Genomic DNA, 227,485 nt, shown 5'->3' on the forward strand with positions numbered 1-227,485 from the left:
AAGGGCAAGGGCGGCAACGGCTATCTGCGCGGCAGCCGGGTGTGGGACTCGCTGTGGGCCTACAACCTCAGCCGCAACCTGCGTCACTTCACCTTCCAGTGGTCGGCCGGCGGCAACGTCGCCTTCCGCAACGACCTCGACTCCGACCTGAACCTGCACGGCGGCTGGGAGCACCACAACCTGTTCGAGCAGAACACGGTGCGCATCCCTTACGAGCACCGCTCGGCCAACTGCGCGTCCAACTGCGGCGGGGAAGGCGGCGAGATAGACGAAGGAACCTGGTATCCGATCTGGTGGGCCGCCGGGCCCAAGGCGGTCAAGTGGTCCGGCTCCTCGGGACCGCAGAACGTCTTCTACGGCAACACGCTGATCAAGCAGACCACGCCGGGCGGGCCGTTCGAGCCGTACACGCCGTACGGCTCCCAGCCCGGCACCGTCTTCCAGTTCGGCTCCGACAACGACGACCCGGCCCTGTTCCGGCCGCTGAGCCAGAGCGGGCAGGCGATCCCCGACTGGACCGGCCAGGAGACCCTGGACTACAGGGGGCAGGGCGTGGCCACCCTCGACGTCGGCAGACGGCCCTCGCTGTTCCTGCGCGACACCGGTGGCGGCCTGGACCCCCGCGCCCAGAACGGCCGCAGGGTGATCACCTGGAACATGCAGGGCGCCGGCACCAACGGATCGGGCGACGGGTCAACCGCGTACGAGAGCAAGTACCGCTTGGGAGTGCTCCAGATGGCGCAGCAGACCGGGGCCGACATCCTGCTCCTGCAAGAGGCCGGCCCCCCGCCCGGAGGCGCCGTACACCTGCGAGACATCACCCGCTCGCAATTCCAGTGGTGGGACGACCTGGGCAGGATCATCCCGGTCCAGGAGTACCGAATCGCCGGGACGCAGAGTCGGGGACAGGGATATCTGTACTGGCTGCGGACGGACAACACCGTCCCCGACGGCCAGCCCGGCCGGGTCAACCTGGCCATCGCGACCCGTACCCAGGTTCAGCCGGACGACATCCACGTCGTGGCACCGGGGCTCTACGGTGCCCGGCCCGCGCTGGGCGTCAACATCGGCGGCGTCGTCTACTTCACGGTGCACGGGTTGTCCGGAAGCGGCAACGACGACGCCGGCCTGCTGCGCAACATCCGGGCCCGGATGGCCGTCGCGGGGCCCGGTGGGACGCCGCTGCCCTGGATCGCCCTTGGCGACTACAACCGCACCCCGCTCGGCACGCCCTCGTCTCTTCAGGTCAGGCTCGAATCGGATTCCGCCGGGCAGTTCCGCGTGATCGCCCCATCGGAGCCGACCCATCCGACTCGGCCGGACGACACGACCCCGATGACGCTGAGAATCCTCGACTACGCGGTCACGCACACCGACGCCAGCGCGCCCCAGGTCAGAGCCGTAGGCCGGATCGACGACATGCAGATGTCGGACCACTATCCCGTCATCTACGAGCTCGGCAACCTGCCGGACCCGCCGGCGCCCGCGCAGCAGGCGGTGCCGAGCCCGCCGGTTCAGGCTGTGCTGCGCAACGCCGGCACCACCAACGTGGCCGGCCCCTCCGGCAGCGGTGGCCAGGTGGTCGGCGACATGCCTGTCGACCAGGCCAACCTGCCGGCGCAGACGTTCAACCTGTCTCACGAGCCTGAGTTTCCCGGCCACTACCGCCTGATCCAGCGCACGAGCGGCCGCCATCTGGGCCTGGAGGACGGCGCGCGCGACGCGCGGGCGGTGCTGCGGGAGAACGAGGCGGCCGACCAGCTATGGCGGCCGGTCTACCAGGGCGACGGCACCTGGACACTGCAGAACATGGTCACCGGCCAGTTGCTCACGGCCGTCAGCAGCGGCGGGGCTCTGGCGGGTCGCGACGACGACGGCTCGGCGGCCCAGCGCTGGTTCCTGCAGAACCCCGCCGACGCGGCGAGCGTCGACGAGATCGCGCTGCGGGAGGCCACACCGGTGCCTCTGGTGGTCAACGTCGCGGGCGACGCCACCGCGGAGGGCATCCCGCTGAACCTGCGCCACGACGCCGATACGCCCGGCGAGCGGTTCACCAGGATCTACGCGGACCGAACCGGCGACGACGACTGTTACTACCTGGCCCACGGCGGGAGGTACGTCAATTCGACCGCGGCCAACCCCGGTCAACCGCAGGACGGCAACCAGGTCACGCTCAACGCGTTCCGCCCCAACGACGACGGCTACCTGTGGTGTTCGACACCCGACGGGTCGAGCGGGGAGTTCCTGAGCAACCACACTGCCCCCGACCAGCGCCTGTACCTCACGGCGCACGGGGAGGACGTCCCGTTGACCATCAGCTCGCGCGGGCCCGGTCTCCCCGCGAGCCTCTGGACGTACGTACAGGTCACCCGGTGACCGACGCACCACCCTGGGCCCCCACCCTCTGATCGGCGTCGCGGACGAACGACGGCGGAGCTGGAGGCCCGTGCAGGCCCGCCCCGGGGAGCCGGGGCGGGCCTCTGCTTCAAGCGCTCCGGCGGACACCGGTGAACGGCTCCCAGACTTCGCCGGCTGAGGCCGACGGGGCGGCATGACCACGGGACGGGGTCCCGCTCGATCTGCCGCTCCACAGCGGCATCCACATAGGCCGAGAACCCGCGCGCGCCCCGGATACCGCAGAACTTTCGGCCGCTGCCCGTCAGGCTGAATGCGATCCCGTCGTTGCGGGCTCCGGCTCAGACTGCGCGGAGACGACGACCGTCGTTGCCACGGAAGCCTCGCGTGCGACGGCGTACTCGGTGAACCGGCCGCAGGCATCGAACCCGAGACGGCGGTAGACGGGCTCACCGTCCGACGATGCCTGCAGGACCGCGGTGCGGTAGCCCTCGTCGTACGCGGTGTGCAGGGTAGCCAGGGTGATGGCGCCGCCGTAGCCGCGCCGGCGGTCTGTCGCGAGGGTCGCGATGTTGTAGATCCCGGCGACTCCCCCGTAGAGGAAGACCTCGGCCGAGCAGACCGGGCGGCCGCTCGCGTAGCCGACCAGGTACCGGGCGGCGCAGTCGGGAGCGAGGGCCCACTCAGCGGCGTCGGCGAAGAACCGGCGTACCGTGGCGGCCGGCGGGTCCCAATTCGCGGCCAGGACCATCGCATAGTCGGCGAGCTGCTCTGCGGTAGTCACGAGGCGGATGTCCAGGCCATCGGCATGCGGCTTCGGCAGGGCGGCATGCAGGTCCTTCCGCATGCCCGTCTCAGTCTCGGCTGCCTCCAGACCCGCGCCCTCCAGGAGCGAGGCGAGGTTCGGTGGCGTGGAGGCGGGACCGACCCACCAGGAGAAGGAGCGACCGGTCGCAGCGAGTGCACGGACAGTCTCCTCCACCCGCTCGGGGGCGGTGTCCGCGGTGAAACGCGCCGCCGCGACGATGTTGAAAGTGTCGTCGTCAAGCCCGCTGTCTGCGATCAGAAGATCATCTGTCTCCGTGACAGCTGCGCGCTCCATGCGGCGGTGCAAGTGGCAGGCGTGCTCGGCGAGGTTCTGCTCCATCCTGACCAGCAGATCGAGTTCGCCGGCACCCTGGTGTGTCGCCCCAATCATGTAGGCCATCACATCATGCCGTCCATGCTCGCCCCGACCTTCGCGCGGCGATCGGATGACGGGTGTCCGGACCTCCCCTGCACGCGACCATCGCAGCCCCACCGCACATACGCGCACAACCTGCGGTAGTCCGCGCTGCCTGGTATTCCGTACGCCACGGTGGCGTTCATCAGGCGATGCGACGAGTCCGAGCCTGGCCGACCTCGACGGGCAGGAGACGCCCGTGCCGCCGAGGCCGCAGTAGCCGTTCGGCGCCCTGCTGGTGGTGGCGGTTCACTTCCGGCACCAATCTCGGTTCGCGCCGGTGCCGCTTGAACCTCGATCATAGGAATCGCCGCACGATGTCTCACGGCCGAGAACCAAACCATTCCCGCCGGCATCCAACTCATCGTGATCAGCGTGACACTCTCCCTGCTGCTGGCGTTGTCCCCGGCGACCGCGATCGAGATACCGAAGAACTTCCTGATCAGTGAGCGCGACGCGCGCAGGCACCTGAGCCCCGCCGACGCAGAAGAACAGGGCCACGAGATCAGCGACAAACTCAGCAAGCCGTTGGAGCTGAACCCGTGCGGGCACCGGCGTGCCGTCGATCGCGATCGGGCGGCAGCCCGCACGATCACGCAGTGGACCAGCGCGCCTGGTGGCTCCTCCGAACAGCTCGTCATCTACAAGAGCCCCCGGGCCGCCCATTCCGCGTTCACCCGCCTGCGCGCCGAGGCCAAGCGGTGCGCGCGCAAGAGCGACCCGTCGGCACCCGAACTCGAGATCCGTTGGCGGACGAGTAAGGCCAAGGCGGGCGACGAGTCCATAGGCATGGGTTATCAGACCTGGCAGGACGGCAGCGTGAACGAGACGATCACGGGCATCGTCGCACGCAGAGGCAGCGCCTTGATGATCTACACGACCACCGAGGGAATGTACGACCCCGGGCGGCTGACCAAAAACGCCAGGAAGATGGCCACCAAGGTGTGTGAGTTGCCCGGCGTCTGCTGAAATCCGCTGGGCGAGGAGCCGGGTCGTTCCGCGAAACGATCCGGCCGGCGATTCCGGTGTGACACGGTCACGGCAACAGGCGATCGACGGTGGCGTGGCGCCTCCTCACACCTCGGCGACTCCTGCTTCGGTCATCGACGCGGTCTTGGGGTGCACTCGTAGTACGTATAGGCCCGGCCTTGCGCGGCGACGGAGCCCGCGAAGTGATGGGTGGGCTCGCTACGAGGAGGCGCTACTGATGGTCACCAGCCCGGTGGTAGATCGTTCGGTCTACGAGTCCACCACCATCGGGTCTCGGTCCTCTCAGAAAGAGGCCTCCAGTACTGCCCCAGCTCTGCACCGCCGTCTTCGTACGTCACCGCTCGGTAGCGTTCGTCGAGCCGATCCAGGGCACAGCGCAACTTGGCCCGTAGCTTCCCACTCGATACCTCGCAGTACTCTTCCAGCCCATCCCGCACGGTGAGGTCGTTGAGGTACTCGTAGACCATGTAGAAGTCCTGCTCAGGCCACTCCTGTTCCATGTCGTAGACGGCCCAGGCAGCGTATTCAGGAGCCATCCCCTCCTTCTCCTCCACCAGCCGTTGAAGATCGAGGACGGCGAGTTCCTGACGCTCTTCGGGAGTGAGACCTGCGGCCAGCGCCTCCATCTCACTCCCGCGCCGGGTTCGTCGAGCCACTGGTACCCATTTCCGGAAGTCAGACCGACAGAACAGGACACCCGGTTCCTCCCGACCCGCAGTAGCCGTTGCTCGCGAGGGTGTCCTGACAGCGTCCAGAAAGGCGCGTTGTTGCAGGCCACGCACTTCGTGAAGCATTCAACACCTACACGCGCACGAGACGAACGGCCTTGCCGCAGAGCTTGCTCATGTCGTCCTCGTCCGAGGTGAGGATGACGACGGGCCGGGTGGCGCGAAGAGCCGTGGCGGCGACGATCGCATCGATCGCGTACTTGTGGCCGTGAAGCCCGCTCCCCCGGAGCAGATCCAGCGCGTGGACGGAGACGTCCTCGGTCACCGGCTCGACACGCAGCCGGGACAGGTGCCAGCGCAACCGATCGTTCGTCACCCGGCCGTCGAAGGCCTCGACGGGCGTCACGGCACTGATGGCAACGCGAAAGTCGTTGTTCTGTGCCTCTCGGACAATCGCCGTGACGCGCTGGTCGGCCGCACACCACTTCGAAAGTCCGTCGGAGTCCAGGATGACCGTCCCCGCACTCAGCTTGCTTCGTGCGCGTGCCATCCACGCTCCTCCTGTAGCTCCGGAGCGGACTTCACGCTGCGGAACAACTGCTCGGCCTCGTCTCGCAGATGCCGTGGGACGGGACCGCACTCGTTCTCGTTCGCCTGAAGAGCCTCCTCCAACAGGTCCCGCTCGATCTGCCGCTCCACAGCGGCATCCACATAGGCCGAGAACCCGCGCGCGCCGACACGCTCCCTGATGGCGCGGATGTTGCCGGCCCGCAAGGAGACGCTCACCTTGGCCGCAGGCCCTTCCCCTGGAGGGAAGGCGTGTTCAGGCGTACTCATGACGCCAGTTTACTACTTCGAGTAGCAAATCCTCGGCACCGGAACACGAAACCCTCCGGGTAACGCGACGCCGCTCGGAGGTCTCACGATCCGCTACTCCCCGCTGGAGGTCGTGAGGCCGACGGGGCAGCTCACGCCGGTGCCGCCGATGCCGCAGTAGCCGTTCGGCACCTGGTATTGCTGGTGGTGGCGCTCCACTTCAAGCAGTAAATCATCGCGGATGTGAGCCAGCCAGATACGCGAGAGCTCACCCTGGCAGCCTCTACGTGAGGGTGCTATCGGCTGATCTTGTCGACGTGAACGACCTGTATCCGCTCGTGACCTGCGGTGAGGGCAGCCATGTGCGGCACGTCGGATGTGACGATCACGATTGGACCCTCTTGAGCCAATGCCGTAGCCGCGACCATGGAGTCGACAGCTTGATCAGTGGACATTCCCGCCGCCCCGATCAGCTTGCCGGCCTGTTCCCCAATCTCGCGAGTGACCGTTTCGACCACCACACCACCGAGAACGCGATATACCCCGGCGTCACGCGAAGTGCCTCTCAACGCTTCGGCCAAAATGGCGGCGGACGTGAGGACACGCCGTCCATCCAGGTGCGCGGCATGAAGCCGGACATACATCGCCCTGTCGGTCGCCGCCCGCGAAAGACCTTCGTTGTCAAGGACGAGAGCGCCGTGCTCGCGCGGGCGTATCCGCTTCCGCTGCTTCACGCGCTCGGCCACTCTGCCCGCGCCGCCGCCAGCTCCTCCTCGGTCACAGGACCATGGATCTCTCGAAGATCTGCCACCAGGTCACCCAATCGATCATGCTCTAGCTGACGGACCAGCGCATGGGTGACGTACGCAGAGACGTTGCCCTGTCCGGCCCGGGCCCGCAGTTCCGCGGCGACGTCCGCAGGCACGGTGATGCTCACCTTGTCAGTCCTCAACGGCTCACCCATACGCCAATCCTACCAATGGGAGGATCGCAGTGCCCAGGAGTCGCCAGGTCTCACTACCCGCGTAAACGAGGTCGGTCATCACGGACGACCCCTTGCGGCAGACCAAGCTGGCAAGGGCTGAGAACCGGTAGGAGAACGTCAGCAGGCGCAGTCGGCGGATCACAAGGTGGCCGACAGCGCACCTGACCTCAGATCGAAGACGCTGCCGGATGAGACCGCCCGGCGGCATGGTCTACGTTCCTCGCGCCCGCTGATGAGCATCCAGGGGAGTGACGTTCTCCGGTAGTTGATCGAAAGGGCTCTGGCCCTTGATGGGCACCGGGCTAACCGGGCAGCCAAGGGCCAGGATCAGTCAGTTACCGCAGGTCATGCCTCACCAGTGGTCAGGCCGATCGGACACGCGACGCCTGTGCCGCCGATGCCGCAGTAGCCGTTCGGCATCTTGAGGAGGTATTGCTGGTGGTAGCGGTTCGCTTCAGGCAAGCTCACGCCGCTGGAGCACGCGGAGTGACACGCACCTGAAGACCGGCGTTCAGCGCCCTGGCCAGGCGCCCATCGGCGACGTCTCAAGCCGATGAGCGGGCGTGGCGGACTCCGCTGCCACGACCGCCGACTATCGGATTTCGATGATGACCTTTCCGAACGGGCTGGTCGACTCGTAGTACCGGAACGCCGCGCCGGCTTCCTCGAACGGGAACACTCGGTCGATGACGGGCCGAAGCCGCCGTGCGGCGATGATCTCGTTCATCTGGGTGAACTGCGCGTGGCTTCCGACGGCCAACGCCCGGACCGTCGCGGCGACACCGAACAACAGGCGAGGGTCGAGTGGCCGCCAGTCACCCGAAACGGACCCGACGAACGCGACGTGTCCGTTGATGGCAAGCGACTTCAGTGACTGCTCCAGAGGTCCGGCGGTGTGGACGACCCGGTCCACCCCGCGCCCGCCGGTGATGTCGCGGACCGCGGTGTGCCAGTCGGGAACGGCGCGGTAGTTGACGACCTCGTCAGCGCCCAGGTCACGGAGGCGCTGGTCTCTTTCCGCCCGGCCGGTCGTAGCGATCACTCTCGCGCCGAGAAGTTTGGCCAGTTGTACCGCGAACAGTGATACGCCGCCCGAGCCGGTGGTCAGCACTGTGTGCCCAGGCTGGATCCCAGGACCGTCCCCGGTCAGCGCGTTCCACGCGGTCACCGCGGCGCACGGCAGCGTCGCGGCCTCGGCGTAGGAGAGGTGGCCGGGAATCGGGACGAGGGCTTGCTCCGGGAGGACGGCGAGTTCGGTGAGCATGCCGTCGAGTGAACCTCCCAGTTGTGGCAGGTACGACGGTTGCAGGGGGCCGTCCAGCCACTGCGGGAACAGCGTGGCGGTGACCCGGTCGCCCGGTCGTATCCGCTGGACACCCGGTCCCACGGCGATGACCTGCCCGGCACCGTCGGAGACCGGGATGACGTCCGGCTTGACGGGCAACACGTACTGCCCGCGCAGCACCAGCAGCTCGCGGAAGCTGAGCGAGACGGCGTGGACCATGACCGCGACTTCGCCGAGGCCTGGCATGCGCGGTTCGCGGGTCCGCAGCGACAGCCCCTCGATGCCGTCGCCGCTGTTGACGTGGTAGCTCCGTACGGACGATGGCAGCGCAGCCGTCATCGCGGTCATCCCTCGATGAACTGGTAATCGCTGACGATGCGACCGTCCGCGCCCAGCATGAGGATTTCCAGCCCGATACCGGCCGCATCGCCACCGCCGCGAGCCACCATCTCCCAGCGGAACTTGACCACGTCGTGGAGCCGTTCGGCATCGCCGCGGGACCGGAAAACGTAGGTGCCCGGAGCGACGAACTCCTCGTACGCGCGCGTCACCCGCAGTTCCAGTGCGTCATAGCCGCGAGCCTCCAGCACGAGACGATCGAACCCCAGCCCTTCAGCGGCCTGTCGCATCTCCTGAGGCGGCTGCAGGACATGGACCGCGTCGGGAGACCACAGCTCGCGAACGGCGGCGCGGCGACGCTCCGGGTCGGGTTCACTCCACACCGCGACATAGCGGTCGGTGAGATTCTTCAGGTCGATGTCGGCCATGACGATCCTCAGGTCGTGGTTTATCGTTTGCGACCACGAATATGCTGCGCCGGGCGCACCGCGACAATTCCTTGAAGGGAATCGCCGACCGGCGCCACACCCGGTAAACAGAAAGAATGATCATCGAATCGGCAAGTGGCGGACTCGCTGGTGCGCTGCGCGAGTGGCGCACCCGCCGACGCGTCAGCCAACTCGAACTGGCGGTGCGCGCCGGCACCACTCAACGGCACGTCAGCTTCATCGAGAGCGGACGCTCGGTCCCTGGCCGGTCGATGATCATACGGCTGGCCGAGTCACTCGAGGTGCCGATCCGCGAACGCAACGAGCTGCTCCTCGCCGCGGGGTTCGCGCCCGCGTACCCACAGACCGACCTGGACGATCCCCAGTTGGCAGCGGTCCGAACCGCCCTCGACCGCGTCCTGCACGGGCACCTGCCGTACCCGGCCGTGATCGTCGACCGGCACGGCGACCTCGTCTCGGCCAACGCCGGCTTCCAGGTGATCACCCGCGGAGTGGACCCGGACCTGCTCGCCCCACCGGTGAGCGTCCCCCGAGTCCTGCTGCACCCTCGCGGACTCGCGCCGCGCATCGTCAACCTCGACGAGTGGGCATGGCACATCATCGAACGCATCCGCGCCGAGAGCACGCGGAACCCGAGCGATCGGCTCCGGCTGCTCGCCGCGGAACTCGTCGGCCTGGCGCCGCCGCGTCCACGCCGACTGCCGCCGCATCATCTCGGCTTCGCGGTACCGCTCCACCTCCGCATGAGCGAGCCGGAGAACCGGGAACTGCGACTCATCACCACACTCACTCACTTCGGTACCGCCACCGACGTCACCATCGCAGAACTGCGATTGGAAGCGTTCCTACCGGCCGACGAAACGACCAGCACCGCGCTGACCGAGCTCGTCACGTGGTGAACGCCATCTCCTAAGGCCGCGTATCGGATGTTGTCGGCGCAATCTCGTCTGCTCGCACGGCTCTGGCCCGCAATCGACACCGGGCTTGCCGGGCGGCCAAGGGCCAGGATCGGTCAGTTACCGCAGGTCAGGCTTCACCGGCGGTCAGACCGACGGGGCAGCTGACTCCGGTGCCGCCGAGGCCGCAGTAGCCGTTTGGCACCTTAAAAAGGTATTGCTGGTGGTAGCGGTTCTCTTCGGGCAATACTTCGCCGCTAGCGTGGCTTGGACCGGAAGTCAGCCCAAAGGTCGACCGCCTGCTGCAAGTCGAGGGCGGCGACATCCTCACGAGACATGCCGGCGGTGTGAATCAAGCGATCCGCGAGCCAATCCGGCACCGGCTCCCGAGGAGGCGGTTGATCGACGCTGATGTGGTCGGCCAGCGCGCCCAGGCGTTCGATGATCTGGCCTAGCTGCACTACCTCGGGACGCCCCTTGCCGGCGGCACGAACCCTGGCTGTGGCCTCGGCGTAGACCTCACCATCGGCCCTCTCGCCCACAGCCCACACTTCGCAGATCTCGATCGACTTGTCGTCCGTGATCCGATAGACGACCCGCCAGATGTTGCGCCCGACCACGAGCTTGCGAAAGCCGGTCAGCTCCCCGCCCAGCGGATAGCCCGCCTCGGGATTGTCGAGCAGAAGAAGGATCTTCTTGAGCACCTTGGGCGCGGCGTCCGGACCGATTCGCCGCAGGTCATCGACCGCCGAAGCCGTGAAGACGACGTCAGACACGGGCTACTCGTCGTCCGGCAGCGCGGCCAGCGACTCCCGCGTGTGCCCGAAAGCGGAGAGCACGTCATCGAGCGAGACACGCTCCCCGGAGTCGGTTACCGAGCGTGCGAGCACGAGCGCCAAGTCCCGGAGATCGGCGGCGGCCTCCTCCAGCTCATTCAGGCGACGGATGCTGACAACCGCCGCCACCGGCTGATGCCGACGGGTCACCACCAAATCGGTCCCGCGTTCAGCATCGGCGACCAGACGGGCCACCCCACGCTGAGCCGCTTCTGTGACGCTCAACTCGGCAGCTTCATGCAGCACGGTCATGCGAACTACTGTACAGCAACCTGTACAGAACAGGCGGGAGATGCCCCATCGTATGGCGATGGCGATCACGGACGCCGGACCGCGTCATATGGGCGGCTAGCGCGCCTGCCGGATGTGCACTGCTACGGTAACTGCCCTTGCTGAACTATGGCGCAAGGCCATGCCATTATCGCTTCTCGTGCACGAGGACCGATTCTGGGAACTGATTGAGCGTTCCGGCAGAGAGACACGCAGCAGGAAGGAGCGCCTGGCCTGGCTGAACACCTGGCTCTGCCAACTCTCCGCCGACGAGATCATTGATTACCACATGTGGTGGGAACGCAATGCGAACCGCGGCTGCACATGTGACATGTACGCGCTGAGCTGTCACCTGTTACGACGCGAATCGACTGACGGCTTCGAATATTTCGTCTATTGGCTCATGAGCTTGGGCCGAGAGGCGTACGGCCAAGTCGCCGATTGCCCGGATCGCGTCATGGAACTGCCGCAGGTCGTACACCTCCTCGACCTGAAGCGACGCTGGTTCGCCGAACGACGTCGCGGCTTCCCGTGGTCCGACGAGGACTACCCGGCCTTCGAACTCCTTGCCTATGTAGCGCATGACGCCTATGAGCAGGTCACCGGCAAGGCTGTGGACGATCTCTATGCCGCCGCCGAAGCCAGAGGAGTCCAACGTGGCTTTCCGCTTCTGGCGGCCGAATTCGGCGAGGCAAACTGGGATATCGCCGATGATGCGGAGATCACCCGTAGGCTTCCCCGGCTGGCCCGCTACCTGACCGGCCCGAACCGACCTCATGCGTTCCGCAACTACTGATCACAGACGTGCTCGCTGAAGCACGGGCGCGGCAATGCGGGCGCGGTTAGCGCTGCCCCTCTCCGCACCCACTGATACCGCGGAACCTCCGGCCGATGCGCGTCAGCTTGAATTCGATCCCGTCATTGCCCCTCGTCATCTCCCCGAGGGGCAACGACTGAACAATCCTGCCCGGCGACTGCTCAGCTCTCTCCGGTGGTCAGGCCGACGGGGCAGCTGACTCCGGTGCCGCCGAGGCCGCAGTAGCCGTTGGGCACCTTGAAGAGGTATTGCTGGTGGTAGCGGTTCACTTCAGGCGATAAATGCCTGCTCACCTCACGCTGCGACATCTCACTGACTACCGGCAGGGTCGACGCATGCACTTGGGACCATGGACTTCGACGACGAAGGCTGGGCCGACATCGAGAGACCCCTCGATGCCCCCGCGCTTCCACGGCATCTCTCCGCGCTCGTCGGCGCGCTACAAGGGCCGGCAGACCTCAACGTCCACCATGACCGGTACCTCACCTATCCCCACCACGAGGAGTCCGACAGAGCGATCACACTACTGGCGGAAGAAGTCCTTGAGCCACCCGAGATGCCGCCACCCGTGCCCGCATCTCGTCATTTACGAACCCCGACCGGCGCCCGTGCTCGCCGCCACCACACGGCGCCGGGTGTGCCACAGGCCGACGGTGTAGGCGAAGCCGGGCCCCAGATCGCCCTCCGGAATCATCGTCACGCTCCAGCCGCGACTCCGGACATGCTCGACGGTGTGCCGATCCATGGCACCCCACTCATCGCGGTCCCCGTAGTCATGGCAGACGATGCAGCGACAACCCGAACCAACAGTAGACATGAGCCGTAGCGTACGGACTCCGCGATCAGCGAAGCAGCCGGCCTCGGCTACCGACGCTGCCCGCCCCCCCACAAGATCGAAAGCTACGCCACGCTGCCCACGTCGACGATGGCGTCGGCCTCTCTCATAAGCTCGGCGGCGAAGTGCTGGGCGCGTCTCATAGTGGCGCGGTTGTCGGTAAATCTATAGGTCAAGTAGGACCTCCTTGGGAGGCGGCCGCGGTACGACCGCAGGCTCCGGGGTGGGCCTCACGATCAACGCTAGAGGCAATGGCCCGCCGGTTTGTAATCATGCCGCGCCTGGAACCGCCGAATCTGGAAAGCCAGGTCACGGCCAAGATCACCGCAGACGAAGGGCGTGGCGTTGAGTCCTGAACTCTGATTCGACCTTCGCGTAGCTCGTCACTCTGGTAGCCCGGTCTCTCGCTGCCTGACATCCGATCTTGTCGGACCCATCTGCGAAGATCTTGCGATCCCAGCACCCGGAGTGACGGAGTTTCATGACATGAGCGATGGCCGGCCTGCGAGCCCTGAGGTTTATCGCTACTACCAGCAGCTACTCAAGGATCATTGGCTGGAGAACGGCATCTGCTGGACCGTTGTCGTACCCGACGACGGAAAGCCGCTCGCTCTCACCGAGATCGGCGAACGGGTGAGCGGCGGCGCGAGTCACACGATCCACGAGGCGGCGCGCTTCGAGGACGACTACTCCGACGAAGGCGCCTGGGCGGTGCTGGTGGGCCAGTCCGGTTCAGTGACCGAATTGTTCGAGTACAACGGGTTCCGCGGCGTCCATCCTCAGGTGCTTCCGCGTCTCAGCGCCGGTGCTCGCGCTTACAGCGTCTACTGGAACGTGAACGCCAACAACCGCGTCAGCTTCGCGGCTGATGGAGAGACGCTGCTCATGGTCGATGCCATGTATCCCGAGAGATGGGTGCACGAGCCGAATCTGGCACGTTGGCCAGAGCTGATGGACATGGCACCAAACTTCAGATGGAGGAGGGGCAAGAGCTGGCGAGCGGCAGCGCTGGCGACGATCGAGCTGACTACGGGGGCCAGGCTGAGCCTTGAGTGGCTTGATCAGGAGCGTCCGTATCTCACTTGTCAGGACCCTGTGGTGGACTGAGAAGCGGCGAGTGCGGGACATGCACGGGATAATCTCCCTGATGGCGCAGGCCCCCCAAGAGGTTCGCGCAGCTCACGCCGTATATGCCAGCCGTACGGCCACCACTCTCCTAAAGCGGGTGCTCGAAGGCGGGGTGCCGCGCGGCTTCCGGTCCTCGGCCTGGCGGTCCTTCGGTCCGGGTCCGCTTGGCACCGGATCACGAGGGTGCGCCCCTCGGAGAACACTTCTCGTCAGCAGAAGTCAGGCGTAAGCGGGCTGAGCCCATCAGAATTCGCATGCACTAATAGCGGGCTTCGTCACCTCTCCAGCCGCCGCTACTATGCCTCTTCTGGAGCTACTACCTACAGTTGCCGAGTGATCGACTACGACCCGACGCGACCCAAGTGGGTGCAGATCTACGAGGTCGTACGCGCACGCATCGAGTCGGGCGAGTACCCGCCCCGCTACCTCATCTCCGAGGTCCAGATGGAAGGCGAATTCGGCGTCGCCCGCGTGACCGTCCGCAAGGTGACCGCCAAGCTCCGCGAAGACGGCCTCATCGTCACCACCCCGGGCATGGCTCCTTCGTGGCCCAGGACAAGAACGAGACCTCCGAGCAGGCCTGAACCGCCACCCGGAGGTCTCAGCAATCCCGGCTACTCCTCCGAAGAGTTTGTCAGCCCAGTCGGGCACCAGGCGGAAGGGTCACCTGCGTTGACACCGGTGCCGCCGAGGCCGCAGTAGCCGTTGGGCACCTTGAACAGATATTGCCGGTGATAGCGCTCCGCTTCAGGCAACAAATCGCAAGCTCTGCCGGTGCCGCCTCGGCCGCGGAATCACACCGCTCAGGGCCACGGCAAGACAGCGCTCAGAGCCGCTCCGGCAGGAGCATGAATGCACCGGTGTGCTGGGGACGGACAACAGTGAAGTGGCGGCGGTCAAGTGTTGCCACTTCCGTGACGCCGAGTCGCTCAGCAATGGCAATCACAGAGGCGTCAACCGCCCCGAGTGGGAGACTTGCGTACGTCTCCACCAGGTCGCTCATACGCTGCAGATCACGTTCTGTGAGATCTACCAAGGTCAGGCCTGCTCCAAAGGAGCGCAGAAACGCTGCCTCCGCTTTGCTCCCCTGCCGCTTCTCGACGAGTTGGCATACCTCGGTGACCACGCTCGCAGGGACGAGCAAGGGCCCTGGGTGGGTCCGCAGAAGTCGGGCACAGGCCTGATGATGGCGGTCCCGGACGTTCACGGCCGCAACCAAGGACCCGAGTCGATGACGATCACAAAGAGTGATTGTCCTCCGCGCGGAGAATCTCCTCCGAGCGTTCCGCGAAATCCGGCTCCGCTTCGAGCATGCCGATGAACGGCAGGTCGCGTACCACAGGCGGCTCTTCGAGCTGATCGCGGACGAGCCTGAGCAGAGGAGCCACCTTCTCCTCTGGCAGCCGATCAACCAGGTGGTGGAGTTCCTCGCGCATCACGCTCATGTATCGAGTGTAATCAGCGGGACCGCCCCGGACAGCCGCGCGCCGCGGCGACTGATCGCAACCCGCTGAGAGCGGCTGTGCCGGCCCGGGGCAGCCCGGGCTCCGGGCCGACTGGTTCCTGCGAGATCAAGCGTCACCCGCAGTCAGGCCGACGGGGCAGCTGACTCCGGTGCCGCCGAGGCCGCAGTAGCCGTTCGGCACCTTGAAAAGGTATTGCTGGTGGTAGCGATTCACCTCAGGCAATAAGTTCTCCCTCACCGCGCTCTGTGACTTCTCACTGGCTGCGGGCAGGTCGGCGCCTACACTTGGCAGCATGGACTTGGACAACGAAGGCTGGGCCGACATCGAGGAGCCCCTCGACGCGCCCGCGCTTCCACGGCATCTCTCCGCGCTCATCGGCGCGCTACAAGGGCCGGCAGACCTCGGCGTCCACCATGACCGGTACCTCACCTATCCTCACCACGAGGAGTCCGACGGAGCGATCACCGCGTGATCCTCTGCGACACGGGACCCCTCGTCGCGGCCTTCAACAGGGCCGACAAGGACCACGCTCGCTGCGTCCGGTTTCTCGCGCAGAACTGGACCAAACTCGTCGTACCGTCCCTCGCGGTGACAGAGATCTGTCACCTGCTCTCCGATCCGGTGCGTCGCGGCAGCCCCACTCTTGCAGCCGAATTCTGCGCCGCCATCGCCGACGACGAGCTTCGCGTTATCGAGGTGACGCCTCACGACTACCGGCGGATGTCCGAACTGCTCTCGGCCTACGCCTCGCTCCGGCTTCAAGCCGTCGACGCCTGCGTGATAGCCCTGGCCGAACGCTTCGACCTTCGCGAAGTCGCCACGCTGGATCAGCGGGACTATCTCGTCGTTGCCCCTCGTCACCTCCCCAAGGGGCAACGACTCACCATCCTGCCCGGCGACTGATCAGCTTTCGCTCGTCGGCAGGCCGACGGGGCAGGAGACGCCGGTGCCGCCGATGCCGCAGTAGCCGTTTGGCACCTTAAAAAGGTATTGCTGGTGATAATCCTCGGCGAAGTAGAACTCGCCGGCGGGGGCGATCTCGGTGGTGATCTCGCCGTACCCGGCCTTGGTGAGCACCTCCTGGTACGCGTCCTGGGACGTCACGGCCGCCGCCAGTTGCTCCGGGCCGTGGGTGTAGACGGCCGACCGGTACTGCGTGCCGACGTCGTTGCCCTGGCGCATGCCCTGCGTGGGGTCGTGGGCCTCCCAGAACACCTTGAGGAGCTCCTCATACGACACCTGGGCGGGGTCGAAGACCACCCGGACGACCTCGGTGTGCCCGGTGAGCCCGGTGCAGACCTCCTCGTACGTAGGGTTCGGCGTGTAGCCGCCCGCATAGCCCACGGCGGTCGAGACGACCCCGGGGGTCTGCCAGAACTTGCGCTCGGCGCCCCAGAAGCAGCCCAGCCCGAAATCGGCGATCTCGGTGCCTTCCGGATACGGCGGAGCCAGCGGCCCGCCGAGGACCTGGTGCCGGGTGGCCACAGGCATGACCTCGGCCCGGCCCGGCAGCGCCTCCGCGGGATCCACCATCGTCGTCTTGTCTGTGCCGAACAGCCAGCCCATCACGCGCCCTTCCTTCCGCTCTGCCATCCCCAACCCAACGTCCGCCGGGCTTGTTCCTGACGTAAGCGTCTCTAAACCTGGGGCATAGAGACCCTTATTTGTGCTGAATCTAGGTAAGCAGCGAAGATGGGGTTCATGCCTGATACGCGGCGTGGTGTCCTATATGGCGTCACCGCATACACGATGTGGGGTTTGTTCCCCCTCTATTGGCCCCTGCTCAAGCCGTCCGGCGCTGTGGAGATCCTCGCCCACCGGATGGTCTGGTCGCTCGTCGTGGTGATCACGGTCCTCGCCGTGCGCCGTCACTGGTCGTGGATCCGCACGATCACGCGCCGCCAGTTGATCCTCCTCGCCCTCGCGGCCGTCACGGTCTCGGTCAACTGGGGCGTCTACATCTACGCCGTCAACGCCGGTCACGTGGTGGAAAGCGCGCTCGGCTACTTCATCAACCCCCTGGTCAGCGTGCTGTTCGGCGTGCTGGTCTTCCGCGAGCGACTGCGCCGGTGGCAGTGGATCGCCGTCGGGCTGGGCGCCCTCGCGGTCCTCATCCTCACGCTCGACTACGGGCGCCTCCCCTGGATCGCCCTCGTGCTCGCCTTCAGCTTCGGCACGTACGGCCTGATCAAGAAGGCGGCGGGGGTGGGCAGCGCGGAGAGCCTGACCATCGAGACGCTCGTGCTGCTGGTGCCGGCCCTGGGCTACCTGCTCGTCCTGCAGGCGAACGGCACGGGGACCTTCGGCGACCACGGCCTCGGACACGCCCTGCTGCTGGTGACGGCCGGCGTCATCACCGCGGTGCCGCTGATGCTCTTCACGGCCGCCGCGCTGCGGGTTCCGCTCACCGTCATCGGCCTGCTCCAGTACATCGCCCCGGTGCTGCAGTTCCTGTGCGGCGTGCTGATCGCCCACGAGACGATGCCGGCCAGCCGCTGGGCCGGATTCGTCGTCGTCTGGCTCGCGCTGTGCGTCTTCACCTGGGACAGCATCCGCTCCGCCCACACCATTCGCCAGGAACGCACGGCCGCGCTCGAGACCGTCTGATACGTCACGGGGAGTACGGCTGTCGCCTCCGGCGGGCGGACGACGGCGCCGGCCGAACCGGTGACGATCGTCACATGAGCAAGGAATTCCGCTTCGGGATCGTCGCCGGCCTGGCTCCCGACGCCGCCGCCTGGAGGGCGACGGCCCGCAGGGCCGAGGACCTCGGCTATTCGACCCTGCTCGTCCCCGACACGTTGCGGACGCTTCCGCCGCTGCTCGCGATGACCGCGGCGGCCACCGCCACGAGCGTGCTGCGCGTGGGCACGTTCGTGCTGGCCGCGCCCTACCGCAACCCCCGGCTGCTCGCCCACGAGCTCGCCGGGCTCTACTTCCTGTCCGGCGGACGGCTGGAGGTCGGCGTGGGTGGTGGCCGTGCCGACGCCCGTCAGGACGCGGCGGCGCTCGGGGTGCCGTACGGCACGGCGGGCGAACGCGTCGCACAGGTCCGATCGGTGATCGGCGAGGTGCGGGCGGCCTTCGCCGACAGCAGGACCGCAGTGCGGCGTCCGGGGCCGCCCGTCCTGGTCGCCGGGGCCGGTCCCCGCATGCTGGCTCTGGCCGCCGAGGAGGCGGACATCGTCGCGCTCGCCGTGCCGCCCGACACGCCTGAGGAGGGCCTGCGCGCGCCCGTCGGCATCCTCCGCGACGAAGCCGGCGCGCGGTTCGACGACATCGAGCTGAGCATGAACCTGCTCCAGGTGGGCGACGGGCCGCCTCCGTGGGTGCCCGAAGGGCTCAGGACCACGTCGGCGGACGCCGCGGCCGTGCTTCGCGGCTCGCCCCGCGAGATGGCCGACACGCTGCTGCGCCGCCGCGACGAGCTGGGCATCTCCTACGTCACCGTCAACGGTTTCTTCGCCGACGCCCTCGCTCCCGTCGTGGACCTCCTCGCCGGCCGCTGAGCCGTGTCTCGCCGGGTTTTTCCGCCGACGCTGCCGATCAGCCCTATCCCGACATGAGCCGCGGTCAGCGGGTGGCCGCGATACGTGAACGGGTGCGAGCAGGCGCCCACTCAGGCAGCTCGGTGAGGATGTCGGCGAGGGTGACTCCGGCGAGGCTGCTCCGCCACGCGCGGTGCGCCTCGGCCATCTTCTCGGCGATGACGCAGATGCGCCGGCAGTCCTCGGGAGGTAACGCCCCCCGCCCCTGCTGGCGGATCTCGCGGCACTCGTAGGGCGAGGACGAGCCGTCCACCGCCTCGACGATCTGCAGCAACGTGATGTCGGAAACGGCCCGCGCGAGACGGAACCCGCCGCGCGGGCCCGTCATCGCGGTCAGCACACCGGCTCTGACGAGCGCCTGGAGCTGCTTGGCCAGGTAGGGGGCCGGAACGTCGTAATACTCCGCGAGCTGGGCCGCCGACGCGGTCGCTCCCGGCTCGAGCTGCGCCAGCGTGGTGGCGCAGTGCAACACCCACTCGGTGCTCGCAGGCAGCTTCATGCCCTCCAGTGTATTGGAGAGATTGCAGATCTATTTTATCCGAGATAGCATCCGGGGCGTCTAGCGAAGGAGAAACCATGCGCATCGCAGTCGCCGGCGCCACCGGGAACATCGGGAAGCTCACCGTCGCCGCCCTCGAACGGGACGGGCACGACGTCGTACGCGTCAGCCGCTCCCTCGGCGTGGACCTGATGACGGGCGAGGGGCTCGACGACGCCCTGACCGGCGTCGAGGCCGTGGTCGACGCGATCAGCTCGGAGGCGACCGACCGGGACGAGGCCGTGTCGTATTTCGGCACGACCACCAGGAACCTGCTGGCCGCGGAGGAACGGGCGGGCGTCCGCCATCACGTGCTGCTCTCGATCATCGGCATCCACCGCGTCGAGGGCAACGCCCACTACGCCGGCAAGCGGGAGCAGGAGCGCCTGGTGTCCGCCGGTCCGGTGCCGTGGACGATCGTCCCGGTCGCGCAGTTCCACGACTTCGCCGAGACGGTGGCGGGCTGGACCGAGCAGGACGGCGTCGCCACGATCGCGCCGCTGCTGGTGCAGCCGATCGCGCCCGCCGACGTGGCCGACGTCCTCGCGGAGGTCGCGGTGGGCGAGCCTCAGGGGCGCTACGCCGACGTGGCCGGTCCCGAGCCGCAGGACCTCGTCGACATGGCCCGGCGCACCCTCGAGGCACGCGGCCGCTCGGTCAAGCTCGTGCCGACCTGGTCGGGCCTGTTCAGCCCGGAAATGGCGGGTGAGGTGCTGCTGCCCGGCGAGGGCGCCCGCATCGCGCCGACCACCTTCGACGAGTGGCTCGCCGACCAGAAGTAGACACCGGCGCAGCGAGCGCCGCACGACCTGACGCCCGTCCGCCGGCAGGTCGCGGCGGCCAGTGGCGCAGGTGTCATGCCGGCGCCGCCTCGGCCCTGGCATACGCCGCCTCGGCGATGCGCGGCAGCAGCACGGCGGGGTCGGTGCGCGGCTCGGGGAACTGGTTCGGAATCCGGATCTCCAGCACGTAGCGAGATGTCTGCACCACCTCGACCCATTGCCAGACGGGGACGTCTCCGCTGCCCGTGATGCGGAAGGCGAACGACCGGACGCCCAGCGGCGGCACGGGGAACGGCTCCACCGCTCCGGTGCCGACCCCGGCGCCCCTCAACTTCCGGCAGGACTCCACGCCGCTGGTGTCCGCCAGGTGGTCCAGCATCGCGGCAGGCCCTGTGACGATCGACTCGCCGAACACGAGCGGGTCGGCGCTCCGGGACGACTGCAACTCCGTCGCCGCGATCCACACGCCCCGCTGGTCGAAGTCGCGCAGCACGACCGTCCACATCCCCGAGGTCCATTTCCCACATGGAGAGGGCGCGTGAAAGGGGCTGCTCATCATCCGGAGCGCGACGAACCGCGACCCCTCGAGGACCGGGGCCGGGAGGCCGAGCACCGCCCCCGGAGTCACGTCCGACTCGTAGGCAGAGCCGAATTCCGTGAGCAGCGCCGACAACAGGCGCGGGTTCGCACCCCCCGTGCCCGGGTTGCGCACCGGGATCGGCTCGCCCTTCGGCAACACCCAGGAGAGAAACGTCTGCGACACCGAGGGGGTGGGGGCCGGTCGTTCCCCGTGCGGGCCAGGCGAGCCCGCCTTGAACGAACCCCGCTTGGGCGAAGTCGGCTCACGCGAGCCCGGTTCAGGCGAAGTCGGCTCGGGCGAGCCCGCCGCGGCGATGGCGTCGAACAGGGCTTGCGCCGAGCTCTCTCCCTCTCCCGCACCACGCGTGAGGACCTGGTCCTTGTCCACGGTGACCATGCCGGCGGGCGTCGAAGCCGGCGTCGGAGCGGCGGCGGATGTGCCTGCGCCCCGTGTGCCGCAGGCGGCCCCGGCCAGGGAAAGGGACACGACCGCCGACAGCGCGACCGCACACCGGGAGATCTTCACCCGGCCAATGATCCCCTATGGGATGGTCAGCCCGTGCGCTCGACGACGTAGTCGCACAGGGCGATGAGGGCCGTACGCGCCGGGATGTCGGGCAGGCCGGCCAGGGCGTCCTTGGCCCGGTCGATCCAGCGGGTGAGCTCCTCGCGGGCCTGCTCCATGGCCCGGTGGGCCCGCAGCAGGGTCAGTGCCTCCTCGACGTCCTCCTCCGCCACCGGCCCCGACAGCAGAGCACGCATCCGGGCGTCGGCGGGGTCGTCGGAGGTCAGGGCGTACAGCACGGGGAGCGTGCGGACGCCCTCGCGCAGGTCGGTCCCCGGGGTCTTGCCCGAGTCGGTCGTGGGCGCGGCCACGTCGATGAGGTCGTCGCCGAGCTGCCAGGCCACGCCGATCGCCTCACAGGCGTCGGTGAGGCGATCGACCACGTCGGCGGGAGCGCCGGAGAGCATGGCGCCGAAGCGGCCCGAGGTGGCGATGAGAGAGCCGGTCTTGTCGGCCAGCACGCTGATGTAGTGGGCGATCGCGTCGCGGCCCTCGGCGGGCCCGATCGTCTCGCGGATCTGGCCGCGGACCAGGCGGGAGAACGTACGCGCCTGGATCCGGATCAGCTCGCTGCCGAGGTCGGCGAGGATCTCCGACGCCTGGGCGAACAGGTAGTCGCCGGTGAGGATGGCCACGGTGTTGTCCCACCGGGCGTTGGCGGACGGGGAGCCCCGGCGCACCGGGGCCTCGTCCATCACGTCGTCGTGATAGAGCGTGGCCAGGTGGGTCAGCTCGATGACGACGGCCCCGGGCACCACGCCCGGGGCGTCCGGGTTGCCGAACTGGGCGGCCAGCAGCACGAGCATCGCCCGGAACCGCTTGCCGCCCGCCTCGATCAGGTGCCTGGACGTCTGGGTGACGAAGGCGTCCTCGCTCTCGACCGACGAGCGCAGCAGCTTCTCCACCGCCGCGAGCCCGCCTGCGAGGTCGTCGGCCAGCCGCTCGTCGACGAGAGGGATGTCCACAACGGGCGGCGCGGCCATACGGAAATCTCCTATCGGACGAACAGGGTCTTGGCAGCCGAGTGCGCGAGATCCAGCACCGGCGAGGGGTACACCCCGAGAACTACCGTAGCCAACGCCGCTATACCGACCACAGCCGCGGTGCCCCGCGACGGCAGCACGACGGACGGGCCGTCGGCGGCCGGGTCGCTGAAGAACATCAGCACGATCACCCGGACGTAGAAGAACGCGGCGATGGCCGAGGCCACCACACCGATGATGACCAGCGGCGTGGCGCCGTTCGCGACGGCCGCCTGGAAGACGGCGTACTTCCCGAAGAACCCGCTGGTCAGCGGGATGCCGGCGAAGGCGAGCAGGAAGAAGGCGAAGACCCCGGCCAGCAGCGGCGAGCGCTTGCCCAGCCCGGCCCAGCGGGACAGGTGCCACGCCTCGCCGCCCGCGTCGCGGACCATCGTGACGACCGCGAACGCACCGACCGTGGTGAAGCCGTACGCCACCAGGTAGAACAGCAGGCCGGACAGGGCCGAGGTGTTCTCGGCCTGCGTGTGGCCCGTGGCGATGACGCCGATGAGCAGGAAACCGCCGTGCGCGATCGAGGAGTAGGCGAGCATCCGCTTGATGTCGGTCTGCGTGATCGCGAGGACCGCGCCGACCACCATCGTGAGGATCGCCACGCCGTACAGCACCGGGCGCCAGTCCCAGTCGAGACCGCCGAGGCCGACCCAGAACACCCGCAGCAGCGCGCCGACGGCGGCCACCAGGGTGCCGGAGGCCATCAGCGCGGTGATGGGCGTGGGCGAGCCCTGGTAGACGTCCGGCTTCCACGCCTGGAACGGCGCGGCGCCGATCTTGAACAGCAGGCCGACGCCGAGCATGGCCGCGCCGATGTAGAGCAGCGTGTCCTCGCCGCCGACCGTCCCCAGCGCCTGGTTGATCTTCAGGAGGTCGACCGAGCCGGCGTAGCCGTAGATCAGGGCCGTGCCGTACAGGAAGAAGGCCGAGGAGAACGCGCCGAGCAGGAAGTACTTGACCGCGGCCTCCTGCGACAGCAGGCGGCGCCGCCGGGCCAGGCCGCACAGCAGGTACAGCGGCAGCGACATGACCTCGAGGGCGACGAACGCCACGAGCAGGTCGTTGGCCGCGGGGAACAGCAGCATGCCGCCGACCGCGAACAGCAGCAGCGGGTAGACCTCGGTGTGCGAGGCGCGCTCGACCAGCGACTGCTCCTCCTCGGCCGAGCCCGGCACGGCCGCGGCGGAGCCGACGAAGTGCTCCTCGTCCTTGATGAGCAGCACGCTCACGAAGGCGAGGATGAGGATCGTGCCCCAGATGAACAGGGCCGGGCCGTCCACGGCGACCGCGCCCATCGCGGCGGGCTTGGTGGGCACGCCCTTGACCGCCTGCCAGACGGCCAGCGCGAACGCGCCGGCCAGCGAGAGCAGCGTGAGCGGCAGGTGGATGGCCGAGCGCAGGTAGCGCGGGGCGAACGCTTCCACCAGCACGCCGACGATCGCCGCGCCGAAGACGACGAGTATCGGCGCCAGCAGGGCGTACTCGATGGTGGGCGCCTCAATGGTGCCGTTCACTACTGGCCCTCCTGAGCAACGGGTACGGCCGGCTGCGGGTCCGTGACCGACACGCTGGACAGCGTGTCCTTCACGGCGGGATTGATCACGTCGAGCAGTGGCTTGGGATAGAAGCCGAACACGAGCAGCAGCGCGACGAGCGGCGCCACCACCCACTTCTCCCGGGCGTTGAGGTCCGGCAGCGACTTGACCGACTCGGCCGTCGGGCCGTTCATCGTCCGCTGGTACATCCACAGGATGTAGATCGCGGCGAGGATGACACCGACGGTCGCGATCACGGCCGGGACGACGTACCGCTGGTAGGTGCCGGTCAGCACCATGAACTCGCTGACGAACGTGCTGAGACCGGGCAGCGAGAGGCTGGACAGACCGGCCACCAGGAACGTCCCGGCGAGGACCGGGGCGACCTTCTGCACGCCGCCGTAGTCGGCGATGTACTGCGAGCCCCTGCGGTGGATGAGGAAGCCCGCGATGAGGAACAGCGCGCCGGTCGAGAAGCCGTGGTTGACCATGTAGAGCGTGGCGCCCGAGCCCGCGCTGGTGGTCATGGCGAACACGCCCAGCGCGATGAAGCCGAAGTGCGACACCGAGGTGTACGCGATGAGCCGCTTCATGTCGGTCTGCCCGATGGCCACGATCGCGCCGTAGATGATGCCGATCACCGACAGCGCGATGACCAGCGGCGTGAAGAACTTGGCCGCGTCCGGGAAGAGCTGCAGGCAGAAGCGGAGCATGCCGTACGTGCCGACCTTGTCGAGCACGCCCACGAGCAGCACGGCCGCGCCGGCCGGGGCCTGCGCGGCGGCGTCCGGCAGCCAGGTGTGGAACGGCCACAGCGGCGCCTTGATCGCGAAGGCGATGAAGAAGCCGAGGAACAGCCACTTCTGCGTGTTCACGTCCTGGATGGTGCCGACCAGGTCGGCGTGCTGGAACGAGCCCTTGCCGGCGATCGAGTAGAGCGCGATCACCGCCACCAGCATCAGAAGCCCGCCGAACAGCGAGTAGAGCAGGAACTTCACGGCCGCGTACGACCGCTGCGCCCCGCCGTACGACCCGATCATGAAGTACATCGGGATCAGCATGGCTTCGAAGAAGACGTAGAAGAGGAAGACGTCGGTCGCCGCGAAGACGCCGATCATCATGGCCTCGAGCACGAGGATCAGCGAGAAGTACGTCCGGACCGACCGCTTGCCCGCCTCGGCGTCATGCCACGAGGCCAGCACGACGATCGGCACGAGGATCGCCGACAGCAGGATCAGCACCAGCGCGATCCCGTCGACGCCCAGTGCGTAGTGGATGCCGAACTGCTTGATCCAGACGTGGTCTTCGACGAACTGCGGCGTGTCGCCGTTCGGGCTGAACTGCACCGCCATGGCGACGGTCAGTGCCAGCACGATGAGCGAGATCACCAGCGTGAACTGCTTGGCGAGCTTGTCGTTCCGGACGAGGGTCACGCCCAGCGCGCCGAGTACGGACACGCCCATAAGGGTTGAAAGCCAGGGCATCACAGGTTCCCTACGACGAGCCAGGCACCGGCCAGGACGGCGGCACCCAGGAATATCGACAGCGCGTACGAGCGGACGAACCCGGTCTGAACCCTGCGCAGGCGCCCGGACGTGCCGCCGATGCCCGCGGCGAGGCCGTTGACGAGGCCGTCGACGCCGCGGTTGTCGAAGAACACGGCCAGGCGGGTCAGCCACTGCCCGGGACGCATGAACAGCGCCTCGTTCAGGGCGTCGCCGTACAGGTCACGACGGGCGAAGGTGGTGAGGAAGGAGCCGCGCGGGGCGACCGCGGGCACCTCGGCCCTGCCGTACTTCATCCAGGCGAAGGCCGCGCCGATCGCCACGAGCGCGAGCGTGGCCAGACCGGGGACGCTGAACGGGTGGAAGGACGGCATCTCCTCCGGCGCGCCGACGGCCGGGGCCAGGAAGGTCATGAAGCGGTTGCTCAGGACCAGGTAACCGCCCAGGACGATCGAACCGATCGACAGGATGATCAGCGGCACGGTCATGACGGCGGGCGACTCGTGCGGGTGGGCCGTGGGCTCCCAGCGCTTGGCGCCGAAGAACGTCATGAACACCAGGCGCGACATGTAGAAACCGGTGATGCCCGCACCGAGCACGGCCAGCCAGCCGAGGACCTCGTTGTGCTCCATGACGGCCTCGATGATGCCGTCCTTGGTGAAGTAGCCGGACAGCAGCGGGAAGCCGATGATCGCCAGATAGCCGACGAGGAACGTCACGAACGTGAGCGGCATGACCTTCCGCAGCGCGCCGTACTTCCTCATGTCGACCTCGTCGTTCATGGCGTGCATGACCGAGCCCGCGCCGAGGAACATGTCGGCCTTGAAGAAGCCGTGCGTGATCAGGTGCGCGATCGCGAAGGCGTAGCCCGCCGGGCCGACGCCCGCGGCGAGCACCATGTAGCCGATCTGCGACATCGTCGAACCGGCCAGCGCCTTCTTGATGTCGTCCTTGGCGGTACCGATGATCGCACCGGCGAGCAGGGTCGCGACGCCGACGATCGTCACCACGAGCTGCGCGGTCCCGGTGCCCTGGTAGATCGGGCCGGACCGGACGATGAGGTAGACGCCGGCGGTGACCATGGTCGCGGCGTGGATGAGGGCCGAGACCGGGGTCGGGCCCTCCATCGCGTCGAGGAGCCAGGACTGCAGCGGGAGCTGGGCCGACTTGCCGCACGCGCCGACCAGCAGCAGCAGGCCGATCGCGGTGAGCGTGCCCGAGGACGCCTTCGACGCGTTCGCGAGGACGTCGCTGAAGGCCAGCGTGTGGAACGTCGCGAAGATCGTGAAGATGCCGATCAGCAGGCCGAAGTCGCCGACGCGGTTGACGATGAACGCCTTCTTGGCCGCGGTCGCCGCCGAGGGCTTGTGCTGCCAGAACCCGATCAGCAGGTACGACGCGAGACCGACGCCCTCCCAGCCGACGAACAGCGCCACGTAGTTGTCGGCCAGCACCAGCAGCAGCATCGCCGCGACGAACAGGTTGAGGTAGGCGAAGAACCGCCGCCTGTTCGGGTCGTGCGCCATGTAGCCGATCGAGTAGATGTGGATCAGCGAGCCCACGAAGGTGATCAGCAGGCAGAACGAGATCGACAGCGGGTCGACCAGCAGCCCGACCTTCGCGAGGCCGGGGATGAAGTCGTACAGCTCGATCCCGCGACGGCGCTCGCCGGGGGCGAGGCCGAGCAGCTGCACGAACGACAGCGCCGCCACCACGAACGACGCGACGGCCATGAGCACGCCCAGCAGGTGGCCGAACTTGTCGGTCCTCCGGCCGCCAAGCAGGAGGACCGCCGCTCCCACCAGGGGCAGAGCGATCATGAGCCAGGCTGCTCCGATCGCTCCGCCGGAGTGCTGGATGATCTCAGCGGGTTCCACGGCCACCTCTTAGTACTTCAGCAGGCTGGCGTCGTCCACCGACGCGCTCCTGCGGGTTCGGAAGATCGTCACGATGATGGCCAGGCCGATGACCACCTCGGCGGCGGCCACGATCATCACGAAGAACGCGATGAGCTGGCCGTCGAGGTTGCCGTTCTGCCGGGCGAAGGTGACGAACGCCAGGTTGCAGGCGTTGAGCATGAGCTCGACGCACATGAACACCACGATGGCGTTGCGCCGTACGAGCACGCCGACGCCGCCGATGGCGAACAGCAGCGCGGAGAGCACCAGGTAGTGCGTGGTCACTTGCCGTCCTCCTCGCTCCGGGACTCCCTCACGGACTCACCGCGGGGGCCGACGACCCGGCCGGCGACGACGCCCTCCTCGGGCATCGGCTCGGTGTCGGGGCCGCCGTCCCTGGCCTCCTCGGCCACGGTGGGCGTGCTGTGCCCGCTCGGGTGCCCGTTCGAGCGCTGGGTGGCCTCCTCCTGCTCCAGCACGCGGGCGACCTCCGGGGGCAGAGTCCCCTGGGCCTCCTCGTACCGGGCGATGTACCGGTTGACCGACAGCGGCGAGACGGACCCGTCGGGCAGCAGCGCCGGCATGTCGATGGCGTTGTGCCGGGCGTAGGTGCCGGGGCCGGGCAGCGGCGCCGGGTTCTTGCCCGTCTTGCCGAAGGCGACGAAGCGCTGCCGGGACAGGTCCTTCTGGGTCGGCTTCGCCTCGGTGCGCTCCCGGTGAGCGAGCACCATCGCGCCGAGCGCGGCGGTGATCAGCAGCGCCGAGGTCACCTCGAAGGCGAACACGTGGCGCGTGAAGATCAGCTCGGCCAGGGAGGGCACGTTGCCCGCCTGAGTGGCGGCCGCCAGGCCCTTCGGCGAGCCGACGACGGCGTTGCCGATGCCAAAAGCGAGCAGGGCGGCGAAGCCGAGCCCGCCCACGATGGCCCAGAACCGCTGGCCCCTGATCGTCTCCACGAGGGAGTCGGACGAGTCCACGCCCACGAGCATGAGCACGAACAGGAACAGCATCATGACCGCGCCGGTGTAGACGATGATCTGCACCGCCGCCAGGAACGGAGCGTCCTGAACCGCGTACAGCACCGCCAGCGAGAGCATGACGACGCCGAGCATGAGGGCCGAGTAGACGGCCCTGCGGCTGAAGACGAGTCCGAGCGCGGCGATCACCGAGATGACCGCGAGCACCCAGAACGTGATGGACTCACCCATTGCTTCGACCCAACCGGTAGTAGTCCTCTTCGGTCTCGCCGAGGCGCATCGGGTGGGGCGGCTGCTCCATGCCCGGTCCGAGCGGCGCGAGGAGCATCTCCTTGGTGTAGATCAGCGACTCGCGGCTGGAGTCGGCGAGCTCGTACTCGTTGGTCATCGTGAGCGCCCGGGTGGGGCACGCCTCGATGCACAGCCCGCAGAGGATGCAGCGCAGGTAGTTGATCTGGTAGACGCGGCCGTACCGCTCACCCGGCGAGAAACGCTCCTCGTCGGTGTTGTCGCCGCCTTCGACGTAGATGGCGTCCGCCGGACAGGCCCAGGCGCACAGCTCGCAGCCGACGCACTTCTCCAGCCCGTCGGGCCACCGGTTCAGCTGGTGCCGCCCGTGGAAGCGCGGCGCGGTGGGCCGCTTCTCCTCGGGATAGTTGACGGTCACCGGCTTCTTGAACATGTGGTGGAAGGTGACGCCGAATCCCTTGATCGGGTTCAGCCAATCAGTTGCTCCCACTGGTCACCTCCTTGGCGGCGTCGGGGTTGAGGCGCGCGGCGGGCACGACTCCGTGGTAGTGCGGCGCGTCGAGCGGCGGCACGGGGAACCCGCCCGCGACCGGCTCCTCGCGCAGTTGCTCGAACTCCTCCTCGATCGCGGCCGCCTTGGCCTCCTTGCGGCGCTGGTTGACCGTGTCGAAGCGCAACCAGATCGCGAGGGCGCCGATGATGACGACAGCACCGATGGTCATGATGATCGCCCGGTTGCTGTCCGGCATCCGCAGCGCCTTGAACGTGGCGGCGATCAGGATCCAGGCCAGGTTGACCGGGATCAGCACCTTCCAACCGAAGGCCATGAGCTGGTCGTACCGGACACGTGGCAGTGAGGCGCGGACCCAGACGAAGAACCCGAACGCGATGACCAGCTTGGTGAAGAACCACAGCAACGGCCACCAGCCGGAGTTCGCGCCGTCCCACAGGGAGATCGGCCACGGGGCCCGCCAGCCGCCGAAGAACAGCGTGATCGCCATCGCCGAGACCGTGAAGACGTTCACGTACTCGGCGAGCATGAACATCGCGAACTTCAGCGAGGAGGAGTACTCGGTGTGGAAGCCGCCGACCAGCTCGCCCTCGCCCTCGGGCAGGTCGAAGGGCACGCGGTTCGTCTCGCCCAGCATCGTGATCGCGTAGATCAGGAAGGACGGCACCAGCGAGACCACGTACCACGACGGCATCGGGATCGACAGCCCGCCGATGTCCCAGGTGCCGGCGCTGGCCTGCTTCGCCACGATCTCCGAGGTGGACAGCGTGCCCGCCTGGAGGAACACCGCGACGAAGGACAGGCCCATCGCGATCTCGTACGACACGACCTGGGCGGCCGAGCGCAGGCCGCCCAGCACGGCGTACGGCGAGCGGGACCCCCACCCGGCGAGCACGACGCCGTAGACGCCGATCGAGGCGGTGGCCAGGACCAGCAGGACCGCGACCGGCAGGTCGGTGAGCTGCAGCGGGGTCTTGTGGCCGAACATCGAGACCATCGGCCCGAACGGCACGACGGAGAAGGCCAGGAAGGCCGGGACGGCGATGACGACCGGGGCCAGGAAGTAGATCACCTTGTCCACGGTGCGTGGCATGATGTCTTCCTTCAGGCCCATCTTCAGGCCGTCGGCCACCGTCTGCAGCAGGCCGAACTTGCCCGCCCGGTTGGGGCCGTAGCGGTGCTGCATGCGCGAGATGAGCTTGCGCTCGGTCCACACGCCCATCAGCACGCCCAGCATCAGGAACACGAAGATCGCGACGGCCTTGATGATGCTGATCCACAGGGGATCGTGGCCGAAGTCGCTCAGCGTGGGTCCGGGGTTGTTCACGAGACGCTCCCGATCTTTACGACGTCTCCGGCGACCGCGCGCAGGTCGCGCGTGACCGACAGGCCGGCGGAGTTGGACGGCACCCACACGACACGGTCGGGCAGGTCCGCGACGCGCACCGGAACGACCACGTCGTCACCGATGGTGATCTTTCCGCCGTCGACCGCGCCGATCTCGGCGGCCGTCGCCTCCGACAGCAGCGCCGCGGCCGCGCGGGCGGTCCCCGCCAGGTACGGCTCGCCGTCCTGCAACCGGCCGTCGTCGAGCAGCAGGTGCCAGGTGGCCAGCACGGCCTCGCCCGCCTGCGGCGCCCCGGCCGGACGACCGGTGACCGCGGGCGCGGCCGGGCGGGTGCCCTTCCAGGACCCGAGCGTGGCCATCTCGCGCCGGGCCGCGGCGGGGTCGGGCAGGCCGAGGTGGACGTCCATCTGGTCGGCGATCGCGGCGATGGCGCGCAGGTCGCTCATCAGGCCGGGGACGGCCGTGGCCACGCCGAACGAGCGGCCCCTGCCCTCCCAGTCGACGAACGTGCCGGACTTCTCCGCCACGGCGGCGACCGGCAGGACCACGTCGGCCCGGTCGGTGACCGCGCTGGCGCGGATCTCCAGGCTGACGATGAACGGCGTGTTCTCCAGCGCCGCCAGGGCCCGGGCCGGGTCGGGCAGGTCGTAGGGGTCGACGCCCGCCACGACCAGCGCGTCGACCTCGTCGTTCAGCGCGGCCTCGATGATGCCCGCCGTGTCGCGGCCGGGCGCCTCGGGCAGCGAGGCGACGCCCCACACCCTGGCGACCTCCGCGCGGGCGGCCTCGTCGGCGGCGGGGCGGCCGATCGGCAGCAGGCCCGGCAGGGCACCGGCCTCCAGCGCTCCGCGCTCACCGGCGCGGCGCGGCACCCAGGCGAGCCGTGCGCCGGTCGCCTGCGTGAGCCGTACGAGCGCCGACAGGGCGCCGGGGGCGGCGGCGAGCCGCTCACCGGCGAGGACGATCGCGCCCTCGGGCAGCACCTCGCCGGTGACGAGGTCGCCGAGCGCCTCGGCCTCGGCGCCGGGCAGGGTGCGGATGAGCGTGCCGTTCATCTTGGCCAGGCCCGGCGTGGCGAACGGCGCGAGCGCGTAGACCTTCAGGCCCCGCTTGCGCGCCGCCTTGCGCAGGCGCAGGAAGACGATCGGCGACTCCTCCTCGGGCTCGAACCCGGCCAGGAGCACGGCCGGGGCCGTCTCCAGGTCGGCGTAGGAGACCTCGATGCCCTTGCCCGCCACGGCGTGGGCGAGGAAGCGCGCCTCCTCCTCCGAGTGCGGGCGGGACCGGAAGTCGATGTCGTTGGTGCCGAGGGCGATCCGGGCGAACTTGCTGTAGGCGTAGGCGTCCTCGACCGTGAGCCGCCCGCCGACCAGCACACCGGCCTTGCCGCGGGCCCGCAGCAGGCCCTCGGCCGCGACGGCCAGCGCGTCCGGCCAGGAGGTGGGGACGAGCTTGCCGCTCTCGTCGCGCACCAGCGGCGACCGCAGCCGGTCGGGCGCGGTGGCGTAGGTGAAGGCCCAGCGGCCCTTGTCGCAGTTCCACTCCTCGTTGACCTGCGGGTCGTCCCCGGCCAGGCGACGGGTGACCTTGCCCCGCCGGTGGTCGGTGCGCAGCGAGCAGCCCGACGCGCAGTGCTCGCACGCGCTCGGCGTGGAGACCAGGTCGAACGGGCGGGAGCGGAACCGGTAGGCCGCGCCGGTCAGCGCGCCCACCGGGCAGATCTGGATGGTGTTGCCCGAGAAGTAGGACTGGAACGGCTCGCCGCCGGCGACGCCCACCTGCTCCTTGGCCCCGCGCTCGAAGAAGTCGATGAGCGGGTCACCGGCGATCTGGTCGGAGAACCGGATGCAGCGCGCGCACTGGACGCAGCGCTCGCGGTCGAGCAGCACCTCGCTCGACAGCGGGACGGGCTTGTCGAACGTCCGCTTCTGCTCGACGAACCGGCTCTCGCCCTGGCCGTTCGACATGGCCTGGTTCTGCAGGGGGCACTCGCCGCCCTTGTCGCAGACCGGGCAGTCGAGCGGGTGGTTCAGCAGCAGCATCTCCATCACGCCGCGCTGGGCCTTCTCGGCCACCGGCGAGGTGAGCTGCGTCTGGACCACCATGCCCTCGGCGACCTCGATCGCGCACGACGGCTGCGGCTTGGGGAAGCCGCGGCCGTTGCCCGCGTCGGTGATCTCGACCAGGCACTGGCGGCAGTTGGCCGCCGGCGAGAGCAGCGGGTGGTCGCAGAACCGGGGGATCTGGATCCCCAGCAGTTCCGCGGCCCGGATGATCAGCGTGCCCTTGGGAACGCTGACCTGGAAGCCGTCGATGGTCAGGGTGACCATGTCCACGACCGGCTGCTCCGGCTGCGTCGTCTGAACTGTCACTTGGACCCCCACACCGTGGAAGCGGCGGGATCGAACGGGCAGCCGCCGATCTCGAAGTGCTTGAGGTATTCGTCGCGGAAGTACTTCACCGACGAGTGGATCGGGCTCGTCGCGCCGTCACCGAGGGCGCAGAACGAGCGCCCCAGGATGTTGTCGGCGATGTCGGTGATGGTGGCCAGGTCCTCCTCGGAGCCCTGACCCTTCTCCAGCCGCTTGAGCACCTGCTTCAGCCAGTAGGTGCCCTCACGGCAGGGCGTGCACTTGCCGCAGGACTCGTGCGCGTAGAACTCGGTCCAGCGCATGACGGCCCGGACCACGCAGGTCGTCTCGTCGAAGATCTGCAGGGCGCGGGTGCCCAGCATCGAGCCCTTGGCCCCGACCGACTCGAAGTCGAGCGGCACGTCCAGGTGCTCGGCCGTGAAGATCGGCGTCGAGGAGCCCCCCGGCGTCCAGAACTTCAGCTCGTGGCCCTCGCGGATGCCGCCCGCCATGTCGAGCAGCTCGCGCAGCGTGATGCCCAGCGGGGCCTCGTACTGACCCGGCCGCGTCACGTGGCCGGACAGCGAGAAGATGCCGAAGCCCTTGGACTTCTCGGTGCCCATCCCGGCGAACCAGTCGGCGCCGTTGGCGATGATGCTCGGCACGCTCGCGATCGACTCGACGTTGTTGACCACTGTCGGGGAGGCGTACAGGCCGGCGACCGCCGGGAACGGCGGCTTGAGCCGGGGCTGGCCGCGGTGGCCCTCCAGCGAGTCGAGCAGCGCGGTCTCCTCGCCGCAGATGTACGCCCCGGCGCCGCTGTGCACGACGAGTTCGAGGTCGTACCCCGAGCCGAAGATGTCGGCGCCGAGGTAACCCTTCTCGTACGCCTCCCGGACCGCGGCCTGCACCCGGCGGATGACGTGGAGCACCTCGCCGCGGATGTAGATGAACGCGTGGTTGGCCCGGATGGCGTAGGACGCGATGATCACACCCTCGACCAGCGCGTGCGGGTTGGCCATCATGAGCGGGATGTCCTTGCAGGTCCCCGGCTCGGACTCGTCGGCGTTGACCACGAGGTAGTGGGCCTTGCCGTCGCCCTGCGGGATGAAGCCCCACTTCATGCCGGTGGGGAAGCCCGCGCCGCCGCGGCCGCGCAGACCGGAGTCCTTCACCGTCTGGATGACGGCGTCGGGGTCCATGCCCAGGGCCTTCTTGGCGGCCGCGTACTCGCCATACCCGTCGAGGGTGAACGAGTTGTCCTGGTCCCAGTTCCTCGTCAGAACGGGCGTGAGGGCTGTCACTTCTCGCTCCCCTCGGCCTTGGGGGCCTCCCAGCCGTTGGCCTTGGCGACCTTCAGGCCCTCGAGCGAAGGGCCGGCGGCCGACGGGCCGTCACCGGCCTGGCCGTCGGGGAACCCGGCGAGGACCCGGGACGCCTCCTTGAACGTGCACAGCCGGCCCGGGCCGCGCGTGGGCGCGACCTCCTTGCCGGCGCGCAGGTCGTCGACGAGCTGCCTGGCCGACTCCGGCGTCTGGTTGTCGAAGAACTCCCAGTTGACCATCATGACCGGCGCGAAGTCGCAGGCGGCGTTGCACTCCAGCCGCTCCAGCGTGATCTTGCCGTCCGCGGTGGTCTCGTCGTGGCCGACGCCCACGTGCTCGCTGAGTTCTTCCCAGATCTGGTCGCCGCCCATGACCGCGCACAGCGTGTTGATGCAGACGCCGACGTTGTACTCGCCGGCCGGCTTGCGCTTGTACATGGTGTAGAAGGTCGCGACGCCGACGACCTCGGCCTTGGACAGGCCCAGCATCTCGGCGCAGAACTCCTGGCCGGCGTCGGAGATGTAGCCGTCCTCCGACTGCACCAGGTGCAGCAGCGGCAGCAGCGCCGAACGCGGCCGGGGGTAGCGGCCGATGATCTCCTTGGCGTCCGTCTCCAGACGCTCGCGGACCTCGGGCGCGTAACCCGTGCTCATGGTCGCGCTCCCCTCCTCATTCGCTACGCGGGCGGCCTGGACCGTCGGCTTGCCGCTCATCGGTCCACACCTCCCATGACCGGGTCGATCGAGGCGACCGCGGAGATGACGTCGGCGACCATGCCGCCCTCGCACGTCGCGGGCACCGCCTGCAGGTTCGTGAACGACGGGTCGCGGAAGTGGACCCGGTAGGGCCGGGTGCCGCCGTCGCTGACCACGTGCGCGCCGAGCTCGCCGCGCGGCGACTCGACCGAGGCGTACGCCTGTCCGGCGGGCACCCGGAAGCCCTCGGTCACCAGCTTGAAGTGGTGGATCAGGGCCTCCATGGAGCTGCCCATGATGTGCGCGATGTGGTCGGGCGAGTTGCCGAGGCCGTCGGGGCCGAGCGCGAGCTGCGACGGCCAGCCGATCTTCTTGTCCTCGATCATCACCGGACCGCCCTTGAGCGGGCCGGACAGGCGGTCGAGCGCCTGCTCAATGATCTTGAGGGACTCCTCCATCTCGTCCATGCGGACGAGGTAGCGGCCGTACACGTCGCAGGTGTTCTGCGTCGCGACCTCGAACTCGTACGTCTCGTAGCCGCAGTAGGGCTGCGACTTGCGCAGGTCCCACGGCAGGCCGGCGGCGCGCAGCATGGGCCCGGTGATCCCGAGGGCCATGCAGCCGGTCAGGTCGAGGTAGGCCACGTCCTTGGTGCGCCGGGTGTAGACGGGGTTCGCGTCGAGGAGCTTGCGCATCTCCTTGATCCGCCCCGGCATGATCTTGAGGAACTCGCCGATCTTGTCGACCGCGCCGGCCGGCAGGTCGACGCTGACGCCGCCCGGCCGGACGTACGCCATGTTCATCCGCAGACCGGTGATGTACTCCATCAGGTCGAGCACCATCTCGCGCTCGCGGAAGCCGAACAGCATCGGCGTGGTCGCGCCCAGCTCCATGCCGAACGTCGCGATCGCGACGAGGTGCGAGGAGATCCGGGTGAGCTCCATTGTCAGGACCCGGATGGCCTGCGCCCGATCCGGGATCCTGTCGGTGATCCCGAGGAGCTTCTCGACGCCCATGCAGTAGGCGGTCTCGTTGAAGATCGGCGCGAGGTAGTCCATGCGGGTGACGAACGTGACCCCCTGGGTCCACGTCCGGAACTCCATGTTCTTCTCGATGCCGGTGTGCAGATAGCCGATCACCGTGCGGGCCTCGGTCACGGTCTCGCCGTCGAGGGTCAGCACGAGCCGCAGCACGCCGTGCGTCGACGGGTGCTGCGGGCCCATGTTGATGACCAGGCGCTCGTCGGCCGACTCGCTGACGGTCTTGACCAGCTCGTCCCAGTCCTGACCGGCGACGTCGTAGATCCGGCCCTGGGTTTCGGTGGTCTCGGTGGTGCTCACGACGCTCTCCTCGCTGCCCTCGTCCACTCGTGCAGGTCGCCGCGGATGCTCACGAGTACGACCTCCTCCGGTCCGGCGCGGGGACCTCGGCGCCGCGGTATTCCACCGGAATGCCGCCGAGCGGGTAGTCCTTGCGCTGCGGGTGCCCCTCCCAGTCGTCCGGCATCTCGATCCGGGTCAGCGCCGGGTGGCCGTCGAAGACGATTCCGAAGAAGTCGTACGTCTCGCGCTCATGCCAGTCGTGCGTGGGGTAGACCTGAACCGTGGAGGGGATGTGCGGGTCGGCGTCGGGGCAGGAGACCTCCACCCGGACGCGCCGGTTGTGCGTGATGGAGCACAGGTGGTAGACGGCGTGCAGCTCCGCGCCGGTCTCCTCGGGGTAGTGGACGCCCGAGACGCCGAGCGACAGCTCGAACCGCAGCGCGGCGTCGTCGCGCAGGTGCTTCATCACCTCGGGCAGCCGCTCGCGCCGCACGTGGAAGGTGATCTCGCCGCGGTCGACGACCACGCGCTCGACGGCGTCGGCGAAGGCCGGCTCCAGCGCGTCGGCCACCTCGTCGAAGTACGACCCGTACGGCCGGCTGCTGGACAGCTTGGGCGGGCGGCGGACGACCAGGCGGTTGTAGCCGGAGGTGTCGCCGCTGTCCTTGACGCCGAACATGCCCTTGCGGGCGACGGGCTCCTCGGGCAGCCCGGGCAGGTTCTCGGTGGTCACTTCCCGGCTCCCTGGTCGATCAGCGGCAACGTGCGCAGTGCCTGGAGCTCCAGCTCCTCGATCTGCCTCTCGCGGTGCGCGCCGAACTTCATGTTCTGGATCTTGTCGTGCAGCTTCACGATGGCGTCGATCAGCATCTCCGGGCGCGGCGGGCAGCCGGGCAGGTAGATGTCGACCGGCACCACGTGGTCCACGCCCTGAACGATGGCGTAGTTGTTGAACATGCCGCCACTTGACGCGCAGACGCCCATCGCGATGACCCACTTGGGCTCGGCCATCTGGTCGTAGATCTGGCGGAGGACGGGCGCCATCTTCTGCGACAGCCGGCCGGCCACGATCATCAGGTCGGCCTGGCGCGGAGACGCGGAGGCGCGCTCCATGCCGAACCGGGCCAGGTCGTGGTTCGGGCCGCCGGTGGCCATCAGCTCGATGGCGCAGCAGGCGAGACCGAAGGTCGCGGGCCAGACGGAGTTCTTCCGGGCCCAGCCGGCCACCTGCTCGACGGTGGTGAGGACGAACCCGCTCGGGAGTTTCTCTTCAAGACCCATGGCTAATCCCAATCGAGGCCGCGGCGACGCCACACGTAGGCGTACGCCACGAGAACGGTGACGATGAACAGCACCATCTCGACGAGCCCGAACACGCCGAGTCTGTCGAAGGCCACCGCCCACGGATAGAGGAAGATGATCTCGATGTCGAACACGATGAACAGCATCGCGGTGATCATGTACTTCAGCGGGAAGCGGCCGCCGCCGACCGGCTGCGGAGTCGGCTCGATGCCGCACTCGTAGGCGTCCAGCTTCGCGCGGTTCCAGCGCTTCGGCCCGGTGAAGGGCGCGATGCTCACGGAGAACACGGCGAATCCCGCCGCGAGGACCGCGAGCACCACGATCGGCACATACAGCTCCATGGCTACATGTCCTCGCTTACTCGGTGAATTTGGGCGATCACGAGAATGCCGGAGAACGCGGCCGGCCGGGCGGCCACCTGCGGGGCCGGCGGCGACACGCGCGTCGTCTCGGTCATGCGGGCTTCGGTCATGCGGGTTTCGATCATGATGGCGGAGCCACCTTGGACAAGGCGTTGATTATGCGGTCGGAGACGTCGCCCCGCCGGTCTGTGAGATTAGCGAGCAGCTTGAAGGCGAATCTCATCAGGGTGGGATGGGGCATCCCGTGCCGGGTGGCGAAGCTCATCACTCCCGGTCTTCCGATCGCCTCCACGAACAGGCGACCGAGGGTGAAGTATCCGCCATGGGCGTCTTTGAGCATACGAGGATACGCGAGTAATACACGCTCACGCTGGGCGGGCGTCGGCCGGGCCAGCGCCTGCGCGATCACCTCGGCCGCGACCCTGCCGGTTTCCATGGCGTACGCGATGCCCTCGCCGTTGAACGGATTGATCGACCCGCCGGCGTCGCCCACGAGAACCAGCCCGCGGGTGTAGTGCGGCTGCCTGTTGAAGCCCATCGGCAGCGCGGCGCCCCGGATCGGGCCCGTCATGTTCTCTTCGGTGAAGCCCCACTCCTGCGGCGTGTTCTTCATCCAGCGCCGCAGCAGGTCCCGGTAGTCGATGTTCTTGAAGGCCTCGCTGGTGTTCAGCAGGCCGAGGCCGACGTTCGCGGTGCCGTCGCCCATGGGGAAGATCCAGCCGTAGCCGGGCAGCAGCCGGTCGCCGTCCCAGAGTTCGAGCCACGTCTCCAGGTAGTCGTCGTCGTGGCGGGGGCTCGTGTAGTAGGTGCGCACCGCCACGCCCATCGGGCGGTCCTCGCGCTTGTGCAGGCCCAGCGCCAGCGACAGCCGGGTCGAGTTGCCGTCGGCCGCCACCACGAGCCGCGAGCGGTAGGACACCTCCTCGCCGTCCGCCTTGGCGGTCACGCCCACGACGTGGCCGCTGCGCTCGTCGAGCACCGGCCCTGTAACGTTCACGCCCTCGCGCAGCCGGACGCCCGCGCTCTCGGCGTGCCTGGCGAGGATCTGGTCGAAGTCGGCCCGGGTGCGCACCAGCCCGAAGCTCGGGTAGCTCGTCAGCTCCGGCCAGTCGAGCTCCAGGCTCATGCCGCCCCCGTAGGCGCGCAAGCCCTTGTTCCTGACCCAGCCGGGGGCGTCGATGTCGACGCCCATCGCGACGAGTTCCTTGACGGCGCGTGGGGTCAGCCCGTCGCCGCAGACCTTCTCCCGCGGGAAGCGCGCCTTCTCCAGCAGCAGCACGTCGAGGCCGGAACGGGCGAGATAGAACGCGGCCGTCGAACCCGCGGGACCCGCACCGACGACGATGACGTCGGCGTCGACATCTCTCCGCGTCACGCGGGCTTGCTCGCTCACGGGGGACCTGTCCGTTCCAGGGAAGGAAGGCCTCGAATCGGTTTAGACCTTCGTGCCTTTGTGAACAACTTCACAAACTGTCGCGCCGCAGTCTAACCCCTATCCGCCGCACAGTGTCAGAGGGGTATGGCCAAGCACGTCTCATCACGCTTTGACCCCGCGATGCAGGGCCACGATGCCGAGCGTGAGGTTGCGCCAGGCCACCTTCCGCCAGCCGGCCTCCTGGATGATCCTCGCCAGCGCCTCCTGGTCCGGCCACGCCCGGATCGACTCGGCGAGGTACTCGTAGGAGTCGGGGTTCGAGCTGACCATCCGGGCCACCGGCGGCAGCAGCTTCATCAGGTACTGCGTGTAGACGAGGTCGAACGACTTGGGCGTCGGCCGGGAGAACTCGCAGATCACCAGCCGCCCGCCCGGCCGGGTCACCCGCAGCATCTCGCGCAGCGCCTCCCCGGTGTCGGCCACGTTGCGCAGGCCGAAGGAGATCGTCACCGCGTCGAACGTCTCGTCGCGGAACGGCAGCCGCAGCGCGTCGCCCGCGACGAACGTGACCCCGCGCACGCCCCCGCCGTACAGGCCGGAGCCGCCGCGCCGCTCGACTCCGGTGCGGAGCATGCCGAGCGAGAAGTCACACGCGATCGCCCGCGCCCCGAGCGCGGTGAACGCGTCGGTCGAGGTGCCGGTGCCCGCGGCGAGGTCGAGGACCAGCTCGCCGGGCCCGGCGTCGATCGCCTCCGCGGTGGCCTTCCGCCACAGGCGGTCCTGACCGAGCGAGAGGACGTCGTTGACCAGGTCGTAGCGCCGGGCCGTGCGATCGAACATCGCGGCGACCTCGTGCGGCTGCTTGTCCAGCGATGCGCGCGTCATGCAGGCAAGCCTAGGCCGCGGCGGACGCGCCTCCTCATCACCGTCGCCGGATGAGCGGAACGTAGTTCTCCGATTACGCTGCGTCTGCTAGAAATTGGGGAATGCGCGTCACCACCGCCCTGCTCCCGGTCGCATCGCTCGTCACATGCGCCGCAGTCATCCCCGCCGCACCGGCGTCCGCCGGCCTCGGCCAGCCCCGCGTGGTGTCGGAGAATCCGGTGAACACCACACCGCATGTGCTGGACGGCATCGTCACCGCGTTCGCGCTGGTCGGCCGCACCGTCGTCGTGGGCGGCGACTTCAGCGCGGTGCGCGAGGCCCGGGGCGGGGAGGACCTGCCGCGGGCGAACGTCTTCGCCTTCGACCTCTACACCGGGCGCGTCCTGCGCGACTTCGCGCCGGACCTCGACGGGCCGGTGGCCGCGCTCGCGGCCGGCTCCGGCGGCACGGTCTACGTGGGCGGGGCGTTCGCCGCCCCCTCCCGGGGCCTGGTCCGGCTCCGGGTGTCCGACGGCGCTCCCGTCGACGGTTTCTCCGCCCCCGTCTACGGCGGGGAGGTCACCAGCCTGGTGCGGCTGGGCGGCGCGCTCTACGTCGGCGGCGACTTCAGCAGGATCGGGCGCAGCCCGCGGACCGCGCTGGCCCGGGTGGACGCCGAGACCGGCGCTGTGGACCCCGGGTTCACCGTCACGCCGGGCGACGGTCGCCACGGCGATCCCCGGATCTACGCGATGGCCGCCGTCCGCGACCGCTTAGTCGTGGACGGCTCGTTCACCACGCTCGACGGCCTGCGCCGCCCGCAGCTCGGGGTGATCGACCTGACGACCGGGAGAGTGGCCGACTGGGGTACCGAGGCGTACGCCCCGGCGTGCAAGCCGAACTTCCCGTCGTACGTGCGGGGGCTCGACCTGTCTCCGGACGGGCGCTACTTCGTGGTCGTCACGACGGGCGGGCCGGCGCGCGGCACCTCGAAGCTGTGCGACTCCGCCGCCAGGTTCGAGACGTACGCGAAGGGCGAGGCGGTCCGTCCGACCTGGGTGAACCTGACCGGAGGGGACTCCCTGTACGCGGTCGCGGTCACGGGATCCGCCGTCTACGTGGGCGGACACCAGCGCTGGCTCGACAACCCGGGCGGCGCCGACACAGCCGGCCCGGGAGCGGTCCATCGGCCCGGCATCGGGGCGATCGACCCGGTCACGGGCAGGGCGCTGCGCTGGAACCCGACGCGGGAAAGGGGAATCGGGGTAAAGGCCTTCCTGACCGTAAAGACAGGTCTTTTGGTGGGAAGCGACACGACGGAGCTCGGGCATGAGTACCATGCCCGCGTCGGCATGTTCCCGGCGACCTAGTTCTTCCCCGTCTCCCGCCGTTTCCCGGCGACCCGCTCGCTCACCGCGTCGCGCTGTTTGGACAACAGCACGTAGCTGGCCAGACCACTGACCAGGACCGCGAGCAGGAGCAGTGGGAACGATCGAAGGCCGACGAGATACAGGACGCCGAGGGCGACGGCGAACAGGCCGAGGCGTGAAAGGGTGTAAACGACAACCGGATGCACAGCGTCGAGGTTACGTCACCCTCCCGGCGCGCCGGTCTCTCTTCGCATCTGCTGCGGGCACTGCTAGTGTTCACAACAAGGCGCTTTTGTAAAGAAACACCCATGAGCGCCCCAAAGAGGCTCTATCATATAACAATCGGGCACTGAGCCGGTAACATCCCGTGATCTTCTCCGAAAACCACGGATAAATCAGGCTTCGCTCGGCACACTGGTTACCTGTCCGCCCGCTGCAGGACGCGGGACGCGAGGGGGAGAGATTGTGGAGAGTAGCAGCGAGCGACTGCTGACTCCTGGAGAGGTTGCCGCTCTCTTCAGGGTCGACCCGAAGACCGTGACCCGTTGGGCCGCGGCCGGGCGTATCAGCAGCATCCGTACCCCCGGGGGGCACCGGCGCTTCCGTGAATCGGAAGTCCACGCCCTCCTTCGCGGTGAGGACGTCCTCACGGCCGAACGGCCGAACGGCGACTCCCCGCGAGTCTGACGCAGTACCAGCACCGTGTGATCCTGCGCGCTACCCGGACGCCGCAGGGTCACCGGAGTCAGCCCCATGTCATGTCTGCGTCCCGGCCTGTCCTGCTCCCTTGCCGGGGTCGTCAGTCTTGCTCCGCCTTGAAGGCCAGGAACGCCTGTTCCAGCGCGTCGTCGCCCTCACGCCAGCGGCGCCGTCGTTCGGCGTCCTCCTCCTCGGTGATCGACTCGGCCAGCCACTGTTCGTAGCCGGGCTCGCCCGGAGCGACCTCCACGTACGCGTTGCCGATGAGGCGCCCGTCATCCGTGGTGAGTGACCGAGGCACGCGCAGCGTCCCGTCGCCGAGCCGGATCACGTACATCGAATCACCTAGATTCCGTAACGCCGGTTGAAGAAGAGCATGACGTTGAGGGCCGCCCGCGTGTCGCCGCCCAGCATGTCGACCAGGGCGGGACGCTGCCGGGACGCGATCGCCGCGAACGCGTCGGCGAAGAACTCCTTGCGCCCCAGGCCGCCGGTCTGCCGGTGGAACGACGACGCGAACAGCGGCAGGCACTCCTCGTAGAGCGCCGCGAACTCGGGAGAGTCCGACACCCACTCTCCCGGACTCGCGTCCACGTCGTCCAGCGCATGGCCGACTTCGTGCATCATCACGTCGGGCGTGGGCGACGGCCGGTCCCCCACCACGATCTTGCGGTCGCCGTACGCGCCGGCGCAGATGTCCCAGGTGGCCCGTCCCGACGGCAGCGGCGCGCCACGCAGGTAACCCATGTCGTCGAGGTCGGGCACTCCGCCGCGTCCGACGTAGATGCCTTCGAGCCCGATGGCGAGCTTGGTCTTGAGCTGCTCGGGCAGCCTCGCCAGGCTGTCCACGGCCCGTACGGCGTCGGCGGAGGGCGGCCCTTCCGCGGCGTCCCACTCGCGGTGCAGGACGCGCTCCAGCGGTCCGCAGTGCCGTCTGCCGTCCCGCAGATCGGGCGCGTCGGGCGGGTGCGGCGAGGCCCGCGTCGGAAGGTCGTCGAGCTCGAAGTCGTGCCAGGTGTACTGCGGCCGGTCGTCCACCACGGGTGCGGTGACCGCGTGGGCGCGGTCCACGGGCCGCTCCGGCGGCCATCCGGCCCAGTCGCCGCCCCACTGCCCGTCCCAGGGGGAATTCCTCGCGGGACGGGCGATGGACTCCCACCGCGAGGGGCGCCCCTGCGGCCGTTCGGGAGGCCGGTCCCGGTCCTGGTCCCGCTCCCCCGTCCGGTCGGGGGCCCAGTCGGGGGCACGGTCGGGGGCCCGGTCGGGGGCACGGTCGACAGGTCGTTCGGGACCATCCGTACGGCGGTGGGAGGACAGATAGGGTCCTCGCTGCCACCACCGTGACCCCCGCCGGTGGCGGCCCCTGTCGCCCGGCTCCGCCATCGCCCCCCCAGTCCGTCGCACCCCTCTGTCAGGCTCCGCGTTCCGGCGCCCTTCCCGTGGGTCTTCGCCCCGTCGCGCCGCCCGGAGCGGCACTCGCCGGTCGCCCCGCCGGGGAGGTTCCTCGCACGCTCGGAATCTCCGGGGGGCCGGAGTCGTCGCCGACGCTGTCGCCGGTCACTTCTCCGCCTCGCGATGCGCCACTTCGGGCACCGCTCCGTCCGGGCGGACCCCGGCGGTCGCGGCACTCGGCATGCCGTGTACCGGTCCACCGTACGATGCCGGGCTGCCCGCGTCACCCCGAAGCCCGACCCGATCAGTCGCCGGAATGGCTTACCGTGTGGGCATGCCTAGCGTGATTATCGGCCTGGCGCTGCTTGCCCTCTGGCTCTACTGCCTGTTCGACGTGATCACGACCCCCGAGCAGGACGTGCGCAATCTCCCCAAGTTCATGTGGGTCCTCATCGTGATCCTCCTGGTCGACGTGGGCGCGCTGACCTGGCTCCTCGTGGGTCGTCCCCGCCACCGGCACGCCGTGTACGCGGCGGGGAACGGCCAGTGGTACCAGAGCGGCGACGTGCCTCGCGGACCCGACGACGACCCCGAGTTCCTGCGCAGCCTGGACCGTCGCCTGCGCGACGAGGACTGAACCCCCCGTAACCGCGCGCACCCCCCGCGCGCCCGACCCGCACCGAACCCCGCGCGGACTCCCCACCGAACCCCCCGCGCAGAACCCCGCGCGAACCCTCCCGCCCGAACCCCCCGCGCAGAACCCCGCGCGAACCCTCCCGCCCGAACCCCTCGCGGGCTCCCGCCCGGAGCCCTCGCCGAGCCCTCACCGTGGACCGCCCGTCGGCCGGGCACGTCTTTACTTGGGCACGTCTTACTTGGGCACGTCGGCGTAGGAGTGCAGTCCCGAGAAGAAGATGTTGACGCCGACCAGGTTGAACAGCAGGCAGCCGAAGGCGACCAGCGAAATGATCATCGCGGCCTTGCCTCGCCACCCGGCCGTCGCCCGGGCGTGGAGATAGGCGGCATAGACGACCCACGTGACGAACGCCCACACCTCCTTCGGGTCCCAGCCCCAGTAGCGGCCCCACGCCCGGTCCGCCCACAGAGCGCCGGCGATGACGGCGAAGGTCCAGATCGGGAAGGAGATGACGATCGCCCGGTGCGCGACGCGCTCCAGGCCCTCCCTGCTCGGCAGCACCGACGGGCGCCCGTCCTTGCGGATCAGGTAGAGGATCGCGCAGACGCCGGCCAGGATGAACAGCCCGCTGGCCACGATCGCCGCCGTGACGTGGATCGCGATCCAGTACGAGTGCAGCGCGGGCATCACCGGGCCCGCCTGGACGTGCAGGAACAGCACGGCGAAGCCCAGCCCGAGCGCCGCGGTCACGGTCACGAACGCGCCGAGGAAGCGGATCGGCTGACGGATGAGCAGCGCGAGGAACGCGGTGACGGCGGCGAAGCAGATCGCCACCACGAACTCGTACATGTTGGCCCACGGCCACCGGTCGACGGCGATGCCCCGGGTGAGGATGCCGCCGAGGTTGCCGGCCCATCCGATCCAGGTGAGGACCACGCCGACGGTCCCCGCCCGGACCGCCCACGCGGCCGGCTGCGGGCCCGAGTCCGGCGTCGCGTCGGTCACGTCACCGGCGGGCGCGTCACCGGGCACCGCCGGGCCGCCCGCGCCGACGAGCTCCCGCCGGCGTGCGGCCACGACCGTGCGAGCCCTGCCGAACGCGAGATCCAGCGCGTAGCAGATCATCGCGGCGAGATACAGCAGGACGGTGATCAGGATGAGCTGGTCACTCAGTGTGGCGAGACTGTCGTTGACGGCTTGGCTTACCGGGGCGGGCATCACTCACTCCTCGTCCGGGCGGCCGCCCGGGGCAGCGTTTCCGGTGGGCGGGTCGCCGGTGGGTGGGCCACCGCGCAGGGCGGTGACGATCTGGGCGAACTCCTCGGCGAAGGCCGCGCCGCCGCCTTCTGTGCGGGTCAATCCTCCCACTGTGACCGTCCCGTCCTTCACCCGCACCCAGACGCGGCGGCGGCGGATCGTGAGAGACAGCACGAGCCCGATCACCGCTGCGGCCGCCGCCAGCAGGGCGGGTTCCCGGCCCGGGTCGTAGGTGATCTGGAGGCTGATCCACTCCTTCACACCGGTGAACTGGATCTTCCCGGCGCCGTCGGCGAGCTCCTTGGTCTCACCCAGGTTGAGCGGGGTCGGCTGGGCCGACATCGTGCCGAGCGGCTTCAGGTTCGTGGTGTCGAGCTGGTACACCGACTGCGGCTGCCCCGACTTCAGGCCGAGGTCACCGCCGAACGGGAAGACCTGCACGGTCGGGTTCGCGGCGCCGGGAAAGACCGACACCCAGGCGTTCCCGGCCGGCACGGTCGTGGGCAGGAAGCGCGCCAGGAACCCGAGCTGGGTCGGCTGGGCGTCCGGCACCTTGATCACACACTCGGACGTGTACGTGGCCTGGTCGTCGGCCAGGCACGGCACCGGGCCGTCGTAGGCCACCTGGCCCTTGCCGTCGGTCACCCGGAACGTGGGGGCGTAGCCGTGCCCGATCAGGTAGGTCAGCGTGCCGTTCACGTCCAGCGGGTCGTTGACCTTGAGGTCCACCTCGCGCGGGGTTGCCGTCGGCGAGTCCTGGACGGCCAGCTTGGCGAGATAGTCGAGCGGCTGGCCCTGCTTGTCCCCCGCTGCGACATAGCTGGCCTGGAAGTCCTTCAGCGTGAAGGAGAACGGCTCCAGCGACTCGGCGGTGACCCGGTTGCCCGGCATGAAGCGGTCGTAGGCCGCCACGGCGTTGGAGAAGCCGTCGCCCTCCACCACCAGCACGTTGCCGCGGTAGCCGTACAGGCCTCCGGCGCCGACGGCGAACAGCAGCACGAGCAGCGCGACGTGGAACAGCAGGTTGCCGGTCTCGCGGAGGTAGCCCTTCTCCGCCGCCACCCAGCCGTCGCCGACGGCGACGCGAAACCGCCTGCGCCTGAGCGCGGCGGCGGCCTGCTCCAGGGTGAGGCGGCCCTCGAACGTCTCGCCGTGCGGCAGGCGCAGGAGGTTGCGCGGCGCGGCGGGCGGGCGGCGCCGCATCTCCTTGATGTGGACCAGCGCGCGCGGGAACACGCACCCGGCCAGCGAGACGAACAGCAGCAGGTAGATCGCGGCGAACCAGGGCGAACTGAAGACGTCGAACAGCCAGAACCGGTCGAGCCACTTCGCCTGGGCCGGGTTGTCCTTGAAATACTGCGCGACCCTGGCGGGATCGACGCCTCGCTGCGGATAGACGGATCCGGGGACCGAGCCGAGCGCGAACAGGAACAGCAGGATCAGGGCCGTCCGCATCGAGGTGAGCGTGCGCCAGAACCAGCGCAGCCAGCCGACCGGGCCCAGCCCGACGGGCTTCGTCCGCTCCTTTTCCTGGAGCGCCGACTCCTCCTGTACGGCGGACGCGAGGTCGTCGGGGGCGCTCATCAGATCACCGGCCTGAAGCCGCCGACCCACACCTGCAGGTGGGCGATGATCTCCGACCACTGCCCGGTCACGAGCAGCACGCCGACCGCCACGAGCATCGCGCCGCCGACCTTGGTGATCAGCGGGGTGTGGCGGCGCACCGCCTTGAAGGTGTGCAGCGCCTTACGGTAGGCGAGACCCGCCAGCACGAACGGCAGCCCGAGGCCCAGCGCGTACGCGAAGGCGAGGGCGGCGCCGCGCAGCGCGCTGCCCTGGTCGACCGAGAGCGTCATCACCACCGCCAGCGTGGGGCCGATGCACGGCGTCCAGCCGAGGCCGAAGACGATCCCCAGCAGCGGCGCCGTCGCCATCCCGGCGGCCGGGAGCCGATGGATCCGCACATCACGCTGGAGGCCGGGGATCACGCCCACGAAGGCCAGCCCGAGGACGATCGTGACCACCCCGAGGACCCTGGTGATCACGTCGGCGTTGCCGTGCAGCGCCGCGCCGAGGCTGCCGAACAGCGCGCCCCCCAGCACGAACACGACGGCGAACCCGAGCACGAAAAGCGCGCTGCCGAGCACCATCCGGCCCCGCTTCGGGTCGCCGCTCATGCCCGTGACGTACGACAGGTAGCCGGGGACCAGCGGCAGCACGCACGGCGAGACGAACGACACGAGCCCGGCGACCGCGGCGATCGGCGCGGCCAGCAGCAGCGACCCGGTCGCGACGGTGCTGCCGAGGTCACTCATCGGTCACCTTCGTGACGGCCGAGAGCAGGTCGTTGTACTTGACCGCGCCGAGCGCGCGGGCGGCGATGCGGCCCTGGGCGTCGATGATCAGTGTGGAGGGGATCGCGGCGGGCGGCACCGTGCCCTGGAACTGCAGCAGCACCTTGCCGCTCTGGTCGTAGATGCTGGGATAGCCGGGCTCGACCGAGCGGTCGTACGCCTGCGCGGACGCCTTGAGGTCCTTGAAGTTGACCCCGAGGAACTCCACGCCCTTGGACTTGGTCGTCGCCGCGATGTCCTTGAGCACCGGAGCCTCGGCCCGGCAGGGCGCGCACCAGGAGGCCCAGAAGTTCAACACGTGGACCTTCCCCGCGGTCAGCGTGGCGGTGCCGCCGTCGAGGGTCTGCCCCTCGACCACGGGCGCCTTGTGGCGCTGGGCGGCGTCGAAGAACTCGACGCGGCCGTCCCCAGGGACGAAGCGCGTGTCGCCGGAGCGGGGCTGGGCCGCCTGGCCGCCCGCGCAGCCCGCGAGGACCGTCGCGGCCGCGGCCGCGACGGCGAGCGCGGTCAGACGCTTGACGGTCAGACGCTTGGCAGTCACGTGCTTGACGGTCACGCGCTCGGCGGACATGCGCTCGGACACGGGAGGAGGATCTCCTTGTACTACAACCGGTAGAGCTGTAAGCCTACCGAGCGATGCGGGTGCCCCGTTCGCCGGGTCACGCACCGGGGACGGAGCGCGGGCCGGGCGTCTCCTCGTCCTCCGAACTCGCCTGCAGTGCCTCGGGAAGCGCCTCGTCGGCCTTGTCGAACAGCGCGGCCTCCCCCTGCGGCGACGCGCCGACGACCCTGAGCAGCGCTCCGGCGGGCTCGCTGTAGCCGACGCTGATGAGCCGGTCACCCTCGAAGGTCAGGCTGGTGAGGCTGGCGAGCGCGCACTGACGGCGGCGCGGGTCGTGCCACAGCCGCCTGCCCTCGGCGGCCAGCCGGATGATCCAGATGGGCAGCTGATGGCTGACCAGCAGCGCCTCGTGGCCGCGCGCGGCCGTCCGGGCGTCGTCCACGACCGCCTTCATGCGCGCCACCACCTGCGTGTACGGCTCGCCCCATGACGGACGGAACGGATTCCTGAAGTGGCGGTAGGAGCGGGGGTCGCGGAAGACGTTGTCGCTGCCGGTCATCCGCAGACCCTCGAAGACGTTGCCCGCCTCGGTCAGCCGCTCGTCGGTCGCCACCTCCAGGCTCAGGGCGCGGGCGGACGGCGCCGCGGTCTCCTGGGCGCGCTCCATGGGAGAGCTCCACAGGACGACGATGTCCCTGCCCTCGACGGCCTTGGCGACCACCTCGGCCATCCGGCGGCCGGTCTCGGACAGGTGGTAGCCCGGCAGCCTGCCGTACAGGACCCCACGGGGATTGTGAACCTCTCCGTGCCGGAGCAGGTGAACGATGGTCATCTCTGTCATGACCTGGACAGCCTACCCGCCGGGCGGCTTGGAGCACGCAGGACGCAACACGTCATTGGCAAGGCCCTACACGTCGTCGGCGGAGCTCTACGCGTCGGAGGCAGGACGCAGCGCGTCACAAGCAGAGCGCAGCGCGTCGACGGCGGCGCGGATCGCGGGCCGGCGTGCGGCGTCGGTCCGCCAGACCGCGTAGATCCGCCGCACCGGCGGCGGCTGGACGGCCAGGACGGCGACGCCCTCGGGCAGCGGTCCCCGGCCCAGCCGGGGGATGAGCGCGCATCCGTGGCCCTCGGCGACCAGCGCGAGCTGGGTGGGGTACTCGTCGGCCATGCAGACGATCCGCGGTTCCCGCTCCTCCGAACGCAGCAGGAACACCAGGAAGTCGTGACACACCGTGCCGGGGGTCGAGCTGATCCAGCTGTCGCCCGCGAGGTCGCTCAGCCGCACCCGGTCGGCCTTCACCAGCGGATGGCCGGCCGGCACGAAGACGTCGGCCACGTCGTCGAGCAGCGTCGTGCGCGACAGGCCCTCGGGCAGCGCCATCGGCCGGTTGAGCCAGTCCTGCAGGACGGCGAGGTCGAGGTCGCCGCGCACCAGCTCGCGGGTCTGCCGCTCCGGCTCCCTTTCGTAGACCAGCAGGTCGAGATCGGGGTGCTGCCTCTTGAGCGTGGTGAGGGCGCGCGGGACGATGCCCCGGGCCGCGGTGGGGAAGGCGGCCATGCTCAGCCTGCCGACCACCTCTCCGCGCAGCGCCTCGAAGTCGGCCTCCGCCGTCTCCACGAGCGCGAGGATGCGCTCGGCGTGCTCGGCGAGCAGTCCGGCGGCGTCGGTTAGCTTCACGCCGCGCCCGTTGCGCTCGATCAGGACGGCGCCGGTCTCCCGTTCGAGCTTGGCGAGCTGCTGGGAGATCGCCGAAGGGGTGACCATCAGCGCCTCGGCCGCGGCGCCCACCGAGCCGTAGACCGCCACGGCGTGCAGAGCCTTCAACCGGTTCAGGTCCAACATGTAGCCAGCCTAAACCGTTCTAGTTAGAAAAACTCGTTTGCGCTCAACTGTTTAGCGATGCGACGATGTAGCCATGCGAATCTTCAACAAGCTCTTCACCAAGCCGACCCGTTCCGAGCAGACCTCCTATCTGGAGACCCTGGCCAGGCAGGCCAGGCAGAGCCGCGACCGGCGCCTCTCCTCCTCGCGCTGAGTTTCTCGCGTCCGTTCTCCTCCGGCTGACTGATCCATGCGTCCCCGCCATCTGCTCTCGCCGTCGCGCTCGCGTCGCCGGGACGGCGGTGGCCTTCGGCGGCCTCGGCCTGATCGCGGCCGACGTGGTGGCGAGGTCGGGGGCGATCCCCTTCGGCGCGTTCCCGCTGTGCGTCGGCGCGGCGTACGGACCCCGCGCGCGGGGCACCCCGTCCCCGCCTCACGCTGATCCACGCCCGGAAACTCTCAGGCGCCGGCCGGCGGGATGACGTGGCCACCCCCGAAGACGTTGCCGGGGTCGTAGACGGCCTTCACCTTCCGCAGACGCCCGAAGTCCTCTGGGGTGTACGCGGTGGCGGTGCGGGAGCAGTCGTGCAGGAAGTTCAGGAAGGAACCCCCCGTGGCATGCGGGCGCAGCGCGGCGGCCAGCGCGGGCGCCTCGTCGTCCACGATGACCGAAAGTGACGTGTTCCGGTGGCCGGCGGGGCCGGCGCCGGGCTCCGGCCGGCTCATCGCGCCACCCCAGTGCCGGACCTCCACGGCCACCGAGGGCGTGGCCGTGACCGCCTCCACCACCTCGTCGGGCAGGCCGGTGAACAGATGGACCTGCCCGGGGGCCGTGCCGCCCATCGAGGCCGCGGCGTACGGCATCGTGCGGAAGTCCTCGGCCAGGACCCGCCCGGCCGCCCGCCACAGGGGGCGCAGCAGGGACCGGGCGCGGTCCGCGGCCCCCGCGTACACGGCCTTGATCATCACGACCCGCCTCCCGCGAAGGGACGCGGGGACCCAGGCCTCTTCGGGCGCCGGGGTGAGCACGATCGCCGTGCTCAGCTCGTCGGGGATGTGCCCGATCCAGTCGCGGTAGCGGGCCAGCACCTCACCGGCCGTCTCGGCGGGGAAGCAGGCGCTGCCGGCGTAGACCTCGCGCACGGGGTGGAGGCGGAACTCCAGCTGGGTCACCACGCCGAAGTTCCCGCCGCCGCCCCGCAGGGCCCAGAACAGATCGGGCTCGTTGTCCGCGCTCGCCGTCACCAGCCGGCCGTCGGCGGTGACCACTCTCGCGCGCAGCAGACTGTCCGCGGCGAAGCCGTACCGGCGCGACAGCCAGCCCAGGCCGCCGCCGAGCGTGTAGCCGGTGACGCCCACGTCGCGCGACGATCCCGACAGCGGCGCGAGCCCGAACGGAGCGGCGGCGTCGAGCACCCGGCCCCAGCGGGCGCCGCACCCGGTCCTCGCGGTTCCGCGCCGTGCGTCGACGGCGACGCCCGTCAGGCTCGAGGTCCTGAGCAACAGAGCACCGTCGCAGGGGACGTGCGTGCCGTGTCCGGTGCCCTGCACGACCAGCGGCAGGCCGCTCTCGTGAGCCGCGATCACAGCCGCTTGCACGTCCTCGGCCCCGGCGGCCTCCACGACCAGTGCGGGGCGTGGGTCGAACGCGTAGAGCGGCCGGCGGGCCCGGTCGTATCCATCCTGTCCCGGCAGGTGCACGTCCCCGGCGAAACGGTCGCCCAGCAGGCGCGCGGCGAGGGACGCGGCCGGGAGCGCCCGAGCGAGCATGGTCATGGCGGCGGTCCTTCCGATCGGTCCTCAGGGAGATCGGTTCAACCATATAGTCAATAATCGTGACAGTAAAGATTCGTGACTATATTTGCCCGCGAATCGCCCGGCGATGTCCGCTCCCCATCCCGGACTGATTCGGAGACAATGAAAGAAGGTCACGAGGATGAGTGGAATGACTACCGTGTGTGATGGAGAAGACAGTAAGGTGCACGACGTGAGCAGCGCACTCGAGTACTGGCCCGCACCGCCGCCCTGGGGCTGGACCGCGGACGACCTCGATCATCTGCCCTACGAGGGCCCGAACGGCGAGCCCGACTTCTTCAAACACGTCGAACTGATCGATGGAGCACTCGTCTTCATGTCCCCCCAGCGACGGTTCCACCAGTGCGTCATCCGAGGCCTGACCGAGCGGCTCGTCGCCCAGGTACCGCCGCACCTCATGACGGTCGACCAGATGGACGTCAAGCTCGACCACCGGACGCGTCCGTGCCCGGATGTGGTCATCATCGACGCCGAAGCGGCTGCGGACATGAACCGCACCTATTACGAGGCGCGGGAGGTCCATCTCGTGATCGAGATCGTCTCCCCCGAGTCGGTGGAGCGCGACCGCAAGCTCAAGCCCGCGCGATACGCCGAGGCGGGCATCCCGCACTTCTGGCGCGTCGAGGAGAGCGACGGGCGTCCCGTCGTCTACGTGTACGAACGGGATCCCGCCACGGGCGCGTACACGCCGACCGGGATCCACCACGGGCACCTGGCGGTGCAGGTGCCCTTCCCCATCGAGGTGGATCTCGACCAGCTGGTGAAATGAATCAGACGCCGGCGGCCTGGGCGGCGGCCTTGGCGGCCAGGGGCAGGGCCTCGGCCACCTGGGTGAGCGCCGCGTCGTCGTGGGCGGCCGACAGGAACCACGCCTCGTACGCCGACGGCGGCAGATAGACGCCCTGGTCGAGCATGCTGTGGAAGAAGGCGCGGTACGCGTCGGTGTTCTGGGTCCGCGCCGACTCGAAGTCCGTGACCGGGGTGTCGGTGAAGAAGATCGAGAAAAGGTTCCCCGCCCGCTGGAGGCGGTGCGGGACCCCGGCGGCGGCCAGCGCGTCGGAGGCGGCCCTGCCGATGACCAGTGCGGACGCGTCGATCCTGTCGTACACGTCGTCGTCGCAGGCGCGCAGCGTGGCCAGCCCGGCCGCGCAGGCGAGCGGGTTGCCCGACAGCGTGCCCGCCTGGTAGACGGGCCCCTCGGGAGCGAGGGCGGCCATGACCTCCGCCCGGCCGCCGAACGCGGCGGCGGGCAGCCCGCCGCCCATGACCTTGCCGAACGTCATGAGGTCGGCCTCGACGGGGTCGACGCCGTACCAGCCGGCCGCGGACACGCGGAAGCCGGTCAGCACCTCGTCGATGATCAGCAGCGCGCCGTGCTCGGTGCACAGCTCGCGCAGGCGCCGGTTGAAACCGTCGGCGGGCGGCACGACGCCCATGTTCGCCGGGCACGCCTCGGTGATCACGCAGGCGATCTCGAACGTGCGGAACGCCTCCTCGACCGCCTCGACCGAGTTGTACGGCAGGACGATCGTGTCGGCGGCGGAGGCGCCGGTGACGCCGGGGGTGTCGGGCAGGCCGAAGGTGACGACCCCGGACCCTGCCGAGGCCAGCAGCGCGTCCACGTGCCCGTGGTAGCAGCCGGCGAACTTCACGACCTTGGCACGCCCGGTGAAGCCGCGGGCCAGCCGTACGGCGGACATGGTGGCCTCGGTGCCGGAGCTGACCAGGCGGACCTTCTCGAGGGGGGCCACCCGGGAGACGATCTCCTCGGCGAGCAGGACCTCGCCCTCGGTCGCGGTGCCGAACGAGAAGCCGCGCGCGACGGCCTCCTCCAGGGCCTCCACGACGGCCGGGTGGCGGTGGCCGAGGATCATCGGGCCCCAGGAGCAGACCAGGTCGACGTAGCGGTTGCCGTCCACGTCGGTGATGTAGGGGCCCTCGCCGGAGGCCATGAAGCGGGGCGTGCCGCCCACGGCGCCGAAGGCGCGCACCGGCGAGTTGACGCCGCCGGGAACGATCCGGCGGGCGCGGTCGAACAGGTCCTCGGAGGTCTGCGTGCGAGTCACGCCCTCCAGATTACGGGCCCACCGGTTCGGGGCCCGTACCGGGAACCGGGACACGGCCTACTCGCAGTAGTCGGCGAGCAGGTCGAGCACACGCAGCGGGTCGGGCAGCGGACGCCCGTCGGGGGGCCTGATCCAGCTCACGACCCCGCCCGAAGGCGTGGTGGACGGCGGCGCGAGCACATAGCTGTCCCGGCAGTGCCAGCGCAGGCCCGGCGTGCTGTCGATCGTCTCGGGTCCCGCGTCCAGGCTGCAGGACCACCACTCGTCCTCGTCCTCGGGCGCCCCACGCGTGGCCACGAAAAAAAGCACCCGGTCGCCGTTCTCGGCGACCGGGCCCGTGTCGAAGCCTGCGGCGTCCATGGCGGCCAGGGCGGGACGGCCCGCCGAGGCCGGTACGTCGAACACGTCGAACACCCTGCCGGTGGGCAGGATCACGTTGGCGTCCTGGTCCTGTTTCCACCAACGCGTGAGCAGCGCGGTGTCCGTCGTGGCCTGCATCTGCCACGCGGGCGACAGCGGGTGCATCCCGGGGTCGGGACAGCCGACCCGGTCGCAGGAGCACGCCCTGCCCCCCTCGCTCAACGGGTGGGCGCCCATGCAGCTCGCCCAGCCCAGCTGCGCGTACTCGAGCACCGACGTCATCTTCCGCGGCGCGTGATGCCCACGTCGTTTCGCACGTCTGGCCAGCGGTACCCCCACCATGGCGTTCCTCCCCACAAGCGTCCTCAGTCGTGTCCGGCTGAACACGCCCTACTGCGCGCGGCCCCGGGCGGCGCCTCGCCTCGCCGTCGCCCGGCCCACGCTCGTCACTCCGGGCACTCCTCGCCGCCGCCCTCCTGCGATACGCAAGATGCTCGCGGTACGTACCCGATAATGCCGTCTGCCCGATTTCGCCGCGGCAGGACCCCCCTGATGAGGTGTCAGGATAGTCCGCGGGCGACCTCGGTGGCCCAGTAAGTGAGGATCATGTCGGCTCCGGCGCGGCGGATCGCGATCAGCGACTCCATGATCACCCGCTCCCGGTCGATCCAGCCGTTGGCCGCCGCCGCCTCGACCATCGCGTACTCGCCGCTGACCTGGTAGGCCGCGACCGGCACGTCGACGGTGTCGCGCACCTGCCGCAGGATGTCCAGGTATGCCAGCGCGGGCTTGACCATGACGGCGTCCGCGCCCTCGGCCAGGTCGAGGCGCACCTCGCGCAGCGCCTCGCCGATCGGGCCGGCCGGGTCCTGCTGGTAGGCGCTGCGGTCGCCGAACTGCGGCGCGCACTCCGCGGCGTCGCGGAACGGCCCGTAGAACCCGGAGGCGTACTTGGCGGCGTAGGCCAGGATCGGGACCTCGGCGAAGCCGCCTGCGTCGAGGGCCGCCCGGATGGCGCCCACCTGGCCGTCCATCATGCCGCTCGGCGCGATCATCCTGGAGCCGGCCGCCGCCTGCGCGACCGCCGCCGACGCGTACCGCTCCAGCGTCGCGTCGTTGTCCACCTCGCCGTCGGCCGTCAGCAGGCCGCAGTGGCCGTGGTCGGTGTACTCGTCGAGGCAGGTGTCGGTCATCAGCACCAGCGCGTCGCCCAGGTCGGAGGCGAGGTCGCGCAGCGCCACCTGGACGATGCCGTCCGGGTCGTCGGCGCCCGAACCGCGGGCGTCCTTGTGCGCGGGGATCCCGAACAGGATGATCCCGCCCACGCCGGCCTCGGCCGCCTCGTGGGCCGCCTTGCGCAGCGACTCACGGGTGTGCTGGACGACCCCGGGCATGGAGCCCACCGGCTGCGGCTCGGCGATGCCCTCCTTGACGAACATCGGCAGGATGAGCTCGGCCGGGTGCAGCCGCGTCCCCGCGACCATGCGGCGCATCGCGGCGGTGCGGCGCAGCCTCCGGGGCCGCGCCACCGGGTATTGGGCGTTCACGATGGTCTCCTTTGATCGCGTCGGCCCGCCGGGTGTCCGTCCCCGGCGGGCCGTACGCGAGTCGGTTCATTTCACACGTCGCCGCGCGCCCCTGCGCATCTGGGACGGACGACGGGGCACCTCGCCCGCCGAGACCGCGGCGTGCCGCATCTTGGCACCATAGTCGGCCAGCGCGGCGGCGAGGGCCGATGCGGACGGCTTGTCGGCCATCACGTCGACCCGCAGGCCGAACTCCTCGGCCGTCTTGGCCGTCTGCGGCCCGATCACCGCGATCACCGTGACGTTGTGCGGCTTTCCTGCGATGCCGACGAGGTTCCGCACGGTCGAGGACGAGGTGAACAGCACCGCGTCGAAACCGCCGCCCTTGATCGCCTCGCGGATCGGGGCGGGCGGCGGCGCGGCGCGCACGGTGCGGTAGGCCGTGACGTCGTCGCACTCCCAGCCGAGCTGGGTCAGCCCCGCCACCAGGGTTTCCGTGGCGATGTCCGCACGCGGCAGCAGCACCCGGTTGATCGGGTCCAGCATCGAGTCGTACGGCGGCCACTCGGCCAGCAGGCCCTCGGACGACTGCTCGCCCGTCGGCATGAGGTCGGGCTTCACGCCGAACTCCACCAGCGCCCGCGAGGTGGCCTCGCCCACGGCGGCGACCTTGAGCCCGGCGAACGCGCGGGCGTCCAGGCCGTATTCCTCGAACTTCTCGCGCACCGCCTTGACCGCGTTGGCGCTGGTGAAGGCGACCCACTCGTAGCGGCCGGTCACCAGGCCCTTGATGGCGCGGTCCATCTGCTGCGGCGTCCGCGGCGGCTCGACGGAGATCGTCGGCACCTCCTCGGGCACCGCGCCGTACGAGCGCAACTGCTCCGACAGGCCCTTGGACTGCTCCTTCGTACGCGGCACGAGGACCCGCCAGCCGAACAGCGACTTGGTCTCGAACCAGGACAGGCGGTCGCGCATGCCGACCGCGTCGCCCACCACGATCAGCGCGGGCTCGGTCATCCCGGCGTGCTTGAGGTCGGGGCCGAGCCGTCCGAGCGTGGAGACCACCGTGTACTGCTCGGTGGTCGTGCCGTCGCTGGTCACCGCCACCGGCGTCGAGTCGGGCTTGCCGCCCGCGATCAGCGCCTTGCCGATCGGGACCGCGTCCGCGACGCCGTTGTAGATCACCAGCGTGCCCTCGCACGCGGCGTGCTTCGCCCAGTCGTCCGTCTGCGCCGCGTCCACGATCCGGAACTCCGGCGCCGACGCCGCCGGCGGGATGCCGGCGTAGGTCAGCACGGCCGTGGCCGGCGGCACGCCGGGCACGATCTCGAAGTCCACGTCCGCCTTGGCGCAGGCGGCCACCTCGTCGGTGACGGAGGAGAAGAAGGACGGGTCGCCCGAGCACAGGCGCACGACCGTACGGCCCGCCTTGGCCTCCTGGATGGTCTTCAGCGACACCGAGTTCTCCGCCGCGTCCGCGGAGATGTCGACGACCTCGACGTCCTCACGGCAGTGGCGCAGCAGCGCGCCGTACGCCTGCCGGTCGAGCACGACGACGTCCGCCCTGCCCAGCAGGTCGGCGCCGCGCAACGTGAGCAGGTTCTCGTCACCGGGGCCGGCGCCGATGAAGGCGACGAACCCGGACCGGGTCTGAGTGCTGTGATTCGCGGGGCTCAATGGGCCTGCTCCCCCATCAACGTGTCGGCCCCCTCGGCGATCATGGCTGCCGCGAGTTCGCGGCCCATGATCACTGCCGTCGTAGAGGGTCCGGAGGTGGACTTGCGCACCGACCGTGCGCCGTCGACGTCGACGACGGTGGCGGTCAGATTGAGAATGTGCCCGTCACCGGAGGCGAAAGCACCTACCGGGGCCGCGCAACCGGCCTCGAGGGCGGCGAGCACCGAGCGCTCGGCGTCCACCGCGGCCCGCGTGAGCGGATCGTCGACGGCGCGGAGCAGCTCGATGAGATCGTCACGGTCGGCCAGGCACTCGACGGCGAGGGCGCCCTGCCCGGGAGCGGGCAGCATCTCGTCGACCTCGAACACCTGGGCGATCTCCCCGTCCCGGCGGATCCTGGCCAGCCCTGCGGCGGCCAGCACGATGGCGTCGAGCTCGCCCGACGTCACCTTGCCGATGCGGGTGTCCGCGTTTCCCCTGATGGGGACGTAGTCGAGATCCGGCCGGAGCAGGCGCAGCTGGGCCACCCGGCGCGGCGAGCCGGTGCCGACGCGGGCCCCGGCGGGCAGGTCGTGCAGTTTGGTCGGACCGACGAGCGCGTCGCGCGGGTCGTCCCGCCGAGTGATCGCGGCCATCGCGATCCGCTCGTCCGGCTTGGTCGGCAGGTCCTTCAGCGAGTGGACCGCGAAGTCGACCTCGCCGGCGAGCAGCCGGCCCCGCAGGTCGTTCACGAACACGCCGGTGCCGCCGAGCTGGGTCAGGTGGGCACGGGACACGTCGCCGAACGTGGTGACGCCGACGAGCTCCACCTCCCGGCCGGTCAGGGCGGTCAGCCGGTCGGCGACGATCTGCGACTGCGTGGTCGCCATCAGGCTCTTACGAGTGCCGAGCCGCAGTGGGGCGGTCACTGTTCCACCTCCAGGCTCGAAACGGCTTCGGGCGCCTTCGGGTCGAGGCCGAACAGCTCGCGCAGCGCCTCCGCGTACTGGTCGCCGCCCGGCGAGGCGGCCAGCCGCTTGACCCGTACGGTCGGTTCGTGGAGCAGCTTGTCCACGACCCTCCGCACAGTCTGGGTGAACTCGTCGCGCACCCGCATGTCGATGTCGGGCAGGCGGGACAGCAACCGGCCCATCTCCGCCTCGACCACCCCGGCGGCCTTGCTGCGCAGGGCCACGACCGTGGGGGTGACGAGCGCGGCGCGCGCGGCGTCGAGATAGGCGGCGACCTCCTCGGTCACGATCCGCCTGACCTCGCAGATCGCCTCGGCCCTGCCGCCGTCGGAGACGTCGTCGCCGACGCCGTCCTGCTGCATCGACTTCAGGTCGACCAGCGTCACGCCGGGCAGGTCCCGTACGCCGGGGTCCACGTCGTGGGGCAGCGCGAGGTCGAGGAGGAACAGCGGCCGATCCCGGTCCCCGACCATCTCGGGGATGATCGTGCGGGTCCCGGCGCCGACGCAGGAGATGACCAGGTCGGCCTCCGCCAGCTCGGCGGGGACGTCGGCCAGGTTCGCCGCCCGCCCGCCGACCGTCTCGGCGAGCCGTTCCGCGCGCTCGCGGGTGCGGTTGGCGATGACGATGTCGGTCACGCCGGCGCGGGACAGCGTCGCGGCGGACAGCGAGCTCATCGAACCGGCGCCCACGACCAGGGCGCGCCTGCCGCTGATCGGGCCGAGCACCCGCTCGGCGAGCGTCAGCCCCACCCCGACCAGCGACGCGCCGGCCCGGTCGATGCCCGTGTCGGCGTGCGCGCGCTTGCCCACGCGCAACGCGTGCTGGGCCAGCTCGTTGAGCGTGGTCCCGGCCGTGCCCTCCTCCTGCGCCAGGCGCAGCGCGGCACGGATCTGGCCGAGGATCTGCCCCTCGCCGATCACCATGGAGTCGAGCCCGCAGGCGACGGTGAACATGTGTTGCACCGCCCGGTCCTCGTAGTGCACGTAGAGATGCCGCGCGAGCAGATCCTGTGGCAGGCCCGAGTGCGCGGCGAGCGTGTTCGTCACCGCGGTGACGCCGCCGTGGAACCGGTCGACGACGGCGTAGACCTCGACGCGGTTGCACGTCGAGACGACCAGCGCCTCGGACACGTTCTCGTCCGCCTGCACGTCGTGCAGGAGCTTGACGAGCGCGTCCCCGCTGACGGTGACGCGTTCGAGCAGCGCTACCGGCGTGGTCCGGTGGCTGAGGCCGACGACGAGGACACTCATGAGCTCGCTCCGATCGATGGCTCACTCACATGACCACCCCGTCCGGCCACTCCTCGGCCATGATGGGCCCTCCATTAGCCTTGCGCTGCTCGTGGAACGCAAGTATCTGCAGCTCGATTGATAAATCGACTTTACGGACATCCACGCCGTCAGGCACAGCCAAGACGACGGGGGCGAAGTTCAAAATACTGGTGACGCCGGCCGCGGTGACACGATCGCAGACCTGCTGCGCCGCGGTCGCGGGGGTGGCGATCACCACGATCGAGACTCCGCGCTTCCTGATCACCGACTCCAGTTCGTCGGTGTGCTCGACGACGAGACCCGCGATGCGGTCGCCCACGACGTGCGGATCCGCGTCGAGAAGACCGGCGATCCGGAACCCGCGGGAGGCGAATCCGCCGTAGTTCGCCAGCGCGCGGCCGAGGTTTCCCACGCCCACGATCGCCACGGCCCAGTCCTGAGTGAGACCAAGCTCACGCGATATTTGGTAGATGAGGTACTGCACGTCGTAGCCCACACCCCTGGTGCCGTACGACCCGAGGTGAGACAGGTCCTTGCGGAGCTTGGCCGAGTTCACCCCGGCGGCGAGCGCCAGGTCCTCCGAACTCACCGTCGCCGTGCCCCGCTCGGCCATCCCGTTGAGCGCACGCAGATAGAGCGGCAATCTGGCGACGGTGGCGTCGGGGATGCCACGGTCGCGGGCCTGCGGGATACGGCGGATCACTTGCCGGGGCTCCAGGGGAACGGACGGCCGGTTGCGCCCCCGGCCGCACAGCGGATGCGACGGTTGGATTCCAGGTTAGTGCTTTTGTGAAGCAATGCACAAAGTCGATCGTGCGGGGCTTCCCTCGCCTCCAAGGGTCCCAGGAGGGGGCGGCGGTCTCCATTCCGGGCTGCGGGCATCGCGATAATCGGGAGCATGGCTCCTCAAGACCACCGGATCACGCTGCTCGGCAAGCCCGGCTGCCACCTGTGCGACGACGCCCGCGCGGTGGTCGAGCGCGTGGCCGCCGAGCTGGGCGTTTCCTGGGAGGAACGCGACATCACCGCCTCACCTGAGGACCAGGCGGAGTACTGGGAGATGATCCCCGTCGTCCTGATCGACGGCGTGCAGCACGACTACTGGCGGGTCAACGAGAACCGCCTCCGCGAGGCCCTGGAGCGCTGAAGCCGCGACTGTGGCGCTCCAGCTCGTCGCCGAGGGCGGGATCGCCTTACATGGCCGGCTACGGCCTGGGGCTGATGAGCACGCCGCCGCCCTGCGGCGGTGTCCTCTGGGGTCACCGCCGCCCTGTGCGAGACCCCCTCATGATCTAGAGGACTTGGCGGGTGGGGAGGGGGGCCACCTTGGCGGCGTTGACGGTGAGCTCGATGACGTTGGCCGCCAGCACGTACCTCACCCGCTCGGTCGCGAACCGCTCCATGTGCGGCTGCCGCTGGTGCTCGCCGTAGCCGACCTCGTCGCGGTAGAGCTCGTAGACGATGCGCTGGAGCGGGGCCGACTTGACGCCGTGGCAGACGAACAGCAGCGTGTCGGGCTCGTTGCGCTGGACGGCCTCCACCGTCTCCTCGGCCAGCTTGTCGAACGCCTCACCCGTGCCGTCGAGCAGCGTGAAGACGGTCAGCAGGCCGTAGATGCCGGGGGCCGGCTTCACCGAGCTCCCCTGACCGGCCGGACGGTCCGCCTGCCCACCGCCCTGCCCGCCGCCCTGCCCGCCGCCCTGACGGCTCATGGCCGGCCGCGACCTGCCGCCGAAGCCCACGCCGAAACTCGCCGCCAGGTCGGCCGGGTCGGGGACCTCCGCCCCGGGATAGAGGGCCCCGGTGGCGGGCATCGCCCGGTCGGGCTCGGCCGGCGGCGCCGCGGGCATGCCGTACTCGGGCCGGCGGGGCTGGCCGTACTCGTCAGCGGCGAGAAGCTGACCGGTCGCGGGCCCGCCGAAGTCGTCGGCGGGCGGACGGCCGTCGGAGGGCCGCATGCGGGCGGCGTAGTCGACCTCGCCCTGCTCCCCCGCCCGGTATTCGGCCACCAGATCTCCGAGCCCGGAGCGTCGCGGCGCTCCCGGCGCCCCTGCCGCTCCCGGAACGCCGGGGGGCGCCGCACCCGGCCCGCCGGGGCGGCCGCCCGGGGCCCCGCGCGGCGGCACCGGCGGCACCGGCGGCCCCGAGGGCGCGGAGGGCACGCGGGTCTCGGCACGCATCGCGCTGTCGGCCCGGCCGCCGCGCCGCCCCTGCCACTCCTCCTCCGCGGGCTCCTCGTCCTCACCCTCGTCGTCGTACGGCGCGAGCGGGCGGGCCACGGCATACCAGACGCCTCCGGCGGAGGCGGCCAGCACCGCGACGACGACCAGCCCCGGAAGCCCGAATTCGAGCACACCAGAGATCGCCATTCCCGCCGGGGCGAGCACGACGGTCGCGTTCATGTTGTCGACGTCGTACTCGTCGCCGTCACGCCAGGCCATCACCGCCATGACGAGACAGAGCAGGAGAAGGAAGACCACCAGGCCGTGGACGCCCCGCAGCAGCCACTCCGGCCACAGGTCCCAATGCGCCGGCCCGTCAGGGAGGGATTTGCCGAACCCGGCGGTGACGACGGGGTCGAGCACCATGATGACCGTGCCCACAACCGTGAACGCGGCGCCGAGGAGCCATCCGGCGAAGCGGGCGCCGCCCCTCTCCGCGAGGAGCTGGACGACACCGACCGCCAGCCACAGCGGCGCCAGCAGCGAGCCGGTGATCTGGTAGGCCCGGAACGTCACGGGCCCGAACCCGGTGAGGTGACCGACGGCGATGGCGCCGAGCGACAACGTCAGCGCGCCCGTGGCGATGCTCCACGCGATCAGCCAACCGGCCGGCTCGTCCCGGAGACGCCCGACGAGAACGCCGGTGGTGATGCCGGCGAGCAGAGCGCCGGCGAACGCGAGGAGAGCGACGAGGACTTCCATGGTGGCACCCATGCTGCCGGACATCGGCTTCCCACCGGTAGCCGGTCACCCGGTCCGGCGATGTCGTCATCCGTGTCTTCCCTGCCGAACGCGATTCCTCCATCCGAACGGATTGTGTTATCTCCCGTTGATTTCTAGAGTGTTCGAGCACGCCGACTCCCCTTCCCCCATGGGATAACGGATGCCGAACACGTGGCCGTTGGCCGGGCTTTCTCCTCCGGCCACCGCAGGAGCAGCGCGACCCGCGCACTCCACCGGTCTCTCCGACCGGGAGCACGAGCACGACGAGATGCGAAGTCTCGTGCTGCGCGCCAAGACCGGCGACAGCGAGGCGTTCGGCATGCTCTACGACCACTACCTGGAACTGATCTACCGGTACGTCTACTTCCGGGTCGGCAGTCACGCGCTGGCCGAGGACCTCACGAGCGAGACGTTCCTGCGGGCGCTGCGGGGCATCGCCGAATTCACCTGGCAGGGCCGCGACTTCGGCGCCTGGCTGGTCACGATCGCCCGCAACCTCGTCACCGACCACTTCAAGTCGGGCCGCAACCGCCTCGAGGTGACCACGGCCGAGATACTCGACACCCCCCTGGACGGCCCGCACATCCCCGAGAACGCGGTCGTCACGAACATGGTCAACGAGCGGGTCATGCTGGCGATCAAGCAACTCGGCGCCGAGCAGCAGGAATGCGTGATCCTGCGCTTCCTGCACGGGATGTCGCTCGCCGAGACGGCGAAGATCATGGGCAAGAAGGCCGGGGCGATCAAGGCGCTCCAGTTCCGGGCGATCAGGGCCCTCGCCCGGGCGCTTCCTGAGGATCTCGGCTGAAACGCCCGTAACCATTTCCCATACCCCATCGTTGGGCATGTGGCAGGTCGGATCTTCAGGCGGTTGTCGCGGGCCGTCCGGAAGGTGATGAAACGCTTCCGAGCGGCCCCGCGAGGGGATTCCACTCGGCGTCAAGCGGGGATGGCGGGAGCGTGATGGGCTGGTGGCGACCCTCGCGCCGCGCGGGCGGCCGGTCGGCGGCCCGTACCCGCGGTGTCGCCGCGCGCGTGGGCGGCCTGCGCTCTCTGCTGGGCGGCGGCCCGAGACCGGAGTTCCGCGAGAGGCTGCGGGCCGACCTGATGCGCGCCCATGCCGCCGAGCGCGCCGCCGGCAGGCACGCGGCGGGAAAGCACGCGGCGCCCCCCGCGGCCGCACCCGCGCGGCCCCGGCCCCGCAGGTCCCTGCTCGTACGGCTGTGCCCCCTGCTGGTCTTCTGCGTACTGCTGGCGGGGATGTTCGGCGCCGGTGTGCGGATCTACCACTCGGTGCCCGGCGAGGCGCTGTACCCGCTGAAGAGGCTGGCGGAGTCGACGGTGCTCGACCTCGCGTACGACGATGAGGAGCTGGCGAAGCGGCAGATGGTCGCGGCGCGGCAGCGGGCGGCCGAGACCGCCTCGCTGGTGGGCGCGTCCGCCCCGGACCGCGGCCGGCTGATCGCGCAGACGCTCGACGACATGGAGACGACCACCAGGGCCGCGCTCAGCCGGGTGGCCCGGCCGGGACGCACCTCGGGCGAGGCGCGCGAATTCGCCCGTGAGCAGCGCAATCTGGTGGAACCGCTACTTCCGAAGCTCGACCGGGAAAATCGCGATAAGGCCAACCAATACCTGAGTTATATCGAGTCGTTCACGGGTTCCGGCCGTTGACACGTCATGTCCCGCTCACCCCCTGGTCCCGTTCCGGGCGCCGCACGGCGGTTAAGCTGATGAGCCATGAGGCGGCTATTGCGACGGCGGGAAGCGGCGGAAATCGCCGGCGAGGTGGCGGCCGCCGCGGCGGTGTCCGCCCCCGAGGTCGTCCCCGATGTCACCGCGGCGGCGTTCTTCGACGTCGACAACACCATGATGCGGGGCGCCTCGATCTACCACTTCGCCCGGGGTCTGGCGGCACGCGGCCTGTTCACCAGCCGTGACCTCATGAAGTTCGCGCTCGGGCAGGCGTGGTTTCGCGTGCGGGGCAACGAGAACCCCGAGCACATCGCCAAGGCCAAGGAGATGGCCCTCGCCTTCGTCGCCGGACTGAAGGTGGACGAGGTCGTCCGGCTGGGCGAGGAGATCTACGACGACGTGATGGCCGATCGCGTGTGGCAGGGCACCCGCGCGCTGGCCCAGGCGCACCTGGACGCCGGGCAGCGCGTGTGGCTGGTCACCGCCACACCGGTCGAGCTGGCCCGGGTCATCGCGCAGCGGCTCGGGCTCACCGGTGCGCTCGGCACGGTCGCCGAAACCGCCGACGGCGCCTACACCGGAAGGCTCGTCGGCGACCTGTTGCACGGCCCCGCCAAGGCCGAGGCCGTCCGGGCGCTGGCGCGCCGCGAGGGCCTCGACCTCGCCCGCTGCTCGGCCTACAGCGACTCGGCCAACGACCTGCCGATGCTCTCCCTGGTGGGGCACCCACACGCCATCAACCCCGACAGCGAACTGCGCGAGCACGCCAGGGAGAGCGGCTGGGAGATCCGCGACTTCCGCACGGGCAGGAAGGCGACGATGATCGGCCTGCCGATCGCCGCGACCGCGGGGGCCATCGCGGGCGGCGTCGCCGCCGGGATCGCCCTGCGCCGCCACTACCGCTCGGCCCTCTGATCAACCGATCGGTCGCCTGCCCGCGGGCGCCTCGCGTACGCCCATGAACGCGGCCGTGACGGCCGTGACGGCGACGAGCGCGGCGGCGATCTCCAACGTGAGCCGGATCGCCCCCAGGGCGGCGCTGCCCGCATCGGCGTGCGCCCGGACGTCCGCGGTGAACCTGTGGAGGAACGCGGTGCCGAGAACGGCGACGCCGAGGGTGCCACCGAACTGCTGGACGGCGTTGAGCAGGCCGGCGGCGGAACCGGTCTCGTGCGCCCGGCGAGATCGCCCAAGCGGCCGCCGGGCACCAGCAGCACGGCGAAGGGCAGGGTGTAGGCGGCGCTGAACCACTGGATGTCGGACTCGGCGCCGCCGAAATCGCGGTGGATCACGGGCGCGACCACCGTCGCGATCGTGGCGTCCAGCAGATTCATCGCCTCGGCGACCAGCAGCGCGACCAGGGCCGCCCACCTCCGTCGATACGCCGTCGCTACGGCGGTGTCCTCCAGTGCGGGCATGGCGTGTCCTTCCGGGTCGTTCGTGGGCACGCAGCAGCCTGGGGCGTACGGATGGCGAGCTTCCAGCAAGGACGCCGAATTCGCGGATTTCGCGGCTCACCACGACCCCCGCTGCGTCTCAGGCTCTGGCGTACGCGCTGGCCCGGCGCCCAGACACCTCCTGGGTCGAACTGGCCTCCGGAGGCACCGAGATCTTCGCGATCGTCCACGCGGAGGACGACGGCCGCCTGTCACGGTCGTTGCTGCTGCACGACATCCCGCGTACGTCCGGGATCACGGCCGTCTCGGCGCACCTGCTGCTCCACACCTGTCTGGGCGGTCCGACCGCCTGGCGTGGACGGCTGCGAACCCTCAGCGACGAGCAGCGACGGGCACTCGCAAGGCCGGCCGCCGCATCGGGCACCCGCGACCGGGTGAGCCTGACGGACGGCGACCGCGCCCTGATCGACGTCCTGCGTCACGACGGCCGGGCCGGCTACGCCGAACTCGCCGCGGCCACCGGCTGGTCTCCGGCCACCGTGGCGCGCCGTCTGTCCGAGCTGCGCGACGGCGGGACGATCTTCTTCGACGTCGAGGTCGACGTCGCCGGCTACGGCGTCACCGCCCAGGCCCTGCTGTGGATGGCCGTCGCGCCCGCGCATCTGGACCAGGTCGCGGCCACCCTGGCCACCCACGACGAGCTCGCCGTCGTCGCGGCCACCACCGGCGCCACCAACCTGCTCGCCCATGCGCTCTGCGCCGGACCCGCCGATTTGCACCGCTACCTCACCCGGCGGCTCGGCACGCTCGACCAGTTCCGCACCCTGGAGACCGCCCCCGTCCTGCACACGCTCAAGGCGGCCGGACACCTCACGCCCGTGGCCGCGCGGCCGGGATTCCGCGCGGCACGCGCCTGAACGGCGGTCAGGCCCCGGACCGGCCCCGGACCGGCCGGCTCGGCACGGCCCGCTCGATCAGGCCGGTCAGCTCCCGGTGCACCAGCCTGGGGCGTTCGAAGCCGATCATGTGCCCGGCATCGGGAATTCGCACGAACCGGGCATTCGGCAGCGCCTCGGCGATGCGGCGGCTGTGGACGAGGGGGGTGAGCCGATCCCGCTCACCCACCATGACCAGCGTCTCGATGCGCCGGAGCGCCTTCAGCGCGGCGAACTTGTCGTGCACCCGGAAGTCCCGGAAGAACCCGACCATGACCTCCGTCGGGGTCGCCGAGGCCATCGCGTTGACGAGCCGGATGTGCCGGCGGCTCGCTCCCCTGCCGAACGCGACGTAGCGCGTCACCGGCGAATTCGTCCAGCCCTTCAACCGCGGTCGCCCGTCGATGACCGCGGCGCGGGTCAGCATGTTCTCGAACATCGAGGTGGCGACGCGGGGAGCCAGCCGCCCGAGCGGCCCGGGAAGGCCGAAGGTGCTCGCGTCGAGCCCGCCGGATGAGGTGCTGAGCAGCGCCGCACCGGCCACCCGCGACTCGACCAGGGCGGGATGCCGCTCCGCGAGCGCCATGATCGTCACGCCGCCCATCGAGTGCCCGACGAGGACGACCGGCAGCCCCTCCGGCACGGAGGCCTCGATGACGGCGGCCAGGTCGTCGCCCAGCCGGTCGATCGTGCACGCGTCCAGTGCCCCGGCCGTGGAGTCGCCGTGCCCGCGCTGGTCGTAGAGGATCAGCGTGCCCAGGCCGGCCAGAGCCTCGCGCTGGAGCTGCCAGCAGTGCCGGTTCATCAGCCAGCCGTGCGCGAAGACGACGGCGCACCGGGGCTCGGGATGGTCGTCGATCTCGACGGCGAGGCGCACCCCGTCCTCGGTCATGACCGTCGTCCGGCGTACGGGCGCGCGGTCCAGAGCCTGCGCGGCCTTCCTGGCCTGCGTCCGCCTGCCCTGGACCCGTCGCGCGGTACCGATCGCCAGGCCGAGGGCGAGCCCGGCGAGGGCGGCCTTCCGCCCCTTGCTCATGGTGCTCCTCCGGGGTGAGAGTGAGCACACCATACCGACCAGTAGGTCGCTTTGCCGGACCGGGTCTCGACGATGCCCGGACGCCCTTGCGGAACGATGTCGCGGTGCGCCGAAGCGGCGGACGCCTCGTCGTCACATCATGATCGACGGAAACGCGGGCCCCCGGCGCAGCCGCAGGGCGTCGAGCTGCGCCTGCATGCTCTCCCGGATCCGGTCGGTCAGGTCGAAGACCAGCATGGGGTCGTCGGCCTCCTCCGGGTCGTACTCGTCGGTCCGGATCGGCTCGCCGAACTCGATCAGCCACTTGGACGGCAGCGGGAGCAGGCCGAGCGGCCCGAGCCAGGGGAAAAGCGGTGTGATCGGCAGGTAGGGCAGGCCGAGCAGCCGGGCGAGCGACGGGCTGTCGCCGATCTTTGGATAGATCTCCTCCGCCCCCACGATGGCGCACGGCACGATCGGCACGCCGGCTCTGATCGCCGACGCGACGAACCCGCCCCGGCCGAACCGCTGGAGCTTGTAGCGCTCGGAGAACGGCTTGCCGAGGCCTTTGAAGCCCTCGGGGAAGACACCGACGACCTCGCCCTTGCGCAGCAGCCGGTCGGCGTCCTCCCGGCAGGCGAGCGTGTGACCGGACTTGCGGGCCAGGTGCCCGAGCACGGGCAGCTGGTAGACCAGGTGCGCACCGAGCAGGCGCAGCGGTCTGCCCAGCTCGTCGTGCACCGCGACCTGCAGCATCAGCGCGTCCACGGGCAGCGTGCCGGAGTGGTTGGCCACGATCAGCGCGCCTCGGTCGGGCGGCACGTTGCCGAGCCCGAGGACCTCGACCCTGAACCAGTGCCGGTAGAGCGGACGCACCGCCTCCAGCAGCACCGTGTCGTTGAGCTCGGGGTCGAAGCCGAACTCGTCGATCTCGTAGTCGCCGGTCACCCTGCGGCGCAGGAAGGCGAACAGCTCGGCGAGCCGTTCGTCGGCCGTGCCCCCATATGGGCTCCCATCCGGGCGCCAGTCGCGGAAGTCGTCCATGCCGGTCACCGTTTCGTCACGACCTCGGTCAGCCAGTCGACCACGGCGCGCGGCAGCTCGCCGGGGCCGCCACGTGATCGGAGGAAGTCGTCGAACGCGGCCGCCGTGCTGTACTTCGGCCGCCAGCCGAGCTCGGCGGCGAGCCTGGTGGTGTCCACCGCGCGGCCGTGGCTCATGAGCGACAGCTGCTCGGGTGAGAAGTCCACCAGCCGCGCTCCCCGGGCGAGCCCGCTGACCAGGCGGAAGGCGGGAGACGGCATCGGGATCACCGGCCGGCCCGTCCGCCGCACGCACTGGGACAGCAGCAGCACGCCGTCGCCCGCGACGTTGAACACTCCCGGGTGGTCGGCCCGTGACGTACGGCACAGCACCTCGACCGCGTCGTCCTCGTGGACGAACTGCAGCCGGGGGTCGAAGCCCAGCACGGTGGGCAGCACCGGCTGGGAGAAGTACCGCGTCAGGGGCGAGTCGACGGTCGGTCCCATGAGGGTGGCGAACCGCAACGTCGTCGTCGTCACGTCGGGTCTGCGCCGGGCGAAGCCCCGCACGTAGGTCTCGACCTCTGTGGCGTCCCTGGCGTAGCCGTGATGGGACGCCTCGACCGGCATGGTGTCCTCGGTGAACACGGCCGGAGCGTGCGGCGAGGAGCCGTACACGGCCGTGGTGGACCGCACGACCACTCGGCGCACCGTGGCGGAGCGCTGACACGCCGCGAGCAGCTGCATCGTCCCGATGACGTTGTGCTCCTTCATGGCCGGCCGGCCGCCCGACTCGACGCCGGGGCCGCTGACCAGACTGAGGTGCACGACGGTGTCGACGTCGGCGTCCCTGATGACCTTGCCCAGGTCGGGACTGCGCAACGCGACCCGCACGAACTCGGTGCGGCCGAGCACCGCGCCGTCCTCCCCGGCCGGGGATGGCGGCGGTGCCGTGTCCACGCCGATAACCCGGTCGACCTCCGGATCGGCCGCGAGCGCGATCGCCACACGAGCGCCGATGTGACCGGAGACACCGGTGACAAGCACAGTACGAGTCATCGACGCCTCGCCGGGGATGTGCGTGTTCACGGTCGCCCGGTCCCTGGGGACCGGTGCGCGCTCCGTCTCGGCTACTTCTTGTTACGCCGCTGGATACGGGTCTTCTTCAGCAGCTTGCGGTGCTTCTTCTTGGCCATGCGCTTACGGCGCTTCTTGATCACAGAGCCCACGGGACCCCCAGGTGAAGGTGTGTCTGTCAAACCGGCGCGCGAGCGCACACCGGCTCAACAGACTACCGGCGATCCGTGGTAGATCGCTCCCCCGGGGGACCCCGCGTCGGCAGGGAGTCGGCCACGCCGCCGTCAAGCATGACCTCCGGGGCGGTTCATCCCGCTTCGATGAACGCGTCCCGCAAGTAGTCGTGCACCGCCTGCTCAGGCACTCTGAAGGACCGGCCGACACGGATGGCCGGTAACTCCCCCGAGTGCACGAGCCGGTACACGGTCATCTTGGACACCCGCATGACGGTCGCCACCTCGGCCACCGTCAAGAACTTCACCTCGCTGAGAGGTCTTTCGCCTGCACCCATCGGACGCCTCTTCCGCACGTGTTTCCGGGTTATCCCCACTGGTGCCATTGCTCACGCACGTGTACTGCCGTCAGCGTAAGTCCGGACTCCGACTAGGCAAACCCCTCATTCCACCAGTCATCAGAGCCAAGTGCCGTCAAAACCGGAAAAATTGCTGGCAGCAGCCGGGCCGTGCCCCTCGCCCCAATCCTGGAACGGACCAACTTCTCTCACATCAGAGTCGCCCAGGCACACGAAAAAGTTGGCAAACGGTCGGCACAGAGCCCCAAAAGTGGGCGCGAAATGCCCGGTTTGGGAGGTCCGGAAGGGGAGTCAGAGGCTACGGGAGACCTGCGCGAGCAGGTACGCCGTCAACGGAGCGTAGAAGCGCGGCAGCACATTGTCGTCCAGGGGAACGGTGACGGCGATCTTCCCCTCGGCCTCGCCCACGAACAGCGCCGGGTCGTTGCTGTCGGCGAAGCCCACGGTCTCGACCCCGGCCTCGCCCGCGGCTCCCGCCCAGCCGTGGTCGGCGATCACGAGGTCGGGCCGCTCCTCGGCCAGCATCGCCTCCATCGGCGCCGCGTCGTGGGTGTGCACGAACGTGCCCCGGTCCTCCAGCATCGCCACGCCGTCGAGGTAGCGGATCCGCCTGCGGCGGCCGAGACCGCCGACGTACGTCCACCCTTCGGCGGGAAGCAGCAGCGTCGCCCCGTTCTCCGCGAGGAACCGTGCCAGCGCGAGGTGCATGGTGAGCAGACCGGTCGGGTGGCCGGTGGCGACCACGATCCGGGGCGAACCCCGCCGCAGGACCTTGGCGATGCGCTCGCCCATCTCCTCGACGGCGTCGATGGTCCGCTCGGGGTCGATGGTGTCGGGGCCCTCGCGATGTCCGGGATCGGCCACCACGCCCGCCTTGGCGGCCATGAGCGCCAGCACCTCGTGGTAGGACCACTCGCCCTCGAAGGTGAGCCCGAACAGGTAGTGCGGGTCGCGCAGCGCGAGCGACCGGTAGTGATCGAGGTTGTTCTCACGACTTGTCGCCACGTCACCCGCGATGGCGGTCCGGACGAGGTGATCGCGCAGTTCGGCTCGAGAGGGTGGTGGTGCGGTCACGACAGGTACAGCGCTCCTCGGCTCGGCGTGATTCCGTCCTTCTCAGGGCATGGGGTCCAGCCCGTGGAAGGGGAACACCGCCTTCCTGGTCGCGATGACGGCACGGTCGACGGCGTCCGCTGGATCGTATCCTCCCGAGATGTCCCGCCACTGCGGATGACGGCCGTCTGTCATGGTCAAAGGCGGTATCTCCCCGGTGCGCTCCCGCACGTACGTCCGCCAGGTCGCCGGTGTGGCGGTCGACGGTTCGACGGGGCGCCCCAGCGCCTCGGCGATCAGATGGGTCCACGCCCGCGGCACGACCTGGACCAGTTCGTATCCACCGCCGCCCACCGCGATCCACCGGCCGCCGGCGGTCTCGTGGGCCAGCCGGTGCAGCTCCGCGTAGGCCATGCGCTGGCCGTCCACACTGAGCATGAGATGGGCCAGCGGGTCGAGGGCGTGGCTGTCACAGCCCTGCTGGGTGACCAGGATCTGTGGCGCGAACGCGCGCAGCAGCGGCGGGACCACCGCGTGGAAGGCGCGCAGCCAGCCGGTGTCGCCGCACCCGGCCGGCAGGGCCACGTTGACCGCGGTGCCCTCCGCGCCGGTCTCCTCGGGAAAACCGGTGCCGGGAAACAACGTGCGCGGGCTCTCGTGCAGGCTGATCGTGAGCACTCTCGGGTCGTTGTAGAACGCCGCCTGAACGCCGTCGCCGTGGTGCACGTCCACGTCCACGTACGCGATCCTGGTCGCGCCCTGCGACAGCAGCCACGCGATGGCGACGGCCGGGTCGTTGTAGACGCAGAAGCCGCTGGCGGCGCCGGGCATGGCGTGATGCAGCCCGCCCGCGACGTTGACCGCGTGCTCGGCCCCGCCCGACCACACCGCCCTCGCGGCGGCCAGCGTCGCGCCCGTGACCAGGGCGGACGCCTCATGGACACCCACGAAGGCGGGGTTGTCCTCGGTGCCGAGTCCGTAGCGCAGGTCCGGACGGCCGTCCTTGGAGACGGTCTTGACCGCCTCGATGTAGTCGCGGTCGTGCACCAGCGCGATCTCGTCCTCGGTGGCGGGGAGGCAGCCGATCGTCGCGGCGGCGTCGAGCACGCCCAGATCGCGCGCGAGCGCCATGGTGAGCTCGACGCGTACGGGCGCGAGCGGATGGCCGGGCCCGAAATCGTATGAAACCAGAGCGTCGTCCCAGACGACCCGCACCGCCTGACTCATGCCGTGACGCTATCGCACGATCGGTGACAGGCGTCCACCCGGGCGTCACAGCCCGTCAGTCCGTGGCCCGATCAGTCCGTACGCCGATCAGTCCGTACGCAGCGCGACGACGGGATCGAGCCTGGCCGCCCGCCGGGCGGGGGCCACGCCGAAGAACACGCCCACGGCCGCGGAGACCCCGAAGGCGAGCACGATCGACCACCAGGTGATCGACGCGGGCACCGGCGAGACCGCCTGGATCAGCAGCGCCCCGCCGACCCCGGTCAGGATGCCGATCGCGCCGCCGATCGTGGTCAGCAGCACGGCCTCGATCAGGAACTGGCCGAGGACGTCCCGGCCTCTGGCGCCGAGGGCCTTGCGCAGGCCGATCTCCTTGGTCCGCTCCCTGACGCTGACCAGCATGATGTTGGACACCCCGACGCCCCCCACCAGCAGGGAGATCCCCGCGATCGCGGCCAGCACGCCGGTCAGCATGCCGAGGACCGTGCCGATCGTGCCGAGCAGCTGGGTCTGCGTGACGGCCGAGAACTTCTCGCCCGGGTAGCGAGCGCCCAGCGCGGCCACGACCCGCTGCCGCAGCGGTTCGATCTCGTCCGGGCCGGAGGCGCCGACGGCGATGCCGTTGATCCTCGGCAGCCCGAGCAGCCGCTGGGCGGTGGTGACCGGCAGATGCACCTCCTGGTCCCGCGCCACCCCGAACGTGGCTCCGACGGTCTCGTAGACGCCGATCACCCGGAACCGCACCCCGGCGATCGTGACCTGGCGGCCGATCGGATCGACGTCCCCGAACAGCTTGGCCGCGACCTCCGCGCCGAGGATCACCACCCGCCGCCGCGTGTCCACGTCGGTCTCGCTGAGGTAGCGCCCTCGGCGCAGCGGCCGGTCGAAGACGTGCGGCATGTTCTCGTCGGTCCCGGTCAGCGTGGCGAACACCTCCACGCGGCCCACCCGGACCGGCTCGCCGGAGTTCACCGCCACCGTCACCTTCGACGGGTCGCCGACCATGCGCCGCACGTACGCGACGTCGGCCAGGTCGAGGCGGCTCTGCGTGGGGGCCGCGCCCAGCCCCACCTGGCCGGGAACCACGAGGATGATGTTGCTGCCGAGCCCCGCGATCTCCTGCTCGACGGCGTTCTTGGCCCCGGTGCCGATGGCGACGAGGATCACGACCGAGAGCACGCCGATGATCACGCCGAGCATGGTCAGCGTGCTGCGCAGCCGGTTGACCCGCAGCGCGTCCACCGCCATGCGCAACGCCTCGGCCGTCTTCATGACAGGGTCCTCATCTGTCGAGCTCCACCCGACCGTCCCGTACGTGGATCTGACGCCGGGCCCGGGCGGCGACCTCGGCGTCGTGGGTGACGAGGACGACGGCGACGCCGCCCTCGTTGAGCCGTTCGAGCAGGCTCATCACCTCCTCGCCGTTGCGGGTGTCGAGGTTGCCGGTGGGTTCGTCGGCCAGCACCACCCGGGGGTCGCCCACCAGCGCGCGGGCTACGGCCACCCGCTGCTGCTCGCCGCCGGACATCTGGGACGGCCGGTGGGTGAGCCGGTGGCCGAGCCCGACCGCCTCCAGCGCCGCCCTGGCCCGCTCCCGGCGCTCGGCCCGGGACACGCCCCGGTAGACCAGAGGCAGCGCCACGTTGTCGAGCGCGGACGTGCGGGCCAGCAGGTGGAAGGACTGGAACACGAAGCCGATCGTGCGGTTGCGCAGGTCGGCCAGCCCGGAGTCGTCGAGCGTCGCCACGTCCACGCCGTTCACCCGCAGCGTGCCGGAGGTCGGCCGGTCGAGGCAGCCGAGCAGGTGCATCAGCGTGGACTTGCCCGAGCCCGACGGGCCCACGATCGCCGCGAACTCCCCCTGCCCGATGCGCAGGTCCACCCCGCGCAGCGCGTCGACAAGCACCCCGCCGTCCAGCCGGTAGGAGCGGGTGAGGCCGATCGCCTCGAACGCCGGCGCCGCCGCCCCGATCGGCTCAGGTGCCGGCCGTGTGGCGGGCGCCCCGGCCGGTCCCGATGCCGGTCCCGGCATCGGCCGCGTGGCGGGCGTGCCGGGGCCGTCGTCGCGGCTCACGTCAGAGACTGGCCGGGGCGCACGGTGTCGGCGCCCCTGACCACCACGCGCTCGCCGGGGGACACCCCGCTCAGAATCTCCACGACCGCGTCGCCCTGCGCGCCCAGCCGGACGACCCGCCGTTCGGCCTTCCCGCCGTGCTCCGCCCACACGATCATCTCCCGGCCGCTCGTGACGACCGCCGAAGCGGGCACGGCGGTGGCGTTCTCCGACCGCCGTACGGCGAGCCGCACCACGGCGCTCATCCCGGGTTTGGGCGCGGGGGCCGCGCCGCCGTCGTCGTAGGAGCCCCGCCCCAGGCGCAGCCGTACGGGATAGCTGACCCCGCCGGTCGCGCCCTCCTTGGGGGCGACCCCGACGCCGGTCACGGTGGCGGTGTACGTCCCGCCGGTCACCGCGTCGAACTCGACCTCGGCGGGCGTGCCCTTGCGGACCAGCAGCACGTCGGTCTCGTCCACATCGGCGGACAGCGTGAGCACGGACACGTCGGTCACGGTGACGATCGGATCACCCGCGGCCACCGGAACGCCGGTGGCGATCGTCCCGCCGGAACGGCCCGCGGGGGCGGCCGCGGCGGCTCCCGCCTGGCCCGCCCCCGTCAGGCCGGACAACCCGGCCGGCAGCTGCGAGACCAGCGCGTCGAGACCGGCGGCGCCGCCGGCGGAGGAAGCGCCGCCGAGCGTGACGATCCCGCCGAAGGGCGCCTTGACGACCAAGGCGTCCACGGTCTGCTCCGCCGCGCGCACGGCCGCTCTGGTCTGGGACCTCGACGCCGCCCGCAGCGACGCCATGGACGCGCTCAGCCCGCTCATCCCCGCGCTCACCTGGCCGCTCACCTGCGACAGCGTCTGGTCAATCGAACGGGTGAGCCCGTCGAGCACCGCCCCGAGCGCCCGCCGCTCGGCCCTCTGGCGCTTCTCCGCGGCGTCGATCGCGGCCAGCAGCCGGGCCCTGACCGTGCGGTCGCCGACCGACCTGGCCGCCTTCCTGGCCCGGGCGAAGGACGTGGCGACCTTCGCGTCGAACGAGGCCGGCAGCCGCAGGCGCGGCAGCCGTACGCTCACCGGAGCGCCGCCGAAGGACACGGGACGGGCGGCCTGGCTGTCGGCCTTCCGCGCGGCCGACAGCTGCCGCTTGGCCTGGGGAGAGCTGATCTTGGCGATGATCTGGCCCTTTTTCACCGTGTCGCCGTCCTGGACGTACAGACGGGCGACCGTGCCGGATGCGGGGGCGGTCAACGTGGCCGTCGCACGCGCGCCGACCGTCGCCGGGGCCTCGACGACCTCGCTGACGGTGGTCTTGGTGACCGTCGCCACCTGGGCTTTCGGAGGTTCGGTCGACGAGCACCCGGCGGCGAGCAGGACGGCGAGAAGCGGGACGATCCCGCGACGAGGCGTCACCCGGCCAATGGTAAAGGAACGGTCAACGAGTGATCGGGCACATTTCGATCACCGCATGGCGGCCTGGGCGCGAGCCGCGAACGCCGCCCGGCCGCCGGGACGCCGTGCGTCAGCCGGCGGCGAGACGGCGGCTGCGCTCGCACGCCGCCTCGATGGCGTCGAGGAACGCGGCCCGCACCTTGTGACGCTCCAGCTCGGCGATGGCGGCGATCGTGGTGCCTCCCGGTGAGGTCACGGCCTCACGCAGGATCACCGGGTGCTCCCCCGAGTCACGCAGCATGATCGCCGCCCCGACGATCGACTGGGTGACCATGTCGAGGGCGGCGGCCCGCGGCATGCCCAGCAGGATCCCGGCGTCGACCATGGCCTCGACCAGGTAGAAGAAGTAGGCCGGGCCGCTGCCGGACAGGGCGGTGGCGGCGTCCTGCTGCTTCTCGGGGATGCGCAGCACCTTGCCCACCGGGCTGAGCAGCGCCTCGGTGCGCTTGAGGTGCTCCTCCGAGGCGTGCGCCCCGGCCGAGATCACGCTCATGGCCTCGTCCACGAGGACGGGCGTGTTCGACATGACCCTGACGACCGCCACACCGTCCCCGAGCCTCGCCTCCACGAAGGCGGTCGTGATGCCGGCGGCCGCCGAGATCACCAGCCGGTCGGCGGCCACGTGCGGGGAGACCTCGGTCAGCAGCGCGTCCATGTCCTGCGGCTTGACGGCGAGGATCAGCGTCTCGGCCAGCTTGGCGGCCTCGGCGTTGCTCACCACGCGCACGCCGTACCGCTCGCGCAGCGCCTCGGCGCGCTCGGGCCTGCGGGCCGTGGCCATGATCTCGTCCGGTCGCAGACCGGCGCGTACCAGCCCGGAGAGCAGGGCCTCGCCCATCTTTCCGGTCCCGAGAATCGCGATCATTCCTGCACCTCTTCTGGGCGTGGCCGGGATCTCCACGCAGCTTACCGGCCCGCCGCACGCGCGGTTCCGACACCCGGCGTCAAGATCCGGCGACGGGAAATGTTGCGGTTTCGCAACCAACCGCCGACGCCTGTCGCTTTGCACCGTCTTTATCCGGATGATCTACCCAAGATGCCATAAGTCGGTTTCAACGAAGGGGCCGTCGGCGTCGAAGGGGTTCACGTGAAGAAGATCCTCGTAGCGCTGGCCATCGCCGGCCTGGGTCTGAGTGGAGCGCTGGTCGCGCCACCCGCGGCCGGTGCGGCCCAGGCCTCCGACTACACGCCGCCCGCGCCGCGGTGGACGCAGTGCGAGGGCCTGCCCGGCGGCATCGAATGCGCGGCGGTCGAGGTCCCGCTCGACTACACCCACCCCCGGGGCCGGACGATCAGGATCGCCGTCTCCCGCAAGAAGGCGACGGACACCGCTCACTACCAGGGTGCGCTCCTGTTCAACCCCGGCGGACCCGGCGCCGGCGGCCTGGCGTACCCCGCGGTCATGGAGAGCCGGCTGGGCGCCGCCCTCGCCGCCCAGTACGACCTGATCGGCTTCGACCCGCGCGGCGTCGGCTCCAGCGAGCCCTCGCTGAGCTGCGATCCACACTTCTCCGATCCGGTACGGCCCGACTACGTGCCCTCCACCATCACCGAGGAGCTGGCCTGGGCCCAGCGCTCCCGCGCGTACGCCGAGGCGTGCGGCAGGACCTACGGGGACCTGCTGAAGAACATGACCACGACCGACGCGGCCACGGACATGGACCAGATCCGCAAGGCCCTCGGCCAGGAGCAGATCAGCTACGTCGGCTATTCCTACGGCACCTATCTCGGCGCGACGTACGCGACGCTGTTCCCCTCCCGGGTTCGCCGCCTGGTGCTCGACAGCAACGTCAACCCCTCACGGGTGTGGTACGAGGCCAACATCGACCAGAACCGCGCCTTCGAGGGCCGTGCCAAGGACTTCTTCGCCTGGATCGCCAGATTCGACGACACCTATCACCTCGGCACGACGGCCAGGGAGGTGGAGCAGGCGTTCTACACGGCCCGCGCCAGGCTGAAGGACACCCCGGCCGAGGGCAGGGTCGGGCCGGACGAGTTCGACGACACCTATCTGGCGGGCGGCTACCTCAAGACCCGCTGGCCCCTCCTGGCGAACGCGCTGTCCCGCTACTTCACCGCCGGCGAGACGGCCCCGCTGCTGGCCGCCTACGGCACGTACGGCGACTCCAGCGGCGACGACAACGGGTTCGCCGTCTACTCGGCCGTCGAGTGCTCCGACGCCAACTGGCCGCGCGACTGGGCGAGATGGCACCGCGACATGTGGCTGTCGTACCGCGAGGCGCCGTTCCTGAGCTGGGGCAACGCCTGGTATAACGCGCAGTGCGCCTTCTGGCCCGTGCGCGGCGGGCACGAGCCGCACATCGACGGCCGCCGGGTCAAGGACGCGCTGATCTTCCAGGACACCAAGGACGGCGCCACGCCGTACGAGGGCGGGGTCGAGATGCACAGGCGCTTCCCGAACTCACGCCTGGTGGTCATGGACGGCGGCGGCAACCACGGCCTGACCGGCCGCGGCGACGCGTGCGTCGACGGCATCTGGAAGGCGTACCTGACCGACGGCACGCTCCCGATGAGCCGGCCGGGGCCTGACGCGCACTGCGCGCCGTTCCCCGACCCCGTTCCGCCCGCCCCGGTGACCGCGCTGCAGTCGGCCGTCCCCGTGCAGGGTGACGACTGGGTGCCCGGCGAGCGCTGACACCCCCTCTCCCGCGGGCCCCGGCCGATTCCCGGCCGGGGCCCTGCCTTCTCCGGGTCTCGGGACGCGGGGTGCCGGGGCACGGGTTCTCACGGCGTACGCCGGCGCAGCGTGGCGGCGCCGAGCAGGAGGGCGAGCACGGCCGACCCCGCCACCACGACGACGTCGCGCCAGAACTCGGCGCCCTGCCCGGAGTCCGCGATCGCGTGCCCCATCGCCTCGATCGCGTACGACATGGGCAGCACGTCCGAGATCCATTCGAGCACGCTCGCCATCTGGCCGCGAGGCACGAGGATCCCTCCGAGCAGGATCTGGGGAAGCATGACGATCGGCATGAACTGCACGGCCTGGAACTCCGTACGGGCGAACGCGCTGCACAGCAGGCCGAGCGCGGTGCCGAGCAGGGCGTTGAGCAGAGCGACGAGCACCAGCGGCCACAGCGGGCCGGGCAGGTCCAGGCCCAGCCAGGTGAGGGAGACGGCCAGCGCGAGCGCCACCTGGGCGCACGCCGCCAGCCCGAACGCGAGACCGTACCCGAGGAGGAGGTCGAGCCGGCCGAGCGGCATCGCCATGAGCCGCTCCAGCGTCCCCGACGTACGCTCGCGCAGGGTCGCGATCGACGTGATGAGGAACATCACCAGGAAGGGGAAGACACACAGCAGGATCGGCGCCCAGCGGCCGAACGACCGCGCGTCGTCGATCACGTAGTAGAGCAGGATCATCACCAGCGTCGGCACCAGCACCATCAGCGCGACCGTGCGCCGGTCGTGGTGAAGCTGACTCATGATCCGCCGGGCGGTGGCGAGGGTGATCGCGATACTCATGTCACCTCCTCGCCTTCGGCCCGGAGCCGGGTCGCGCGGGAGGCGCGCAATCGAGCACCCCGCGCACCGCACTGCGCCTGTCGGTTCGCCCGCTTCGCCTGCTCATGCCGCCGCCCTCTTCTCGATCAGGCGCAGGAACGCCTCCTCCAGATCGGTGGTGCGCGTGTGAGCACGCAGGCCGCCGGGGGTGTCGTCGGCGAGGATCTCCCCCTGCCGCAGCACGATGAGCCGCTCGCACCGCGCGGCCTCGTCCATGACGTGGCTGGAGACCAGGAGCGTGGCGCCGCCCTCGGCCAGGCGCCGGAAGAGCGCCCACAGCTCCTGCCGCAGCACGGGGTCGAGTCCGACCGTCGGCTCGTCCAGCACGAGCAGTTCCGGACGGCCGAGCAGGGCCACGGCGAGCCCGGCGCGGCCCAGCTGTCCGCCCGAGAGCGTGGACCCGAGCTTGTGGGCGGCACCGGTGAGCCCCACTTCCGTCAGCACCCGCTCGGGGTCGTCCTTCGGCGCTCCGAGCACCGCCGCGAAGTAACGCAGGTTCTCCAGCACGGTCAGGTCGCGGTAGACGGCCGGGCTCTGGGTGGAGTAGCCGATCCTGCGCCGCAGGCCCGCGCTCCCGGCCGGTTCGCCGAGTACGCGCACCTCGCCGCCGGCCACCGTCTGGACGCCGACGATCGCGCGCATCAGCGTCGTCTTGCCGCAGCCGCTCGGCCCGAGCAGGCCGGTGACCTGCCCCCGCGGCACTTCGAAGGAGAGGCCGTGCAGGACCTCGGTCCCGCCTCTCGACACCCGCAGATCCCGTACGGCGATCGCGGGACCCGATAAATTCATCATGTGTTGAAATTAGCCCGGCGACTCCGGCGCGTCAACGCACGAGCGCGTGACCGGCGCCGGCGCGCACAGCCGGTCACATCGGGACCGCGGCCCCGGGGGCCGGTCACGGCCGCACCGGTTCCTCCTCGGAGCGCGTGTTCCCTCCCCGGAGCGGGTGTTCCCTTCTCCGAGCGCACCGGCGGGGCACCCCTGCGCGCCGGGCGCGCCGAGGGAGCGTTCCGAGGGTGCGCTGGACGGTCACGGCGGGTGAACCCGGGTCCCTTTACAACCGTGTAAGGGACATGAGAAAGCTCTGGCTCGTGGCCCTGCTGTTCCTGGCCGTCGCCTGCGGGGGAACCTCCTCCACCTCGGCCTCACCCGAGCAGCCGGAGGGCTCCCCCTCCGGCGCCGGGGCCGATCACCCCTCTCGCCCGCCGGTCCAGGCTCCGGACAAGGCCACCGGCGCGCCGGCGGCCCCGTCAGGCGCGCCGAGCGGCACTCCGTCTCCCGTGGCCCCGGCCGGGCCCACCCTGCATCCCCGGAAGGTGCCGTGGGAGAGCGCCACTCCCGCGGCCGACGGCCGGTCCCTCGACGTCGTGTGGTGGTCCGGAGTGGAGCCCTGCACCGTGCTCGACCGCGTCGAGGTGACCGAGAGCGCGCGCGAGGTCACCGTCACCCTGTACGAGGGACAGGACAGGCGATCACCCGACGCCGTCTGCATCGCGATCGCGATCCTCAAGACCACGAAGGTGCACCTCAAGGCCCCGCTCGACGCACGGAAGATCGTGGACGGCGCCAAATAGGCCGGGCGGACGGGCGGCGTGCGGGCCGCCCGCCGCGAGGCAGGCAGGACGGTTCGCACGGGTTCGCGGATGAAGGGAACAAACCCGCGCGTCTCAGGGTTGAGCCCCATAGACTCAAGCTGTTTGACAGAACCCCCACGGGGCTCCAGTATTTGAGTCTGACCGACTCAACTTTGACTACAAGGACGTACTCATGGCACGTGCGGTAGGTATCGACCTGGGGACGACCAACTCCGTCGTCTCGATCCTCGAGGGCGGCGAGCCCACGGTCATCGCGAACGCTCAGGGCTCGCGGACCACGCCGTCCGTGGTCGCGTTCGCGAAGAACGGAGAGGTTCTCGTCGGCGAGGTCGCCAAGCGGCAGGCGGTGACCAACGTCGACAGGACCATCCGCTCGGTCAAGCGCCACATGGGCACGGACTGGTCGATCGAGATCGACGGCAAGAAGTTCACGCCCCAGCAGATCAGCGCCTTCGTCCTGCAAAAGCTCAAGCAGGACGCGGAGGCGTACCTGGGCGAGAAGATCAACGATGCGGTGATCACCGTCCCGGCGTACTTCAACGACGCCCAGCGGCAGGCCACCAAGGAGGCCGGTCAGATCGCGGGCCTCAACGTGCTGCGCATCATCAACGAGCCCACCTCCGCGGCCCTGGCCTACGGCCTCGACAAGGAGAAGGACCAGACCATCCTGGTCTTCGACCTCGGCGGCGGCACCTTCGACGTGTCCCTGCTCGACGTCGGCCAGGAGGACGGGCACGGTTTCGTCGAGGTCAAGGCCACCAGCGGTGACAACCACCTCGGTGGCGACGACTGGGACCAGCGCGTCGTCGACGAGCTGGTGACCCGCTTCAAGAACGCGCACGGCGTGGACCTGTCCAAGGACAAGATGGCCCTCCAGCGCCTGCGCGAGGCGGCCGAGAAGGCCAAGATCGAGCTGTCGGCCCAGACCGAGACCACGATCAACCTGCCCTACATCACCGCCTCCTCCGAGGGCCCGCTGCACCTCGAGGAGAAGCTGACCCGGGCGGAGTTCCAGCGGATCACCGCCGACCTGCTCGAGCGCTGCAAGGGCCCCTTCAACCAGGTCATCAAGGACGCGGGGATCAAGGTCTCCGACATCGCCCACGTGGTCATGGTCGGCGGCTCCACCCGTATGCCGGCCGTGTCCGACCTGGTCAAGGAGCTGACCGGCGGCAAGGAGCCCAACAAGGGCGTGAACCCGGACGAGGTCGTGGCCATCGGCGCCGCGCTCCAGGCCGGTGTCCTCAAGGGCGAGGTCAAGGACGTCCTGCTGCTCGACGTCACCCCGCTCAGCCTGGGCATCGAGACCAAGGGCGGGATCTTCACCAAGATCATCGAGCGCAACACGACGATCCCGACCAAGCGCTCGGAGGTCTTCACCACGGCCGAGGACAACCAGCCGTCGGTGCAGATCCAGGTCTACCAGGGCGAGCGTGAGATCGCGGCGTACAACAAGAAGCTGGCCACCTTCGAGCTGACCGGCATCGCCCCGGCCCCGCGTGGCATCCCGCAGATCGAGGTCACCTTCGACATCGACGCCAACGGCATCGTGAACGTCTCGGCGAAGGACCTCGGCACGGGCAAGGAGCAGTCGATGACCATCACCGGCGGCTCGGCCCTGGGCAAGGACGACATCGAGCGGATGATGCGCGAGGCGGAGTCCTACGCCGAGGACGACAAGAAGCGCCGTGAGGAGGCCGAGGTCCGCAACAACGCGGACGCCCTGGCCTACCAGACGGAGAAGTTCCTCCGCGAGAACGACGAGAAGGTCCCGGCCGACGTGAAGACCGAGGTCAACGACTCGCTCGCCGAGCTGAAGAAGGCGCTGGAGGGCACCGACGTCCCCGTCATCCGCACCGCCGCCGAGAAGCTCGCCACGGTCAGCCAGAAGATGGGCTCGGCCATCTACGCCCAGTCCCAGGCCGGCGCCGAGGGCGCCGCGGCCGGCGCGGGCGCCGAGGGCGCCGATAGCGCGCAGGCGAAGGCCGACGAGGACGTCGTCGAGGCCGAGATCGTCGACGACGAGCGGGAGGGCGGCCGCAAGTGAGCCCGCGTGAGAACGGCCCCGAGGAGGAGCCGGTGATCCGCGACAACCGCAAGATCGACCCGGAGACCGGCAAGGCCCGTGAGTCCGACGGGGGCACGTCCGAGACCGCCCCCGGGGACCAGGGGACGGAGACGGCCGCGCCCGCCGAGGGGTCCGCGACGGGCCTGCTCGCCGAGCGCACCGCCGACCTTCAGCGGCTCCAGGCGGAGTTCAGCAACTACCGCAAGCGGGTCGAGCGCGACCGGATCGCCGTCAGGGAGCAGGCCGTCGCGAGCGTGCTCACCGAGCTGCTGCCGGTGCTCGACGACATCGGCCGCGCCCGCGACCACGGCGAGCTGACCGGCGGCTTCGCGAAGGTGAGCGAGTCGCTGGAGGCGGCCGTCGGCAAGCTGGGCCTGACCGTGTACGGCGCGAAGGGCGACCCCTTCGACCCGACCGTGCACGAGGCCCTGCTGCACAGCTACTCGGCCGAGGTGACCGAGCCCACGTGCGTCGAGATCCTGCAGCCGGGCTACCGGATCAACGACCGGATCCTGCGCGCCGCCCGGGTGGCCGTGGCCGAGCCGAGCGAGGAGGCGGCGCCGGAGCAGACGGCGGCCGGCTCCGGTGAGTCCGGCGCGGACGGTTCGTCCGACGGGCCGGACGAGAACTGAAACCGCGAGGTCTCTCCCGATCGGCGAAGATCGGGAGAGACACCGATTCACTCCCCCTTTCGTGCGAAGGAAGCGATAGATGAGCACCAAGGACTACTTGGAAAAGGACTACTACGCCGTCCTTGGTGTGCCCAAGACCGCGAGCGCCGAAGAGATCAAGAAGGCGTACCGCAAGCTCGCCCGGCAGTACCACCCCGACGCCAACCCGGGCAACAAGGAGACCGAGGAGAAGTTCAAGGAGGTCTCCGAGGCGTACGACGTGCTGTCCGACGTCAAGCGGCGCAAGGAGTACGACGAGGCGCGCACCCTGTTCGGGTCGGGCGTGGGCGGCTTCTCGGGGGCGGGCGGCCCACGCGGTGCCGGCGGCGGCTTCAACTTCGACTTGGGCGACCTGTTCGGCGGCTCTGGATCGGGCGAGCGGATCGGGGACCTGTTCGGGGGGCTGTTCAACCGGGGCGGCGCGGGCACGCGCACGACGACCGCCCGTCCCCGGCGCGGCCAGGACGTCGAGTCGGAGGTGACGCTCGCCTTCGGCGAGGCGGTCGACGGCACGACCGTGTCACTCCGGCTCACCAGTTCGGCCGCCTGCACCGCCTGCGGCGGCACGGGGGCGAAGGCGGGCACCACGCCGCGGGTCTGCCCGACCTGCGAGGGAACCGGGGCGGCCAGCCGCAACCTCGGCAACTTCGCCTTCTCCGAGCCGTGCCGTGACTGCCGCGGCCGGGGCCTGGTGGTCGACGACCCCTGCCCCGTCTGCGACGGCAGCGGGCGCGGCAAGAGCACCCGTACGATCCAGGCCCGCATCCCGGCCGGAGTCGGCGACGGCCAGCGCATCAGGATCAAGGGCAAGGGCGCGCCCGGTGAGAACGGCGGCCCGGCCGGCGACCTCTACGTGCTGGTCCACGTCAAGCCGCACCCCGTGTTCGGGCGCAGCGGGGAGAACCTGACCGTCACGGTCCCCGTCACCTTCCCCGAGGCCGCGCTCGGCGCCGAGATCAAGGTGCCGATTCTCCGGGGGATGCCGGTGACCCTGCGCATCCCGGAGGGGACGCCCAACGGGCGGACGTTCCGGGTGCGGGGCCGGGGGGCCTCCCGCAAGGACGGCACGAAGGGCGATCTGCTGGTCACCGTCCAGGTCACGGTGCCCCAGAACCTCGACGACAAGGCCCGCGCGGCCCTCGAGGAGTTCAGGAACGCCACCGAGGGCCCGGACCTTCGCGAAGAACTGATCAAGCAGGCCAGAAGCGAGTGAGCCGATGGATGCCAGGTTTTTCGACCTTTCCGACGACACCCCCGTCTATGTGATCTCCGTAGCCGCCCAGCTGTCCGGGCTGCACCCGCAGACGCTCCGCCAGTACGACCGGCTCGGCCTCGTCAGCCCCGGCCGTACGGCCGGGCGGGGGCGGCTCTACTCCACCAGGGACATCGTGCTGCTGCGCGAGGTCCAGCGGCTCTCCCAGGAGCACGGCATCAATCTCGCCGGCATCAAGCGCATCCTCGAGCTCGAAACCGAGAACATGCGCATGCGCGAGGAGGTCACACGGCTCAGGGGTGAGGTCACCATGTTGCGGGCACTGGTCCGCTACGAACTGCCACCTGCCTGACCGGCGAATCGAGGCATTCACATATGGACTACAAGTTCACCCAGAAAAGCCAGGAGGCCCTGTCCGCGGCCGTCCGGCGCGCCGCGGCGGACGGCAACCCCGAGGTCGCGCCCGCGCACCTGCTGACGACTCTGCTGGCGCAGAACGGCGGCATCGCCGGGTCGCTGTTGCAGGCCGTCGGGGCGGACCCCCGGCGCGTGCGCGCTCAGGCCGAGGAACTGCTGGACCGCCTGCCCAAGGCGCAGGGCTCCACCGTGAGCGCCCCGTCCAGCTCACGCCAGCTGCTGACCGTGCTCAACACCGCCGCGCAGCGGGCCAAGCAGCTCGAGGACGAGTACGTCTCGACCGAGCACCTGCTCGTCGGGCTCGCCACCGACGGCGGGCAGGTCGCCGACCTGCTGAAGGCCGCGGGCGCCACCCCCGACGCGCTCCTGGAGGCGTTCGAGAAGGTCCGCGGGCACGCCAGGGTGACCAGCGAGACGCCGGAGGACACCTACCAGGCGCTGGAGAAGTACGGCGTCGATCTCACCGAGCGGGCGCGGTCGGGCAAGCTCGACCCGGTCATCGGCCGCGACAGCGAGATCCGCCGGGTCGTCCAGGTGCTGTCGCGCCGCACCAAGAACAACCCCGTGCTGATCGGCGAGCCCGGCGTCGGCAAGACCGCCGTGGTCGAGGGCCTCGCCCAGCGGATCGTCGCCGGCGACGTGCCCGAGAGCCTGCGCAACAAGCGCCTCGTCGCGCTGGACCTCGGCGCGATGGTCGCTGGCGCCAAATACCGCGGCGAGTTCGAGGAACGCCTCAAGGCCGTGCTCACCGAGATCAAGGAAAGCAACGGCCAGATCGTGACGTTCATCGACGAGCTGCACACGATGGTCGGCGCGGGCGCCGCCGAGGGCGCGATGGACGCGGGCAACATGCTCAAGCCCATGCTGGCCCGCGGTGAGCTGCGCATGATCGGCGCGACCACTCTCGACGAGTACCGCGAGCGCATCGAGAAGGACCCCGCCCTGGAGCGGCGGTTCCAGCAGGTCTACGTCGGCGAGCCCACCGTCGAGGACACCATCGCGATCCTGCGTGGGCTCAAGGGCCGCTACGAGGCCCACCACCAGGTACAGATCTCCGACAGCGCCCTGGTCGCCGCCGCGACGCTCTCCGATCGGTACATCACGTCGCGTTTCCTCCCCGACAAGGCGATCGACCTGGTCGACGAGTCGATGTCGCGGCTGCGCATGGAGATCGACTCGCGGCCGGTGGAGATCGACCAGCTCCAGCGGAGCGTGGACCGCCTGAAGATGGAGGAGCTCGCGCTCGCCAAGGAGACCGACGAGGCCAGCCGCCAGCGCCTGGAGAAGCTCCGCGAGGAGCTGGCCAACCGCCAGGAGGACCTCAACGCGCTGGTCGGCCGGTGGGAGCGGGAGAAGGCCGGCCTCAACAAGGTCGGCGAGTTGAAAAAGCAGCTCGACGAGGCGCGCGGCGCCGCCGAGCGGGCCCAGCGCGACGGCGACTTCGAGGCCGCGTCCCGGCTCATGTACGGCGACGTCCCCCGCCTGGAGAAGGAGCTCGCCGAGGCCACCAAGGCCGCCGAGACGGCGGAGGCCGAGGAGCCGATGGTGAAGGAGGAGGTTGGCCCCGACGACATCGCCGAAGTCATCTCCTCGTGGACCGGCATCCCCGCCGGGCGGCTGCTGGAGGGTGAGACCGCCAAGCTGCTGCGGATGGAAGACGAGCTGGGTTCGCGCCTGATCGGCCAGCGCGAGGCCGTCCAGGCCGTCTCCGACGCCGTACGGCGTGCCCGGGCCGGCATCTCCGACCCGGATCGGCCGACCGGCTCGTTCCTGTTCCTCGGCCCGACCGGCGTGGGCAAGACCGAGCTGGCCAAGGCTCTCGCCGAGTTCCTGTTCGACGACGAGCGGGCCATGACCCGCATCGACATGAGCGAGTACGGCGAGAAGCACAGCGTGGCCCGTCTGGTCGGCGCACCGCCCGGATACGTCGGCTACGAGGAGGGTGGCCAGCTCACCGAGGCCGTGCGGCGCAGGCCGTACACCGTGGTGCTGCTCGACGAGATCGAGAAGGCCCATCCCGAGGTCTTCGACATCCTGCTGCAGGTGCTCGACGACGGCCGGCTCACCGACGGGCAGGGTCGCACCGTCGATTTCCGCAACGCGATCCTGATCCTCACCTCGAACATCGGCTCGCAGTTCCTCGTGGATCCCACGATGGAGGGCGAGGCCAAGCGCGAGGCCGTGCTGAACGCGGTGCGGGCCTCGTTCAAGCCCGAGTTCCTCAACCGCCTCGACGACATCATCGTGTTCGACGCGCTGGGCACCGAGGAGCTGTCGCAGATCGTGGACCTGCAGGTCGCCCGTCTCGCGCGGCGCCTGGCCGACCGGCGGCTGACGCTGACCGTCACGCCCGCCGCCCGCGACTGGCTCGCGCTGACCGGCTACGACCCGTTGTACGGCGCGCGCCCGCTGCGCCGGCTGATCCAGTCGGCCATCGGCGACAAGCTCGCCAGGGAGTTGCTGTCGGGGGCCATCCGGGACGGCGACGAGGTAATCGTCGACTTTGACGAGGCAGGAGACACGTTGAAGATCAAGCCCGCTCGGTAAGGTCTTCCCCACCATTGAGGCAAGCGCGCCCCGCCCTTTCCCCTCGCTGCTACGTTCGGCGTTCGTCGGACTACCGTACGCGATCAGGGGGACGTGGATGTCCAGGACATCACGAAGTATTCGAGGGCGGTGCGTCGCGCTTGCGGCGGTCACTGCCGGCGTGAGCTGGCTGACCGGGGGCCCGGCGATGGCGAGGGCCGGCGCGCTCGCCGACGCCTGCCGGGCCCAAAGCCGCGACGTCACGAGCCATGACGTCACGAGCCATGACGTGACAGGCCGCGACCTCCCGGGAGGGCTGTCCACCCTCGCTCCGGCGGCGGGTGTGCTGAGCATCGCCGACGCGGCCGGGGCGGCCGCCGGTCAGGGGCACAACTCGCTTCCCACCGGCTTCGCCACGGCCACGCGGACCACGCGGACCGTCCCGGGGCCCGCGGCGGTGCCGGCCGTGCCAGGCCCCCGTACGCTGCCGGGCCCGGTAGCCGGCGCGGTGGCCGGTGCGGCGCCCGGCGAGGCCAAGGCCGTTTCCGCCGTTCCCGCTGTGCCCGGCGGCGCGGCGGCGCTGCCCGCCGACGCCAAGACGCTCTCCGCACCCGCGCAGGCGGTCTCCGCCCCGGTGCACAATGCCGTGTCCGGCACCACGGCGATTCCCGCGCCACGCCGCGCGCCCGCCGCTCCCGCCACGGATGCCAAGACACTGTTCCCGAGCAGGAGCACCGTGCCGCTCCTGGCCGTCGCACCGGCCAGGCCCGGCACCACCGGCACCTGCCCGCAGGAGGCGCTGCGGACCGCTCCGGCCGCCAAGGAGCGGGAGCAGCCCGTCACGCAGGAGCGTCCGAAGAAGAGCCACCGGCGCACGAAGCCGGGAGGCGACCCGGTGGACGCCGCCTCCCGGGGCGACTCGCTCCAGGGCCGGGCGTCGTCACAGAACCCCGTCTCGCAGAACCCCGCGTCGCAGAACCGCGTGTCGCACCAGCCGGAGACGAACAAGCCGGAGACGCACAAGCGGGGAGCGCAGAAGCCGGAGGCACAGAACCAGGGACCACAGGGCGTCACCGCACCTCTGGGCACCTCCACCAACAGCAGTTCGCAGAGCGGCGCCTCGGGCCAGAAGCAGAGCACGCAGACCTTCCCGGCCCGGGACCACCGCCACCGCAAGGCGCAGCACCCCCACAAGCAGCCGGGAAACCCGGCCCCGGCGCAGGCGGCCAACCAGACCGCCAACCAGGCGGGCCAGGCCGGTCGGCCCTCGGCCGGCACGCGGAACGCCTCTCTGCCGCAGGGCGAGCGCAAGGAGGCCAAAGACAAGCGTCAGCGGCACGACGGCGAACGTGGGAGGGAAACCTCGGCGGCCGTGCGGCCCGACACGGCGGACGGCCGGCATGTGCCGCGTCTGCAGCCGCGGGAGCACCCCAAGGCGGCAGCGCGCCGGCAGAACGACGACATCACCGCCCCGGCCGCCCTCACCAAGGCGACGGGCACGCGCGCGGTGACCGACTTCGCCGCCGCCACCGGCAAGAAGCTCCTGCCGTAACCCGCTTCCGCCGTATGCCACGGACGGGCGCGGGAGGGTGGCCTCGCGGCCCGCGGGCCGCGGACGACGGCCAGGCCGCACGAGGAACACAGCGGCCGGGCCGCAGAGGAACGCAGCGGCCGGGCGGGAGACGGGAGCACCCGCAGGGAAGGCGCACACCGGCCGGCCGCACTCCCCGGCCGGGTGAGCGGCCTCCGCCCCGCCTCCACCCCGCCTCCCCCCACAGCGACCCGCCACAATCCCGCCGCGGCCCGGCCTCGGCCACCCGAGACACAGAAGACGGCAGAACCGAAGACAGCACAACCGGAAGACAGCGAGAGCACGACAGCAAGAACCGCGACAGCGGGATCAAGGGGCCGTGACCCACGGCCCCTTTTCGCATGACGGTCACCGACCGCGCGGCGCGCAGCGCGCCTGAGGCACGGTGGACAGGCACCCAGGCGGAGCCGGGACGCCGGGAGGACTCAGCGGGAGACGTCGAGGAGGGCGTCGAGGTCGTCCTCCGGCAGGCCGAGATCGACCCGGATGCGGTAGCGGGTGCGGAGCAGGGAGTCGCGGATGCCCGAAACCGTCGCGCCGCAGGCACGGATGCCCTCGGTGGCCCACTCGTGCGCCGCATCGAGGTCGCCGTACGCCACGAGTGTCTCGGCGACGGTCAGCGCGGTGGCCGGATTCCAGTCACCCGCCCCGATCACGGCGATCACGGCCCTGGCCTCCTCGGGCCGGTCGAGCTCGAACAGCGTGTCGGCGATGCCGGCACGCGGGTCCACCTGCACCTCCCCGCCGTCCTCCACGGCGCTCTGGTAGCGGTCGAGAGCGGTCGCGGGCTGACCAGCCTGGCGCCACTCCTCGGCGGCGAGCACGAGGATCGCCGCCCTCGACATCTCTCCCGACTCGTACCCCTGGGCCAGCACGTCGAGGCGGCGGGCGAGGGCACCGTGGTCATCGAGCAGCAGAGCCTGTTCGAGCAGTCGGTCCACCTGCTCATTTGTCACATGTGCCACAGAGCCGAGGCTACCGATCTCGGCGTGCTTTCGCAGGACAACATCAGGCATTGTCAAAGCAACAATTAGTACACGTTTGGCTACTATGCGCTTTTCTCGGCAGATAGTCGGGCATATCGCACCACGCCTGTGCCAACCAAAGCTCGGCGAGGAGCGTTACAGCATGTCCAAGCGGGTGATACTGACTCTCGCCTCCACAACGGTGCTCGCCGCCGTGGTCCCGGGTTTCGCCGGATTCGTCACCGCCCAGTACGAGGCGCTCGACCGAGCCCATGCCGAACTGGCCCGGCTGCAGGCCAAACTGCAGATGCTGGAGCTGAGCGTCGAACCCGCAACGGCGGTGGGGTGCCACGCCGAGAGGGCCGAGAAGGGACAGCCTAACCTGGCAGGCGAGGACGACACGCGGGAGCTGACGATACCGCCACGCACTCACACCAGGTCGTGGCAGAACACCGCATACGTCCGGGGCGCCGCCCCGGGGCTGTGGCCCTCGATCGGCGTCCCCCACACCGTAAGCGGCCCCCAGGCGCCCATCGAGCCGGGCGAGCCGGGCCGCCCTCACGAGTGAGCCACCGCATCACAGAGCCTCCACATCACAGAGCCTCCGCATCACAGAGCCACCGCATCACAGAGCCACCGCACCGCCAAACCACCGCACAGCCCCGGCACCGCACCGCAGCACCACGGAGGCACCGCACATCCCCGGCACCGCACCACAGCACCACGGAGGCACCGCACATCCCCGGCACCGCACCACAGCACCACGGAGGCACCGCACAACCCCGGCACCGCGCCACAGCGCCACGCCACCGAGGCACTGAGCCAATGGCCCCCGCGGCCGTCGACTCGCCGGCCGCGGGGTCGATCACCGTGCGGGAAGACGCCTCACGACAGACGCCCGTCACTCACACCGTCATTCGCCTCGTGAGACGGCGGAGGCGAGTTGGCGGGACAGATATCCGCGGACGAGCTGTTTGGCTTCGGCCACTATCCCGGGGTCGCCGCCCGGGTCGTGCCGGAAAGCGAGCTTCAGCACCGCGTCCCCGGCCTCGACGGCGACGAGAATGGCACGGTCCAAATCTTCGCTGTCCGCCAGTCCGAATTCAGCGAGGAGTAGCGCGCGGAGCCGTCCGGCGATCACGGTGTTGTTGTCGGACACGGAGTCGAGCAGGTCGAGGTCGAAGACCTCGCCGAAGTGCAGCGAGCGGAACCCGGGCACGCTGCGGTGCATCTCGACGTACTCGTCGATGATGACGTCGACGGCGTCCCACCAGCCGGCGTAGTCCTCGACCATGAAGCGACCACCGACCCGCGCGACGAACAACTCGACGTTGCGCCGCGTCAGCGCCTGGCTGAGCGCCCTCTTGTCCGGAAAGAACTGGTAGACCGAGCCGATCGCCACCCCGGCCCGCTCGGCCACCCTGGTGGTCGTCAGCGCGTCGTACCCACCCTCGTCGAGCAACTCGGCGCAGGCGTCGAGCATCCGTTCCACTCTGCGGGCGCTGCGACGTTGCGAAGGACGCCGCCGCAGCGGCTCACCGGGATGCGACGCGCGCGGCGACATCCCTTCACCATCCCCATGGTCCCGGCGCTCGTCGGCGATGGCGGGACCGCCTGCTTCCCTCACGTACCGGCTGGACACTCACCTATCTTGCCTGTTTCACGCGCCGTGGTCAGCGGTTGTCAGCCAGTCGTCCGATTTGCGGCGAGATATCGGTCGTACTCGCCGTCAGGAGTCGGCGGGTGCGGCCGACAGGCCGGTGCAGCCGCGCAGCGCGCGGTACGCGCCGAGCGCCTGCTGCTTGGCGCCGCCCGTCGCGGGAATCGGCACGCCGCCGTTGATCCTGGCGGGGGTCCACTGGTCCTTGAGCACCTTCCTGCCGTTGATGGTCAGGGTGAGCACGCCGGTCGCCCCGGTGTCCGGGCCCCAGTTGTAGAAGGCGAAGTTGCCCAGGCCGTACTGCACGTACGCCTGACCGGAGTAACCGCCGCCGAGCAGGATGTGCGCGTGGCTGCCCACGACCACGTCGGCCCCCGCGGCCACCAGCTTGCCTGCCAGGCTCCGCTGCACCGGCGTCGGGCACTTGACCAGTTCGGTGCCCCAGTGCAGGAACACGATGACGGTGTCGGAGTTCTTGCGGGCCTGCCGTACGGCGCGGATGAGGCGCGGCTCGTTCTTCGCCGAGGCGAGCCCCGCCTTGTCGCCGGAGGCGGTCCACGCCTGGATGAACTGCTCGTCGAGCACCTGGGTCGCGCCGATGATCGATACCCGGTTGCCGTTGACCGTCCTGCGGTAGGGCCGGTACGCCTCGGTCTCGTTCGCGCCGATACCGATGACGGGGAACTTCGACGACTTGATCGCGGCGAGGGTGTCCCGCAGGCCGCTCTCCATGTAGTCCATGCCGTGGTTGTTGGCCATCGTGACGACGTCGACCCCGGCGGCCTTGAGCGCGGCGAACGCCGTGGCCGGGGCGCGGAAGGTGAATTGCTTGCCCGGCGCGGGCGTGCCTCCGGTGGTGATGGCCGTCTCGAGGTTGAGCGCGGTGAGGTTGGATTTGCGCAGCACGGCGGCGATCGGGCCGAGGGCGGTACGCGGATTCGCGTCCAGCCGGCTCCGCAGCACGCCCTCGAAGTGCACGTCACCCGCGAAGGAGATCGTGAAGGGCCGCCGCTGCGGTTTGGCGGACGGCGTGGCGGTCTTGACCTCCGGTTGTCGCGAGGCGCCGGGGACGGGCTCGCTCTCCGCCGGGCTGCACCCCGCGACAAGGAGGGGAGCCACGAGAAGGCCGAACAGGGACAGGACGAGGGGGTGACGTCTCACGGCACCTGAGCATGCCATCTCCCGCCGTCATCCGGGGACCCCGCGGGAGATCGTGGGGCAAATAACTTGGAGAGTTCCTTTACTTGAATCATTCAAGTTTGCTGTTAACGTGGGGGTGTGGACGACGCAGGCCTCCTTCGTCATGCCGGACTGCGGGTGACCGCGGCCCGGCTCGCGATCATGCGGGCCGTGAGCGAGGGCGACCACCTCGACGTGGAAGCCATCCATCGCGGTGTGTGCGAACGCGTTGGTCAGGTGTCCTTGCAAGCCGTCTACGACTCGCTGAACGCGTTGCAGCGCGGCGGGCTCGTCCGCCGCATCGAGCCCGCGGGCAGCCCGACGCGGTACGAGACGCGGGTGGGCGACAACCACCACCACCTCGTCTGCCGCCGCTGCGGAAAAGTGACGGACGTCGACTGCGCGGTGGGACACGCCCCCTGCCTGGAGCCGGCGTCGGACGCCGGCTACCTGGTGGACGAGGCGGACGTCATCTACTGGGGCCTGTGCCCCCCATGCCGGGCCGAGGCCGGCGGCGTCCCGTCCGACTCCGCCCGTGTCTGAGCCTCATGTCCCTGCTTTCCGTCTTTCCACGCATGAAGTGACCTCGAGTGAAGTGACCCCGGAGGACAGCCCCATGACCGACAGGCCGATCACCACCACCGCCGCCGGGATCCCCGCTCCCAGCGACGAGTTCTCGCTGTCCGTCGGCCCCAACGGGCCGCTGCTGCTGCAGGACCACTACCTGATCCAGAAGATGGCCCACTTCAACCGGGAGCGGGTCCCCGAGCGCGTGGTGCACGCCAAGGGCGGCGGCGCGTACGGCGTGCTGCAGGTCACCGAGGACGTCAGCCAGTACACCAAGGCCGGGCTCTTCCAGAAGGGCAAGGAGACCGAGCTCTTCCTGCGGTTCTCCACCGTGGCCGGCGAGCTGGGCAGCGCCGACACCGCGCGCGACCCACGCGGCTTCGCGATCAAGTTCTACACGGAGGACGGCAACTACGACATCGTCGGCAACAACACGCCGATCTTCTTCATCCGCGACCCGCAGAAGTTCTCCGACTTCATCCACACGCAGAAGCGCCGCGCCGACAACCACCTGCACGACCACAACCTGCAGTGGGACTTCTGGACGCTGTCGCCCGAGTCGGCCCACCAGGTGTCGTTCCTCATGACCGACCGCGGGACGCCGCGCACCTGGCGGCACATGCACGGCTTCGGGTCGCACACCTTCCTCTGGTACAACGCGGCGGGCGAGAAGTTCTGGGTCAAGTACCACTTCAAGACCGAGCAGGGCATCGAGAACTTCACCGACGCCGAGGCCAGGGCGATGACCGCGGAGGACCCGGACTTCCACATCCGCGACCTGTCCGCCGCCATCAGGAACGGCGATCATCCGGCGTGGAAGGTCAACGTCCAGATCATGCCGTTCGAGGAGGCGGCGGACTACCGGTTCAACCCGTTCGACCTCACCAAGGTCTGGCCGCACTCCGACTACCCGGAGATCACGATCGGCCGGTTCGTGCTGAACCGCAACCCGGAGAACTACTTCGCCGAGGTCGAGCAGGCCGCTTTCGAGCCCGCCAACCTGGTGCCGGGCATCGGCGCGTCCCCGGACAAGATGCTCCAGGGCAGGCTGTTCTCCTACCCGGACACCCACCGCTACCGCATCGGCGCCAACTACCTGCAGCTTCCGGTGAACCGGCCCAAGTCGCCCGTCCACAGCTACAACAAGGACGGCGCCATGGCGTTCACCAACCCGGGCGACCCGTTGTACGCGCCGAACTCCTTCGGCGGCCCGGCCGCCGACCCCTCGCTCTACGAGGGCGAGAACTACCAGGTCGCCGGTGAGATCATCCGGAGCGCCTACGTGCGGCACCGCGAGGACGACGACTTCGCCCAGCCGCGCGCGCTGTGGGAGAACGTGCTCTCTGACGTCGACCGCGACCACATGGTGGGCAACATCGTCGGACACGCCTCGGCTCCCGAGGTCACCGGCGACATGAAGAGGCGCGTGGTCGAATACTGGACCAACGTCCACAAGGACCTCGGCCAGCGCGTCGCCCAGGGGCTCGGCGTCCTCTGACCCCCTTCCCCTCACGTACGGCTCGCGCCCGATTCCGGGCGCGGGCCGTACGCGCGTTCCGCGAGCTGTCTGCCGGCGCCCTTCGCGGGCGGTTCCCCCGACGGGGCTCGTTGATGGTCCGTATGGCTAAAGGTCGAACTCGCCGTCCTTCACGCCGCCGATGAACGCGTCCCATTCAGCGGGGGTGAAGATGAGCGCGGGGCCGTCCTGGTTCTTGCTGTCGCGAACGCCTACGTGACCGTCCGGCAGGACGGCCACTTCCACACACGCGCAGTTGTTGGCGCTCCGGCTGCTCTTCCACCAGGCGGCACCGGACAGATCGATCGAGTTCATGGACAATTAATCTCTCCCCCCGGAAATCAATCGCGTGTGGTTTCCGGGGCGGTCTAGAGCTGGCTATCGCAGCACCTTGACAGGGCGTGACAGCCTCGGAGCGCTCGCCGAGGAGCAAGCGCCCGTGAGGTCCGCGACTGTTTGACACCATGAGGGTTGTCAGTTATCGCACTATTGGCAGAGAACTCTGGCTAACCGCACTCTTCAGCAAGACAATCACAGGTGACACAATCGGGGGATGCCAGGGAAACATCCTTTGAAGGGCAAGAACAGGCCACGCCTTCCCCTCCTCGTCATGTCATCCGTCGTCATCTGCGGGCTGCTGACGACTGCGATTTCCCCCCTCATCCTCCAGCAGATCACTGACGGCACGTACCTCGATTGGCTCAGACTCAGTGCAAGCGACTCTTCTGGCAGCTAGTCGAGGAAGAATATGAGGAGGCCGGCCGCATCGGCCCACCACCGCCAGCAACTTCGCCACTGGCTTCAGCAAGGCTCATCAAGAGGTCCGCTCCTGTGCTTGGAACCTGCGCTGGAGCGGTCACTATAGGAGCACTGGGTAGCTTCCTACTAGGAAGACGAAGGGCGAGGGCCTGAGTCGGTGGACGACCCCGGCCCTCTGCCCGGCGAAGGTGCTTAGAGGTCGAACTCGCCGTCCTTAACGCCGCCGATGAACGCGTCCCATTCAGCGGGGGTAAAGATGAGCGCGGGCCCGTCCTGATTCTTGCTGTCACGCACACCGACATGGCCGCCGGGCAGTACGGCTACTTCCACACACTGGCAGTTATTAGAGCTCCGGCTGCTCTTCCACCAGGCGGCACCGGACAGATCGATCGAGTTCATGGACAATTTATCTCTCCCCCCGGAAATCGATCGCGTGTGGTTTCCGGGGCGGTCTAGAGCTGGCTATCGCCAGTGACGGACAGTTTTCTCCAAGAACCGGCGAGAGTCGTCCACGTCGAGGGCTTTGGTTTCCAGATAGTCGAACGCCACCTCGTACCGGTAGACGATCGTCTCGTCCTCGACCAGACGCCCGCCCAGGAGTGCCTCCAGGTACACGATGTCGTGGAACTCGGGCAGCTTGAGGTGGCAGAACGCCCCGGTGTTGATCGGGTGGTCCGCGTCGAGCGGAAGGATCCGCAACTCGACGTTCGGCAGCTCTGACACCTCGACCAGCCGCCTGAGCTGTTCCCGCATCACCTCGTGATCGCCGAACCTGCGCAGCAGGACCGACTCCTCCAGGACTGCCGAGATCGCCAGCGGGCTCTCCGCCCCGAGAACCGCCTCCTGGCGGGCCATCCGGACGTCGATCCGGCTGCGGACGCCGCCCGGCGCCACAAGGGTGCTCCGCTGTCCGCTCTCCATCATGACTCGGACGTACGCCTCCGTCTGGAACAGACCCGGCACCACCTGGGGTTCCCAGTCGCGTGCCACCGTGGCCTCGGCCTCCAGGCCAAGGAACGTCGTGTATTCCTTGGGCAGGGAGTCGCGGTAATCCTCCCACCAGCCCTTCCGGGTCGCGTCCCGGTGCAGGGCGAGCAGCTCTTGGCGCTGGCGGGAATCTACCATGTAGATCATGAGCAGCGCCTCGACGTCGGTGGTTCTCGGCGAGGTGCGCGCCGTCTCAATCCGGCTGATCTTCGCCGCCGACCAGCCCAGCCGGGCGGCGACCTGGTCGCCCGTCAGATCGGCGCGCTCACGTAACCGGCGCAGCTCCTGCCCCAGCCGCCGCCGGCGGACGGTGGGACTGCCGTGCTGGGGCATCCCGGCCGACCTCCTTCATCCGGTGAATCCGGTGATTCCGGGTGGACGCACGGATGGTGGGCGCGCCCTGGCGGATCGGGCGCGCGGGGATCGGCGCCCTGTCCGAAGATTACCGCGCCCGCTCGTGCAACTTGCACGGTAATTTGCAGCGCATCCGCACAAGATTGTTGCGGATTTCTTTTCGCCAAGTATTGCAGGGCATTCCCCCGTGAGTCACGATCGATACGGGAAGGGTCTTCCGGAGTGTGGGGGCGCCGGCGTCGCCGGCGAAATATTCCGAAACCCGCTTCCCCATCCGGGGCACGCGCCCGGCCAGGGAGTGTCTGAGAAATGCTGCCCGTCGCGAGCGTGAAACCAGGTAGTTGCATCGCGAGTCGGAGGAGGAGCCGATAACAGCGTTATCGGCGACGACAACGTAGCGAGGCGCCGCCTGGGCCACGCGTAGCAGGGCTTGAGGGTTGTCAGGCACGACCCGGGGGCGCCGGCCGCTTCGGATGCGCGTGACAACGGGAGGCATCCGGGCCAGCGGGATTTCGACACTTGGCCGGCGCCGCCGGCGCTCGCACTTCACGAGCAGCGACCACCTATCGGGCCGTTACCTGAATGGGACGCGCCCCCGTACGACGAATTCAGGACTGACGAGATCTCCACTTGGCACCCACCGGAAAGGAGTCTCCCCATGAACCCCCCCGGTGCCGCCTGGTTATTGCTGATCAGAAGCCGGATGACGATGGCCGATCTCGCGTTGTGCGCCGACCAGGACAGATGGGCGCGCGAACTGAGATGGACCGTCAGCCGCACCGGCTTCGGCGCCCGCCACTACCGCGACCCCCGCTTCGACCTCGTACGCGAACTCGAGGAGGTCGGCCGCCTCTTCACCGTCTGACGTACGCTCTCCTCCTCGCCGTCCGACGCTCCGCGAGAATCTCGCAGGTTCGCCATAGGTTCCGGGGTGGGCGCGCATCTGAGCGGCGCGGAGCTGCGCGCGATGGCGGAGGCTGCCGAGCCGGTGAACCCCCAGGCGCTGACCGCGCGTGCCGTACGCGGGTCGGGGCGGCGCCGCCTCACCTGGTCGCCGGCGGGCGCCGTGGTCGCCGCCGCCTGCGTCGCGGGCCCGCTGGTCGTGGTCACGGGAGGGCCGGGAACGACCGTGGCGACACCGGTCGAGGAACTGCCCGCCAACACTCCGGCGCAGTTGCGGCTGGTGCGGGAGTGCATGCCCGCCGGCGGCCCTGTGCACAGCATGGACAGCCACCTCCGCATGCCCGGGCAGGGCGACGTACGGGATTTCCGGGTGCTGGTGGAATACCACGACGCGGTCGGCTCGACGGCGCTCACCGGCAGCCTCAAGGGCTTCGTGCTGTGCGCCCCGCAGAAGTACCCGCAGTTCGCCGACCGGACGGTGTTCCACTGTTGGAGCATCGCCAAGCGCGGTTCCCTGACCGTGGACTACTACGAAACGCAGACCGACTCGCACACGCAGCGAGACGAAGGCGACTTCCAGACGACACGTTCCGGGTGGTCGCGGGCCGGGTCATGCCCGAGGTGGCCCGCGTGGAGATCGACTGGGCGGACGGACGGCGTGGGGACGCCGCGGTCGCCAACGGCTACTTCGTCGGCAGAGTGCTGGGGCGGAGCAAGGACAGCCGCGTGCTGAACACCCCTCCAGTCACCGTGACCGCGTACGACAGGGCGGGCCGCGTCGCCGGGCGGGAGAGGGGCGTGCGTTTCATGGACCTGATGGCACCCGGCCGAGGATCCCCTACGAGCTGATCGTGACCGGTTAGGCTTGCGCGGGTGACGACCGCGCTCATTCACGAACGGCTGCAGTCCCAGCTCGCCTTCCACACGGAAATCGACAAGCTCAAGCGTGTCATCCGCCGGAACACGCTGATCGACGGCTCACGCCGGGAGAACGACGCCGAGCACTCCTGGCATCTGGCCATGATGGCGATGACGCTGGCCGAGCACGCGCCTCCGGGAACCGACATGTCCAGGGTGGTCGCGATGCTGCTCGTCCACGACATCGTGGAGATCGACGCCGGCGACACCTTCATCTACGACTCGGTCGCGGTCGAGGGGCAGGCCGACCTCGAACGCGCCGCGGCCGACCGGATCTTCGGGCTGCTTCCCGAGGACCAGGGGACGCGACTGCGGGCCCTGTGGGACGAGTTCGAGGAGCGGCGCACGCCGGAGGCGAGGTTCGCCAGGGCACTCGACCGGCTCGCGCCGATCATCGCCAACCATCACAACGACGGCGGCACGTGGGCGCTGTTCAAGGTGACGGCCCGCCAGGTCATGGAGAAGGTGCGGCTCATCGAGGAGGGCTCTCCCACACTCGGGCAGTACGCCGCGGGGCTCGTCGCCGCCTCGGTCGCCCGGGGTCATCTGGCGCCCTGACGGAAACGGGGGCCCTCTCCGGCCCGAAACTCGCATATACCGTCTCATGCCTGTCCATGTTCACAGCCGTGACGCGGGGGTACGTGATCCCGTGTTAGGGGGCGAAACATGGAAGAGACGACCAGGTCGCGACGTGCGGGCCGGACGGCACGGAGGGTTCCTTCGGCAGAGCTCCTCGACGGGCTCGAGCGGGCCACCTCGCTCGACCGGCCGATCGCCGTCCTCTCGAAGAAGGTCCGCCGCCGCCTCGGCCCCGGCAAGCTCCGGGACGTCCTGCACGGCGTGCCCATCGGGCATCCGCTGCATCCGGCGCTCGCCGTGACGACCTTCGGCTGCTGGCTGTCGGCGAGCGTGGTGGACATGACCAGAACGGGCTCACGCGCGGCCCGGACGCTGATCGTGGCGGGCCTCGGCAGCGCCCTTCCCACAGTGGCGGCCGGGCTCACCGACTGGTCCACCCTCCATCGGGAGCAGCAACGCGTGGGCTTCGTGCACGCCATGACCAACACCGCCGCGGCGCTCTGCTACACGGGCTCTCTTTTCTTACGGCTGACGGGACGCGAACGCGCCGGGCGCACACTGGGGTACGTGGGACTCGCGGCGGCCTCCGCCGGTGCGCACCTCGGCAGCCACATGTCCTACCGCCAGGCGGCCGGGGCCAATCACGCGGAGTCGGTCGGCCACCTCATGCCGCTCGGCTGGCACGATCTGTGCGCGCTCAAGGACCTGCCGAACGGGCGGCCGGTCCGGCGGCGGCTCGGCTACATCGACCTGTTCGTCCTGCGCCTCGGCGACGACGTGAACGTGCTCGCCGACAGCTGCGCCCATCTCGCCGGTCCCCTTCACCAGGGCCGGGTCGCCATGGAGGACGGCGAGGCCTGCATCGTCTGCCCGTGGCACGGCAGCGCCTTCCGCATCTCCGACGGCCGGGTCATGCACGGTCCCGCCACGTCGCGCCAGCCGGCCTTCCAGACCCGGCTGCGGCAGGACGGCGTCGTCCAGGTCCGTCCCGCGGAGTGACCGCACGGTGACCACATCGAAGACCGCATCGGAGTGCGCATCGAAGGCCGTGTCGAAGACCGCGCGGTGACCCTCCGGAAGCGGCGGGCCCCTGCCCGGACCCGGATCAGCCGGTGTCCGGGCCGCGGTCGTCCGCGGGATGTTCGACCAGCGCCAGGACGCGATTGGACATGAACCTCGCGGTGCGGACGGGAGTGCCCGCCCGCGTGACCTCGGTGACCTCGACCACTCCCCGGCCCGTCGTGATCTCGATCCGGCGGCCCGCCCTGGTCGCGACCACCTCGTAGGTGCGCGGGGTTCCCCCCGCATCGATGACGATCTCCACCCGGTCGCCCTTCACAAGGGCAGACATACCCTTTCAGGACAACAACTTCACTATCGCCACGATACCGACGACAACAATGAATCCCCGTAGCAAGGGCGCGGGCAGCCGACGTCCCACCCGGGCGCCGAGGAAGCCGCCGACGGCCGAACCGAGCGCGACCATCAGCACGGCGGCCCAGTCCACCGGCGCGATGAACGAGAACAGCACCGCCGCCGTGGCGTTGACCAGCAGCGACAGCAGGTTCTTGGCCGCGTTCACCCGTTGCAGGTCCTCGTCGAGGAAGCTGCCGAGCAGGCCGATCAGGACGATGCCCTGGGCGGCCCCGAAGTAGCCGCCGTACATGCCGGCGCCGAGGACGCCGAGCCAGAGCCATGGTCCGCCGTGCGGGTGCGGCCTTCGCCGTACGGCCAGCCACTCGTTGATCCTCGGCTGGAACACCACGAGGAGACAGGCGACGGCGATGAGCACCGGGACGATGACCTTGAACGCCTCCGCGGGCAGCCACAGCAGGAGCAGGCCGCCGGCGAACGAGCCGATCACCGACGCGACCCCGAGCCGGATCAGCCGGTCACGCTGGCCCTTGAGCTCGGTGCGGTAGCCGAGCACCCCGGTCACGCCTCCGGGAACGAGCCCGATGTTGTTGGACACGTTCGCGACGATCGGCGGAAAACCGACGGCCAGCATCGTCGGGAACGTGATGAGCGAACCCGATCCCACGACGGCGTTGATGGCCCCGGCCCCGACACCGGCCGCGAAGACCGCGGCCGCCTCCCACGGCGTCACTGGCATCTCTCCCTCGTACGGCTATCCGCCAAGGGTAGGCGCCGGACTCCGCGTGGCGATCAGAGGGGACGGGCGTACCAGCGGCCCTCCTGACCACGGTCGAGGTGCAGCGGCACGCCGAAGGTCGTGGACAGGTTCTGCGGGGTCATCACCGCGTCGATCGGCCCCTGGTCGACGACCGAGCCGTGCCGCAGCAGCAGCACGTGGGTGAATCCGGCCGGGATCTCCTCGACGTGGTGGGTCACCAGGACCATCGTGGGCGACTTCGGGTCCCGGGCCAGCGCGCCGAGGCGGCGTACCAGATCCTCGCGGCCCGCCACGTCGAGGCCCGCCGCCGGCTCGTCGAGCAGCAGCAGCTCCGGGTCCGGCATGAGCGCCCGGGCGATCTGCACCCGCTTGCGCTCGCCCTCCGACAGCGTCCCGAAACGCCGCCGGATCAGATGGGCGCAGCCGAGCTGGTCGATGAGCTCGACGGCGCGGGTGACGTCATGGGAGTCGTACTCCTCCGTCCACCGGCCCAGGATCGCGTACGACGCGGTGAGCACGAGGTCGATGACCTTCTCGTCCGGCGGGATGCGCTCCGACAGGGCCGCGCTGGCCAGGCCGATCCGGGGTCGCAGGTCGAACACGTCCGCCTGGCCGAGCCGCTCGCCGAGGATCTCCACCGAGCCCTCGGACGGGAACAGCAGCGATGCGGCCACCTGGAGCAGCGTCGTCTTTCCCGCGCCGTTGGGCCCGATCACCACCCAGCGCTCGTCCTCGCGGACGCTCCAGTCGATGCCGCGCAACAGAGCGGCGCCGTCCCTGCGGACGGCCACGTCCTGAAGCTGAAGCACCTGACCGCCCATGTGGTCCCCCTCCCGTGGTCACTGAGATAAAACTATTGCAGTCCGACCACATATCGTGGATCGGGTGCACATCGATTCACCGATCTCCGCCACGCTGGTCGCCTGGGGCAATGCCTGGCTCGGGGGACACGTGAGTCTGGAAGGCGCCCTCGACCGCGTCGAGCGCGAGGCCGGGCCACAGGTGGTGGCGGCCGAGGGCGTCGAGACCCCGTTGCTGGCCTTCCTCGTGGACCGGCGGATCGAGGGGCTCCGTGCGTTCCGGCTGGCCCTGCCCGTCCCCGGCGACCCGCTCGGGCTCACCGGCCCGCCCGCCTTCAACGGCGCCGCCGTCGACGCGGGCCAGGCCGCCGTGGCGGTGCTCCCCGGCCGCTGCCTCGGCCTCGTCCCCTCCGCCGATCGGAGGGGCTCGTCGTACTCGGGGGTCCGCTGGGCCGTGGCCGAGGCGTCGGCCGTGCCGCCGGACGTGCCGTCCCTGGCCGAGGCCGAGCAGGCGCTGCGGACCACGATGATGGCCGCCACAGAGGCGCTCCTGGGCGTCGACGGCCCGGCGCAGGGTTTCCCCGCGCCGGACGCGCTCGACCGTGCCGGCGAGGCCCTCGCGCCCGGTTATCCCGGCAGGGCGCACCGGGTCGGCGCCCTCGCCTCCCGGCTGTCGGTCGCGCTCCGCCTCGCCGACGAGCGGGGGCTAACCTCGGGGCAGCTCGCCGCCCGGGGGCAGGCCCTGCGCGACCTCGACCGCGCCGTACGCCGGGCCAGGGTGGCCGCGCACAACGCGATCGTCGAATCCCAGGTCTGATCCCGGTCTGATCCCGGTCTGATCCCGGGTCCGACGCGCGTCCGCACCGGGCTCACCGCTTGGCGGTCGCCTCGCGTACGGCGGGCACGACCTCCTGGGCCCGGCGGGCCAGGAGGGTGGGGTCGGGGGCGCCGTGGTCGGCGGAGAAGAGCGTGAAACCCGTCGCGCCGTGCTCCAGCACGGCTCCGGTCAGCTCCTCGACCCACTGGCCGGCGGAGCCGCCGATCCAGCGGCCGTCGGAGTCGCGGGTGGCGGGCAGCGGCCGGTCGGTGATGCGCCCGGGGAGGTTGAACACCGTGCGGATCTCGCGCGGATCGCGGCCGGCTGCCGCCGCCGCCTCGTCGATGATCGGCCGCGACGTACGGTAACGCTCGCTGAGCCAGTCGGCCGCGTGACCGGGGATCCAGCCGTCGGCCACCCGGCCGGTGGCGGCCAGGGATTTGCGGCCGACCGATCCGGTCCACACGGGCGGCGCGGGCACGGGGGCCGGCTCGATCCGGTTCACCTGGTAGTGCTTGCCGCGATAGGTGACCGGAGGGCCGCCGCCCGACAGCGCCGACGACGACGTCACCATCCTGGCCAGCATGGGAGCGGGCCGGGTCGGCAGGTTGGTGACGTTGGCGAACCCCGCGATGCGCCGGGTGCCGCCGAGGATGAAGCCGAGCGCTGCGTCCCGGGGGTCGATGAGGACGACGTCGGCCTCGGGGTCCAATGCCTTGGCGACCGCGGAGCCACCGTAACCTCCGCCGACGACCACGACCGTACGGCTCATGATTCACGCTCCACAAAAAGGAATTGCAGTTCGTGCTACGAACAATATTAGTTCGTAGCACGAACTTCAACCCTTCCGGGGTTCAGCGCGCGGAGTCCGGCCCCAGGAAGACGGTGGGCACCTTGTTGTCCGTGACGACGCGGCCGAGCAGGGCGGCGAGCGTGTCGCGCTCCGCCGGGGCCAGCCCCGAGGCCAGCTCCTCGACGCGGCGGCAGGTCTCGGTGTAGAACTCGTCGGCCAGTTTGGCGCCCTGCCTGGTGAGCGACACCCGCACCGCACGGGAGTCCTGGGGATCGGGCGTGCGCTGGACCAGTCCGTTGCGCTCGCTGCGGTCCACCAGACCGGTCAGGCTCGACTTGGCCAGGCCGAGCGTCGCGCCCAGCTCGCTCATCCCGTAGGGCTGCGCCATCAGGACGCACAACAACTGGCCCTGCTGCTGGGTGAGGCCATACTCACGGGCGGAATCCGCATACACGGCGTTCACAAGGAACGTGGACCGCACCAGCGCGGCCACCGTCCCGATCTGGCCGTCGGCATTCTTGCTCACCAAAACAGAGTAACCAATTCGCGAAGCGAACTACCGCTTCCGCCGGAAGCAGGCCGAGGGGATCGCTATCGGGGCGGCTGGAGCGGAGCGGCGGCCTGGTCCACGTTGCCGGCCACGCGCCGGAGCAGCCGGATCAGCTGCTCCGTCTCCTCGTCAGTGAGACCGGACAGCGCGTCCCGCTCCCCCTGCAGCAGTGCCTCGCGCACCAGGTCGAGCCGGTCCCGCGCCAGGTCGGTGAGGGAGAAAAGGCTGCCCCGCCGGTCACGGGGATTGCGCTGCCGGCACACCAGGCCGTCACGCTCCATCCGCGACAGCATCTCGGCCATCGTCGGTTGTTCGACCCGCGCCAACCGGGTCAGGTCCTTCTGCGACAGCGGGCCGTCCTCGGCCAGCGTCAGAAGCACCGCGGCGTTCGCCATGCTCAGCCCGATAGGGCGCAGCCGCAGCTCATGGAGGCGGGTCACCTTCCTCGACGAGTGGTTGATCCAGAACGCCGCATAGCGCTCCGGGGCCCACCGTTCCCCCTCGCCCTCCATCGGCGCCTCTTTCCGCTCGACAGGCCGTCCGTCCGGCATGGGGCCCGCGCTTCCGCGCGCGGAGCCGCCCGGCAAAAGGCTACCGACACCGTGCACGTCCGTTGCATAGGCCCCTATGTATCTGTTTACATAGGGGCCTATGCATCAGCTCGACGGATCGGACAAGACATGAAGACCGCCATCGTCAACGCCCTGGTGTTCGACGGCGAGAGGCCGATCGGCCCCGCCGGGGTGCTCGTCGGCGACGGGCGGATCCTCGCCGTGGGAGGGGACATGCCCTCCGACGCCGAGGTCGTCGACGCCGCCGGGGCGACCCTCCTTCCCGGCCTGATCGACGCCCACGTCCACACCAGCGAGGACTCCCTCGCGCTCGCCCTGACGTTCGGCGTGACGACGGAACTCGAGATGCAGGGCGGGCACACGCGGCACAACCGCGCCCACATCGAGGACGACGACACGCTCGCCGACGTCCGCTCCGCCGGCTTCGGCCTCACGGCACCGGGCGGGCATCCCAGCGAGCTGATCCCCGACGACTTCGACATCCGTCCCTTCATCGGGCGCGGCGGCCGGGCGTCCGCCGGGGACGGCGCGCCGGATGACCGGTGGCAGGCAGGCCCTCCCCCGCAACCGCATGTCACCACCCCCGAGGAAGCGGTGGCGTGGATTCCTCGCCTTGTGGCTTCGGGCTCGGACTACATCAAGTTCATGGTCGACGACGGGACCGTCGAAGGGCATCCGGGCCTTCCCACGCTCGACCAGGCGACACTGGACGCCGGCGTCGCCGAGGCCCACCGGCACGGGATGCTCGCCGTCGCCCACGCGCTCACCGCCGACGCCACCCGCATGGCGATCGAGGCGGGCGTGGACGGCCTCGCCCACCTGTTCATGGACCGCCCGCACACCCCCGAGATCATCCGGATGATCGCCGACTCCGGCGCCTTCGTCGTCCCGTGCGTCTGCCTGAACGCCTCACTGATGGGGATGACCGGTGAGGCGCTGGCCGACGACCCGCGGGTGAGCAGGCGTCTCGACGACCGCTGGGACAAGACCCTGCGCGGCAGCTTCAACCGCTACCCGCAGGGCAGACTCGACGACGTGCTGGCGTCCGTGGCGGCCCTGCACGAGGCCGGCGTGGACGTCCTCGTCGGCACCGACACCTCCATTCCCGTGCCGTTCCTCGGCGGGCTGGCCCACGGCGCGAGCGTGCACCACGAACTGGGATACCTCGTCCGCGCCGGTCTCACCCCGTCGGCGGCGCTCCACGCGGCCACCGCCGCCACCGCACGGCGGTTCCGGCTCGACGACCGCGGGCGCATCGCCTCGGGGCTGCGCGCCGACCTCCTCCTGGTCGACGGCGACCCCACCGCGGCCATCGGCGACACCTTGAACATCCGGGCCGTCTGGCGGCGCGGCGCCCGGCTGGCCGGTGAACCCGCGCATGCTCAGGCGAGGCCGTTCCGTACGGCGTAGAGCGCGGCCTGGGTGCGATCCTGCACGCCGAGCTTCATCAGCACGTTGGAGACGTGCGTCTTCACCGTCTTCTCCGCCACCACGAGCTCGCGGGCGATCTCGCGGTTCGAGCGCCCGGCCGCGAGCAGCCGCAGCACCTCGCGTTCGCGGTCGGTGAGGGCGGCGGCCTCGGCCGGTTGGGCGGCGGCGCCGGCCAGCATCGCCTCGGCGGCCTCCGGCGCGAGCAGGACCTGCCCGCCGTGCACCGCCCGGATCGCCTGGACGAGCGCGCCGGGGTCCACGTCCTTGTAGAGGAAGCCCGCCGCGCCCGCCCGCATGGCCGGGGCCACGTCGCCGCGGTCGCTGACCGAGGTAAGGACGAGCACCCGAACGTCCCGGCCGGACAGCTCCGCGAGCGCGCCGAGGCCGTCCAGCACCGGCATCTTCAGGTCGAGCAGCAGCACGTCGGGAGCGAGCGCGGCGGTCATCTCGACGGCCTCGGCGCCGTCGGCCGCCTCCCCCACGACGCTGATGTCCTCCTGGATCTCCAGGAACGTACGCAGGCCCTGCCGTACGACGGGGTGGTCGTCGGCGATGAGCACGCGGATCACGCGGCCACCCCCAGCCGAACGATGAGCATGCGGATCACGCGGGCACCTCCAGTCGTACGGTCGTGCCGCGGCCGGGCGCGGAGGAGACCGTCAGCGTGCCACCGACGGCCTGGGCCCGGTCGCTCATGGACGGCAGCCCCAAGCCGCGCATCCCGGCCCCGGTGAATCCGGCGCTGTCGAACCCGACGCCGTCGTCGTTCACTTCCAGTACGAGCCCGGCCGCGTCGTGGGCGAGCCGTACGCCGATGCGGGCGGCACGGGCGTGCCGTACGGCGTTGTGCAGCGCCTCCTGCGCGACGCGGAGCACGGCGACCTCGATCTCGGGCGCCAGATCGGGGGGCGGCTCCCCCTCGGCGGAGAACGCGACCGTCACGGGGTGCAGGCGGTCGAGCAGGGCCGCCTGCTTGCGCAGGCTCTCCACCAGGCCGTGCCGGTCCAGCTCGGCCGGGCGCAGCTCCACGATCACCGCGCGCAGCTCGGTCAACGCCTCTCCCGCCATCCGTTCGACCCGTTCGATCGCCTCGGCCGCCCGCTCGGGATCCGTACGGGCGAGCGCGGCGGCGGCCCGCGCGGTCAGCCGCAGCGAGAACAGCTTCTGGCTGACGGCGTCGTGCAGCTCGCGGGCCATCCTCGTGCGTTCCTCGACGACCGTGAGCTCACGCCCCCGCTCGTACAGCCGGGCGTTGGTGAGGGCGATGGCGGCGTGCGCCGCGAACAACGTCAGCAAATCCTCGTCGGCCTGGTCGAACCCGCCGGGCCTGCGCTTGTTGGACAGGAAGATGATGCCGAGCACCGTGCCGCCGTCCATGATCGGCACACCCAGGAAGTCCTTGAGGATGGGGTGGGCCTTCGGCCACCACTCGAATCGGGAGTCCTTGCGGATGTCGGCCAGCCGCACCGGCGTCCCCTCGCGGAGCATCGCGCCGAGCATGCCGTGCTGGCGCGGGGTGGGGCCGATGGCGGCCCACTGCTCGTCCGAGATGCCCTCGGCCACGAACTCCGCGAACGCGCCGTCGTCGTCGGGCACGCCGAGCGCGGCGTACTTCGCGTCGAGCAGCCGCGCCGCCGACCGCACGATCACCTGGAGGACCTCGCGGACCGACAGATGCCGGGTGACGGCGAGCACGGCCGAGCTGACCGCGTGCAGCACGGCGTCGCGGTCCCGCGCGTCGTCCTCGGACACGTCGTCCGCGGACGCTTCACCGCCGCGCGCGGGGACGGCCTTTCCGGGCACCGGGACGGCCTTGCCGGCCGCTGTGGAGACGGCCGGCGTGAGCGCGGCACCAGCCGGCTCGGGCGAGGAACGGACCTTTTCTGGCACCGCGTCGGCAGGCTCGGGCACGGACACAGACTAGGACCCGCGCCCGGTGGGCCGCGTCGGCCGCCGGTCCTAGACCCAACTGCCGAGCGACGGCCGGGCCTCGGCCCGATGTGTGCCTGACGTGCCGGTTCCTAGCGTGAGGCACATGAAGCACGCACTCATCACCGGAGCGTCGCGAGGGCTGGGACTGGCTCTCGCCACGGCGCTCGCCGCCGACGGCTGGTCGCTCCTGCTCACCGCGCGTGGCGAGGAGGACCTGATGTCGGCGGCCTTCGACCTCGGCGCCCGGGCCGTTCCCGGAGACGTCGCCGACCCCGCGCACGTGGCCAGGCTCGCCGAGGCCGTGCCCGAGCTGGATCTTCTGGTGAACAACGCGAGCGGGCTCGGGCCCGCCCCGCTGCCCAGGCTCGCCGACTATCCGCTCGACGCGCTGCGCGCGCTGTTCGAGACCAACGTGATCGCGCCGCTCGCGCTGGTGCAGGCGACGTTGCCCGCACTGCGCAAGCGGCGGGGCGCCATCCTCAACATCTCCTCGGACGCGGCGGTGGAGGCCTACGAGGGCTGGGGCGGCTACGGTGCGACCAAGGCCGCCCTCGACCAGGTCTCGAACATCCTCGCCGCCGAGGAGCCCGACGTGGCGGTCTGGTGGGTGGACCCCGGCGAGATGCGCACCCGCATGCTGGCGGACGCCGTAGGCCCGGAGGAGGCGGGGGCGGCGCCTCCGCCGGAAAGCGTGGTCCCGGCGCTGCTGCGCCTCGTGGGCACGCGCCCCGCCCCCGGCCGCTTCACCCGGGGAGAGCTGACATGACCACCCCCGGCCCTCGCCCCGTCACCCGGACCCGGGCCGAAGCACCCGCGACCGTCAGCGTCAGGCCGTACGGGCCGGAAGGGGCGTTCGAGTTCACGCTGAGCACCCCGCTGGAGGCGCACGAACCGCCGGAGGCGCGCGGGCTGCGCCGCGACGAGGTCAGGTTGCTGGTCTCCCGCCGCGACACCGGCGAGATCTCCCACCACATCTTCGCCGACCTGCCGTCGCTGCTGTCCCCCGGCGACCTGCTGGTGGTCAACAACTCCGCCACCCTGCCCGCGGCGGTACGGCTCGACCGGCTGGCGGTCCACTTCTCCGGCCGGCTCGCGTCAGGCGAGTGGCTGGTCGAGCTGCGCCGCCGTACGGCGACGGCGACGGAGCCCTACTCCGGCGCGGCGCCCGGGGAATGGCTGCCGTTGCCGGGAGGGGCCACGCTGCGCCTGCTGGCGCAGGAGACGCCGCGCCTGTGGCGTGCCCGCCTGGATCGCGACGTGCTCGCCTACCTCGCCGCGCACGGCGTGCCCATCCGGTACGGCTACGTGGGACGCGACTGGCCGCTCGCCGACTACCAGACGGTCTTCGGGGTCGAGCCGGGCAGCGCGGAGATGCCCAGCGCCGGCCGGCCGTTCACCCCGGACCTCGTCACCGCCCTGGTCGGCCGGGGGATCGGCGTCGCACCGATCACGCTGCACACCGGGGTCGCGTCCCCGGAGAAGGACGAGCCGCCCTATCCCGAGTGGTTCTCGGTCTCCCCGTGGACGGCACGGCTGGTGAACATCACCCGAGAGCACGGGGGCCGGGTGATCGCCGTCGGCACGACCGTCGTCAGGGCTCTGGAGACGGCGGCGCTGGAGACGGCGGCTCTGGAAACGCCGCTCGACCCGCCGTACTCGGCCACGCAGCCGGAGGCGGCCAGGAACGCGGAGCCGGGAGCGGGCGGGGGCACGGAGCCGGAGGCCGCCAGGGGGACGGTGCGTGCGGTGTCGGGCTGGACCTCGCACGTCGTCACGCCGGCGGAGGGCGTACGGGTGGTGGACGGCCTGATCACGGGCCTGCACGAGCCCCGCTCCAGCCACCTGATGATGCTGTCGGCGATAACCGGGACCGGCGTGCTGGCCCGCTCGTACGAAGCGGCGCTCGATGAGGGCTACCTCTGGCACGAGTTCGGCGACAGCCATCTCATCGTGTGATACGTGATCAAACCGTGATCTCGATCGTCAAGGCTGACCGCATGCGTACCCCCATCGGCAAGCCGACCGCGCTGCTGGCCGTGCCACTGGCCGCGGGCGCGCTGGTCGCCTCCGGCGCGCCCGCCTCCGCCGCGACCACCGCCTCAGCCGCGACCACCGTGTCAGCCGCGACAACGGCGTCCACGTCGTCCACGGCGGCGTCGGCACCCGTCCGCATCCAGGTCAGCTATCCCTACAGCGTCCGTGCCGGGCGTGTGGTCTCGTTCAAGGTCAGGCTCGTCAACAACCTCAGGACCAGGACCGACGAGATCTTCCTCGCGGTCAAGTTCCCCAAGAACGTCACCAAGACCCGTATCTACGTCCCGCACGGCACCAACTACCACGAGCACTGCACGCGGGAGCGGACCCGCGCGCTGTGCGTACTGCCCGGTCTCAAGAAGGGCAAGAGCTACACGTTCTGGGCGAAGGCCCAGGTGAGCGGGTCGGCCCGCGGCAAGCTCTACGGCTACTTCGGCGGCGCGGTCGTCGACACGTCGACGAACACCGACCCCAGGGAGCTGCTCAGCGAGTTCGGCGACAGCATCGGCTGGGTGAAGTCGAAGAGCTCGATCACCCGCTGAGATCCGTCCGTCGTTCACGGCGCCCGCCCGGCCTCTCCGGGCAGGCGCCGACGATCGTGTGACCGCCCCCGTCAGGCCGCCGCGACCTGCTCCGCGGGCTCGAAGAGCCCCGTTCTCACCTGGGCCTCGGCGATCCGCGCCAGCACCGCCCGCGCCTCCGCCCGATGCGCCCGCCCACCGAGCGCGATCGATCCGTTCAGCCGTACGGCGGGGAAGATCGTCACCTCCGCGACGAGGTCCCGGGTCGCGACGATTCGCAGGACGGACGCGAGCAGCGTGTCGTCCCCGACGTACGACGGCCGGGTGGAAAGGGCGGCCCGCTCCGCTGTGTTTTCCTGAACCGCTGTGTTTTCCTGAACCGCTGTGTTTCCCTGAACCCCTGTTTTTCCGTGAACCGCGGTGCCTCCGTGAACCGCGGTGCCTTCGAGGAAACGCAGCGCCACCGGCCGTACGGGCACCCCCGCGTCGAGCGCCGCCTGGAACATCGCGGGCCGGAAGCGGCCCATCCCCCGTCCGCACCACGTGGTGCCTTCGGGAAACGCGGCCACGCTCTCGCCGCCCCGCAGCGCGGCGGTCATGGCCGCGACGACCCCGGGAAGGGCCGACAGCCTGTCCCTGTCGATGAACAGCGCTCCGCCCCCGGCGGCGAGCGTACCGACGATCGGCCACCTGCCCACCTCCGCCTTGGCCAGCGGGCGGCAGGCGAAGGTCGCCGTGATGATGAGCGGGTCGAGCCAGGAGACGTGGTTGCCGACGACCAGGGCGGGCCCGTCCTCCTCGGGCACGGCTCGCGCCCGCGCCGAGCCCCCAAGACAGGAGAACCCGCGGCGCGTCACGATCGTGACGCCGAGGGCCCGCAACAGCAGACGCGACCAGCGCGCCGTGATCGCCCCGCGCCGTGCCGTACGCCCCAGTGTGAGCGCGATCGGCAGACCGGCGAGCAGCACGGCGGCCGCGCCCGTCAGGCGGGCGGCCCGGCGCAGGGGACCGGCCGTACGCGCCTGCGTGCGGAGGCAGACATCCGGCGCGCAGGGAGAGACGGGCAGCCAGGCGGAGGAGGCCGCCGGCGGGTGCGCGACGCCGCTCACCGTGTCCGTCCGAGGAAATGCCGCAGGTAGCGAGGGTCGGCGTCGGCCACCGAGAGCAGCACGAAGAAGTCGGCGGTGCCGAAGTCCGGGTCGTGCGCGGGAGCGCCGCAGATCCACGCGCCGAGACGCAGGTAGCCGCGCAGCAACGGCGGCAGCACGAACCGGTCGGGGCGGGAGATCCCGGCGTCGCGCCAGGGCCGGTGCGGCGTGACTCGATACTCCTGCGGCCCCAACTCGACCCGGTCGACGACCCCGGCGGCCACCGCGCCGCCGTCGTCCAGGGGCACCGAGCAGCAGCCCGCGAGCCAGGAATGCCCGCGGCTGGTCATGTAGTGCGCGATCCCGGCCCACATCAGGGCGACGACCGCCCCGCCGCGATGGTCGGGGTGCACGCACGTACGCCCGGCCTCGACCAGGTCGCCGCGCAGGCCCCGCAGCGCGCCGAGGTCGAACTCGGAGTCGGAGTAGAGCCGGTCGGAACGGCCCGGCGGCAGCAGGCGGTAGGTGCCGACCACCGTGTTCCCCTCGCGGACGAGGAGATGGTCGCAGTACGCGTCGAGCGGTTCGGCGTCGAGTCCGTTCAGGGGGGAGTCGAGCCGGGCGCCCATTTCCCCGGCGAACACCTCATACCGCAGGCGCTGGGCGGCGCGCAGGTCGGCGGCGCTCTCGGCGAGCCCGACGGTGTAGCGGCCGGAGTCGCCGGAACGGCCGGGGCCACCGGAGCCCCCCGGGTCATGGGAGTGCCCGGAGCCAGGAGATTCCAGGGAAACCGTCATGCGCGTCACGTCCTTCCTCGGGATGCGTCGGCAGCGCCGGAGGCACCGGTGGCACCGGTGGCACCGGTGGCACCGGTGGGGCCGGCCCGGCACGGAGCCGGGGGCACCGCACCCGAGAGGAGATCGCGTGCCCGCGCCTCCTCGGGTCCCGGCCTGCTCCGCGGCCCACCACCATGACGACATGCGGAAATGACAGCGGACCCTCAGGGCGGGGGCATGAAGGCGTCCGCATCGTGAACCTCGTGCGCGCTCATGACAAGCCGCACAGTAACCTCAAACAACGTGAACCAGCGCACGCTCCTGATCACGCTGACCGGTCCGGATCGCCCGGGCGTCACCTCGAGGCTGTTCTCCGTGCTGGCCGGGTTTCCGGTCGTCGTGGCCGACGTGGAGCAGGTAGTCATCCGTGGACGCCTCACTTTGGGCGTGCTCGTCGCTTACGCCGGGGGGCCACCGACCGGCACCGGAGGCACGATCGGCGGCCTGTGGACGGCCGTCGAGCAGGTCGCCGCCGACCTCGACATGGACCTGGAGATCGCGACCGGCACGACCTCCAAGGAAAAGCGGCGGCGCGGGCGACTGCACGTCACCGTCCTGGGCGCGCCGCTGTTGCCCGCCGCCATGGCCGGGATCTCCGGCCGGATCGCGGCGAGCGGCGCGAACATCGACAGGATCGAACGGCTGTCGAGCTATCCCGTCACGTGCATAGAGCTGGCCGTGTCCGGCGCCGACCCTCAGGCGTTGCGGGCGGAGCTGGCCGCCGAGGCGGCCGCCCAGCAGGTGGACGTGGCCGTGCAGCGCAGCGGCCTGCACCGCCGCGCAAAGCGCCTCATCGTGATGGACGTCGACTCGACGCTGATCCAGAACGAGGTAATCGAGCTGCTGGCCAAGCACGCCGGTTGCCTGGACGAGGTCGCCCGGGTCACCGACGAGGCCATGCGCGGCGAACTCGACTTCGCCGAGTCGCTGGTCAGGCGGGTCGCACTGCTCGAAGGGCTGTCGGAGGAGGTCTTCGAGAAGGTCGTGAAGGAGGTTGTCCTCACCCCCGGGGCGCGCACGCTGGTGCGGACCCTCAAGCGGCTGGACTACCGTTTCGCGATCGTCAGCGGCGGCTTCACCCAGATCACCGATTCCCTCGTGGCCGACCTCGGCATCGACTACTCGGCCGCCAACACCCTTGAGGTCCTGGACGGCCGGCTCACCGGCCGCGTCGTCGGTGAGATCGTGGACCGGCCGGGCAAGGCCCGCGCCCTGGAGCGCTTCGCGGCCGAGGCGGGGATCCCGCTGAGCCAGACCGTCGCGATCGGCGACGGCGCCAACGACCTCGACATGTTCGCCGCCGCGGGTCTCGGCATCGCCTTCAACGCCAAGCCGATCGTCCGGCAGGCGGCCGACACCGCGGTCAACGTGCCGTACCTCGACTCGATCCTCTACCTGCTCGGCATCTCCCGCGATGAGGTCGAGGCGGCCGACGCCGAGGACGGCATGCCGCCCGCCCTGACCTGAGGGGTCACGACGGCGGGGTGGCGAACGCCCCGGCCGCCGCCGTGCACAGCCGTACGGCGTCGGCGTCCAGCGAGCGCAACGCCTGGTCGACGGCGGCGGTGCGCAGCAGCGCCCGTCCCGAGCCCGGCTCTGTGGCGGCCGTCCCCGGGCTCGGCTCGGTCGCGGCCGTCTCCAGTTCGGTGAGCCGGCGCTCGGCCTGGGCGCCGACCCGCACGGCGTCGTCCGCGAGCCCCCGGCTCACGTCCGCCGCCGGCTCGTACGGCTCCCGCCCCCGCACGGCCTGTGCGGCGGCCCGCAGGTGGCCGGCCACGGCGTCCAGGACGTCGGGGACCGGCCCGGCGCCGGTCGGCTCGTCGCGGAGCACCGAGATCAGCGTCAGAAGGTCGTCGCGGACCCGCTGGGCGGCCTCCAGGGCCTCGTCGACGGCGTCGGGGGCCGTGCCGCCGGGCTCCTTGGCGATGTAGCCGAGCGCCCCGGCGACCATCTCGGCGTCCACCGCGGCCTTCCTGATCCGCTCCTCGGCCCGCTCGGCACCGGTCTTCCCCCGGGCCAGCTGCGCGAGTGTCCGGGCGACGGCCGCGTGGGAGTCGAGCATCCGGCCGAGCCGCTCGGCCAGCCGTTCCGTCTCTCCCCGTGGCCACAGCAGCCGCGCGCACGCGATGGCGATGACGCCGCCGACGACGGTCAGCACGACCCGCGACTCGGCGATCTTCGCGGTCTGCGGCACCTGGAAGTCGAGCAGCAGCAGCACGCACATCGTCATGAACGTCGCCCAGTAGGCCTGGTGGGTCGGGGCCAGTCCGAACGCCAGCGCGGCCGACACCCCGATCAGCGCGACGAGCGACCAGTGACCGGGCGCGACGTTCAGGATGGCGGCCGAGACCAGCCCGCCCGCCGTACTGCCGCCCACCCGCCACCACACCTTCGCGCGCGTCTCGCCGTACGTCGGCTGGATGGTGACCAGCACCGCGATCACCAGCCAGTGCGGGAACGCGGGCTTGAACAGCACGATGACGATCGAGGCGAAGGCGGTGCCGAGCACGACCCGCAGGGCGTGCCGCACGCGCGGGTCGTCGAAGGCGAGCGACGGGGGAGCCGCCAGGGTGGCCATGTCGAGAGCGGGGCCGAGAGCGGGGCCGAGGCCGGGCGCGCACAGGCGGCCGGCCGCCTCGGCGGAGCCGTCGAGCGCCTCCTGGACCCGCCCGGCGCTGTGGGCGATCTGGCGGAGGAGGACGAGCACGACCATCTCACGCTCGCCGCCCGCGACCCGCTCGCGCAGCCGGTCCACCCGGTCGCCGAAGTCCACGACGGACACCTGCTCGGGCGGGCAGTCGGCCAGATACGCCCGCAGTGCCGCGGACATCGAGTCCACGAGGCCGCCGAGCCCCACCTCGTCCGCCGCGCCGGGCGCCCGTCGTGCCAGCGTGTCGCACAGCCCGCGCAACGCGATGATCTCGTGGAACACCCGGCGCAGCGCGATCGCGACGTCCTCGGCCGCCCGTGACCGCTCCCACCGCAGGCGGCGGGCCCGTGCCGTACGGATCTCGGCGATCGCGTCGGAGGCCTTCCTGCGGCGCTCGTCCCACTCGTCCTGCCCCACCGCGGGATCGGCCACCGCCTCGACCAGCCCGGCCAGGGTGTCGGCCGTCTCGCCCAATATCGTGACGATCGGGCGGGTGCGCCGCCACGGCCAGGACAGCGTGAGCAGGACGGCCGCCAGCAGGCCGCCGAGCAGTTGCAGGCCCGTGTGCGGCAGGGGGTCGAGCGGCAGCGGATTGGCCGCGGTCAGCAGCAGCGTGAGCGCCGGGGTGACGCCGATCGGGCGTACCAGGCCGCCGAGCCCGGCCAGGGCCGAGGCGACCAGAACCATGAGCCAGCTGCTCCCCGACAGCAGGATCCCCAGCGACGTCCCCACGCCGACCGACAGCACGACCCCGAACAGGTACGGCGTGCGCACGCCCGCGGGGTTCGCGATGGCCCGCCCCGCGACCAGCCACGCGCCGAGACCGACGGTCGCGCCGCCCGCGGGATGACCGGTGAGCAGGCCCGTGAGCAGCGGGATCACCAGGCAGGCGGCCCCGGTCAGGCCGAAGCCGAGCGCGAGGCGCGGATCCTCCAGCCTCGGCGCCCTGGCGAGCACGACGTTCCTGAGCGGCAGGCGACTCTTACTACCCGCGTTCCCGGGCCGCTATCGGATTCCCCGGGCCTTTCCCGGGCCGTCGTCAGGGCCTTCGTCAGGGCCGGCTCGCGTGGATCAGCCGCCCCGTGCCGGGGGCGGCGTCCTCCCACGGCACGTCCAGCCCGATCACCGCGTACGCGGCGGGCGGGAAGCCGTCGAGCCGGGCGTCCGTCAGAGCGGCGACGAGCTCGTGCACGCCCGGGTTGTGGCCGACGAGCACCACCGACGCGATTTCGCCGTCCGTGCGGCGCAGCACGCCGAGCAGGTCGTCCGGGTACGCCTCGTAGATGTCGCGTTCGATCTCCACGGGGGCGTCGAGGCCGAGCAGCTCCGCGGTCCTGCGGGTGCGGACCGACGGCGAGCACAGGACGAGATCGGGAGCGAACCGCCGTATCTCCTCCCCGGCCGCCCGCGCCTCCCGCTCCCCGCGCGGGGTGAGAGGACGTTCGGTGTCCAAGAGGCCGGGCGCGTCTCCGGCCGTGGCGTGCCTGACCACGACGAGCGTCCGGATGCTCACGGCATGGCCCAGACGGCGAGGCCCACGATCACGGCGAGCATCGCCACCATGGTCAGCAGGATCAGCGCCAGCGTCCTGCCCCCGTTCGGCTTGTCCATAAGTGCACAGTTTATGGAGAAGGTCCCCCGCTCCCGGAGCAGGGGACCTTCAGGGTCGGCTGGAGGCCGCGTCAGTGGGCGACGGGCTCCGTGGCACGGGAGGCCGCGTCGGCCTCGGCGGACGGGGCGATGCTCGTCGACCGGCGCTTGGAGACGACCACCGCGCCCACGACGACCGCCACGGCGACGACCGTCGCGGTGGCACGGACCGCGACGTTGTCGGCGTACGCGACGACGGCCGGGGCGATCAGCAGCGCGACCAGGTTCATGACCTTGATCAGCGGGTTGATGGCCGGGCCGGCGGTGTCCTTGAACGGGTCGCCGACGGTGTCGCCGATCACGGTGGCCGCGTGGGCCTCCGAGCCCTTGCCGCCGTGGTGGCCGTCCTCGACCAGCTTCTTGGCGTTGTCCCAGGCGCCGCCGGAGTTGGCGAGGAACACCGCCATGAGCGTGCCGGACGCGATGGCGCCGGCGAGGTAGGCGCCGAGCGGCGCGTACCCGAGCGCGAAGCCGACCGCGATCGGGGTCAGCACGGCGAGCAGACCCGGGGTCGCGAGCTCGCGCAGCGAGTCGCGGGTGCAGATGTCCACCACGCGGCCGTAGTCCGGCAGCTCGGTGCCGTCCATGATCCCCGGCTTGGTGCGGAACTGCTCGCGCACCTCGTAGACGACCCGGCCGGCCGCGCGGCCGACGGCGCTGATCGCGAGGCCGGAGAACAGGAACACCACGGCCGCACCGACGACGAGGCCGACCAGCACGTTCGGCGCGTCCACCGAAAGGCTGAAGTTCGCGAACGAGCCCAGGGCGTTCTTCACGCCCTGCGTCGCCTTGGCGAGCTCGCCCTCGACCGCCGTACGGAACGAGCCGAACAGCGCGGTCGCCGCGAGCACGGCGGTCGCGATCGCGATGCCCTTGGTGATCGCCTTGGTGGTGTTGCCGACCGCGTCCAGGGAGGTGAGCACCCGGGCGCCCTCGCCCTCGACGTCGCCCGACATCTCGGCGATGCCCTGGGCGTTGTCGGAGACCGGGCCGAAGGTGTCCATCGACACGATCACGCCGACCGTGGTCAGCAGGCCGGTGCCGGCGAGGGCCACGGCGAACAGCGCCACGGTCACGTTGCCGAAGCCGAGCAGGAAGGCGCCGTAGACCGCACCGCCGATCAGCAGCGCCGAGTAGACCGCGGACTCCAGGCCGACCGAGATGCCGGACAGGATGACGGTGGCGGGACCGGTGAGCGAGCTCTCGCCGATCTCCCGGACCGGGCGGCGGTTGGTCTCGGTGAAGTAGCCGGTGAGGATCTGGATGGCGCTGGCCAGGATCAGGCCGACGAGCACCGCGCCGATGGCGATCAGGCGCGGGTCGGCGGTGACGGAGGCGACGTCCGCGGCGGCGCCGGACAGGTCGGCGAAGCTCGACGGGAGATACGCGAACGCCGCGACGGCCACCAGCACGGCCGAGATGGCGGCGGAGATGAAGAAGCCGCGGTTGATGGCGGACATGCCGGAGCGGTCGCTGGCGCGGGGGGCGGTGGTGAAGATGCCGATGACCGCGGTGATCACACCGATCATCGGGACGATCAGCGGGAAGACCAGGCCCTCGGTGCCGAACGCGGCCTTGCCGAGGATCAGGCTCGCGACCAGGGTGACGGCGTACGACTCGAACAGGTCGGCGGCCATGCCGGCGCAGTCGCCGACGTTGTCACCGACGTTGTCGGCGATGGTGGCGGCGTTGCGGGGGTCGTCCTCCGGGATGCCCTGCTCGACCTTGCCGACCAGGTCGGCGCCGACGTCGGCGGCCTTGGTGAAGATGCCGCCGCCGACACGCATGAACATCGCGAGCAGCGCGGCGCCGAAGCCGAACCCCTCGAGGACGTTCGGCGCGTCGCCCTTGTAGACCAGCACGACGATCGCGGCGCCCAGCAGGCCCAGGCCGACCGTGAACATGCCGGCCACGCCGCCCGTGCGGAACGCGATGCGCATCGCGGTTTTCTCACCCGACTCCCGGGCGGCGGACGCGACGCGGACGTTTCCGCGCACCGCGAGCCACATGCCGATGAAGCCGGTCAGCGCGGAGAACACCGCGCCGACGACGAAGAAGACGGACCGGCCGATGCGCTCTCCGGTCGAGCCCGCCGGGAGCAGCAGAAGCAGAAACGGAATGATGACGACGAATATCGCGAGCGTTCGGAACTGCCGCGTGAGATACGCTGCGGCGCCCTGCTGCACGGCACGGGCGATGTTCTGCATTCGCTCGGTGCCCTGCCCGGCGGCGAGCACCTCCCGGACCAGGCCGCCCGCGACGGCCAATGCCAGCAAAGCCACGACGGCGACAACGATGACAAGAGTGAGATGGGAACCGTTCAGAGCTACCGCTGCGCCTTCGCCAGCGGCGTGCAAGGCAGACATCCGTCCTCCTCGGCCAGACGGGGTTTCGGTCCTCCTGCCCGGGCGGCGCTGGACGAACCCACTGGTCGTGCGGCGCTTCCGGGCGGGTTGGCAAGTGCCGCTTCCGGTTGCATCCGCAATACCTTGGCCGGTGCCGGGAGTCTACGCAGCGATGCCACGGATATGAAGGCCCTCGTGGCGCGTAATCGAGACGGCGTCCAGTAATAGGCGAACATTTGCGCCGCTATGAAGGTGCTTTGACCAGCGGAGTCAGGGGCACCACGGTGAAGGTCGGCCTGGTTACGACACTCCCCGATCCCTGATTTCGGACATCCCAAATCAGGGCGGGCATAACAAAGATCGAGTGTCACGCCGGGGGCGACACTCGATCTGTTCGAAGGTCTTGTACGTCCTCCGAGGCCGGTCAGAGGGCGGCGACGCCGTTGGGAGACGCGGGCCAGCTCATGCGGATGCGCATGCCCTTGGGCCCGGGTAGCACCTCGACGTCGTCGGCCAGCCCCGCGATGACCGCGATGCCCAGATTGTCGATCTCGGGCATGAGGCTGCCGTTCGCCTCCAGCATCTGAGGCGTCACGTCCTCGCTCGGGGCGGCGTCGGTGACCGTCACCTCGAAACGCCCTGCGTCATCGCGTAACTCGATGCGTACCGGCTCGCCGGGGCAGTGGAGGCGGTGCGCCTCCACAGCCCGCGAGCACGCCTCTCCGACGGCGAGCCGCACCTCGTCCAAGATCGCCTCCGCCACACCCGTACGCCGGGCGATGGCCGTGGCGACCAGCCGGGCCGTACGCACGTGGGCGGGCAGAGCGCTGAACGTCAGCTCGACGGTGGCCATGTTGCCGAATCCCCAGCCGTCACTTGTCCCGGCCGTGGGCTTCCTTGGCCTCCTCGACCGAAGCGTAGATCCCGAAGACCTTCGTCAAGCCGGTGATGCGGAAGATCTTCAGAATGCGCTCCTGCGTGCAGACGAGCTCCAGGGAGCCGTCGTGCGCCCGCACCCGCTTGAGGCCGCCGACCAGCACGCCAAGGCCCGTCGAGTCGAGGAAGTCCACCTTCTCCATGTTCACGAGCAGGTGGAAGTTGCCCTTGTTGACCAGGTCGATCAGCAGCTCACGCAGTCTGGGCGCGGTGTAGACGTCGATCTCACCCTCGACATCGACGATGGTGAGATTGTCCTCGGAATGGTGGTCCAACTTCAGATCCACAGATCCTCCAGCGCCTTACTTGCGTAGGTCTCGATACAGGTCATGCATCCTGGTAGTCCAGAGGCACGACCCGATGCGCGGCATTCAACCACGCTACGACTCCGTGTCTATACGAAATCACGACTCCGGGCGACTCTCCCCGCAGATGCCAAACTGGAAACCAGTGACTCCGACTTCTTCGTCCTCTGCCCGAACAGGCGACCTTCTCACCCGTCTGCTCGCGGTTCCCGCGCGCCGGGGGCGCGTGACTCATGTGGAGCATGTTCCAGCACGTCAGGCGAGTGACGCAAGGTGGCCGGAGTGGGCTCCGGAACCGCTGGTCTCGCGGCTGCGCCCGCACGGGGTCACCGGCCTGTGGGAGCACCAGCTTCAGGCCGCCGAGCTGGTACGTTGTGGCCGAAACGTGATCATTGCCACGGGGACGGCGTCCGGAAAGTCCCTGGCCTACCTGGTGCCGGCGGTCACGGAGATCTTCTCCGGCGGCACCGTGCTGTATCTCACCCCGACCAAGGCGCTCGCCGCCGACCAGCTCAGGGCCCTGCGCAGGCTGCGGCTCACGCAGGTGCGCGCCGCGACGTACGACGGCGACACGCCGCATGAGGAACGCCGTTGGGTCCGTCAGAACGCCAACTACGTGCTGACCAACCCGGACATGCTGCACAGGTCCATTCTGCCTCGCCACTCGTCCTGGTCGTCCTTCTGGCGGCGGCTGCGGCTGGTGGTCGTGGACGAGTGCCACGGCTACCGCGGCGTCTTCGGCTCCCACGTCGCCCAGATCCTGCGCCGGCTGCGCCGGGTCACCGCCAAGTACGGCTCCTCTCCCGTGTTCCTGCTGGCGTCGGCCACCGCGAGCGACCCGGCCGCCTCGGGAATGCGCCTCACCGGCCTTGAGATGGCCGAGGTGACCACGGACGCCTCTCCCAAGGGTTCGACCACCTTCGCCCTGTGGGAGCCGCCTCTGACCGATTTACGCGGGGAGAGCGGGGCCCCGGTCCGCCGTACGGCCACAGCCGAAGCGGCCGACCTTCTGGCGGACCTCGTCATCGAGGACGTACGCACTCTCGCGTTCGTCCGCTCCCGCCGGGCCGCGGAGGCCGTGGCCCTCACCGCCCGCCGCACGCTGGAGGAGGTCGAGGCCCTCCTCGACGCCGGGCCCGCGCCATACGGAGAGGACGCCGGGCCCGCGCCATACGGGCAGGACGCCGGGCCCGCGCCATACGGGCAGGACGCCGAGGACGCGCGGGAGGAGCTGAGCGGCCCGGGCGACGCCGGACGGTCCTTCGCGGCGGTCCCGGGCACCGCGGACACGGCGGGAACCGGAGCGGGGACCGATCGCGAGAGGAACCGGCTCGCCGACCGGGTGGCGGCCTATCGGGCGGGCTACCTGGCCGACGACCGCCGGGTGCTCGAGAAGGCCCTGCGGTCGGGCGAGATCACCGGCCTGGCCACCACCAACGCTCTCGAACTCGGCGTCGACGTCTCGGGACTCGACGCGGTCCTCATCGCCGGGTGGCCCGGCACCCGTGCCTCCTTGTGGCAGCAGGCGGGCCGGGCAGGACGCGCCGGGCAGGACGCGCTGGCGGTGCTGATCGCCCGGGACGACCCGCTGGACACCTACATCGTCCATCACCCGGAGGCCGTGTTCGGACGGCCGGTGGAGGCCGTCGTCCTCGATCCGGACAATCCGTACGTGCTGGCACCCCACCTGTGCGCGGCCGCCGCGGAGATCCCGTTGACCGAGGACGACCTGGAGATCTTCGGCCCGGCGGCGCGGGGCGTGCTCGACGACCTCGTGAGTCAGGGACTGCTGCGCCGGCGGCCCACCGGGTGGTTCTGGACGAGCCGGGACCACGCGGCCGATCTGGCGGACATCCGCGGCTCGGGCGGCGCTCCCGTGCAGGTCGTGGAGGCCTCCACCGGCCGGCTGCTGGGCACGGTCGACGAGCCGTCGGCGCACACCATGGTCCATCCCGGGGCCGTCTACCTGCACCAGAGCGAGACGTTCGTGGTCGACGTGCTCGACCTGGACGCGGGGGTCGCCCTGGTCACCGCAGCCGAACCGGACTACGCGACCTTCGCGCGGGACGTCACCGACATCCGTGTGATGGAGTCGCTGCGTTCGCGGCCCTTCGGACCCGGCGATCTGCATTTCGGCTCGGTGGAGGTCACCCGCCAGGTCGTCTCGTACCTCAAGCGGCGCGCCCAGACCGGGGAGGTCCTCGGTGAGGAGCCGCTCGACCTGCCGCCGCGCACACTGTGCACCCGCGCGGTCTGGTGGACCCTGCCCACGCCCGCCCTCGCCGATCTGACCCGGCCCGGAGACGCGGTGGATCTCGGGGGGGCCGCGCACGCCGCCGAGCACGCCTCGATCGGCCTGCTGCCGCTGTTCGCGACCTGCGACCGGTGGGACATCGGGGGCGTGTCCACCGAACTCCACCCCGACACGGGCCTGCTCACGGTCTTCGTCTACGACGGCCACGACGGAGGCGCGGGCTTCGCCGAGCGCGGCTACGCCCGGGCGTCCGACTGGCTGACGGCGACGCGGGAGGCGATCGCCTCGTGCGAATGCGAACGAGGCTGCCCGTCCTGTATCCAGTCTCCCAAGTGCGGCAACGGCAACGAGCCTCTCGACAAGGCCGGGGCGATCCGCCTCCTCGACATCCTTTTGCGCGCCTGATCGGGTGCGTCAGGTGCCAGGTGCGGACACGGCCCCTTCGAGCGAACGAGAGGCCGGCCTCGGCGTCCTGCTCCTGCTCCGGCGGGTGACCGTGTGGCCGTCCGGGGCGCGGATACGGGCGCGCGCTCCCGGTGGGTCACCGGAAGCTCTCGACCGTCAGAGGTCGCGGCGACGGCCGGAGTACAGGGAGTCGTCGTCCTCCGTCCAGACGTCCGGTTCGGGCTGCCGGAGAGGCCGTTCCGGCGACTGCCCGTTGATCGCCGCACCAGCGGGCACCGCTGGTGCCGGGACCGCCGGCACCCGAGGGGACGGCCCTGCGGGAGACAGCGTCACGTGAGAGAGGGACGCCTGGCCGCCGTCACCGATGAGAGTGGCGGAGGTCGCCTCCTCCGCCGGTGACGCACCGGAGTCGGTCTCAGCGACGAGCCGCGGCGACTCCTGCTGGTCCGAGGGGGTGAGCGGGGCGGTCGGCTCCTGATCGGACGGCGTGGTCCGCGTGTTCGCGGCCGTCGAGATGGGCGCGTCCGGGCCGGCCTCGGTGCCGGTCTCCGTTTCCGCTTCCGTCTCCGTCTCGGGGAGACTCTCGCGGGCCTTGGGCCTGGCGAGGATGACAGAAGGACGCCGGACGGGGGTGGCCCCTCGGGCCTTCGCCGTGGCGGCGCCGGTGAGCGCGGCCGCGCCACTGGCCACCGTGGCGGTCAGCGATGAGGCGTCCGCTTTTCCGTCGGCCGGCTGCGGTCCGGAGCCACGAGGCTGTCCGTCGCCCGCGATGTCACCGGTCAGGCCCTTGCGCCGCAGCCAGGCCCCCAGGTTCGCGCCCGTGAGCAGCAGGACGACGGCGAGCGCGATGTACGCGCCGGTGCTGAGCCCCCCGACCGGCAGGAAGGAGGACTGAGCCGTCATCTTCGGATCGTCGGTCTTCTCGGGAACGACCACCGGCTCGGTCTGATCGCTGCCGCCGTTCGCCTCCGGCAGCATGAGCTCGGTGTCCTTCGGCAGCTCGGTGTCCTGGGGATGTGTGGCGTTTTCGGGGAGTTTTGTGTCCTTCGGCAGCGTGGGCACCGGGTTCTGCACGGCCGTGGACTGGTGTGTCTTCGGCGTCTTGGCGGCCTGCGATCCGGCCGCCGACTTGTCCGGCGTCTTCGACGGTGTCGGAGAGGGGCTCGGTGACGCCTTCGGCGCGGGAACGGCCACATACGCGGCCGAAGAGCGCTGAGATCCCACAGTGCCGCCGGTGCCGTCCGATCGGAACGCCCGGACGGAAACGTCCACCTTCTCCCCACCCAGCCCGGCCGGTATCGCGAGGCTCGTCTTACAGGACGAGCCGGAACAGGCGGAGTCGACGGAGACAGAGCCGGACTTGCCGGCCTTGACCGAGCTGATCTCGTAGGACTGGAGATCCGATTCTGCGCCCTTCGCCCAGCTGACCAGGATCGTCGTAGGGTTCTTGAGCTGCGCCTCGACCCCGGTGGGAACCTCCGGCGGACGGCTGAGCACGAAGGTCGAGGTGGCGTAGGTCTTGCGCGTGACCTCACCCGACAGGCTGACCGTGAACGTGCCGTTGGGGGCGTCGCCGGGATCGAAGGATCCGCTGATCGTCTGGTTCGCGCCGCCAGTGGCGATCTTCTGCCGGGACACGGACGGGCCCTCGACGTACAGGGACATGCTGATCTGGTACCAGTCCGTCTTCGCGGACACGGCCACCGGACCGGACGACTTCACGACCTCCCCGTCCGCCGGGGACAGGATCTCCGCGTCGGCCGCGTTCGCCGGTGCGGCGCCGACAGTCAGCGCGGACGCCAGAGCCATCGAAACGATCATCGCCGTTGTGCCCAGCCTGCGAACCCTGGTCACGAGGCATCCCTTCGTGGAGAACCGTCCGCCCCGGCCGCCTTGGCCGAATGTGTCCGACGACTGAGAGTACGCGGCACTTTACGACAGCCGTCCACTCTTGGACCCTATGTCTAAGAAGTCGTGATTCTATTGCGACATGGGTTGCACGACATTACTCAAGATCCCGAAGTGAACCATATGCTGGGCTTTGTCCGGAGCAGCCGATGAGGTGTCATCGCAGCTCTACGGGTGTCTTTCGCCCGCGCAGAACCTACGACGGCGGGGAGGAGCCGGTGTTGTCTTCCGCGCGGTGATCCGCCCACCGGCCCCCGCTTACCGGCGCCCGCCCTCGCACACCCCCTCATGTCGCCGCACCGACCGGACCGGCCCTGGCGGAAGCGGCGGCCGTCGTGGGACCGAGAAGAGGGATCAGGAACCGCACCCTCACCGTCACCTCCGCGACGCCGTCCGACAGCGAGCACGACCGCAACGACGCGCCGTTGGCAGTGGTGATCGCCTCCGCTCGTTCACACGCCTCATCCGGGGCCGCCAGCGCCACGCGGGCGGCCCCGAGCGCGCCGAAATCGGCGGCGTTCTGCGCCCGGTGACGCGCGACGCGGGCGACGCCCACCTGAACGACGACCATCGCCACCGCCCATACGACGGTCATGAGGGCCATGGTCCAGATGGTCGCCGAGCCGCGTTCCCGCACGTGGCGCACGCCGTCCTCCCAGTCGAGGTCTCCCCTGCTTTCCGGAGTCCGGGGATCCGCCGCCTTCAAGGCGGAGGCGCCGACGTATCCACCGTCGTCGGCAGTACGCCGGGTTCGGTGGCCGCGACGGCGGCTGCCCGGAGGCGAGCCGGCGGCAACGGTGACCTGAACGGTGGCCGAACGGTCGCGATGACCTCGACCCGCGTGGTGTCGGCCCCCGCGCTGATGGACACCGTGGCACCCTCGGGAGCCAGTCTCAGCACCGTCGCGCTCACCTCCTCGGTGGCCTCGCCCCGCGCAGCCGCCCGTGCGCCGGCCTGGGCGGCGTCCACGCATCGCAGTTGGGCGCCCGCGATCGTCACCACCCACAGTGAGGCGGTCAGCACCAGCACGAGGGCGGGGAGAGCGACAGCGGTCTCCGCGGTCACCGAGCCTCGCCCCCGCCCGAGCCGCATGTCCAGGACACGAGGCCGCGACATCTCGGGAGATCGACGCAGCACAAGGGCACATCGGCGCACCACCCGAACATGTCGACGCAGCACAAGGGCACATCGGCGCGCCACCCGAACATGTCGACGCAGCATCGACAGCCTCATGCGGCCAGCTTCAGCGCCTTCTGGATGAGCGCGGCGAGCATGGACCTCACCTCGGCACTGGTGACCACCTTCCAGAGAAGTGCGGCGAACCCGCAGGCGGCGATCGTGCCGACGGCGTATTCCGCGGTCGACATCCCCGCGTCGGCCCTCGTCGCGGCCTGCACCGCCCACCGCATGCTCAGCTCCCGGGCGCGCCGCGGGATTCCGGCGCCGGAATGCCGCAGCACCACGGACGACCGCCTGACGGCGGCGCGCATCGTCTGCGCGACCCTCCACAACCGGGCGCTTTCGTGCCTCGCGCCCTGACGCCCGGCACCCATCCGCCGCGGCAGTGCCGCCCCTGGGAGAGCGGCCAGCGCGCTGAAAACGAGGACACGCCCCGCCACGGCCACGCCAAAGCCGTGGCCGTCCGCCGCCCGTCGGCCGACGACCGCCCGCCGTCCCACACAGCCGGCTCCGGGGCCGAAACCCGGGCGGCCGAATCCGGGACCGGAGCCAGGCCGTCGCCCGGAGCGAGGCCCGGAGCGACGTCCGGAGCACATCGACGGCCCCGAGACGTTGGAGCCGCCGGATCCTGCCCCGTGGCCGAGACGGGCGAAGACAGACGCTCCCCCGGCGCGGCTGAGCAGCGCCCTCCGCACGGAGCGCACGAGGGCCGCCCATCGTGCCGGTCGCGCCCGGTGACGGCCCACCGCGTCACCGTCTCGCCGCCGGAGAATCGGACCCGTCTGGTTCCTTCCAGTCGCCGCGTGCTTGCTCATCGGTCCTCCTGACCCGCTCGGGGCGGCCCCTCCGCCCGTGCTGGGGCCAGGTTGTGGCATCGCGGGCAGCGGAATTCGGGCCGAGCACGGTTCTGTGGACAAGAGTCGCGCCATCGGAGTTGTCCACAGCATCGGCGCGGCACCTGTGGATGAACGACCAGGAGTCGGGGGCTTTCCGCACCATCTGCCCCGGCCTACCGTCCACAGCTGTGGATGACGGTTATCCACAGGGTGTTCACGGCAGGAGGATCTGGCCGGCCAGGCCCGCGACCATGGGAATGATCCCGAGAAAGACGAAGGCCGGCAGGAAGCACAGCCCAAGCGGTGCGACGGCGTGAACTCCCACCCGTCGTGCCGCTGCCGAAGCGGCCGCCTGAGCCGTACGTCTGGCGTCGTCGGCGAGCCGGGTGAGGACCTCGGCTACCGGCGCGCCGCTCTGGGCAGCCCGGATCATCGTTCTGGCCAGGGCGGCGAGCGCGGGCTCGTCGGACAGAACGGCCCACGCCTCCTCGGGAGGTGCGCCCAGGCGCATCCGGGCACCGGCCCACGAGAGGCGCTCGCCCACCGGGCCCGCTATCGCGCCGGCGGTCGTCTCGACGGCACCGCTCATCGGCTGCCCGGCGCGGAGGCAGGCGACGATCAGATCGACGGCGAACGGAAGGTCGGCCCCCATCCGCTCCCGCCGGCGCCTGACTTCGGCGGGCTCCCGCCTGCGAACAGCGACGAACAGGCCGATGGCCGTCATCGTCCCAGCGAGCACTCCCGCCGGGCCGCCGAGAAGCAGGAAGATCGCGAATCCCACAGGTGCCGCGACGGCCACTCCTCGGCGGGACGCGCTCACGTCCACCGGCGTGGGGACCGACGTTCCCGGAATCGGCGCCTCGGGTGACGGCGCCGACGACGCGATGGCCTTCAGCCGCGCGTCCGGCGAACGGGCCACCGGCCATGCCAGCATCGCCAGCGTGGTCAAAATCCCGGCCAGCACGGCCAGCATGTCTCGCCCCCCTTCACACGAAACCCTCGTGGGCGGCGACGTAACCGGACACGGCGGTCCTCGCCCATCCTGAGGGCTCACACCTGATTCACCCGCGCCCGCCCGCCCAGCGCGGCCACCTTCGATCACCTGGCCGCCGCCGGCGCGGCACACGCCGGTTCAGGCGATCACCGTGGATCGGATCCCGGTAGCTCCTCCGCCCGGGTGACCAGCCTGTGCGTCCACCAGACGCCGGCGGCGTCGAGGGCGAGCCCGACGACCAGACATGCGAGCCCAGCCGGGCCGCCGAGCAGGAACGCCAGCGGATTCATACCGAGTCCGGCGCCCATCAGCAGGCCGAGCACGGGCAGGCCCGCCAGCATCCGGGCGGTCGCCCGAGGCCCGGAGAGCTGGGCGGTCACCTCTTCCCGATGGGCCTGTTCCTCCCGCAAGGACGCGCACACCCGTTCCACCAGTGCGGTCAGACCGCCGCCCACGGTCACGCTCACCCGCCAGCACGCGGCCAGCCGGACCAGGCCCTCCCCACCGCGGGCGGGTGCGGCGCTCAGCAGGGCCGCGGCGACGTCGCCGCCATCTCTGGCGGCGACGACCACCGGGGCGAGCGCGACCGGATCGGGTGGGCTGATGGAGGAGACGGCCCGCGCGAGAGCGTCACCGGGAGGCCTGCCCGCCGACAGCTCGGCCGCCAGGCTCTGGCACAACTCGATGGACGCCGCACGCCAGGCCGCCGCCGTCGCCCCCGGCCGTGGACGGAGCGCGAGAGCCGCCCAGAACCTGCGCAGGTTCCTTGGCCGGCGCGTTCCGGTGAGCGACGCCAGGCGTGTCGCCCCGGAAACCGGCCCGGCCCACACCCAGGCGGCGAGGGCGGCGGCGAGCACCGCGGCCACCCCCAAGGCCAGCCCGCCCGGCGGCGTCATGACGGACATGACGCCGGGCAGCGTGCTCGCAACGCGTCGAAGGACGGGCCCCGGCGGGCCGCGCGGTCCGTGCCGAAGGTCAGGGCCGGAACCGCCGTCACAAGGCCGGACGGACCGCGTTCGAGCACACAGATCTCCGACACGCGGCGACGGCCGCCCCCGGCATCCCGCACCAGGTGGATGACGAGGTCGAGCGCGGCGGAGATCTGGCTGTGCACCGCCTCCCGCGACAACCCCGCGGCGCAGGCCAGAGCCTCCAGCCGGGCGGGCACATCGGCGGCGTTGTTGGCGTGCAGCGTTCCGCAGCCGCCTTCGTGGCCCGTGTTCAAGGCCGCCAGGAGATCGACGACCTCCGCTCCCCGCACCTCGCCCACCACGAGACGATCGGGCCGCATCCGGAGGGCCTGCCGTACGAGATCGCGCAGTTCGACCCCGCCCGCGCCTTCCAGGTTCGGCGGCCGGGCCTCCAGCCGCACGACGTGCGGATGCACGGGCTGCAGCTCGGCGGAGTCCTCGACCAGCAGCAGTCGCTCCGCCGGACCCGCGAGGGAGAGCATGGCGCTCAACATTGTCGTCTTGCCGGTGCCGGTGCCCCCGGTGACCAGGAACGCCAGCCGCGCCGCCACGATCGCGCGGAGCACGGCGGCTCCGTCCTCCGAGGCGAGCTCCTCCACGGTGAACGCCCGCCGCGAGGGCAGCCGCAGGGACAGGCAGGTCCCCTCTGCCGCGATCGGCGGGAGTACCGCGTGCAGGCGCACACCGCCGGCGAGCCGGGCGTCCACGTAGGGACATGCGTCGTCGAGACGCCGCCCTGCCGCGGCGGCCAGACGCTGAGCGAGCCTGCGGACCTCGTCGTCTCCCGGAAAGGTCACACTTGTCCTGCGCAAGCCGTCCCCGTCGTCCACCCACACCTCCCGCGGCCCGTTCACCAGGACGTCCGTGACGCCCGGCTCGGCCAGCAGGGTTTCGAGCGGGCCCGCGCCGATGAGATGGGCGCGCAGCGTGCGTGCGACGGCCAGGATCTCGGCGTCGCCGAGCACGGCCCGCTCCGCGCGCAGGGCCGCCGCCACCTGGGCCGCGGTGGGAACGGCACCGGTCTGCGACAGCCGTACTCGGACCGCCTCGACCAGATCCGCACCCACCCCGGGAACGGTCACCGGGCCAGCGCGGGTCACGGGCCACCTGCCCCGGCGGCCGGTCGACCGATCCGGCCGGTCCGCTCAGCCCGGTCGGTTCGCTCAGCCCGCTCAGCCCGACCGGTCCGCGCAACCCGGTCGGTTCGCTCAGCCCGCTCAACCCGACCGGTCCGCTCAATCCGGTCAGTCCTGGAGGAACCGCTCAGGAGAGACTCGAGCAGCTCCGCGCAGAAGCGGCCCAACGGGGAGCGGCGCAACGGCGGCGGGTCGCCCCGATCCAGGGTCTCCACAAGTCCGCGAACCTCCGGCATCACGCCGGCGCTCGGGGCCGACAAAGAGGCCGCGACGACGTCCGGCTCGAGCGTTCCCGCGCGCATAACCAGGCGCAGGTCGCCGGTCCCCGGCCGGAGCAGGGTCACCGTCTGGGCCGCCGCCAGCGCTCCTCGCAGGTCCGCGGGAACGACGACGATCGTCGCGGCGGCCCTGGCGAGCGCCTCCGCCTCGCCTTCGCCGAGATGCCGCGGCAGGTCGACCACGACCAGGTCACAGCCGCGCCTCGCGGCGTCGAGCACGACGCGCATCGCCTCCCGGGGGATGTGCAGCGGCTCGCCGCGATGCGCGGACAACACGGTGAGCTCGCCGAAGGTGGGCAGCGCCTCCTGAAGGGCGGCGAAGCTCACTCTGCCTTCCCTCCCGGCCACGTCGGGCCAGCGGGCGCCCAGAGCCTCCTCCTGGCCGAGCAGTACGTCGATCCCTCCACCGAGCGGATCGGCGTCGACCAGGAGCGTGCGCAGCCCACCGCGGGACGCCGTCAGCGCCAGGGACGCCGCGAGGACGGTGGCACCGGCGCCGCCTTTCCCCGCGGCGACGCAGAGGACCGTGCCGGCCCGGGTCGCGGGCTCGGCGGCGTCGCCGAACTCCTCCATGAGGAGCCGTTCGGCCTCGGGCAACTCCAGTACGGTGTGCGCCCCGACGGCGACGCACCTGCGCCACATGTCGGGGTCGTCGGCCGTCCGCGTCACGACGACCACGTTCTGCCGGGGTGGCGGGCCCGTGGCGGCGAGATCGTCGGCCAGGTCGCTGCCGACCACGACCAGCGGCGCCCGGATCCAGTACGGCCGGACGTGCGCGGCCGCGTGGGCGACGTCGAGTTCGACGCCCGCGGCGGCGGCGATGCGCAGCAGATCGTCGAGGAGTTCCTGATCGGTGGTTATGGCCAGTGGGCGTGGCATCGGTGTCTCCCTGTGGTCCGGGACGACTCGGCGTCCGGCACGACCACAATGCGAGGGCCGCGACCGGCCCGGGAGAGCGAATCATGTTCTGTGGACGAAGCCCGGCCTGTGGACAAAGGCCGGCGGCTCGATCGTCCGCCGATCGGCCACACGTTGATCAAAAGAAAGGGCGACCCCCGCCGGGGGGGAGAGCGGGGGCCGCCGAGTGGTCCGGCTCTGGGGGGGTAGAGCCGGTCCCGTCTTACAAGAAAGCTTTAAACAAGGAACCAGGGCATGGCAAGGGTTTCGCCACCCGCGAAGCGGTCGATGTGGGGAGACATACCGCATGCTGCCTGATCACGAGAGGTGCACCGAGGACTCGTCTCCCATTTGAGTAAAAATCTGTCCAAGAGTCAGTGTTACATGTCGGCAGGCATGGCCGCAACGGATGCACGCGACGGCCGCAAGGGGTACGCGCCGCTACTTCTATGCCGACATACTCCACCACTGGGGATGGACTGACAGGAATGACTCCGGTGACTCGATAATGCTCTTGGCCTCAGGGGTTTCCATCTCCGGGAAACGGACGTAAAAAGGGATTACGGACCTGCGGGTCCGCGTACGGCATCGGGTACCCACGCGCGACCAGCCGCGGGAGGCGTGTCGAGACGGGCTTGACCCGCTCCGACGAATTCAGGTGCACGCTTGGTAACCCGGTGACACGTACCGGCGACGGCGTTCCACACCAGGGACGCCGTCCGCTTTGTCCGCACCACGGCCACACACCACGGCCATTCAGGCGAACCGGGGACGCCGGGCAGCCACGGCCCTCGCGTGGATCAGCGGGACATGGCCTCGCAGATCGCCGTCGTCTCGCGGACCCCGAGGACGACCGCCGACGCGCAGTGCCGCACCCACGTGCCCACGCCCTCGCCCGTGCCCGTGCAGTACGCCCTGAGGCTCTCGGCGTACGCGTCGCCGAGGTCGGCGTGGCCCACCTCCACGATGGCGAGCGACTTGGGGTCGAGACCGAGGTCGGCCAGGGTGAGCCGCTCCGCGGCGCGGGCGACCAGGCCGTCGGCCACGCCGAAGGGACGCAGCACCGCCAGCTCCGCGTGCACGACCGCGGCGAGCACGAGCGCGGGAGCCGTGGTGGAACCCGTGAGCAGCCCGGCGAGGGCCGACATGCGGGCCGCCGTCTCCTCCGCTCCCGGAGCCGGACCGACCCCGAGGGGGTCGGCGGTCGTGGGCGCGGTGCGCGGCCTGCCGGGATCGGCGGTCAGCCCTGCGGCCGCCAGCGCGTGCAGCCGGGCGAGCACCTGACGCGGCGCCGATCGCCACGTCGGGGCCAGCCGGCCGAGTTCGGCCGAGGCGCGCAACGCGCCCTGCACGACGGGGTCGGTCACCTCACCCATGCGCAGCGGCTCGAGCGGCACGTCCACGCCCTCGATAGCGGCGGAGGCGCGCGCGCCGCGCAGGGCCGACTCAGCCGACACCTCGGGACTGCGCCGGCGCAGCACCCGGTGGCGGTAGAGCCGGTCGACGGCCTCGCGGGCCTCCTGCACGGCCTCGGGCACGCCGGGCAGCCCGGCGATCACGGCCAGGGGATCGCTCACAGCCCCCGACCATACCCGCCGGTAGAACGTCGTTCGCCGAGGAGGTGCGGCCGTTCACCGCACAACGGCGACACCGGTCTCGGCGGGCTCCTCGCCTGCGGCTAAGTTTGCAGGCCAAAGGCCGGTAACCGGACAAAACGCCCCCACCCCGATTACTTGTACTTGACACCGCTCGCCTGGTGAAGTGGGACACGACATACCCCTGCTTGGCCGAGGCGGCCGAACGAGAGACAACCTTTTAGACGCTGAAGGAGCACGGAGTGGCCACCGAGACCCCCGGTCAGGAAACCCAGGAGACGCTGTCGAACCTGCTGAGCGAGACGCGCCGGTTCGAGCCCCCGGCGGACCTGGCGTCGGCCGCGAACGTCACGGCGGACGCCTACGAGGAGGCCGCCCAGGACAGGCTCGCCTTCTGGGAGCGCGCCGCGGAGCGGCTGACGTGGGCGGAGCGCTGGGACACCACGCTGGAGTGGAAGCCGCCCTTCGCCAAGTGGTTCATCGGCGGCAAGCTGAACGTCGCCTACAACTGTGTCGACCGCCACGTCGAAGCCGGCCGGGGCGACAAGGTCGCCTACTACTGGGAGGGCGAGCCGGAGGGCGACAGCCGTACGATCACCTACGCCGACCTGCAGAAGGAGGTCGCGAAGGCGGCGAACGCGCTGCAGGAGCTGGGAGTGCGCAAGGGCGACCGGGTCGCGGTCTACATGCCGATGATCCCCGAGCTGCCGATCACCCTGCTGGCCTGCGCCCGGATCGGGGCGATCCACTCGGTGGTCTTCGGCGGCTTCTCCGCCTCCGCCCTGAAGAGCCGCATCCACGACGCGGACGCCAAGGTCGTCGTCACCGCCGACGGCGGCTTCCGCCGCGGCGCGCCCAGCGCGCTCAAGCCGACCGTGGACGAGGCGGTCGCCGAGTGCCCCGGCGTCGAGCACGTCCTCGTGGTGCGCAGGACCGGGCAGGACGTCGCGGTCACCGAGCGCGACGTCTGGTGGCACGACCTCGTGGAGCGCCAGCCGGCCGAGCACGAGCCCGTGCCGCACGACGCCGAGGACCCGCTGTACATCCTCTACACGAGCGGCACGACCGGAAAGCCGAAGGGCATCCTGCACACCACCGGCGGCTACCTCACGCAGGTCGCCTGGACCCACCACGCGGTCTTCGACCTCAAGCCCGAGACCGACATCTACTGGTGCACGGCCGACATCGGCTGGGTGACCGGGCACTCCTACATCGTGTACGGCCCGCTCGCCAACGGCGCGACCAGCGTGATCTACGAGGGCACCCCGGACACCCCGCACCGCGGGCGCTTCTGGGAGATCGTGCAGAAGTACAAGGTCACGATCCTCTACACCGCCCCCACCGCGATCCGTACGTTCATGAAGTGGGGCGACGACATCCCCGCGAAGTTCGACATGTCGTCCCTGCGGGTGCTCGGGTCGGTCGGCGAGCCCATCAACCCCGAGGCGTACGTCTGGTATCGCGAGCACATCGGCGCCGGCCGCTGCCCGGTGGTGGACACGTGGTGGCAGACGGAGACCGGCGGCATCATGATCAGCCCGCTCCCCGGCGTCACGGCCGCCAAGCCCGGCGCCGCCATGCAGCCGCTGCCAGGCGTCTCCGCCGACGTGGTCGACGACCAGGGCAACTCGGTGCCGAACGGCGGCGGCGGCTTCCTCGTGGTCCGCGAGCCGTGGCCGTCCATGCTCAGGACCATCTGGGGCGACGACAAGCGCTACGTCGACACCTACTGGTCGCGGTTCGAGGGGATGTACTTCCCCGGAGACGGCGCCAAGCGCGACGAGGACGGCGACCTGTGGCTGCTCGGCCGGGTGGACGACGTCATGCTCGTCTCCGGGCACAACATCTCCACGACCGAGGTCGAGAGCGCGCTGGTCAGCCACCCGAAGGTGGCCGAGGCGGCCGTCGTGGGCGCCACCGACCCGCTGACCGGCCAGGCCATCGTGGCCTTCGTGATCCTGCGCGGCAGCGCGGAGGAGAGCGACGACATCGCCGCCGAGCTGCGCGCCCACGTGGCCAAGACGCTCGGCCCGATCGCCAAGCCGCGGCAGATCCTGGTCGTGCCCGAGCTGCCGAAGACCCGCTCCGGAAAGATCATGCGCCGGTTGCTGCGCGACGTGGCGGAGAACCGCTCGCTCGGCGACGTCACCACGCTGACCGACAGCTCGGTCATGAACCTGATCGCGGAGAAACTGCCCAGCGCCAAGAGCGACGACTGATCGCGAACCGCCCGATCTCGTGAGGAAGGCGTGGACGACCGGCGTCCACGCCTTCCTCGTCTCCGCGTCCGTGGGGCGAGGAGCGGGCGGATCGCCTGAGGTGTCATATTCCGGCCGCCTGTGGGCAGGTCCCCGCGTGTGTGGGCTTCGGACCGCGGTCATCCACAGGCGAGGGGCTTCACGTGCACGTGCGCGGACGGGCACGAGATGATGTTTGATAGTCGCAGATAGGAGATCGCTCATGCCCGAGGACGAATCGCTCGGTGCGCTGGTCGCCCAGGCGAGCCATCACATCTCGACCCTCGTACGGTCGGAGATCGAGCTGGCGAAGGCCGAGCTCAAGTTCGACGCGAAGCGGGTCGGCACCGCGGCGGGGCTGTTCGGCGCCGCGGCCTTCATCGGGCATCTGTGCCTGATCCTGGCCTCCTTCGCGATCGCGTACGCCCTCGTGGCCGCGGGGCTGGCCACATGGCTCGCGTTCACGATCGTCACGGTGTTCTACCTCCTGATGGCCGGGTTGCTGGTCCTCGTCGGCTACCGCCGGCTCAAGGGGCTGACCGGCATGAAGCGCACCAGGCGGAGCCTGCGCGGCCTGGCGGGCCCGGAGGAGGCGGAGGAGCTGCCGGAGAGGGTTCCGGCCTCCGGACCGCGGCCCGCGGCCCCTGCGCCGCCGCCGTACACGGGCCCGACCGCCGGGCAGGTGGGCGCCCACCGGGAGTCCGTGAGCGATGCCGGCTGACGAGGCGCTGACCGAGGTCGACGGCCCCTGGGCACACCGGACGGTGCACGCGGGCGGTGTGCGATTCCACGTGGCGGAGGCCGGGGACGGGCCGCTGGTCCTGCTGCTGCACGGGTTTCCCCAGTTCTGGTGGACATGGCGGCACCAGCTCCCGGCCCTGGCGGAGGCCGGTTACCGGGCCGTCGCCGTCGACCTGCGCGGGTACGGCACCAGCGACAAGCCGCCACGCGGATACGACCTGCCCACACTGGCCGTGGACGCGGCGGGCCTGGTGCGCGCGCTCGGCGAGACGAGCGCCGCCGTGGTGGGGCATGACTGGGGCGGTCTGCTCGGCTGGACCATGGGCGTGCTCGACCCGAAGGTGGTGCGCCGGCTCGTTGCGGTGTCGGCGCCGCATCCGCTGCGCATGCGTGCCGCGCTGTTCACCGACCCGCTCGGGCAGCTCAAGGCCAGCCGCTATGCCCTGGGATTCCAGCTCCCGTTCCTGCCGGAACGGAAGCTGACCCGCAAGGGTGGCGCCGCGGTGGGCCGGTTCGTCGAGCGGTGGGCCGGGCCGCAGTGGCCGGGCGACAGCGTGACGCGGGTGTACCGGGAGGCGATGCGGATCCCCACCGTGGCCCACTGCGCGCTGGAGTACTACCGCTGGTTCGCCCGGTCCCAGGTCCGTCCGGACGGCTTCCGCTACGCCCGGCAGATGCGGGCGGAGATCGAGGCTCCGACGCTGCAACTGCACGGCGCGCTCGATCCGTGCGTCCTGCCGCGGACCGCCCAGGGCTCCAGCAGGTTCGTGGCCGCGCCGTACCGGTGGCGGCTGATCGAGGGCGCCGGGCATTTCCCGCACGAGGAGCGCCCCGAGCAGTTCAACGCCGAGCTCATCTCCTGGCTCTCCGACCCCGAACCCGACCGCTGACAGTGCCGTCCACATCGGCACCGGTTCCGCCGTCGCCGGCCTGGTGGCGCTCCCCCGCTGCCGGATCGGTACCCGTGATCTTGAAGAAGATAGTAGAAATGTGCCCTGAAGTGGCCCAACTCCCTGTCCGGCGTTCCGGGAGATCGCCGGCGATCCGGCCATCCTGAACCGCCCACGCGCCCTGCGGAGAGATCATGCGTGACCGTGACGAAGCGGGCCGCCCCCGCAATGCACGCCCTCGCGACGAGTACGGCAGGCCGCTCCCCAAAGGCACAGAGGGAGTGCCCCGGGTGCCTGACGACTACGCCCCCTCCGCCGAGGAGGCGCTGGAGGAGGCCAGGAAGCTGCTCGCGGCGGGCCGGCCGTTCCATGCCCACGAGGTGCTGGAGGCCCGTTGGAAGACCGCCCCGGCCGAGGAACGCGAGTTGTGGCAGGGGCTCGCGCAGATATGCGTGGGACTCACGCACATCCAGCGCGGCAACCTCTCCGGCGCCGCCGCCCTGCTGACCCGTGGATCCGCCCGGCTCGGCGCGTACGGCTCCACCCAGCCGTACGGGCTTGACCTGCGCGCCCTGGCCGTGCAGGCCGACGCGGTCACGACCGCCATCGACGAGGGGAACGCCGACGCCGACGCCGCCATCGCGGCCATCCTGGCACGCCTGACCCCGGCCACCGGCTGACGCGAGCCGGTGAAGCGTGCACCGGCCTCCGCCGGGCTCCTCACCGCACGGGGCGAAGCCCGTCGCCTCCCCCGATCCGGTGTCAGGGCCCGACGGGCAGTGAGACCCCGGCAGCCGGGTCAGCCGTCCGGCCCTGAGGTGACCCGCGATCTACCCTTCCGGGTAGAAGAGAAACAGCGTGCACCCCGTCGTCGTCTGCGGGACGTGCGAGGAGCCCGCGGCGGCGTGGATGAAGGATCCGGCCGGGTAGTCCCTCTCGCCGTCGTTGAAGACGCCGGAGACCACGAAGACCTCTTCGGGCCCCGGTTCGTGGACGTCGATCCCCTCCCAGCACGTGTTCGCGTCCATCTCCAGCACGAAGGCCTTCGCGCCGTCGTCCCCGGCCCAAAGGGGGCGCAGGCGGATGCCGGGGAAGAGTTCGCGGACCGGGGCGTCCTGGACGGACGACCACACATAGGCAGGGGTGCTCTGCTTCGTCGTCATGGGGACAGCGTGGCGGGTCACCCGCCGCCCCGCCGAGTGTCAGAAAAGACATCCTGCGGTACTTTTCTGCCATGCATCGCGTAGCCGCGCTCGTCCGCCCGCCGCAGTCGACCTTCGAACTCGCCTGTGCGGCGCAGGTGTTCGGGATCGAGCGGGGGCCGGGGCTCGCGACGCGGTACGCCTTCGGCGTGTGCGCCGAGCGTCCCGGCCCGGTCGCCACGTACGCCGGCTACGACATGCTCGTGACCGACGGGCTGGACGCGCTCGACCGGGCGGACACCGTGATCCTCCCGGGCTGGCTGCCCGCCGGGGAGCCGCCCTCGCCCGCGGTCGTGCGGGCGCTGCGCCGCGCGCACTCCCGCGGGGCGCGGATGGTCAGCATCTGCTCCGGCGCCTTCGCGCTGGCGCACGCCGGCCTGCTGGACGGACGACGGGCGACCACCCATTGGGCGCTGGCGGACGAGCTCGCCGCGCGCTTCCCGCGCGTCCAGGTCGATCCGGACGTGCTGTACGTGGACCACGGCGACGTGGCCACCAGCGCCGGAGCCGGAGCCGGCTTCGACCTGTGCCTGCACCTGGTCCGCAGCGATCATGGCGCCCGGCATGCCGCGCACATCGCACGGACCATGGTGATGCCGCCCCACCGCGAGGGCGGGCAGTTGCAGTACTCGGCGCCGCCGCACCCCGCACAGATCGACGGCACGCTGGCGCCGTTGCTGGAATGGGTCACCGGGCGGCTCGGCGAACCGATGACCATCGAGAGCATGGCCGCGCACGCGGGCGTCTCGACGCGCACCCTCGCACGGCGGTTCGCCGAGCAGCTCGGCGCCAGTCCGGGGCAGTGGCTGCTCGCCCAGCGGCTCGCCGCGGCCCGGGACCTGCTGGAGTCCTCCGACCTTCCCCTGGACGCCGTCGCCCGCCGCGTCGGTCTCTCCTCGGCCACCAACCTCCGCAGGCGCTTTCTCCACGCCCTGGGCACGACGCCGGGCGCCTACCGCCGGGCGTTCCGGGCCGGAACACGAGGAACCACCGCTGCGAGGAGCTGAAGCCACCCCGAGCGTACGGAAACGCCCTAGTCGCAGTCCTGGGTGCCCACGCGGACGACGGCGCCGCTGCCGTCCTTGGCGTCGGGCATGACCTCCTCCGCCGTGAGGGCGAAGCCCGTCTCGGCCTGGTCCGTCGCGGCGGCGAAGATCACTCCGAGCACCCGGCCTTCCGGGCTCAGCAGCGGCCCGCCCGAGTTGCCCGGCTGGACCTTGCCCCGGATGGCGTAGACCTCGCGCTCCACCTTGCGCTGGTTGTAGATGTCGTACGACTCGGCGCGCTGCTTGACCCTGATGCGCGCGGCGAGCGGCGTGAAGGGGTGCCCCTTCGGATAACCGGCGATGATCGCGCTGTCGCCCTTGTCCGCGGCCATGTCGAAGCGCAGGGCGTTGATCGGCAGGCCCTGCACGAACAGGACCGCGATGTCGCGCTCGGGGTTGTACAGGACGACCCGTGCGTCGTACTGGTTGCCGTCGTAGTCGGTCACGTGCAGCCCCTCGGTGACCCCGGCGACGACGTGGGCGTTGGTCATGATCCGCTGTCGTGCGTAGACGAACCCGGTCCCCTCGATGCGCTTGCGGCAGCTCGGGGCCGTGCCCTGCACCTTGACGATCGCCCTGCGGGCCCGGACGAGCGCGGGGCTTCCGTTGATCAGGCTCTGGTCCGGCGGCGGCACGTTCTGGCCGCCGATCGAGGTGATGACCTGCGGCCACTCCGATGTGCTGACGAAGTCCCTGAACTGCTTCTGCAGCGCCCCCACGCCGTCGGGGATGGCGTCGTCGACGCCCTGCCAGATCATCGAGCCGTTGATCTGGTCCTTGACCAGCGGCTGGCCGATGCTCATCGAGACCATCAGGGAGCCGATCAGCCAGGCGATGGCCAGAACCGACAGGCCGCTGGCGACCGAGCCGCCGAAGGCGTCGACCGCCTTGGCCGGCTCCCACGTGACGTGGCTACGAGCCATGGCGCCGAGGGTGGAGGACGCGAACTGCCCGATGGTGGCCGTCAGGAAGACGATGACGATGGCTAACAGGGCCCGCTCGATGTCGCCGCTGACGATCGCCCCGGCCAGAGGTGGCGCGATGAACAACCCCAGGATGGCGCCGCCGACGAATCCGAAGAAGCTGAAGGCCCCGATGATGAAGCCTTGCCGGTAGCCGGATACCGCGAAGGCCACCACCAGGCCGATCAGGATGAGATCCAGAAGATCGCCGCGCACGGTTTCCACGGTATAGCCACGCCATCCGTCGTGCGGGCGTCTGCCCGGGTCTCATCGCTGTCGCGCGGCCCCAGCAGGCCCCTCGAACCCGGGACGCTCAGCCCCGCGCGGCCAGGTTGACGACCTCCGGGGGGAGATCCTCGATCCGTGAGCGGTCCCAGGGGCGCTCGAACCCCGCCGCGGTCAGCACGCCGTCGAGCACACCGGCCGTGAACCCCCACACGAGCAGGCCGCGTACGCGGAACGCCACGGAGGGGCCGACGCCGCGCGGGTGGCGCAGCCGCAGCCGGTTGGCGGGGTCGACCAGCTCCGCGATCGGGACCCGCTCGACGATCTCGACCTCGTCGGGAGACGCGGGGTGCACGACACACGGCGTGTGCCACCAGGCGAGCACGGGTGTGACCCGGTTGTCGCTGCGCCAGACGTAGAGCTCGGGCATGGTCCCGACGACCTCGACGCCCGCGGGATCGAGCCCGGTCTCCTCCTGCGCCTCCCGCAGGGCCGCGCCGATCGGGCCGTCGTCGCCGGGGTCGACGCCGCCGCCGGGGAAGGCGGGCTGGCCGGCGTGCACCCGGCCCTTCGAACTGCGCTGGATCAGCAGGATGTCGGGCCCTTCGGGTCCCTCGCCGAACAGCAACAGCACCGCCGCCGAGCGGCCGGCGCCGTTCGCGGGCGGCCGCAACGCGGTGGGAACAGGGCTGTGCGCGGCCTTCGCGGCCAACTCCGTCAGCCAAACGGGAGCCACGACCACCTCCATATCGTCACGCCGCATCGTCCCACCGCATCGTCACACGGGGCACGCGCGGGCCCAGGCGTGCCGTACAACCACGCGAGAGCGCGCGAGCTTCCCGATCACCGGGTGCTCACGAGAACGGGCCCGGCCGCACCAGCGCACGGGCCTCGTCCGCGTCGGTGGGGCCGGTGCCGTACGACGGGCAGAGCGCGGCGAGGGGGCACACGCCGCAGGCGGGTTTTCTGGCGTGGCAGATGCGCCGGCCGTGCCAGATCAGCCGATGCGACAGCATCGTCCACTCGGACTTGGGGATCAGCTCGCCGACCTCGTGCTCGATCTTCACGGGATCGGTCTCGGCCGTCCAGCCGAAGCGCCTCGTCAGCCGCTGGAAGTGCGTGTCGACGGTGATGCCGGGGACGCCGAAGGCGTTGCCGAGCACGACGTTCGCGGTCTTGCGGCCCACGCCGGGGAGCTTGACGAGGTCGGCCAGCTTGCCCGGGACCTCCCCCTTGTGGTGCTCGCAGAGGGCCTGCGCCATCCCGATGATGCTGTTGGCCTTCGCCCGGAAGAACCCGGTGGACCTGATGATCTCCTCGAGTTCGGCGCGGTCGGCCCCGGCGTAGTCGGCCGCGGTCCGGTACTTCGCGAAGAGCACCGGCGTGACCATGTTGACTCTCTTGTCGGTGCACTGGGCCGAGAGGATCGTGGCGACCAGCAACTCCAGGGGGTTGCCGAAGTCGAGTTCGCAGTGGGCGTCGGGGTAGGTCTCGGCCAGGATCCGGTTGATGCGCCGCGCCCGCCGTACGAGTCCCAGACGGGTCTCGGCCTGGCGCTGACGCCGCCGCGGAGCGGCCGTGTTCGTCGCCATGCCGCAAGCGTAGGGCCTCGGGCGAGCGCCCACCTCACGGTCGGCCCGGCCCGTATCCACGCTTCCGGCGTCCGCCGGCCATTCCCGTCCTGCGGGAGGTCACCTTGTCATACATGCCACATATGCAGCCTGTATTTGCCAATTTGTCCCTACACGGCGCAATACACTGTGCCCGTAGGGGGACGACCGGCTACCCGAGCCGGTCGGGCACGCGATGGGCGTCAGGATAGGTTTCCGCCAAGATTGTGTTGTTTCGTCACAGACGGCCCACGACTGCGAGCCGGGACAGCGCCCATGCGACGTAACGGGACACCCCGTAAGCCGCTGTGCAAGGCGTGCGTCACAATGGCTAGCACGGAGCCGGCGACCGAGCGCGCCCGCAGCAAGGAGGCACCGTGAGCACCGAGGAAGTACTGAGCAAGGCGCCGCTCTTCTCCGCGCTCGACCGCGAGAGCGCCGCGGCTCTGCGCGCGAGCATCACCGAGGTGGAGCTGCCCAAGGGCCGCACCCTCTTCAGCGAGAACGAGACCGGCGACCGGCTCTACGTGGTGCTCGAAGGCAAGATCAAGCTGGCGCGCACCGCCCCTGACGGCCGGGAGAACCTGCTGAGCGTGCTCGGCCCCGGCGAGATGTTCGGCGAGCTGTCGCTGTTCGACCCCCGCCCGCGTACGGCCTCGGCGATCGCGCTGACCGACGTGCGCCTGGCCGGGCTTGGCCACGACGACCTGCGGCCGTGGCTGACCGGCCGGCCCGAGGTCGCCCTTCACCTGCTGCGGGCACTGGCCCAGCGGTTGCGCCGTACGAACGACGTGCTCGCGGACCTCGTCTTCACCGACGTCCCCGGCCGGGTCGCCAAGCAACTCCTCGACCTGGCCGACCGTTTCGGGCAGAAGACCGACGACGGCATCCGGGTGCACCACGACCTCACCCAGGAGGAGCTCGCCCAGCTCGTGGGCGCCTCTCGGGAGACGGTCAACAAGGCCCTGGCCGACTTCGCCCAGCGCGGCTGGCTGCGCATCGAGGCCAAGGCCGTGGTGATCATGGACAGGGAGCGGCTCTACAACCGCTCTCGCTAGAGCGTCTTGAGATAGTTGAGCTGAGCCGCCACCGACATCTCGGCGGCCGGCCACAGTGACCTGTCCACCTCGGCGTAGACCATCTCCACGATGTCGCGCGCGTCCCTGGCGCCCCTGCGGATCGCCTCGCGGATCTGCTCCAGCCGCTCACGCCGGTGGGCGATGTACGCGTCGAGCACCCCGGACGGGTCGGGCAGGATGGGCCCGTGACCCGGCAGCAGGGCCGCGGCCTCCAGCATCTCCGCGCCCTGCCTGAGCCTGTCGAGGCTGCGCAGGTAGTCGCCGAGGTCCCCGTCGGGCGCGATCACGGTCGTTCCCCGGCCGAGGACGGTGTCACCGGTCAGCATCGCCCGGTCGCCGGGCAGCCAGAAGCACAGCGAGTCGAACGAGTGCCCGGGCGTGCCGACGACCCGCACCTCCACGTCGCCCGCCGTCACCACGTCGCCGTCGGCCAGGCCCTCCTCGCCCAGGCGGTGGCGGGGGTCGAGCGCCCGCACCGGCGCGCCGAGCATCCGCGCGAGCGTCCCCGCGCCCTCGCTGTGGTCGGGGTGGCCGTGCGTCAGCAGGACGGCGCTCACCCGGCGGCCGTCCACCCGCTCGGCGACCCGCCGCAGGTGCGCCTCGTCGTCCGGGCCGGGATCGACGACCAGCACGGCCCGCTCCCCTCCGATGATCCACGTGTTGGTGCCGTCGAGGGTCATCGGCGACGGATTCGGCGCCAGCACGTTCACCGCTGTCGCCGTGCCGGAACCGTCCGGGCCTTCCACCGGTATGCGCAGGCCGCTCACTCGCCCGCCTCTCCTGTCTCGGGGATCGTCTCGGGGATCGTCTCGGAAATCGTTCCGGGGATCGCCTCGGGAATCGCCTCGGTGATCATCTGGGGGATCATCAGCACCATCCGCCCGTCCACCTCGGCGGGCTCCGGCTGGACGGTCGTGATCGACCGGGGGCGGGCGAACACGTCGCCGATCGACTCGAACGCCGCCATCTCGGTCAGTGTCCGGAAGGTGGGCGGCAGCATGCGCGCCGTTCCCGCCCTCGCGGCGGCCAGCGCGTCCCGCGGCCGCATCCAGGCCACCCCGGACGCCTCGCCGCCCACGTCACGCGTACGCTGCCCGGACGGCAGCGCCGCGACGAAGAAGCGGGTGTCGAAGCGCCGGGGCTCCACGACCGGCGTGATCCAGTGCGCCCACGCCTTGAGCAGGTCGGACCTGAGCACGAGACCGCGCCGGTCGAGGAACTCGGCGAACGACAGCGTGCGCGCGATCAGCGCGAGGCGGTCGGCCTCCCAGCCGGCCCCGGTCGTGTCCGTCACCACCGTGTCCGCGCTCGGCCCGGCCAGGAGCACGCCCGACTCCTCGAACGTCTCGCGTACGGCGGCGCAGACGAGGCCCCGGGCCGTGCTCTCGCCGGCCCGGAAGACCTCGCCCCACTCGGCCGGCGACGGGCCCGCCCAGGCCACGGTGTGGTCGGCGTCCCGTGGGTCGACCGACCCACCGGGGAACACGTAGGCGCCGGCGGCGAAGGCCATCGTGGCCTTGCGCCTGAGGAGATACACCTCCAGAGGGTCGTCACGCAGCAGCACCACCGTGGCCGCGTCCCTGGCGGGGACGGGAGCCAGGCGGCCGGCGAGGATCTCCCGCGCCCGCTCGCCGACCTCGCCGGGCAGCGGAAACCCCATGAGGCCCTCCAGAACAACGATCGGTTCGCGCCGGTCCTCATGCTCCCCCACGCCTTCGCCGGGCCGCAAACCCCGGTCCCGGAGAGCCGGACGGTCAGCGGACCTCCGCGATGACCTCCACCTCGACCGGCGCGTCGAGCGGGAGGACCGCCACGCCGACCGCGCTCCTCGCGTGCCTGCCCGCCTCGCCGAACACCTCGCCGAACAGTTCGCTGGCGCCATTGAGGACCTGCGGCTGCCCGGTGAAGCCGGAAGCGCTCGCGACGTATCCGACCACCTTCACGATCCGTACGACCTGCGACAGGTCGCCCACCAGCGCCTTGATGGCCGCCAGGGCGTTGACCGCGCAGATGCGCGCCTGTTCCTTGGCCTCCTCGGCCGACACCTCCGCACCGACCTTGCCGGTGACGCCCAGCTCGCCCTTCACGAGCGGAAGCTGGCCCGAGGTGTAGACGTGATCGCCCGTCCGTACGGCGGGCACGTACGCGGCGAGCGGGGGCACGACCTCGGGCAGCGTGACCCCGAGCTCGGCGAGCCGCTCCTCCGGGGTCGCCATCACTTGGGCCGCTTCATGTAGGCGACCAACTGCTCGGGGTTGGGCCCCGGGATGACCGAGACGAGCTCCCACCCGTCTTCGCCCCAATTGTCCAGAATTTGCTTCGTGGCGTGCGTGAGCAGCGGCACGGTGACGTATTCCCACTTGGTCATGGGCAAAGGCTATCGAGGCACGGCCCGCCCGGAGTGCTCAGGAACGCCGTTCGGCCCCGCCGCGGGCGGGCACGGCGAACGTCGGGCCCGGCGGCCCGGCCGCGGTCTCCGGCACGTTCCCCGGCACGCGGGTTCGCTGACCTCCCGTTGACGAACCTCACCGGATCGGCCCGCAAGCCGTACCTCGGGTTACGGCGGGGGACGACCCCCGCGTATCGGCAGGTAACCCTTGGGTAGCCTTCCTCACGTGGGCGCGTGGAGCAGGCACGCCGACGCGGAGGAGGCACGGTGAGTCAGCCGACCAGCAGTCGCGGCGGGAGCGACGGGGGAACCCGGGACACCGACTGGGACGGCGTGCGCCTGCACGTGGTGAGCGGCAAGGGCGGCACCGGGAAGACGACCGTCGCCGCCGCGCTCGCGCTGGCCCTGGCGGCGGGCGGGCGCAAGGTGCTGCTCGTCGAGGTCGAAGGACGGCAGGGCATCGCCCAGGCGTTCGACCTGCCGCCGCTGCCGTACGAGGAACGCAAGATCGCCGTCGCGCCCGGCGGCGGGGACGTGTACGCGCTGGCCATCGACCCCGAAGAGGCCATGCTCGACTACCTCGAGATGTTCTACGGCATCAAGCGCGTGGGCAAGGCGCTGACCCGCATGGGTGTGGTCGACTTCGCCACGACCATCGCCCCCGGCCTGCGGGACGTCCTGGTCACGGGCAAGACCACCGAGGCCGTACGGCGCCGCGACAAGCTGGGCCGCAGGGTGTACGACGCGATCGTCATGGACGCGCCCCCGACCGGCCGGATCGCCCGATTCCTGAACGTGACGCAGGAGGTCGCCGGGCTGGCCCGGGTCGGGCCCATCAAGAACCACGCCGATCTCGTGCGGGGTGTCCTCGCCTCCCCGGAGACGGCGGTCCACTTCGTGACGCTCCTGGAGGAGATGCCCGTCCAGGAGACGCTGGACGGCATCGAGGAACTGCGCACGACGGGCCTGCCGGTCGGCGGCGTGTTCGTCAACATGGTGCGCCCCGCCGGGCTGCCCGAGGGGGTGCTGGAGGCGGCCGTCCAGGGCCGGTTCGACTCCGCCGAGCTCGCGCTCGGCCTGAAGGCGGCCGGGCTGACGGACGCAACGGCCGACGCCTCCGCGGTCGCCGAGGCTCTCGCGCACGAGGTGACCGAGCACGCCCTGCGGACCGAGCTGGAAAAGCGCGAGCGCGTCACGCTGGAGGAGGCGGCGGTGCCGCGGTACGACCTGCCGCTGCTGCCTGACGGCGCCGACCTGGCCGGGCTCTACGAGCTGGCCGACGCCCTGCGCGCCCAGAGTGTGGCGTGAGCAGTGCGCGGCCCGAGCAGTGCGCGGGCAGAGTGTGGCGGAGCAGTGCGCGGCGCGACCAGGGCCTGCGGCGTGACTTCCGATCGAGTGAGAGGCTGAGCTGTGACCAGGACGGCGCCCGCGCTGGACATTGACGCGATCTTGGATGATCCCGGCACTCGGATCATCGTCTGCTGTGGCTCGGGCGGTGTCGGCAAGACCACGACGGCCGCGGCCCTCGGGCTGCGCGCCGCCGAACGGGGCCGCTCCGTGGTCGTCCTGACCGTGGACCCCGCCAGGCGGCTGGCCCAGGCGATGGGCCTGACCGAGCTCGACAACACCCCCCGGCGCGTGCACGGCGTCGACGGCGCAGAAAAGGCCGGCGGCGAGCTGCACGCGATGATGCTCGACATGAAGCGGACCTTCGACGAGATCATCGAGGCCCACGCCGACCCCGAGCGCGCCCAGCAGATCCTGACGAACCCCTTCTATCAGTCGTTGTCGTCCAGCTTCTCCGGCACGCAGGAGTACATGGCCATGGAGAAGCTGGGCCAGCTGCGCCGCTCGAACGAGTGGGACCTGATCGTGGTGGACACCCCACCGTCGCGGTCGGCGCTCGACTTCCTCGACGCCCCCGAGCGTCTCGGCCGTTTCCTGGACGGAAGGCTGATCCGCATCCTCACGGCACCGGCCAAGGCCGGCGGTCGCAGCGCGTTCAAGCTGCTCAACGCCGGTTTCGGGATGGTCGCGGGCATCCTGACCAAGGTGCTCGGGGCTCAGGTGCTCAGGGACATCCAGATGTTCGTCACCGCGCTCGACGCGGTGTTCGGCGGGTTCCGCCAGCGCGCCGAGCAGACATACCGGCTGCTGCAGGCACCCGGCACGGCGTTCCTCGTCGTCGCCGCGCCGGAGCGCGACGCGATGCGAGAGGCGTCCTACTTCGTGGAGCGGCTGGCCGACGAGCGCATGCCGCTGGCCGGCCTCGTCGTCAACCGCGTACACCGGCCGCTGGCGCCGTCGCTGTCGGCGGCGCGCAGCTCCGCCGCCGCCGAGGATCTGGACGTCAGGGGCGAGCACGAGCTCACCGCGGCCGTGCTGCGGCTGCACGCCGGAAGGATGCAGCTCGCCTCCCGGGAGCAGCGCCAGCAGGAGCACTTCACCTCGGCCCATCCGACGGTGCCCATCGCACAGGTGCCCGCGATGCCCGAGGACGTGCACGATCTGGCGGGACTGCGCCAGATCGGGCAACTCCTCGCGTCCTGAAGACCGGCCGCCCGGCTGAGCTCCTCGCAACCGTGTCGCCCGGCTGAACGGCGGGAAACCCGTCGCCCGGCTGGGCTCCTGGCGATCGGTCGCCCGGCTGGGCTCCTGGCGATCGGTCGCCCGGCTGGGCTCCTGGCGATCGGTCGCCCGGCTGGGTTTCCGGACACGTGTCGTCCGGCGTCCCGCTACGCCGCGCCGGGGTCAGCCGGCGATCAGCTCGTTGGTCCGCTCGTACTCTTCCTTGGCGGACTCCAGCAGGTCGCGCCAGGACTCCACATCTGGCCTGCGCCTGAGCAGCGCACGCCGTTCCCTCTCGGTCATCCCGCCCCACACCCCGAACTCGATGCGGTTGTCCAGCGCATCGGCGAGGCATTCGGTGCGGACGGGGCACCCACGACAGATGAGTTTGGCCCGGTTCTGGGCGGCGCCTTGCACGAAGAGTGCGTCAGGATCCGCACCTCGGCAGGCGGCACGGGAGGTCCAATCCGTGATCCACATGTTCGACCCCACTCCCCTTAGGTGGTCAGTCGTCGTTTCGGCCGACGGGCGCGGGCGTCGGGCCTCCTGGTTGCAGTAGCCGCAGAGGAGAAAGTACGCAAGGAAACGATCGAACCGACATACCCCGGGGGGACCAAATTCGTGCATGGTCATGTCAGGCCATGTGGCCGGGAATGACTAGTCCCCCCCTCGGCGGGGTAATGCGGACCCGTGAGGTCGATGCCGGGAGAGTCACCAAACGGACGTACCCTTGGATCCGTGCAAGCACAAGGCAAAACTCTGGCATCCCGGACAGGTGCGGCCCTGCGCCTCGTCGGCGCCGCGGGCGTCGCTGGAGTGCTGGCGGCGGCGATTGCACTACCCGCCGTAGGCGGGGCCGGTGTGACGGTCAAGTCGAGCATCGAGACTCTGAGCCTCAAGCCGGCGGACCTCAACGAGCCGCCGCTGCCCGAGAAGACGGTCCTGCTCGACGCGGACGGCAAGCAGATCGCCCAGTTCTACTTCGAGAACCGGGAATCGGTCCCGATGGACCGCATCGCGCCGATCATGCGTCAGGCGATCGTGGCGATCGAGGACTTCCGCTTCTACGAGCACGGGCCTCTCGACGTCGAGGGCACGACTCGCGCGCTGGTGAGGAACATCACCACGGGTGGGGTGACCCAGGGCGGCTCGTCCATCACCCAGCAGTACGTGAAGCAGGTCCTGTTCAACAAGGCGGAGACCGACGAGGAGAAGGCCGCCGCCGTCGCGCCGACCGTCGGGCGCAAGCTCAACGAGATCCGCTACGCGATGTCGATGGAGCAGAAGTACTCCAAGGACGAGATCCTCAACCGCTATCTCAACATCGCCTACTTCGGCGCCAGCGCGTACGGCATCGAGGCGGCGTCCAAGCGGTTCTTCGGCAAGCACGCCTCCGAGCTGAACCTCGCCGAGGCGGCGACGCTGGCGGGAGCCGTCCAGGACCCGAACGCCACCGACCCCAACCGGGGCAAGACGTTCCGGGACCGGCTGCTGGCCCGGCGCAACGTCGTGCTCGACCGCATGCAGGAGCTGCACATCATCACCGAGGCCGAGCGCGACGCGGCCAAGAAGAAGAAGCTGGGGTGGAAGGACAAGGAGATCCCCGGCGGCTGCGAGGAGAGCGACTACCCGTACTTCTGCCTGTACGTGCGCAACGAGATCCTCAACGACGCGCAGTTCGGCAAGACCAAGAAGGCCCGGCAGGACTTCCTGGCCCGCGGCGGCCTGACGATCCGCACCACGCTGGACCGGAAGATGCAGAAGGCCGCCGAAACGGCGATCAAGAAGTACGTCCACCCGTCCGACAAGCCGGTCGCCTCCGAGGCTCTGGTCGAACCGGGCTCGGGTGCCATCAGGGCGATGGCCGCCAGCCGGAAGTTCGGCACCAGCAAGAAGAAGAACGAGATGTCGATCAACGTCGTGGCCGACGCGCTGCACGGCGGCGGCGCGGGCTTCCAGGCAGGATCGACCTTCAAGGTGTTCACGCTGATCACCGCCCTGAAGGAGGGGTGGAAGATCAACGACGGCATCAGCACCGGCGCGACCTTCCAGGCCAGCGGTCCCTCGGCCTTCAAGGACTGCGACGGCAACCTGGTCGGTGACCCCCGGGGCATCCAGCACAACTCCGAGGGCGGCAGCGGCGGGTTCCTGACCCTGCAGACCGGCACCCTGAAGTCGGTGAACACCTTCTTCATGGCCTTGGAGCAGAGGGTGGGGCTCTGCGATGTCGTGAAGACGGCCAAAGACTTCGGCATCAAGCGGGCCGACGGCGCGAAACTGCGCGAGTTCCAGACGTTCACGCTCGGCTTCAACGAGATGGATCCGGTGACCGTGGCCAGCGCGTACGCGGCCATCGCGGCGCGCGGGAAGTACTGCAAGCCCATGGCGATCACGGAGATCACCGACCGCTACAACAAGGTGACCTCGTTCAAGCCGTCCTGCAAGCAGGCCGTCGAGGCCGAGATCGCGGACGCCGCCACCTACATCATGTCGGGCGTGTTCACCAAGGGCACCATGTCGGCCGTCGGCGGCATCGGCAGGGACGCCGCCGGCAAGACCGGTACTGGCGACCAGTCCCGCACCGTCTGGTTCGCCGGGTTCACTCCCGACCTCGCGGGCGCGGTCAGCCTCGGCGACCCGCGCGGCCCGATGCGGTATCCGCTCCCCGGACAGGTGATGGCAGGCCGGACGTACGGCTCGGTCTTCGGCGCCACCGTGCCCGGTCCGATCTGGAAGGCGACCTTCCTGTCGGCGCTCAAGGGCGTCGAGGCCTCGTCGTTCGTCAAGCCGGACATGTCCAGGTTCGGCGGCTGCGCCCACCAGTGCGCGCCCCCGCCGAAGCCGAAGTCCGACCAAGGCGGTGGCGGAGGCCACGGAGGCGGTCCCGACTTCCCGGGCGGTGGCCGCGGTGGCGGTCACGGTGGTGGTCCCGGCGGCGGCCGGGGTGGCGGTCCCGGCGACACGCCGTTCAACCCCTTCGGGTGATCCTCTCCGATGGGCCGCTCCCCTCACGGGGAGCGGCCCATCGGCCTTCCTGTCCCGGCCGGCCTTTCCGCCCCGGCCGGACGTCCGCTGCCGTCAGGCGGACAGACGGGCGCGTACGGCCTGGGCGACCCGGCCGCCCTCGGCGCGGCCCGCGACCTTCGGGTTCAGGACCTTCATGACCTGACCCATGGCCTTGGGGCCCTGCGCGCCGCTCTCGGCGATCGCCTCGTCGACGAGCGCGTGCAGCTCGTCGTCGCTCAGCTGGGCGGGGAGGTACTCCTCCAGGACCGCCTGCTCGTCCAGCTCCGCCTGGGCCTGCTCGGCCCGCCCGGCACCCGCGAACGCCTCGGACGCCTCCCGGCGCTTCTTGGCCTCGCGGGTCAGCACCTTGACGACCTCGTCGTCGGCGAGCTCGCGGGCCTGCTTGCCCGCGACCTCCTCGACGTTGATGGCGGCCAGAGCCATCCGGATCGTCCGGACCCGCACCTCGTCACGCGCCTTCATCGAGGCCGCGAGGTCGGCCTTCAGCTTGTCCTTCAACGCACTCATGCGTCCATCTTGCCGTGCCCCCGCTCCGGTCTTCGCCAGGTTATGCGGGAGGCGGGCCGTGCGTCGGGCATCATGGCTGTGTGAGGAAAGCAGCCGCGATTCCCCTGTCCATCCTCGGCCTCGGCGTCGCCGGTGTCGGCTACGCCGCCGTGATCGAGCGCAACTGGTTCCGGCTGCGCCGGTTCGACGTCCCCGTCCTGGCTCCGGGCCAGCGGCCGGTCCGGATCCTGCAGATCTCCGACCTGCATCTCACGCCTGGGCGCCACCGGCTGATCAAGTGGGTGCGTTCGCTGGCCTCGCTCGATCCCGACCTCGTCGTGAACACCGGCGACACCCTGGCGCACCCCGACGCCGTCGCGTCGTACATGCACGCCGTGGAGCCGCTGCTCGACCGGCCGGGTCTGTTCGTCTACGGCTCCAACGACCTCTACGCTCCCCGGCCGAAGAACCCCGCGCGTTACCTGTGGCGTACGTCCAAGGGGGACTCCCGGCAGCACGTGCCGAACCTGCCCTGGGCCGAGCTGGGCGCCGCCATGCGGGAGGCCGGCTGGCTGGACATGAACAACACGACGGCCCGTCTCAAGGTGGCCGACCTCGATGTCCACGTGGGCGGCATCCACGACTCCCACATCGACCGGGACCGCTACGACGAGATCGCGGGGCCGGCCCCCGCCGACGCCGACCTGCGGCTCGGCGTCATGCACTCGCCCGAGCCGCGCAACATGACCCGCTTCGCGCAGGACGGCTACCAGGTGCTGCTGGCGGGGCACACTCACGGCGGACAGTTGTGCATCCCCTTCTACGGTGCCCTGGTGACCAACTGCGGCATCGACCGCGCCCGCGTCAAGGGGCTGAGCAGGCACGAGAGCGCCTGGCTGCACGTCTCGGCCGGCCTCGGCACCTCGCCGTACGCGCCCGCGCGCTTCGCCTGCCCGCCCGAGGCGACCCTGCTTACGCTCGTCCCCCGCCGCCCCGTCGTGCCGGATGACACAAGCAGCCGCAAAGTCCGCTAGACTTGCCGAGGCACAGAGCAAAAGCCTGAGCCACCGGGGTGTAGCGCAGCTTGGCAGCGCGCTTCGTTCGGGACGAAGAGGCCGTGGGTTCAAATCCCGCCACCCCGACCATGTAGTACCAGCTGAGAGGCCGGTTCCGAAGATCGGAACCGGCCTTCTGCGTTGCTGAGTGACTGCTGCTCTTCGAGCACAATGCCGCGATCCGGATCCCCGGCACCGAGCGCACAGCATGAGATCGGCACCGGGGAGGGATGTACCGCGGATCCGCGGTTACGTCGAGACGACCGTCAGACGGCCGTGCGCGACCACTGCTGGTTGGCGCCGCTGTTGCACGCGTACTGCTTGAGGATCACACCGTCCGCGGTGGACGCGGCCGGTACGTCCACGCATTTGCCGCTGTGGCGTGCGCGGAGCTGGAAGTAGCCGCCGTTGGCGACCATCTGGAACTGCTGGTTGTTGCCGGTGCCGCAGGTGTACTGGATGAGCTCGGCACCGTCGGCGGTTGAAGCGCCCACGACATCAAGACACTTCCCGCTGTGGCGGCTGACGATGCGCCAGTAGCCGCTGCCGGCGTCCTGGAACTGCCACTGCTGCCATGGGTTGCCGCCGTAGGTGTACTGGTCGATGCGCGCGCTGTTGTTGGTGCTCGCCTGTTGGACGTCCATGGCCTTGCCGCTGTGGCGCGCATCGATCCTGTAGAACGTTTCCGGCTGCGGCGAAGGGGTGGAGTCGCGGACGGTGTCGCCCCAGCCGTAGCGGACCCGGTCGGCGCCGGATTGGTTGCGGACGGCCAAGGTGAGGTTGGTGCCGCTGCCGCCGAGGGCCCACATCGAGTAGTGGTCGTAGCCGAGGCCTGCGGTCACCTTGCCGCCGAGGGCGGGCCAGTAGGTGCCGCCCATCTGGTTGTCACGCATCACCTGGGCCACGGCGCGGAGGTAGCGCACGAAGTTGTCGGTGCTGTTCGGGTCGGCGTAGTTGAGGCCGGTGGCCATCGGCGCGCCGTATTCCGTCACGACCGCGCGGGAGGCGCAGTTGCCCAGAAGCGTCTGAATGTGGCTTCGGAAGGCGTCGTAGGTCATCGCGCTGTAGAAGAAGGCGTAGTAGTGGAAGGACAGCAGCGTCGAGTTGAAGCGGCTGTCGTTGCAGATGTCACGCAGGTCCTGGCTGAAGCCGGTGCCGCCGATGAGCACCCGGCCGGGCGCTGCCGAACTGTGAGAGCTGAGCCAGTTCGCTGCCACGTTGCGCCACTCCGCCGATGAGTAGCCGTGCGGCTCGTTCATCGGCTCGAAGTAGACGTTGCCGTTCGAGCCGTACGTGCTGATCACGGTGGACCACATCGAGTTCCATGCGGCGAGGTTCGTGATCCTGCCGCCGGAGGCGGCGCCGTCCTCCCAATAGGCCAGGATGACCTTGAATCCACGGTCGGTGGCGGCGTCGATGGCGCCGCGGTAGGAGTTCCACCAGGTCGTGTTGGCCACAGTGTGGGTGTTGATGGGCAACCGGACGGTGTTGACCCCCATGATGTATTCCATGTAGTCGTAGAGCGAGTTGGCCTTGGCCCGTACTGTCGCGTTGCTGTCGGACTGGCTCAGGCCCTGCACGACGAGCGTGCCGGTGCTGAAGTTGTCACCCAGCACGGCCCAGTTCATGCCTCGGAACTGGTTGGTGGCGGCATTGGCCGACGGCGCGGGGACGAGGGCTGCCATTGCGGTGAGCGCGGTCAGCACAAGGGCGATCAGCAACCGGCGCAACGACCGGATACTCCGCGATGATCCTGATGAGTAACCATCAGACGCCATACTCAGTGCCATGAAATGTCCCATCACTAGATCTGAATTGCTGGGTCAAAATTCCACTTGCGCACATTGTTAGCGATAACAAATCAATGCCGATCACCACGGAGGCCTCACGCTAGAGAGGAGGCGGGAGTGCGTCAACAGAAAGGGAGACGACGTGCTCGAACCGCTGGTCCGTGACGGACATCGCTGTAAATTTCAGGCAGACTTCCTGGTCGCGCCGACACCCCGATGGTGCAATGCGACTCCACCGCGCCTCGGCCACACGTTCCGCTCTCCGATCGCGGCCCGGCCGGTGCAGGGGACGAGCAGGATCGCCTGCCGCCCGGGGCACCGCGGCCTACCAGGCCGAGGGCAGTCCCTGCTGGACACCCGGAGGGCCGCCGATCCTGCAGGAGGAGATGGGGCCGATGCGTGGAGGCCGACGGCCCGTTCAGCTGTCGCAGCCGGTCAATGGTTCTCGGTACGACCCGCGGGCGGTCCTTGCGGCGCTGCCGGAAAGCGCCTATCAGTCGGGACGGCCGCCAACCAGGTGGACATGACGTAACCCCGGGCTGAAGGCGGCGATGTGATCGGCGGTGCCGTGGTGCGCTTTCGAGGGCGTGAAGCGGCCTTCGCTGACCGCGACGTCGTAGGCGCCGCCGAAAGGGTACTCGGCCAGGATCCCGGTCACCTGGTGCTCGGCCGCCCAGGCGAGTCCGGCGTCCAGCGTGTCGAACACGCCGGAGGCGTGTCGGGCGTGGTCACCGTGGAAGATCCAGACGACCGGCCTGAGCGGACTGCGCTGGTCGGCGCCGGGCCTGCGGCGCAGGCCCTCAGGCGTGAACGAGAAGGCGCCGGGGAAAGGGCCTGGCCGATGACGTACGGCAAGCACCACCGGTTCGGGGTGCACGCCCCGCAATCCGTTCTCGGGTGAGGGGTTCGCGAAGGCATTCCACAGGTGCAGGCAGATCACGTCGTCGTCGCGATCGGCGGTGACGTAGGCGAGGGTCTTGGAGTAGAACGGGTTGGTTCCGCCGATCCACAGCGACGGGGGCCCGAACGTCTCAACGACTTCGGACAGCGTGCGGTCCTGCGTCACCCACCCGCCGATGTCGGCGCTCAACCGCTGAGACTCCGCCGCCGACAGCGCCCGATCCGGCTCCAGCCAGCCGAGACGATGAGCGATCTCGGCGTAGACGGAGGCCGTGGCATCACGCAAGGCGTCGGCGGGAAGGATGCTGCTGTAGGCGCCCCTGACGCCCGTCGCGTCGAACGCGTCGCACTCACGTAGTCGATCGCACTCCACCCACCACCGCGTCAGGCTCCCGTCCACGGCGGCCATCGCCTCCAGCAGAAGCCGTTCCGCCGTCTCATCCCTGCCGTACATGCCAGGACGACGAAGCACACCGTTCACCTGATCCAGATGGTGCCGGCGAGCCTCATCGAGAACGGGATCCGAGTCCCCTCCGCTGCTCATCGCATTCGATCATGACATACCAGCGCAATCCGAATTATCGGCACTCAGCCGCCGGTGAAGCGACTCTCGGGCACATGAGGCGACCACCCGGCTGCCGCCACGCCTTTGTCCTGGGGCGGGCCGGGACGAGAGCCTTTCTCGTCCCGGCCCGCCCTTGGGTCATGCCGGCAGCGGGTGCCAGCCGTCGCGGTAGCGGACACCGTCGGGCCGGAGCCGGACCTCGTCGTGCCAGGTCCCGGGGACTGGTTCGGTGCGGACCAGTTCGGGGCGATCCACCACGACGCACACATCCTCGCCGGGCCACCACCAGCCGCCGGAGCGCGCCAGTGCGGCCCAGTGGCCGAGGTGCTCGATCTCGTCCGGCCCGTAGGAGGCCAGTCCGAGCCGGTGCAGGGCGTCGTAGTAGGCGACCCACGCCGCGTCCTGCTGCCCGTACCAGCACGCCGGCACGGGCCCGCCGCCGGCCAGCGCAGTGCGGATCGGCATGCGGAATCCGTGCGCGAGGCTCCGGTGCAATGCGGTGCGGATGCCCCGGTGCACCACCACGCCCAGGGGAACACCGGCGTCGAGCGCCTTCAGCGGTGGCAGTTCGGGCCAGGGCTCGCCGCCTTTGCCCTTCCGCGCCGAGGACAGCTCGGGGTCGGTGTGGGAGACGCCGGCGCTGAGTGCGCCCCGCAACTGGGACTCGAGCATGGCCAGATCACTGGCCGGTGGCGGTGTCCCCCGTGGATGAGGATCCCGGATCCACCCGTAGAGCTGGTCGAGGGTGGGCAGACCGGCGACAAGCGGGATCGCCTTGTCCGGTGAATCGACCCATTCGAACCACGGCTTCGGGCGAGAGATCCTCGCGTAGAGCGCGGTCAGGCTGTTCTCGACGGCCTGCCGGTCGGCCGGCTGTGTGCACAGGCCGTGGTCAAGCCATTCTTGTCGGATCTTGACGGCTTCCTGCCACCGGTCGTGAGCGCTCCTGCTGCTACGAACGTCGGCCACAGGTTCGGTGGCGGCATGGCGCCGCGTGAGCGCGGTCACCGCGCGTGGGCGTCGCCGCCCTTTCGGTTGGAGATCATGCCTCGATGATGGCCTGCGTTCCGCGGTGCGCGCAACCGCGCAACCGATTCCCGCCCAACCGCCGCTGCTTCCCGGCCGGCCGAAACCGGTGACGACTGCGATCGCTCCGCACGGTCACACAGCCGGTGCGGCGGTTCGTGAATGAGAAATAAGACGTCCGAAACCGGACCGCCCGTTCACCGGCACAATCGACTGCGTTCTCGGAATCGATCGCACACCCCTCACAATCCGTCGGCATCGTAGGTCAGGACCATTACCGACGACGAACTGCGAGCGGAACTACTGAAGCGAATTAAGGCCGATCAGGACGTCCGCAATTCAGCCGTGAAATGTCCGGATCGGGAGTACATCGCCCGACGGAAAAGCATCGATCGAGACAACACGGCGTGGCTGCGATCGGTGGTCGGCAGTCGGGGCTGACCGCTCTTTTCCCAGGCCGGAGAGGATGGAGCGCTCGCGGCATGGCTACTCGCCAGCACGCCGACGCCTCGCCCGAGATTCAGCGCGATTTCCATACGGCACTTTCCGATGCCGTCGCCCGGAACGAGGCGAAGCCCGCCCATCTCGCGTACCTCGAGGATCGGATGCGCGTGAATTCCGGGCGTCCCCAGCTATATGGAACTCAGATGTTCGATGACGGCAACGGTTTCAGACCACACCCGATAGAGAACCCAGAACAACTGGACGACCGGCGCGCCGCAGTAGGTCTGGAGCCGTTCGAGACGTACGAAGCCCAGATGCGGCGCCTGTACGAGGGCGGCATCTGACGTCGTTCTCTCCGTGCCTTCCTGTCCGTGGCGGGCGCCTACAGGGCGTCGGGGCGCCAGCCGGTGACGTCCTTTTCGGTGATTTCGCGCACGATCCGGGCGGGGTTGCCGGCGGCGATGACGCGTGCGGGCACGTCCCGGGTCACGACGGCCCCGGAGCCGACGATCGCACCGTCGCCGATGGTCACACCGGGGTTGACGGTGACCCCGCCCCCGATCCACACGCTGTCGCCGATGGTCACGGGCTTGGCGTAGCAGGCGCCGGAGGCGCGCTCGTCAGGATCGATGGCGTGGTTGGACGTGTAGATGCTCACGCGCGGTCCGAGCAGGACGTTGTCGCCGATCGTGATTCGCGCCCCGTCGAGCATGACGGCGTCGAAGTTGGCGTAGAAGCCGGCGCCGACGCTGATGTTGTAGCCGAACTCGCACCGGAAGGTGGGCTCGAAGTACGCGCCGGGGCCGACGTGGCCGAGCAGGTCACGCAGGAGGGCCTCACGGTGGGCCTGGGGAGCGCCGAAGCTGTCGTTGTAGGCGTTGGCGAGCAGCACGGCGCGCCGGCGGGCGGCGACCAGTTCGTCGGTCAGGTCGTTGTACATCCGCCCGGTGAGGATGTGGGCGCGCTGTGCATCGAGGCTCACGGTCGTCTCCTGCGGCGTTCGGTCGTCGTACTCGTCGAGGAGCAAGTGTGGCGGAAACCGGCGACCGGCCCTGACGCGCCTCTCCTGCCGAGAGCATGACCCGCACGCGGTCGTCGCGATCGCGCGAGCGCCGGCGTGGCCACCGTACGCGACGAGTCCCCGAGTCCTCGGTACGGTCGCCTGTCAGAGGCGAGCATCACGTGGTCGAGAGGGCCCCGGCGCGGGCCGCCGCCAGCGCCGCCGTGGCGGCGCGGTCCGCCGCGGCCTCGTCCAGAGGTTCCCCGGTGTTGAGCAGGGCGTAGTACAGGGGTGCGGAGACAGCGGCGATCACCCGGCGCGGGTCGGTGCCGGTGGGCAGCTCGCCTCGTTCGATCGCGTCGGTGACGCAGCCGGCCCATTCGTCGATGCGTACGGCGTAGAAGCGGCGCAACGCCTGCGCCGCCTGGTCGTTGCAGAGCGAGGCGGCGATCAGCGCCTTGAACAGCCGCCCCTGGCGGGCGTCGGTGAGGGTTTTGAGAACCAGGCGGGCGTTGTCGCGCAGGTCCTGGCCGATGTCGCCGTTGCGCGACCGGGGCAGGGATCGTTCGGCCATGTCGTGGAGAAGGTCGGCGGCGAGCGCACCGGGCGTGCCCCAGCGGCGATAGAGGGTGGTCTTCCCGACTCCCGCGATACGCGCGATGTCGCCGAGGTCGAGCCCGTCGAAGCCCTTCTCGGCCAGCGTGTCGGCGGCGGCTTCGAGAACGGCCTCGCGGACGCGGGCGGTGCGTCCACCTGGGCGGACGGCACCGGGCGGTGGAGTGGCTGCCATGACGGCTCCTTCCCCTAAGGGTTCACTATCGGGACCACAGTTCCCTTAAGGCGACATGGGGTGCTAGTGTCCCTCTCAGCCTAACGGTACTACTGACCCGTTAAGTCCTGAAGGGATGGTCCCTGTCATGTCCACCACGAAGTCTCTGCCGGCGGCCACGGCCGCCACACCCGAGGCACCGCCGCGACACCTGACCAGCCGCCTGAAGGTCATCCTCGCGGTGCTGCTGATCGCCCAGTTCATGCTGGCCGTCGACTTCTCGATCCTGAACGTGGCGCTGCCCGCGATCGGCGACGACCTCGGATTCGCCCTGGCCGACCTGCAGTGGGTCGCCACCGCCTTCGCTCTGTGCGCGGCCGGCTTCACTCTCTTCTTCGGCCGCATCGGCGATCTGATCGGCCGCAAGCGCGTCTTCCTCGGCAGCCTCGCGCTCCTGGGCGCGGCCTCGCTCGCCGGTGGGCTCGCCCCGACCCCCACGATCCTCATCATCGCCCGTATCGCCCAGGGGCTCGCCACCGCCGCCGCCACCCCGGCCGGGCTCGCCCTGCTCACCACGTCCTTCCCCGAGGGCCCCCTGCGCCAGAAGGCCCTGGGCCTCAACGGCGCGCTCATGTCCGCCGGGTTCACCGCCGGCGCGGTCCTCGGCGGCGTGCTCACCGACCTGCTGTCCTGGCGCTGGGCCTTCTTCATCAACGTCCCCGTCGCCGTGGCCGTGCTCCTCGTCGCGCCGGCCGTCATCGCCGAGTCGCGCCCCGCCGCCCGCCCAAGAGTCGACCTGCCCGGCGCGCTGTCGGTCACCCTCGGGCTGCTCGGTGTCGTCTACGGCCTGACGCGGGCCGGCGAGCACGGCTGGACCGAGCCCCTCGCCCTGACGGGCCTGCTGGCCGGGGCGGTCCTGCTGGTCGTCTTCTACCTTGTCGAGCGCAGGGCGGCCCAGCCCCTGGTCCCGATGCGCGTGCTGCGCAAGCGCACCGTGGCCTGGGGCAACGTGCTCGGGCTGCTCGCCTTCGTCACCGAGACGTCCCTGGTGTATCTGCTCACCCTGTACATGCAGAAGACCCTCGGCTTTTCGGCCCTCGCCGCCGGGCTCTCCTTCGGCGTCCTGGGAGCCGGAACCGTCACCGGCGGCGTGCTCGCCCCGAAGGCGATCGCCCGCACCTCCACGACGGCCGTCCTGGTCGGCGGCGGGTTGCTCCAGGCCGTCTTCACCGCCGTCCTGATCTTCCTGGGTGACACGCCGGCCTCGATGGGACTGCTGCTGCCCGCCACCTTCCTGGGCGGCGTGGGCAACATGCTCGTCATCGTCGGTTTCATGGTCACCGCCACCACCGGACTCCCCGACCACGAGCAGGGCCTGGCCACCGGCCTCGCGTCCATGTCCCAGCAGATCGGCATCACCATGGGAACCCCGATCATGTCCGCGATCGCGACCGCCGCGGCCGGGGGCGTGGTGTCCGCCGGGGCGATCCTGCACGGTGTCACCGCCGCCGTCGCCGTCAACGCCGTCCTCGTCCTGCTCGGCGTCCTCCTCGCCGCGGTCTTCCTGCGCGCACGCCGCTCGCACGCCTGACCGGCCCTCCCCCTCGTCACGGAGCACACCATGGACCTTCAGCTCACCGGCAAAGTGATCCTCGTGACCGGCGCGACCAGCGGCATCGGCCTGGCGACCGCGCGGTTGCTCGCGGCCGAGGGAGCGCACGTCGCGGCACTGGCGCGCGGCGGCTCCGCACTCCCCGTCCTTCCGCCCGGCACGCTGCTCATCCGCGCCGACCTCACCGATCCGGGCACCCCCGCGCACCTTCCCCGGGGCCCCCGCGCACCGCGCTCTGCCCATCGACGGAGGAGCCCTGCGCCAGCTGTGAACGCTCACGGACGCCCGGCCGACGCACCTGGCACCACGCCAGGTGTCAGCCGGAATGTGGGAGGGCGAACCGCTGGGCGAACGCGGACATCTCGTCCCGCTGGCGCTCCGGTTCCGCGGACGAGGGGCTGACCACGATGCGGGTCACACCCTGCGCGGCGTACGTCTCGACGCGTTCGGCGGACATGTCGATCGACCCCCAGCGGGTGTATTCCAGCGCATCGGGATCGCGACCGGCCTCGGCCGCCGCGGTGCGGGCCAGTTCCCACTGGACGGCGCGTTCCTCGGGAGTGAGCGCGCCGCCCGGAAAGTAGCCGTCGCCGCGTCGTCCCGCACGGCGGGCGGCCGCCCGGCTCGACCCGCCCACGTGGATCGGCAGGTGCGTGCGGCCGTAGGGCTTGGGATAGCTGCACACGTCGTCGAAACCGAAGAACTCGCCGGTGAAGCTGACGCCTTTTTCGTCCCCCTCCCACAGCAGCCGCAGCACGTCGATGGCCTCGTCGGCACGGCGCCCGCGGGTGCCGAAGTCGACGCCCGTCGCCTCGGCCTCGCCGGGCAGGCTGCCCAGCCCCACGGTCAGCAGCCGCATCCGCCCCGCGGACAGCACGTCGATGGTCGCCAGTCGCTTGGCCAGGACCACCGGGTGGTGGTACGGCAGAAGCAGCACGGCCGTGCCGAGCAGGAGGCGTCGCGTGGCCGCTGCGACGAAGCCCAGGCAGTCGAGCGGATCGGGGTAGGGCAGCGCCGGTGGGATCTCGAAGGGGCCGATCGCGGCGCCGGGATACAAGACGATGTGCTCCGGCAGGTACAGCCCCTCGAAGCCGCAGTCCTCGGCGTGGCGGGCGTAGGCCACGAGCGCGTCGGGGTCGAGCCCGTTCGCCGTGGAGTAGCTGGTCGCGAATTTCATCGGAGCTCCTCGGGCCGGTATCCGCGATCACGTTAGAACCTTGTCGCAGGCGTCAAGGCAACCCGCTGTGCCGTCTCAGACCGGGTACGCGTGCGTCTCGGTGGCCTTGACGCCGGTCCAGAGCTCCCGGCCGAGACGAGGCCGAGGTCCGACGGTGTGGCTATCACCGCGGTCATAAGGCGTGGTGGACGCGAGCGATTCGGCGGGGATGTCTCATCTGCGAGCGAGCGCCAGGTAGCGCTCCTCGGTGTCGTGGTAGTCGAGCAGGGTCCAGCCGGCGGTGTCCAGCAGGGGACGGAGGTTGCGCTCGGCGCGGAGGTCGTCCGGGGTCAGGCTGCGGCCGCGCCGTGCCGCGAGCACCGCACGGCCCACGGGGTGGAACAACGCCAGCCTCCCGCCGGGGCGGGTCACCCGGGCCAGCTCCCGCAGCACGGCCGCCGGCCGGAGAACGTGGGAGATCAGCCCGGAGGCCAGCACGCCGTCGGCCACGCCGTCGCGGAGCGGAAGCAACCCGACGTCGGCGATCAGCAGCCGGCCGTACTCGCCGCGTCCCCGGTCGCGGGCCGACCGGATCATCTCGGGAGTGACGTCGACGCCCACCACCTGTCCGGCGGCCCCGACCGCGTCCCGGAGCAGGGGGATCGCCCGGCCGGTGCCGCATCCGGCGTCGAGGGCCAGCCCTCCTGCAGGCAGGGCCAGCTCGGCGACGGCGGCGGCGAAGGCGGGGCCGTCGTCGGGATACTTCTCCTCCCAGGTGGCCGCCTTCGTGGCGAAGAACTCCCTGGTCGCTTCGAGGGATCGGTCGTTCATCGTCTTCGTCTCCCCACGGTAGGAGGTGGATGAACGATTCGACCACGGTGAGGGCCTCGTCACGAAGCCGGACACCGACGACGAGGCCCTCAGGAAGCGCGGCGCGCGATCACCGCGGGCTTCCGTCAGGCTGTCGTCAGGCAGAAAGCGCGATCCGGTCGACGCACCAGTAGAGGCCGACCACGACGATGGGGACCGACATGGCGGCGGTCGCCCAGCGCACCGCGGACGTACGGCGCAGCAGCACCAGCAGCGGGAAGAGCACCGCGATGATCAGCAGTTGGGTCGCCTCGATGCCGACGTTGAAGCTCAGCAGCGACAGGAGCAGCTCCCACGACCCCTTCTCGTCGATGTCCAGCGCGCTCGCGAAGCCGAGCCCGTGCACCAGGCCGAAGGCGAAGACGATGGGCAGCCGCCACCTGCCCAGTTTGTCCTCGTCGCGGCCCAGGATGTTGGCGACGGCCACGACGATGATCGACACCGCGATGACCGGCTCGACGATTCCCGCGGGAACGTGCACGATCCCCAGCGCCGCCAGGAGGAATGTGATGCTGTGGGCGGCCGTGAACGCGGAGGCCGTGACGACGACGTCCCGCAGGCGGCGAGCACCGATGAGCAGGGCGAGCAGGAAGAAGATGTGATCGAGCCCGGACAGCAGGTGCTCCGCCCCGAGCAGGAAGAACTCCCCGATCTGGTGCGAAGCCCGGTGCTCGCCGGTCCGCAGCGTGGGGTTTGCGGCGCTCAGGACCGCGGAACCCGTCGTGCCGTCGAGCGTGTAGCCGACGATCGTCTCCGTGCTGTGCACGAAGCTCTCGGCGTCGGGGAAGAGCGCACTCGAGATCGCGTGTTCTCCACCGCCGTCGCCCGCGCAGTGGTAGCCGAGGGTCACCACCGCGTAGGCCACATTCTCGCGGTCGCGCACACCCGCGTCGCCCACCGGCGTGGGCGTGCAGGGCCTGTCGCCGTACGCCACGGCGAAGCGGCGCGTGACGTAGTCGATGACGGCGGCGTGGTTCTTCTTGAGCTGGCGGAGTTGCTCGGCCCGCTCCTTCGCGTCGTACGCCTCGGCGTACAGCCAGGCCGACTTCATGAGGAGGTCGTATTCCAGGTCGAGCACGACTCTGACGTCCGCGCCCGTTCCGGTCACCGTGGCGTGCGCCTTGGTGGTCGCGTTGTGCGCCGCCGCCGGAGCGGAGAACGCCATCAGCCCGCCGAGGGCGAAGGCGAGAGCGAGGACGGCGGCGGACAGCCTGCGAGACATGTCTCGTTCTCCAGGTTGAGAGGGGCCCGGGATTCGAGGGGCCCGGGATTCGAGGGGCCCGGGATTCGAGGGGCCCGGGGTGCTGGGGAAAAGGCCGCCCCGGACGCTCCGCGTCGACACGGGGATCCGGGGCGGCGATGACGGTTACCTGCGCTGGAACCAGCGGTAGAGGGGCGAGTCGGGTCCCCACTTACCGGGGCGGCCGTGCTCGTCCTTGGTGACGAAGACGCTCGGCTCGGAGGCGGTCACGCCGCCGCCGGTGGAGCGCGCGGTGACGAACCAGGCGTAGGCCGTGTCGCCCTTGAGACGCTTCCAGGTCACCGAGGCCACCTGACCCGACGGGACCGTGCTCGTGCCGACGACCCGGGTGGGCTTGTAGATCGCCAGCGAGTCGGTCGTGAAGCTCGTCGTACGGGTGGTGAGATCGACCGGCAGCACCATGTTGTCCTCGCGGCCGTCGTAACGGCGCAGCGGGTCGAACTCGCCCGCGCCGAAGTCGTTCAGCAGCGGGGAGTAGGTGTCCACCGTCAGCTCGGCCCGCTTGACGTTGAACTGCAGCAGCCGGAAGAAGCTCGCGCCGAACTGGAGCTGGTCGTCGGGGTTGTATCCGCCCACCTGGGTGAGCCCGAGGCGGTCGGCCGAGACCGTGTAGAACTGGTAGTCCGCCAGCAGCTCGACGACGCCCTGGCCGACCTGGCCGACCTTCGGCTTCACGTTCGTGGCCACGCCGTGCTCGTGCCCGGCGAGGATGAGGAAGACGTTCGGGTTCTTCTCGACCACCGTCTTGTAGAGCATCGAGCCGTCCGGCGCCGAGAACCCCGCGCCGCGCCCGTCGGGGCTGGTGCTCGGCACGAGGTAGTCGTGCGAGAGCAGGATGCCGTTGCGGTCGGGGAACCGCTTGAAGACGGAGTCGGCCCACTCGGCCTCCTCCCGCGTGACGCCGTACGACAGGCCGACCACGACGAAGTCCAGCCCGCCGGCGGAGAACAGGTCGTAGTGGTTCTGGTTGTCGCCCTCCTTCCACGGCCCGCCGTACTCGGCGTGCTGCCAGCCCTGCGCCGCCGTCTGATAGCGGCCGGGGCCGTAGTACGTGTTGTAGATCGCCTGCGGCCCGTCCTCGGTGCCCGACTGGTTGTCGTGGTTGCCCGCGATCACGCCGTTCGGGATCTTCGCCTCGTCCAGGACGCGCTGCTGCTTGGACGACACCTCGAACTCGCCGACGACCTGCCGCTGCGTGGCCTCGTCCGCGGGCTTGCGGATGTTGTTCTCGATGAGGTCGCCGGTGTGCGCGACGTACGAGATCTTGCGATGGTCCTTGTTGTCCTTGATCCAGTCGACGACCCCGGCGTACGCGGACTCCCACACCGCGCGCTCTTCGGCGGTCTCCTGCTCCACCGCGCCCTCGGAGAGGTACTGCGTGTCGGTGAAGTGGACGATCGAGAAGTCGTACGTGGAGGGGTCGGCGAAGCCGTTCGGGTCACCGGGGTCGATGTCGTCGGCGAACGGGTCCTCGCCCGTCACCATCACGTGGACCTGCTGCCCGTCGACGTAACGGTCGCCGACGACGGCGGTGAGCGCGGTCTGGCCCTCGGCGGCGCCGCGGGAGCTCGTCAGCAGATCCCACGCCCGGGTCTTTGTGTTCCACGCCCGCAGCGACACCAGGCGCTCGGGGTCGATGGCACCCTCCCAGCGCAGGACCGGGGCGTCCACGTGGCCCTTCACCTGGATGTCGTATCGCTGGTAGGTGACGTCCCGGCCGGCGGGCGCGTCGAGCGTCGCGTTGTCGGCGGGCTCCAACCCGGCGGCCTTGACCTTCTTCTCGCCGGGCACCTCCAGGGTCGTGGGGACGGTCTCGGCCACGCCCTGGAACGCCTGGTTCGGCGTCAGGATGTCGGCTTCGGAGAATGTCGCCTTGACCTCGCCGCCGCCGGGCTCGGCGACCTTCGCCGAGAGCGTGACGGAGCCCGACACGTCGACGGCTCCGGACGCCGGGGTGAGCTCGGCGGGGGCGTCCGGGATGCCGGCGGACTCGAACGAGACCTCCCGGGTGGCGGTGTTGCCGAGCGAGTCCGCGGCGGTCACGGCGAGGGTGTGCGAACCGGGCCGCAGTCCGTGGCCCACCTGGGCGCCCAGCGCGATCGGCTGCCCGTCGAGCGTGACGTCCGGCCCGGACACCACACCGGAGGCGTCCTCCAGCTTGACGTCCAGCACGACGGAGGCGGTGATCCTCTCGCCCGCGGCGGGGACGCTCGTGGCGACCTTGGGCGCCGAGTTGTCGGTGATCAGCGTACGGGTGGCGGTCTCGCCCGTGGTCGAGGTCGCGGCGACGGTGTGCTTGCCGTCCTTGATCGCGGTGGTGTCGAGATCCGCGCTCAGGCCGCCGGCGGGGGCGTCCACGAGGAACTCGAGGTCGATCTCGGTCAGCAGGTTCACGTTGTCGCCGCAGTTGCCGTCGCCCATGCTGTAGGAGCTCTTGAGCATCTGACCGGCCGACGTGCCCCGCACCGGGGTGAGGGCGATGTTCGAGATCGCGAAGTCGTCGCGGTTGTCGCCACATGACGTGGGATAGGTGCCGGTCACGAAGTCGATCGTGTTCCAGCCGGGCACGAGGTACTCGTTCGGGAAGGTGAAGTCGACCCGCCGGCTCACGAAGTCGCCGTCGAGCACGATCTTCCGCCCGTTCACGAGCAGGTGGTTCTGGTAACGCGCCTCGATCGAGTTGGTGCCGACGGTGAAGCTGAGGGTCGCGTCACCCGAGCCGAGCGTGCGGACGACGTGCACCGCCGGGGCGTCGATCGTGTAGCGCAGTTCGACCTCGCGGAGGGCGGTCTGGCTGCTGCCGCAGGTGCCGTCGCCGAGGTCGTAGGACGGCTTGACGTCGTGGCCCGTCACGGTGGCGCCGTCGAGGGCGAGGCCGAGGTTCGTGATGGTGAAGTCGTCGCGGTCGGTGCCACAGGACGCCTTCCAGTCGCCGGTCACGACCTTGACCGTGTTGTCCCCCGGCACCAGGAACCGGGCGGGAACGGCGACGGTGACGCGCCGGCCCGCCCAGGTGCCGCCCAGGTCGACGCGCTTGCCGTTGACGAGCAGGAAGTCGTCGTACTTGTCGTCGATCGAGTCCGCGCCCACCTCGAAGCTGAACATCGCCGCGCCGGTGCCCAGGGTGGCCTTCGTCGCGGGTTCCGCGCCGTCGACGGTGAGGGACGAGACACCGCCCGCACCGGCGGCCGGCACGGTCGCGTGGATCGGCGTGGTGCCCGCCACCAGCGTGCCGTCCGTGGGCAGCAGCCGGGGCGCCCCGGCGGGAGCGTTGTTCACGGTCACGGTGTGCTTGACCGTGGCCCCGGACGCGGCCTTGGCGGTGACGGCGTGCTCGCCGTTGGCCAGCGTCGTGGTGTCCAGGTCCGCGGCGAGACCCGTGGTGCCCCGCGGGTCGCCCTTGACGAAGAACTTCAGCGCGGCCTGCTTGAGCAGCGCGGTGTTCGAGCCGCAGTTGCCGTCGCCGAACGACAGGGTGTAGGGGTTGTCCTCCCCGTCCGCGACCTCGCCGAGCAGTTCGAGGCCCACGTCGGCCAGGACGAAGTCGTCGTAGTTGGTGCCGCACGAGCTCTGAACCGCCCCGGCGAAGATCTCGACGGTGTTCTCGCCCTTGACGAGGTGTTCGTTCGGGATCTCGATGGTCGCCCGCTCGTTCACGAGGTCGCCGATGTCGCTCCGGTAGACGCCGTTGACGAGCACGTAGTTGTGGTATCGCGCCTCCGTCGAGTTCGAGCCGACGTCGAAACGGAGCCTCGACACGCCCACCGTGCGGGTGGCGTTCAGAGCGGCGCCGTCGACGGCGAGCTCGGCGACGCTGTCACCGGCCGCGGCCGGAACCGCCGCGACCTTGACCGTGCCTTCGATGTACGAGCGGTCGGCCGGGCTGAGGGCGGGCGGGGTGGGGGAACCGGTAGGCGTCGGGCTCGGGCGTCCATGACCCGCTTTCGCTGGATCCGGGTCGGCGTGCGCCGCGGTTACGACGCCGCTGACGAGCAGCGTCGCGACCAGGGCGATCACGGCGGCCACGGCGAGACGCCCTCGCCTCCTCAGGCCTCTCAGCAGCTGTCTCGCTGCCACTGGCTGCATCTGGTGCAGTCCCTTCCATCACGGTGCATAAAGCGCCGATAAACGGCGCGGTCTCGACCGGCCACAGTGGATCTCGTGAGTGAACGACGTGCGTGAAGAGACTGAAGCAAAGGCGAACTATCGCCTCATTCTGGTCATCCGTTACGAATCGGGAACGATCAGGTCACCATGGGGGGTAATTACGCAAAGCACACCAGTCTGCTGAGTTTTGTTCGCTTTTATCCCCGAATGCACGGAAAGGGCGCTTCTGGTGGCGGAGCACCGGATGAGCGAGCGGCGGGCGTCGGGGATCATGGGGCTGGCAGGTTCCGGAACAGGGGAAGGCGGGCGCGATGGACTTCCGCGACGACGTGGATCTCGACGCGTCACAGGTGGAGGAGAGCGGCGGAGGGTTCCCGGGCGGCGGGCTCGCGATCGGCGGAGGCGTCGTCGGTGTCGTCGCCCTGGTGGTCGCCCTGGTCCTGGGCGTCAACCCGGCCGATCTTCTCAGCGGTGGAAGCTCCTCGTCCGGTGGGTCCACGGGCGCGCGTCCGGCCTCGGATCTGACCGCCCAATGCAAGAAGGGCGGTGACGCGGACCAGTCGGAGAAGTGCCGCGTGGTGGGGGTGGTCAACAGCGTCCAGAAATACTGGCGGGACGCCTTCGCCGAGCGGGGCAAGCAGCCGTACCGAAACGCGCGGACCGTCCTGTTCACCAAGGCCGTGAGCACCGGCTGCGGCCAGGCGAGCTCGGCCGTCGGCCCCTTCTACTGCCCGGCCGACAGCAAGGTCTACCTCGACTTGGGCTTCTTCGAGGAGCTGGAGAGCCAGTTCGGCGCCAAGGGCGGGCCGTTCGCCCAGGCCTACGTGATCGGTCACGAGTACGGCCACCACGTGCAGAACCTGCTCGGCACCACCCGGCGGGTCGGCGGTGGCGGCCAGGGGGCCGGCAGCGCCTCCGTACGGCTGGAGCTTCAGGCGGACTGCTACGCGGGGGTGTGGGCGAAGAACGCCGTCGACACGGGGTTCTACGAAAGCCCGTTCACCGCGGCGGACATCCAGGAGGCCCTGGACGCCGCGGCGGCCGTGGGCGACGACAGAATCCAGGAGCGCGCCCAGGGCAGGGTGGACCCCGAGGGGTGGACGCACGGAAGCTCACGGCAGCGGGTGAAATGGTTCACCACGGGATACGAGACGGGCGCCCCCGCCCGGTGTGACACGTTCTCCGGCACCATCTGACGTTTCCCTGCGGGCTCGACGCTTACCGAGGTTTTCCCGCCGTGGGCTACTGGCGTTCCCCTCGTCACGTGCATTGTGGGGAGACAGTCGTCGTGGCGGTGGGGGGTCCGATGACGCAGGGGCTGCAGCAGTTGATGGCGGTGGCGGGCCCCTGGGCCTATCTGGTGGTCGGGCTGATGGCCTGCGCGGAGACGGCGGCGCTCATCGGGCTCGTGGTGCCGGGTGAGCTCACCCTGCTGATGGCCGGTTTTCTCGCCTTCTCGGGGCACGCGAGCCTGCCTCTCATGATGGGTGCGGCCGGCGTGGGTGCGCTCGCCGGGGATTCGATCAGCTACCGGATCGGCCGGCGGCTGGGACCGAGGGTGCGCGACAGCCGGCTGGGCCGCCGCGTGAGCGCGGAGCGCTGGGGCCGCACCGAGGACTACCTGCGGCGGCGCGGCGGGTGGGCGGTCTTCTTCGGCCGCTGGGTCGGCCTGCTGCGCGCCCTGGTCCCCATGCTGGCCGGCATGGGACGCCTGCCGTACGGCAGGTTCCTCGCCTTCGAGGTGCCCGGCGGCCTGGCCTGGGGGGCGGGAACCGTGGGGCTCGGGTACGCCGCGGGAGGCTCGTACGAGCTCGTGGAGCGGGTCTCCGGGCGGGTCGGCCTCCTGGTCGTCGCCGGCCTGGTCGTGCTGGCCGCCGCAGGCCTGGGCCTCCACCGGCTGACCCGGCCGCGCTCGCCGGTCGCGGAGTGCGAGCGCGAGGGCGAGTGCGCCAGGGTCACGCCCTCCGGCCGCCCGGCGAAGCCGCGGTGACGCGTTTCGCGACCGATCGTGCTCACGGCCGCGCCCGTGCGGTCAGCGACCAGATGCTCCAGGCGAACCAGCCGACCGGGATCTCGATCAGGTGGGCGAAGAACCAGAACAGCAGCACCGCAGCCGTGGCCGCCCCGGGCGCGACGCCGAAGCCGATCAACGCCAGCGCCGTCGCCGACTCGCTGATCCCCGATCCGCCGGGAGTGATGACGGCGGTGGTCAGCACCCGGTTGATCGCGAAGGCCGCGACCGCCTCGGGAATGGCGACCTCGGCACCGGTCGCGTGCAGGCATCCGATGAACAGAACGCACTGCAGCGCCATGTAGGCGACCATGCCGAGCGTGAGCCGGGGCCACCGCGTACGAGTGATCTCGATGGTGGAGTGACGCAGGTCGAGCAGGAAGTCTCGCAGGCACGGCTTTCGCCTGAGCGGCAGGAACCGGACCACCCGATCCAGGCCCCGCCCCAGCAGGTCGGCCACCCCCTCCCGGTGGAGAGCGGCCGACATCGCGGCGACGACGCCGACGAGCAACGCACCGCCGACCCCGGCGGCCGCCCCGAGCCGGCGATCCGGCATGTACCCCGCGCCGAGCAGGCAGACGAGTCCCACGGCGGGGAGCAGGAAGCGGGACAGCAGGTTCCACACGCCCGTCACAACCGTCGAGGCCACCACCGGTCGCCGCCCGAAGCCCCATCTGGTCATCATGGTGACGGTCATGGCCACGCCCACGGCCCCGCCGAACGGCAGCACGTTGCTGGCGCCGCTGCCGACGCAGTTGACCAGCAACGCCCGGCGCCTGCTCAACCCGGGCAGAGAGTCGCTCAGCACATTCGAGTACGCCCACAGCCCGGCCAGCCAGACCCCTGTAAGCACCGTCATCGCGCCCCAGCCGACCCGCACCAGGCGCTCGTCGAGCTGTCCCCAGGTGACTCCGGTGATGTGCGGAAGGAACGAGATGAGCACGGCCGCCAGAGCCAGGGAGATCAGCGACATGACGACCCTGTTCCGGGGCGCCCGGCCCGTCGCCACCTCTGCCTCCGCCGGACCTATTTCCACGGCGATTCCCGCCCCCATATATCCCGATTCGCCCGTAGATGCGAGCCAAATGGAGAACAATCCCAAACATGCTCAATTGGGCAAAGCTGACGGCAAGCTTGCGCAAACCCCTCAGCCGCCGCCGTGCTGTGACACCGTCCGGTGTCAAGGAGCGGGATGCTCGGCGGCGAACGAGCGATACTCGGAGATCTCCGACGGCTGGATGAGACCGTCCTGTATGGCGCGCGCGAGCATCGTCGTCTTCGTCGGCGCGGGCCGGCCCATTTTCAGATACTTGAGACGCACCCGGCCGATGTACTGACGCACGGTGTTCTCCGATATCGCCATGCGGGCCGCGACGGAGGCCTTGGACATGCCCTGAAACCACAGGAGCAGCGCTTGCTGCTCTCTCGCGGACAGCTCCGGACGATCAGGGCGGCGGTCGTCGAGCACCACTTTCGCATGTGAGGGGGTGACGTAGGGCCGGTCGGACGCCACCGCGACGATCGCCTCGATCAGGTGGTCCTGGCCCTCGTCCTTGCACACGTACTCGCAGGCCCCCGCGTCCATCGCCGCTCTGATCGTCTCGTTGTCCGTACTCGAGGAGAACGCGATGACCCGGTGACCGGCGTCGGCGAGGCCGGGGATGAGATCGATCGCCATGCCCTCGCGCAACCGCAGGTCCAGCAGGATGACATCGGCGTTGAGCCCTCGCGACAGGTCTTCGACGGTGGCGGCGATCTCGATGACCGCGACCCGCCGCTCCTCATCGCGTTCGATCCAGGAACGTACCCCTTCCACGACCACTGGGTGGTCGTCGACGATCGCGACCGTTATGGCACGTTCCATCGCGCCTCCGTCCACAGTTCGTTCTCCGTCCGCTGACGGCTCACGATGAGCCCCGGGTAGGTCCCCTCCGGGACGTCGGTGTCCGGGTCGGCCACCACGGCCACCGAGACGCCCGCCTCGTCGCCCACGATCGTGATCCGGGCATGGGTGCAGCCGGAGGCGAGTATGCCGATGACGATCTCGGCCAGGGCCCGGCGGGCCGGCGTCGGCACCGCGGGGATGACCCCCGCCTGGTGGACGGACGCGGCCACCCTGCGGCGGCCGGCGTCGTCGACGCATACGGACAGTTCGTGCACGAGCGGATCCGGCACGTCGTCGCTCTCGGCGATGAGCCGCCGGAGACGGGAGGCCTCGATGGCGCACTGCCGTCTCACCCAGGGATCCGCCGGTGAGAGCTCCCGGCTCGCCAGGCCGCGAAGCAGGGGCTGCAGCGACCGCCGCAGCGCGGCGTACCTGACCTTCCGATCGTCGTGCAGCCGCTCGGCGATCGCCCGCCGAGCAGCCGCCTCCGCCTGCCGTATGGCCATCGCCGCCGCCTGCCGGGCCGGGCCGTCAAGAGCGCGGGTGGTGATCGCCACTGCGATCTGGATGCTCGCCGAGGCGTACAGAACAGTGACAAAACCGGCGAGCTCCGGCCTGGTCAGCGATCCGTCCCAGCCCATGACGGCGAGGGTCTCCACCGCGAGAAGGGCGAGGACCCATACGAGCTCGCGCAGCGGGCGGTGCAGCAGGAGCAGGACGCCCGCCCATCCGCAGCTTCCCCAGCCCCAGTCCGTCTCGAGGAAGCGGCCGGGCACGGAGAAACGCGCGACGGACAACGCCAGCAGTGCGGTCGCACCCACGAGAAGCCACGGCAGCACCGGGCCGGCCCGCCTGCCCGCCGGCCGGCACATCAGCCGGATCGCGGCCACCACGATCACGGCGAGGACTCCCACCCAGGCGGCCAGGTGCACCCCCGGCACCCGGTACTCGTCCAGGTGGGCGAGCATCAGTGGGCCCGCCCCTCCCAGGTGCCACCCCACCACGACCACGACCGCGGCGACGTCGAGCCCCCTGGCGTAGCGCCGCGTCACGATCGGTGTGAAGGCCTCCTCACCCAACGGGCCACCTCAGGATCACGCGGGTTCCGGCACCGAGCCTGCTGATCACCTGGGCGGCGCCGCCGATCGACGCCATTCGGCCGACGATCGACTCCCGCACCCCGCGCCGGCTGAGCGGCACCGAGTCCGGATCGAAGCCCTTCCCTTCATCGGAGACGACGACCACGATGACGCCGCCCTCCTGCCGGCCACGCAGCGACACGACGGACACGCCGGAATGCGCGGCGGCGTTCCGCAGGGCCTCTCCCACGCAGGCCGTGATGGCGTCGGCGATGTGGGTCGGGGCCGACAGCGCGGGAGCAGACACCCGCACCGTGAGCGGTGATACGGCTGCTGCGGCGCGGTGAAGTCGCCGATCCAGCGCTACAGAGGTTTCCGAGTGCGGAGCGGGTGCCTGCGCCATGGTCTCGAGCGTCAGGAGGTCCTTGCCCGCCTGCGCGGCCACGATCTCCGATCCCGTGTCGAGGGCTCCCGAGGCGACCATCGTGAGCGTGGAAAGGACGGTGTCGTGCAGCCTGCGGTACTGTTCCCGCTCATCGGCCCGCCGCTCTTTCCGCTCCTGAGCCTCCTGCTCGGCGAGCACCGATGCCTCGATCGTCCGGCGTGCGGCGCGCTCCCCTCTGCGTAGCAGCGTCATGAGCAGGCACGTCACGACAGCCTGGATGACGAGGAACGAGGCGTCCGTCGGCGCCGGCGCCCCGACGACGTACGCGACCACGACGACGGCCGCCAGCGGCAGGCTGAAGTAGGGCGGGAGCAGCAACTGCGCGATGAACACCGGGGTGCTCGCCAGCATCAGAACCCAGGTGGTTCCGTCCCGGACGAAGGAGACGGGGACGATGTGCGGCTGTGCCAGCAGGATCACGATGATCACCGCGGCGTCGGCGAGGACCGTCCACGGGGCCGGCCTGCGGCGCAGCGTATGCCAGGTGAAGAAGGCCGCCCATGCCGCCAGCCCGCAGAGGCAGGCACCGAGCCAACCCGCCCGCACGTCGCCGTAACCCGCCAAGGGCCCGGCGACCAGCGACACGAGGGTGCTCCCGGCCCGTAGCGCCACCGCGTACCGGCCCGCCAGCCGGTCGAGCGCCGCGTTCGTCTGCGCGCCGTGGGAACGGGGCAGCCTGAGGGCGTAGGGGGAGACAGGCGTCATCAATCCTCCCTCGCCCGCCGGCCATTCGCTGACACAACCGCCACAAGATGGCACATTCAGCGGTGGAACGAGAGACTGCGTGACGCAACCGGTATCAACTCGGCGCACGCCTCGAAATGCGCTTGATTTCGGTCAGTACGAAATAAGGAAACCGTCCCAATAATAAAGTGATCGCAGATAAGAACATATGCCTACAGAAAGCACTAACTGCCCATACCGACCCCCGCGACCGGTATGGACAGCGCTGTCTCTACAGCGACCTGTGCCTACAACGTGCGCAGCCGGGCGACGGCCGTCGCCTGCACGACGAGCCTCACGAACACGTCGCCATAACCACGGCCGATCCCGAGGCTGTAGTCCCTGCCGTTCGCCGTCACCGACAGCCCGACGGCCCGGGCCTTCAGATCGAAAGACGAAAAGTCGTCGAGTTGAGCGAGGGGCCAGCTGAGCACCTGCGGGAGCGGGGCGACGAACAGCACCCGCCGATCGGTCAGGGCGAGGACGCTGTTCAAGGCGAGATCGGTCCTCACCGCCGCAGGACACAGAGCATGAATTCGCTCGTCCTGCGGCAGGTGCTCGCCCAGGAAGGCCAGGCATGCCGACGCCTCGGCGGCGAGAGTCCGCTGCGCGGATGATGACAACCCGGAAATCGCCGTTTTGATGTCAGGGCGCATGATGCACTTCCTGTCTGACGCGGAGTCGGTGCTTTCTGGTCGACACTTTCGATCCGGCGCTTTCGAACCGGTGCGTTCATGCTGCGGCGGGCCCCTCGCCGGAGTCACGACACCCGAACGGGTGTCGTGACCCCGCATGCGCATCACCCGGCAGGCGAAGCGACCTCGGGGCCGGACCCCGCCTGCCCGAGCTTCTCCTAGGCGCCGATCGGGTAGGCCCAGCCGAGGTAGTGGTTGGTGAGGCCGGTCACCGAGTGCCGCCACACCGGCAGGCGCTGTCCCCCATAACCCTGTGTGGAGATGACCTGGCCGTTACCGAGGGAGATTCCGACATGCCCGTCTCCCCTGCCTCCGTCGTAGAAGACGACGGCACCCGCCGGCGGCCTCGCGTCGCTGTGGATAAGGCCGCGGCTACGGTGCCACTGGTAGTGCTCGTTCGCGCTGCCGAAGTGGTACTTGAAGCCGCCCGCCTGCTCGACGAAGCGTTCGCAGTATCCCGACCACGGCTTTCCCCAGTGATCGCTCATCGTGGGATCGGGTGACCGCAACTCGGCGACGGCCCAGTTGACGGCTGCTCGCATCCTCGCGGTCGTTTCCCACCCCTGGCAGTACCAGGAGAAGGGGTCCCGGCGGTTTCCGAGCCCGGCGTAGGCGCCCTGCCCGTACTCGGCGGCGCACTCCGTGGTGATCTCGATGCCGCCGCGGAACGTTCCACCGCTACACGTCCAGCTGTAGGCGTCGGCCCGGTCGAGGACGACGGCTCGCAGGCCCTTGCCCGGGTACTGGTTGTCGCAGGCTCGCTGCATGTCGACGCCGCCGAGTCGCGAGCCCGCGGCGGACGCCGGTGACGCCGCCGACATGGTGCCGCCCAAAGCCAGGGCCGCGAACGACACGGCCAGCACCGATCGGCGCCGTCCATGGCGTACGCCTCCGGTCGTTACTTCGGTACGAGGGCGCACGATGCACCTCCTGTTTGTGCGGGGGATGGTGCGTACAGACTGGCGCCGGAGCGCATATCGGGTCATGACACCCGTACGGGGGTCATCCGCACATCCCCTTGGTTCCCCATCGCGATCGCCGAAAGGGCGATCTTCACCGGCGGCCGGAACTCGGCCGCGGCTCTTGATCGTTCAGATGGGCGGCTGACACCTCATCGACCGTCGACAGGGAGAAAGACGTGGTCTTCAAGCGGATGCTGGGCGCTCTCGGAGTGGGCGCCCCCTCGGTGGACACCGTACTGACCACTCCACGAGTCCGGCCGGGCGGCGTGCTCACGGGCGAGGTGCGACTGTCCGGCGGCGACTTCGACGCCGAGATCGAGGACATCACTCTCGGCCTGGTCGCCGGCGTGGAGATCGAGCACGGCGACGGCGAGAGCGCGGGGCTCGGCGAGTTCTCCCGCGCCCGGGTGTCCGGTCCGTTCACCCTGCGCGCGGGCGAGAGCCGAAGCATCGCCTTCCAGATCCCGGTGCCGTGGGAGACCCCGATCAGCGAGATCGACGGGCAGCACCTGACCGGCATGGCGCTCGGGGTACGCACCGAGGTGGCCATCGCCAAGGCCGTCGACAAGGGCGACCTCGACCCGATCGCCGTCGAGCCGCTCCCCTCGCAGCTCCGCATCCTGGAGGCGTTCCTGCAGCTCGGTTTCGCCTTCAAGTCGGCCGACCTGGAGGCGGGCCATCTGCACGGCGTGCGTCAGGAGCTGCCGTTCTTCCAGGAGATCGAGTTCTACCCGCCCCCGCGGCACGCCGGTGTGGTGGGCGAGGTCGAACTCACCTTCGTGGCCGACCCCGCCGGTCTGGAAGTGATCCTGGAGGCAGACAAGCGGGCCGGCCGTCACTCCGGCGACGCCGTCGGCCGCTTCCGTGTCGATCACCAGGACGCGGTGCGGATGGACTGGCCCGGGGAGATCGACCGCTGGCTGACGCGGCTGACCCAACACGCCGCACCGTACGGTGACCACCACGGCGGCTACGGACACGGAGAACACGGCGGGTACGGGAACCACGGGTACGGCGGTCACGGGTACGGCGGTCATGGGGGCCACTACGAGGGCCACCATCCCCACCATCACGGTCACCAGGAGCACCACAGCGGCCCCGGCTGGGGCGCGGTGGCCGCGGCCGGCGCCGCCGGAGTCGTCGGCGGCCTCGTGGCGGGCGAGATCATCGAAGAGATCTTCGAGGGCGACGAGGACGAGGGCGGAGACGGCGACTGGTAGAGCCCGCCCGTGCCACGGCGGCGCCACCGGGCGCCGCCGTACCGAGACGACCGATACCCCGGCCGGTACCCCAGGCCGACCGACGCCCCGGCCGATGCCCCCGCTGTGAGGAGGACCAGGCCGTCCTCGCCTCACTCGTCCCGGACCTGCTCGCCGGCGCCTCCGCCGGATAGACACGGGGACCGCCACCCGGCATCACCACGAACACGCGCGCACCAACACCTCACCGACAGCACCCCCTCAGAGCCCGCACCCCTCCGGCACGGCACCACCACCGGGACGCCCGGCCTCAGGCACGTGGGCACGTGCGCTCGGGTACGCGGGCGGCGGCTCAGGCGCCGAGCAGCGCGGCGACCGCGCCGGTCGTCACCGGATGCCGGGCGAGCAGGGCCCGCACCTCGCCGTTCTCCGGGTTCTCCAGCCCGGCGCTCCCCCACCCGGCCGTACAGCCGAGCAGTGCGGCCACGGCGTCGCACGCGTGCGGGTGCCGGGTCAGCAGCGCGGGCACCGGCCCGCTCGGGGCGGGTGCCGCCCGGGCCTGCCGCGCCGGCGCGGCAGGCCGTTCCCAGGGCGGGGACCAGGCGTCCAGCTCGTCCAGTTTGCCGGGGAAGGTCCGGCCGGCCTCCCGGACGAGGACGGGGACCAGCTCCGGCGCGTGCCGGCGGAGTGTGATGATCAACGTCGGCAGCCACGGCAGCAGGACGGGGTCGGGCAGTCGCGCGAACGCCTTCGACAGCGCCTCGACCACGAACGGCGCGAGGCCGGGGACGGGCTCCAGCGCCTGGACGAACCCGCTGACGTAGAGCGGATACGCCGGGACGACGAGCGGGTTGGCCAGCAACTCGTCGCAGCGGGCGCGCAGCTCGTTTCTGGTCAGCAGGCCCAGCTGTGTCTGCGCCGCCCACAGCAACGCGACCTTGGCCGGGTCCCGCGGGTGCGACTGCCGTACGGCGAGTTCGAGCTGGGCCCGGTCGCAGCCCAGCGACAGCGCGAGGCTCTCCAGTGTGAACAGGAAGCCGAGCATCGCGCCGACCTGCCGTACGCCGGTGTCGTCGTCGGCGAACGCGGTGGGCAACAGCGTGCAGTAGTGGGCGTACCCGGCGGTGACGAAGTCCTCGCACCAGGCGGGCAGCGACGGTTCGCTCGCCCGGTAGTAGGTCAGCAGCCGCCTGATCCTGCGCAGCACCTCGGGCGCGTCGTCCACGGTGCGCTCGGCGGCCAGCAGCTCGACGGCGCGGGCGCCGAGCTCGCCGGGGAGGCGGCGGCCGCCCACATAGAGGATGGCGTCCTCGACGGCCGCGAGCGCCACCCCCGCAGTGGCCTGGGGATCCCACGCCGTGCGGCGCAGCCGCTGCTCAAGCACCTGTTCGACGGTGACGCCCTCGTAGCCCAGCTCGATGATCTCCCGTTGGTGTCTGCCGAGCGCCACGTCCCAGCTCTCCTGGATCGGCCGCTCACCGAGGCGGCGCGCTCCCATGATCGGCCGGATCGCGCCGTCGGGCAGCAGGTAGCGCAGCGTCCACAGCAGGTCGGAGCACGGCTCCAGCTCGGGATCGGCCTTGAGGTCGAGCAGCACCCGCTGCTGCGTGCGCCTGGTCAGGTCCAGGCCGAGGGGCTCCAGCCGGTCGTACACGTCGCGGGCCAGCGGGGGCAGCGCGTCGTAGCCGACCATGCCGATCTTGTCGCCGCCCAGGAGGATCTCACACAGGCGCCGAACGTCGCGGCGGCCCGGCACCGCGTCCTTCTCGATGCAGGTGACGGCCGCGTCGGCGAAGTCGTACGGCGTGGGCCTGGCCCGGCCGCGCAATCCGGCGAGCAGGATCGACGTCTCGAACACGGCGATGGCGTCGGCCGTGCTGGCCAGATAGCCGTTGCGGCGGGCCAGCCGCACGATGTCGACGCACCATCCGCGCAGTTCGTCCTCGTCCAGGCCGTCCAACGTGGGCGGGGTGGCGAGGAATCCCGAAAGCCGGTCACCCGCCGGCTCCGCCGCGACGGCCGGTGCGGCCTTCACGGCTCGCTTGGCCCGGCCGCCCTGTTGCCCCTCCAGCCGGTACGGAGTGACGCCCCCGCGCCTGACGGCCTTGGCCCACGTGGCCGCGGCGATGGACACCGAGCCCTGGGCCAGGCCGAACTGCGCCTCGATCGCCGAGTGGCTGGAAGGGATCAGCCCGTACAGCCAGCGGGTGCCCGTGCGCGGACTGATGGCGTACGACGGCGCCTCGGACCGCAGGCCGAACTCCGCGACCGTGCTGACGGCGTGGAAGGCGCCGCACACGTACAGGCAGTCGGCCGGGTCGGCGCCCGACGCGGCGAGATGCTCGCGGATGCGCGTCCACATGTAGCGCTCGCGTTCCTCGTCGACGGCCAGGCGGTCGTCCCCGCCGGGGCGCAGCCGCCGGAACAGGCTGCCGATCAGCGCCATCGCCTGACGGTAGGTGTCGTAACCGGCGCCGGTCAGCGGCTGCTCGACGTACTGGTCCCACCACTCCGACCAGTGCCGCACCTTGCCGTGGTGCAGCAGGTGCTTTTCCAGCTCGGCGAAGCGTGGCCGCAGGTCGCCGATCTCGACGCCCACGGCGTCTCCGTGGAGCGCCTGCTCGTCGCCGTGCCCGTCTTCGGTCGCGCCGGGCTCCTGCGCGGCCGCACCGTCGCCTTCCCGCGGCAGCCACTGGAAGACGTGGTCCACCGAGCGGTCGACCAGCACGACCTCGACGCCGGGCGTGTCGAGCGCGTACGCGATGGCCTGGTATTCCGCCGACGCCTCAGTGACCGGCGCGATCACGCTGAGCGGCCCGGAGCCGGGCGGGAATCCGTCCAGCCGGGTGGCGAACGCCTGCAGCGCCACCGGCAGTTTGCAGTTGCGCAGCTCGTCGAGGAGCGGGCGCATGTCCTCGCACAGCTCCAGGTAGACGACCTTGGGCCGCTTGTCGCGCAGCCGGCGGGTCATGGCCAGGGCGGAGGCCGGCGAGTGGTGGCAGACCGGGAAGATCTCCAGCTCCTCGCGCAGCATGCGGTCGACGTCGTCGACCATGCCGGACAGGATGCCTGCCAGGACGTCCCCGTCGCCGGAGAAGGCCGCGGCGGCGTCGAGCAGCTGCTCGCGCAGGGCCTCGAAGGTGCTCATGACAGCGTCGAGATCGCCTGGCGGCCGCCGTCGAGGAACCGCGTCCACTCGCCTCCGTCGTTCTTGCTGCGGGGTTCGACCACCCCGTGCCAGTACTTGTTGAGGATGGCCAGGTCTTCGGGGGCGCGCCTGGCCAGGGAGCCCACCAGCGCGCCGGCCAGCGTCTCGGCACGCAGCGTGCGGTCGCCGAAGAACTGGCTGTGCAGGATGGCGTCCTCCAGCACGCCGATCTGCTCGGCGGTGGACAGGGCCGACTCCAGCTTCTCGTCCTCGCTCGTCGCCGAGGCCGCCGCGGCGCGCAGGTCGGCGAAGCTCTGCAGCAGGATGTCGAGGAGCGCGGGCGGCACGTCCAGCTCGATGCGGTGCCTGCGCAGCAGTTCGGTGGTGCGGAAGCGGACGATCTCCGCCTCGCTGGCCTTGCTCGTCACCACGGGGATCCGGACGAAGTTGAACCGCCGTTTCAGCGCCGAGGACAGGTCGTTGACACCCCGGTCCCGGCTGTTGGCGGTGGCGATGATCGAGAACCCGGGTCTGGCGAAGACGGTGTTGTCGGTGTCGAGCTCGGGAATGGAGACGTACTTCTCCGACAGGATCGAGATCAGGGCGTCCTGCACGTCGCTGGTGGCGCGGGTCAGCTCCTCGAAACGGCCGATCATGCCCTGCTCCATCGCCGTCATGATCGGCGAGGGAATCATCGACTCGCGGGACTGGCCCTTGGCGATCACCATGGAGACGTTCCACGAATACTTGATGTGGTCCTCGGTGGTGCCCGCCGTTCCCTGCACGACCAGCGTGGAGTTGCGGCAGATGGCCGCGGAGAGCAGCTCGGCCAGCCAGCTCTTGCCGGTGCCCGGGTCGCCGATCAGCAGCAGGCCGCGGTCGGAGGCGAGCGTCACGATGCTGCGCTCGACGAAGCTCCGGTCGCCGAACCACTTCTGCGGGATCTCGCGGTCCAGGCCGTCGGACCGCTCGCTGCCGAGCACGAACAGCCGGACCATCCGGGGGCTGAGCCGCCAGGAGAACGGCTTGGGGCCGTCGTCGATCGACTCGAGCCAGTCGAGCTCCTCGGCGTACTTCACCTCTGCGGGCGCGCGGAGCATCTCGTTGGTCATGTGAGGGGGTCTCCTAGGCGAGGAAGTTCTTGAGTTCGAACACGAGCTTGCGGATGTGGCCGGAGATGACCGGTGTGCCCAGGTCCTTGAGCTTCTGCCGGAACCACGGGTTGACGCTCTGCTGGCCACCGCTGTTCACCGAGCCGACCGGAATGAGCCGTACGCCGGATCGGTGCAGCGCCTCCATCCCGGCGTAGACGGCGTCGCAGTTCCATTCGTAGAAGTCGGATATCCACACGACCACCGTGTTGCGGGGGTCGGCGACCTTCGGCTGGGCGACGGCCAGGGCCGCGGTGCCGTCGGTGCCGCCGCCGAGTTGCGTGCGCAGCAGCACCTCGAACGGATCGTGCACCCACGGGGTGAGGTCGAGCGCGCGGGTGTCGTAGGCGACCAGATGCACGTCGACCTTGGGCAGCCCGGCGAAGATGGACGCCAGGATGGTGCAGTTGACCATCGCGTCGACCATGGAGCCGGACTGGTCGACCACCACGATCATCCTGGCCGGCGTCGTGCGTCTCGCGGTGCGCCGGTAGTAGAGCCGGTCGACGTAGAGCCGCTGGTCCTCGGGGCTGTAATTGGTGAGGTTCTTCCAGATCGTGCGGTCGAGGTCCAGGTTGCGGAACACCCGCTTCGGCGGCACCGACCGGTCGATGGCGCCCACGCCGGCCTTCTCGACCTGTGTCCGCAGCACCTCGGCGACCTCGTCGACGAACCTGCGGATCAGCGCCTTGGCGTTGGCCAGCGCCACCCCCGACAGGTTGGCCTTGTCGCGCAGCAGCTGCTCGACCAGCGACATGCTGGGCGTGAGCCGCCTCGCCAGGGCCGGGTCGGCCAGAACCTCGCGCAGCCGCATGCGGCTGACCAGCTCGGCCTCGATACCGGCCAGCGCCTTGGCCAGGTCGTCGTCGCCGATCCTGACGCCGGCACCCGGCCCGAGCCCGGCCGCGGGCCCGGACCCGTGGCCGGGCTCGGCTTCCGCTCCGGGTGCGCCGCCCGGCTCTCCCGACGTCCCTCCCGCCCCGGGCCGGGCTCCCGGCGCCACGCCGGTTCCCGTGCCTGCTCCCGCACCGATTCCGGCACCGATTCCAGCACCGTTTCCAGCACCGGGCGCCGGCCCCGCGCACATCGCCCACTTGAGCCAGGCGGCGTCCTGCTGCCAGGTGGCGAGCCGGCCGGCGCTGACGTCACCCGTACCGGTGGCGAAGACGTTGAGCAGCAGCTTCGAAACCAGGGCGGCCCTGTGTACCTCACCACCGGGCACCTCACCGCCGGGCGCGAGCAGGGTCTCGAACTCGGCGTGCAGTTCGGGAAAGCGCTGCACCAGAGACTCGACCGACGCGGCGGGGTCGAGCAGCCCGGCGGGCAGGCCCAGGTCCTCGACGACCTCGACACTCGCGGTCTCCAGTGCGGGCTGCTCCTCGTGGTCGAACAGCCGGGCGAGCAGTCGCCAGTAGAGCACCTGGCGCCGGTTCCGGTCGGCGTCCGTCAGGCCGTCGGCCGTGACATCAGCCGCCGGAGCGGTCGCCTGAGCCCGCGACAGCGCAGCCGCCGCGGTGGTGTCCTCGCCGGTGGCCCCAGTGGTGGTGGCCGCGGTGGTGGCCGCAGTGGCGTCCTCGCCGGTGATCCCAGGGGTGACCGCAGGGGCGTCCCCGCCGGTGGGCGGGTGCGCGCTCGTGAAGGTGTCGTCGGTCATCGTCGCAGCAACCGCCCGGCTCGTTCACGCAGCACGGTGACCGCGTCCGCGGCACGCGCCTCGGCCTTGGCCGCCTTGGGATCGGTGGGGCCCAGCGCCCAGTCGCCGATGGCGACCATGGTCGTCTCCCGCTTCACCTTCGCCTGCACGGCCAGCGGCTGCAATATCCAGCGGCCGCCGTCCCACCGGACCAGTCCCACACACGCCGACGAGGCCGCCACAAGCTTGGGCGTGAGCGGGCCGCAGTCGGGCAGCCGTTCGGTGTCCACCGCGATGACGGCACCGCCCAGGTCGAAGGAGCCGTCCTCGGTGACCTTGTAGCCCTCCACCAGCACGGGTTCGGCGATGCGTACCGGTACGCGGTCGAGTGGCGGCGCAGCGGGGGCGAGTGCCCCGGGCAGGACCAGCCGGGCGGTCGCGAACGGGTCGGCGGGTTTGCTCACGAGCGCGCGATCGTCGTGCCAGACGAGGTCGCCGCCGTCCAGCAGGGGCATGTCCGTGATGTCGAGGCCCCGGCGGTCGGCCAGCGCGGCCAGCAGCACCTTGTGACGCTGCGGCAGCTTCCACAGCGCGGGCCCGGCGATCGTGTCGACCTTGGCGACCGTGACGGAGGTGCGCACCAGCCTGCTCCTGCCGCCGCCGTGGGGTTCCAGGACGGCGTGCACCTGGAACTGGACGGCGGTGCCGTGCTCGTGCACGTCGACCCCGAGCACCAGCAGCCGTCCCGACACCGTGGCGGCGTGCCGCGGCTCGCCGGTCAGGACACCGTCGTGCGACAGCAGCAGGGCGCGGGTCCACAGGTCGGCCCAGCGCCGCACCGGCAGGTGCTCGGCCGAACCGATCGGGCTGCAGGCGCGCAGTTCCGCGGCGAAGCCGTCGAGGAGCACCGCGAGCCTGCGCAGGGCCGGCACGGCGAGCAGGGCCTCGATGATCTGGTCGGCCGCGGAGACGAGGTCGTGGTCGACTCCGCGCCAGCCGGTGATGGCCAGCTCCCGCAGCCAGGAGCGGACGCCGCCGAGCACGTTCCCCACCGGCTGCGCGCCGTCGCCGGACGCCGAACCGCCCCGAGCAGGGCCGCCGGAAGCAGGGCCACCGGAAGCAGGGCCGCCGGTGGCCGAACCACCGTCGGCCGGGCCGCCGGGCGCGGACGGCCATTCCGCCCGCTCCCGCCCCAGGGCCGCGTCGAAGCCGCCGAGCAGGGCGTCGTGCACGGCCCCGGACAACGCCACCCGGCCGCCCGCCAGGGCGGTCAGATGCTCCTGCGTGATCGAACCGGACACGACCGCGTCGGCGGCCTCGGCCAGCCGGTCGCCGAGAGGGCTGGACGCGAACGCCGCGGCCAGCGCGGCCACCGCGTCGGCGTGCTCGTCGGCGAGCCGGGCGAGGCCGTGCAGCAGGGCGTCGTCGAAGCCGTCCAGCAGCGCGAGCGCCTGCGCGGTCCCCTCGCCGGCGTCATCGGAGTCGCCGGCCAGGGCGGCGAGCTGTACGGCGAGCATCATCGCACCGTCCCCGTGGCCGGGAACCAGTGCAGCTCCGGGATCGGCTCAGTGGTGTCGGGCACCTCCAGGTAGGCCAGGTGGCGCAGGAACCGGCTGAACACGACCGCGGCGGGGGCGGGCTCGTGGACGCCGCCGAGGCAGTCGATCAGCTCGGCGCCCTCGGGGACCTCGGCCCGCAGGTAGCGGCACACGCGGTCGATGCCGTACTGCAGGACGGCCTCGGCGACCAGGGCGCGCAGGTGCTTGCACGGCGAGCCGTACAGGCCGCCACAGGGGCGGTTGTTGTTGGTGCTGCAGTTGTAGTTGTGGGTGCCGACGGCGACGGAGGAGACATAGACCCGGCTGATGTCCGAGCCGCTCGACACCACGCCCTGCAGCCGGCCGTCCGCCAGCTCGACGAAGGGGACCTTCGCCAGCTTGCGCGGCTGGACGGGGGGCACCACGCGCAGCCTGCTGTGTCGCGCCCACACGGTCACGCCGTCGGGGGAACGCTCTGTCATGATCCGGAACGTAGCCGAGCCGTACGACAAAACCGCCGCGCGCCGAGGGCGGCCTGTGCACGGGCACGGCATCGCCTGCCGCCGCGATCAGGAGTGCCGCCGTAATCAGGAAAGTCACCGACTTCGGCATTCGCCTTGACATCGATGGACACTTACAGAAAGATCCACTTGTCGATCATTGTCCCGCTCGCGATGCCGAGAGGTCGCCTTGCGGTTGCCCCGTGTGAAAGCCCAGCACCGCCCGCACCGGTACGGCGACGACCGGATCCGGATAGGCGGGTCGATCTACGGCGTGGCGGCGGAGATCAACGATCCGGACGGCTACGCCTGGGCGGCCCTGACCGCGATGGACGGCACGAGGACCCCGGACGAGGTCGCCGCCCGCCTGCGCCACGCGTTCCCCGGGCTGACCGCGGCCGAGGCGGCCGGCGTCGTCGGCCTCCTGCTTTACTCGGGATACGTGGAGGACGCCGCCGCGCCGGGGCCCGAGGAGCTCAGTCTGCGGGAGCTCGAACGCTACTCGCGCAACGCGGCGTTCTTCCGCGGCGTCGACCTCACTCCCCGGGAGCACGGCTGGGAGGCACAGGTCCGCCTCAAGCGCTCCCGCGTCCTCGTCCTCGGACTGGGCGGCACCGGCAGCCACACGGCCTGGGCGCTCGCCGCGTGCGGCGTCGGTGAGATCCATTGCGTCGACCGCGACCTGGTCGAGCTGTCCAACCTGACACGGCAGGCCCTCTACCGGGAGGCCGACATCGGCAGGCCCAAGGTGGACGTGGCCGTCGCCCGGCTCGCCGAGGTCAACTCCTCCGTTCGCGTCACCGGGGAGATCCGGGCGATCGAGTGCGAGGAGGACATGCTCGGCCTCGTACGCGGGTTCGACGCGGTGGCGATGTGCGCCGACGAGCCGGCCGGCCGGGGCGGCATCCGCGTCTGGGCCAACCGGGCCTGCCTGGCGGAGAAGATCCCGTGGGCGCTCGGCGGTTACAACGGCCCGCTGGTGAGCGTGGGGGCGTTCACTCCGGACGGCCCGTGCTACGAGTGCCTGACCGCGGGCATCGACGCCTCCCTCGCACCGGGGATCCCCGTCGACCTCGGCGGGCCGGGCGTCATCGCGCCCTCCGCGGGGGTGTCGGGTCACCTGACCGCCCAGGCGGTCATCGCGTTCCTGACCGGGATCCCCGCACCCTCGGGCAGCTACGTCACCGGAGTCAACCTCATCGCCCCGGACCAGCACGTTTACACGCGTCATCCGGCGGCGCCCGGCTGCCCCGCCTGCACGCCGGACGCGCTGCGCGCCGAAACCCTCGGCAGCGTCGCCGGGTGACCGCCACGAGGAGAGAGGCAGCCATGGACGTCACCGAGCCCGCGCCGCGGGAGGAATGCCCGGCCGCCGGACAGCCCGCCGTCGCGGGGATATCGATCCGGCTGCTGGACAAGACCGAGGTCGCGCACGCGTACTGCGGCATCTCCAACAGTTGACGAAATGTCAGGCGAGCGGGAGGCCGGCCGCGCGTTCTGACGCGGGGCGCGGGCCGCGGATGCGCCGGTCGCTCTCCTCGATCGGCACGTCGTTGATGCTCGCCTCCCTGCGGCTCATCAGGCCGCCGGCGGTGAACTCCCACAATTCGTTCCCGTAGCTGCGCCACCATCGTCCTTCGGCGTCGTGCCACTCGTACTGGAACCGTACGGCTATGCGGTCGCCGCCGAAGGTCCACAGGTCCTTGCGCAGGGCGTAGTCCCGCTCGTGCTCCCACTTGCGGCGCAGGAAGGCGACGATCTCCTCCCGTCCGGTCAGGAACTCCGAGCGGTTGCGCCACACCGAGTCCTCCGTGTACGCGAGCGCGACGCGTTCGGGATCTCTGGTGTTCCAGGCGTCCTCCGCGGCCTGCACCTTCTGCCTGGCGGTCTCCTCGGTGAACGGCGGAAGCGGTGGTCGCCGGCTCATCGTGCTCTCCCTTCCGGACAGGAGAACGCCCGTCGCCGAGCGGCTCCCCCAGTGCCGCGCCTCCACGGACGCGCTGGTGGAGGCGTACCCGGATCAACGCGACCGGTGGCGGAACCGGTCCTCGACCGAATAGCTCGGACAGCCGCTTCACGCGCCCCCGTCGGCGGGGCGGGGAGAAGTCGCCTCCGGCGTCCTGTTCATCTCGCTTCGCACCTGCTGGGGCAGCAGGATCCGGGACGTGCGCGGAACGAGGTCCGGCACGGCCCGTGGGAGGCTGATGGTGAAGGTCGCACCGGCCCCCGGCCGCCCGTCCACGTCGATCGTGCCGCCGTGCGCGTCCATCACCTCGCTCACGAGAGCCAGGCCGATGCCGAGACCTCCGGTGTGCGGCCTGCCGACGTGTCTGGCGAGCAGGCGCTCGCCGTCACGCGGGTCCAGCCCCACGCCGTCGTCCCGCACGCTGAGCTGGACCACATCGGGACCCGAATAGACGGTCATCCAGATGTGCCCGCCCGGGGAGGTGTGGCGGAGCGCGTTGTCCAGAAGCGCGGAGATCACCCGGCGCAGCGCGGACTGCGCCCCGCGCACGACGTGATCACCCGGCCCCCTGCGCAGGTCGATCGTCACTCCGCGCTGCCCGGCGCGGGCCGCCTCGGCGCCGGCCGACTCCTCGGCCAGCGCGCCCAGGTCCACGGGCCCGGACGGCTGACGGTCCTGCCTGAGCTGGGTCGACAGCAACAGGTCCTCGATCACCTCACCCAGCTGGCCGATGCCGGTGACCAGCCGGTCGACGTCGCCCGCGACGAGACGGGGATCGGGCTCCCGCTTCAGGCGCCGCGCGGCGAGCTGCGCACGGACGTGCAGACGGGTGAGCGGGGAGCGCAGTTCGTGGCTGACGTCGGCGGTGAACCGGCGCTGCCGGTCGAGGGCCTCGCCCAGCGGAGCGATCGCCCGGCGGGCGAGGATCTGGCCGATCAGCAGCGCCGCCAGCAGGGCCGCGATCTCGGCGGCGCCGAGCACGCGCAGCAGCCGCTGCCGCTCGGTCATGGGGAAGTACAGGTCCATCACCGCCTGCAGGGGCACGTCGCCGCGCCGCTGCGTGCGGACCAGGTACGTACTGCCGCCGATCTCCACGACATCGACCCGGGTGCGGCCGTCGGCGGCCACCCGGTCGAGGGTCTCGCGCACCGGCAGGCCTTCCGGCGCCCCCGGGGATCCGCGCACGGTGTTCGCCCGCAGTTCGAACAGCCAGACGCAGGGCGGCGGGTGATCCATCGGTGCCGACTGCGCGGCCACGGCCAGGTCCCGCCGGGCGGTGGCGTCCTGCTGGTCGACGACGACGCCGTAAACCAGGGCGCCCAGCAGGGCGATCGCCAGCGAGAACGCCGCCGCCACCTGTGCGGTGATCCGGCGGCGGGCCCGTGTCAGCAGGCGCCGCTCCGGGTCGAAGGACCGTGATCTCGTCACAGCTCACCCAGGCGATACCCCACGCCCCGTACGGTGCGCACGACGCCGGACCCGAGTTTGTTGCGCAGATAGTAGACGTAGGTGTCCACGATCGACTCGGTCGTGGCGCTGTCGAAGACCCGCTGCCGCAGCGAGGTGCGCGTGTGCACCTGCCGGGGGCGGGCCGCCAGCGCGTGGAGCAGCCGGCACTCCTGGCCGGACAGCGTCACCTGTTCGCCGGACGGCATCCGTACGGTGCAGGACGCGGAGTCGAGCCAGCCGCCGCCGAGCGGCAGCAGCGCGGCCTGGTCCAGGTTCCTGCGGTGCAGGGCCCGCACCCTGGCCAGCAGTTCGTCGATCTCGAACGGCTTGACCAGATAGTCCTCGGCGCCCGCGTCGAGTCCGGTGACACGGTCGGCGAGGGCGCCGAAGGCGGTGAGCATCAGCACCGGCACAGTGACCGCCTTGCGGCGCAGCCGTCTCAGCAGATCGAGCCCGTCGACCACGGGAAGCCCGCGGTCGATGACCATCGCGTCGTAGTCGCGGCTCAGCCCCAGGTGCAGGCCCCGCTGGCCCTCCAGCGCCAGGTCGACCGTGTATCCCTGCTCGGTGAACACGTCGACCAGCATGTCGCCCAGCTCGCGGTCGTCCTCAACGAGCAGCAGGCGACGGGAGCGCGGTTCGGATGTCCCCGGTATCCGTGCCACCGCACAACCGTGGCACTTGTATCAGGAAATATCCAGACTTCGGCCACGCCCCCGGCGCCTCACCCCAGCACTCTGCGACTTTCCGGGGCCGCCGTGTGAAACTAGATGAAATTACAACTAAACCGGTTTCTCACACCGTCACGCGCGCCTGCCCGACCGCGCTCTCCGCCGTGCTCGCTCTCTCAAGGCGCTCCGGCAGCGCCAGTTTGTACAACGGCAGGGCTCCCGCGGTCGTGAGCACGGCCACGAGGACGAGCATCGCGAAGACCTCCTGCGTGATCATGCCCTGCGCGAGGCCGATGTTGATGAAGATGAGGATCATCAGCCCCCGGGCGTTCATCATCGCGCCCACCGCCCACGATTCGCGCCAGCCGAAGCCCAGCGCCCTCGTCGGCAGCGCGCAGCCGAAGTACTTACCGCAGAAGGCCACGGCCAGGATCACCGCGAACGCCAGGAGCGCGGGGCCGCCGGCGATGCCCGCGAGGTGCGTGTTCAGCCCCGAGAACGCGAAGAAGACGGGGAGCAGCAGGGTCGAGACGACGTCCATCATCCGGCTGTGCAGAGCGGCGCGGAACGCCGGATCGCGCGGCATGGCCAGCCCGGCGACGAAGCCGCCGAACACCGAGTAGACGCCGATCAGGTCGGTGAACCAGCCGGCGGCGAGCGGCACCAGGATGATCACGTAGACGGCGCCGCCGCCGAGTTGCCCGGTGGCCGCGACGCGGCGGCCGAGGGGACGCAGCAGCGGGGCCACCACCCCGAGCATCACCACCGCGAACACCGCCGCCAGGGCGATGGTGCGCAGCGTGTCGCCGGCGCCGCCGCCCAGATGCACCGCCGACAGCGCCGCGAGCAGGCACCACGCCACGGCGTCGTCGATGGAGGCGGCCAGCAGAGTCAGCCTGCCCACGCGGGTGTTCTGCAGCCGGCGCTCGTAGAGGATCCTGGCGAGCATGGGGAACGCGGTCAGCGACAGCGCTCCTCCCAGGAACAGGGCGAACTCCCACCGGCCGACGTCCGGACGGGAGAGGCGGTCCCACAGGACGAGGCCGACGGCGCCGCCGAGGAGCATCGGAGTGCCGATCCCCGACACCGCCAGCACGCTCGCCTTGCGGAACTCGCCCGGCGACCGGGCGTCGTGGTCCATCCCGGCCCCGACCAGGAACATGTACAACGTCAGGCCGAGCGTGCTGATCACGTACAGGACCGGCCTGACCTCGGTGGGGAACAGCGCCGCCTCGGCGCCGGGGAACAGCGCTCCGAGCAGCGTCGGCCCGAGCAGGACGCCGGCGATCATCTCGCCGACCACGCGCGGCTGCATCACGAGATTGGCCAACCGGCCGCACACCGCGGCGGTCAGCAGGATGACGGCCAGGGCCGGCATCACTTTGAGGGTCAGTTCCAGGTTGGCGTCGGCAGCGGGAGCCGCGGCCAGGGGAAGGGCCGGAACGAGCATGACGGAGCTCCTCCGATCGTGGTCGGATCTGACACCGGCAGGCGCCGGTCACTCATGAGCCCGCGGGGCGGGCCTCGCCGGAGAAGTGGCGCTCGCACAGCCGCAACCGGCGCGCGTCCCAGACCATGTACGTGCCGAGGACGAGCTGCACGAGGCTGCGCCACAGGTCCTCCCAGCCGTCCCAGAACCGCATGAACAGCAGCGTCAGGCGGTGTCCCGGCCCACGCCGGGCCGGGAGGGGCGTGAGCAGGCATGGTCCCCGGTTGGGCAGGGACCGGCTGTGGGAGGCGGTGGAGTCGAGCCGGTACGCACGGAGGATCTCCCGCACCGCGACCCGCATGGCGAGCGGCGCGAGCCGCCACGCCGGGCAGGGGCGGTTCGCCGGCATGCCGAACGGGACGTGGTTGAGCTCCCTGATCGGGGCGTGACCGGGGGCGAAACGCCCGGGGTCGAAACGCCCGGGATCGGGGAAGCCCGCGCGGTGGAACGCGGGGTAGTCGAAGCACAGCACCGAACCGGCCGGGATCGTGACCCCCTCTCCGACGGGGATGTCGCCGGTGGTGACGCGGTGCGCGATGCCGAAGAGCGGGTAGAGCCGCAGCGTCTCGGAGATCACCTGATCCAGGTAGCGGTCGTCGCCGTCACGCGCCCCGGCCTGTACGTCCGGATGCTGTGCCAGTGCCATCAGCACGTGCGCCATGGCCTCCGACATCTGCACGACGGCGGTGTTGAAGAAGGCGCCCTGGAGATACAGCGCCTGCTCCCTGGCCGTCAGGCCCGCCGGGAGCTCCTCCCGGACCCGGGGCAGCGACTCCACGAGATACTCGGTCAGCCGGTCACGCCGGTCCATGTGCCGCAGGCCGCAGCACTTCAGGGCCGTCACGACGTCGTCCGCGTTGCCGACGATCAGGTCCCGGGCGTGCGGCGGGCAGGGTTCGCCGAACACGAGCTCGTAGGAGAACTCGGCCCACACCGGCATCATCAGGTCGCGCAGCCGGACCGTCCCCCGCCTGCCTTCCATCGCGCGGGCGACGCAGCGGCGGGTGAGCTCCTCCACCCGTGCCCGCGGCACGGACAGGACGCGGCGGGTGGCGAGGGCGACGGCGTCGTACCGCTCCCCGGCCTCCAGATGCTCCTGGTGCATCTCGGGTCCCGGCGACAGCCAATACCAGAACAGGTCGGACAGGGCGGCGCCCCTGCTGCGGCCGGAGGCCGCCGGATGGGAGTAGACCTCCCTGAACCGATCCACGCCCACCAGTTCGCCGGGCACGGTAATGCTCTCGTCGCCGTTGATCCTCGTGAACACCCAGCCGCGCAGCGCGACGACACGCCCGGGGAGCCACCGGGGGAGGCTGATCACGACGATCGCCGCGACCACCCACACCGCCGTCAGCATCGCCGCACCAGATCCGGTCCGAGCTCGCACAGCGAGGCGACGCCGCACAGGGTGAGCGCGTGCTCGACCTCGTCCCGCAGCAGCCCGAGCACCCGGCAGACGCCGCGCTCGCCGTCCGCCGCCAGGCCCCAGATCACCGGGCGGCCCAGCGCGACCGCGGACGCGCCCAGCGCCATCGCCGTGACCACGTCGGTGCCGCGCCGGATCCCCCCGTCCACCAGCACCGGTACGGCCCCGCCGACGGCGGCCACGATCCCGGGCAGCAGATCGACGGCGGCCGGGACCGTGTCGAGCTGCCGCCCTCCGTGGTTGGAGACGTACAGCGCCGACACGCCGTGGTCCAGGGCGAGGCGCGCGTCGGCCGGATGGGTGACGCCCTTGAGCACGATCGGCAGCCTCGTCATCCGCCTCAGCAGGCCGACGTGCTCCCAGGAGATCTCCGGCGACATGACGATCTGCCGCACCGTCCCGGGGCCGCCGTCACGCAGGTTCTCGCAGCGCATGCCCTCCGGCAGGTCGTCGAAGCCGTTGCGCGCGTCCCGGTCACGGCGTCCCCGGGCGGGGGAGTCGACGGTGACGACCAGCGCCGCGCATCCGGCCGCCTCGGCCCGCCGGACGATGGCCTCGGTGAAGGCCATGTCCGGCTGGACGTAGAGCTGGAACCACAGGGTGGCGCCCGGCGCGGCCGCCGCGACGTCCTCGACGGCGACGGTGGCGGCCATGCTCACGATCATGACGGTGCCCGCGGCGGCCGCCGCGCGGGCGGTGGCCTTCTCGCCCTCGGGATCGGCCAGCCGGTGGAACGCGGTCGGCGCCACCAGCACCGGCATGGACACCGGCCTGCCGAGCAGGGTGACCCCGATCCGCGGGCTCCCCGTGCCGCGCAACACGCGCGGCAGCAGCCCGAGCCGGGCGAACGCCGCCTCGTTGGCCCGCACGGTGATCTCCTCGCCGGCCCCGCCGGCGAAGTAGTCGTAGTGGGCGGGGTCCAGGCGGTCCCGGGCCGCCGCCTCGAACTCCCGGATGGTCGGGCGCATGGTCGTCACACCGAGACCGGCAGGCTGTGGTGGGCGAAGAAGTCCCTGAGCGGCCGGACGTGCACCTGCTCGGACGTCCAGTCGTTCTCCAGGTTCTCGGTGACGTGGTGGACGGCCTCCACCACGCCGCCCCGGTAACGGCGTACGACCGGGTGGAGGTAGTGGCCCTCGTGGGCGCGGGCCGCGTCGCTCTGCCGGATCCGCCCGACCGAGACGTCGAAGGGATCCACCTCGTCGTGGCCGGGGCCGTACTCCAATGTGATCGCGAAGTGGCCGTCGTCGCCGATCGGCGGGCCCTGCAGGTCGACCGGCAACTCCTCCAGATAGCGCGCGCCGCCGCGCCCGTCCGGGACGATGACGTCGGCCAGCACCCCGAACTGCTGCCACAGCGCCGAGCTGCGGTTGACCCGTTCGATCACGGCCGCGGCGAGCGCGTCCGGATCGCCGGGCAGGTCGCGGCCGGGCCAGTCGACGCCGTGATACCGGTGTTCCAGGGCGCGGTGCAGGGCGCGTACGCCGTAGCGGAAACCGTGGATGAACCCGTTGGTGCCGCGCTTGAAGTCGCGCGACTGGGTGATCGTCCCGGCGAAGTGGAGATCGGGCACGTTGACCGACTCGAACGCCGGGGTCAGCGCCGGGAACCTGTCCCCGATCGTCAGCTCGGGACGGCACTCGGAAGAGAAGATGGAGGCGTCGAACCGGAATCCGGTGCAGACGAGCACCCGGTCGTACGGGATGTCCTTGGTGACCTCGTCGGCCCGGACGAAGGCCACCGTCACCACGTACGAGCCGTCGGCCCGGCGCTCGATGCGCCTGACGTCGCCGTCGAGCACGGCGTTCTGCAACTTGAGCTGGTAGGTGTCGAGGAAGTTGTTGTTGAACGCGCGCAGGTGCCCGACGAAGTGGGTCCGCCAGGCCAGCTTGACCGAGTGCGGTCCGGCCACGTGGATCACCGCGGCGGTCTCGATGAGGTTGTCGGCGGTCTCGAAGGCCGAGTTGGCCTTGCCGATGACGAGCACCCGCTTGCCCGTGTAGTCCGCGGGGTCGATGGAGTGGGTGCTGTACTGCTCGGCGGTCTCGATGCCGGGGATGGCCGGGATGTTGGGCCGGGAGACCCCCGTCGCGACGATCACCCGGCGTGCCCGGTACGTCCGGCCGTACTCGTCGGTCAGCAGGAACGGGCCCCCGGCGTCCGGGCGCGCGACCTCGGCGATCCGTGCGTCGTACGTGACGTGCAGGCCCAGGACGGCGGCGTAGTCCTCCAGATAGCGGACGAAGTCGTCGGCGGCGGGGAAGTAGCGGTCGCTGTAGCGGGTGAACAGGAGATCGGGGTTGTCCGACAGCAGCGAATTCCAGTCCATCCGGAGGTTGAGCTCCGGATCGTCCCATCCGGTGTGCTTCTTGTTGATGGAGATGAGCTTCCTGTGGCGGGGAAAGGTCCGGAAGAACGCGCCGGGTTCGGGCGCCGCCTCCAGGATCCGGTAGCTCCGCCCCGTCCGGTGCAGGAAGTGGCCCATCTGCAGGCCTGCCGGTCCGGCGCCGATCACCAGGTAGTCCAGAGTGTTGTCCGGCACTGACGCCTCCCTCACTGGGGTGGTTGAAGTTTCACCAGTGTTGGCCGGGAATTCTCAGAGATCGATCAGAGCGCGGAGATCGATCGGAGCCCGGAGTTTGATCAAAACGGGGAGGACACGTACTGCTCCAGCAGGGCGCGCTTGTCCGGTTTGCCGCTGGCCGCGACCGGCACGGCGGACACCGTCGTGATCGTCCGGGGGACGCTGTCGGCGCCGAGCTCGGCGCGGACCAGCTCCGCCAGGGCCGCGTGGTCCGGGGTGCGGCCCGGAGCGGGGACGACGAACGCGTGGACGGCCTCCCCTGTCCGCTCGTCCGGCGATCCCGTCACGTACGCCTCGGCCACGTCGGGATGACCGGCCAGCGCCCGCTCGATAGGACCGGCGTACACGACGATCGCGTTGACGATGATCACGTCTCTGGTCCGGCCGGCCAGGTGCAGCAGACCGTCGTCGTCGAGGTGGCCGAGATCACGGGTGCGCAGCCAGCCGTCCCGCAGCACGTCGCGGGTCTCCTCCGGCTGATCCCAGTAGCCCGCCATGAGGAAGGGGCTGCGCACGTGGATCTCGCCGGTGCGTCCCGCCGCCACCGGCCGGCCCTTCTCGTCGCGCACGCTGATCTCCACATCGGGATGCGCGCGGCCGACCGATGCCGCCGCGCGGTCCCGCGACCGGGCGAGCTCGGCGGGAGTGAGCATGGAGATGACGCCGGCCTCGGTCGCGCCGTACGCCACGTGGACGACGGGGCCCAGCCGGTCCGCCGCCTCCAGCAGCCGATGCCGGCTGACAGGCGATCCGGAGACCGTCAGCGCGCGCAGGCTGCCGACGTCGACCGCCTCCTCGCGGAGCAGGTCGAGCATCTGGCACAACCGGGGCACCGTCACGATCGCGCCGGTGATCCGGTGCCGTTCGACGGCGTACGGGAACAGCGGCCGGCCGTCCTCCTCGGGAATCACCGCGGTGCCGCCGCCGAGCAGGCACGCCGCCAGGAAATCGAGCACCACCAGGCTGGACAGGGTGCCGAACAGCAGATAGCGGTCGAAGGACTCGGCGAAGCCGGGGGCGACCGACGACCAGCCGCGCTGGCAGGTCCAGTGTGCGGCGAGAGCCCGGTAGGTGAGAGCGCAGCCCTTCGGCCGGCCCGTGCTGCCGCTGGTGAAGGTCAGCAGGGCCACGTCGTCCGGGCGTGCCGTGACGGCCGGGAAGCCGTCGCCGCCGGGATGGGCCAGGAGGTCGGCCGCCCCGTCCGCACCGGGGGTGGGCCCGAGCGTCAGCACGGTGGCCGGCCTGGTGGCCGTCTCGGTGGCCGGCTCGATGGCCGGCTCGGCGGCGCGGAGCAGTTCCGGTGTCGCCGTCGAGCGGTCGAGAACGACGGCGTCGACTCCCGCGCCGAGCACGTGTGCGAGCTGACCGGGCGCGTATCCGGGCCGTACGCCCACCACACGGCAGCCCAGCACATGCGCGGCCACCTGCGCGGCGAACCCCTCCGGCGAGACGCCGGTGCTGACGGCGACGCCCCGGCCCGGGCCGAGGCCCGCATCGCGCATGGCCGCGGCCATGCGCCCGATGAGCTCCAGCAGCTCGCCCCGGGAGACGATCCTGTCGCCGTGTTCGAAGGCGGCCGTGCCGGGCGAGCCGCGCAACGCCTCCAGCAGCACGCCCGGAAAGGCACCGGCCGCGTGCTGGTTCAGCGACTGGCTGTGGTCGGAGGGCTCGCCGCGTTCCTGGTGTAAGGCGCGCGTCGCGGGGTCCCGCATGTCCGGCTCCTTCGTCTCGCGAGGCACCCGACCGCAGCGACGACACGACCGGCTGCGGCCGAGCGCCGGGTTTCCACCGGCTGTCGCCCGACGACGGTAGACGGCACAGATCAGAGACGGATCAGAACGACGCGTGCAGCGGCAACCCAAGAACCGGCAACCCGAGAACCGGCAACCCGAGAACCGGCAACCCGTGGATGGCGAATTCAGCCCATCGCCACCGTCAGCGGCGCGAACACCCTGGTCCGGTCACCGGGCAGCGGCCTGCCGCCGTGGACCATGAAGGACGTCCAGAACGCCTGCGACACCCCTCGGTCGCCGAGCCAGCCGAGCAGGCCGGGCCGGGTACGGTCGACCTCCACGCGTACCGGGCCGTCGGCGGTGCGGGCCAAATCGGTGATCAGGGCGCGGGCGACCTCCTCGCCGCCGGCCACGACGGGTCCGATCACCAGCGTGCTCAGATTACGCCACATGCCGGCGTACCCGATCAGCCCCGAATCGTCCTCCACGACCCTGACCTGCTCGGCGAAGTCGAACAACCGCGCCAGCAACGCGGACCGGTCGGCGCCGAAGACCTCGGCGTCGAGGGCCAGCAGGGCGGGGAGGTCGCGGCCGGGGTCGGCGGGCCTCGACCGGACGGGATCGCCCCCGGCGCGAAGACGCCCGACCCGCGCCTCCGCGACACACAGCGTCTCGAACCCGAGCTTCTCGTACAGCGGCCGGCCGGACTCCGTGGCCCAGAGGAAGACGACCGCGTCGCCGGCCGCCTCGAGCGCGTGCGTCATCAGCCGCCGGCCCAGCCCGCGCCCGCCGTACCGGGTGGCGACGAGCATCATGCCGATGCCCGCCGCGGTCGTGTCGTACCGGGTCAGGGTGACGGTTCCCGCGAGCTCTCCCGACGGGGCGTCGATCCCGTAGCCCTCGCCGTTCTCCAGGATGAACAGCCACTTGCGCCGCTCGGGACCCCAGGCGCGGTCCTCGCTCAGGGCGAGACATCGATCCAGGTCCTCGGGGCCGAGCCGGCGAACGGGAAGCTCGGCGGCCGGGGTGGTGAGCGGGTCGGCCATGGACGTGTACGCCTTCCTGTTCATGGACGTCCCTGTGCTGCGGAGCCGGTGCGACGCCTGCGGTGCTGTGCGGGGCATCGAGGCTAGCCCGGCCCCCGCGACGGGCGAAACCGGTTTTCCGGCCGTTCGCCGATAACCGGATGCGACACGGCGGCGGGCATCGTCAGGATCGACGTATGCGACACTGGCCGCTCTTCGCGCTGCGACTGACGACTCCCCGGCTGGAGCTGCGCCTGCCCGATCTCGACGACCTGGACGCGCTCGCCGACCGAGCGGCCGAGGGCGTCCACGATTCCGATGCGATGCCGTTCGGCGTGCCGTGGACGGACGCCCCGCCACACGAGCGCGCCCGCTCCACCGTCCAGTTCCACTTCCGGCAGTGGGGCGCCTGGTCCCCCGGCGACTGGAGCTGCTGCTTCGTCACCGTGTGGGAGGGCCAGGTGGTCGGCATGCAGGCGATGAGCGCAGTCGACTTCGCGGTCACCCGCGAAATCTCCACCGGCTCCTGGCTCGGACAGCGCTTCCAGGGCCGGGGTATCGGCACCGAGATGCGCGCGGCGGTCCTGCATCTCGCCTTCGCCGGCCTCGGCGCGCGGTACGCCCGATCGTCCGCCTTCACCGACAACCCGCGCTCGCTGGCCGTCTCCCGCAAGCTCGGCTATCGGGACGACGGCCTTTCCGTCCACACGCGCAGGAGCGAGGCCGTTCTTCAGCAGCGGCTGCGGCTGTCCCGCGAGGAGTGGACGGCCCCCGGCGGGTTCGGGATCCACGGCCTCGAACCCTGCCTGCCCCTGTTCGGCATCGACGCCCCGGACGGGCTCACGGGTGCAGGGCGAGCCCCCTGAGCACCTGTTCACGGTGTTCCTGGAGGCCGCATACGGCCGGCTCGACGAGCGGCATCTCCTCGGCTGCGACGGCCCGTACGGCGGCCCGGTCGTGGCCCTGCCGGTCTGGTTCAGGCCGTCCACCGCCCGCGCCTGCCCGCGTACGCGGCGGCCCCCGCGAGCAGCCCGGCGAGCAGCAGGTAACCCGAGGTCAGGGACAGCGCGGTCGCGGCCGCCCCGACAAGGAGCGGGCCGCCCGCGTCGCCGATCTCTCGGCCCACCTCGGCGCTTCCCATGGTCTGGCCCATGCGCGCGGGAGGTGTGGCCTCGGCCAGAACGGCGAATCCGAGCGGAGTGACCAGCCCGATCCCCGCGCCCGCCGTCGCCGCCGCGAGGACGAGCGGGGCCACGCCCGGCACGGCCGCGAGCGCGAAGGCCGCCGCGCAGAGCAGCAGCCCGGTGGCCAGGCCGTGGACCGGGCTGATCCTCCTCGCGTCGAGCGCCCGGCCCGCCAGTGGCTGGGCGACGGCGGCGCACGCGGCCAGCATGGAGACGACCACACCGGTCGTGATCGGCCCGAGTCCGTCCGCCCGGCCGGACACCGGCAGGAAGCCGACCCCCACGGACAGCGCCGCCGTCCCCGCCGCCAGGGCCGTCACCGGCCGCAGGAACCCGGGATCGGCGAGACCCCGGGTGAGGTCGCCCACGGTCTGCCTGGTGCGCGGCAGCGGCGGCACCGGGGGCACCGTGAGGGCCGCCCAGCAGGCCACCGCGGCGGCCAGCACGGCCATGACCGCGAACAGCGAGCGCAGGCCGCCCGCCGCGACGACCGCCCCGCCGAGGAGGGGGCCGAGCAAGTAGCCGATGCTCTTGTAGAAGCCGTACGAGCCGAAGGCCCGGCCGCGCGCGGTCTCCGGTGTCAGCCGCGCGACCAGCGCGGACGCCGCGGGTGAGAACGCCGAGGCCGCCGCGCCCTGTCCCAGCCTCGCCGCCAGGAGCCACCCGGCGTCGGCGGGACCGTGGGACCGGGCCGCCACCACGTAAACGCCCGAGGCGAGAACGAACGCGACGAGGCCGCCCACTAACACCGGGCGCGGTCCGATCCGGTCGGCCAGCGTGCCGAACGCCGGTTTGAGCACGACCTCGGCGCCGTCGTACAGGGCGAGCAGCAGGCCGAGCCGGAGCAGGGACGCTCCCGCGCCGTCACCGGCCACGCCGAGGTTTGCCGCGATGCCGTGCGCGCCGAAGGCGGTGGTGAACCCGGCGGCGTACAACGGCCACAGCTTCGCGCGGCTCAATGGCCGGTTCGGAGACGGCCCGTCACGCCAGGCGCGGGGGGAATCCGCCGGTGGCCACCGGCCCCCAGGACGTGGGGGTGATCCGCACCAGCGACTTGCCCTGGCGGACCATCGCCGCGCGATACTCGTCCCAGTCGGGGTGCTCACCGGAGATCGAGCGGTAGTACTCCACCAGCGGCTCCAGGGCCTCCGGCAGGTCGAGCACCTCCGCCGTGCCGTCCACCTGCACCCACGGCCCGTCGAAGTCGTCCGACAGCACGAGCACGCTCACCCGCGGGTCGCGGCGGGCGTTGCGGGTCTTGGCGCGTTCGGGGTACGTCGACACGACGATGCGGCCTTCGCCGTCGACTCCGCAGCTCACCGGGGACGCCTGAGGGCCGCCGTCACGTCTCGTCGTGATCATGATCGCCTTGTGGCGATCACGCAGGAAGTCGAGCAGCTGCTCACGGGAGACCTTGTCGGCGGTCGCGATCCTGGGGCTCAAGCCTTCTCCTCGCCTTCGGCTGTGAGCGCGGCGTACGCCGGACGGTGTGCCGGGCTGGTTCGCCCGCCGCGCTCGCTCATGCCGCCACTTTAATCACCGTCCGGAGTCGCGGCTCCGCTCCACCAGGCGGGTGACGCCGTCGAGCAGGAGACGCATGCCGAGCTCGAACAGGTCGTCGAGGCGGAAGTCGTACCCGTCGTCGCCCAGTGCGCCGATGACCCGGGCGAAGGCCGGGTAGCGCCCCGACTGTGCGATGGCGGTCAGCGCCGGTCCCTGGACGTCCATCCACTGGTCCTCCGACAGGCCGGTCGCCGCCGCGATCTGCGCCTCGCGCTCCAGGTTGATCGCGAGGCCCTGCACATGGCTGTAGAGCAGGATGTGGACGTCCAGCACGGTCGCCGGATCGAGATCGAGGCCGTCGAGGGCGGCCAGCGCCCAGTCGGCGTGCACGGTCAGTCCGGGCAGCGCCAGCGGCCTTCCGAGCGGGCTCAGCTGCGCCAGCCAGGGATGCCGCCGGAAGATCGCCCACAGCGTGCGGCCCGCGACCTCCAGCCGTTCCCGCCAGCCCTCGGGTGGATCATCGGGATAGCCCAGTTCGCCGAACGCCGCGTCCGCCATGAGCAGGATCAGGTCGTCCTTGCTTCCGACGTACCGGTAAGGGGACATGGCCGAGACCCCGAGCCGGGCCGCCACACCACGCATCGACAGTGCGGGCAGCCCCTCGGCGTCCGCGATTTCGACGGCCGCGCGTACGACGCGCTCGCGGGTCAGGTCGCGTTCGGCCCCCGCTCCCGGCCGCCGCCTGACCGCGTCGGCGTCGCGTGAGACCGGCGCCGTCGTCCGATCTTCACGCGGCGCGGCCGGCGGGAGAGCCGGGGGCGGCTCCGCGACGACCGTGCCAACGCGGGGTTCGGCGCGGACCACCCCTTCCCTGCGCAGTTCGGCGAGCGCCTTCGTCGCGGTGGCGAGCGCGACCCCCCACCGGGCGGCCACCTGCCGGGTCGAGGGCACCCGATCGCCGGGCGCCAGCTCGCCCTCGACGATCATGCGCCTGATGTCGGCGGCGATCCTCACGTACGGCGGCGTCACGTCGATCTCCTTCTCTGTACTAGGACAGAACCTAACTGTCCTAGTACAGAAATCCCCGATTGTTGCTGGTTGCGGAGCTGTTGCTTACATCGTACATTCAGTGCGCATACGGCATCCACACCCCCTGGGAGCTTCGATGGACAACGTGCTCGTCTCCGGCGCCGGTGTCGCGGGGATCACGCTCGCCTACTGGCTGCGTCACCACGGTTTCGCCCCGACCCTGGTGGAGCGCGCACCCGGCCTGCGCGCCGGAGGACAGGCGATCGACGTACGCGGCGTCGCGCTGGAGGTCGCCGGCCGCACCGGCGTCCTCGATGAGGCACGGCGCCTGCGCACACGTCACCGCGGCATGTCGGTGCACGACGGCGAGGGCAACGAGATCATGCGCTCCGAGGAGATGACCTACAGCAGCGGCCGTCTCGACAACGACGACATCGAGCTGCTGCGCGAGGACCTCACCCACCTGCTGTACGAGCGGACACACGGGGACGTCACGTTCCTGTTCGGCGACTCGATCACCGCGCTGGAGCAGGACGACCAGGGCGTGCTGGCCCGGTTCGAGCACGACGAGCCGCGCCGGTACGACCTCGTGGTGGGCGCGGACGGACTGCACTCCACGGTCCGGCGGCTGGCCTTCGGGCCGGAGCGGGAGTACGTCCACCACCTGGGGACCTACCTGGCCGTCTTCAGCATGGACAACGTCCTCGGGCTGGAGGACTGGCAGGTCTGGATGCAGGACGGAGAGCGCGGGTACGGCGTCTTCCCTGTCAGGGGGAACACCGAACTGCGGGTCAGCCTCGGCTTCCGGTCGGAGCCGCTCGACCACCGGGACCCCGCCCGGCTCCGGGCGGCCCTGGCCGAGGCGTTCGCGGGCGCGGGCGGGGAGACGCCGAGGCTGCTGAAGGGCATGGAAGATGCGGGCGACTTCTACTGCGACTCGATGGCCCAGATCCACATGGACCGGTGGTCGTCAGGACGGATCGGCCTTGTCGGCGACGCCGCCTACTGTCCCTCCCCCCTGTCGGGCCAGGGCACGAGCCTCGCCCTCGTGGGCGCGTACGTGCTCGCGGCCGAGCTGGCGGCGGCGGGAGGCGCACACGAGGCCGCCTTCGCGCGCTACGAGGAGCGGATGCGCCCCTTCGTGGCGCTCAACCAGGCGCTGGCCACGGAAAACCCGGGCCACGGGGCCTCCGGGGAGTCGGTCGATCGGGCCAAGGACGCGATCTCCCTGGACGGGTGAGGGCCGCGCACGCGGTTTACCCGCCGTCTACCTCGGCTCCACCCCCTACCTACGTATCCCCCGAACAGGTATCGATACGGGTGTTTTCCCCCTCCTCTCCCCAAGACGCGAGAAGGCAGTCTGAAAACGTCACCAAGAGTGCATGAGAGCCAGGGGGACCGATCATGTGCCAGCACCACCCGCAGTGCCCGCCGGCGGATGCTCCCGACCGTGACGCTGCCTGTCTGATCGCCTTCCACCCGGAGCAGGGATGGGGATTGCTCTGCAACGGCGTGGTGCTCTTCGAGGACAGCGGCGAGCTCATGCCGGATGGACGGAGCACTCCTGCTCGCTCGTCTCTGGCGTACGCCGCATGAGCGAGCGCGGCGAACGATTCAGGAGACACGGCGCCTGGCGAGGTGCCGAACCGCGCGCCTCCGGCACGACCGAACCGCGCGCCTCCGGCACGACGGAATTGCGCGCCTCCGGCACGACGGAACCGCGCGCCTCCTGCACGACCAAACCGCGAGCCAAAGGTGAGGGAAAGGCATGAGCGTGATCTACTGTCCCGTCCAGGACGAGTCACCGTCGTCCGCGCACGACGGTGGGGCGCCCGCCGATCTGCCGCGCCGGCATTCCGTGATCCGGCACCGCTGGGCGACGTTGCGGCAGCGGGTCGGCGACTTCACGATCCGGATCGCGGACGATCTCGACGTCGAGTCGGCGTCCTGGCGCCTGCCCGCCGGCGCCGCCTCCGCCGGGCGGGCCCGCCGGCTGACCCGCGAGCGCCTGAGCGCCTGGGGACTGGAGAAGCTGTCCGACGTGGCCGAACTGCTGGTGAGCGAGCTGGTCACGAACGTGCTGTGCCACACCTGCTGCGGCGACCTCGTCGTACGGCTGTCGGCCGTCGAAGGGCTGCTGCGCTGCGAGGTGGAGGACTGCGACGGCGTGCTGCCCGAGATGGCCCGGCCGTCCGCCGGTGACGAGAACGGGCGCGGACTGCGGCTGCTGGACTCGCTGGCCTGTTGCTGGGGCGCGGAGCGCACCCGCCAGGGCAAGATCATGTGGTTCGAGCTGCCGGCGTACGCCCTTCGCTGACCGGGCCGCCGACCGAACCGCCACCCGAACCACCGCTTGGGCCGCCGCTTGGGCCGCCGGCCGAACCGTCGACCGAACCGTCTATCGGGTCGTTCCCGCCGTCCGCGGCCGGACCGCCGGGGCGGTCGCTCAGCCGCTCCTTGATCCAGGCGGCCACCTGGGCGCGGGACTTGAACCCGAGCTTGTCGAGGATGTGCTCGATATGGCCTTCCGCCGTGCGCTGGGAGATCACCAGTCTCCCCGCGATGTCCTTGTTGCTCAGTCCCTCGGCGACGAGGTGCGCGATCTCGGTTTCCCGCCGCGTCAACGGCGCGATCCGCCCCTCGATCGGCGCGGGCCCGCGGGCGGCGGGCGTCCGCTCTCTCAGGGCGTACGCCAGCGCCTCTTCCCGCGTCAGCGCCGCACCTTGGGACACCTCGGCCAGGAAGGCGCGCTCGCCCAGCGCCTCGCGGGTGGCCGTCTCACACTCGTCGTGCAGGCGGCTCATGTAACGGAACTCGGCCAGCCGCTCGCCGACGGCCTGCCAGAACGTCCGTACGACGCCGAGCAGCCGGGCCGCCCTCTCGTACTTATGCTCACCCGCGGCGAACCAGGCGTGGGCCTCCAGGTTCATGCCCATGCCGAGCTGGTCGCCCACCGCCGTGTTGTAGCGCAGGCTCTCGTTGTCGCACTCGCAGGCCGCGCGCATGTCGTCCCGGCGCCAGGCGTCGATCGCCAGCGCCAGCAGTGCGTACGCCCGGTGCCAGCCCTCGCCGTACAGGTCGCACAGGGCCACGCACTCCTCGGCGAGGTCGCGGGCGGCCGGGCGGCCGAGGAAGGCGTTGGCCAGCGCGAGCCGGTTGAGGGCCAGCGCGAGACCGATGGGGTTGCCGACGGCCCGGTGGGCGGCCGCCGCCTCCTCGTACCGCCGCATGCCGCTCTCCAGGTCGCCCTCGCACACCGCCGCCATGCCGGACAGGAACGCGATGTAGCCGAGCGTCACCCGCAGCCCGAGCCGCCCGGCGATCGCCGTGGCCTCCTCCAGCCGTGCGAGCGTGGTGGCACGGTCGTCCCTGAGCAGGGCGATCCAGGCGCCCGCCCACAGCGCGTGGGCGCGCACCTCGCCGGGTTCCGTGGCGGCGGCAAGGCTCCGGTCGAACCAGCCGGCCCCCTCCGACAGGTGATAGCCACTCCAGTGGTAGAGCAGTTCCGCGGTCATCGCCAGGCCCGTCCCGGCCTCTCCCGGCTCCCGCAACGACCAGTCCAGGGCCTTGCGGAGGTTGGCGTGGTCGCGCTGCAGGCGTTCCACCCACGACTGCTGGGCGGCGCTGAACAGCTCCGCCCAGGCCCGTGAGGTGATCTTCCGGTAGTAGTCGCGGTGCCGCCGGTGCAGCGTCGCCTCGTCCCCGGAGGCGGCCAGCAGCTCACGGCCGAACTGCCGCACCGTGTCGAGGAGGCAGTAGCGGACCACGCCGTCGTGCTCCCGGCGGAGCAGGACCGACTTGTCGACCAGCCCCGCGACGAGTTCGAGCACGTCCTCGCGCGCGATGCCGTCGCCCGCGCACACCTGCTCGGCCCCTTCCAGGTCCAGGCCCCCGACGAAGACAGAGGCCCGCTGCCACAGCAGCCGCTCCTGCTCGGTGCACAGGTCGTAGCTCCACTCGAACAGCGCGCGCAGCGTACGCTGCCGGGGCAGCGCGGCCCGCGACCCCCCGGTGAGCAGCCGGAACCGGTCGTCGAGACGCTCCAGCACCTGGCTCACCGACAGGACGCGCAACCGTACGGCGGCCATCTCGATCGCCAGGGGCAGGCCGTCGAGCCGGCGGCAGATCTCGGCCACCGCCGCCTCGTTCTCCTCGGTCACCTCGAACCCGGGGACGACCGACGCGGCCCGCTCGGCGAAAAGCCGGACCGCGTCCGACTCGGCGAGCGGCACCGCCGAGTCACCGTCCGGCTTGGGCATCGACAGCGGCGCCAGCTCGACGATCTGCTCGCCGTCGATGCCGAGCGCCTGCCTGCTGGTGGCGAGGACCCGCAGCTCGGGCAGCGCCCGGACCAGCGTGTCGACGAGCACCGCGCACTCGGCGAGCACGTGCTCGCAGGTGTCAAGGATGAGGAGTGTCTGACGGCCCCGCAGGGATTCGACCAGCGTGTCGAGCGGCGGCCGGGTCGAGCGGTCGTTGACCGACAGCGCCTCGCCCACCGCCTGCGCGAGCAGGGCGGAATCCTCCAGCGCGGCCAGTTCGACCAGCCGCACGCCGCCGGGGAAGCTCCTGCGGACCTCCTCGGCCGCCCGCAGCGCGAGGCGGGTCTTCCCCACCCCGCCCGCGCCGATCACCGTGACCACGTGCGCGGTTCCAAGCAGGCGCTTGAGCTCGGCCAGCTCGTGCCGGCGCCCCACGAAGCTGGTCACCGCCGCAGGCAGCCCGGCCGGTTCCCCCCTGGCAGCTCTCGTTCGCATAGCGGTCATGACGTCCACGCCGCCCCCGTCGTCCGGTGCGCCACGGCCTCGTGGCACTACCAGCGTACAAACGCCTCGGGGACCGGCTCGGGGGCGGCGGGGTCAGGCCCGTTCCATCCGCCGCAGGATCTGCTCGCGCCTGACCTGCAGGTCGTCGATGAGCGCCTCCTGCTGCTCGACGTTGGTCAGCAGGGTGGATCTCTCCGCCATGTCAGTCGGCGCGTCCCAGCTCTGCCCGATCTCCTCGCGTATCTGCGCGGTCTCCTTGCGCAGACGCTCGATCTGGGCGTCCACCTCCTCGAGCTCCTTCTTGAGCTCCGGATCGTCCATGCCTCACCGTCCCGTTCGTCACTCCGGTTCGGTCACCCCATTCCACGAGGACGGGAAACTATTCGGCGACGGCGGCAGGGAGGTAGACCGTCTCCCCGGTCTCGCGGGCCCGCTGGGCGGCCGTCAGCCGGGCCACCAGGTAGCCCGGCATGAGAGAGGCGGCCTGCTCCGCGGTGAAGAACCCGTAGTCGTCCAGCTCCTCCTCCTGCAGGACGACCCCCGTGCCGTCTTCGAACGTCCCGCAGTCGAACAGGAAGTGGACCAGCGGAATCGGCCGGTCGTGCAGCGGCGGCACCCACTGCACCACGAGCAGGCGACCCACCGGCCGGGTGACGCCCAGCTCCTCCGCCAGCTCACGGCCGCAGGCCGCCTCGGGCGATTCGCCCTCGTCGACGTGCCCGCCCGGCCAGCCCCAGTGGTCGCGGTAACCCGGTTTCACGAGCAGGACCCGGCCCGAGGAGTCGGTGACGAAACCGGCCGCCGCGGCGGCCACCTTGAACAGCCCCGCGTAGAAGGCGTCCGCCGGGATCACAGCAGCTCCGATCGCATGCCCTGAGCCTAATGCGGGACTTCCCCTAGATCGCGGGGAGGAGACGTCCGTCCCGAGCAGTACGCGCGATCTGGTCTGCGCGCCCGATGTACCGCCCTTGATCGATTCCTACCGTGTGAGGCAGTCGGGAAAAGGGGAGGTCATGAGAGGCCGCAGGAACTTCGCCGCCGCCATCGGCGGCTGGAGCGCGCGCCACCGCTGGTGGGCGCTGCTCATCTGGATCGCGTTCGTCGCCGTCGCGACGGTCGCGGGCAACGCCGCCGGCACGGTGGAGATGCGCGGCTACGAATCCGCGACCGGCGACTCGCGCCAGGCCGAGCAGATCCTCGACGGCGCGGCGTTCAAGAACGTGGCCGGCGAGGTCGTGCTGGTCCAGACCCGCACGGGGACGACGACCGTGACCGACCCGGCCTTCCGCCGGGCGGTCGAGGACGTCAAGAAGGCCGTCGAGGCCACCGGTCAGGTCGAGCACGTACGCACGCCGTACGACAAGGAGCCCTCGCCGGTGACGCCGGACCGGCGCACGGCGCTGGTCCAGTTCGACATGAAGGGCGACGGCGCCACGGCGGAGGAGCGGATCCAGCCGGTGCTCGACGCGGTGGCCAGGGTGCAGGGGGCGCACCCGGACCTGCGCGTGGAGGAGGCCGGATCGGCCAGCGCGGGCAAGCTGATCGGCGAGGCCCTCGACAATGACTTCGTCCGGGCCGAGCAGCTCTCGCTGCCCATCACGCTCGGCATCCTGCTCGCCGCGTTCGGCGCGCTGCTGGCCGCGATCGTGCCCGTCGCGCTGGCGATGACGGCGATCTTCGCGGCCACCGGGCTGCTGGCGTTCACCAGCCACCTCCTGCACGTCGACTCCGCCACGACCAACGTGATGCTGCTCATCGGCCTCGCCGTCGGGGTGGACTACTCGCTCTTCTACATCATGCGCGAGCGGGAGGAGCGGGCGAAGGGCCGGAGCAAGAAGCGTGCGATCGAGATCGCGGCGGCCACCTCGGGACGCGCCGTGCTGATCTCCGGGATCACCGTCATCGTCGCCATGGCGGGCATGTTCCTCACCGGCGACGGCGTCTTCATGGGCTTCGCCGAGGGCACGATCCTCGTGGTGCTCACGGCCGTCGCCGGCTCGCTGACCGTGCTGCCCGCCCTCCTCTCGCTGATCGGCGACAAGATCGATGCCCGCGTGATCCACGGCACCGTACGGGCCCTCAGCGGCGGCCGAATCACCTGGCGGCGGATCCTCGGCGTGCGCGGCGGCCAGAGCCGGGTCTGGGGTGCGATCATGCGCCCGGTGCTGCGCCGCCCGCTCGTCTCCGTGCTCCTCGCCGGTGGTCTGCTGGTCGGCCTGGCGATCCCGGCCTTCCAGCTGAAGACGGGCACGCAGACCATCGACGACCTGCAGGGCGACTACCGGATCGCCGAGACGTTCAAGCGGATCGACAAGGCGTTCCCCGGCGGCAACGAGCCCGCGGTGGTCGTGGTCAAGGCGGCCGACGTGACGACGCCCGCGTTCACCGCCAGGATCGAGGACTTCCGGCGGCGGGCGCTGGCCACGGGCGAGACCAACGAGCCCTTCGCCGTCGCCGTCAACCCGGACAAGACGGTGGCCAGGATCAGCATCGGCATCAAGGGCACCGGCGTGGACGAGGTGTCCGAGCACGCGATCCGCACGCTGCGCGAGAAGGTCGTCCCGGCCACCCTCCCGGGCGCCCACGTCACCGGCAACACCGCGGACTCCATGGACTTCAACGCGCAACTGGCCCGCCGGATCCCGCTGGTGTTCGCGTTCGTGCTGCTACTCGCGTTCGTGCTGCTGCTGGCCTCGTTCCGGTCACTGGTGGTGGCGGTCAAGGCCATCCTGCTCAACCTGCTGTCGGTCGCCGCGGCGTACGGCGTGCTCGTGCTGGTCTTCCAGAAGGGGTACGGCGAGAGCCTGCTCGGCTTCCACTCGACCGGGACGATCACCAACTGGCTGCCGCTGTTCCTGTTCGTGATCCTGTTCGGGCTGTCGATGGACTACCACGTCTTCATCATCAGCCGGATAAGGGAGGCCTACGACCGGGGCATGAGCACCGAGGACGCCGTGACGTCCGGGATCAGGAGCACGGCGGCGGTGGTGACCAGCGCCGCGCTCATCATGGTGGCGGTGTTCGCGACGTTCGCCACGCTGTCGCTGCTGACGTTCATGCAGTTGGGCATCGGCCTCGCGGCGGCCGTGCTGATCGACGCGACGATCGTGCGCGCGGTGCTGCTGCCGGCCACGATGAAGCTGCTCGGCGACTGGAACTGGTACCTGCCACGCTGGCTGGACTGGCTGCCGCGGCTGTCGCACGGCGACGACGTGGCAGAGGAGACGCCGGAGGAGCGGGTCCCCGCCCTCGTCTGACACCGCGGCGGTGCGCCGGAACGGCGCCGGGTTCATGACCGGCGCCGCTCCGGCCCCTTTCCGCAATCTCCATCCGGCGCTGCTCCGGGGCAGGCGTGACGGACGTCACGTAAGGGGCAATAAGTACATAACGGTAAAATTTATCTACGTGGGTCATACGGGTGAGAACAGTCGCAAAGCCCTGATCTACTGGATCGCCGGTGTGCTCGCGTACATGGTCGCGGTCTTCCACCGGCAGTCGCTCGGCGTGACGGGGATCGACGCGGCTACGAGGTTCGGGATCGGGTCGGCGGCGCTGTCCACCCTGGCGATGCTGCAACTGCTCGTCTACGCGGCCATGCAGATTCCCGTCGGCGTCCTGGTCGACCGCCTGGGTTCGAAGCGCATGCTGCTCGTCGGCGCGGCGGTCATGGCCCTCGGCCAACTCCTGTTCGCCGTCGCCACCGGCCTCGCGGCGGCCGCCGCCGGGAGGGTGCTGGTCGGCTGCGGCGACGCCATGACGTTCATCAGCGTGATCCGGGTGGTCAACGTCTGGTTCCCGCCTCGCCGCAACCCGCTGATCGTGCAGCTCACCGGCATCCTCGGCCAGTTCGGCGCGGTCGTGTCGGCCGTGCCGCTGATCACCTCGCTGCACGCGTACGGCTGGACGCCGACCTTCCTGTGGGCGGGCGGCCTGGGGGTGGTGGCCCTGGCCGCCGTCGGCCTCTTCCTGCGCGACCGGCGGCCGGAACGCGCGCCCATTGCGCTCGGCGTGCGGGCGGCCTGGGCGGAGCCCGGCACCCGTCTCGGGATGTGGACCCACGCGGCCACCCAGTGCTCGTCCGCGGCCTTCACGATCCTGTGGGGCTATCCCTTCCTGGTGCAGGGCCAGGGCCTGTCCCCGCGTACGGCCGGCGTGCTGCTGACCACGCTCACGCTGCTCGCGATGGGCTGCGGGCCGCTGCTCGGCCACCTCGCCGGGCGCTTCCCGCTGCGCCGCTCGTGGATGGTGCTCGCGGTCATCGGCGCCACGGCCGGCGCGTGGACGCTCGTCCTCCTGTGGCCCGGCCCCGCGCCGCTCTGGACGCTCGGGCTGCTCGTGCTGGCCCTCGCCACGAACGGCCCGGGCTCGATGGTCGGCTTCGACTACGCCCGCACGTTCAACCCGGCCGAGCGCATCGGGGTCGCCACCGGCATCGTCAACGGGGGCGGCTTCGCCGCCTCGATGTCCCTGATCGCTCTGGTCGGGGTTGTCATGGACCTGCAGAACGACTTCCGCTGGGCGTTCGCCGTGCAGTATCCGATCTGGCTGCTCGGGGCCGTACAGGTGGTCCGCTACCGCGCCCGCGCCCGCCGCCGCGCCACAGTGCACCCCGCTCCCGTCCCGGCCCCCGCCTGACCGGGGACGACATCGGAGCAGGCTCATCGCCAGGTGTCGCGGCTGCTCTCCACGTCCACCGCATCCGTGAAACCCGGGATCGTGCCGATCACGCCGCCCAAAGCACTGCCCGGAAGGGCCCTCCGCAGGTCCTTCATCGGCAGGAGGAGGTGCAGAGGATCGCTCGGGCTCTGCTCGAACGCGGCGAGCCGCAGATAGAAGGCCCGCGCCGTCTCGCTCTCACAGTGGATGAGCATGGCCCGAACACCGATCTGGTCGGCCACCCGCGCCACTCGCCGGAAAGCGTCCACCACGAGTGCCCGTCCCAGGCCGATGCCCCGCGTGCCTCTGTCCACCCCCAGCCGGGCCAGGATGACCACGGGCTGATCGTGACGCCCGGCCCCTTTGAGCAGCCGTGCGGGAGCAGCAGCCGGACCGACGCTCCCGGCCGCGAGTGCGTAGTAACCCACAACCCTGCCGGCCTCGATGTCGCGCACGACGTAGACGCGACATCCTCCACTCGCATGCGCCTGCAGCGCATGGCGCGTCAGCCAATCGCTCTGGGCGGGGGAACCGCAGTCGAAGCCGTCGAGGTCGTCACCCCCGGTGACGGGGGACACCGCGGACAGCTTCACGGGTTCTCGTCCAGGATCGTCGGGGTCGTCATGAGCTCGGAGAGTCCCGGCACATCGCGAGACTCCCGTGACAGGGCCGCGTCAAAGGCCTGCCACTGCTCCTCGTCGAGCCGGAAAACCGTCCGGTCCGCCAGCAACTCACGGGCGGCCGTGGTCGCCGCGCCAAGGACGAACGAGGAGACGGTGTCCCCGGCGGCCTCGCTCGCGTTCTCCAGCAGCCGCTTGGTCTCCGCGTCCACGCGCAGGTTGATGCGTTCCTCTTTGGCACCCACGACCAGAGCGTACGTACGTTGTGCACCTATAGCCAAGAGCCGAACAAGAAGATGAGCGAAGAGCGACCGTCTGATTACTTCATGCGCACGAAGGGGTCGGGGAAGTGGGAGGGGGCGAGGACGGCGGCCCGGGCGAGGATGTCCTTACGCGTCCGTACGGCGAGATCCGGGTCCTCGTCGTGCACGTAGGGGATCGAGGGATCGGCGACCTGGACGGGGTGGAGCACGGCGTCGCCGCTCATCACCAGATCTCCCACCTCGACGCACTGGTGGCCGGGCGTGTGGCCGGGCGTGTGCAGCACCCGGACCCCGGGCACGAATTCCGCGTCGCCGTCGACGACGTCGAGCCGGTCCCGCAGGGGATCGAGGATCAGCTCGCGCACCGGGCCGGAGGCCCACTCGGTCTCCGCCCGCTGCACGACATAGCGGGCGTTGGGAAAGGCGGGAGCGCCGCCCGCGACCGCGCCGCCCGCGTGGTCGCTGTGCAGGTGGGTCAGCACGACGACGTCCACGTCGGCCGGGGCGGCCCCGGCGGCGGCCAGCTCTCCGCCGAGACGGCCGGGCAGGGGCGCCCAGGTCGCGGGCGCGTCCGCGCCGCCGATCCCGGTGTCCACCAGGACCGTGCGGCCCGCCGCCCGCAGCAGGTAGCAGTGGAAGTGCAGCACCCACTCCTCGCCCGGGGCGAACATCGCACCGGCGAACATCTCGGGCAGCGGCTTGCGGACCGGTTCCTTCATGGGACCCACGGCATCGCAGAGCGGGACGATCTCGACACCGGACACGATTCTCGGCTCATGCGGCATCGCATCACGATAGAAGAAGGCCCCACGGCAGAAGAAGCGCGGTTCAGCGGACGGCCAGGACGGGCGCGTAGTCGACGTCGAGATCGGCGGCGTAGACGGCGCGCTCACAGTGGGCGCAGCGGTAAAGGATCGGGCCCTCGTCGAGCTCCGTACGGCAGCGCGGGCAGCGGCGGCGGGTGCGGGTCATCTCGGATTCCCCCTTCGAAAGTTCCTTGCGTGTCAATGGAACCTCCGCCGGCTTGTCGAACTCCTGCAATCGACTTGCCGTCCGCCTCCTCGCTTCCCCGGGCCGTCCCGTGCCCGGCGTTCCGGACGCGATGCGAGGGGGCGGCCGCGCGGGCGCTCCCCGGTGCGGCCGCGCAGCCGGGATGATGGACGGGTGCTCGCCGACGTCATCCATCACCTCGTCTGCCCGGCCTGCGGGACTGCGGTCCACCTGGCGGGCGGGTCGGTCAGGTGCGCGCGCGGCCACTCCTTCGACGTGGCGCGGCAGGGATACGTGAACATGCTCACCCGCCCGGCCGGCACGGCCGACACGCCCGCGATGGTGGCCGCGCGGGCGCGCTTCCTGGAGGCGGGGCACTACGCGCCGCTGGCCGGCCGCCTCGCCCGGATCTGCGCGGGCGCCGCCGTGGTCGCCGACGCCGGGGCGGGCACCGGCCACTACCTGGCCGCCGCGCTCGGCGCCGACGCGGTGGGCATCGCGCTCGACGTGTCGAAGCACGCCCTGAAACGGGCCGCACGCGCGCATCCCCGCATCGGCGCCGTGGTGGCGGACGTGTGGCGGCCGCTCCCGGTGGCCGACGCTTGCGTGGACGTGCTGCTCAACGTCTTCGCACCGCGCAACGCGGAGGAGTTCGCCCGCGTGCTGCGCCCGGGCGGCACGCTGGTCGTCGTCACCCCCGCCCCCGGTCACCTGAGCCCGCTCGTCGAACGGCTCGGCCTGCTGAGCGTTGACGAGGACAAGGAACGCCGTCTGGAGGAGAGCCTGGGCGGCCGGTTCGCCCGCATCGGGGAGGAGACGGAGGAGATCGCGCTCACGCTCGGCCACGACGAGGTCGAGGCGGTGGTCGGCATGGGCCCGAGCGCCTGGCACACCCGCCCCGAGGAGCTGGCCGCGAAGATCGCCGCACTCCCCGACCCGGTGCCGGTGACCGCGTCCTTCCGCGTCACCCGCTGGGCCCTGCCCGCTTGACCGGGGTCACGAGCGCGGGATGGCCACGCCCCCGGTGCGGATGGTGCGGATCGCGGGGGCGACCGCCGCGCCCGCTCCCAGCAGGAAGCAGACCGCGATGACCGCGACGACCGGCTGCCACGGCACGGCGAAGGCGAAGGGCCCGGCCAGGCGCAGCAGGGCCGCCCCCAGCCCCAGCAGGCCGAGCGCCGTGGCCGCGAAGCCCAGCACCACTCCGACGGCCACCACCGCCAGCGCCTCCGCCACGACATACCGCAGCACCTGCGCCCGCGTCGCCCCCAGCAGCCGCAGGCCGCCCCGCTCCGCCGCCCGGTCGGAGGCCGCCATCAGCAGCGTGTTGACCAGCGCGATCACGGTGTAGCAGAGCATGATCCCCAGCACGGCCAGCAGGCCGAACCGGCTCGCCGAGGCCTGCCGGTCGCCGGACTCCCGTTCCCACTCGGCCCTGCTCACCGCGCGGGCGTTGTGGCCGCGTACGGCCTGCTCGATGGCGGCCCGTACGGCCGGGGCCGCGACCCCGGGGCGCGGCGTCACGTACGCGACGGAGGGCAGGGCGGAGAACGCGTGGGCGGGCGTGACATAGGCGTCGGCCGGCGAGTCGTCGCCGAGCACGCCGGTCACCGTCAGCGTGACCGGGCTGCCGTCGGCGCGCCACATGCGCACTCGCTGCCCCAGACTCAGCTCCCAGGTCCGCGACACGACGATGGTGTCGTCGCGCAGCCCGGCCGTCGATCCGGCGACCAGCGGGACCGACAGCGCCGTGGACAGCGTGCCCGGATCGACGGCCTGGACGGGCCTGCGGATGAGCTGGGTGTCGCCTTCGAGGGTGTACACGCTGGTCTCGGTCTCGGTGGCCACGTCGGCGCCGGGGACGGCCCGCAGCCGCTCGACGAGCTGCCGGTCGAGTCCGGCGTCCCCGTCGGGAAGCACCAGGTAGCCGGCGCGCACCGGCCGGGTCTGCAGCGCCGACTTGGCGGCGTCGCTCATCGCGGCCCCGCCCAGCAGTGAGGCCGCGAGCGCCACGGTGACCAGGACCGGCGCGGCCGTGGCGGCGGTGCGCCTGGCCGAGGCCGCCGTCCCGCCCGCGACCACGACGCCGCCGGCGCCGGGCAGCCGCTCCAGCGGCGCGACGAGCAGCCGGGTGACGGGCCGCACGAAGACCGGCGCGAGCAGGCCGAGCGCGGCGATGAGCAGCATGACGATCGGCATGAAGGTCTTGTTGTTCGTGGCCGACCCCGGGTCGCCGATCGCCTTCACCGCCATGCTGACCACCGCCGTGCCCAGCAGGCCCAGCCCGGCGATCCACCGGGCCGGCGTCATCGCACGGGGTTCCACCGCCGCCTCGCGCAGCGCCTCGGCGGGCCGCACCCGGCCGGCCCGCCGTGCGGCCACGGTCACGCCCGTCAGCGCGACCAGCACACCGGTGCCGAAGGCCACCCAGGCCGGTACGGACGACTCCGACGGCGTCAGCCACTCGGGCGCCATCCCGAGCGCGGCCAGCCGGTCGAGGATCGGCCGGGTGGTCAACGGGCCGAGGAACGCGCCCACCCCGGAGGCGGCCACCGCGACGAGGGCGGCCTCGCCGTACATCATCCGCCTGACCTGTCCCGCGGTCGCGCCGCTGGTCCGCAGCAGGGCGAACTCGCGCCGCCGCTGCCCCACCGCGAACGCGAACGTGGACGACACCACGAAGATCGCGATGAAGGCGGCGAACCCGGCGGCGATGCCGGCGATCGTGTTGACGTTGTTGCGCGCCCGCTCGTCGGCCTCGCGGAACGGGTCGGCCAGCGCCCGGTCCTGCCCGGTCAGCACCCGCGCCGTCCCCGCCACCGCCGTCCGCACCTCGGCGGCGGGCCGCCACAGCGCGAGCGCGTCCACCCGCGGCGACAGCCGGGCGGCGTGCGCGTCACCGAAGAACACGGTCGGTTGCGGCCCCGCCTCCGTGACGCCCACCACCCGGTACGTCGTGATTCCGGTCGCGGTGACCACCGGCACGCGCCGCCCGACCAGCGCCCGCGCCGCGGTGGGCCCCCGCCGTCCGGGCTGCGTCCCCGCGCCGATCGCGATCTCTCCGTCCCCCGAGGGGGCGCGGCCCGCGACGAGCGGCTGCGGCGCCGTACGGGCGGCCGACCAGGGCCTGCCCACCGCCGGCGGCCCGCCGGAGAGCCGTGCGGGGAAGACCCGGTCCACCACCGCGCCGGGGAAGCGGGCGACGAGGTCGTCGCCGAGGCCGCGCGGCTCGGCCAGCGGCGCGCTGCTGCCGCCCCGCCAGGTGTCCACGGTGAGCCGGTCGCCGGGCACGACCACGACGGGTGCGGCGGCGTACCGCTGCGGGCCCCGTGGCGGTGACGTGATCCCGGAGGCCAGCACCTGACCGAGCGCCGCGATCAGCGCGGCGCCCAGCGCCAGCGCGGCGAACGTGCCCGCGAAGGAGATCCAGCGCGTACGCAGCGTGGACCAGGCGATCCTCAGCACGACGCCTCCAGCTGCAGCATCCGGGTGGCGACCAGTTCGGCGGTGGGCTCGTACAGCTCGCCGTACACGCGGCCGTCGGTCAGGAACACGACCCGGTCGGCGTACGAGGCCGCCACCGGGTCGTGGGTGACCATGACGATGGTCTGGGCCTGCCGGTCCACCAGAGTGCGCAGCAGGCGCAGCACGTCACGGCTGGTGTTGGCGTCAAGAGCGCCGGTCGGCTCGTCGGCGAAGAGCACGGCGGGGCGGGTGACCAGCGCCCGCGCGATGGACACCCGCTGCTGCTGCCCGCCCGACATCTCGGCGGGCCGGTGCCCGGCGCGCTCGGCCAGGCCCACCGCGGCCAGGCTCTGCCGCACCAGCTCCCGGTCGGGGCGCCGCCCGGCGAGCCGCAGCGGCAGGCCCACGTTCTGTTCGGCGGTGAGCGAGGGCAGCAGGTTGAACGACTGGAACACGAAGCCGATCCGGTCCCTGCGCAGCAGCGTCAGCTTCCGGTCCCCGAGGGTCGCCAGGTCGCGGCCGTCCACGACCACCCGGCCCGCGCTGGGCCGGTCCAGCCCGGCCGCGCACTGCAGCAGCGTCGACTTGCCCGACCCCGAGGGCCCCATCACGGCGGTGAACGTGCCGGCGCCGAAGCCGATCGTGACGTCGTCCAGCGCCGTGACGCCGTGTGCGTGGTGTTTGGTGACCGCGGTGAGATCGACCGCCTGGGTGGTGTTCACCCTGAGAACGCTAGGAACACGGACGTCCGAGGGGTATCGGACACATGACCGGTGCCGTCATCGGATGCACCACCGCGCGATGATCAGGAGCACCGGGGTGCCCCGCGGATCGTGCCGCCGCGACCGCAGGAGGCGGAAGATCGGACGGATACGACCTAGGATGCCGGGGTGCTGTGGGGGCGTGCGACCGATCAAGCGGTGATCGACGGCTTACTCGATCGGGCGCGCGCGGGACGCTCCGGCGTGATCGTGGTCCGGGGCGAGCCGGGCATCGGCAAGACGTCGCTGCTGGCGTACGCCGCGGAACGTGCCCGGGACATGGGCGGCATGCGCGTGCTGCGCGGCGTCGGCGTCGAGACCGAGGCGGAGATCCCGTTCGCCTCGCTGCATCTGCTGCTCGGGCACACGCTCGACCGGCTGGACGCGCTGCCCGCGCCCCAGGCGGCCGCCCTGCGCGGCGCCTTCGGCCTGGCTCCGGTGACCGACCACCGACTGCTGGTGGGCCTGGCCGTGCTGTCGCTGCTGGCCGAGCTGGCCGAGGGCGGGCCGCTGCTGTGCCTGGTCGACGACGCGCAATGGCTCGACCAGGAGTCGGCGCAGGCGCTGCGGTTCGCGGCCCACCGGCTGCACGCCGAGGGCATCGTCATGGTCTTCGCCGCGCGTGACGGTTTCGACCCCTCCGGCCTGCCCGAGCACCGCCTGCCGGGCATCGACGCCGACAGCGCCGCCGCGCTGCTCGCCCACGCGGCCCCCGGGCTCGCCCCCGGCACCCGCGACCGCCTCATCGGGGAGAGCTGCGGCAACCCGCTCGCCCTGCTCGAACTCCCACGTACGGACCTGCCCGCCTACGACCGCAGTCCGCTGCCGCTGCCCGCCCGCATCCAGCAGGCGTACGCGCTCCGCATCGCCGAGCTGCCTCCCGACGCCCAGAAGGCGCTGCTGGTCACCGCGCTGACCGACGGCGGCGACCTGGACGTCGTCGTACGGGCGGGCGGGGAGCTGGGGATCGCGCCCGCCGCCCTGGGCCTGGCCGAGCGGGCCGGTCTGGTCAGGATCGACGGCAGGCGGGTGACCTTCACCCACCCGCTCATGCGCGCGGCGGCCTTCCGGCACGGCACCTACGACCTGCGGCTGGATATCCACACGATCCTGGCGAGGCTGCTGGAGCATCAGCCGGACCGGCGGGCCTGGCACCTGGCCGCAGCCGCCACCGGCCCCGACGAGACGGCGGCACTGGCACTGGAGCAGGCCGCGCGGCGCGCCAGGGACCGCCACGGCGACGCCGGGGCCTGCGCCGCGCTCGAGCGGGCCGCCGAGCTGACCGAGGACCGCGCGCTCAAGGCGGGGCGGCTGACCGCGGCCGCCGTCGCCGCCGCCGACGCGGGCCAGTCCGGCCGGGCCAAGCAGCTCATCGAGCGCGCCGCCGCGCTGGTCACCGATCCCCGTTCCCGGGCCCGGCTCCGCGAGCTGCGCGCCCGCATCGCCTTCGACGAGGGCGCTCCGTACGTGGCCCACGATCTGCTGCTGCGGGGCGCGGAGGAGCTGGCCGCGCTCGCGGCCGCGGACGCGGCGGACTCCGACGGGCAGGCGCGGCAGGACCGCGTCGCGGCCGGGCTCATGCTGACCGACGCCGCACGCAACGGCTGGCAGCTCGGCGACCCGGAGAGGGTCGCCGAGGCGGCCGCGCGCCTGCACGCGCTCGGCCTCCGTCCGGAGGACGGCCTCGATCCCGCCGTCCAGGCCGTGACCGGCGCGGCCGTGCTGCTGCGGCAGGGACCGGAGCGGGGGCTGCCCATCATGCGCGACATGGTCGCCAGCGGCGGCCGGATCACCTCCGGGGCGCACACGTTCCGGATCAACGCGGCCTTCGTCGCCCCGCTCGTCGGCGACTTCCGCACCGGGCACGACATCTCGGCCGCCATGGCAGCGGAGTGCCGGGCCGCCGGCGACATGGGCAAACTCCCCCTGGTCCACGTGACGCTCGCCGCCGCCGAGCTGTATCTCGGCAGGTTCAGGGACGCCGAGGCCACCGCGGCCGAGGGCCTGCGGCTCATCTCCGACACCGGGCAGCGCAACCGGGCGGGCTATCTGGAGGGCACGCTGGCCTGGCTGGCGGCCGTGCGGGGCGAGGCGGACCGGTGCGCCGAGCTGGCCGCCCGTTCGCGTGACCGCTTCGACGCCAACCACATCGTCAACGGCCTGGCCTGGGCCGAGTGGGCGCTGGCCCTGCTCGACCTCGGCCAGGGCCGGTTCGCCGAGGCCCTGGACCGGCTCGACGCCGCCGTGTCCGGCCCGGTACGCCACCAGATCCAGGCCGTCTACTTCGCCCCCGACCAGATCGAGGCGGCCGTACGGCTCGGGGTGCCCGCGAAGGAGCCGCTGCGCCGGTTCGAGGAGTGGGCGACGGCCTCGGGGCAGGACTGGGCGCTGGCCGTTCTGCACCGCTGCCGGGCGCAGCTCGAGACCGGCTGGGAGCAGGCGCACGAGCACTTCCGGACCGCCGTACGGCTGCACGCCGGCAGCGGCCGCCCCTGGGAGGCGGCCCGCACCGCGCTCGCCTTCGGAGAGCGCCTGCGCAGGGAGCGCGACAAGGGCAGCGCCCGGCCGCACCTGCGGGCCGCGTGGGAGACCTTCGAACGGCTGGGCGCCCGCCCGTGGGCCGAGCGCGCCCGCACGGAGCTGCGCGCCACCGGAGACACCAGCTCCCCGACGGCGCGTGGGGAAGCGCTGTCGGCCCTGTCCCCGCAGGAGCTCCAGATCGTACGGCTGGCCGCGAAGGGCCTGACCAACCGGGAGATCGGCGCGCAGCTGTTCCTGAGCCCGAAGACCGTCAGCTATCACCTCTACCGGGCGTTCCCCAAGCTGAACGTGGCCAGCCGCGCCCAGCTCGCCGGCCTTGACCTGTCCTGAGCCGCGCGCTCGGACTGCCTAATGAGACAACATCTCCCATTTGTCGGTCATTGTCGCCCGTTGCGGGACATACTGAACTCGACCCCGTAGGAACGCAGGGGAGGGCCCGCATGAAGGCCGAGGAACGCTGGCAGGCCAGATTCCGGGCACCGCGAGTGACCCTGCCCACCTGGGCACGCCACGCGCCGCACCGCGCCGTCTACCGCGGCAACGCCTCCGGGGCATGGGAGATCTACGCCTGGGACCGGTCGAGCGGGCGGACCCGCCAGGTCACCGACCGCCCCCACGGCACACGGTACGGCGCGATCGACCCGACCGGCCGGTGGATCTGGTGGTTCGGCGACACCGCCGGCGACGGGTACGGCGTCTGGTCGCGCCAGCCGTTCCACGGAGGCCCCGACGAGCCCCTGGCCGTGCCGCCCGGCCACCCCTGCGGGCTCGCGCTCGCCTCGGACGGCACCGCGGCCGTCGGCCGCTCCTCGCGGGACGGCTTCGAGATCCTGCTGGCCAGGCCCGGAGAAGAGCCGGTCACGCTGTATCGCCACGACGAGTACGCCGCCGTCGCGGACATGTCCCTCGACGGCTCGCTCATCGCCGTCAACCACAGCGAGCACGGTGACGTCCTGCACCCGGCCGTACGGGTCGTCAGGGCGAACGGCTCCACGGTCGCCGAGCTGAACGACGGACAGGGCAGGGGCGTGACCGGCGGCAGGTTCGCCCCCGTCCCCGGCGACCGGCGCCTGCTCGTCCTGCACGAGCGCCGGGGCCGCCGCGAACCGCTCGTGTGGGACCCGGTGACCGGCGAGCAGCGGGAGATCTGGCTGCGGGTGCGCGGCGACATCTCGGCGGACTGGTACGACGACGGCCGGGCCCTGCTCATCGTCCACCGCCAGCGGGGACGCACGGAACTGCTGCGCTACGACCTCGCCGGAGGCGGCCTCACCCCGATAGAGAGCCCGCACGGGGTGATCGAGGCGGCCGCGCCGCGCCCCGACGGCACCGTCGAGTACGCCTGGTCGAGCGCGTCCCACCCGCCGGTCGTCAAGTCGAGCAGCGGCCACGTGGTCCTCAGCCCGGGGCGCACGCCGCCGCCGTCCGTGCCGCTGGAGGACATCGACGTGGAGGGCCCTGGCGGGCGCATCCACGCCCTCGTCTCCCGGCCCGAGCGAGTGGCCGCGCCGTATCCGACGGTGTTCCTCCTGCGCGGTCACGGGGGGCGGCTCGCGGAGTTCGGCGGCGGTCCGGGCGGCCAGGACGACGACTCCTTCAAGCCGCGGGTCGCGGCGTGGGTGGACAGCGGCTTCGCGGTGATCCAGGTCAACCACCGGGGATCGGCGGGGTACGGCTCGGCCTGGCGCGACGCCCTGCGCGGCGACATCGGTCACATCGAGCTGGCCGACGTGGCGGCGGTGCGCGACTGGGCGGTGGAGCGGGGCATCGCCGACCCGGACCGCCTCGTGCTCGCCGGCACGGCGTGGGGCGGCTACCTGACCCTGCTGGCGCTCGGCACCCAGCCGAAGGCCTGGGCGGCGGGGATCGCGGCCGTTCCCATCGCCGACCACGCCGCGGCGTACGAGGAGGAGGCCGAGTGCCTGCGCGCGGCGCACCGGGCGCTGCTGGGCGGCTCCCCGGCCGAGGTGCCCGAGCGGTACGCCGCGTCCTCCCCGATCACGTACGCCGGCATGGTGGAGGCGCCACTGCTGGTCATCACGGGGGACGAGGACCCCCGCTGCCCGGGACGGCATGTGGACGGCTACGTGCGGGCACTGACGGACCGCGGCAGGGACGTCTCGGTCTACCGGTACGCCGCGGGCCCCGGCGCGCCGACCGTGGAGGAGCGAATCCGGCAGATGACCGCGTCCATCGACTTCGCGGTCCGATCCCTGCAGGCCCGCGGCTGATTTGTGCAGGCAATTTTATCCAGGCCATTATGTGAACGCCGGTTTGCACAGGACGATTTACACAGGACGATTTGCACAGGACGACCGGAACCGACGACTGTGTACAGCCCTTTTCTTTTCGCCGAATCTCCATTCACCGGGATGATTTCCACCGTGGACACACGGGGCCGTTTATGTACCCCGCAGATATCATCGGCCGGCACAGACATAATCACCCGTCATGAATTGCGGCACGATTGCCTCTTCTCCTCTTTGTCTGACTTTGCGATACTCCAGGGGATCAGCTTCTCCGTCGGCCGACACGAGCCTGGTCCTTCACCGTTCCCGTCAAGGCAGGAGTGTTGATGAGGCTGTTTCCCGCCCTCGCCGCCGCGTTGGGCGCTGCGGCGATGATTTCGTTCCCCTCCGCCGCCTCGGCGAAAGTCGCCGCGACCCAAACCATTTGCGCGAACACCCCGATTCCCTCCGGCTGGATGCCGACCGCGTACTTCGACACGAACCTCTGCGGTCAGCCGGGCAGCATCTACTACAACGCCAGGACCATCAAAGACGTGACGGGCACCGCGTCCGGCGGCACGGTCACCACCTGTATCAACCCGCCGCCTCCCGCCGGCTTCTACGCCACCGCGCTGTCCTACTCGTACAGTTGCGAGGCCGGTAAGACACCGAACGGGCTGCTGAACAACCAGCAGACCCTGACGAACCTCAACGGGCGCCCGTCGGGCAGCACGGCCATCATCTGCGGGATTCAGTCCGCCCCGTCCGGCTGGACCGTCGTCGCCGTCGTACAGAGTTATCTGTGCGTCTACGCCCACGGCGGCGGCGTCGGCGACAACGCCGTGTCGATCCGCAAACTGTGACAACCGGACAGTGACGCCCGGACAGTGACGGCGGTGCTCCGCGGCTCCCGCGGGGCACCGCCACGTCCCCGGCCTGCGCTCCCCCAGCGCGGTCAGGGGAGCACGGAGCGCGGTCAGGGCAGCACGGTCAGGGCGCGCGCAGGACGAGGATGGCCAGGTCGTCGGCGCTCGGCTCGGGCGCGAAGTCCTGCACGGCGCGGCGGATGCGCTCGGCCACCGCACGGGCGGACAGGTCGGCGCACTCGGCCAGCAGCTTGGCCAGGCCGCCGTCGTCGTCGAGCAGCCGGTCGCCCGACCGCCGCTCCGTGACCCCGTCGGTCACGCCCAGCAGCACGTCGCCGGGGGTGAGCCGCAGGTTGTCCTCCTGGAACTTCGCCTCGGGGAACACCCCGAGCAGCGACTGCGGCGAGGCGACGACCTCGACGACGCCGTTCGGCCGCAGCCGCAGGGCCTCCGGGTGACCGGCGGAGACGAGGCGGATGTCGAGGCCCTCCGGCACGACCGTGATCTGACCGTGCAGCAGGGTCAGGAAGCGGGCGCGCTCCCCCTCCTCCAGGATGGCCTGGTTGAGCCGGCCCACGACGGCGGCCACGCCGTACCCCTCGCGGGCGAGCAGCCGGAGCGTGTGGCGGGCCAGCCCGGTCACCGCCGCGGCTTCGGGCCCCGTGCCGCAGACGTCGCCGATCGCGAAGCGCCAGACTCCGTCGCCGATCGGGAACAGGTCGTAGAAGTCGCCGCCGACCTCGTTGTACTCCCCGGCCGGCTCGTAGATCACGTGGAAGTCGAGCCCCGGGGTCGTCGGTTCGTCCGGCGGCAGGAGGCTGCGCTGGAGCGCCCGGTTGGCCGCCGCCTGCTGCGCGTACAGACGGGCGTTGTCGAGCGCCAGCGCGGCGCGCCTGCTGAGGTCCTCGGCGATCTGCATGGCCTCGTCGGGGAAACGGTCGCGCCGGCCCAGGCACATCACGCCGAGCCGCCGCCCCCGCGCGGTCAGCGGGTACGCCAGCGCCTGCCAGTCGCGCATCGGCAGCACGGCGGGGTCGTCGTCCCCCGGGAGCGCGATCTCCTCCAGCTCCTCGCGCATGGCGTCGATCTGGGTCTCGTCGGCGTGCCAGAGGTAGGCGGGCCGCAGCTCCCCCGATCCGTCCTGGGCGGTGTAGACGGCGCACCAGCTCGCCAGGCGCGGCACCACGATCTGCGCGACGATCGCCGGGACCATCTCCGGGTTGAGCGTGCCCGCGAGCAGGTCGCTCGCGTCCGCGAGGAAGCCCAGCCACCCCGGGCCGTGCGCGGCCTCCAGCAGCCACTCGTCGCTCTGCACGGGCTCCCCGCCCGGCAGGTCCAGCCGGGCCCAGCGGGTGCGCAGCGACGAGGTGAACGTGACACCCCACGCGACGGCGTCGGCCGGCGGACCGAAGTCCTGGCCGTCCGTCTTCTCCCGCACCTCCACCTGGATGGACTCGCCGTGGTGCAGCCACACGATCTCGAAGGGCGCGCCGGCCGCCTCCGCGACCAGTTCGCCCACCAGGCGCTCGGCCTCGGGCAACGCCGACATGGCGGCCCACGCTGTCATGACCTCACGCGTGAACCGCTTCGCATCGGGTACGGCCGTCTCACCCGGCGTGAAAGACGCCGCCAGGACGGCTCTAGGGGTAGTTGTCACCACCATTGTGCTTACCACACTTCCGGCTGACCTCGGGTCAAACAAGAGGGCCCCGCACCCCACGGAACGTGACAGACTGGCATGGAGTCCGCGGCTGGACAGGCCGTATGAGGCCCTAGACCGTGGTCGCGTCAGCCCCGATCGGGGTAAAGGAGGCTAGATGTCGCCCGCCAACGCCGAGCTGGCCGGGACCGAACGGGTCTACCGCGAATCCGATCTCGTCCCCTTCCTGGAGACGCTCATCACCTGGCGGGACGGCGACTTCCGCCGCCGTGTCTCCCACGCCCCGCCGGGAATCCTCAGCGAGATCCGGCTGCTGCTCAACGAGGTGGCGGACCGGCGCGAACACCTGGCCAACGAGCTCGCCCGGGTGCAACGCGAGATCGTCAAGGAGGGCCGGTTCACCGAACGGCTGAGCCCCGGGCCGGGCGTCGGCGCGTGGGCGGAGAGCGTGGGCTCGGTCAACGACCTCATCGACGCCATCGTGACGCCGGTCAGCGGCGCCGCCGACGTCATCGACGCCGTGGCCAAGGGCGACCTGTCCCGCCGGATCGACGTGGACCGCGCGGCTCGCGGCGAGGTACGGCGGCTGGGCAAGGCCATCAACGGCATGGTCGACCAGCTCTCGCTGGTCACCTCGGAGGTGACGCGGGTCACGCGCGACCTCGGCACCGAGGGCAAACTGGGCGGCCGGGCCAACCTGCGCGGCATGTCGGGAAGCTGGCGCGACCTCACCGTGGCCGTCAACACGATGTCCGACCGCGTCTCCGCGCAGGTCCGCGACATCGCCGAGGTGACGACCGGTGTCGCCCGCGGCGACCTGAGCCGCAAGGTCACCGTCGACGCCGTCGGCGAGATGCTGGAGCTGAAGCACACCGTCAACACGATGGTCGACCAGCTGTCGGCGTTCGCCGAGGAGGTCACCCGGGTGGCCCGCGAGGTCGGCACCGAGGGCCAGCTCGGCGGCCAGGCGCAGGTCCGCGGCGTGTCGGGCGTCTGGAAGGACCTCACCGACAACGTCAACTTCATGGCCAACAACCTGACCTCCCAGGTCCGGCAGATCGCCGTCGTCTCCACCGCCGTCGCGCAGGGCAACCTGACCAAGAAGATCACCGTCGACGCCCAGGGCGAGATCCTGGAGCTCAAGGAGACCCTCAACACGATGGTGGACCAGCTGTCCGCCTTCGCCGACGAGGTGACCCGCGTCGCCCGAGAGGTCGGCACCGAGGGCAAGCTGGGCGGCCGGGCCGAGGTGAAGGGCGTGTCGGGCGTCTGGAAGGACCTCACCGACAACGTCAACTCGATGGCCAACAACCTGACCTACCAGGTGCGCAACATCGCCCAGGTCACCACCGCCGTCGCCAACGGCGACTTCACCCGCAAGATCGACGTCGACGCCCAGGGCGAGATGCTCGAGCTCAAGAGCACCATGAACACCATGGTCGACCAGCTGTCGTCGTTCGCCTCGGAGGTGACCCGCGTCGCCCGCGAGGTGGGCACCGAGGGACGGCTGGGCGGCCAGGCGCAGGTCCGCGGCGTGTCGGGCATCTGGAAGGACCTCACCGACAACGTCAACTTCATGGCCAACAACCTGACGTCGCAGATCCGTCAGATCGCCGTCGTCTCCACCGCCGTCGCGCAAGGCAACCTGTCCAAGAAGATCACCGTGGACGCCCAGGGCGAGATCCTGGAGCTCAAGGACACGATGAACACGATGGTCGACCAGCTGTCGGCGTTCGCCGACGAGGTGACCCGGGTGGCCCGCGAGGTGGGCACCGAGGGACGGCTGGGCGGCCAGGCGCGTGTCCCCGGCGTGTCGGGCGTCTGGAAGGACCTCACCGACAACGTCAACTCGATGGCCAACAACTTCACCTACCAGGTGCGCAACATCGCCCAGGTCACCACCGCCGTCGCCAACGGCGACCTCACCCGTAAGATCGACGTCGACGCCCAGGGCGAGATCCTCGAGCTCAAGAGCACCATGAACACCATGGTCGACCAGCTCTCCTCGTTCGCCTCCGAGGTGACCCGCGTCGCCCGCGAGGTGGGCTCGGAGGGCCAGCTCGGCGGCCAGGCCCGGGTCGAGGGCGTGGAGGGCACCTGGAAGCGGCTCACCGAGAGCGTGAACGAGCTGGCCGGCAACCTCACCACCCAGGTGCGCGCGATCGCCCAGGTGACCAGCGCCGTCGCCCGCGGCGACCTGACCCGGTCGATCACCGTCGAGGCGCCCGGCGAGCTGGCCCAGCTCAAGGACAACATCAACACGATGGTCGCCACGCTGCGCGAGACGACCAAGACCAACCAGGAGCAGGACTGGCTCAAGTCCAACCTGGCCCGGATCTCCCGCCTCATGCAGGGCCACCGCGACCTCATGGAGGTCGCCCGGCTGATCATGAGCGAGCTCACCCCGCTCGTCTCGGCCAGCCACGGCGCCTGCTACCTCTACGACGACGGCCGGCTCAATCTCATCGCCGGGTACGGCATCCAGCCGGGCTCGACCCCGAAGCCGAGCTTCGAGCTGGGCGAGGGCATCATCGGCCAGGCCGCGCTGGAGACCAAGCAGATCATCCTCGAAGGTGTGCCGGTCGACTCGATC

The 227,485-nt window shown here is 70.8% G+C and carries 216 protein-coding genes, 1 tRNA gene and 7 pseudogenes (2 of these 224 running past the window's edge); 72 read left to right on the top strand and 152 right to left on the bottom strand.

Features of this window, described 5'->3' with window-relative positions:
• A protein-coding gene (locus tag AB0O28_RS00285; protein WP_363634633.1) for an endonuclease/exonuclease/phosphatase family protein crosses the window boundary here: on the top strand, positions 1–2,376 show its 3' portion. The gene continues 1,194 nt to the left of window position 1, outside the view; the window shows 2,376 of its 3,570 coding nt (coding positions 1,195–3,570); its start codon lies off the left edge, out of view; the stop codon is at positions 2,374–2,376.
• A 283-nt stretch (positions 2,377–2,659) separates the two neighbouring features.
• Here the strand turns inward: AB0O28_RS00285 and AB0O28_RS00290 are convergent, their stop codons facing one another.
• Complete coding sequence (locus AB0O28_RS00290) at positions 2,660–3,562, bottom strand: GNAT family N-acetyltransferase (protein ID WP_363634635.1); 903 nt, start codon at positions 3,560–3,562, stop codon at positions 2,660–2,662.
• Positions 3,563–3,952: 390 nt separating this feature from the next.
• Between AB0O28_RS00290 and AB0O28_RS00295 the strand changes: the two genes are divergently transcribed.
• A complete protein-coding gene (locus AB0O28_RS00295; protein ID WP_363634637.1) occupies positions 3,953–4,546 on the top strand; it encodes a hypothetical protein in 594 nt (197 codons plus the stop codon).
• Between the two features lie 242 nt (positions 4,547–4,788).
• Here the strand turns inward: AB0O28_RS00295 and AB0O28_RS00300 are convergent, their stop codons facing one another.
• From AB0O28_RS00300 to AB0O28_RS00340, 9 genes and pseudogenes are all read right to left on the bottom strand, one after another.
• A complete protein-coding gene (locus AB0O28_RS00300; RefSeq protein WP_363634639.1) occupies positions 4,789–5,193 on the bottom strand; it encodes a hypothetical protein in 405 nt (134 codons plus the stop codon).
• Between the two features lie 175 nt (positions 5,194–5,368).
• The gene (locus AB0O28_RS00305) at positions 5,369–5,785 is read right to left on the bottom strand and encodes a PIN domain-containing protein (protein ID WP_363634641.1); all 417 of its coding nucleotides are present in this window, start codon (positions 5,783–5,785) and stop codon (positions 5,369–5,371) included.
• Positions 5,761–6,072 (bottom strand): hypothetical protein, encoded by a 312-nt coding sequence (locus AB0O28_RS00310; RefSeq protein WP_363634643.1) that lies wholly within the window; start codon positions 6,070–6,072, stop codon positions 5,761–5,763. The genes AB0O28_RS00305 and AB0O28_RS00310 overlap by 25 nt, the downstream gene beginning before the upstream one ends.
• A gap of 93 nt (positions 6,073–6,165) precedes the next feature.
• A pseudogene (locus AB0O28_RS00315) lies at positions 6,166–6,267 on the bottom strand (peptide-methionine (S)-S-oxide reductase); the annotation flags it as partial.
• An 80-nt stretch (positions 6,268–6,347) separates the two neighbouring features.
• Positions 6,348–6,785 carry a PIN domain-containing protein gene (locus AB0O28_RS00320; protein WP_363634645.1) on the bottom strand — a complete coding sequence of 146 codons (438 nt, stop codon included), beginning with the start codon at positions 6,783–6,785 and terminating at the stop codon, positions 6,348–6,350.
• Positions 6,782–7,015: a CopG family transcriptional regulator gene (locus tag AB0O28_RS00325; RefSeq protein WP_363634647.1), complete on the bottom strand. Its 234-nt coding sequence runs from the start codon at positions 7,013–7,015 to the stop codon at positions 6,782–6,784. Before AB0O28_RS00325 ends, AB0O28_RS00320 begins: the two co-directional genes overlap by 4 nt.
• 366 nt (positions 7,016–7,381) lie before the next feature.
• Positions 7,382–7,480 (bottom strand): annotated as a pseudogene (locus AB0O28_RS00330) (peptide-methionine (S)-S-oxide reductase); the annotation flags it as partial.
• Between the two features lie 148 nt (positions 7,481–7,628).
• A complete protein-coding gene (locus AB0O28_RS00335; protein WP_363634649.1) occupies positions 7,629–8,660 on the bottom strand; it encodes an NAD(P)-dependent alcohol dehydrogenase in 1,032 nt (343 codons plus the stop codon).
• Between the two features lie 5 nt (positions 8,661–8,665).
• On the bottom strand, positions 8,666–9,088 hold the full coding sequence (locus AB0O28_RS00340) for a hypothetical protein (RefSeq protein ID WP_363634651.1): 423 nt from the start codon (positions 9,086–9,088) through the stop codon (positions 8,666–8,668).
• Between the two features lie 116 nt (positions 9,089–9,204).
• Here AB0O28_RS00340 and AB0O28_RS00345 point away from each other — a divergent pair, with 116 nt between their 5' ends.
• Positions 9,205–10,008: a helix-turn-helix transcriptional regulator gene (locus AB0O28_RS00345; RefSeq protein ID WP_363634653.1), complete on the top strand. Its 804-nt coding sequence runs from the start codon at positions 9,205–9,207 to the stop codon at positions 10,006–10,008.
• 127 nt (positions 10,009–10,135) lie between these two features.
• Here the strand turns inward: AB0O28_RS00345 and AB0O28_RS00350 are convergent.
• The 3 genes and pseudogenes from AB0O28_RS00350 to AB0O28_RS00360 form a co-directional block, all read right to left on the bottom strand.
• Positions 10,136–10,234: pseudogene (locus AB0O28_RS00350) on the bottom strand (peptide-methionine (S)-S-oxide reductase); the annotation flags it as partial.
• A gap of 28 nt (positions 10,235–10,262) precedes the next feature.
• Positions 10,263–10,781 (bottom strand): type II toxin-antitoxin system RelE/ParE family toxin, encoded by a 519-nt coding sequence (locus tag AB0O28_RS00355; RefSeq protein ID WP_363634655.1) that lies wholly within the window; start codon positions 10,779–10,781, stop codon positions 10,263–10,265.
• 3 nt (positions 10,782–10,784) lie between these two features.
• Entirely contained in the window at positions 10,785–11,093 is a 309-nt protein-coding gene (locus AB0O28_RS00360; RefSeq protein ID WP_357037311.1) for a type II toxin-antitoxin system prevent-host-death family antitoxin, read from the bottom strand.
• 178 nt (positions 11,094–11,271) lie between these two features.
• Between AB0O28_RS00360 and AB0O28_RS00365 the strand changes: the two genes are divergently transcribed.
• The gene (locus tag AB0O28_RS00365; protein ID WP_363634658.1) at positions 11,272–11,907 is read left to right on the top strand and encodes a DUF4240 domain-containing protein; all 636 of its coding nucleotides are present in this window, start codon (positions 11,272–11,274) and stop codon (positions 11,905–11,907) included.
• A 182-nt stretch (positions 11,908–12,089) separates the two neighbouring features.
• Here AB0O28_RS00365 and AB0O28_RS00370 read toward each other — a convergent pair.
• Positions 12,090–12,188: pseudogene (locus tag AB0O28_RS00370) on the bottom strand (peptide-methionine (S)-S-oxide reductase); the annotation flags it as partial.
• A 1,061-nt stretch (positions 12,189–13,249) separates the two neighbouring features.
• Between AB0O28_RS00370 and AB0O28_RS00375 the strand changes: the two are divergent.
• Both AB0O28_RS00375 and AB0O28_RS00380 read left to right on the top strand, forming a co-directional pair.
• Positions 13,250–13,870: a DUF6461 domain-containing protein gene (locus tag AB0O28_RS00375; RefSeq protein ID WP_363634660.1), complete on the top strand. Its 621-nt coding sequence runs from the start codon at positions 13,250–13,252 to the stop codon at positions 13,868–13,870.
• 354 nt (positions 13,871–14,224) lie between these two features.
• On the top strand, positions 14,225–14,593 hold the full coding sequence (locus tag AB0O28_RS00380; RefSeq protein ID WP_363634662.1) for a GntR family transcriptional regulator: 369 nt from the start codon (positions 14,225–14,227) through the stop codon (positions 14,591–14,593).
• Positions 14,594–14,717: 124 nt separating this feature from the next.
• Here the strand turns inward: AB0O28_RS00380 and AB0O28_RS00385 are convergent, their stop codons facing one another.
• The 3 genes and pseudogenes from AB0O28_RS00385 to AB0O28_RS00395 all read right to left on the bottom strand — a co-directional run.
• A complete protein-coding gene (locus AB0O28_RS00385; RefSeq protein ID WP_363634664.1) occupies positions 14,718–15,098 on the bottom strand; it encodes a PIN domain-containing protein in 381 nt (126 codons plus the stop codon).
• A 31-nt stretch (positions 15,099–15,129) separates the two neighbouring features.
• Positions 15,130–15,336 (bottom strand): hypothetical protein, encoded by a 207-nt coding sequence (locus AB0O28_RS00390; RefSeq protein WP_139579074.1) that lies wholly within the window; start codon positions 15,334–15,336, stop codon positions 15,130–15,132.
• A gap of 126 nt (positions 15,337–15,462) precedes the next feature.
• Positions 15,463–15,561 (bottom strand): annotated as a pseudogene (locus AB0O28_RS00395) (peptide-methionine (S)-S-oxide reductase); the annotation flags it as partial.
• 88 nt (positions 15,562–15,649) lie between these two features.
• Here AB0O28_RS00395 and AB0O28_RS00400 point away from each other — a divergent pair.
• Complete coding sequence (locus tag AB0O28_RS00400; protein WP_363634666.1) at positions 15,650–15,829, top strand: hypothetical protein; 180 nt, start codon at positions 15,650–15,652, stop codon at positions 15,827–15,829.
• On the top strand, positions 15,826–16,260 hold the full coding sequence (locus tag AB0O28_RS00405) for a PIN domain-containing protein (RefSeq protein WP_363634668.1): 435 nt from the start codon (positions 15,826–15,828) through the stop codon (positions 16,258–16,260). The genes AB0O28_RS00400 and AB0O28_RS00405 overlap by 4 nt, the downstream gene beginning before the upstream one ends.
• Here AB0O28_RS00405 and msrA read toward each other — a convergent pair whose 3' ends face one another.
• A complete protein-coding gene (gene msrA, locus AB0O28_RS00410; protein ID WP_363636129.1) occupies positions 16,261–16,923 on the bottom strand; it encodes a peptide-methionine (S)-S-oxide reductase MsrA in 663 nt (220 codons plus the stop codon). It abuts the gene before it with no gap.
• A 135-nt stretch (positions 16,924–17,058) separates the two neighbouring features.
• Here msrA and rarD point away from each other — a divergent pair, with 135 nt between their 5' ends.
• Positions 17,059–17,964, top strand: a complete 906-nt coding sequence (rarD, locus tag AB0O28_RS00415) for an EamA family transporter RarD (protein WP_363634670.1) — start codon at positions 17,059–17,061, stop codon at positions 17,962–17,964.
• 74 nt (positions 17,965–18,038) lie between these two features.
• Positions 18,039–18,866 carry an LLM class flavin-dependent oxidoreductase gene (locus AB0O28_RS00420; protein WP_363634672.1) on the top strand — a complete coding sequence of 276 codons (828 nt, stop codon included), beginning with the start codon at positions 18,039–18,041 and terminating at the stop codon, positions 18,864–18,866.
• Between the two features lie 64 nt (positions 18,867–18,930).
• Here the strand turns inward: AB0O28_RS00420 and AB0O28_RS00425 are convergent, their stop codons facing one another.
• A complete protein-coding gene (locus AB0O28_RS00425; protein ID WP_363634674.1) occupies positions 18,931–19,404 on the bottom strand; it encodes an Rrf2 family transcriptional regulator in 474 nt (157 codons plus the stop codon).
• Between the two features lie 77 nt (positions 19,405–19,481).
• Between AB0O28_RS00425 and AB0O28_RS00430 the strand changes: the two genes are divergently transcribed.
• Positions 19,482–20,225, top strand: coding sequence for an NAD(P)H-binding protein (locus AB0O28_RS00430; protein WP_363634676.1), 744 nt, complete (start codon positions 19,482–19,484; stop codon positions 20,223–20,225).
• 73 nt (positions 20,226–20,298) lie between these two features.
• On the opposite strand, the gene AB0O28_RS00435 is transcribed toward AB0O28_RS00430, so the two are convergent.
• From AB0O28_RS00435 to AB0O28_RS00525, 19 genes are all read right to left on the bottom strand, one after another.
• Positions 20,299–21,330: a hypothetical protein gene (locus AB0O28_RS00435; protein WP_363634678.1), complete on the bottom strand. Its 1,032-nt coding sequence runs from the start codon at positions 21,328–21,330 to the stop codon at positions 20,299–20,301.
• Between the two features lie 26 nt (positions 21,331–21,356).
• Positions 21,357–22,352 (bottom strand): polyprenyl synthetase family protein, encoded by a 996-nt coding sequence (locus tag AB0O28_RS00440; protein WP_363634680.1) that lies wholly within the window; start codon positions 22,350–22,352, stop codon positions 21,357–21,359.
• 11 nt (positions 22,353–22,363) lie between these two features.
• Positions 22,364–23,917, bottom strand: coding sequence for an NADH-quinone oxidoreductase subunit NuoN (gene nuoN / locus AB0O28_RS00445; protein ID WP_363634682.1), 1,554 nt, complete (start codon positions 23,915–23,917; stop codon positions 22,364–22,366).
• A complete protein-coding gene (locus AB0O28_RS00450; protein ID WP_363634684.1) occupies positions 23,917–25,422 on the bottom strand; it encodes an NADH-quinone oxidoreductase subunit M in 1,506 nt (501 codons plus the stop codon). The genes nuoN and AB0O28_RS00450 overlap by 1 nt, the downstream gene beginning before the upstream one ends.
• A complete protein-coding gene (gene nuoL, locus AB0O28_RS00455) occupies positions 25,422–27,263 on the bottom strand; it encodes an NADH-quinone oxidoreductase subunit L (RefSeq protein WP_363634686.1) in 1,842 nt (613 codons plus the stop codon). The genes AB0O28_RS00450 and nuoL overlap by 1 nt, the downstream gene beginning before the upstream one ends.
• Before the next feature lie 66 nt (positions 27,264–27,329).
• On the bottom strand, positions 27,330–27,626 hold the full coding sequence (gene nuoK / locus AB0O28_RS00460; protein ID WP_139574092.1) for an NADH-quinone oxidoreductase subunit NuoK: 297 nt from the start codon (positions 27,624–27,626) through the stop codon (positions 27,330–27,332).
• On the bottom strand, positions 27,623–28,549 hold the full coding sequence (locus AB0O28_RS00465; RefSeq protein ID WP_363634689.1) for an NADH-quinone oxidoreductase subunit J: 927 nt from the start codon (positions 28,547–28,549) through the stop codon (positions 27,623–27,625). The genes nuoK and AB0O28_RS00465 overlap by 4 nt, the downstream gene beginning before the upstream one ends.
• Positions 28,542–29,057 carry an NADH-quinone oxidoreductase subunit NuoI gene (gene nuoI / locus AB0O28_RS00470; RefSeq protein WP_139574090.1) on the bottom strand — a complete coding sequence of 172 codons (516 nt, stop codon included), beginning with the start codon at positions 29,055–29,057 and terminating at the stop codon, positions 28,542–28,544. The genes AB0O28_RS00465 and nuoI overlap by 8 nt, the downstream gene beginning before the upstream one ends.
• Positions 29,044–30,405 (bottom strand): NADH-quinone oxidoreductase subunit NuoH, encoded by a 1,362-nt coding sequence (gene nuoH / locus AB0O28_RS00475; protein WP_363634691.1) that lies wholly within the window; start codon positions 30,403–30,405, stop codon positions 29,044–29,046. The genes nuoI and nuoH overlap by 14 nt, the downstream gene beginning before the upstream one ends.
• Positions 30,402–32,798, bottom strand: a complete 2,397-nt coding sequence (locus AB0O28_RS00480; protein WP_363634693.1) for an NADH-quinone oxidoreductase subunit G — start codon at positions 32,796–32,798, stop codon at positions 30,402–30,404. Before AB0O28_RS00480 ends, nuoH begins: the two co-directional genes overlap by 4 nt.
• The gene (gene nuoF / locus AB0O28_RS00485; RefSeq protein ID WP_363634695.1) at positions 32,795–34,081 is read right to left on the bottom strand and encodes an NADH-quinone oxidoreductase subunit NuoF; all 1,287 of its coding nucleotides are present in this window, start codon (positions 34,079–34,081) and stop codon (positions 32,795–32,797) included. The genes AB0O28_RS00480 and nuoF overlap by 4 nt, the downstream gene beginning before the upstream one ends.
• Positions 34,078–34,815, bottom strand: coding sequence for an NADH-quinone oxidoreductase subunit NuoE (gene nuoE / locus AB0O28_RS00490; protein WP_363634697.1), 738 nt, complete (start codon positions 34,813–34,815; stop codon positions 34,078–34,080). Before nuoE ends, nuoF begins: the two co-directional genes overlap by 4 nt.
• Positions 34,812–36,137, bottom strand: a complete 1,326-nt coding sequence (locus tag AB0O28_RS00495) for an NADH-quinone oxidoreductase subunit D (RefSeq protein ID WP_363634699.1) — start codon at positions 36,135–36,137, stop codon at positions 34,812–34,814. Before AB0O28_RS00495 ends, nuoE begins: the two co-directional genes overlap by 4 nt.
• A gap of 49 nt (positions 36,138–36,186) precedes the next feature.
• Positions 36,187–36,852, bottom strand: a complete 666-nt coding sequence (locus AB0O28_RS00500) for an NADH-quinone oxidoreductase subunit C (protein ID WP_363634701.1) — start codon at positions 36,850–36,852, stop codon at positions 36,187–36,189.
• Positions 36,849–37,400 (bottom strand): NADH-quinone oxidoreductase subunit B family protein, encoded by a 552-nt coding sequence (locus tag AB0O28_RS00505; protein ID WP_363634703.1) that lies wholly within the window; start codon positions 37,398–37,400, stop codon positions 36,849–36,851. The genes AB0O28_RS00500 and AB0O28_RS00505 overlap by 4 nt, the downstream gene beginning before the upstream one ends.
• A gap of 2 nt (positions 37,401–37,402) precedes the next feature.
• Positions 37,403–37,762 carry an NADH-quinone oxidoreductase subunit A gene (locus AB0O28_RS00510; protein WP_142567576.1) on the bottom strand — a complete coding sequence of 120 codons (360 nt, stop codon included), beginning with the start codon at positions 37,760–37,762 and terminating at the stop codon, positions 37,403–37,405.
• Between the two features lie 2 nt (positions 37,763–37,764).
• A complete protein-coding gene (locus tag AB0O28_RS00515) occupies positions 37,765–37,908 on the bottom strand; it encodes a hypothetical protein (RefSeq protein WP_363634704.1) in 144 nt (47 codons plus the stop codon).
• Positions 37,905–39,158: a geranylgeranyl reductase family protein gene (locus AB0O28_RS00520; protein ID WP_363634705.1), complete on the bottom strand. Its 1,254-nt coding sequence runs from the start codon at positions 39,156–39,158 to the stop codon at positions 37,905–37,907. The genes AB0O28_RS00515 and AB0O28_RS00520 overlap by 4 nt, the downstream gene beginning before the upstream one ends.
• A 162-nt stretch (positions 39,159–39,320) precedes the next feature.
• The gene (locus tag AB0O28_RS00525; protein ID WP_363634707.1) at positions 39,321–40,043 is read right to left on the bottom strand and encodes a demethylmenaquinone methyltransferase; all 723 of its coding nucleotides are present in this window, start codon (positions 40,041–40,043) and stop codon (positions 39,321–39,323) included.
• A 101-nt stretch (positions 40,044–40,144) separates the two neighbouring features.
• Between AB0O28_RS00525 and AB0O28_RS00530 the strand changes: the two genes are divergently transcribed.
• Positions 40,145–41,392: a hypothetical protein gene (locus AB0O28_RS00530; RefSeq protein WP_363634709.1), complete on the top strand. Its 1,248-nt coding sequence runs from the start codon at positions 40,145–40,147 to the stop codon at positions 41,390–41,392.
• Here AB0O28_RS00530 and AB0O28_RS00535 read toward each other — a convergent pair.
• On the bottom strand, positions 41,389–41,598 hold the full coding sequence (locus AB0O28_RS00535) for a DUF4229 domain-containing protein (RefSeq protein ID WP_363634711.1): 210 nt from the start codon (positions 41,596–41,598) through the stop codon (positions 41,389–41,391). The two genes, AB0O28_RS00530 and AB0O28_RS00535, sit on opposite strands and share 4 nt — an antisense overlap.
• Positions 41,599–41,857: 259 nt before the next feature.
• Between AB0O28_RS00535 and AB0O28_RS00540 the strand changes: the two genes are divergently transcribed.
• Positions 41,858–42,079 (top strand): BldC family transcriptional regulator, encoded by a 222-nt coding sequence (locus tag AB0O28_RS00540; RefSeq protein ID WP_079315524.1) that lies wholly within the window; start codon positions 41,858–41,860, stop codon positions 42,077–42,079.
• Positions 42,080–42,191: 112 nt separating this feature from the next.
• Here the strand turns inward: AB0O28_RS00540 and AB0O28_RS00545 are convergent, their stop codons facing one another.
• A complete protein-coding gene (locus AB0O28_RS00545; RefSeq protein WP_363634713.1) occupies positions 42,192–42,428 on the bottom strand; it encodes a hypothetical protein in 237 nt (78 codons plus the stop codon).
• Positions 42,429–42,436: 8 nt separating this feature from the next.
• The gene (locus AB0O28_RS00550; protein WP_363634715.1) at positions 42,437–43,474 is read right to left on the bottom strand and encodes a hypothetical protein; all 1,038 of its coding nucleotides are present in this window, start codon (positions 43,472–43,474) and stop codon (positions 42,437–42,439) included.
• Positions 43,475–43,817: 343 nt separating this feature from the next.
• On the opposite strand from AB0O28_RS00550, the gene AB0O28_RS00555 reads away from it, so the two are divergent.
• The gene (locus tag AB0O28_RS00555; RefSeq protein WP_363634717.1) at positions 43,818–44,120 is read left to right on the top strand and encodes a PLD nuclease N-terminal domain-containing protein; all 303 of its coding nucleotides are present in this window, start codon (positions 43,818–43,820) and stop codon (positions 44,118–44,120) included.
• 234 nt (positions 44,121–44,354) lie between these two features.
• On the opposite strand, the gene ccsB is transcribed toward AB0O28_RS00555, so the two are convergent.
• The 7 genes and pseudogenes from ccsB to AB0O28_RS00590 all read right to left on the bottom strand — a co-directional run bounded on the left by ccsB (position 44,355) and on the right by AB0O28_RS00590 (position 51,894).
• On the bottom strand, positions 44,355–45,338 hold the full coding sequence (ccsB, locus tag AB0O28_RS00560; RefSeq protein WP_363634719.1) for a c-type cytochrome biogenesis protein CcsB: 984 nt from the start codon (positions 45,336–45,338) through the stop codon (positions 44,355–44,357).
• Positions 45,339–45,341: 3 nt separating this feature from the next.
• A complete protein-coding gene (locus AB0O28_RS00565) occupies positions 45,342–46,961 on the bottom strand; it encodes a cytochrome c biogenesis protein ResB (protein ID WP_363634721.1) in 1,620 nt (539 codons plus the stop codon).
• Positions 46,961–47,692, bottom strand: a complete 732-nt coding sequence (locus AB0O28_RS00570; RefSeq protein WP_363634723.1) for a cytochrome c biogenesis protein CcdA — start codon at positions 47,690–47,692, stop codon at positions 46,961–46,963. The genes AB0O28_RS00565 and AB0O28_RS00570 overlap by 1 nt, the downstream gene beginning before the upstream one ends.
• Positions 47,685–48,314 (bottom strand): TlpA disulfide reductase family protein, encoded by a 630-nt coding sequence (locus AB0O28_RS00575; RefSeq protein ID WP_363634725.1) that lies wholly within the window; start codon positions 48,312–48,314, stop codon positions 47,685–47,687. Before AB0O28_RS00575 ends, AB0O28_RS00570 begins: the two co-directional genes overlap by 8 nt.
• 217 nt (positions 48,315–48,531) lie before the next feature.
• A pseudogene (locus tag AB0O28_RS00580) lies at positions 48,532–49,134 on the bottom strand (histidine phosphatase family protein); the annotation flags it as partial.
• An 87-nt stretch (positions 49,135–49,221) separates the two neighbouring features.
• Positions 49,222–50,139, bottom strand: coding sequence for a LysR family transcriptional regulator (locus AB0O28_RS00585; protein WP_363634727.1), 918 nt, complete (start codon positions 50,137–50,139; stop codon positions 49,222–49,224).
• A 438-nt stretch (positions 50,140–50,577) separates the two neighbouring features.
• Complete coding sequence (locus AB0O28_RS00590; protein WP_363634729.1) at positions 50,578–51,894, bottom strand: FAD-binding oxidoreductase; 1,317 nt, start codon at positions 51,892–51,894, stop codon at positions 50,578–50,580.
• Positions 51,895–52,105: 211 nt separating this feature from the next.
• Between AB0O28_RS00590 and AB0O28_RS00595 the strand changes: the two genes are divergently transcribed.
• Positions 52,106–52,702 (top strand): Uma2 family endonuclease, encoded by a 597-nt coding sequence (locus AB0O28_RS00595; protein WP_363634731.1) that lies wholly within the window; start codon positions 52,106–52,108, stop codon positions 52,700–52,702.
• 1 nt (position 52,703) lies between these two features.
• Here the strand turns inward: AB0O28_RS00595 and hemL are convergent, their stop codons facing one another.
• From hemL to AB0O28_RS00630, 7 genes are all read right to left on the bottom strand, one after another.
• A complete protein-coding gene (gene hemL / locus AB0O28_RS00600; RefSeq protein WP_363634733.1) occupies positions 52,704–53,999 on the bottom strand; it encodes a glutamate-1-semialdehyde 2,1-aminomutase in 1,296 nt (431 codons plus the stop codon).
• Between the two features lie 57 nt (positions 54,000–54,056).
• Positions 54,057–54,701 (bottom strand): bifunctional DNA primase/polymerase, encoded by a 645-nt coding sequence (locus AB0O28_RS00605; protein ID WP_363634735.1) that lies wholly within the window; start codon positions 54,699–54,701, stop codon positions 54,057–54,059.
• Between the two features lie 218 nt (positions 54,702–54,919).
• Positions 54,920–55,906 (bottom strand): porphobilinogen synthase, encoded by a 987-nt coding sequence (gene hemB, locus AB0O28_RS00610; protein ID WP_363634737.1) that lies wholly within the window; start codon positions 55,904–55,906, stop codon positions 54,920–54,922.
• Positions 55,907–55,972: 66 nt separating this feature from the next.
• The gene (locus tag AB0O28_RS00615; protein WP_363634739.1) at positions 55,973–57,562 is read right to left on the bottom strand and encodes a uroporphyrinogen-III synthase; all 1,590 of its coding nucleotides are present in this window, start codon (positions 57,560–57,562) and stop codon (positions 55,973–55,975) included.
• Positions 57,559–58,470, bottom strand: a complete 912-nt coding sequence (hemC, locus tag AB0O28_RS00620; RefSeq protein ID WP_363634741.1) for a hydroxymethylbilane synthase — start codon at positions 58,468–58,470, stop codon at positions 57,559–57,561. The genes AB0O28_RS00615 and hemC overlap by 4 nt, the downstream gene beginning before the upstream one ends.
• On the bottom strand, positions 58,467–59,765 hold the full coding sequence (locus tag AB0O28_RS00625; RefSeq protein WP_363634743.1) for a glutamyl-tRNA reductase: 1,299 nt from the start codon (positions 59,763–59,765) through the stop codon (positions 58,467–58,469). The genes hemC and AB0O28_RS00625 overlap by 4 nt, the downstream gene beginning before the upstream one ends.
• Positions 59,766–59,790: 25 nt before the next feature.
• Complete coding sequence (locus AB0O28_RS00630; RefSeq protein WP_363634745.1) at positions 59,791–60,489, bottom strand: redox-sensing transcriptional repressor Rex; 699 nt, start codon at positions 60,487–60,489, stop codon at positions 59,791–59,793.
• Positions 60,490–60,684: 195 nt separating this feature from the next.
• On the opposite strand from AB0O28_RS00630, the gene AB0O28_RS00635 reads away from it, so the two are divergent.
• Positions 60,685–60,933 (top strand): glutaredoxin family protein, encoded by a 249-nt coding sequence (locus AB0O28_RS00635; protein WP_363634747.1) that lies wholly within the window; start codon positions 60,685–60,687, stop codon positions 60,931–60,933.
• A gap of 145 nt (positions 60,934–61,078) precedes the next feature.
• Here the strand turns inward: AB0O28_RS00635 and AB0O28_RS00640 are convergent, their stop codons facing one another.
• Complete coding sequence (locus AB0O28_RS00640) at positions 61,079–62,710, bottom strand: hypothetical protein (RefSeq protein WP_363634749.1); 1,632 nt, start codon at positions 62,708–62,710, stop codon at positions 61,079–61,081.
• Positions 62,711–62,999: 289 nt separating this feature from the next.
• On the opposite strand from AB0O28_RS00640, the gene AB0O28_RS00645 reads away from it, so the two are divergent.
• From AB0O28_RS00645 to AB0O28_RS00655, 3 genes are all read left to right on the top strand, one after another.
• On the top strand, positions 63,000–63,539 hold the full coding sequence (locus AB0O28_RS00645) for a sigma-70 family RNA polymerase sigma factor (protein ID WP_363634751.1): 540 nt from the start codon (positions 63,000–63,002) through the stop codon (positions 63,537–63,539).
• A 155-nt stretch (positions 63,540–63,694) separates the two neighbouring features.
• Positions 63,695–64,405, top strand: coding sequence for a DUF5667 domain-containing protein (locus tag AB0O28_RS00650; protein WP_363634753.1), 711 nt, complete (start codon positions 63,695–63,697; stop codon positions 64,403–64,405).
• 66 nt (positions 64,406–64,471) lie between these two features.
• Entirely contained in the window at positions 64,472–65,341 is an 870-nt protein-coding gene (locus AB0O28_RS00655; protein WP_363634755.1) for an HAD-IB family hydrolase, read from the top strand.
• Here the strand turns inward: AB0O28_RS00655 and AB0O28_RS00660 are convergent, their stop codons facing one another.
• Positions 65,342–65,677: a hypothetical protein gene (locus AB0O28_RS00660; protein ID WP_363634757.1), complete on the bottom strand. Its 336-nt coding sequence runs from the start codon at positions 65,675–65,677 to the stop codon at positions 65,342–65,344.
• 157 nt (positions 65,678–65,834) lie between these two features.
• On the opposite strand from AB0O28_RS00660, the gene AB0O28_RS00665 reads away from it, so the two are divergent.
• Complete coding sequence (locus tag AB0O28_RS00665) at positions 65,835–66,740, top strand: Lrp/AsnC family transcriptional regulator (RefSeq protein WP_363634759.1); 906 nt, start codon at positions 65,835–65,837, stop codon at positions 66,738–66,740.
• Between the two features lie 7 nt (positions 66,741–66,747).
• Here the strand turns inward: AB0O28_RS00665 and AB0O28_RS00670 are convergent, their stop codons facing one another.
• From AB0O28_RS00670 to proC, 11 genes are all read right to left on the bottom strand, one after another.
• Positions 66,748–67,794, bottom strand: coding sequence for an alpha/beta hydrolase (locus tag AB0O28_RS00670; RefSeq protein WP_363634761.1), 1,047 nt, complete (start codon positions 67,792–67,794; stop codon positions 66,748–66,750).
• Between the two features lie 132 nt (positions 67,795–67,926).
• Entirely contained in the window at positions 67,927–68,817 is an 891-nt protein-coding gene (locus tag AB0O28_RS00675) for a lysophospholipid acyltransferase family protein (protein ID WP_363634763.1), read from the bottom strand.
• A gap of 5 nt (positions 68,818–68,822) precedes the next feature.
• Entirely contained in the window at positions 68,823–69,884 is a 1,062-nt protein-coding gene (locus AB0O28_RS00680) for an NAD-dependent epimerase/dehydratase family protein (protein WP_363634765.1), read from the bottom strand.
• Between the two features lie 41 nt (positions 69,885–69,925).
• Positions 69,926–70,024 carry an AURKAIP1/COX24 domain-containing protein gene (locus AB0O28_RS00685; protein ID WP_018654693.1) on the bottom strand — a complete coding sequence of 33 codons (99 nt, stop codon included), beginning with the start codon at positions 70,022–70,024 and terminating at the stop codon, positions 69,926–69,928.
• A 155-nt stretch (positions 70,025–70,179) separates the two neighbouring features.
• The gene (locus AB0O28_RS00690; RefSeq protein WP_030456159.1) at positions 70,180–70,383 is read right to left on the bottom strand and encodes a helix-turn-helix domain-containing protein; all 204 of its coding nucleotides are present in this window, start codon (positions 70,381–70,383) and stop codon (positions 70,180–70,182) included.
• Between the two features lie 312 nt (positions 70,384–70,695).
• Positions 70,696–71,478 carry a phosphatase gene (locus AB0O28_RS00695; RefSeq protein ID WP_363634768.1) on the bottom strand — a complete coding sequence of 261 codons (783 nt, stop codon included), beginning with the start codon at positions 71,476–71,478 and terminating at the stop codon, positions 70,696–70,698.
• Between the two features lie 42 nt (positions 71,479–71,520).
• A complete protein-coding gene (locus tag AB0O28_RS00700; protein WP_363634770.1) occupies positions 71,521–72,684 on the bottom strand; it encodes an acetoin utilization protein AcuC in 1,164 nt (387 codons plus the stop codon).
• A gap of 87 nt (positions 72,685–72,771) precedes the next feature.
• A complete protein-coding gene (locus AB0O28_RS00705) occupies positions 72,772–73,956 on the bottom strand; it encodes an ABC transporter permease (RefSeq protein WP_363634772.1) in 1,185 nt (394 codons plus the stop codon).
• A 10-nt stretch (positions 73,957–73,966) separates the two neighbouring features.
• Positions 73,967–74,758: an ABC transporter ATP-binding protein gene (locus AB0O28_RS00710; RefSeq protein WP_363634774.1), complete on the bottom strand. Its 792-nt coding sequence runs from the start codon at positions 74,756–74,758 to the stop codon at positions 73,967–73,969.
• Positions 74,755–76,158 carry an HlyD family efflux transporter periplasmic adaptor subunit gene (locus AB0O28_RS00715; RefSeq protein ID WP_363634776.1) on the bottom strand — a complete coding sequence of 468 codons (1,404 nt, stop codon included), beginning with the start codon at positions 76,156–76,158 and terminating at the stop codon, positions 74,755–74,757. Before AB0O28_RS00715 ends, AB0O28_RS00710 begins: the two co-directional genes overlap by 4 nt.
• A 109-nt stretch (positions 76,159–76,267) precedes the next feature.
• The gene (proC, locus tag AB0O28_RS00720; protein WP_363634778.1) at positions 76,268–77,062 is read right to left on the bottom strand and encodes a pyrroline-5-carboxylate reductase; all 795 of its coding nucleotides are present in this window, start codon (positions 77,060–77,062) and stop codon (positions 76,268–76,270) included.
• A 222-nt stretch (positions 77,063–77,284) separates the two neighbouring features.
• Between proC and AB0O28_RS00725 the strand changes: the two genes are divergently transcribed.
• Positions 77,285–78,853 (top strand): alpha/beta hydrolase, encoded by a 1,569-nt coding sequence (locus AB0O28_RS00725; RefSeq protein ID WP_363634780.1) that lies wholly within the window; start codon positions 77,285–77,287, stop codon positions 78,851–78,853.
• A gap of 89 nt (positions 78,854–78,942) precedes the next feature.
• Here AB0O28_RS00725 and AB0O28_RS00730 read toward each other — a convergent pair whose 3' ends face one another.
• Together AB0O28_RS00730 and AB0O28_RS00735 are read right to left on the bottom strand one after the other, a co-directional pair.
• On the bottom strand, positions 78,943–79,677 hold the full coding sequence (locus AB0O28_RS00730; RefSeq protein ID WP_363634782.1) for an ABC transporter permease: 735 nt from the start codon (positions 79,675–79,677) through the stop codon (positions 78,943–78,945).
• Between the two features lie 102 nt (positions 79,678–79,779).
• Entirely contained in the window at positions 79,780–80,508 is a 729-nt protein-coding gene (locus AB0O28_RS00735) for an ABC transporter ATP-binding protein (protein ID WP_363634784.1), read from the bottom strand.
• Positions 80,509–80,789: 281 nt separating this feature from the next.
• Here AB0O28_RS00735 and AB0O28_RS00740 point away from each other — a divergent pair, with 281 nt between their 5' ends.
• The 7 genes and pseudogenes from AB0O28_RS00740 (at position 80,790) to AB0O28_RS00770 (ending at position 89,758) form a co-directional block, all read left to right on the top strand.
• Complete coding sequence (locus AB0O28_RS00740) at positions 80,790–81,290, top strand: hypothetical protein (RefSeq protein WP_363634786.1); 501 nt, start codon at positions 80,790–80,792, stop codon at positions 81,288–81,290.
• A 193-nt stretch (positions 81,291–81,483) separates the two neighbouring features.
• Positions 81,484–83,358, top strand: coding sequence for a molecular chaperone DnaK (dnaK, locus tag AB0O28_RS00745; protein ID WP_363634788.1), 1,875 nt, complete (start codon positions 81,484–81,486; stop codon positions 83,356–83,358).
• Positions 83,355–84,011, top strand: a complete 657-nt coding sequence (gene grpE, locus AB0O28_RS00750; protein ID WP_363634790.1) for a nucleotide exchange factor GrpE — start codon at positions 83,355–83,357, stop codon at positions 84,009–84,011. The genes dnaK and grpE overlap by 4 nt, the downstream gene beginning before the upstream one ends.
• A 79-nt stretch (positions 84,012–84,090) precedes the next feature.
• On the top strand, positions 84,091–85,263 hold the full coding sequence (dnaJ, locus tag AB0O28_RS00755; protein ID WP_363634792.1) for a molecular chaperone DnaJ: 1,173 nt from the start codon (positions 84,091–84,093) through the stop codon (positions 85,261–85,263).
• Positions 85,264–85,267: 4 nt separating this feature from the next.
• Positions 85,268–85,555: pseudogene (locus tag AB0O28_RS00760) on the top strand (helix-turn-helix transcriptional regulator); the annotation flags it as partial.
• Positions 85,556–85,638: 83 nt separating this feature from the next.
• Positions 85,639–88,227 (top strand): ATP-dependent chaperone ClpB, encoded by a 2,589-nt coding sequence (clpB, locus tag AB0O28_RS00765; protein WP_363634794.1) that lies wholly within the window; start codon positions 85,639–85,641, stop codon positions 88,225–88,227.
• Positions 88,228–88,387: 160 nt separating this feature from the next.
• Positions 88,388–89,758: a hypothetical protein gene (locus tag AB0O28_RS00770; protein ID WP_363634796.1), complete on the top strand. Its 1,371-nt coding sequence runs from the start codon at positions 88,388–88,390 to the stop codon at positions 89,756–89,758.
• 464 nt (positions 89,759–90,222) lie between these two features.
• Here the strand turns inward: AB0O28_RS00770 and AB0O28_RS00775 are convergent, their stop codons facing one another.
• Positions 90,223–90,762 (bottom strand): hypothetical protein, encoded by a 540-nt coding sequence (locus AB0O28_RS00775; RefSeq protein WP_363634798.1) that lies wholly within the window; start codon positions 90,760–90,762, stop codon positions 90,223–90,225.
• Positions 90,763–90,925: 163 nt separating this feature from the next.
• Between AB0O28_RS00775 and AB0O28_RS00780 the strand changes: the two genes are divergently transcribed.
• Positions 90,926–91,330, top strand: a complete 405-nt coding sequence (locus AB0O28_RS00780; protein ID WP_363634800.1) for a hypothetical protein — start codon at positions 90,926–90,928, stop codon at positions 91,328–91,330.
• A gap of 345 nt (positions 91,331–91,675) precedes the next feature.
• Here AB0O28_RS00780 and AB0O28_RS00785 read toward each other — a convergent pair whose 3' ends face one another.
• Together AB0O28_RS00785 and AB0O28_RS00790 are read right to left on the bottom strand one after the other, a co-directional pair.
• Positions 91,676–92,245 carry a TetR family transcriptional regulator gene (locus tag AB0O28_RS00785; protein ID WP_363634802.1) on the bottom strand — a complete coding sequence of 190 codons (570 nt, stop codon included), beginning with the start codon at positions 92,243–92,245 and terminating at the stop codon, positions 91,676–91,678.
• Positions 92,246–92,491: 246 nt separating this feature from the next.
• The gene (locus AB0O28_RS00790) at positions 92,492–93,583 is read right to left on the bottom strand and encodes a CapA family protein (RefSeq protein ID WP_363634804.1); all 1,092 of its coding nucleotides are present in this window, start codon (positions 93,581–93,583) and stop codon (positions 92,492–92,494) included.
• 117 nt (positions 93,584–93,700) lie between these two features.
• On the opposite strand from AB0O28_RS00790, the gene AB0O28_RS00795 reads away from it, so the two are divergent.
• Both AB0O28_RS00795 and AB0O28_RS00800 read left to right on the top strand, forming a co-directional pair.
• Entirely contained in the window at positions 93,701–94,144 is a 444-nt protein-coding gene (locus AB0O28_RS00795; RefSeq protein WP_363634806.1) for a Fur family transcriptional regulator, read from the top strand.
• Positions 94,145–94,217: 73 nt separating this feature from the next.
• Positions 94,218–95,666 (top strand): catalase, encoded by a 1,449-nt coding sequence (locus tag AB0O28_RS00800; protein ID WP_363634808.1) that lies wholly within the window; start codon positions 94,218–94,220, stop codon positions 95,664–95,666.
• A 126-nt stretch (positions 95,667–95,792) separates the two neighbouring features.
• Here AB0O28_RS00800 and AB0O28_RS00805 read toward each other — a convergent pair whose 3' ends face one another.
• The 3 genes from AB0O28_RS00805 to AB0O28_RS00815 form a co-directional block, all read right to left on the bottom strand.
• Complete coding sequence (locus tag AB0O28_RS00805) at positions 95,793–95,999, bottom strand: DUF397 domain-containing protein (RefSeq protein WP_363634810.1); 207 nt, start codon at positions 95,997–95,999, stop codon at positions 95,793–95,795.
• Between the two features lie 636 nt (positions 96,000–96,635).
• Entirely contained in the window at positions 96,636–96,842 is a 207-nt protein-coding gene (locus AB0O28_RS00810; RefSeq protein WP_363634812.1) for a DUF397 domain-containing protein, read from the bottom strand.
• A 63-nt stretch (positions 96,843–96,905) separates the two neighbouring features.
• Complete coding sequence (locus AB0O28_RS00815) at positions 96,906–97,763, bottom strand: helix-turn-helix transcriptional regulator (RefSeq protein ID WP_363634814.1); 858 nt, start codon at positions 97,761–97,763, stop codon at positions 96,906–96,908.
• Between the two features lie 679 nt (positions 97,764–98,442).
• Between AB0O28_RS00815 and AB0O28_RS00820 the strand changes: the two genes are divergently transcribed.
• From AB0O28_RS00820 to AB0O28_RS00835, 4 genes are all read left to right on the top strand, one after another.
• Entirely contained in the window at positions 98,443–98,649 is a 207-nt protein-coding gene (locus tag AB0O28_RS00820) for a hypothetical protein (protein ID WP_363634816.1), read from the top strand.
• A gap of 66 nt (positions 98,650–98,715) precedes the next feature.
• Positions 98,716–99,420, top strand: coding sequence for a hypothetical protein (locus AB0O28_RS00825; RefSeq protein ID WP_363634818.1), 705 nt, complete (start codon positions 98,716–98,718; stop codon positions 99,418–99,420).
• A gap of 140 nt (positions 99,421–99,560) precedes the next feature.
• Positions 99,561–100,163, top strand: coding sequence for an HD domain-containing protein (locus tag AB0O28_RS00830; protein WP_363634820.1), 603 nt, complete (start codon positions 99,561–99,563; stop codon positions 100,161–100,163).
• Between the two features lie 108 nt (positions 100,164–100,271).
• Positions 100,272–101,183 (top strand): Rieske (2Fe-2S) protein, encoded by a 912-nt coding sequence (locus AB0O28_RS00835; protein ID WP_363634822.1) that lies wholly within the window; start codon positions 100,272–100,274, stop codon positions 101,181–101,183.
• A 106-nt stretch (positions 101,184–101,289) separates the two neighbouring features.
• Here the strand turns inward: AB0O28_RS00835 and AB0O28_RS00840 are convergent, their stop codons facing one another.
• The 3 genes from AB0O28_RS00840 to AB0O28_RS00850 are packed head-to-tail and all read right to left on the bottom strand — an operon-like array spanning position 101,290 to position 103,139.
• Positions 101,290–101,535, bottom strand: a complete 246-nt coding sequence (locus tag AB0O28_RS00840; RefSeq protein ID WP_205830246.1) for a hypothetical protein — start codon at positions 101,533–101,535, stop codon at positions 101,290–101,292.
• 6 nt (positions 101,536–101,541) lie between these two features.
• A complete protein-coding gene (locus tag AB0O28_RS00845; RefSeq protein ID WP_363636131.1) occupies positions 101,542–102,291 on the bottom strand; it encodes a sulfite exporter TauE/SafE family protein in 750 nt (249 codons plus the stop codon).
• A 59-nt stretch (positions 102,292–102,350) separates the two neighbouring features.
• Positions 102,351–103,139: an ABC transporter ATP-binding protein gene (locus AB0O28_RS00850; RefSeq protein ID WP_363634824.1), complete on the bottom strand. Its 789-nt coding sequence runs from the start codon at positions 103,137–103,139 to the stop codon at positions 102,351–102,353.
• A gap of 64 nt (positions 103,140–103,203) precedes the next feature.
• On the opposite strand from AB0O28_RS00850, the gene AB0O28_RS00855 reads away from it, so the two are divergent.
• On the top strand, positions 103,204–103,935 hold the full coding sequence (locus AB0O28_RS00855; protein WP_363634826.1) for a hypothetical protein: 732 nt from the start codon (positions 103,204–103,206) through the stop codon (positions 103,933–103,935).
• A gap of 52 nt (positions 103,936–103,987) precedes the next feature.
• Here AB0O28_RS00855 and AB0O28_RS00860 read toward each other — a convergent pair whose 3' ends face one another.
• From AB0O28_RS00860 to AB0O28_RS00870, 3 genes are all read right to left on the bottom strand, one after another.
• Positions 103,988–104,707 carry an LLM class flavin-dependent oxidoreductase gene (locus AB0O28_RS00860; protein ID WP_363634828.1) on the bottom strand — a complete coding sequence of 240 codons (720 nt, stop codon included), beginning with the start codon at positions 104,705–104,707 and terminating at the stop codon, positions 103,988–103,990.
• Positions 104,708–104,789: 82 nt separating this feature from the next.
• Entirely contained in the window at positions 104,790–105,254 is a 465-nt protein-coding gene (locus AB0O28_RS00865) for a MarR family transcriptional regulator (RefSeq protein WP_363634830.1), read from the bottom strand.
• A gap of 65 nt (positions 105,255–105,319) precedes the next feature.
• A complete protein-coding gene (locus AB0O28_RS00870) occupies positions 105,320–105,790 on the bottom strand; it encodes a MarR family transcriptional regulator (protein ID WP_363634832.1) in 471 nt (156 codons plus the stop codon).
• A 168-nt stretch (positions 105,791–105,958) separates the two neighbouring features.
• Here AB0O28_RS00870 and AB0O28_RS00875 point away from each other — a divergent pair, with 168 nt between their 5' ends.
• On the top strand, positions 105,959–107,260 hold the full coding sequence (locus AB0O28_RS00875) for an amidohydrolase family protein (RefSeq protein ID WP_363634834.1): 1,302 nt from the start codon (positions 105,959–105,961) through the stop codon (positions 107,258–107,260).
• Here the strand turns inward: AB0O28_RS00875 and AB0O28_RS00880 are convergent.
• Positions 107,233–107,850, bottom strand: a complete 618-nt coding sequence (locus AB0O28_RS00880; RefSeq protein ID WP_363634836.1) for a response regulator transcription factor — start codon at positions 107,848–107,850, stop codon at positions 107,233–107,235. The two genes, AB0O28_RS00875 and AB0O28_RS00880, sit on opposite strands and share 28 nt — an antisense overlap.
• 34 nt (positions 107,851–107,884) lie before the next feature.
• Positions 107,885–109,192 (bottom strand): GAF domain-containing sensor histidine kinase, encoded by a 1,308-nt coding sequence (locus AB0O28_RS00885; RefSeq protein ID WP_363634838.1) that lies wholly within the window; start codon positions 109,190–109,192, stop codon positions 107,885–107,887.
• A gap of 124 nt (positions 109,193–109,316) precedes the next feature.
• On the opposite strand from AB0O28_RS00885, the gene AB0O28_RS00890 reads away from it, so the two are divergent.
• Genes AB0O28_RS00890 through AB0O28_RS00900 form a run of 3 tightly spaced genes read left to right on the top strand, consistent with a single transcriptional unit; the run spans position 109,317 to position 111,789 of the window.
• Positions 109,317–109,979, top strand: a complete 663-nt coding sequence (locus AB0O28_RS00890; RefSeq protein ID WP_363634840.1) for an SDR family NAD(P)-dependent oxidoreductase — start codon at positions 109,317–109,319, stop codon at positions 109,977–109,979.
• Positions 109,976–111,169: an S-adenosylmethionine:tRNA ribosyltransferase-isomerase gene (locus tag AB0O28_RS00895; protein WP_363634842.1), complete on the top strand. Its 1,194-nt coding sequence runs from the start codon at positions 109,976–109,978 to the stop codon at positions 111,167–111,169. Before AB0O28_RS00890 ends, AB0O28_RS00895 begins: the two co-directional genes overlap by 4 nt.
• Positions 111,170–111,210: 41 nt before the next feature.
• Positions 111,211–111,789, top strand: coding sequence for a hypothetical protein (locus AB0O28_RS00900; protein ID WP_363634844.1), 579 nt, complete (start codon positions 111,211–111,213; stop codon positions 111,787–111,789).
• A gap of 71 nt (positions 111,790–111,860) precedes the next feature.
• Here the strand turns inward: AB0O28_RS00900 and AB0O28_RS00905 are convergent, their stop codons facing one another.
• Both AB0O28_RS00905 and AB0O28_RS00910 read right to left on the bottom strand, forming a co-directional pair.
• Complete coding sequence (locus AB0O28_RS00905; RefSeq protein ID WP_363634846.1) at positions 111,861–112,877, bottom strand: lysophospholipid acyltransferase family protein; 1,017 nt, start codon at positions 112,875–112,877, stop codon at positions 111,861–111,863.
• Positions 112,874–113,653, bottom strand: coding sequence for a GNAT family N-acyltransferase (locus AB0O28_RS00910; RefSeq protein WP_363634848.1), 780 nt, complete (start codon positions 113,651–113,653; stop codon positions 112,874–112,876). Before AB0O28_RS00910 ends, AB0O28_RS00905 begins: the two co-directional genes overlap by 4 nt.
• 282 nt (positions 113,654–113,935) lie before the next feature.
• Between AB0O28_RS00910 and serB the strand changes: the two genes are divergently transcribed.
• Positions 113,936–115,159, top strand: a complete 1,224-nt coding sequence (serB, locus tag AB0O28_RS00915; protein ID WP_363634850.1) for a phosphoserine phosphatase SerB — start codon at positions 113,936–113,938, stop codon at positions 115,157–115,159.
• 4 nt (positions 115,160–115,163) lie between these two features.
• Here the strand turns inward: serB and AB0O28_RS00920 are convergent, their stop codons facing one another.
• The 5 genes from AB0O28_RS00920 to AB0O28_RS00940 form a co-directional block, all read right to left on the bottom strand.
• Positions 115,164–117,299 (bottom strand): FUSC family protein, encoded by a 2,136-nt coding sequence (locus AB0O28_RS00920; protein ID WP_363634852.1) that lies wholly within the window; start codon positions 117,297–117,299, stop codon positions 115,164–115,166.
• Positions 117,300–117,393: 94 nt separating this feature from the next.
• Positions 117,394–117,855, bottom strand: coding sequence for a histidine phosphatase family protein (locus AB0O28_RS00925; protein ID WP_363634854.1), 462 nt, complete (start codon positions 117,853–117,855; stop codon positions 117,394–117,396).
• Positions 117,856–118,024: 169 nt separating this feature from the next.
• Positions 118,025–120,358: a sodium-translocating pyrophosphatase gene (locus AB0O28_RS00930; protein ID WP_363634856.1), complete on the bottom strand. Its 2,334-nt coding sequence runs from the start codon at positions 120,356–120,358 to the stop codon at positions 118,025–118,027.
• A gap of 403 nt (positions 120,359–120,761) precedes the next feature.
• Complete coding sequence (locus AB0O28_RS00935; RefSeq protein WP_363634858.1) at positions 120,762–121,190, bottom strand: ATP-binding protein; 429 nt, start codon at positions 121,188–121,190, stop codon at positions 120,762–120,764.
• Between the two features lie 19 nt (positions 121,191–121,209).
• Complete coding sequence (locus tag AB0O28_RS00940; RefSeq protein WP_030506779.1) at positions 121,210–121,560, bottom strand: STAS domain-containing protein; 351 nt, start codon at positions 121,558–121,560, stop codon at positions 121,210–121,212.
• Positions 121,561–121,705: 145 nt separating this feature from the next.
• Between AB0O28_RS00940 and AB0O28_RS00945 the strand changes: the two genes are divergently transcribed.
• Entirely contained in the window at positions 121,706–124,237 is a 2,532-nt protein-coding gene (locus AB0O28_RS00945; RefSeq protein ID WP_363634860.1) for a DEAD/DEAH box helicase, read from the top strand.
• A gap of 156 nt (positions 124,238–124,393) precedes the next feature.
• Here AB0O28_RS00945 and AB0O28_RS00950 read toward each other — a convergent pair whose 3' ends face one another.
• The 9 genes from AB0O28_RS00950 to AB0O28_RS00990 all read right to left on the bottom strand — a co-directional run bounded on the left by AB0O28_RS00950 (position 124,394) and on the right by AB0O28_RS00990 (position 134,013).
• Complete coding sequence (locus tag AB0O28_RS00950) at positions 124,394–126,046, bottom strand: hypothetical protein (protein ID WP_363634862.1); 1,653 nt, start codon at positions 126,044–126,046, stop codon at positions 124,394–124,396.
• 385 nt (positions 126,047–126,431) lie between these two features.
• Complete coding sequence (locus tag AB0O28_RS00955) at positions 126,432–126,791, bottom strand: Rv3654c family TadE-like protein (protein ID WP_363634864.1); 360 nt, start codon at positions 126,789–126,791, stop codon at positions 126,432–126,434.
• Positions 126,792–126,847: 56 nt separating this feature from the next.
• Entirely contained in the window at positions 126,848–127,210 is a 363-nt protein-coding gene (locus AB0O28_RS00960) for a TadE family type IV pilus minor pilin (RefSeq protein WP_363634866.1), read from the bottom strand.
• Positions 127,211–127,374: 164 nt separating this feature from the next.
• Positions 127,375–128,271 (bottom strand): DUF4244 domain-containing protein, encoded by an 897-nt coding sequence (locus AB0O28_RS00965; protein WP_363634869.1) that lies wholly within the window; start codon positions 128,269–128,271, stop codon positions 127,375–127,377.
• 103 nt (positions 128,272–128,374) lie between these two features.
• Positions 128,375–129,133: a type II secretion system F family protein gene (locus AB0O28_RS00970; protein WP_363634871.1), complete on the bottom strand. Its 759-nt coding sequence runs from the start codon at positions 129,131–129,133 to the stop codon at positions 128,375–128,377.
• Between the two features lie 167 nt (positions 129,134–129,300).
• Positions 129,301–130,059 carry a type II secretion system F family protein gene (locus AB0O28_RS00975; protein WP_363634873.1) on the bottom strand — a complete coding sequence of 253 codons (759 nt, stop codon included), beginning with the start codon at positions 130,057–130,059 and terminating at the stop codon, positions 129,301–129,303.
• Entirely contained in the window at positions 130,047–131,225 is a 1,179-nt protein-coding gene (locus tag AB0O28_RS00980; protein ID WP_363634875.1) for a TadA family conjugal transfer-associated ATPase, read from the bottom strand. Before AB0O28_RS00980 ends, AB0O28_RS00975 begins: the two co-directional genes overlap by 13 nt.
• Positions 131,222–132,418 (bottom strand): septum site-determining protein Ssd, encoded by a 1,197-nt coding sequence (ssd, locus tag AB0O28_RS00985; RefSeq protein ID WP_363634877.1) that lies wholly within the window; start codon positions 132,416–132,418, stop codon positions 131,222–131,224. Before ssd ends, AB0O28_RS00980 begins: the two co-directional genes overlap by 4 nt.
• A gap of 818 nt (positions 132,419–133,236) precedes the next feature.
• The gene (locus tag AB0O28_RS00990) at positions 133,237–134,013 is read right to left on the bottom strand and encodes an oxidoreductase (protein ID WP_363634879.1); all 777 of its coding nucleotides are present in this window, start codon (positions 134,011–134,013) and stop codon (positions 133,237–133,239) included.
• A gap of 260 nt (positions 134,014–134,273) precedes the next feature.
• Between AB0O28_RS00990 and acs the strand changes: the two genes are divergently transcribed.
• The 4 genes from acs to AB0O28_RS01010 all read left to right on the top strand — a co-directional run bounded on the left by acs (position 134,274) and on the right by AB0O28_RS01010 (position 138,579).
• Positions 134,274–136,250, top strand: coding sequence for an acetate--CoA ligase (acs, locus tag AB0O28_RS00995; protein ID WP_363634881.1), 1,977 nt, complete (start codon positions 134,274–134,276; stop codon positions 136,248–136,250).
• Positions 136,251–136,491: 241 nt separating this feature from the next.
• Entirely contained in the window at positions 136,492–136,989 is a 498-nt protein-coding gene (locus tag AB0O28_RS01000) for a phage holin family protein (protein ID WP_363634883.1), read from the top strand.
• On the top strand, positions 136,979–137,899 hold the full coding sequence (locus tag AB0O28_RS01005; RefSeq protein WP_363634885.1) for an alpha/beta hydrolase: 921 nt from the start codon (positions 136,979–136,981) through the stop codon (positions 137,897–137,899). The genes AB0O28_RS01000 and AB0O28_RS01005 overlap by 11 nt, the downstream gene beginning before the upstream one ends.
• 290 nt (positions 137,900–138,189) lie before the next feature.
• On the top strand, positions 138,190–138,579 hold the full coding sequence (locus AB0O28_RS01010; protein WP_363634887.1) for a DUF309 domain-containing protein: 390 nt from the start codon (positions 138,190–138,192) through the stop codon (positions 138,577–138,579).
• A gap of 150 nt (positions 138,580–138,729) precedes the next feature.
• On the opposite strand, the gene AB0O28_RS01015 is transcribed toward AB0O28_RS01010, so the two are convergent.
• On the bottom strand, positions 138,730–139,062 hold the full coding sequence (locus AB0O28_RS01015; protein WP_363634890.1) for a cupin domain-containing protein: 333 nt from the start codon (positions 139,060–139,062) through the stop codon (positions 138,730–138,732).
• Positions 139,063–139,133: 71 nt separating this feature from the next.
• On the opposite strand from AB0O28_RS01015, the gene AB0O28_RS01020 reads away from it, so the two are divergent.
• A complete protein-coding gene (locus AB0O28_RS01020; protein ID WP_363634892.1) occupies positions 139,134–140,108 on the top strand; it encodes a helix-turn-helix domain-containing protein in 975 nt (324 codons plus the stop codon).
• Positions 140,109–140,134: 26 nt separating this feature from the next.
• On the opposite strand, the gene AB0O28_RS01025 is transcribed toward AB0O28_RS01020, so the two are convergent.
• The 3 genes from AB0O28_RS01025 to nth form a co-directional block, all read right to left on the bottom strand.
• Positions 140,135–141,325, bottom strand: a complete 1,191-nt coding sequence (locus AB0O28_RS01025; RefSeq protein WP_363634894.1) for a MarP family serine protease — start codon at positions 141,323–141,325, stop codon at positions 140,135–140,137.
• Between the two features lie 97 nt (positions 141,326–141,422).
• Entirely contained in the window at positions 141,423–142,082 is a 660-nt protein-coding gene (locus tag AB0O28_RS01030; protein ID WP_363636133.1) for a CoA pyrophosphatase, read from the bottom strand.
• A 106-nt stretch (positions 142,083–142,188) separates the two neighbouring features.
• Positions 142,189–142,926 carry an endonuclease III gene (gene nth, locus AB0O28_RS01035; RefSeq protein ID WP_363634896.1) on the bottom strand — a complete coding sequence of 246 codons (738 nt, stop codon included), beginning with the start codon at positions 142,924–142,926 and terminating at the stop codon, positions 142,189–142,191.
• Positions 142,927–143,321: 395 nt separating this feature from the next.
• On the opposite strand from nth, the gene AB0O28_RS01040 reads away from it, so the two are divergent.
• Positions 143,322–144,002 carry a Crp/Fnr family transcriptional regulator gene (locus tag AB0O28_RS01040; protein ID WP_169949820.1) on the top strand — a complete coding sequence of 227 codons (681 nt, stop codon included), beginning with the start codon at positions 143,322–143,324 and terminating at the stop codon, positions 144,000–144,002.
• Here the strand turns inward: AB0O28_RS01040 and AB0O28_RS01045 are convergent.
• From AB0O28_RS01045 to AB0O28_RS01060, 4 genes are all read right to left on the bottom strand, one after another.
• Positions 143,999–144,790, bottom strand: a complete 792-nt coding sequence (locus AB0O28_RS01045) for an MBL fold metallo-hydrolase (RefSeq protein WP_363634899.1) — start codon at positions 144,788–144,790, stop codon at positions 143,999–144,001. The genes AB0O28_RS01040 and AB0O28_RS01045 overlap by 4 nt on opposite strands.
• Positions 144,787–145,683 (bottom strand): NUDIX domain-containing protein, encoded by an 897-nt coding sequence (locus tag AB0O28_RS01050; RefSeq protein ID WP_363634901.1) that lies wholly within the window; start codon positions 145,681–145,683, stop codon positions 144,787–144,789. Before AB0O28_RS01050 ends, AB0O28_RS01045 begins: the two co-directional genes overlap by 4 nt.
• Positions 145,684–145,777: 94 nt before the next feature.
• Entirely contained in the window at positions 145,778–146,239 is a 462-nt protein-coding gene (locus tag AB0O28_RS01055; RefSeq protein ID WP_363634903.1) for a RidA family protein, read from the bottom strand.
• On the bottom strand, positions 146,239–146,391 hold the full coding sequence (locus AB0O28_RS01060; protein WP_076440089.1) for a DUF4177 domain-containing protein: 153 nt from the start codon (positions 146,389–146,391) through the stop codon (positions 146,239–146,241). The genes AB0O28_RS01055 and AB0O28_RS01060 overlap by 1 nt, the downstream gene beginning before the upstream one ends.
• Before the next feature lie 288 nt (positions 146,392–146,679).
• Here AB0O28_RS01060 and AB0O28_RS01065 point away from each other — a divergent pair, with 288 nt between their 5' ends.
• Entirely contained in the window at positions 146,680–147,720 is a 1,041-nt protein-coding gene (locus AB0O28_RS01065) for an ArsA-related P-loop ATPase (protein WP_363634905.1), read from the top strand.
• A 102-nt stretch (positions 147,721–147,822) separates the two neighbouring features.
• On the top strand, positions 147,823–148,962 hold the full coding sequence (locus AB0O28_RS01070; RefSeq protein ID WP_363634907.1) for an ArsA family ATPase: 1,140 nt from the start codon (positions 147,823–147,825) through the stop codon (positions 148,960–148,962).
• A 201-nt stretch (positions 148,963–149,163) separates the two neighbouring features.
• Here the strand turns inward: AB0O28_RS01070 and AB0O28_RS01075 are convergent, their stop codons facing one another.
• Positions 149,164–149,460, bottom strand: coding sequence for a WhiB family transcriptional regulator (locus AB0O28_RS01075; protein WP_030506755.1), 297 nt, complete (start codon positions 149,458–149,460; stop codon positions 149,164–149,166).
• A 381-nt stretch (positions 149,461–149,841) separates the two neighbouring features.
• Here AB0O28_RS01075 and AB0O28_RS01080 point away from each other — a divergent pair, with 381 nt between their 5' ends.
• Positions 149,842–151,965: a transglycosylase domain-containing protein gene (locus AB0O28_RS01080; RefSeq protein WP_363634910.1), complete on the top strand. Its 2,124-nt coding sequence runs from the start codon at positions 149,842–149,844 to the stop codon at positions 151,963–151,965.
• Positions 151,966–152,058: 93 nt separating this feature from the next.
• On the opposite strand, the gene AB0O28_RS01085 is transcribed toward AB0O28_RS01080, so the two are convergent.
• The gene (locus tag AB0O28_RS01085) at positions 152,059–152,514 is read right to left on the bottom strand and encodes a GatB/YqeY domain-containing protein (RefSeq protein ID WP_363634912.1); all 456 of its coding nucleotides are present in this window, start codon (positions 152,512–152,514) and stop codon (positions 152,059–152,061) included.
• An 80-nt stretch (positions 152,515–152,594) separates the two neighbouring features.
• Between AB0O28_RS01085 and AB0O28_RS01090 the strand changes: the two genes are divergently transcribed.
• Entirely contained in the window at positions 152,595–153,527 is a 933-nt protein-coding gene (locus AB0O28_RS01090) for a metallophosphoesterase (RefSeq protein WP_363634914.1), read from the top strand.
• A gap of 34 nt (positions 153,528–153,561) precedes the next feature.
• Positions 153,562–153,638: transfer RNA gene (locus tag AB0O28_RS01095), tRNA-Pro, on the top strand.
• A 176-nt stretch (positions 153,639–153,814) separates the two neighbouring features.
• On the opposite strand, the gene AB0O28_RS01100 is transcribed toward AB0O28_RS01095, so the two are convergent.
• From AB0O28_RS01100 to AB0O28_RS01110, 3 genes are all read right to left on the bottom strand, one after another.
• Positions 153,815–155,278, bottom strand: coding sequence for an RICIN domain-containing protein (locus AB0O28_RS01100; protein ID WP_363634916.1), 1,464 nt, complete (start codon positions 155,276–155,278; stop codon positions 153,815–153,817).
• Positions 155,279–155,831: 553 nt separating this feature from the next.
• The gene (locus AB0O28_RS01105) at positions 155,832–156,710 is read right to left on the bottom strand and encodes a hypothetical protein (protein WP_363634918.1); all 879 of its coding nucleotides are present in this window, start codon (positions 156,708–156,710) and stop codon (positions 155,832–155,834) included.
• Positions 156,711–156,941: 231 nt separating this feature from the next.
• Complete coding sequence (locus AB0O28_RS01110; RefSeq protein ID WP_363634920.1) at positions 156,942–157,811, bottom strand: DUF6745 domain-containing protein; 870 nt, start codon at positions 157,809–157,811, stop codon at positions 156,942–156,944.
• A 500-nt stretch (positions 157,812–158,311) separates the two neighbouring features.
• On the opposite strand from AB0O28_RS01110, the gene AB0O28_RS01115 reads away from it, so the two are divergent.
• On the top strand, positions 158,312–158,617 hold the full coding sequence (locus AB0O28_RS01115; protein WP_363634922.1) for a DUF6624 domain-containing protein: 306 nt from the start codon (positions 158,312–158,314) through the stop codon (positions 158,615–158,617).
• A 38-nt stretch (positions 158,618–158,655) separates the two neighbouring features.
• On the opposite strand, the gene AB0O28_RS01120 is transcribed toward AB0O28_RS01115, so the two are convergent.
• Positions 158,656–159,255, bottom strand: a complete 600-nt coding sequence (locus AB0O28_RS01120; protein ID WP_363634924.1) for a sugar O-acetyltransferase — start codon at positions 159,253–159,255, stop codon at positions 158,656–158,658.
• A gap of 196 nt (positions 159,256–159,451) precedes the next feature.
• Positions 159,452–160,063 carry a TetR/AcrR family transcriptional regulator gene (locus tag AB0O28_RS01125; RefSeq protein ID WP_363634926.1) on the bottom strand — a complete coding sequence of 204 codons (612 nt, stop codon included), beginning with the start codon at positions 160,061–160,063 and terminating at the stop codon, positions 159,452–159,454.
• A gap of 127 nt (positions 160,064–160,190) precedes the next feature.
• On the opposite strand from AB0O28_RS01125, the gene AB0O28_RS01130 reads away from it, so the two are divergent.
• Both AB0O28_RS01130 and AB0O28_RS01135 read left to right on the top strand, forming a co-directional pair.
• Positions 160,191–161,633, top strand: coding sequence for an MFS transporter (locus AB0O28_RS01130; protein ID WP_363634928.1), 1,443 nt, complete (start codon positions 160,191–160,193; stop codon positions 161,631–161,633).
• Positions 161,634–161,663: 30 nt separating this feature from the next.
• On the top strand, positions 161,664–162,056 hold the full coding sequence (locus AB0O28_RS01135; RefSeq protein WP_363634930.1) for an SDR family NAD(P)-dependent oxidoreductase: 393 nt from the start codon (positions 161,664–161,666) through the stop codon (positions 162,054–162,056).
• On the opposite strand, the gene AB0O28_RS01140 is transcribed toward AB0O28_RS01135, so the two are convergent.
• From AB0O28_RS01140 to AB0O28_RS01155, 4 genes are all read right to left on the bottom strand, one after another.
• Positions 161,971–162,831 (bottom strand): TIGR03619 family F420-dependent LLM class oxidoreductase, encoded by an 861-nt coding sequence (locus tag AB0O28_RS01140; RefSeq protein WP_363634932.1) that lies wholly within the window; start codon positions 162,829–162,831, stop codon positions 161,971–161,973. The two genes, AB0O28_RS01135 and AB0O28_RS01140, sit on opposite strands and share 86 nt — an antisense overlap.
• 213 nt (positions 162,832–163,044) lie before the next feature.
• On the bottom strand, positions 163,045–163,641 hold the full coding sequence (locus AB0O28_RS01145) for a class I SAM-dependent methyltransferase (protein ID WP_363634934.1): 597 nt from the start codon (positions 163,639–163,641) through the stop codon (positions 163,045–163,047).
• A 136-nt stretch (positions 163,642–163,777) separates the two neighbouring features.
• Positions 163,778–164,902, bottom strand: coding sequence for a HupE/UreJ family protein (locus tag AB0O28_RS01150; RefSeq protein WP_363634936.1), 1,125 nt, complete (start codon positions 164,900–164,902; stop codon positions 163,778–163,780).
• Positions 164,903–165,046: 144 nt separating this feature from the next.
• The gene (locus tag AB0O28_RS01155) at positions 165,047–168,967 is read right to left on the bottom strand and encodes a metallophosphoesterase (RefSeq protein ID WP_363634938.1); all 3,921 of its coding nucleotides are present in this window, start codon (positions 168,965–168,967) and stop codon (positions 165,047–165,049) included.
• 392 nt (positions 168,968–169,359) lie between these two features.
• Here AB0O28_RS01155 and AB0O28_RS01160 point away from each other — a divergent pair, with 392 nt between their 5' ends.
• The gene (locus AB0O28_RS01160; RefSeq protein WP_363634940.1) at positions 169,360–170,244 is read left to right on the top strand and encodes a neutral zinc metallopeptidase; all 885 of its coding nucleotides are present in this window, start codon (positions 169,360–169,362) and stop codon (positions 170,242–170,244) included.
• Between the two features lie 110 nt (positions 170,245–170,354).
• Positions 170,355–171,038, top strand: a complete 684-nt coding sequence (locus AB0O28_RS01165) for a DedA family protein (protein WP_363634943.1) — start codon at positions 170,355–170,357, stop codon at positions 171,036–171,038.
• 22 nt (positions 171,039–171,060) lie between these two features.
• On the opposite strand, the gene AB0O28_RS01170 is transcribed toward AB0O28_RS01165, so the two are convergent.
• The 6 genes from AB0O28_RS01170 to AB0O28_RS01195 form a co-directional block, all read right to left on the bottom strand.
• Positions 171,061–172,095, bottom strand: a complete 1,035-nt coding sequence (locus AB0O28_RS01170; RefSeq protein WP_363634946.1) for a lysylphosphatidylglycerol synthase transmembrane domain-containing protein — start codon at positions 172,093–172,095, stop codon at positions 171,061–171,063.
• 144 nt (positions 172,096–172,239) lie between these two features.
• Entirely contained in the window at positions 172,240–172,923 is a 684-nt protein-coding gene (locus AB0O28_RS01175; RefSeq protein ID WP_363634948.1) for a response regulator transcription factor, read from the bottom strand.
• On the bottom strand, positions 172,908–174,023 hold the full coding sequence (locus AB0O28_RS01180) for a hypothetical protein (RefSeq protein ID WP_363634951.1): 1,116 nt from the start codon (positions 174,021–174,023) through the stop codon (positions 172,908–172,910). Before AB0O28_RS01180 ends, AB0O28_RS01175 begins: the two co-directional genes overlap by 16 nt.
• Positions 174,016–175,173 (bottom strand): ATP-binding protein, encoded by a 1,158-nt coding sequence (locus tag AB0O28_RS01185; RefSeq protein WP_363634953.1) that lies wholly within the window; start codon positions 175,171–175,173, stop codon positions 174,016–174,018. Before AB0O28_RS01185 ends, AB0O28_RS01180 begins: the two co-directional genes overlap by 8 nt.
• Positions 175,174–175,439: 266 nt before the next feature.
• On the bottom strand, positions 175,440–175,847 hold the full coding sequence (locus tag AB0O28_RS01190) for a hypothetical protein (protein ID WP_363634955.1): 408 nt from the start codon (positions 175,845–175,847) through the stop codon (positions 175,440–175,442).
• Between the two features lie 197 nt (positions 175,848–176,044).
• A complete protein-coding gene (locus AB0O28_RS01195; RefSeq protein WP_363634957.1) occupies positions 176,045–176,806 on the bottom strand; it encodes an NlpC/P60 family protein in 762 nt (253 codons plus the stop codon).
• A gap of 218 nt (positions 176,807–177,024) precedes the next feature.
• On the opposite strand from AB0O28_RS01195, the gene AB0O28_RS01200 reads away from it, so the two are divergent.
• Positions 177,025–178,068 carry a sporulation protein gene (locus AB0O28_RS01200; RefSeq protein WP_363634959.1) on the top strand — a complete coding sequence of 348 codons (1,044 nt, stop codon included), beginning with the start codon at positions 177,025–177,027 and terminating at the stop codon, positions 178,066–178,068.
• Between the two features lie 331 nt (positions 178,069–178,399).
• Here AB0O28_RS01200 and AB0O28_RS01205 read toward each other — a convergent pair whose 3' ends face one another.
• The 5 genes from AB0O28_RS01205 to AB0O28_RS01225 are packed head-to-tail and all read right to left on the bottom strand — an operon-like array spanning position 178,400 to position 185,999.
• Positions 178,400–181,195: a DUF5682 family protein gene (locus AB0O28_RS01205; RefSeq protein ID WP_363634961.1), complete on the bottom strand. Its 2,796-nt coding sequence runs from the start codon at positions 181,193–181,195 to the stop codon at positions 178,400–178,402.
• The gene (locus tag AB0O28_RS01210; protein WP_363634963.1) at positions 181,192–182,307 is read right to left on the bottom strand and encodes an AAA family ATPase; all 1,116 of its coding nucleotides are present in this window, start codon (positions 182,305–182,307) and stop codon (positions 181,192–181,194) included. The genes AB0O28_RS01205 and AB0O28_RS01210 overlap by 4 nt, the downstream gene beginning before the upstream one ends.
• A 13-nt stretch (positions 182,308–182,320) precedes the next feature.
• On the bottom strand, positions 182,321–184,000 hold the full coding sequence (locus tag AB0O28_RS01215) for a VWA domain-containing protein (protein ID WP_363634965.1): 1,680 nt from the start codon (positions 183,998–184,000) through the stop codon (positions 182,321–182,323).
• The gene (locus AB0O28_RS01220) at positions 183,997–185,499 is read right to left on the bottom strand and encodes a hypothetical protein (protein ID WP_363634967.1); all 1,503 of its coding nucleotides are present in this window, start codon (positions 185,497–185,499) and stop codon (positions 183,997–183,999) included. Before AB0O28_RS01220 ends, AB0O28_RS01215 begins: the two co-directional genes overlap by 4 nt.
• A complete protein-coding gene (locus AB0O28_RS01225) occupies positions 185,496–185,999 on the bottom strand; it encodes a hypothetical protein (RefSeq protein WP_363634969.1) in 504 nt (167 codons plus the stop codon). The genes AB0O28_RS01220 and AB0O28_RS01225 overlap by 4 nt, the downstream gene beginning before the upstream one ends.
• Positions 186,000–186,222: 223 nt before the next feature.
• Here AB0O28_RS01225 and AB0O28_RS01230 point away from each other — a divergent pair, with 223 nt between their 5' ends.
• Together AB0O28_RS01230 and AB0O28_RS01235 are read left to right on the top strand one after the other, a co-directional pair.
• Positions 186,223–187,323, top strand: a complete 1,101-nt coding sequence (locus tag AB0O28_RS01230) for a ThiF family adenylyltransferase (protein WP_363634971.1) — start codon at positions 186,223–186,225, stop codon at positions 187,321–187,323.
• 23 nt (positions 187,324–187,346) lie between these two features.
• Positions 187,347–187,478 carry a hypothetical protein gene (locus tag AB0O28_RS01235; protein ID WP_363634973.1) on the top strand — a complete coding sequence of 44 codons (132 nt, stop codon included), beginning with the start codon at positions 187,347–187,349 and terminating at the stop codon, positions 187,476–187,478.
• Positions 187,479–187,485: 7 nt separating this feature from the next.
• Here AB0O28_RS01235 and AB0O28_RS01240 read toward each other — a convergent pair whose 3' ends face one another.
• The 9 genes from AB0O28_RS01240 to AB0O28_RS01280 all read right to left on the bottom strand — a co-directional run bounded on the left by AB0O28_RS01240 (position 187,486) and on the right by AB0O28_RS01280 (position 198,405).
• A complete protein-coding gene (locus tag AB0O28_RS01240; RefSeq protein WP_363634975.1) occupies positions 187,486–187,944 on the bottom strand; it encodes a nuclear transport factor 2 family protein in 459 nt (152 codons plus the stop codon).
• A 147-nt stretch (positions 187,945–188,091) separates the two neighbouring features.
• Positions 188,092–189,411 carry a HAMP domain-containing sensor histidine kinase gene (locus AB0O28_RS01245; RefSeq protein ID WP_363634977.1) on the bottom strand — a complete coding sequence of 440 codons (1,320 nt, stop codon included), beginning with the start codon at positions 189,409–189,411 and terminating at the stop codon, positions 188,092–188,094.
• Positions 189,408–190,097, bottom strand: a complete 690-nt coding sequence (locus AB0O28_RS01250; protein ID WP_363634979.1) for a response regulator transcription factor — start codon at positions 190,095–190,097, stop codon at positions 189,408–189,410. The genes AB0O28_RS01245 and AB0O28_RS01250 overlap by 4 nt, the downstream gene beginning before the upstream one ends.
• A 130-nt stretch (positions 190,098–190,227) precedes the next feature.
• Complete coding sequence (locus AB0O28_RS01255) at positions 190,228–191,553, bottom strand: cation:proton antiporter (RefSeq protein WP_363634981.1); 1,326 nt, start codon at positions 191,551–191,553, stop codon at positions 190,228–190,230.
• Positions 191,554–191,605: 52 nt separating this feature from the next.
• Positions 191,606–192,949, bottom strand: a complete 1,344-nt coding sequence (locus AB0O28_RS01260; protein ID WP_363634983.1) for a cytochrome P450 — start codon at positions 192,947–192,949, stop codon at positions 191,606–191,608.
• Positions 192,943–193,986 (bottom strand): alpha-hydroxy acid oxidase, encoded by a 1,044-nt coding sequence (locus tag AB0O28_RS01265; RefSeq protein WP_363634985.1) that lies wholly within the window; start codon positions 193,984–193,986, stop codon positions 192,943–192,945. The genes AB0O28_RS01260 and AB0O28_RS01265 overlap by 7 nt, the downstream gene beginning before the upstream one ends.
• A 5-nt stretch (positions 193,987–193,991) precedes the next feature.
• Positions 193,992–195,560 carry an NAD(P)-binding domain-containing protein gene (locus tag AB0O28_RS01270; protein WP_363634987.1) on the bottom strand — a complete coding sequence of 523 codons (1,569 nt, stop codon included), beginning with the start codon at positions 195,558–195,560 and terminating at the stop codon, positions 193,992–193,994.
• Between the two features lie 101 nt (positions 195,561–195,661).
• Positions 195,662–197,314 carry an AMP-binding protein gene (locus tag AB0O28_RS01275; protein ID WP_363634989.1) on the bottom strand — a complete coding sequence of 551 codons (1,653 nt, stop codon included), beginning with the start codon at positions 197,312–197,314 and terminating at the stop codon, positions 195,662–195,664.
• 206 nt (positions 197,315–197,520) lie between these two features.
• A complete protein-coding gene (locus AB0O28_RS01280) occupies positions 197,521–198,405 on the bottom strand; it encodes a GNAT family N-acetyltransferase (protein WP_363634991.1) in 885 nt (294 codons plus the stop codon).
• Positions 198,406–198,557: 152 nt separating this feature from the next.
• Between AB0O28_RS01280 and AB0O28_RS01285 the strand changes: the two genes are divergently transcribed.
• Complete coding sequence (locus AB0O28_RS01285; RefSeq protein WP_363634993.1) at positions 198,558–199,226, top strand: GNAT family protein; 669 nt, start codon at positions 198,558–198,560, stop codon at positions 199,224–199,226.
• Positions 199,227–199,336: 110 nt separating this feature from the next.
• Here the strand turns inward: AB0O28_RS01285 and AB0O28_RS01290 are convergent, their stop codons facing one another.
• The 3 genes from AB0O28_RS01290 to AB0O28_RS01300 all read right to left on the bottom strand — a co-directional run bounded on the left by AB0O28_RS01290 (position 199,337) and on the right by AB0O28_RS01300 (position 202,076).
• Positions 199,337–200,503 carry an MFS transporter gene (locus AB0O28_RS01290; protein ID WP_363634995.1) on the bottom strand — a complete coding sequence of 389 codons (1,167 nt, stop codon included), beginning with the start codon at positions 200,501–200,503 and terminating at the stop codon, positions 199,337–199,339.
• A gap of 22 nt (positions 200,504–200,525) precedes the next feature.
• Positions 200,526–200,987 (bottom strand): PPOX class F420-dependent oxidoreductase, encoded by a 462-nt coding sequence (locus AB0O28_RS01295; RefSeq protein WP_363634997.1) that lies wholly within the window; start codon positions 200,985–200,987, stop codon positions 200,526–200,528.
• A 93-nt stretch (positions 200,988–201,080) separates the two neighbouring features.
• Positions 201,081–202,076 (bottom strand): GntR family transcriptional regulator, encoded by a 996-nt coding sequence (locus AB0O28_RS01300; protein WP_363634999.1) that lies wholly within the window; start codon positions 202,074–202,076, stop codon positions 201,081–201,083.
• Positions 202,077–202,212: 136 nt separating this feature from the next.
• Between AB0O28_RS01300 and AB0O28_RS01305 the strand changes: the two genes are divergently transcribed.
• From AB0O28_RS01305 to AB0O28_RS01315, 3 genes are all read left to right on the top strand, one after another.
• Positions 202,213–203,316, top strand: a complete 1,104-nt coding sequence (locus tag AB0O28_RS01305) for an FAD-dependent monooxygenase (RefSeq protein ID WP_363635001.1) — start codon at positions 202,213–202,215, stop codon at positions 203,314–203,316.
• A gap of 164 nt (positions 203,317–203,480) precedes the next feature.
• On the top strand, positions 203,481–203,672 hold the full coding sequence (locus AB0O28_RS01310; RefSeq protein ID WP_363635003.1) for a DUF5999 family protein: 192 nt from the start codon (positions 203,481–203,483) through the stop codon (positions 203,670–203,672).
• A 172-nt stretch (positions 203,673–203,844) separates the two neighbouring features.
• Positions 203,845–204,393 (top strand): ATP-binding protein, encoded by a 549-nt coding sequence (locus AB0O28_RS01315; RefSeq protein WP_363635005.1) that lies wholly within the window; start codon positions 203,845–203,847, stop codon positions 204,391–204,393.
• Here the strand turns inward: AB0O28_RS01315 and AB0O28_RS01320 are convergent.
• The 3 genes from AB0O28_RS01320 to AB0O28_RS01330 form a co-directional block, all read right to left on the bottom strand.
• Positions 204,356–206,833 (bottom strand): LuxR C-terminal-related transcriptional regulator, encoded by a 2,478-nt coding sequence (locus AB0O28_RS01320; protein WP_363635007.1) that lies wholly within the window; start codon positions 206,831–206,833, stop codon positions 204,356–204,358. The two genes, AB0O28_RS01315 and AB0O28_RS01320, sit on opposite strands and share 38 nt — an antisense overlap.
• A gap of 102 nt (positions 206,834–206,935) precedes the next feature.
• Positions 206,936–207,163 carry a hypothetical protein gene (locus AB0O28_RS01325; protein WP_363635009.1) on the bottom strand — a complete coding sequence of 76 codons (228 nt, stop codon included), beginning with the start codon at positions 207,161–207,163 and terminating at the stop codon, positions 206,936–206,938.
• 58 nt (positions 207,164–207,221) lie between these two features.
• Entirely contained in the window at positions 207,222–207,695 is a 474-nt protein-coding gene (locus tag AB0O28_RS01330; RefSeq protein WP_363635011.1) for an NUDIX hydrolase, read from the bottom strand.
• A 160-nt stretch (positions 207,696–207,855) separates the two neighbouring features.
• On the opposite strand from AB0O28_RS01330, the gene AB0O28_RS01335 reads away from it, so the two are divergent.
• Together AB0O28_RS01335 and AB0O28_RS01340 are read left to right on the top strand one after the other, a co-directional pair.
• On the top strand, positions 207,856–210,099 hold the full coding sequence (locus tag AB0O28_RS01335) for an MMPL family transporter (protein ID WP_363635013.1): 2,244 nt from the start codon (positions 207,856–207,858) through the stop codon (positions 210,097–210,099).
• Between the two features lie 148 nt (positions 210,100–210,247).
• Positions 210,248–211,477: an MFS transporter gene (locus AB0O28_RS01340; RefSeq protein WP_363635015.1), complete on the top strand. Its 1,230-nt coding sequence runs from the start codon at positions 210,248–210,250 to the stop codon at positions 211,475–211,477.
• A 23-nt stretch (positions 211,478–211,500) separates the two neighbouring features.
• On the opposite strand, the gene AB0O28_RS01345 is transcribed toward AB0O28_RS01340, so the two are convergent.
• The 4 genes from AB0O28_RS01345 to AB0O28_RS01360 all read right to left on the bottom strand — a co-directional run bounded on the left by AB0O28_RS01345 (position 211,501) and on the right by AB0O28_RS01360 (position 213,353).
• Positions 211,501–212,091, bottom strand: a complete 591-nt coding sequence (locus tag AB0O28_RS01345) for a GNAT family N-acetyltransferase (protein ID WP_363635017.1) — start codon at positions 212,089–212,091, stop codon at positions 211,501–211,503.
• Positions 212,088–212,363, bottom strand: a complete 276-nt coding sequence (locus AB0O28_RS01350) for a DUF1778 domain-containing protein (RefSeq protein ID WP_363635019.1) — start codon at positions 212,361–212,363, stop codon at positions 212,088–212,090. Before AB0O28_RS01350 ends, AB0O28_RS01345 begins: the two co-directional genes overlap by 4 nt.
• 74 nt (positions 212,364–212,437) lie before the next feature.
• Positions 212,438–213,166, bottom strand: coding sequence for an MBL fold metallo-hydrolase (locus AB0O28_RS01355; protein WP_363635021.1), 729 nt, complete (start codon positions 213,164–213,166; stop codon positions 212,438–212,440).
• A gap of 43 nt (positions 213,167–213,209) precedes the next feature.
• Positions 213,210–213,353, bottom strand: a complete 144-nt coding sequence (locus tag AB0O28_RS01360) for a hypothetical protein (protein WP_363635023.1) — start codon at positions 213,351–213,353, stop codon at positions 213,210–213,212.
• Between the two features lie 192 nt (positions 213,354–213,545).
• Between AB0O28_RS01360 and AB0O28_RS01365 the strand changes: the two genes are divergently transcribed.
• On the top strand, positions 213,546–214,361 hold the full coding sequence (locus AB0O28_RS01365) for a putative RNA methyltransferase (protein ID WP_363635025.1): 816 nt from the start codon (positions 213,546–213,548) through the stop codon (positions 214,359–214,361).
• Positions 214,362–214,367: 6 nt separating this feature from the next.
• On the opposite strand, the gene AB0O28_RS01370 is transcribed toward AB0O28_RS01365, so the two are convergent.
• Both AB0O28_RS01370 and AB0O28_RS01375 read right to left on the bottom strand, forming a co-directional pair.
• Positions 214,368–216,836, bottom strand: a complete 2,469-nt coding sequence (locus tag AB0O28_RS01370; protein WP_363635027.1) for an ABC transporter permease — start codon at positions 216,834–216,836, stop codon at positions 214,368–214,370.
• Entirely contained in the window at positions 216,830–217,558 is a 729-nt protein-coding gene (locus tag AB0O28_RS01375; RefSeq protein WP_363635029.1) for an ABC transporter ATP-binding protein, read from the bottom strand. The genes AB0O28_RS01370 and AB0O28_RS01375 overlap by 7 nt, the downstream gene beginning before the upstream one ends.
• Positions 217,559–217,726: 168 nt before the next feature.
• Here AB0O28_RS01375 and AB0O28_RS01380 point away from each other — a divergent pair, with 168 nt between their 5' ends.
• From AB0O28_RS01380 to AB0O28_RS01390, 3 genes are all read left to right on the top strand, one after another.
• Positions 217,727–220,468 carry an AAA family ATPase gene (locus AB0O28_RS01380; protein WP_363635031.1) on the top strand — a complete coding sequence of 914 codons (2,742 nt, stop codon included), beginning with the start codon at positions 217,727–217,729 and terminating at the stop codon, positions 220,466–220,468.
• Between the two features lie 110 nt (positions 220,469–220,578).
• Complete coding sequence (locus AB0O28_RS01385) at positions 220,579–222,369, top strand: prolyl oligopeptidase family serine peptidase (RefSeq protein ID WP_363635033.1); 1,791 nt, start codon at positions 220,579–220,581, stop codon at positions 222,367–222,369.
• Positions 222,370–222,713: 344 nt separating this feature from the next.
• Positions 222,714–223,229 carry a hypothetical protein gene (locus AB0O28_RS01390; RefSeq protein ID WP_363635035.1) on the top strand — a complete coding sequence of 172 codons (516 nt, stop codon included), beginning with the start codon at positions 222,714–222,716 and terminating at the stop codon, positions 223,227–223,229.
• A gap of 127 nt (positions 223,230–223,356) precedes the next feature.
• Here AB0O28_RS01390 and AB0O28_RS01395 read toward each other — a convergent pair whose 3' ends face one another.
• The gene (locus AB0O28_RS01395; RefSeq protein WP_363635037.1) at positions 223,357–224,799 is read right to left on the bottom strand and encodes a SpoIIE family protein phosphatase; all 1,443 of its coding nucleotides are present in this window, start codon (positions 224,797–224,799) and stop codon (positions 223,357–223,359) included.
• 250 nt (positions 224,800–225,049) lie between these two features.
• Between AB0O28_RS01395 and AB0O28_RS01400 the strand changes: the two genes are divergently transcribed.
• Positions 225,050–227,485: the 5' portion of a HAMP domain-containing protein gene (locus AB0O28_RS01400; RefSeq protein ID WP_363635039.1), read on the top strand. The gene runs 1,776 nt beyond the window's last position; the window shows 2,436 of its 4,212 coding nt (coding positions 1–2,436); the start codon lies at positions 225,050–225,052; its stop codon lies beyond the right edge, outside the window.

Origin of the sequence: Microbispora sp. NPDC088329 (assembly GCF_040685655.1) — a bacterium.
GTDB lineage: Bacteria > Actinomycetota > Actinomycetes > Streptosporangiales > Streptosporangiaceae > Microbispora.

Excerpts from the sequence above, each read along its gene's own strand:
- AB0O28_RS00290 (WP_363634635.1), bottom strand. The coding sequence starts at position 3,562 with ATGGCCTACATGATTGGGGCGACACACCAGGGTGCCGGCGAACTCGAT.
- AB0O28_RS00300 (WP_363634639.1), bottom strand. The coding sequence starts at position 5,193 with ATGGAGGCGCTGGCCGCAGGTCTCACTCCCGAAGAGCGTCAGGAACTC.
- AB0O28_RS00305 (WP_363634641.1), bottom strand. The coding sequence starts at position 5,785 with ATGGCACGCGCACGAAGCAAGCTGAGTGCGGGGACGGTCATCCTGGAC.
- AB0O28_RS00310 (WP_363634643.1), bottom strand. The coding sequence starts at position 6,072 with ATGAGTACGCCTGAACACGCCTTCCCTCCAGGGGAAGGGCCTGCGGCC.
- AB0O28_RS00325 (WP_363634647.1), bottom strand. The coding sequence starts at position 7,015 with ATGGGTGAGCCGTTGAGGACTGACAAGGTGAGCATCACCGTGCCTGCG.
- AB0O28_RS00335 (WP_363634649.1), bottom strand. The coding sequence starts at position 8,660 with ATGACGGCTGCGCTGCCATCGTCCGTACGGAGCTACCACGTCAACAGC.
- AB0O28_RS00340 (WP_363634651.1), bottom strand. The coding sequence starts at position 9,088 with ATGGCCGACATCGACCTGAAGAATCTCACCGACCGCTATGTCGCGGTG.
- AB0O28_RS00345 (WP_363634653.1), top strand. The coding sequence starts at position 9,205 with ATGATCATCGAATCGGCAAGTGGCGGACTCGCTGGTGCGCTGCGCGAG.
- AB0O28_RS00360 (WP_357037311.1), bottom strand. The coding sequence starts at position 11,093 with ATGACCGTGCTGCATGAAGCTGCCGAGTTGAGCGTCACAGAAGCGGCT.
- AB0O28_RS00375 (WP_363634660.1), top strand. The coding sequence starts at position 13,250 with ATGAGCGATGGCCGGCCTGCGAGCCCTGAGGTTTATCGCTACTACCAG.
- AB0O28_RS00390 (WP_139579074.1), bottom strand. The coding sequence starts at position 15,336 with ATGAGCGTGATGCGCGAGGAACTCCACCACCTGGTTGATCGGCTGCCA.
- AB0O28_RS00400 (WP_363634666.1), top strand. The coding sequence starts at position 15,650 with ATGGACTTGGACAACGAAGGCTGGGCCGACATCGAGGAGCCCCTCGAC.
- msrA (WP_363636129.1), bottom strand. The coding sequence starts at position 16,923 with ATGGGCTGGCTGTTCGGCACAGACAAGACGACGATGGTGGATCCCGCG.
- rarD (WP_363634670.1), top strand. The coding sequence starts at position 17,059 with ATGCCTGATACGCGGCGTGGTGTCCTATATGGCGTCACCGCATACACG.
- AB0O28_RS00420 (WP_363634672.1), top strand. The coding sequence starts at position 18,039 with ATGAGCAAGGAATTCCGCTTCGGGATCGTCGCCGGCCTGGCTCCCGAC.
- AB0O28_RS00425 (WP_363634674.1), bottom strand. The coding sequence starts at position 19,404 with ATGAAGCTGCCTGCGAGCACCGAGTGGGTGTTGCACTGCGCCACCACG.
- AB0O28_RS00430 (WP_363634676.1), top strand. The coding sequence starts at position 19,482 with ATGCGCATCGCAGTCGCCGGCGCCACCGGGAACATCGGGAAGCTCACC.
- AB0O28_RS00440 (WP_363634680.1), bottom strand. The coding sequence starts at position 22,352 with ATGGCCGCGCCGCCCGTTGTGGACATCCCTCTCGTCGACGAGCGGCTG.
- AB0O28_RS00450 (WP_363634684.1), bottom strand. The coding sequence starts at position 25,422 with ATGCCCTGGCTTTCAACCCTTATGGGCGTGTCCGTACTCGGCGCGCTG.
- nuoL (WP_363634686.1), bottom strand. The coding sequence starts at position 27,263 with ATGATCGCTCTGCCCCTGGTGGGAGCGGCGGTCCTCCTGCTTGGCGGC.
- AB0O28_RS00465 (WP_363634689.1), bottom strand. The coding sequence starts at position 28,549 with ATGGGTGAGTCCATCACGTTCTGGGTGCTCGCGGTCATCTCGGTGATC.
- nuoE (WP_363634697.1), bottom strand. The coding sequence starts at position 34,815 with ATGAGCGGCAAGCCGACGGTCCAGGCCGCCCGCGTAGCGAATGAGGAG.
- AB0O28_RS00505 (WP_363634703.1), bottom strand. The coding sequence starts at position 37,400 with ATGGGTCTTGAAGAGAAACTCCCGAGCGGGTTCGTCCTCACCACCGTC.
- AB0O28_RS00510 (WP_142567576.1), bottom strand. The coding sequence starts at position 37,762 with ATGGAGCTGTATGTGCCGATCGTGGTGCTCGCGGTCCTCGCGGCGGGA.
- AB0O28_RS00515 (WP_363634704.1), bottom strand. The coding sequence starts at position 37,908 with ATGATCGAAACCCGCATGACCGAAGCCCGCATGACCGAGACGACGCGC.
- AB0O28_RS00525 (WP_363634707.1), bottom strand. The coding sequence starts at position 40,043 with ATGACGCGCGCATCGCTGGACAAGCAGCCGCACGAGGTCGCCGCGATG.
- AB0O28_RS00530 (WP_363634709.1), top strand. The coding sequence starts at position 40,145 with ATGCGCGTCACCACCGCCCTGCTCCCGGTCGCATCGCTCGTCACATGC.
- AB0O28_RS00545 (WP_363634713.1), bottom strand. The coding sequence starts at position 42,428 with ATGTACGTGATCCGGCTCGGCGACGGGACGCTGCGCGTGCCTCGGTCA.
- AB0O28_RS00550 (WP_363634715.1), bottom strand. The coding sequence starts at position 43,474 with ATGGCGGAGCCGGGCGACAGGGGCCGCCACCGGCGGGGGTCACGGTGG.
- AB0O28_RS00555 (WP_363634717.1), top strand. The coding sequence starts at position 43,818 with ATGCCTAGCGTGATTATCGGCCTGGCGCTGCTTGCCCTCTGGCTCTAC.
- ccsB (WP_363634719.1), bottom strand. The coding sequence starts at position 45,338 with ATGCCCGCCCCGGTAAGCCAAGCCGTCAACGACAGTCTCGCCACACTG.
- AB0O28_RS00565 (WP_363634721.1), bottom strand. The coding sequence starts at position 46,961 with ATGAGCGCCCCCGACGACCTCGCGTCCGCCGTACAGGAGGAGTCGGCG.
- AB0O28_RS00570 (WP_363634723.1), bottom strand. The coding sequence starts at position 47,692 with ATGAGTGACCTCGGCAGCACCGTCGCGACCGGGTCGCTGCTGCTGGCC.
- AB0O28_RS00585 (WP_363634727.1), bottom strand. The coding sequence starts at position 50,139 with ATGTTGGACCTGAACCGGTTGAAGGCTCTGCACGCCGTGGCGGTCTAC.
- AB0O28_RS00590 (WP_363634729.1), bottom strand. The coding sequence starts at position 51,894 with ATGACCATGCTCGCTCGGGCGCTCCCGGCCGCGTCCCTCGCCGCGCGC.
- AB0O28_RS00605 (WP_363634735.1), bottom strand. The coding sequence starts at position 54,701 with ATGGTGGGGGTACCGCTGGCCAGACGTGCGAAACGACGTGGGCATCAC.
- AB0O28_RS00625 (WP_363634743.1), bottom strand. The coding sequence starts at position 59,765 with ATGAGTGTCCTCGTCGTCGGCCTCAGCCACCGGACCACGCCGGTAGCG.
- AB0O28_RS00635 (WP_363634747.1), top strand. The coding sequence starts at position 60,685 with ATGGCTCCTCAAGACCACCGGATCACGCTGCTCGGCAAGCCCGGCTGC.
- AB0O28_RS00640 (WP_363634749.1), bottom strand. The coding sequence starts at position 62,710 with ATGGAAGTCCTCGTCGCTCTCCTCGCGTTCGCCGGCGCTCTGCTCGCC.
- AB0O28_RS00645 (WP_363634751.1), top strand. The coding sequence starts at position 63,000 with ATGCGAAGTCTCGTGCTGCGCGCCAAGACCGGCGACAGCGAGGCGTTC.
- AB0O28_RS00650 (WP_363634753.1), top strand. The coding sequence starts at position 63,695 with ATGGGCTGGTGGCGACCCTCGCGCCGCGCGGGCGGCCGGTCGGCGGCC.
- AB0O28_RS00655 (WP_363634755.1), top strand. The coding sequence starts at position 64,472 with ATGAGGCGGCTATTGCGACGGCGGGAAGCGGCGGAAATCGCCGGCGAG.
- AB0O28_RS00670 (WP_363634761.1), bottom strand. The coding sequence starts at position 67,794 with ATGAGCAAGGGGCGGAAGGCCGCCCTCGCCGGGCTCGCCCTCGGCCTG.
- AB0O28_RS00675 (WP_363634763.1), bottom strand. The coding sequence starts at position 68,817 with ATGGACGACTTCCGCGACTGGCGCCCGGATGGGAGCCCATATGGGGGC.
- AB0O28_RS00690 (WP_030456159.1), bottom strand. The coding sequence starts at position 70,383 with ATGGGTGCAGGCGAAAGACCTCTCAGCGAGGTGAAGTTCTTGACGGTG.
- AB0O28_RS00700 (WP_363634770.1), bottom strand. The coding sequence starts at position 72,684 with ATGAGTCAGGCGGTGCGGGTCGTCTGGGACGACGCTCTGGTTTCATAC.
- AB0O28_RS00705 (WP_363634772.1), bottom strand. The coding sequence starts at position 73,956 with ATGAAGACGGCCGAGGCGTTGCGCATGGCGGTGGACGCGCTGCGGGTC.
- proC (WP_363634778.1), bottom strand. The coding sequence starts at position 77,062 with ATGATCGCGATTCTCGGGACCGGAAAGATGGGCGAGGCCCTGCTCTCC.
- AB0O28_RS00730 (WP_363634782.1), bottom strand. The coding sequence starts at position 79,677 with ATGAGTATCGCGATCACCCTCGCCACCGCCCGGCGGATCATGAGTCAG.
- AB0O28_RS00735 (WP_363634784.1), bottom strand. The coding sequence starts at position 80,508 with ATGATGAATTTATCGGGTCCCGCGATCGCCGTACGGGATCTGCGGGTG.
- AB0O28_RS00740 (WP_363634786.1), top strand. The coding sequence starts at position 80,790 with ATGAGAAAGCTCTGGCTCGTGGCCCTGCTGTTCCTGGCCGTCGCCTGC.
- dnaK (WP_363634788.1), top strand. The coding sequence starts at position 81,484 with ATGGCACGTGCGGTAGGTATCGACCTGGGGACGACCAACTCCGTCGTC.
- dnaJ (WP_363634792.1), top strand. The coding sequence starts at position 84,091 with ATGAGCACCAAGGACTACTTGGAAAAGGACTACTACGCCGTCCTTGGT.
- clpB (WP_363634794.1), top strand. The coding sequence starts at position 85,639 with ATGGACTACAAGTTCACCCAGAAAAGCCAGGAGGCCCTGTCCGCGGCC.
- AB0O28_RS00780 (WP_363634800.1), top strand. The coding sequence starts at position 90,926 with ATGTCCAAGCGGGTGATACTGACTCTCGCCTCCACAACGGTGCTCGCC.
- AB0O28_RS00785 (WP_363634802.1), bottom strand. The coding sequence starts at position 92,245 with ATGCTCGACGCCTGCGCCGAGTTGCTCGACGAGGGTGGGTACGACGCG.
- AB0O28_RS00800 (WP_363634808.1), top strand. The coding sequence starts at position 94,218 with ATGACCGACAGGCCGATCACCACCACCGCCGCCGGGATCCCCGCTCCC.
- AB0O28_RS00805 (WP_363634810.1), bottom strand. The coding sequence starts at position 95,999 with ATGAACTCGATCGATCTGTCCGGTGCCGCCTGGTGGAAGAGCAGCCGG.
- AB0O28_RS00810 (WP_363634812.1), bottom strand. The coding sequence starts at position 96,842 with ATGAACTCGATCGATCTGTCCGGTGCCGCCTGGTGGAAGAGCAGCCGG.
- AB0O28_RS00815 (WP_363634814.1), bottom strand. The coding sequence starts at position 97,763 with ATGCCCCAGCACGGCAGTCCCACCGTCCGCCGGCGGCGGCTGGGGCAG.
- AB0O28_RS00820 (WP_363634816.1), top strand. The coding sequence starts at position 98,443 with ATGAACCCCCCCGGTGCCGCCTGGTTATTGCTGATCAGAAGCCGGATG.
- AB0O28_RS00835 (WP_363634822.1), top strand. The coding sequence starts at position 100,272 with ATGGAAGAGACGACCAGGTCGCGACGTGCGGGCCGGACGGCACGGAGG.
- AB0O28_RS00840 (WP_205830246.1), bottom strand. The coding sequence starts at position 101,535 with ATGTCTGCCCTTGTGAAGGGCGACCGGGTGGAGATCGTCATCGATGCG.
- AB0O28_RS00850 (WP_363634824.1), bottom strand. The coding sequence starts at position 103,139 with ATGGGCGGTCAGGTGCTTCAGCTTCAGGACGTGGCCGTCCGCAGGGAC.
- AB0O28_RS00860 (WP_363634828.1), bottom strand. The coding sequence starts at position 104,707 with ATGAGCCGTACGGTCGTGGTCGTCGGCGGAGGTTACGGTGGCTCCGCG.
- AB0O28_RS00870 (WP_363634832.1), bottom strand. The coding sequence starts at position 105,790 with ATGGAGGGCGAGGGGGAACGGTGGGCCCCGGAGCGCTATGCGGCGTTC.
- AB0O28_RS00875 (WP_363634834.1), top strand. The coding sequence starts at position 105,959 with ATGAAGACCGCCATCGTCAACGCCCTGGTGTTCGACGGCGAGAGGCCG.
- AB0O28_RS00890 (WP_363634840.1), top strand. The coding sequence starts at position 109,317 with ATGAAGCACGCACTCATCACCGGAGCGTCGCGAGGGCTGGGACTGGCT.
- AB0O28_RS00895 (WP_363634842.1), top strand. The coding sequence starts at position 109,976 with ATGACCACCCCCGGCCCTCGCCCCGTCACCCGGACCCGGGCCGAAGCA.
- AB0O28_RS00900 (WP_363634844.1), top strand. The coding sequence starts at position 111,211 with ATGCGTACCCCCATCGGCAAGCCGACCGCGCTGCTGGCCGTGCCACTG.
- AB0O28_RS00910 (WP_363634848.1), bottom strand. The coding sequence starts at position 113,653 with ATGACGGTTTCCCTGGAATCTCCTGGCTCCGGGCACTCCCATGACCCG.
- AB0O28_RS00930 (WP_363634856.1), bottom strand. The coding sequence starts at position 120,358 with ATGTCTGCCTTGCACGCCGCTGGCGAAGGCGCAGCGGTAGCTCTGAAC.
- AB0O28_RS00935 (WP_363634858.1), bottom strand. The coding sequence starts at position 121,190 with ATGGCCACCGTCGAGCTGACGTTCAGCGCTCTGCCCGCCCACGTGCGT.
- AB0O28_RS00945 (WP_363634860.1), top strand. The coding sequence starts at position 121,706 with ATGCCAAACTGGAAACCAGTGACTCCGACTTCTTCGTCCTCTGCCCGA.
- AB0O28_RS00950 (WP_363634862.1), bottom strand. The coding sequence starts at position 126,046 with ATGGCTCTGGCGTCCGCGCTGACTGTCGGCGCCGCACCGGCGAACGCG.
- AB0O28_RS00965 (WP_363634869.1), bottom strand. The coding sequence starts at position 128,271 with ATGCTGTGGACAACTCCGATGGCGCGACTCTTGTCCACAGAACCGTGC.
- AB0O28_RS00970 (WP_363634871.1), bottom strand. The coding sequence starts at position 129,133 with ATGCTGGCCGTGCTGGCCGGGATTTTGACCACGCTGGCGATGCTGGCA.
- AB0O28_RS00975 (WP_363634873.1), bottom strand. The coding sequence starts at position 130,059 with ATGTCCGTCATGACGCCGCCGGGCGGGCTGGCCTTGGGGGTGGCCGCG.
- ssd (WP_363634877.1), bottom strand. The coding sequence starts at position 132,418 with ATGCCACGCCCACTGGCCATAACCACCGATCAGGAACTCCTCGACGAT.
- AB0O28_RS01000 (WP_363634883.1), top strand. The coding sequence starts at position 136,492 with ATGCCCGAGGACGAATCGCTCGGTGCGCTGGTCGCCCAGGCGAGCCAT.
- AB0O28_RS01005 (WP_363634885.1), top strand. The coding sequence starts at position 136,979 with ATGCCGGCTGACGAGGCGCTGACCGAGGTCGACGGCCCCTGGGCACAC.
- AB0O28_RS01015 (WP_363634890.1), bottom strand. The coding sequence starts at position 139,062 with ATGACGACGAAGCAGAGCACCCCTGCCTATGTGTGGTCGTCCGTCCAG.
- AB0O28_RS01020 (WP_363634892.1), top strand. The coding sequence starts at position 139,134 with ATGCATCGCGTAGCCGCGCTCGTCCGCCCGCCGCAGTCGACCTTCGAA.
- AB0O28_RS01030 (WP_363636133.1), bottom strand. The coding sequence starts at position 142,082 with ATGGAGGTGGTCGTGGCTCCCGTTTGGCTGACGGAGTTGGCCGCGAAG.
- nth (WP_363634896.1), bottom strand. The coding sequence starts at position 142,926 with ATGGCGACGAACACGGCCGCTCCGCGGCGGCGTCAGCGCCAGGCCGAG.
- AB0O28_RS01050 (WP_363634901.1), bottom strand. The coding sequence starts at position 145,683 with ATGGGGTTTCCGCTGCCCGGCGAGGTCGGCGAGCGGGCGCGGGAGATC.
- AB0O28_RS01055 (WP_363634903.1), bottom strand. The coding sequence starts at position 146,239 with ATGGCGACCCCGGAGGAGCGGCTCGCCGAGCTCGGGGTCACGCTGCCC.
- AB0O28_RS01060 (WP_076440089.1), bottom strand. The coding sequence starts at position 146,391 with ATGACCAAGTGGGAATACGTCACCGTGCCGCTGCTCACGCACGCCACG.
- AB0O28_RS01075 (WP_030506755.1), bottom strand. The coding sequence starts at position 149,460 with ATGTGGATCACGGATTGGACCTCCCGTGCCGCCTGCCGAGGTGCGGAT.
- AB0O28_RS01085 (WP_363634912.1), bottom strand. The coding sequence starts at position 152,514 with ATGAGTGCGTTGAAGGACAAGCTGAAGGCCGACCTCGCGGCCTCGATG.
- AB0O28_RS01115 (WP_363634922.1), top strand. The coding sequence starts at position 158,312 with ATGGCTACTCGCCAGCACGCCGACGCCTCGCCCGAGATTCAGCGCGAT.
- AB0O28_RS01125 (WP_363634926.1), bottom strand. The coding sequence starts at position 160,063 with ATGGCAGCCACTCCACCGCCCGGTGCCGTCCGCCCAGGTGGACGCACC.
- AB0O28_RS01130 (WP_363634928.1), top strand. The coding sequence starts at position 160,191 with ATGTCCACCACGAAGTCTCTGCCGGCGGCCACGGCCGCCACACCCGAG.
- AB0O28_RS01135 (WP_363634930.1), top strand. The coding sequence starts at position 161,664 with ATGGACCTTCAGCTCACCGGCAAAGTGATCCTCGTGACCGGCGCGACC.
- AB0O28_RS01140 (WP_363634932.1), bottom strand. The coding sequence starts at position 162,831 with ATGAAATTCGCGACCAGCTACTCCACGGCGAACGGGCTCGACCCCGAC.
- AB0O28_RS01145 (WP_363634934.1), bottom strand. The coding sequence starts at position 163,641 with ATGAACGACCGATCCCTCGAAGCGACCAGGGAGTTCTTCGCCACGAAG.
- AB0O28_RS01150 (WP_363634936.1), bottom strand. The coding sequence starts at position 164,902 with ATGTCTCGCAGGCTGTCCGCCGCCGTCCTCGCTCTCGCCTTCGCCCTC.
- AB0O28_RS01160 (WP_363634940.1), top strand. The coding sequence starts at position 169,360 with ATGGACTTCCGCGACGACGTGGATCTCGACGCGTCACAGGTGGAGGAG.
- AB0O28_RS01165 (WP_363634943.1), top strand. The coding sequence starts at position 170,355 with ATGACGCAGGGGCTGCAGCAGTTGATGGCGGTGGCGGGCCCCTGGGCC.
- AB0O28_RS01175 (WP_363634948.1), bottom strand. The coding sequence starts at position 172,923 with ATGGAACGTGCCATAACGGTCGCGATCGTCGACGACCACCCAGTGGTC.
- AB0O28_RS01185 (WP_363634953.1), bottom strand. The coding sequence starts at position 175,173 with ATGACGCCTGTCTCCCCCTACGCCCTCAGGCTGCCCCGTTCCCACGGC.
- AB0O28_RS01190 (WP_363634955.1), bottom strand. The coding sequence starts at position 175,847 with ATGCGCCCTGACATCAAAACGGCGATTTCCGGGTTGTCATCATCCGCG.
- AB0O28_RS01205 (WP_363634961.1), bottom strand. The coding sequence starts at position 181,195 with ATGAGCACCTTCGAGGCCCTGCGCGAGCAGCTGCTCGACGCCGCCGCG.
- AB0O28_RS01210 (WP_363634963.1), bottom strand. The coding sequence starts at position 182,307 with ATGACCAACGAGATGCTCCGCGCGCCCGCAGAGGTGAAGTACGCCGAG.
- AB0O28_RS01215 (WP_363634965.1), bottom strand. The coding sequence starts at position 184,000 with ATGACCGACGACACCTTCACGAGCGCGCACCCGCCCACCGGCGGGGAC.
- AB0O28_RS01220 (WP_363634967.1), bottom strand. The coding sequence starts at position 185,499 with ATGATGCTCGCCGTACAGCTCGCCGCCCTGGCCGGCGACTCCGATGAC.
- AB0O28_RS01225 (WP_363634969.1), bottom strand. The coding sequence starts at position 185,999 with ATGACAGAGCGTTCCCCCGACGGCGTGACCGTGTGGGCGCGACACAGC.
- AB0O28_RS01235 (WP_363634973.1), top strand. The coding sequence starts at position 187,347 with ATGGACGTCACCGAGCCCGCGCCGCGGGAGGAATGCCCGGCCGCCGGA.
- AB0O28_RS01240 (WP_363634975.1), bottom strand. The coding sequence starts at position 187,944 with ATGAGCCGGCGACCACCGCTTCCGCCGTTCACCGAGGAGACCGCCAGG.
- AB0O28_RS01255 (WP_363634981.1), bottom strand. The coding sequence starts at position 191,553 with ATGCTCGTTCCGGCCCTTCCCCTGGCCGCGGCTCCCGCTGCCGACGCC.
- AB0O28_RS01260 (WP_363634983.1), bottom strand. The coding sequence starts at position 192,949 with ATGCTGACGGCGGTGTGGGTGGTCGCGGCGATCGTCGTGATCAGCCTC.
- AB0O28_RS01265 (WP_363634985.1), bottom strand. The coding sequence starts at position 193,986 with ATGCGCCCGACCATCCGGGAGTTCGAGGCGGCGGCCCGGGACCGCCTG.
- AB0O28_RS01275 (WP_363634989.1), bottom strand. The coding sequence starts at position 197,314 with ATGCGGGACCCCGCGACGCGCGCCTTACACCAGGAACGCGGCGAGCCC.
- AB0O28_RS01280 (WP_363634991.1), bottom strand. The coding sequence starts at position 198,405 with ATGAACAGGAAGGCGTACACGTCCATGGCCGACCCGCTCACCACCCCG.
- AB0O28_RS01285 (WP_363634993.1), top strand. The coding sequence starts at position 198,558 with ATGCGACACTGGCCGCTCTTCGCGCTGCGACTGACGACTCCCCGGCTG.
- AB0O28_RS01305 (WP_363635001.1), top strand. The coding sequence starts at position 202,213 with ATGGACAACGTGCTCGTCTCCGGCGCCGGTGTCGCGGGGATCACGCTC.
- AB0O28_RS01310 (WP_363635003.1), top strand. The coding sequence starts at position 203,481 with ATGTGCCAGCACCACCCGCAGTGCCCGCCGGCGGATGCTCCCGACCGT.
- AB0O28_RS01315 (WP_363635005.1), top strand. The coding sequence starts at position 203,845 with ATGAGCGTGATCTACTGTCCCGTCCAGGACGAGTCACCGTCGTCCGCG.
- AB0O28_RS01320 (WP_363635007.1), bottom strand. The coding sequence starts at position 206,833 with ATGCGAACGAGAGCTGCCAGGGGGGAACCGGCCGGGCTGCCTGCGGCG.
- AB0O28_RS01325 (WP_363635009.1), bottom strand. The coding sequence starts at position 207,163 with ATGGACGATCCGGAGCTCAAGAAGGAGCTCGAGGAGGTGGACGCCCAG.
- AB0O28_RS01335 (WP_363635013.1), top strand. The coding sequence starts at position 207,856 with ATGAGAGGCCGCAGGAACTTCGCCGCCGCCATCGGCGGCTGGAGCGCG.
- AB0O28_RS01355 (WP_363635021.1), bottom strand. The coding sequence starts at position 213,166 with ATGCCGCATGAGCCGAGAATCGTGTCCGGTGTCGAGATCGTCCCGCTC.
- AB0O28_RS01360 (WP_363635023.1), bottom strand. The coding sequence starts at position 213,353 with ATGACCCGCACCCGCCGCCGCTGCCCGCGCTGCCGTACGGAGCTCGAC.
- AB0O28_RS01385 (WP_363635033.1), top strand. The coding sequence starts at position 220,579 with ATGAAGGCCGAGGAACGCTGGCAGGCCAGATTCCGGGCACCGCGAGTG.
- AB0O28_RS01390 (WP_363635035.1), top strand. The coding sequence starts at position 222,714 with ATGAGGCTGTTTCCCGCCCTCGCCGCCGCGTTGGGCGCTGCGGCGATG.
- AB0O28_RS01395 (WP_363635037.1), bottom strand. The coding sequence starts at position 224,799 with ATGACAGCGTGGGCCGCCATGTCGGCGTTGCCCGAGGCCGAGCGCCTG.